Origin of the sequence: Ruegeria arenilitoris (genome assembly GCF_013032445.1) — a bacterium.
GTDB lineage: Bacteria > Pseudomonadota > Alphaproteobacteria > Rhodobacterales > Rhodobacteraceae > Ruegeria > Ruegeria arenilitoris_F.
In genome coordinates this window covers 1-173037 of the sequence record NZ_WQCA01000012.1, presented here as the reverse complement: position 1 = coordinate 173037, position 173037 = coordinate 1, and the positions used below count along the sequence as shown (strand labels likewise).

Sequence of the window (173037 nt, the reverse complement as noted above, 5' to 3'; positions counted from 1 at the left end):
CGCAACTTTATTTTACCTCCGTTGTTGTCGCTGTCGCCCGATTTGTCGGGCCCTTTCGACTGCTGGAGTGAGTACCGGCGGTCGGAAGGCACTTTACAATGATTGAGCGCTGGGAGGACGCGATGCTCAGACTTAACGTACTCGCCCTCTTTCCAGAGTTTGCTCTAGCATTTGCTAGTGACTTCATTCGGCCTTCACACGTTAACGTCGGCCCCGATAGTCAACGAAATATCGTCCCGCCGACCAAGCCCACCGCGGCAAGTTTTGGGAAAGGTAGTCACAGGATCAAGGTATGTTCAATTGGCTGCACAGACGCGAGAGCTTCAAACAAGCGCATCCAATTTCACTAATTTCAAGGGAACCAGAGGGAGAAGAAGATGACCAACAAGATTGTGATGATTGCGGGCGCGACATGTTTCGCACTGCTTGCGGCCTGCGACGATACGAGTACATCAAGTGCGTCCGCCGAACTCACGCCGGCTCAGCAGGCGTGTTTGCGAGATGTAGCCAACACGACGAACAATTCGCAAGTCGTGGTGCTCTCATCCGCGTTTAGCGAGGCGGGAACACAGGTCACAGTCGGCGTAGGCGAGGATCGTGCTCCTTGGAATTGCATTGCTTACAGTGATGGCGCAACGGCTAGAATCGAGTTCCTGGGCGACGAAGGCGCATTGTGACCTGTCTGCTGCGTAGCTGAAATCGGCTGCGCAGCACAGGCTTGGTCTTCTGAGGCTCGACTTGGTTTGTAGAACCACCATCATCGTATTCTCGGTCCTGTACCTGTTGGCGTTGGTTGCATTCTTGACGGGCACATTTGGCTGGTTGGGACAGGAACGAGACCCTTTGTCCGGAGCGTTCCTACTGCCGTTGGGACTACCTTGGATACTTGTAGCGGACTTAGTTTCGGAGTCCGCCAAGCCATGGTTCGCGGCGATTGCACCGGTGCTCAACATTTTGGCGCTGGTTTTCATTTGCAGGTGGGCTCGCAGTTTACACCAGAAATGAAGGCGGACTTCTGTCTCACCAAAAGGGAGGAAAGCATGGGAAAAGTGATCTTGGGAATTGTGATCGGGCTCGTCCTCGGCGTGGTTGGGGCTATGACCTTGGGTGGCGGGGCCGCGGTGGGTGTCGGCGTTGCGACAGGCTTGTCCGCCGGTGTCTGCACCACATTGAAAGGAGCACAAGCCGAGAACCTGATCACCGCCGAGCAAGCGGATCAGATCCTCAACCGCGTAAATTCCGAAATGGCGTCACTGCAAGGAATGGAAACGACGGGCGAGATCGTCGGCAGCGCACAGGCATGCGATGAATTTCTGTCAAAGTTAAGAGACGCGAAGTGAGGTTCCGCTTTGCACGGAACAAAACAGTAAGGACAAGCCAACAGGGAACCATCTGATGAAACTCGTTGTACTCAAGCTCCTCGCACCCATGTTCGCAATCGCGGGCACAGCTGCTTTTGCAATGTCAGAAGCCGACGACGCGTGTATCGACCATTTGCGGCAGGTTGGTGGACCAGACGGTCAATCAGGTACAATTGAAAGCTCTCAGTTCTCGGAAGCTGGTACGCTCGTCATGCTGCGAGACGCAGGTGGAACACTTTGGCGCTGCATCGCGTACAAGGATGGAAGCATCGGCGAGATGTCGGTTGTCGAAGCGATGGATGATGGCGGTGGAGCAATGGCAGGCGCCGCCGGTTCTACCGGTAGCCAACGTGTCAAATTCGATGCTGGCTCCACCGGCGCAGAACTCGTTGGTGAACTCGCGCCCGGCGCCTCTCAGCAATATGTTCTGGGTGCCAAAAACGAACAGTTCCTCTACGTCCGCGTTGCTCCGCGAAATGGCTCCTTGGACTACGTTATTCGTAACCCCGATGGTTCTGAACTGTTGGGATTGATGTCGGCGGACAAGGAGTATCGAGGACAGCTTTGGCAATCTGGTGATCATGTTGTGGAGGTTATCAATCGCAGCAACTCTTCCGTCAGCTACAACGTAATTTTCGGAATTGAATAGGTGATCGACTAGAAACCCCGAAACGTAACCCCCAAAATGCTAGGAAAAACAGATGAAATCCAAAGTACTATTGGTGATAGGCACGATGTGCATTTCTGCGCTTGCAGCATGCGATGAGAGCAGCGGTTCGGTGGATGCAAGTGCACCTACTGTGGGCAGCTCTAGCGATCTTTCTTCATTTGAAGGGGCAAGAGCGGGCCAAGCTGAAATGGGCATTCAAAGTCTCGGGTTTGAACTCATCCGAAGCGAAGGTCTGACCTCGTACTGGTTTAACAAGGATACTGGTGCATGTGCTCGGATCACGACATCCGAGGGAAGGTACTCAGATGTAGCAATGCTGCCATCAAGTGACTGCTGACAAAATTCCATCAATCCCAAATCTGAAAGAAGGAGCTCACACTTGCATTTCGACCTGGCACATGCGGCGGTCATCATCGCCGCTCTAGTTATCACAAACATGGCATTGAAATCGGCGGGGGTGATCAATGAAGAAAACAAGCACCAATGGAACTGGAAAGTTGTTCTAGCCTACTTTGTAGTCGTCGTTATCATCAATCTCGTGTGGCCTATTTAAAGTTTCACAGCGGAAAGTTATTTGCCCACTTGATATGGTTGTCATGAACTAGCCTTTCCGAGAGACTATCAGGTCGCAAGAGTTTGAGCATTAAAGGTTCAAGAATAGAAAGGATTTGGCATGCGGTTTTTGGCGTCCCTCATATTCATTGTTGTTTTCGCAACCGCTGCGAATTCTGACGTGACCAGTCGAAATGGCGGTCCAAGCAACAGTCAAATGCTTTCAAAGGGTGGTGACGGAGGCATTGATGGTGTCGCTTTCTTTCGCCCAGTCTTAAGCGGAGTGTTGTATCGATCCGGCTTCAAGGGCGGCGACAAGGATCGAACTGGCCTAAGTGAAGGTCAACGCGAAACTCTGTGCGGTGAAGGGTTTTCAACCGGGTTTTATGCGGACTTTGGCAAAAACACTGAATACGGTCGCACCAGTTGTGGAAGCGGATCCTTTGACTATCAAAGTGCCAGATCCTCCCGACCCGATGCTGTCATGGCGTCCATACACGAGGTGATTAAAAACCCTGGAAAGGGCCCTGTTCTGGTGCACTGCATGTGGGGCGTTCATTCCTCAGGTGCATTGTCGGCGATGGCGCTCGTTCAGTTTTGCGGTTGGACAGAAGAAAGGGCCAAGGAATATTGGAATGATGCCCGAAACGGAGCCCCTTGTTCAGGCGGGTGCGACAAGTGGATTGACTCAAAATTTTCCAACTTCAGTGTCGACCCAAAATTGAAGATCTCCAACGAGCAACAGGCAGCGATTTGCCCCAAATGATATTGGGAGGACTATCCAAATGAAGTTCAATCTTCTGGGGTCACTTGCTTTAATTGCACCCACTGTCTTGTGGGCGAACGATGATGTTCTCGGTGAAGCCACGACCTTTGATAGTCCCAACGGCGTTACTGAACGCTGTATCCGCATCGAAAAAGTTCCGACTGGCGTGTACAGGAACAGCGATCTTGATGAAGAAACGGCCTATTGCGAGATCGATTTCTATGCCTCCGAAATTGCTATTTGCCCAAAAACCTGGAGCACCAGCCCAGGAATGGCCGTCTACGATATCTCGGAAGGACCTTACGTGGGGAACCGTTCTGAATTCGAGAGAAACGCTTGCAAAGAGGGGAAGGCGGCGAAAGATCTGGCCAAGGACAGAGTGGCCAAATTCAAATCCACCATGAACCAAAAAGGCACCAGTGGCACGTTTTCCACGTCTTCACTGCTTTACTATCATTTCTCCAGATATTTCGACGCGACTGTCAAAGTTCCAGTAGCCGTTTGGCGTAGCATGGACGCCCAGGCGCATTTCTCCGAGGTCGCCCAGCCTGGCCTTGCGATTTCCGGTGGTTCTCATGGCGGGCGCATGAACCACGAAGGCTGGCGGGTCTTCGCAGCTGCGGATACCGACCCGAACTCATACCAACCGACAGATGATCTATTCACATCGGATCGCACGCAAATATACGGTGTGCTGCTTGATAGCCCTGGCCATCGATACGGCTCGGAAATCAACGGCACCCGTAAATCCGGTTGGGGGAAAGGTCAGAACCGCGATTTTCAGGAAACGCCCGCTTTCTTGGCTTTGCGTTCTTCAAAACCATTGTCAGAGGCAATCGCAGAGGGCGTCAGAGAAGGACGAAAAGACCGGATGATCAACAAGGATCTCGGCCCCGATGTCAGTGACCAACAGATGGCATTTTGGATGCAAGAACTCACCGAGATTGTTCTACTCGACTTCATCTTTAGCCAGCAGGACCGCGTAGGAAACATAGACTTCACACCTTATTGGTATTGGGTCGAAGACGGAGGCCTGAAGCATAGGAAGGCCAAGCACCATGAGCCAAACGATGGAGATGTTCCCGCCGACGCATTATTGATCCGTCGCAGCAATCTAAACGACAACGATGCTGGTGGGCGGGTAGAGTATGCCAATTTCGCAAAATCTACTCAAATGCTAGAGAAAATGCGGCACTTCTCTCCAAGTACGTATCGGCGCTTGGTTGCATTGAATAATGACCTTCAATCGCAAGGCCCGGTTTATGAATGGTTGTCGCAGAGCCTTGGGTTGTCAGATAGGCAGATTGCACAAGTTGTAAAAAACACCGCGCTGGCAACATCCATCCTCCAGGACAATTGTTCTAATGGTGATTTGATGTTCGACTTGGATCCTGTCGCACTCTTTTTGAGAGGCGACACAGAAGTAAAGGCGGTGAACTGTAGTGACCCGTAAGCTTTCTACGCTCTTTGCGGCATTCATTTGGACCGCTCTGCTCGCCTGCAAAGCGGTGGCATTGGATGTCATCGTCATATCGGATCTGAATGGAAGCTATGGTTCGGTAAGATACGATGCCCGCGTCGACAGGGCGATTGAGCGCATAATCGAGATTGATCCAGATCTGGTTATTTCGACCGGAGATATGGTTGCGGGACAGCGCATTCCCAACTTGTCCGACAAACAGGTCAGGGAGATGTGGAATGCGTTTCACGAGGCCGTATCAGATCCATTAGAGGCTGCCGGCATTCCATTTGCGGTCACACCTGGAAACCATGATGCCTCCGCCTACCGAGGGTTCGAGCGTGAAAGGAAAATATACGCAGAGGAATGGACGCCGAGAAAACCAGGCGTCGACTTCCTGGTTTCAGATGACTACCCGTTCTTCTACGCATTTGAGATGCAGGGCATTACGTTTGCGTCTTTGGATGCAACGACCCTAGGACCCCTATCCGGTGACCAGCAGGACCGGTTACAGGAATTGGGTGCAGACGGAGACCCGATTGTCACTTTCAGTCACCTCCCACTTTGGCCGTTCGCGATCCAGCGCGAACGTGAAATAATCGGCGACCCAACACTTGAAAAAATCTATTTGGAAAGCGGTGTGGTTCTGCATCTGTCTGGCCACCATCATGCCTTCTACCCCGGTTGGAAAGACGGTGTGGCTTATGTCTCTCAAGCTTGTTTGGGAGGTGGTCCGCGGCGGCTTATTGGCGATAGCGCCAGATCACCTCACAGCTTCACTCATGTTACGTTCCAGCCGAACGGAGAGTTTGGGATAGCAGTATATCGAGGCCCTGACTTCGAAAGGTCGGTAAACTTCAAGTCGCTCCCGAAAGAGATCAGATCCCCGAATGCGGTGTTGAAACGCTTAGACCTTGTGAAATGACTAGAGGTTGAGTTTCAGCTCAACTTTATCAGGGACCAGATCGTTTATCATCTCTTCTATCCGGGCTTCTGAAAGCCCTCCCGAGGTGATGAAAAGCAAAGAGACGCGAGACTTTCCGGGGACGTGGTGTTTTCTGACCAGCTTCCAGCCAGCGTCTGCGGCCATGGCTTCAATGGCGCCGCTGACGTTCAATGAGTGCTCTTCGTCAGATGCCTTGAGGGAGACTTCGACACCCTTGTTGCGTCCACCCAGCCAAATAAAACACCAACACACAATCGCCACCAGTGTGGCCATCAGCGGCAAGCCCAAACCGACCGCAAGACCAAGAACCGTTACGATTATCATTTCGACAGTGTCCACCGGATCATCGAGATTGGAGCGGAACCTGAGCAACGCGCCGATGCCAAAGATAACGAAACCAATCATTGACCCGTGCTGGACTACCAGGAATCCCACAGCCATTCCAATTAGCGCGTAAAGGAAGAACAGTCTGGGCATAACTATGTCGCGGACGCTTCTACGGGCTTTACGTCTCACCGGATGATAGACGATCAAGCCAGCCAGAATGATCGTGACGATCACATCGAGAGTAAAAAAATACAGTTCCTGTTTGCCACGAAACTGCGTCCACCGGCGTTCGATAACGATTTCCGACCCCGAAGCCCCGGCCAGCATCGTCGCAGGGTCGACTTGTGACACCGCAGCACCTGGCAACAGCAGCATCAACAACACGGTCACAAATGTGAGGGTCGTATTCAACTTGTCTTCCTTCCTGCTCGCGCCAAAGGCTTACGCTTAACCAAAGGCACATCGTGCCCTATTCAATTCAATCGCAACAGGCGGGATCAGGTAAAGAGATTACAGTGCATTCTTCGGACATCGTATCCGGACTGTGATACGAACGCTGATACAGGGATGTGGTCCAAGCGCGAGAGAATCCAATGACAGAAAACAGAGTGTTTTCGTCAAAAGCTGAAATTTCACGGTGTTTCTGCAAACTTAGACGACTCGCTTTTACGGCCAGCTTGGTTGCGGCAGCCTTCTTGCCTTGGACCGATTTTGCCTACGCTGAAAGTGCTGGTTTGGTTCTGGTCGATAAATTCAAGGTGGCAGACAAATCAGAGGGATTTTCAGAGCCTTCCGGTTTGGCAATGTCTAACGCTGAAGGCTTCTTGTGGTCTGTAAGTGATGCCGAACCTAAACTGCACCTACTCGGAGTCGACGGGGTATTAGGAAACTCTTTCAAGTTACCAGCATTGGCAGGATCAGATTTGGAGGGTGTTGCACCTCGAAAAGATGGGTCTGTTTTGGTGCTTCAAGAAACTGACCGATCAATCCTAGTCGTTCACCCAACTGACCCCATTCAACTGACGACAATACCTCTCGCATCTCTTAAAGGTTACCCGACCGCCGCTGCATCACTCGTCGGCAACCCATTGAACAAGGGACCCGAAGGCATCGCCGTTGACCCGGAATCCGGGCGGGTCTTCGTTGGCATTGAGGGACAACCAAGGTTGTTAATGGTGTTATCGCCAGAGCTAGACGAAATTATTGAGATCATTCCTTTAGCCCGCGATGCAGGTTTTATCTCCGAGCGTGTAGATGATGATGAACTGGATTTGAGTGGCCTGACATGGTCCCGGTCCTCGCGTTCTCTTTGGATTGTGAGTGACAAAAGCCGTCAGATCTTCGTCTACAATCCAGAGTCCAAGTCCGTAAAGTCTATCAGTTTGACGTTCACAGAAGATGGAAAACAAAAAGAAGTTAAACATCCCGAAGGGATCGCCCTCGATGAAACCAGAGGGCTTCTCTATATCCTGACAGACGATGCCAAGAAATCGCGGCTTTATGTTTTTGAGCAACCGGAATTGTGAGGACTGTTCTACTAGTTCTCTACTCTAACTTGTTGAAAAGCCGGGTTGTGTAATTGAGCGCCGTCGTATGTGCGGCATATTAAGTAAATCTGCGTTCTGTTCACTGTGTTTCTTAAAAACATCACCCATCAATATATTCGAGTAGCGTCAGGTTCACACATGCGAACCACATAATAACATTGGACTTCAACATGCTCAGTCACTTTAAGGTTGTCAAAAATGCGCGTATTCAGCTCAGTTGTTTTTGCGATCATTTGCACTCTTGTGGCCACTGCATCAGTTCCAAGAAGTAGCATTGCCCAAACCTGGGACATCGCGTCCCAGCACTCGGTCAGCGGCGTAACGGTGTATGATGCGGATGAGCTGTTAACTTTTGCCGGTCAATTGGCCTTCAATCGGTCTGGGCGCATCACAGCGGTGGAGGTCGCATCAACGATTACTCAGATCTACCGAGAAGACGGTTACTTTTTGGCTGAGGCCTGGCCCGGTCCCGATGGGCAGAGCATAATTGTTGATGAAGGGCGCATTCAAACCATCGAAATTGAAGGCGTAGATACTCGCACGTTCCAAACACTAGAGAAGATTTTTCAGCCCCTCACCACCGCATATCCAATAACTCTCAAACGATTTGAGCGGGCGGTTATGCTAGCCGAGGACATACCCGATTTGGACGTGTCGACCGAACTTGATTACCCGGATCAGGCTGGTGCTCGGCTGAGAGTATTGGGAGAACCTCTGCGCAAACAAGCCGGTAGTGCGACACTAGACAACCCTCCGCGTGAGCTTGGGGAAGCGCTCAGTTTCTATGTCGTACAAGAGTTTTATTCGACACTGACCGTTGGGGATCTGCTGCGATTTGAGGGTTCAGGCAATTACAATTGGGACAAAGACGATGAACACTCTTTATGGGGCGCTCTTACCTATCGCACCCCGCTGAACAGTAATGGTCTGTACGGTGAGATCTTCTACGGGAACATAAACGCAAAACGTGACCTCTCAGGAAATTTTGCTAGAACAGATATTGACGGCGAAAACTTCACCGTCGCGATGGGTTACCCCGTAATCCGAGATGTAGCCCGATATGGATACTTTCTGCTGGATTATCGCCTTTCAAAAGCGGACTCAGTCAGTGGCGGCGTTCCATTATCCAGTGACGCGAGTGTCGTTGGCCTTACTTATCTTTACGGGCAAAACTATCCAAAGGGACAAGCTCTGGAAGCGGGGCTAACCTTATCTTTTGGCGATAATGACAATGAAACGACAGACGCGAATTTTGACGACGGGGACTCTTCGTTCTGGCATCTACGAGGCGGCATCGGATACGAAAGCCCACTAACGGGCTTGTCGCCCAACACAGCTTGGCGCACCGAGATCTGGGGGCAGTACACAACAGACCGGCTGCCCTCTGTCGAAGAGTACTTCCTTGGTGATCGCTACGCTTTGCGCGGATATCGTTTTGACGAAGTGGATGGTGATTCCGGGATTTCCGCGATTTTCGAAGTGTCTCATTCCTACTTCCCCAGTTCCCAGAGCATCCATCGCTTAACACCCTTTGCCTTTTTCGACGTGGGTTACATCTCGAACAATGACCCTGCGAGTTTTGAAGTTGACAATGCTACACTGGCATCGACAGGTCTCGGGTTGGACATTGAGTTTAAGCAAAATCTATTCCTGTCCGGATATGTCGGTGTCCCTTTGAGAGACGGCCCTTTGACCGACTCTGGCGATCCTGGCGCGTATCTTGCTCTGACAACAAGTTGGTGAGGATGTTATGAAACTGAACCGAATTGCTGTACTTACCGCAACTTGTCTAATTGCAGAACTGGCCGCTACTCAGGTCTTTGCCCGCGGAAATCACTACGGGTGGTGCCGAGGCGTAGGGAACCCACACCAGTCGAGCCAAGGATGCGGGCAGGCTGGTGGGCAAGGGGCAGGTAATCAAGTTACTGGCCCAACTCAGCCGGTGGCAAATCAGTTGCCGCCTAAGGGAACGCAGCAAACGCCCACGTCCGTTACTGTTCCAGTCCTTGCGCCGGGCGCGGTCCCGAACGCAATTCCCGGTCAGGTTCCTATTGCGACACCAATAGCGGTTCCTGGTCAGGTTCCCACGCCGGTAGTAGCGCCGACCCTAACTCCGCCTCTGGCACCAAACGCGACACCAAACCGGGTTCCGACAACTGTTCCAAATCAGGTTCCGCCATTGGCTACTGGTCCCACCGCGGTGCCCCCGCAAGTTCCGACTGCAACTCCCAATCAAGTTCCGGTCGCTACCCCTGGCCAGGTTCCGCCTCAACCCACCGGCCCAACAGCGGTGCCGCCACTTGTGCCCACCGCAACACCAAACCAAATACCAGTCGCAGTTCCTGGTCAGGTCCCACCTCAGCCCACTGGACAAACTGCTGTGCCACCGCTCGTCCCGACTGCAACACCAAACCAGATTCCGGTCGCAGTGCCCGGCCGTGTTCCGCAACCCAGCGGTACTACGGCGACACCACCGCTTGTCCCAACCGCAACCCCCAATCAGGTTCCCACGGCGGTTCCTGGTCAGGTTCCACAGTTGACACCAAAACCTACGGCAACTCACGTGGCAGTCCCAGGACATCCGAAACCACAAGGCGTCGTGACAATCATGCGCCCTAAGCCGAGGCCGACAACCGGTACTGTCCAGCAACCTGGCACAACACAAGTGACCCACCATTTAACCCACCAAAGCAATGCGAAGAAACACGATCACGTCGCAGCAACACCTGGACGACATGACCCGCACGACCTACCGAGATTCCGCGACGCGGCAGCCAAGGAAGACTGGGAATGCGTAGCCAGCGGATTTGGACAGCGCCGGTATGATGCTGGACGAGGCGTGTTGCTGAACAACGGAGCGTTGCGGCACCTCGGAAACGTGGACGCAATGGCACGGGATGTACCTGCTCGGCATCCAAAACACTCTGGCTGCATTATTTCGGTCAAACGAAAGCAGCAGTAGCGCCAGGCACATCTTGAAGCCTTAGAGGAATTCTTCCGAGTGGGAAGCTGGTATCCAACCAAGGTTAAGTTGACGAATAGACATCAACCGAAGGTGTCATCTCTCAGAAGGTTAATGAGGCATACAATATGCTTTTCTGAGTGCTGTTTGGGCATCCGGCTCGGATCATCGGGTGCCCAAAAAACCGACTAGGAATTTCGCAACAAAGCGAAACCTCTACGAGAAGGAGTCCTCCATGAGTGCCAGATTAGTCCTTCTGCTTGCTGCTGTCGGCCTCGTGCCAATTGCGTTATCATATGGCCTGATGCCGGGTAGTTCGATCCCAGTTTTACTGGGATTTCCAGTGGAAGGAACGAACCAAACCCACGTGTTCCGAGCGATTATGGGTCTTTACCTGGCAAACGCGTTGTTTTGGTTGGCGGCTGCTTCGAAACCAGAATTACAACGCCCTGCGCTTTGGGTTCTGTTTTTGTTTATGTCGGGACTGGCTGGTGGACGCATGCTAAGCATTCTTATCGATGGAGTTCCAAACGGGTTGCTTCTATTTTACCTTGCGGCCGAGATAGCTTTTGCAGCTCTGGCGGCGGTTTCCCTGAGAAAAGTACAATGAAACAGGAAGTGTTAAAGTGCTGAGGTTTTTCTTTGTTCTCTCGATCATTACAACTGCGTCGGTTTCGACATCCGGTCTGGCTCAATCGTCATCTGTCCAGACTGCGGTGGACAAAAACTTTTTAGAGCTTGAGACTGCCGTTGTCGAAGCGGGAGCTACTCCAATCGCATCGATAGATCACGCGCGCTTGGCCAAAGCTGAAGGCGTAGTAATGCCAGCATCACGTGTACTCATTTTCTCTGATCCAGAGGTAAACACGCCCATTCTGGAAGAGAACATACGAGCAGGTTTGGACCTTCCTTTTCGCGCTCTTTCCTTCGATCAGGATGATCGCCCGCAGATCGCCTATACAGACTCTCAGTTTCTCAAAGTGCGGCATGGTCTGAATGACACCCAAGCGTTAAATACATTTGAAAGCAAGCTGCTCGAAGTTCTGAACGGCTTGGATGCAGCACCAGCGCCAATCAGCGGATTGTTTGCCGACTATGGGGTCATCGAACTGCGATCTCAGCTCAGCGTACCAGAGGCAGTCGAACGTCTCAGGACAGCCGTGATGGGGCAGGACGATACTGTCTGGTTTGGGGAAATCGATTTTGCGACCGAAGCGTCCCAACTGGGGGTGGACCTGCCGGAGGCGGTACTTTTACTGTTCGGCGGACCAGCACCCGGTGGCGTAGCTATGGCGGGCTTTCCGGCAATTGGTTTGGATGCCTTTTGCCAAAAACTACTAGTTTACGCGAATGAAGAAGGCGGCTCCGTAGTGATTTTCAATGACATCGCTGCATTGGCGGAATTGCACTACGGTTCTTCAGCCGAACCTCATTACGGTTTGAACAAACGGCTTACCTCAACATTTCGCACTGCAATTGAGTAGCCGCTGGTCGGAAGTCACAATTTTTCTGAATTGCTATATTCCGTATTTAGCTGCCCATTCTGGGCTGGGTACAGACCATCGCTACACTTAACCCCTAACGGCAATTTGCGGGCAATGTTGCCCTGGGCGCGAGTATACAGTTTTCATTCCAAAACAACGCAGCACGGCCTTGACCATACTCAGTTGCACATTTAGTCAAAATTGATCTGCCCGCTGGGACGACCCGGCTAATTACCGGCGTATCTTCAGGACGACCTGGCAGATTAGAGGTCGAACGTGACAACCAAAACCAAACCAGCCAAGAAACTGATCGAGGGTAGACCTGCCCTGATCTTAATCGACATTCAAAAGAGCACGTTTATTGATGACAGCGAAGTGCGCTCCATTGACAACATGCCGGGTTACAAAGAGCGCATGATCGCTGCGCGCGATTTGGTTGACGCCGCGCATGACAACAATGTGCCCGTCATCTTCGTTCAGGAAATCCATCGTCCCGATAAGATAGACTTCGGCCGTGAGCTGGATGGTGACGAAGACATACACTGTCTCGAAGGTGATCCAAGAACGGAAGTTGCAAAAGATGAGATGGGATATCGCAAAGGTGATTACATCGTCCTGAAGCGACGGTATTCTGCGTTTTTTGGAACCGATTTCGAAATCCTGCTGCGCGGTTTAAAGGTGGACACACTTTTGTTGTGCGGCGGGCTGACAGATGTTTGTGTACACTACACATTCGTCGATGGCCACCAATCAGACTACTTCTGCCGCGTTGTAGAAGATTGCGTTGGCGGGTCATCTTTCCAAGCCCATGAAGCTGCTCTCAAAGCTATGGAGTATCTACAAACCGGCGCTGTTCAGAACCGAGAAGCAGTGATCAATGCCATCTCGTCGCTCTAAGTTGCAATTGAACTGTTAGTACCAGTTGGGGAGCATAATTTTTAGGGTGCAGCAACGGGTGGAGTTTTTTTGTCGCCAGAACGCCTTGGACTAGCCCATTTGATGCAGAAGGTATCAACACTTTCAGTGCTAACCTTTGAGTTTTCGATTATAGACCTTCAAAATCTGGATTGCATCGTAATCCAGCCCTTGGTCCGTATAATGCGAATATGACAAGAGATATTGAAGCTAACGCTCAGAAAATCGCTGATGCCCTGACCTCTGCCCAGCAGATATCTAAACTGTCTTCAGAGACCGAACAGCTAACGCTGGATGATGCTTATTCGATTGCAAGTCGCGTCCGAGAGCTTCAGGGCAAAAAGAGAGTTGGCCGGAAGGTCGGCTTCACGAACCGCGCGATTTGGCCTGTTTATGGCGTAGATCAACCCATTTGGGGAGAGGTTCACTCAGATGGGCTGTTTTCGACTGATCAGCCGGTAAACTTGGCAAGGTATTCAGAACCGAGAATCGAGCCAGAAATCGTACTTGGCCTCGGCGATGCGCCGACGGCTGAAATGAACAATGAGCAGTTGGCAGGTTGCGTGGATTGGGTTGCCCCGGGATTTGAAATTGTTCAATCGATTTATCCCAACTGGAAATTCTCGGTCGAAGACTCAATCGCAGCACAAGGATTGCACGGCTGCCTTGTTCTTGGCGACAAAATCGAGGCGACGCATGATGTCTTGACCGGCTTGGCCGAAGTGCCTCTAGCATTGTTCAAGGGCACCGAGGCCATCGAGTCCGGCAAGGGTGAAAACGCGCTCGGTGGCCCAATTGAAGTCCTGGCTCATCTTATTTCTCTGCTCTCAGACGCCGACCAGCTTCAAGGAGGCGAGCTAGTCACAACTGGTACTTTGACAGACGCATGGCCAGTGTTTCCGGGCGAACAATGGTCAGCGGGCTTTGGTGGTGTCATGGACACCGAGCTGTCGGTGCGATTTACATGAGGCTGTAATAGAGTTGTGACGCCTACTTCACCAAAGAAAAGTTACTCTCAATAGCTGGGCGCGATAGTCTTCCACTGATTTCATCAATTCTGGAATGCAAATTATTCGATGCTATCCAAATCAGATTACATGATGTTTCTCAGGCACCCCGCCTGGCTATGGATCAAGAAACACGCCAGGCATCTGCTGCCGCCGATTGACCCTTCATTGCAAGCGCGTTTTGACGAGGGGCACGCGTTTGAGCCATATGCTGAGGAGCTATTTGGTGATCTCGTTCGCCTCGGTTTTTCAGATTTTTCAGAATACCAGGCTCTGCCCGCGCGTACTTTGGAGGCTTGGAGAAACGGTGCAAACGCAGTGGCGCAGGGACGCTATGAAGATGGAACCATAACTTGCATCTCCGACATCGTGAGCCGCAGTGGCGATGGGTACGTTCTGACAGAGATCAAGAGCGGGACATCTGCAAAGCCCGAACACACTTTTGATCTCGCATTCCAGCGTGTCGTGCTTGAGGCAGCGGGGTTCCCCATTGCGCGCTGCGAAGTGGCACATGTGAACCGTGATTACGTCAGAAACGGCGAAATCAATCCGCAAGAGCTTGTCAGCATCACTGACATCACGGATGCGGTGACTGAGCAGCTCGAAAAAACACGCACGCGTATCGATCAGGCATTGAGCGTCGTTGCCAGCGGTACGATGCCTGATCCGTCCCCTGAAAGTGCGCGCCTTAAATCCTATGGTGAATGGCTGGAGATCCGCGAAAAACTCGACCCACCTCTCGCGCATGACAGTATCCACCGCCTTCCGTTCATGAATGCGGAAAAAGCCTCGGAACTCATCGCAGACGGGATCACAAAGATTGACGAGATCAGTGATCCATCTGTGTTGGGCAAGTCGACGCAACGCTACTTGAGAGCTCTGGCGAACGGTGCACGCACTATCGATCATCAGGAGTTGAGCAGGTTTCTGAGCGAGATTGTCTATCCGGTTTATTACTTTGACTACGAGACGTCTCAAAGTTTGCTGTCACCTTGGAACGGAACGCGCCCCTATCAGCAAGTCGCTTTCCAGTATTCCTTGCATATCCAGCATCAGCCTGGCGGAGAAATAGAGCACAGGGAGTATCTCCACCGAAACGCCAGTAATCCGATGCCAGCCTTACTTAACAGACTTCGTGAGGACATGGGGGACGTTGGCTCTGTAGTGGTTTGGTATGCGCCGTTCGAAAAATCGCGCAATACGGAAATGGCGGAAACTTATCCAGAGCACGCTGAGTTTCTGGAAGGCCTAAATGCTCGTGTTGTAGATTTGATGAAGCCGTTTGCGGATGAAGTGATCAACGATCCCGCGTTCAAGGGAAGCGCCTCTATCAAGGCCGTTCTTCCAGCGTTTTTGCCAGAACTTTCATACGATGATCTGGACATCAAAGAGGGGGCGAGCGCGTCTCGCCTTTGGAAGGACGTTACACTGACCGAACCGGATGATCCAGCGCGCGAGAAGGTCTATTCTGATCTCGTTGCGTATTGTACGCGCGACACTTGGGCAATGGTCGCCATTCATCGCGAATTGCTGGCGATGTGAGGTGTGCCGCGAACCTCAAAACAACTTGCGGTGCTGCTCCCCAAGTAGACTAGGCGATTTACCGGAGTTACGGCGCCCCCAACACTTAATCTTGCCAATCCAGCCGATACAAAACGTGGTGGCCGCGTAGACCTTTCAGGAGTCTTGGTTCTATTTCAGAAAATGAGAAATCGGTTCGTCCTCCGACCATGGCGCGAGTCGCATCTGAAACGAGTATCTCGCCCGCCGCACCAACGGTCGTTATGCGTGACGCTTTATTGACCACCGTACCGAAAAAATCTCCACGAGATTGCACGACATCACCAGTATGAATCCCAATCCGGACACCGAAAGATGGCTCCTCGGAAGCCGATGCAATGGCCCCCTGAATCTTGATAGCGGCCGTTAGTGCTTCTTTCGCGGACGGAAAGACGGACAACGTTCCGTCTCCAAGGGATTTCACGAACTGGCCATGATACTTTTCAATGATCGCCGCCAAGACTTGGAAGTGGTTTTCGATCAGCACCGACCAACGCTGATCGCCCAACGCCTCCGCCAACGTTGTGCTGCCCTCCACATCAGTGAAAAGTACCGAAGCCAAACCTTCGGTTTGGACCAGCTCGGGTCCATCTTCACGCGCAGCATCAACCAGTTTTTGGATGGCCAGCTGCTCTTTACCCACGAGTTCAATATTTGGAGTGGGCACTGAAGCGTGGCGATTGATGATCTTCCAGGCCGCTCCCTCAAGGACAAAAATCAGGACGGTGCGATAAAAGACGGCTTCATCAAAGCCGACAAACTGAATCTTATGGACGAAGGATGACCATCCCGTTTCTCCGTTTTCGAAGGCCTCAGCTTCAACTTCTTCGAAAACCACGGGTGCCGGGATCTCCGCAAAAAATCCGCTAACCCCATCGCGAACTGCTTGCCCGCTCCAAAACTCACCTTCGCCTGTGCCAACGAACCTTAGTTCATCTGCTTGCGACAGAAAATCCTGCAACTCGTCAGTATTCTTCTTGGTTCTGAGTATTTCATACCAACGCCTCGAAACCGCCAGCAATTCAGGTGAGGAACGTATCATCACAAATTACTCGAGACGCTAAATGGATTGAAACTTGCAAGGTCTTGCAACCGGTATCTCCATTGTTCGAAATATGCAGGTCAATGCTGCCGCTGAGGTTTGGTCAGATCAAGACTTTTGTATTTCTCCAGAACAGAGCCCATCAGACGCAGATCAAAAGGCGCGCGCCGGTTCAGAGCGAACTATCGACGGAGTTTCTGAGTTCGAGTCCGGATCACAGGGTATCGAATTGTTTCGCCGTCAGAGAGCTACTCGACGCTGTACTGACCCGCAAAATAAGATGCATCAGTGTATCGGGCACACGCTATGCTAGAAGGTTCCCAGAACTACGCGGTGAATTTCTAAGTGCCGCACGCTCCGTCTTGACATGGTTATACGAACTGGTTCAGCTTGCGGACATGACGTTCACACGCATCCACTGCCATCGAATATCGGCCTGAGGTCGATAACCCACGCGAAATCCGTGGGAGGCAGCATTGGTATGCGGGCGAGGCTTATATCCTTGTAATTGCTCCAGATTAGAGTGCACGAGTCGGTTCGATTCCGACGCCTCCTACCATCCTCAGGAGGCGTCAGACATGGCGAACGACGTCACGAACACAATTGATTTCAACGACATCAAGCAGTCGGTCGAGAAGAACCTCGGCCGCACACCCGAAGGGTGGTCCGGCTTGGTCACGACGCTCTTCACAGAGATCAAAGAACACTGCGATCTAAAGGATGCCACCTACCCCTTCATCCTCCAGATCAAGGAAAAGCTGGGAGAGCTCCGCATCTACCACAGGTGTGATGATCGATGCATCCAGTCGATGATTGCTGCGACGATTGCACGAGCAAATCGTACCTGTGAGCGATGCTCAAACGCTGCCGAGACCCAGCTGTTGGACGGCTGGTACACTACACTGTGTTGTTGGTGCGCGCATGAAGTCGCAAGCAAGCGCCACCCTGAAAGGAAGAGGCTTTTTGGCGTTCGACAGAAGCCCATTCGAGATCGAATGACCTGCGGTGTCTGCGGATATTACGGCCAGATTGACCGAACGGATGACCGTAATCGGTGCCCCGCGTGCGTGAAGAAGGACTGGTGATGACCGCCGAACAACAGGTGATCTTCAATAGAATTATGGAAGGCAACGATGATGAGGACTACGCCCGGAAGCTCATGAATACGGGCTCGCTGGCCACAGGTCATGTCCCGCCGATTGCCCTTTGCCAAGTCTCGAGAGGGGGCTTCCATCTCAACAAGACCAAGTTCTGGAGAATGTGACTGATGGATGATATCGAAAAGAGCTGGAAGGAATTCCGGGAGAAGGTCCGAGGTGTGATCGAGGACCATGGAGCGCCAGATGATCTCCGCTCATTTGACGCCTGGTACGCCGAAGAAATGCGTTTGGTGATGGCGCACAACTACCCAGCTCCGCACGTCTCTGACGTCACATGGTCGACCGAGGGTCTGCATGTCGAGTGTGATGAACGCGAAGTGGTCGACCGTATGATGACTGCTATGGCGGAGGTTTCACACGATCTCAAAGAGGCGCGGGCCTGGAGGTCAGTGATGAGCAGTGTTGTCGACTGGAATGATATTCATGGAAGCGTCTTCAAGCAGCTTGGTGAGTATCGTGCCGGGTGGGCGGAGCAGCTTACGCTTGCACTTGAGAAAGTGAAAAGGTTGATCGACGAGCAGCCCGACCTGTTTGGTGGTGAATACCCGCCCATCGTTCAGATCAAACAGAAATGGGGAGGCTTGCGCGTCTATGAGGGCCAGGGCTGCAACCAGGCTACGAGTGAAGAGATTCAATGGCGTGTCGATCAGATTGAGCAAACCTGTGAAGGTTGTTCTAATTCTGCACAACGCCAGAGCATCCTTGGGTTTGTGACGACGCTTTGCAGTTGGTGCTACAATGATGCTCTGCGGCGGCGATTTGAGGGCGCCGAAGAATCCTGGCCCGACAGCCTGAGGCTGGACATTGTGGAAAACTATCCAGACCTCGTTTCTCCGGATTGCGCATCTCTTGTTCCTGCTGTCGGAAAGGGCTGGCTCGTCATGATTTCGCAAGCACTCCACAAGCTTTCCTTCAGTCAGGACTTCAGGGCACTGGACCCTGGAACTATTCAGATTTCGGACATTAAGAAAGGCCAGGATGGCAAGATTTGCATCGGTTTCAGTCGATACCACGATCTCATTCAGGAGTACGCTGTCTGGATGGAATTTCGATGCGGTGTGACGTGTGAAGAGTGTGGCCACGTTGGTGACATCGTTCGGACAGCCGACGGGTCTCAAGTACTCTGTTCTCACTGTTACTGTACTCGGGAGAAGTCTGATGGGTGATGACGACGACGTTGAGCTGGATGAACAAACCTTGCGTTTGCTTAGACTTCGGGAGGCTGAAATTGCGGCCGGTCGAGCAAAACTAACCAAGCCGATTACCTCGGATGAGATCCGGTCGCGAAAGGTGCCTGATCCGAAGGGTAAGCCAGATGAGTGACATGACTACAGAAGAGGAAATCCCAATTTTCGTAATCTGCGAGACTTCGGTGAACGGCCAACTTCGAGAGATTGAAGGAAAACAGATCACCGTAAAACCAAACAAGATCTTAGTTTTATCGATCAGTGTCGAGGATGTTGAGCGATGATAGATGATTTTTCAGAAGAAGATATCTTCGGGCGCCCGTTACAGGATGTTCCTCTAAATGACTTGATCGCAGAGTTGCAAGCTCGTCGCAAAGAGGGTCCGGACGTCTGGCTTGCATTGCGCAAAATGATTTTCGAGCAAATCGCCGATTTTGCACAGCGTCCGGCCGACGCGCCCAAATGGCGGGATGAATGGGTCAAAGAGAACACCTGGGGTCTAGTGACTGACGACGATGATGTCGAGATCACTGATGGTAGCGGCAACGTGTTCGACGACCTCGGGATCGAAGACCCAAGGAAGAAGACTTAGTGATGCGGGCGGAGCCTATCAGCTTGATCTTATCCGCCGTGATCATTGTCGCGTTGACGATCTACGTCAGACACATCGTCCACACTGCTGGAAAAGATCGCGAAGTCGATCCAGAGCGAGTTCAAAGGATAATGCGAGATCTAGACTACAGCCACCTGGACCGAGTGATGAACCGGCGAAGGAAGAGGTAGTGGGATGTTGAAGGTGGTTGTCTATGTTGGTGATCAAGAGGTCGCCCGAGCTGTGGCTGAGAACGATTCAGAACTCGCGGACGTGTCTGATTACAATATTCGAATGAACGAACGGGCCGCTGAACAGCTGGGCATTCAAGAAAAAGGTCTGGGCGGCCAGATTGAAGGCCACCCTCGAAGTCAGACGGTCTGGGCGCTCGTCCGCAAGATCGCAGACCTTTGGCTTGCGGGGACCGGCGCGGGCGAAGAAAGCGTTGAGGCAGAGCTGCTGCCGATGATCCGCAAGTCTATCCGCGAACTAGATGAGAGGGTCGAAAAGGAATCGAACCAGAGCGAAGATTGGAATGCTGTGATCAAGCAGATTTCTGATGACGAGCCGTATTCCCTGGGCTTCTACGCAGACAAATTTGAGTCGTGGACAGCGGACGAGATTGAAGCTCTTCGATGTGATGTGGTTGAGACAGCCACAGAGGAAGAACTAATGGCCGAGGTCGAACGCCGGCGAAGAGCTGGTCTACTGCCCAAGGAGGCCTCGAATGATGGCTTCTCAGATATGGTTGATGATCTCTGGGGCAAACTCGATACAGACCCAGACCGCTAGTACAGCGTACCTGCCGCTCTTAACCAATATTTGACATAAGAAGTCTATGGCGACTGTCGTCGTAGTAGTGCGTGCTTCTTCTAAGCTCCTCTCCTGCTAGGAACCAAAGCGCCCCAGATAAGCATTTCGCCAGCACTGCTCTGCGGAACTATGTACCACCAGTCTCTACTATGAGTATGGTTGACCGCAACCAGCCCTTAGCGGACCTTTATCACTCAGCTTTGCAAAACCGAGATAAGAATTCCCAAACACATACTCCAATTGGTCATCGACCGATCTGGGCCATAGTATCTTGCACCGCGTAATACCTTTGAGCGTTGGGAGGATGTGTCCCTAAGAAACGATCACCAGGATCAGGGACTCGTGCAAAGTACAGCGCACCTTTGAGTGGATCATAGCCAGCTTTGTAGGCTATAACGGTGCCTAGTCGATCTGCTTCCAATTCAAAGTTCTTTGAATAGCTGCGCCCGCCAACAAAGGCTCCGAGATCTTGTGCTGCGGCAATGTCATTCGGCCCGGTCCCCGCCACGGTCGCCAGACCTGCAAAAATTATTGCACCAGCCGCCGCATTTTGGGCGCGTCGCGCCAAATGCCCTTGAATGTGGTGCGCGGCTTCATGCGCCATAACAAATGCAAGTTCATCGGTATTGTTAACATCCCGTGTCAGCGCTTGAGTCATTGTGATAACGGGGCGTCCCGACTTGCTTAAACTCTGATAGGCGTTTGAGGGAGCTTTTTTGTTCGGATCAATGCGGATCAAAAAATCACAATTCACTCCCCGAGTTTGGCGGCGACATTCTCGCTCTGCAACGGGCTCTATTCGAGAGGCGACCTGCCGAAATCTCACTTGCGCCTGCTGTGAACTGACCGATGCGGTCGTGCGACCGGGATTTGGGATAGGCGCCGATGGAGGAGCCGCGGTTGACACGCATCCCGCCAGCAACAAAACAACCCATACCAAGACACTCCGCTTCATAATTGCACCTTTCTAATTTTTAAGAGCCGAAATAAAGTTCGTAGTCGTCGATAAAACAGTCCCCAGTCCCGAACCTTAGGACCTGTGTAGATTGTTATCCAATAACAGAGGATTTTGAGTGTAGTCGCTTCACGACTCAGCCGCCGTCAAAATGGTAAGCACCGCAAATGGCATGGAGTCGAACGGCCAGCCAGTTTGCGACCCGGTCATCAGCGACCTGAACCGCGTTGAACACCGCATCAGAGGTCGCTATTTCCGCTGCACGACGGCTTCAAATCTATCTACTTCGCGGCAAAGGGAATGCGACGAGTGCACGTGCAGTTAAGCGAGCGTTTCCGGTGTGGGCTTACTGTTGTCGCTCTCTGCAAGTCGCGATGGCGGCTAGTCTCAGCCTCGAAGCGGACATCCAAAACTGGGTTTTGCAATTTTCTGAGATGCGCGTTAAAGCCGCCTGTTTTCTTCCGCGTATTGCTGTTGCAGCAACTACGCGCAGTTTAGGTAACTCTGCAAGACGCGCAAATACATGGCTCCGTAGTGCGAACCCACTCTGTTTGGTGGAGTTTGTTTACGGTAAATTTGAAGCTCAATGTAGCTCCTGTGGAAAGGGCTTCAGCCGCAGTACTTTCGTACCTCAGTACCCCTCAGTCCGGTGGCCACAAGCATGCATCTGTTTCGCGCCTCGTAATAATACCCACGGGCATACCACATGACCGCTTCGGGCTCATTTCCATCCGAAACCATCCAAGCGCCACGCAGGTATTTTACAGCGTACGTCAGATTGGTCTGAGCGTCCAAGAGGTCGGAAGGCTGTCCACGAAATCCCATCTGGCGCGCTGTAGTAGGCAGAATCTGCATCAGCCCGTAATAGGGACCATTTCGAGCATTGGGACGATAATCGCTTTCTCGCTGGATCACACGGTGTACAAGGCTTCGCGGTACACCATGTGCGTCCGCAGTTTCGTTGATCATCACGCGCAGCTCAGGGGTCTCACCGGGATAAAGTCGGGCAATTGGCTCGGCGGGTTCATTGCCGCAAGCGGTAAGAAGTAGCGCAGCAAGAATGACTGTGTATCGCATCAAAATTCTCATCTCATTAGCCACAAGATTCATCAGCGCTCAACTGCGATTGATAATCAATATCCCAGGGTATTTTTGAGCGGCTTTTGGCCAGAATTGATTTGGCACCTAATACCGACGGTGCACTCTTTTTTCAGTTACAACGTGCCTCTTTTTCTGACGCTCACGCAAAAAGACAAACAGTCCCGCCCCCAGAATCAGTGAAATACCGACTGCGACAGGCAGGTTTGGGAGCTCGCCCCAGATGACCCATCCCCAGAAAATGGCCATGGGAAGACCGACATATTCAAACGGTGCCACCGTAGCCGCATCTGCCATACGGTAAGCTTGGCCGAGGCAATACCCGATGATTGCAGAATTGAATCCGAGCCCAATAAACAACCAGCGGTCAGTCCCTTCGGGCCAAACCCAGGCACGCAGTAAGAAGATCAAGCTTTCGTTCTCGAGCTCGCTCGCAAAACGCCCATCCCCTGCGACTGACCAGAACAATAGACTGACAACGATAAAGCACGCCTGTATGTACACCGCCATAGCTGAGGCTTTGGACTTTGCGCCAAGAAAACGGGTAATCACGTTGTTGAGGGCATAGGTGAAAGCAGCAAGAACCGGTAAGGCATACATCAACAGACCAACTTCACGCTCGCCGCCGGTCTCCCATGGGCGGGTCATGATCACCACGCCCAAAAATCCCACAAGCACAGCACCAATCCGCATCGGCCCAGCTTTTTCGCCAAGCAATGGGATACTCAGCAAGGTGATCATCAAGGGAGCTACGAAGAAAACAGCCGTGGCTTCCGCTAGGGGCATTACCGCCAAGGCTGTAAAGAACGTCAGATTGGCAACGACAATCAGCAGGCCGCGCAGAAGGTGAAGTCCCGGCTGATCGGTTTTCAGGATGCGCCAACCGCCCTCCATCTGGACCAGGGCAAAGCTGAACCCGATTCCGATCAACGATCTTGAAAACACCATCTGGTGCAAGGGGTAACCGCCAGACAGGAATTTGATCAGCATATCATTGACAGAAATCGCCAATATTCCAATCAGTACGAACGCAATACCAGCTGTTGGGTTTTGTAGTTTTTGTGCCGGTGTCATGGAGTGCCCCTTCGTTAGGCCACTACCATGGGCCACAGAATTGGTCACGTCGCTTTGCGATACGGGTTTTGCTCAAATATCCGCGACGCGTATCTGTGACTGGTCGCAGCCCAAACCAGACATTCAGAGTCGGACTTTGCAAAGTCCGGCGGACGGAATAGGCGGACTTTCTTGCCTATTTGAAGATCATGCAAACTTCATTCAACTTGAGAACCGGTGTGGTAGCTTGGTCGAGTGAGTTCATGAGATCAGATCAGTCCAATTGGAGAACGACCATGCGTCATATCGAGTTATTTCGGATATTACCAAAAGCGACCATAGCCTTTGTGGCTTCAGTATCGATGGCCTGGGGATGCACTGGCATCATGTTGACAGGGCAGGATGGAAGCATCGTTCGCGCAAGGACCGCCGAATGGGGGCCGTTCGATCTTGAGACAAAGATCAACATTATTCCGCGAGGTTTCACTTATACCGCAGGCGAAATGCCAGATGGGCAAGACGGAGCAAACTGGACCGGCCGATTTGGAATGGTCGGTATCAGCATGTTGGATCATGGGGCTCCCGCAGATGGGATCAACGAAGCTGGGTTGACCGCCGGGTTGTTTTATCTGCCCGGCTTCACCGAGTATCAGGAGTACGACCCTGACCTTTCCGGCAACACGATTCCCGGCGATTTGCTCGCCAGCTATGTCCTTTCCCAATTTGAGACAGTTGAAGAGGCTGCCACAGGGTTGGCGAATGTCCGTGTCGTCGGGGTCGTGGATGAGACCTTAGGATTTCCATTCCCGTTTCATATGTTGGTTGCTGACCGGTTCGGCGGAAGGATCGTCGTCGAGTACATTGATGGTGACCTGACGGTTTTCGATGCCCCGCTTGGCGTGATCACCAATTCGCCAAACTACGATTGGCACATGACGAACCTAAACAACTATGTAAACCTGTCGGCTCTTGGGCTTCCCGAAGTTGAGGCAAGCGGCGTTACTTTCGCGCCCCTGGGCGCTGGGAGCGGTATGATAGGACTGCCAGGCGACTTCACACCCCCATCCCGGTTTGTCCGCGCAGTCGCCTTTTCCCAGACAGCGCGGGAGACGCAAGGTGGCTATGACACCGTACGCGAGGCATTCCGAATACTGGACAACTTCAACATTCCTGCCGATGCCGCTGAGGGCGCTCAAGACGATGTGCAGTCGGATGACCTACTTTACAGCGCAACACAGATCACAACCGCTGCGGACTCCCTGAACCTCGTTTACTACTATCACACGATGTACGACCGAACGGTGCACATGGTTGATATGAAGCAGATTGACTTCGGAGCTATGGGAGGCGAGATGATCGTCTTTGAAACCAGCGGTGATCGCGAACCAACGTTAATCGATGTGACCCCAACGAATTGACGTTTTACCACGTGGGCCGTGGCGGCATCACCGCTAGCTGCGGCCCAATAAAACTTCGGAATGGAGGGTTTACCGCTCCAGCGAGTTACCGGCGCTAGGCTCGAAGCCGCGTTCACCACTGTTCGCACTAGTGACTGGAGGCAGCCCAAACCGGACGTTCACAGTTAGACTTTGCAGTTTCCAAAACGCCAAAGAGCGAACTTTCGCACGAGGGCTACACCCGATACCAGTTTTCAACTTCTCGGGCGGCTTCTTCGGCTTTAAAAGTAGTCTCTACCTCTGCGATTGCGTACTTTACTTCGCCTGAGCTAGCACTGATTTCTAAGACGTTCGCATCTAGGTCATGGGCTGAACCGGCATTTGAATAAATTGTATCAACCCCAATTCTGATAGCGTTTCGGTGTTGCAGTAGGTGCTCAAAAAACCGCACATAAATCATCTCCTCGTACGGAGAATGACTGTCCGCTTCAGAGATCAAACCCAATTCTGCGACCTTGGCACACGTCAAACGCCAAGCCAGTTCCATTGTGGATGGTGGCGCGTCCCTGGCCTCATCAGGATGTTTAGGGTTCGCAAACGTAGACCTTCGAATAGCTTCGAGATTGGCACGCAAGCCCTTTGTGGGAACCGGATAAATGAATTTGGTTTCCTCTGAAGCTAAGGCAGGCTCAATCTGATCCGGCTGCGTCTGGATGAACTCTGAAAACCTGTTTCCGATGATAGGGACTTCACCGACAATCATGTCTGTGGGGTCGGCATGCTTCGCCAGCCATCGCGCCAGGGCTTTCCGCCCCCACAGCCCGGCTGCCTTTCGGATCAACGGATGAGTTCCATCCGAAACATCTGGATACTTTGCGAGTATGTCTTCGGTCTGAAACGCCGCGAGACCTGTATCCCAACGCATAATATGCACGCGACGTCCCAAGGAGACCGAAATGGATATCTGCTGACGCAACAGGAATGACTTTCCTGATGCTGGTAATCCAGTGAAGAAAACCATGCGGCAACGACGTGCAGCGTCGGCCAGGTGTCTTCCAATCTCAGTGTCCGCAAAACTGTCGATAGAAATTGCGAATCTCCTAGTTCGGTGTCGGCAATAGGCTGGAGCGGCGAGCGTTCACCACCTCCAAGATTGTTGCCCAAGAAATCCGGCGATTTCACAGATGAATTGTCAACCTAAATTGCCCCAAAGTGAATTTTGCCTCTCAGTTATTCTCTTAACCACCTAATAACTCGCCGGTCTCAAAAATTGACCATTCCGCAGCACACGCTTCTTGACGAGCGTGCGTCCTTGACTCTTCACAGACTAGGAACGACAAGTGTGTATTGGTAAAAAATTACTCGCTGCCGCGATGCTGCCGGTTACGATAATCCAATGGCCTTCAGACTAATTGTAGCATGTGCCTCAGCATAGGAACGGGTTCCGCTGGGGTCTTCGCTATGAGCTCGTTCCTCGCAAGCATTTGCAACTGTCACCTGACGTGCTCCAGTCATCGCGTGACCCATGAAAGAAGGCGCCGTATGAACAGCACATGGCTCTTAAATTGCGTGCTTGATGCCCGATAGATCAGGTCTCAGGCTCAGTTTCAATCAGTCGTTCATCGTGTTTACGCGCTGCATTCTTTGTCTGATCCCGACACTCTTGGTGTTGCTCTCAGGAACGCAGCTTCCTGCCCAAGTCGCAGGCAATGCCGATGGATCGGTTTGTGACGAAGGTTTCGAAAACAAGAACGGATCGTGCCAAAGAACAGACGTACCAGAAAACGCATATTTGACGGGTAGCTCCTATGGTAGCGGCTGGGAATGCAATCACGGTTTCCAGAATGTCGGAGAACTCTGTGAGGAAATAAGAGTTCCTGAAAATGCCTATCTTGCATCAACCGGAGATCAGTGGGAGTGCAATCGGCTGTTCCAGCGTGTCGGAGAACTCTGTGAAGAAGTGATGGCACCTCAAAATGGATACGTCGAAACCCGGTTTGGCGTGCAGGAAATACACTGCAACTGGGGATTTCGTAAGGAGAACCAGGATTGTGTTGCGATAAATGTCCCGAGCAACGGCCGCCTGACTGACAAAAACAGCGCGGATGGTTGGGTGTGCATCAGAGGTTATAGGGCAGCGGATAGCGGCTGTGAGCCCGTGGCAGTTCCACAGCATGCATACCTCGCGCCTGAAACTTATTCCGGATGGAAATGCGAACGTGGTTTTCGCGCAAACCGGGACAAGTGCGTTGCGATCCTTGTCCCTTCAAACGCTCATTTGAATCGAAGAGGTGATGGTTGGGAATGTAACCGGCCGTTCACGAGACAGAACGACCAGTGCACCGAAAATGTGCCGCGACAATAAGTTAGTGGAAACCAAAGTCGCCTGACAAATCCGGAAGGACTAAGCCGTGAACTATAACTCGATTGACGAAAACCTGGGTAAAAGTCTCAAAGCCGAAAAGGCGCGTCGCCGGTCCTACAGGATTAAGATATCTATTGCGTCAGCGGTGTGTGTTGTGGCGATAATTACCGTGGTGTTTCTCTGATGCGTAAAAATGCCCCTCAAGTAACTCTTCCCGGTTCAAAGATGTCAGCTCATGGTCTGGAACAAAGAGCATTTCAGGACCGCAGTGTTCGTAAGTCGCGGAACGCTGACGTATCAGGAGTGATTGAAGAAGAATTTGGAAAGTACTTGATTAAGGCTGGCGTTCTGAGCGGCAATAGTGTTGCACGGGCATTTCCTAAGCCACCGGCTAAAACGCAGGCAATGATTGCCGATGCAGTTGGCGAAACACCAGCATTGGCCATTGAAGCCTTAAAAGAAATTCTCGAAGAACGAGACAGGAAGCGAAGCGGTCAACGCCGTTTGGAGGGAAACTCCGGCACCTTCGTTCCCAGTGAAAGAGAATATGCAGAGGCATTACGCCAGATCAGGCTCACCCCTGCGCAGGTAACAATGCTCAAAGCACTTACAATCGCAGGCAAGGAAGGTCTGACTATTGGTCACTTGTCTCAGGCAGCCTGTTACAAATCGCGCGAGGCCTGCATCAAGGTCTTCAAGAAAATCGGACTATTAATTGCTGAATATCTGGAACTCGAACTTCCCGAAGCCGGATCGGCACAGAATGATGGCGCCGCCCAGGTCCTGGCCTTTTCTCACATCGAAAGTGACGATGAGCCAGCAACTTGGATCATGCATCAGGAACTGCGCGACGCTGTTCGTTCGGTTCTATGACGTGCGTTCCAGCGCCTGCTTTTGAAGCGAAACCCGAACCGGAACAAGTGCACGAAAGGTTGCTCACGTAGCTTATGTTGGAGAAAAGACCATATCCGCTTGAATTGATCTATGTACCTGTGAAACGTGCAAAAACACTTGATCAGCAAAAAGTGCTGACGCTGGCCGAAGATATTCTGAAGAACGGCCAGAAGACCCCGATCCAGATACGCTCGGACAACAAGAGGTTCGTGCTGATTGAAGGCCTTCACCGATTAGAGGCCATTCGCGCCCTAGGAGGTGATACCGTCGAAGCCTATCTGGTCCGCGCCAGACTACACTAAATACCTATTGGAATTGGCGTTCGACAAAGCCTCGGAAAATGTCAGCAGACGTTGACTTTTTTCATCCCAAAGATGCAACCGTGCGCAATGAAGGCTCTCAAATAAAGTAATACGCTGGCAATCTTCCAACTCAGAATGGTCACGCAAAACCTCGTTTAGCCGATAAAACGGTATGCGGCTGGCGAGATGGTGAACATGGTGCACACCAATGTTGCCAGAGAACCACCGCAGGATGCCTGGCAGGGCATAGTGAGAACTGCCATAGAACGCGGCGTTCTGAAGGTTCCAGCCCTCTTCCCGATCCCAAGTCGTGTGTTCGAACTGGTGTTGAATGTAGAAAAGCCAAATACCAATGGATGATGCGACAATCACGGTTGGCAGGAAAACACACGCCAACACCTCAAAGCCTCCGGCCCATAAAATCAGAGCCAATAACCCTGCAATTGCGGCGTTTGTTCCCATCGCACTTGCCCAATACAGCCAGCCCGACCGCATGAAGCCAACAGGTAAGCGGTATTGAATAAAGAACGTATAGATCGGCGCAACACCGAACAGGAAGACGGGGTTCCGGGTCAGACGATACGCGGCACGCCCGAACCAATTCCGTTTCAGGTATTCCTCAATGGTCAATGTAGGGATGTCACCCATACCACGCCGATCAAGGTTACCGGTTGAGGCATGGTGAATCGCATGGCTTTGCCGCCAAATGTCATAGGGAGTAACGGTAAGAACACCCAGAACCCGGCCGGTCCAATTGCATGCGCGGCGACTTCTAAAGAAAGATCCATGACCACAATCATGCATGATGATGAAGATACGGACCAGAAATGCGGCATTCAGGATGGCCAGAAATATTGCGATCCAGACGCTGAATGACAACGCAAACCACGCTAGGGCCCATAGCGCGAATAAGGGGAAAACAGTGATCGCAAGTTCAAAAACACTGCGCTTCGCATCGGGCACACGGTACTGCGCGAGCACCCGCGTCCAGTCTTTAGGTTGCAACTTACTTGGTCTCCGACGGCTTATAGTCGCCCATTGTTCAAACGGGCACCCTTATGGGTGCCCGTGAAAGGTCAGGCGAGTGCCAGATTGGCGGCGCTTTCGCGTCCGTCACGGCCAGCTTCGACGTCGAAAGTAACTTTCTGACCGTCTTTCAATTCGCTAAGGCCGGAACGTTCAACTGCTGAGATATGCACGAACACGTCGCGCTTGCCATCTTCAGGCTCGATAAAGCCAAAACCTTTGGTTGAGTTGAACCATTTTACTGTGCCATTTGCCATGGTGGAAGTCTCCTAATACGTGCCGCCCGCATCATTGCGGCGACTCGGCGTGGTCGGTCTGAATCGAAAGACTGAACGCCGAATTGGGGAGACAGCAGGTCGAAAAAGAAAAACGTAAGCCTCGTGTATATGGACTTCGACTACGCACGATACAAGCCTTGATGCTTTGGCGGACAACAGAGAATTTGAGCCTGTCTGGCTTAGAACTAGGCAAGTAGAGGTGAAACCGTTGCTCTTCGATCCAAACTTGAAGGTGGCTTGGGTCAGCGGCACAGAAGACTAACGATCATTTTTGGGAAATTATCCTGCTGCATACGAGACAGCGATAAGCGTCCGTTTTGGTGCCTTGGCGAGACTTTGCAAAGTCCGCTTTCTGCGCATAGCTGACCTTAGTTTCCGGTGAAACATTTTGTACCTTGGGCTCAAGGTAACCACTGAAAGTGTACTCACGACTGGCCGTTTTTCTCGTGCGGCGGTGGTTGGCCGACGAGAGCCCAAACGCTCTATAATCGCGACTTATGTTAAATTTTAAACAGTCTCTGGATCGGGAGGCAAAATCCGCAATTCTTATACCTGAGATTAATTTCGACCTGCAATGGTTGCCCCGTATTCTAAATGAGGATTTGACATGAAAAAACTTGCAACTATCGACCTGCCCAGCACAAACGCAAACGCTTTTGAAGTGTTGGCACGTTGCCAGACCGCAGCCAAAAAAGCCGGAGCCGAACGAGCCAGAATTCAGACTTTTCTGGAGGACGCCGTTCAGGGAGACTATGAGCATCTGTTGCGTGTGGTGAAAACCCACTTCGAGATCTCTAGCGCCCAGACTTGATTAGTGAAGGCCTGGTATGCCGCCACGCAACCACGAACCCGCAGTTTGACAGCGCATTTCAGTCATTTTTCGGATAGCGCGGGCGAACACTAGGCAGCTTCAGACAGCAGCGAAGCAAGGTCACTTAGTTTTACTAAGTGCCCTCGTGTCGTCTTACCTTCCATTTGCGCACCATGGGTCTCAATCCCTTTGCTCTCAAAATCAGACAGGAGCTTTCGGGACGTTGTGCCTCTTGACCTAGCCAGTGTCGCAACGGGCATGTACTCGCTTTGAAAGATCGCAAGCTGCTGCGGCTTGACCAAGAAAGACTCGCTTGGACCATGCGGAACGGTGCGAGATCCGAGTAGGCCCAGCTTGCACCAGTGAGTTACAGCCTGGGCCTTCCAGCCCGTCAACTTTGCGACATCATTTGCGGTCCAGTCTTTTGATAACCGCTGCGTCCCAAGTTCGCGGTCGATGTCGGAAACTGAAAAATGAAACTCCCCAAGTCGCATGTTTTCTTCCGCAACAACAGGTTTGATAACGCCTGTGGAGATTTTCTGAAGAACATGCATCAAAGCAGCTCGATCAGTTGTGCGCCTCAGGTTGAGCTGATTGAACGGTATAGTTTCTCCTGCTTGAACTTGAGTGCAGTTTCGAATGTTTGTTGTGAGCTCTTTTAGGCTTTCACTGTCAATGCAACCATCAACAAGTGGAGGACGGTATTCAGCAGCAACCTCGTGGATCAATTCTGACGCGCGAAGCAGATCAAATTGCTTTCTTGTAACACCAAGGTAGTCTCTGGCTTGCAACCCATCCCAATACCGCTTCCTATCCAGATAGATGTTCGAGATTTCGAAGCGTGGAATCATCGTATGCCGGTGCCCATACCCGCTACGGGCTTGCTTTCCGGCAATTTGACCTGACTGAACCTCAGCCACCAAGCGCTGTGCAGAAATTCCCAGTTCCTTGGCCGCTTGTTTAGCCGAGACCCATTCCCGAGCTTGCAACGGCGTTAGCTTTCCCACGTAGGCTCCCTTGAACTCAGTTGAAGCAGCACGCGACACTGCATCTCTGAAAGGCTGGTACGCATCATCTTCGAACTTCATTAGTCTTTGATACCAGCTTCCGAGCATGGACGGCACAGAGTTGGATTCTGAATTTCCTGCCAGTATCAAACCTCGAACGTGTTCTTCGAACCCATTTGGCCAATGTTCAAATACAGTTGCCAACGGCTCAATCAGTTCCAACGAATCTGCGATGCTTTTGGGTGTTTGTGTTTTCCCAGACTTGCCCGTGCGGTTCTGAGCGAAACCACTCGCTAGGAAGTTAATAAAAGCGCCAATGTCTTTTGGGACCTGACGCCCTCCTGCAAGGTCAAGAAACCGCTCGCCAACCGTTGAATCTCCCGCAATCAAGGCGGAGATGATCACTTCGTGGTCCTTTGCTGCCACCCGCGGGAAATCGGAGTAGCTAAAACCACAACTGCATTTATCAAAGCCGCCGGACGTCGGACGCAGTGTGGCCTTGCAGACAGGACAAACATCTTGAAGTCGTGTTTTGTGAAGGTGACAGGCAGTCACCAAGTAGTGACGCCAAGTTTGTTGAAAAGGTAGGCCATCGGCAAGACATGAAGGGCAAATCGGATCGCTATGATGCCGCTCGAAGCGCCAGTTTAAGCTGGGTGACTCAGGGTTGGCAGAAGGGGAAATAGCAACCAACAAACCATTTTCTAAGCCCATCTCCTGCTCTAATTGCTCGATGTTCTCGACTAGAATTCGCCCATACTTCCGCTGGAACCGTGTCAAAAATTCAGAGACATCTCTGTATCCATTTACGTGGGCTAGGCGGCGCAAATATCCGATAAGGCTTTCGCCTTTCATTAGTGGTACTGAAAACAAACCCGGCACCTCATACACCTCGCATAATCGCAAGCTCATGCGACGTCATAGGCTCTACTTCGAGACCAGCATCTGCCATGACTCTGATGTATGACCTGATCAGCTCAGTATCCGATGGTGGTTCTTCTTGAAAAAACGACTGATACGGATCACGCTCTAAACCTGAATCCGTCGCTGCCCTGGCAATCGTTTTGGTGCTGTATGGTAAATTTTGGCCACCTAACGCCAGGGGCGCGCGCAGCACTTCCAACGCCACCGGCACACGCCCGCCGGAAACTCCGTACAATCGCCGCACCATATCATCTTGGTCAAACTCCAAAAGGATGCCGGACTTCTCAAGGCAATCGAAGGTAGCAAAGATTGCATCGCAGAACGCGATTCGATCAGCTTCAACGGTCCACCAATAGGGGTTCATTCGAATGGTGTTCAAACAGCGCCCCGCAAACTGCTCGTTGCTGTCCATAACCGCTTCGAACATTGGCAACCCAGCTAAAATCAGAGTGACTGAGGTTTCATCAACAATAGTCTTGAAGTGATCAGCGGCTTGTCGACGCGAGTGCCTAGTCAGAGTTTCGGCGCAATGATTCACTTCGTCGATAATGATTGTCTGGATGCCGTGTTCAACTACGAGCCGAAAAAGACGTTCTCGAATTTGGGCAGGTCGCTCTCGTTCTACAAAATCGAAGCCCATGCTTCGCAAGCAAGAACCGTAATAATCCCGCTCGGAAGGCCGTGGCGGAAGTCGACCCAGAATGACATCTGAAGATACCAGAATAGCACTTGGGCCGTTGCGGTCATTTTCAACTTGTGCCTTCAAGTCCTTTGTCAGTTCTGTCTTTCCACATCTCGTCGGCCCCAAAATTGGTATGATCCGTCCACCCTCGGATGCAGCAATTTTCAAAAGACGTTTTATCTCCGAGACAGCCCATTCGTGGCGGCTATGTCGGATGAATGCACCTTGCAGAGCTCTACTAGTTGTTTGGTCCAGCATCTTTTCTTTCGACCCTTGGCAAGTTCTTTGATCTCGTAACTGCGAGCTTATTGTGACCAACCTCTGACCGTATTTGGTCAATTAGTTGTGGTTCTTTCAAACTTCTGTTCTGCATATCAGCGGCCCGCAACTTGTCGATTTCCGCAGAGCGGTTCCTTTGCAGTTTGGTTTTTTTGCCCTGCTTATACGTCCTGCGCGCTTGGATATCTTTGTGGATCTCCAAAGCCGTTTTGATTGGTCCGTTGTGTTTCGCCTTGGGCGACCGGCATTCTCTTAGCTCACGATAAGAAAGTGCTGCCAAGTCTTTTGCTTTGTTGGACGCGCGCACCAACTCGCCTGTATGCGGATCCACGACCAAAATTTCCCTAGCATCAAGTGGAGCATAGCGTATTTCAACACGCTGGCGCGGGCCTAGTCGTCGGTACAGCCTTGCCAATTCTTCAGAGTTGTATTGCATACTCTCGAATTCGATACCGTAGTGCCACAGAGTTCGAGATTCGGATTGGATCATCAGCGCTGCGTGATGCTCGTCCAAAGACGGGGGTTCTGGCACTATGTGTTCATCTGCCAATCTGTCCCAAGCGGCGCTAGGTGTTTCACCCCGTTTAAAGATGTCTTGGACTTTTCTCCTCGGAGTTCTTCCATATTCGTCGTAGCGCCAGCGTTGCATTATTGAATTGAACACTCTTAGTGTCAGACGGGCTTCATCCATTGCTTTTTTGGTTCGATCCCGGTCGGGATATGCCTTTGACTTAGTCGCACCCGGAAGCTGGCTGACTTTGCTTCGAACTGCCCCGAACAAGTTTTCGATAAACGGCTTTTCCTGGGGTTTTCGAGGTTGCGCCCAATGGCCATGGACACCAGCAACTTCGATAAAAGCATCGATGGGTTCGCCCACGTTCTCTGAACCCTGATCCATTACAACCACTTTCGGTAGTGCGGCGATTTTTTTCCTGTTTACAATTTCGTGCTGTTCGAAAAAGTCTTCCTCTGGGTAGCTAATCATCTCCTTTAGAGCTTTGGCCACATGTTCTGATGATGGATCTGGTAGGAAGACCTGAAATGCGACAATCCAACTAGTAGCACAGTCAATCGCTGCACAAATCCACGGCCGACCTATTACCTCCCCGCTATCGTCAACCAGCATTATGTCAGCTTTTGTGCAGTCCAATTCTATTTGATCGTAAGGTGCTGTTATATCATAGTATTTTTAGGCAATTCGCATGTGTTGGCGCGCCTCGTTGCTGCCCAGTTGCCACTTTAGAACGTCAAAATGAGGGATTGTGTGCACAATCGCTTCGACTGCCTTGCGTCCGCAGCACCCAGGTTTTATGCCATTCTCATGGCAAACCAACTGGTATTGATTATAAGCGTCGCTAGACAGACTTGTTAGATTTTGTCTGTCCGACGACGTATATTGCATTTCCAATAGATCGAGCACTATCTCGTGGAAAACGCTGTCAAACCTTGGCATACGATTTCCTGAATTGCTGTGCTTGGGCAAAAGCGCGTCCGGCCCGCCGCGCCGATACAATTTGACCCAATTCTGAACAGTCGATTGCCTCGGAAAACGGTTACCCTTGATTTTGAAGGTGGGTTCTTCGGCGAACTCGCGTTGAAGTATCGGTATGCGTTTTGCCCAATGAACGCCTTCCTCCCCAAGCTTTAGTGCATTTTCCACAATGCGTAGTCTTAGCTGAGCTTCACGTGCATCTTTAGCGGTTACATTGCGAGGACGTTTGTCGAAGCCTTCTTCCTTCACTAGCCCATCGTGCACATGGTCCCGATATTCTTGTCCAGATATCTCAAAAGGATCAACTTGGGAGTTCGATATCTGATATGCATCCCGCCCAGCTTTCGCTCCATCGACAGCATAGGTTTCTCCCCTATATTTGATGGTTCTCTGATGCCGCCTTTTGACAATCTGCTTCAAAATTCGATTACCTCCAGATGTCTTCGGTCGCGGTTCGCAGTATTCAGGTTCGTGGATGGCCCAAGAGCTTCACATGAAAAATCGAACACCAGGTAGCCATCAAGAATAAGGCGAAGAATCTTCGCTTGGGGGATACCAATATTCTCTCTTAGTTCTTTGAACGTCACACGTTGCTGTTTGAGACACACTATTTTGCTTGCAAGTTGAGGGGCGGTCTCTTCGGCTTGTCCTTGCAGTAGCAGCCAAGCATTTCGATCAATCGGCCCCTGCAATAAGGACTCAGTTACAATGACAAGCGAGATTCCGACTTCGGCAAGAAGTGAAGGATAGTCCAGGTACTCAGGTTTCTTATCTATGTGAGCGCTGTGCTTGGCATCCAAGTAGAACAAACGGCCGTCGACAAGTTTGACTTCTAGGTCTGGTGTATAAAGCTTAGGCCTGTACCGGCGCCCTTCATAAGCCTCTAGCGCCGCTTCTTTGTTTGCAAATGCTCTTCCGGTTCCCATGTCGATTGTGCAAGGCTGTGGCTTAAGCGAGACCACACGAGGGTCGACCTGCATGCAACGAACCAGCGATGCCTCCATTTGGCTCTCAAGCTGAATGACGCCTGGGAACTTGGCGCCAGACATTTTGCCAGCGCGTTTTTTCATTCCGCGCTTGTGAACGCGTCGGGCCGTCGGGGGTGCGTGTCGATCTATCCTCATACGGGCTCTATACATGCATCCATTCGCATTGGCAATGGGCTCGATGCGAATAAAACAATTGCGACTGATGATGACTGAAGACGAATTTCAAGATTTGGCCAAAACTGAAAACTGGATTGCCCTCGGAGCGTGGCTGAATCGCGTTGTCCAAGACAGCCAAGCCTATGGGTACGCGTTTCCGGACGATGCACTCCAAAGCGTTGCCGCGATCAGAGGCACAAAGCCTGCAAGCCTTCGCAATCCGATGTCCGCGGCGAAATGGTTAGAACAAAACCGACCCGATCTTTTTGAATCAAAGCCCGACTGGCTGGCCATGATGCAAGTTATTTTGCTTTCAAGGATAGATCGGTATGACCCCAAGAAATCCAAAGAGATAGCTGATGCCGTTCTATCAGGGGAGTTGTCTCAAGCGGATACAAAATCTATTCTTGATGAAGCTCGATTGGCGGAGAAGCCCGCGGTCGTGATTGCCAGAGGTGGTTTTGGCGGCCAGCGAAGAGCCCGAGACTTCGAAGTAAGCGCAAAAATGCTTTTCAAACAGAACACTAACGACATCTTCAATGTGGAAAATTTGACTGTTCGAGAAGGCAGAACGTTCGAGCCTCTTGCCACAGACTTAATCGTTTACGAAGGCTCGGAGCCTTTTGCAGCGATTGAGATCAAAGGCCCAAGGAATAGAATTGATCCTAGCTACTTGATTGACCAATTGGCAAGAGCAGCACTTCTTTTGAGAAAGGTTCCTCAAGTACTATACGTTGTTCCTGAGCAATCTGAGTACAAACTGAGTGAACTTGTGGCGATACGTGACAAACTCGAAATCGAAGGAATTAAATTTGGGACATTGCCGGAGAAAAGTCGGCTCAAACCAAAAGATCTAAAGGTTCTGGGATGATGTACTCTCTGAATGTTGGGTGTTAAGCCGTGCGCGAAGGTCTGCAATGCGCAGAAAGCGGACTTTGCAAAGTCTTGGGTACAGATCGTAATAGAAGTCTATTTTCTCAGAACTCTGGGCCTAAGCATCGCTGGCTGAGGATTAGAAGCTCGAACGACGGATTCAGTTTCAAGGTTCAAATCCATCTCAGCGGATCGCCCAGAGACTGTTGATCTTCCCCGAGTTCAGAGCGGAGTGAACAGATAGAATGATGCGGCGTGACGCCAATTTATTTCCTACCGACCCGGAGCGGGCAGGGTTTGGCTCAAGGCAGTTCCAGGAAGGGTCAAGATAAACGCAGAAAACAAATGGCTGAACAGATTTCTGGACTGTGACATAGATGATCTTCGCCGAGGTTGGGTGTGGGTGAACTAGTAGTTGAAACGCAAACCTAAGCCGGCACCTTTATCGTAGGGGCGGTCGGAACCTATGCCGATGAGGAAATCAGCATAAATTGCGATGCCAGGACTGAGGTTCTTGCCAATCTGGAACTCAGCGGTAGCTGGCCAAGCATCGTTCTCCCAGTCATATGGTGCTTTGATATCAGCCTTGGCCCAGTACCCATCGCCAAACGGTTGTAGCGCAATCAACCGCATCGCGGTTTGGTTTATGTCCGTCGGGCCATTGTATGAAGCAAAATGCTGGAGCAGTGGGATCAGCGTCAGCCCTGATTTTGTGTTTGCAAAGGCGAACCCGCCAAAAGGCGCAATTTGATCGGACCCGGTTCCGATCCCTTTTTCCGGGTCGCCAAAGTCCAGTATCCACTCCAGACCAATGGCCGACTTGATGGCCCACGTTTCGTTGAGCGGTCTCTGAGAAGGGAAATAGATCGCTTTGAGGCTCAATTTCTCAAAGTCAGTGAACCGAGTTCCAGTCACATCCGTTGAGTTGTAGTGCAACTCATATTTCAGTTTCAGATCAGGCCGCAGCATGTATGCGCCATCTATAAAGGCGTCCTGCTTGTCAGCACCGTTGCCCAAATCAAAATACTGATACCGGATGTCCGTGTTATTGACTGCGGCCAAAGGGTTTGAAGCGTTTTCATCGGCGATTGCTGAGGCCGCAACAATGCCAGTCGCCAATGCAAGGACAAGCGCTTGGATTTTCATATTGTTTCCAGAATTTTTGTTGTGGATGCCAAGCCCCACATCAAGCATATTATCATCTGATGCGGGGCTTGCATGACTCTTATCAGCTTCACCTTTTAGTCGGGCTGAATGTCCCGCTTGGCGACAAAGGCATCCACCGCTGCGACGGTTTCAGGACGAAGGTTCACGATACCTTCATAGGGACGTCCAGTCGCGGCTGGTTGATCGGGGTACATTTCCTTGAATTTCAGGTGGCGGGCAATAATGCGGTTAAACTCATGTCCAGCCCATGCTCCGATCTCGGTCGATACGCTCTGTTCTTCGCGGGGGTCGCGGAACAGGTTGTAGAACTTGGCCACGATAGCATTTTCACCTTTGGCCGGAACTTTGAGTTTGATGTGTTCCTTTACCACCTCTTTCAGCGAATTGATCGAGTAGATCAGTACATGATCCCTGCGCCCATGCGTATCGCCAATAAACATCAGGGACGTCTGATCGACACCGTCAATGATCCGGTCGCGGGGGATGGCATCCATCGCTCCGCCGATACGCGCAATTGACGTGAACAAATCAGAGATATGAATAATGTCAGATACAATTGAGTCTCCCTCGATCAAGCCGGGCAGGCGGGCAAACGCGTCCACCCGAACGCCTCCTTCAGACGTATCGGCCTTGCCGCCGCGGAAGACCAGCGGCGAAAACCCACTGCCGGGGGCATATTTGGTGAAGTGACCGTTGTCGCCCATCAAAACGATCAGGGTATTATCCCTGAGCCCCAGCGCATCGACTTCGTTCAGAACGACCCCTATCCATTCATCCAACTCTTCCATGCTTTCAACGAATGTACCGCCGTTGGGTGTCGTGAACGCTTCTCTCGTCGTGCGCGTTGTCGACAGAGGGACAAGCGGCCAGTATTGCAGGAAGAACGGTTCATCCCGTTCTGCTAGCAGGCGCAACTGCTCCATCGCCTGTGCCTGATAGCGGATGTTCATTTCATTATATTTGTCCTGGGTCCATTTCTCACCCGGTTCCATATGGACTTCGCGGACCTCCCCGCCAATAACAGCTTCAAGGCCGGTAATCATGTGTCCCGGATCAGGGCGAAACCAATCATCCAGCGTGTATTTGGAGTTGTAGTTGTCTTCCCCTATGGCCATGGTGATTTCTTCCTTGGCTGCATCTTCGTTGAAGATGGCCAACTGGCCCTGCTGATGGATGGGGAACGCGGCGTAGTCAAAGCCCTGATAAGTAGGCCAGGATTCCTGAATGTCGCCCATGTGCCATTTGCCAACATGCGAGGTGTTGTAGCCTACGGATTTCAGAACTTCGGCAATTGTGACTTCTTCATCGGCAAGGCCAAAACCTGAAATATCGACGGCGGTATCGCCCATCCCATTGCGATACGGCTGGCGACCCGTCATGAAGGCGACCCGCGACGGTGTGCAGGACGGCTCGGTATACATGCGCGCAAACCGCATGCTTTCCTCTGCGAGCGCGTTGATATTGGGCGTCGAATACCCGCGTATCGCGTTCATCTCGGGCATACCCATGTCGCCAAAACCCATGTCGTCAATAAGGATGTAGAAGATGTTTGGAGGGTTCCCTCCGTTTTTCTCACGAAAATCGGCCAGCAGTTGGTCAACCTGTGCGTCGTTCTCGACCCAAACGGCTTCGTTTTGCTGCTTCAGCACATAGTATTCCGCATCATGCACGATATTGCTGTCCTGAGCTGCCGCCGTGATAGCGGAGCCGGCAAAGACCAGCGCGGAGAGGAACAGTTTTGATTTCATGAGATACCCCTGTTTCATGATATACTTGTTTTCAGACCTTCAAGGATCAGATGATGGCAAAAGGTTGAAAGGGAGAGTTCGCTGTCTTCAGCCTGTGAGCGCAACAACTCTTTTTCGCTTTTGGTTAGCAGCGTTACGACGCGTTCGGTGCGCACAGTATCTTCAGGCAACGATGGGCGTCCGAACCTCTTCCCTCTCGATTTGTCTGCTTTGTCTTGCAATTGTCCACGCCTACATATTCGAATAACATTTCATGAAAACTACCTGCGGGGCGGAATGGACGACATCAAAAAACGATCAGCCCCCAAAAAAACCTGCGCCCCAAACACACTTTTTTTGCAGGACCCTTCGCAATTCCGCGAGCTGTCCCAATGGGATGTCGAGCTACGTCAAATTGAAGAGGGAACTATGAACTCTTCGGTATCCGTTTGGGCAGGTCTTGACCTTCAAATGATTGATTTGTCGTTTGATAAGGCTGTGTACCAAACCGGAGTTTCTCGCCCTGACATTCTAGCGTTTGGCTTACCAGACAAAGGGAGTGTACGAACTTGGCTTAACGGCTCACCCTCAGACACCGCTCTGATGAATTTTGGTAGCGGAGACCCTTTTGAAGGCGTGAGCAATTCAACGCTCACAGGCCTGACCTTTGGCATCGACATCCGAAGGGCTCAACGGATCGCCGACGATTGCGGTCTTGATATCAGCACCGTGCGAAATGACGCTTTAAGATCCTTCGTTAGCGACGCTGGCAAGCTGCATTACTTAGTCAAAAACAAAGCGCGCTTTCTAATTGGATCAGCGGCCGGACCAAGCTCTGATAGTGAAGAGAGTGATATGATCTTAGAGCTTCTGGAAATGCTGGTGGTAGGCGAAAAATGGAGTGATCGGCGAAACAGTAAAAATAGAACCCGTTTAGCACAACAAGCCGTTGAGTTCATGCGGGCCCATTTGATGGATAACGTGTCAATCGGTGAGGTATGTGCAGATATTCAGGTATCCACATGCACTCTTCGTCGCGCGTTTCAGGAAACATATGGGGTGAGCCCCAAGCAGTTTTATCTAAGAGCCCGTCTCGGTGCTGTGCGCCATGAACTGGTATCCTGCTCGCCAGAGGAGAGTATATCGGACATCGCAAACGCTTACGGATTTTGGCACATGGGTCAGTTCGCGCGAGACTACAGAGCACTCTTTGGACAACTGCCGACACAAACGTTGTCAGGCAAAATGAACTGAAACAGAGCTTGGCAGTCCGCGGCCTAACTTGTCCGCAACACTAGAATTGCAAAGTCGGATTTTGAAGGTCCGCTTAGGGCTGACTGCGGTCCTTTGAATTAAGAATGCGGATGGCTGCAAAGTCCGCATCTCGGAAGTCACCTTGCTTGGAATTGAAGGTCTGCTTTGGGCTGGGAGCGGCCATCCGAAAACCTTCCCCGGCAATATGGCGATGGCGCTAAACAAGCAAAGAATGAGACCCGAAGATATAGAACCTCGAACTAAGGAAGTTGAAGATTAATACGCCCAGAGTTTTGGGCCAAAAATGCAAATCTTTGGGCGAAATGCAAAGCTATGGGCGCACCTACAACAAACTCAAAAATCAAGATTCTCCACACTAAGCGCGTTTAGCTGGATGAACTCGCGACGGGGCTCCACCACGTCTCCCATAAGTTTGGTGAACAGATCGTCAGCTTCGACCATATCATCCACGCGCACCTGCAGCAGTGTACGGGCATCCGGGTCTAGGGTGGTTTCCCACAATTGATCCGGGTTCATCTCGCCTAGGCCTTTGTAGCGTTGCAAGGACAGACCCTTTTCACCCTCTTCCAGAATGGCGCGCAGCAGGTCCAGCGGGCCGTGGATCGCCTGCAAGCGGTCACGACGGACCAGCGTGGCCGGAGTGTTGTAGACCTCTTGCAGGCTCTGCGTAAAGCTGCCGGTTTTGCGGGCCTCGCCCGAGCGCAGCATCGGGCCGTCCAGCGTGCGCACCTCTTCAACGCCGCGCAGAATGCGAGCCAGACGGATACCATGGTCCTGTGTGATCCGGCCCTGCCAGCCGCGTTCGTATTCCAGCGCGATCAGGTCCAGACGGGCGGCGATCTTGTCGGCCACGCCTTGCAGGTCAGCGTCTACGGCACCCGGCACAAAGGCGCCTGCGACAGCGGCCTGTTCCAGAATGTGCCGCGGGTAGTGGGTCGGGAAAGCGTCCAGAACGCGTTTCAGCTGGCGCGCTTCGTCCACCACGCGGGTCAGGTCCTGACCGATGATCTCTTCGCCCGAGCCGAGTTTCAGCACAGCCCCTTCGACGCCCTGATTGATCAGATAGTCATCCAGCGCAGCCTGGTCCTTCAGGTAAACTTCTGATTTACCACGAGAAACCTTGTAAAGTGGCGGCTGTGCGATATAGAGATATCCACCCTCGATCAGTTCCGGCATCTGCCGGTAGAAGAAGGTCAGCAGCAGGGTGCGGATATGCGCGCCGTCCACATCGGCGTCGGTCATGATGACGATCTTGTGGTAGCGCAGCTTTTCGATGTTGAACTCATCGCGACCAATGCCAGTACCCAGCGCCATCACCAGATTGCCGATTTCCTGAGACGACAACATCCGGTCGAACCGCGCCCGTTCCACGTTCAGAATCTTACCGCGCAGCGGCAGAACGGCTTGCGTCAGCCGGTCCCGACCGGTTTGCGCCGACCCACCCGCCGAGTCACCCTCGACCAGGAAGACTTCAGTCTTGGACGGGTCCTTCTCGGAACAGTCTTTCAGCTTACCGGCCAGATAATTCACATCCATCGCCGTCTTGCGGCGGGTCAGTTCGCGGGCCTTTCGGGCAGCCTCACGGGCCAGCGCGGCTTCGATGATCTTGCCAACGATCCCCTTTGCCTCGTTCGGGTTTTCTTCGAACCACTCAGCCAGTTTTTCGTTCATCAGGCCTTCAACCGCGGGGCGGACTTCGGACGAAACCAGTTTGTCCTTGGTCTGAGACGAGAATTTCGGATCGGGCACTTTGACCGACAGTACACAGGTCAGACCCTCGCGCGCGTCATCGCCGGTGAAACTGACCTTTTCCTTCTTCGCGATCCCACTGGACTGCGCGTAGTTGTTGATCGTCCGGGTTAGCGCGCCGCGGAAACCGGCCACGTGCGTCCCGCCATCCCGCTGAGGGATGTTGTTGGTGAAGGGCAACACCGTCTCGTGGTAGCTGTCATTCCACCACATTGCGATTTCAACGCCGATATCGTCGCGCTCGCCCTTTATATAGATCGGCTCGGGCATGGCCGGGGTCTTGGAGCGGTCGAGGTATTTGACGAATTCTTTCACGCCGCCTTCATAGAACAGCTCAGTCTCAAGCCGTTCCGCAGGGCGTTCGTCGATCAGGATGATCCGCACGCCCGAGTTCAGGAAGGCCAGCTCACGCAGGCGCTTCTCCAGCGTCTCAAACGAGAATTCCAAGTTCGAGAACGTATCGGTCGAGGCCAGAAAGCGTACTTCGGTCCCGGTACGGTCGCCGCATTCTTGGACCACCTTCAGGTGTTCCGCTGTCTCACCGCCCTCAAAGCGCGCGACGTGTTCTTTGCCATTACGCCAGACGCGCAGTTCCAGCCAATCCGACAGCGCGTTCACCACGGAAACACCCACACCGTGCAGACCGCCAGACACCTTGTACGAGTTGCTGTCAAACTTACCGCCCGCGTGCAGCTGGGTCATGATGACCTCGGCGGCCGAGACGCCCTCTTCCGGGTGAATATCCACCGGAATTCCGCGTCCGTTATCGCTGACCGAGACGCTGGAATCGGCGTGAATTTTCACAGTCACATGGTCGGCATGACCGGCCAGAGCCTCGTCAATTCCGTTATCAACAACCTCGTACACCATATGGTGCAGACCCGAGCCGTCGTCCGTGTCCCCGATATACATACCGGGACGTTTGCGAACGGCCTCCAAGCCTTTGAGAACTTTGATGGAATCAGCGCCGTATTCCTGTGGTGCCTGTGCGTCTTCGGACATGCCGTTAGTACCTATATTATTTTGGTAACTTATACGTTTTCTGGTGGGGATTGTCACGCGGTCCCCCAACATTTTGTGGTTCTGATCCGGTTTATTTACCGTTCACAACTGATCGAGGTCCGCCGCAATATCTTCGGCAATTTCCACCGCGTTCACATCGTCGCGTTCAGCCGACAACCGTAGCCCCAAAAGGTCGGATTGGTACCGCGCGGCAAGGCGGTCCGGGTCGTGGTCGGGGGCGATTTCTCCGGCCTCTTGCGCGCGACGAAACAGCTCTGCGAAACAGGTTTTCATTTCAACCATATGGGTGCGCGCCTGACCGGCCAGATCGTGATCTTTGGCCTGCAATTCGGCATAGGTTTTAGCCAACATGCAGGCTTTGGTCGGCAGGCCCGACGCTTCGACCACGCGGCGGGGCTGCGCCTTGAGCGCGCCAAGCGGACCCAACTCCTTAGCCAGTGCCATCATGTTGGTAACCCCGTCCTGCGCATACCGTTCCAGCGCCAATGCATAAAGGGCATCTTTCGACCCGAATGCCGCATAGAAACTGCCCGGCTTCAGTTTCAACTCACGCTCCAAATCCTTCAGTGACGTTCCCGCCCAGCCGTGACGCCAGAAAATGTCACGGGCCTGCGCGATCAGTGCGTCTCTGTCATAGGAAGGTTTGCGCGGCATTTTTCACCAGTTCTTGAACGTCTGCTCAAATATATACTTGAGCGATCACTCAAGAAACCCTAAATACGACTCATCGCGCCAGAAACAGGAGTTCCGACATGGCCAATTTCCCGTCTCATGACCTCGAAACCGCACCCGAAGGTTCCAAACCACTGCTGGAGAAATCGCAAGCCGCCTTTGGCCGCCTGCCCGGCCTGCATAAGGTGATGGCGGAAAGCCCGCAGCATCTGGAAGGCTATCAGGTGCTACACGGCCTTTTCCTGCAGACCGACTTCGACAATGACGAGAAAACCGTCGTCTGGCAGACCATCAACGTGGAAAACGAGTGTCATTACTGCGTGCCCGCGCATACCGGCATCGCCAAGATGATGAAGGTGTCGGACGAGATCACCGAGGCCCTGCGCAACGAAACCCCGCTGCCTTCGCCCAAGCTTGAGGCGCTGCGCACATTCACCCTGCAAGTAATGGAATCCCGCGGCAACCCGACCGAGGAACAGCTGCAGGCCTTCTTTGACGCCGGTTACTCGCACCGCGCCGTTCTGGACGTGGTGCTGGGTCTGGCGCAGAAAACTATGTCGAACTACGTCAATCACATGGCCAAAACCCCGGTCGACGAAGTCATGCGCGGCTTCCTGTGGGAACGCAAAATTGGCGAACCGGCCTAAGCGGTCACGACCGAGCCCTCATCGCCTTCGGTAACAACCAGCGTTTGGGCTCGCTCTCCCAATTCGGAAAACAGTTCAGGCCCGGTGCCCGTCATCCAGGCCTGGGCGCCCAGCGCGCAAATCTCATCATAAAGCGCCGCGCGCCGCCCCGCATCCAGATGCGCGGCCACCTCATCCAACAACACGATCGGGGGCGCGCCGACCATCCCCGCCAGCGCCCGCGCGTTGGACAGGATCAAGGACACAAGCAGTGCCTTCTGCTCTCCGGTCGAGCAGTCCTTGGCCGGAACCCCTTTGGCGGCGAATACGCCGTAGAGATCCGACCGATGTGGTCCGACCAACGTCCGCCCTGCCGCCAGATCGCGGAATCGGCTCTCATTCAACGCCTCACGCAGATCATCGGCCGTCTCGGGCATCGCTCCTTCGGTCTGTATCAGCTCCAGATCAGCCGACGGGAAGGCGGTTTCCGCCTGCTCTTGCGCCGCGCGCAGGTGATCCAATGCTGAAAGCCGTGCTGCATGAATGCGGTGACCGGTCTCGGCCATCTGCCCCTCCAGCGCCGCATACCAATGTGCATCACGCACCTGCTCTTTCAGCAGGCGGTTCCGTTCGCGCATGGATTTTTCATAAGTCAGGGACGCCTCGGCATGGGCTGGGTCGAAACTCAGCGCGATGCGGTCCAGAAATCTTCGGCGCCCTTCGGCCCCTTCGATCCACAGCCGGTCCATCGACGGGATCAACCAAACCACCCGCGCCAGCTTGCCCAGATCGATCTGGCTGGCTGCCTTGCCATCAATCCGAACCTGACGTGCAGCACCGCCTTCGGACCATGTTTCAATCTCGTAGTTCTGCCCCTGCGCGTTCAGCAGACCGGACAGCTTCCAGCCCAGCGCCTCAGGGCGGCGAGTCATCTCGGCCGCACTGGCCCGACGCATCCCGCGACCGGGCGAGAACAACGACACAGCTTCAAGGATATTGGTCTTACCGGCTCCGTTCGGCCCATGGATAGCCACTGGCCGCCCATCCAGAGACAGCCGCGCCAGTTTGTGGGACCGGAAATGCGATACCGTAAGTTCGGTCAGGGCCAAAGTCATGACCCCTCCCTTTCGTTAAGGATCACCCCGCAGGGTCGATCAGACGCGCATCGGCATGACAACGTAGACCGCGCTTTGATCATTGCCTTCGCGCATCAATGTCGGGTCACCGGCCGAGTTGAACAGGAACACCGCATTCTCGCGATCCACCTGTGAGGCAATCTCCAGCAGGTACTTTGCGTTAAAGCCAATCTCCAGCCGCTCATCGCCATAGGCCACGGCCAGCTCTTCCTCGGCGGCACCGCTGTCAGGCGCATTAACCGACAGAACCAGCTTGTCCGCATCCAGTTGCAGCTTCACCGCGCGCGAGCGCTCGGACGACACCGTCGCCACCCGATCAACGGCCTGCGCGAATTCGGCAGCGTCCACTTCCAGCTGACGGGTGTTGCCCTGCGGAATCACACGAGTGTAGTCGGGGAAGGTGCCATCGATCACTTTTGACGTCAGCGTAATATCGGGTGTTGCGAAACGGATTTTGGTTTCGCTCACCGAAACAGCGATGTCCATTTCATCATCGTCCAGCAGCTTGCGCAGCTCACCCACGGTTTTGCGCGGCACGATCACGCCGGGCATGTCCGCCGCGCCGTCCGGCAGATCGGCATCAATGCGGGCCAGACGGTGGCCATCGGTGGCCACGCAACGCAGCACCTTGCCGCCTTCGGACCCGTCCGCAACGTGCATATAGACACCGTTCAGGTAATACCGGGTTTCTTCGGTCGAGATGGCAAATTTCGATTTGTCGAACAACCGCCGCAGCAAAGCCGCGGATGCGGTGAAGTTCGACTGATACTCCGACGAAGCCATCACCGGAAAATCTTCTTTCGGCAGCGTCGCCAGCGAGAAGTTCGACCGGCCCGCCTCAACCGTCAGACGGCCTGCGGCGCTGTCGGCGGTCAGGGTCACCAATGCACCGTCCGGCAATTTGCGCACAATCTCATGCAGGGTTGTCGCGGCCACGGTTGTGGCACCCGCCTTTTCCACCTGCGCCGGGGCCTTGTCGACCACTTCGATATCCAGGTCGGTGGCGCGGAACATGGCTTCGTTGCCTTCGGCCTCGATCAGCACGTTGGCAAGTATGGGAATGGTGTTACGACGTTCTACAACAGATTGGGCCTGGGAAACGGCCTTGAGAAGGGTGCCGCGTTCGATGCTGATCTTCATACCCTCAGTTCCTCTGACTTGCGTACCGACATGGGCGGGACTGGCACGTTAGCGGTTCCACCCTGAGGCACAAGGATTTTTTACGGTTTTCTGGGTCGGAACGCCCATTGCGTCAAGGGCCGCGTGGCCCGGCGGGCACAGTTCACCGGCAACCGTGGATTAATGCGCACAAAAAAGCCCCGGGCACAAAGGTCCGAGGCTTTCCCTGAGGGACTTGAGGTATGTCTCAGGCTTCCAGCGCGCGGCGCAGCATTTCCACGTCTTCAGCAATCTGGCCGTCGGTGGTTTTCAGCTCTTCGATGCGCTTAACACCATGCATGACCGTGGTGTGGTCACGCCCGCCAAACCGGCGTCCGATCTCGGGCAGCGAGCGGCTGGTCAATTGCTTGCACAGATACATCGCCACCTGACGCGGGCGGGCATAAGACCGCAGGCGCTTGGGGCCGATGATGTCGGACAGGCGGATGTTGTAATAATCCGACACTTTGCGCTGAATCTCTTCGACGGTGATCTTGCGCTCGGACGCGCGCAGCACGTCGGCCAGACAATCCTGCGTCAGCTCCATGTCGATCTCACGACCCACCAACGAGGCAAAGGCGAACAGACGGGTCAGGGCACCTTCCAGCACACGGACGTTGGTCGAGATGCGATGGGCCAGGAACTCCAGCACGCCATCGGCGATGGTCAGGTCGGGATATGTATTGCTGTATTGCTGTACTTTGTTCTGCAGGATGCCCAGCCGCAACTCGTAATCGGTCGGGTGCAGGTCCACGACCAAACCGCACTGCAGACGTGACTTCACGCGGTCTTCCAGATCCTTGATCTCACCCGGGGCGCGGTCCGCCGAGATGATGATCTGCTTGTTCTGATCCACCAGCGCATTGAAAGTGTGAAAGAACTCTTCCTGGGTCGAGTCCTTGCCTGCGATGAATTGCACGTCATCGACCATCAGCACATCGACCGAACGGAACAGGTGTTTGAAGTCCATCATCCGGCGCTCGCGCAGAGCTTGAACAAAGCGGTACATGAACTGTTCCGCCGACAGGTAAAGAACGTTCAATTCGGGACGCTTGGTTTTAAGCTCCCATGCGATGGCGTGCATCAGGTGCGTTTTACCCAGACCAACGCCCCCATAAAGAACCAGCGGGTTGAAGGTGACGGGGCCGCCTTCGGACACACGGCGCGCCGCAGCATGGGCCAGCTCGTTCGGCTTGCCGACCACAAAGCTGTCAAAAGTAAAACGGGCGTCCAAAGGCGCGGCCTGCAGCGATTCCAACGCATCATTTGCCGACTCGGCCTGCTGTGACAGAGATTGAGGCTGAGGCGTATCCTGAACGACTGCGGGTGCAGTTTCGTTAGACGGGCGCACCGGCGAATTGGCGGCAACACGAAACGCCAATCGTTGAACCGATTCCCCGGCGGTGTTCATCTCATATAAGATGAGGTCCGCAAAATTCTGGCTCACATAGTTGCCCATAAAATTCGTCGGAACCGAGAACACCGCCACACCATCCTGCAGCTCTTGGAATTCAAGAGGTTCGATCCAGGTGGTATAGTTGTTCTTACCGACCGCCTTGAGCAATTTGTTACGCAGTTGTCCCCATTTTTCTTGTGTCATCAAGCGCCTCACGCATCCCATTCTTTATTGGCCTGTCGGCCTTATTACCCAGTTCCGGTTACCCGGTTATTGGCGTACACTTGCAAAAGGGTACCCATACGCCAAACCACATGGATTTGGCGAGGATGTCGTAATAGTCAGCACGGCCTAGCCAATGGACACCCATAAACCGGGCTCCCCGTAGGCCGGGTTGCGCATCGCAAACATGTTTTAGACAGGGCTCAGATCTTTGGTGACCCAAAAACCTATAGCAGACCAGCAAACAGGCAGTATCCGTTTGCCGACATTTGTTTCACGACCATCCTGATGCCCGTCAGTATAATCAGTGAAACAGCCTGTCCCCCCAAGCGAGTGAATCGCTGACTTAGTGGTAACAAGAGGCCATGGCGTACGGCAACGAAACTCTGATGTTGACTCGGGTCTTCGGCAGAAAGAATCTCTCGGCTTCGTGAAGACGCGGCTTTCAGGCAACAGCACGAAAAAAGCGCCACGAATTGTGACGCTTTTGTAAACAATTTAGCATTGTTTTGTTGACCTTACGTCAACCTTTAGGTTTAGCCCAGTGCTTTGACCCGTGCCGACAGGCGCGACATCTTGCGCGAGGCGGTGTTCTTGTGGAAGACGCCTTTGGTGACGCCGCGCATCAGTTCGGGCTGAGCTGCGCGCAGGGCTGCGGTCGCTGCATCCTTGTCGCCGGATGCGATCGCTTCTTCGACTTTGCGCAAGTAGGTGCGGATGCGCGAGCGGCGTGCTTTGTTGATTGCGAAACGCTTGTCGTTCTGACGCGCGCGTTTTTTAGCCTGGGGCGAATTTGCCATGTGTTTCTGACCTTCGTTCGGTACGGTTATATTCGGTTACGCGTCACGGATTATCCGCACCGGATCAGAATCACGGGTGTGAGTCGGGCCAAGCGGGCCGCACGCGCATGTATAGCGGCGCTAGTTATCCAAGATTGCCGGCTTTGCCAAGCGGATTCTTTCGCGGTGCATGGCAGGCATGAAAAAGGCGGGTCAGGCCCGCCCGTTCCGATCCGTTGCGCGCGGATTACTTGTCGCGGAACTGGGCAGCGCGTTTTTCCTGAAACGCGGCCATGCCTTCTTTCTGATCTTCAGTCGCGAACATGGAATGAAAGACGCGGCGTTCGAACAGCAGGCCTTCGCTCAGCGTCACTTCGTAGCTGCGGTTGACGGCCTCTTTGGCGGCCATCGCACTCAGCTGGGATTTCTCGGCGATCTTGTGAGCCGCACCAATCGCCTCTTCCATCAACTTCTTGGCCGGAACGACGCGGCTGACCAGCCCGGCGCGCTCGGCTTCTTCGGCGTCCATAAAACGGCCGGTCAGGTTCATGTCCATCGCTTTGGACTTGCCGACAAAGCGGGTCAGGCGCTGTGTACCCCCCAGTCCGGCAATGACGCCCAGATTGATCTCGGGTTGACCAAACTTTGCAGTGTCAGCGGCAATGATGAAATCGCACATCATCGCCAGTTCGCACCCGCCGCCCAGCGCATAGCCAGACACGGCGGCAATAACCGGTTTGCGGATCGCACAGATGCGGTCATTGAAGTCGCCGAACAGGTTCGCCTCGTAGACGTCGACAAAGCTCATCTCGGACATCTCTTTGATATCCGCACCAGCCGCAAAGGCCTTGTCCGAGCCGGTGATGACGATGCAACGCACCTTGTCGTTCTGATCCGCATCCTCAAGCGCTGAGCTAAGCTCTTGCGTGAGCTGCGAGTTCAGCGCGTTCAGTGCATCGGGTCTGTCGAGCTTTATAAGTGCGACGTGGTCTTCGATTTCGACGATGATCGTCTCAAAAGCCATGAGGTGTAAGCTTCCGGTTGTTCCGTTCAGATACGATTCCTTATCACGCGAGGGCGCTGGATCAAGCTATCTTTGGCATTGCGCGCAATAGAAGGATGAGCGACCGGATTGGGTGATTCTTTTGACGATGCCATCGCAGCCATCGGTGCGGCAGGGTTCGCCCTCGCGGCCATAAACGTCAAAGCTGTGCTGAAAATATCCAAGTTCTCCATCGGCTTGGCGGAAATCACGCAGGGATGAGCCGCCCGCCTCGATGGCGTCCTGCAGCACCTGCCGGATGATCGGTACCAGCGCCGCAACGCGCCCCGCAGAAATCTGTCCAGCTTTGCGACGTGGCGACACGCCTGCGCGATAAAGCGCCTCGCAAACATAAATATTGCCCAATCCGGCAACGATTCCCTGATCCAGAAGCGCCGATTTGACCGGTGTGTTCTTGCCCTTGAATGCCTCGATCAAGTGCTGTTCGTGGAAATCATTTCCCAGGGGTTCCGGCCCCAGAACCGACAACAGTTTATGCGCCTCGGCAGTAGCGGTCGGCAGCAGGTCCATCGCGCCGAACCGACGCGGGTCGTTGAAGGTCACCCTCGCGCCATTGGCCATGTGGAACACAACATGATCATGTTTTTCCGGCATCGGGTGTTCGTGTACGAACTGACCCAGCGGATCACCCGACACCGTCATCCGCCCGGACATTCCCAGATGAATCAGCAAGGTCTCACCATTGCTGAGATCAGCCAGAATATACTTCGAGCGCCGCCGCAGCCGGTCAACCCGCTGCCCGGTCAGCCGTTCGGCCATGCGGTCAGGGAAGGGCCAGCGTAGATCGGGGCGGTTCACGTCGGCCCGTTCGATCACCACGCCCTCCATGGCGGGTGTCAGCCCACGGCGGACCGTTTCGACTTCGGGAAGTTCCGGCATGTGCTCTCCTGATTTGCCGCCAACGCGCCTTCCAGCGCTCGCACCATTTCATCATGTCCGGTTACATATCTCAGAATGCGCGCCGTCTTCCCATCTGAAAAACGCAAACGATACATCGGACCGTTGCTGTGTTCGACCGCCACAAGCTTGCCCAGATCAAAGGAATGGCGTTGAAACAATGCCCCGGTCACGGTCAGTTCCTTTCCATCAAAGGTCAACCGATAGACGAAATGGTGCAACACATTGAAGGCAAGCACTGCTATCAGCGCGACCTTGAAAAGGGTGACGGGATAACTGCCGAATTCCGCCTCAAGCGCTCCCATCGCGTAAACATCGAGTTTGTAGGCGAGAGCCAGATAAACCGCCACGAGCACAAACAGAGTTTTAAAACGCAGCCCATAGGTCGTCCGATAGGTGGTTTTATTCAGTGTGTGTTCGGGTGAACTTTGGCTGCCGCGCATGGCCGTTCTTTCGAAGCCGCGATCCCATATTGGAAGGTCCTTGCTCTGATCGTGTATGTCGTTCCATTCATTCGGACCGCGCCATTTCGCGAAATACTGGCGCCCAAAGCGGATCGCCCGGACAAACAAGACAACCAGTATGACAAACACCGACGTCTGAAGGACAAGAAGCGGAGTAACCTCAATCATTTTGTCAGCAATGTCCTATCACGCGGGCTGCCGTGTATAACCCGCCGCGAACATGTACCGTCAATGGGGCACATTTGTGACTTTGGAGCGCACCAAACTGCGCCAATCTGTCCGTCCAGGCGGGGCGCGATTGTCTTCCCGGCGCTGAGCCCTATAAGGATGAGCAACACAGGCAAAGGCGTCCTTTCAATGTCCGACAGCAACGACAAGACCACACATTTCGGGTTCGAAACCGTGCGCGAGGCCGACAAGGCCGGGCGTGTACAGGGCGTGTTCAACTCGGTCGCCTCGAAATACGACGTGATGAACGATGTCATGTCGATGGGCATCCACCGGGTCTGGAAAGACGCGATGATGGATTGGCTGGCTCCGCGCCCCGGTCAGCGGCTGCTGGACGTGGCGGGGGGTACGGGCGATATCTCGTTCCGCTTCCTTAAACGCGCGGGCTATGGCCACGCCACCGTGCTGGACCTGACCGAACCGATGCTGGTCGAAGGCCGCCAACGTGCCGAGGCCGATCAGATGTCCGACAGCCTGAACTGGGTGGTGGGCGATGCGATGGCGCTGCCGTTCGAGGACAACACCTTTGACGTCTACACCATCTCATTCGGCATCCGGAACGTCACCCGCCCGCAAGAAGCCCTGAACGAAGCGTTCCGCGTGCTCAAACCCGGTGGCCGCCTGATGGTGCTGGAATTCAGCCAGTTGCCGAATGACGGGCTGCAGAAGCTCTATGATCTGTACAGTTTCAACGTCATCCCTCGCATGGGTAAGCTCATCGCCAATGATTACGACAGTTATCAGTATCTGGTAGAATCGATCCGCAAATTCCCGGATCAAGAGACGTTCCTGAACATGGTCCGCACCGCCGGGTTCGAAAATGCCAAGTACCGCAACCTCAGCATGGGTATCGCCGCGCTGCATTCCGGCTGGAAGATCTGATACATGCGCGGCCCTCACAACATCATCCGCCTGATCCGCACAGGCGCAACGCTTGAACGCACTGGCGCCATGAATGTGGTGCTGGACGCTTTTGAGGCCCCACGTCCTTTGCGTTTTATTGCGCACGCTCTGGGCAAACCGTTCCAATGGCTGGGCTACAAGGGCGACCCAGACATGCCTCCCGCCACCCGTGCACTAACTGCGCTGGGCCCGGCTTATATCAAGTTCGGTCAGGTGCTCTCGACCCGCCCTGACGTGGTGGGCAACGAGCTGGCCGCCCAGTTGCGCGTGCTGCAGGACAAGCTACCGCCCTTTTCCCGAGCCGAGGCCATGGCCGAAGTTCAAAAAGAACTCGGTCAGTCAGTGGATGAGGTGTTCTCGGAATTCAGCGAACCCATCGCAGCTGCTTCGATCGCACAGGTCCACAAGGCCAAGCTGACTAGCACCGGCGAAGACGTTGCCGTCAAGGTCTTGCGCCCCGGCATCGAACGCGCCTTCCGCAAAGACGTAGACGCGTTCTACTTCGCCGCCCGCATTGTCCAATTGTTCGCCCCCGGCGCGCGCCGCTTGCGCCCGATGGAGGTGATCGAGCACTTTGACGGCGTCGTGCGCGGAGAACTGGACCTGCGTCTGGAAAGCGCTGCCGCGTCGGAATACGCCGCCAACACCAAGGACGATGCCGGGTTCTGGTTGCCGCCTGTGGTCTGGTCACTCTCTGCCCGTCGGGTGATGACTCTCAGCTGGGCCGACGGTATTCCGCTGGGCGAAAACGAAGCGCTCGATGCGGCGGGGCACAACCGCCGCGATCTGGCCGAACGCGTCCTGCGCCTGTTCCTATTGCACGCCCTGCGCGACGGTTATTTCCACGCCGACATGCATCAAGGCAACCTGAAGGTCGCGGCCAATGGCGATATCATCGCCTATGACTACGGCATCATGGGCCATATCGACGAATACACCCGCCGGGTCTATGCCGAGATCCTCTTCGGCTTCATCCGCCGCGACTACAAACGCGTGGCCGAGGTGCACTTTGAAGCCGGATACGTTCCCGCCAACCAGGATGTGGATGAATTCGCCCGCGCCCTGCGCGCGGTGGGTGAGCCGATCTTTGGCATGGACGCCTCGAATATCTCGATGGGCCGCCTGCTGAACTACCTGTTCGAAGTCACCGAACGATTCGGCATGGAAACCCGGACCGAGTTGATCCTGCTGCAACGGACGATGGTGGTAGTCGAGGGCGTCGCACGCTCGCTCGATCCACACACGAACATCTGGGAAGTCGCCCGCCCCGTGGTCGAGGATTACATCAAACAATCAATCGGCCCCCGCGCAGCCCTGCGCGATTTCGGCAAAACGGCTTGGGTTCTGGCCCGGTTTGGCCCGCGCCTGCCGGGGTTGGTCGAAAACGCTCTGATTGCCCAGACCCAGAAGGACGAGCCGCAAACATCACCTCTGTGGTCCGCGGCCCTGCCAGCCGGTATCGGCGCTGCTGTTGGCGCTGCGCTGGTTCTGCTGCTCAACGCGCTCAGCTAAAGCCATCCCGCCCGCTTCATCTGTCCAAAATATCCTCGGGGGGAATCGCGCCCCGCGCGATGGGGGCAGACAGCCCCCCTGCCCGGCCCCGACTCAGAGCCGCTCGATGGCGATGGCAATCCCTTGTCCGCCTCCGATGCACATGGTGATCAGCCCTTTGGTCCCACCCGTGCGCTCCAGTTCGTACAGCGCCTTCAGCGTGATGATCGCCCCGGTCGCCCCCACCGGATGGCCCAGGGCAATCGCCCCGCCATTCGGGTTCACCTTGGACGCATCCAACCCAAGCTCCTGATTGACCGCCAGAGCCTGCGCCGCGAAAGCCTCATTGCTTTCGATCACGTCGAAATCATCCACCGACAGGCCGGTCTTGTCCATCAGGTTCCGCACGGCTGGAACGGGCCCGATCCCCATCACCTCGGGGCGGACACCGGCATGGGCATAGCCCAGAATGCGCGCCTTAGGCTTCAACCCAGCCTTTTCAGCCGCCTCTGCCGTGGCCAGAACCATGGCCGCAGCACCGTCATTGATGCCCGAGGCGTTACCCGCGGTCACACGACCATCCTTTTTGAACACTGGCCGCAACCCTGCCAAAGCCTCGGCCGTGGTGGCCTTGGGGTGTTCGTCGACCTTGAAGTCCACCATATCCCGCTTGACCTTGACCTGAACCGGCGCGATCTGGCTGTCGAAAAACCCTGCATCGATCGCCGCTGCAGCGCGGGTCTGGCTGGTCACTGCAAAGTCGTCCATCTGCTCGCGGCTGATCTGGTGCTCGTCAGCGACATTCTCAGCCGTCACACCCATATGGCCGGTGCCGAAAGGACAGTTCAGCGCCCCAAGCATCATATCCAGCGAAGTAACGTCGCCCATCTTTGCGCCCCACCGCGCCTGCGGCACGATATAGGGGCTGCGCGACATGCTCTCGGCTCCGCCGGCTACGGCAAACTCGGCATCGCCCAGCATCAGGGACTGTACCGCCGAGACAATCGCCTGCGCGCCTGATCCGCACAACCGGTTCACATTCATCGCGGGCGTTCCATTCGGAATACCCGCCTGCATCGCGGCAACACGGGACAAGTACATGTCGCGTGGCTCAGTGTTGATGACATGACCAAACACCACATGCCCGATCTGAGCGCCTTCAACACCCGAGCGTTCCAACGCAGCTTCGGTGGCAACGGTCGCCAAGTCGATGGGCGCGGTCGACGCCAGCGCGCCGCCAAAGGTTCCAATTGCGGTGCGGGCACCGTCCAGCAATACGATATCGGTCATGTCTGTCTCCTCCGGGATTCGGGGCCATTATGCATCTGCGGCATAGACCTGTCCTATGAGACGTCCCGTCACGGTTGGAATTGACATCCACCCCCACACGGCGCATGAAATTCCGTCATGACGGACAACACTGACGATATCCTGACACGCCTGCCTGCCCGCCTGAAAGAGGCGCGCCGGGCCAAAGGCCTGTCGCTTGAAGCCGTGGCCAATCTCAGCGGTGTGTCTCGTTCCATGGTCAGCCAGATCGAACGCGGTGAAAGCAGCCCGACCATCTCGACCCTGTGGAACCTGACCCGCGCCTTGCAGGTCGATTTCGCGGGCCTGCTGGAAGACGCAAACACCGCCGACCAGATCGAAGTTCTGCGCAAAGCCGAAGTACCCAGCATCGACAACATGGGTCAAAACTGCCGTATCCGCATCCTCTCACCGCCCGAAGAGGCCGGTGGGCACGAGGTCTACGATATCGAATTCGACACCGATGGCGCTTTGACCAGCCAACCCCATGCACGCGGTGCACGCGAACAACTGACGGTGCTGGAAGGATCGGTCCGCGTGACTTCGGGCACTGCAGTCAACGATCTGCAGGCAGGTGACACCGCACGCTATGCCGCTGACGTGACCCATTCGATCACAGCCAAAAGCACCGCGCGCGTGTTCCTGATCGTTAAGAACGCCTGAACGTTTCGGCCCTAAGATTGGGGAAAACGCCGAACCTGCGATAGCTATTAGCTTTATCAACCATTGGGGGCATCCGGATGGGGCTTGAAGTTATTGGGGCCGGATTTGGCCGCACAGGAACGAATTCTCTGAAAATCGCTTTGGAACAACTGGGCTTTGGACCCTGTCATCACATGTTCGAAGTTCGCGAAAATCCCAAGCAACTGCCCGCGTGGGAGGCTGCGGCACGCGGGGAATCTTCGGATTGGGATGCCATGTTTCAGGGCTATCGCGCGCAGGTCGATTGGCCCGGCGCCGCTTACTGGCGACAGCTCGCCACGCATTACCCCGCCGCCAAAGTCATTCTGAGCGTCCGTGACCCTGACGCATGGTTTGACAGTGTGCAGGCCACAATTGGCCCGTTCATGACAACGATGCGGGGCAAGCACGATCAACCGCACCTAAATGCCATTGCCGAAATGTGCAGCAAGTTCATTGTACAGGATATCTTTGAGGGCCAAATGAATGACCGCGAGCACGCAACACGCGTGTTCAAGGCACATGTTGATGCGGTCGGCCAGACAATCGCGGCGGACCGGTTGCTGATCTATGAAACCGGGAGTGGTTGGGACCCACTATGCGAATTCCTTGGGGTCGACGCCCCTGAAGAACCCTATCCTCTGACCAACTCCAGCAAAGAGTTTCAAAAAAAGATCAACGACACAAATTAGTTAGATGCATCCAGCAAGGTGTACCCCTTGCATTTCCAATATTTCGGATTTTATTCCGCAATACAGAATTCCCGTATTCCGGAATCAATTCCGCTATGATAGATAATGTCCTGCGCAAGGAGGATTCGATGTCGCAAGATTTCTTGAACCACGTCACCGAAACGCTCGACCAGATTCGAGCTGAAGGCCTGTACAAAAGCGAACGAATGATCACCTCGCCTCAGGGCGGTGAGATTACGGTGGGCGACAAGCAGGTGATCAACCTGTGCGCCAACAACTATCTGGGTCTGGCCGATCACCTGGCACTGATCGACGCCGCCAAGGGTGCTATGGAGCCCAAGGGCTTCGGCATGGCCTCGGTCCGGTTCATCTGCGGCACGCAGGATATTCACCGCGAGTTGGAGCAAAAGCTGGCGCAGTTCCTGAACAAGGACGATGCGATTCTGTTCGCCGCCTGTTTCGACGCCAATGGCGGGCTGTTTGAGCCTTTGTTAGGGCCTGAAGATGCCATCATTTCGGACAGTCTGAACCACGCTTCGATCATCGACGGGGTGCGGCTGTGCAAGGCCAAGCGCTATCGTTACATGAACAATGACATGGACGACCTCGAAGCCTGGCTGAAACAGGCGCGCGAGGATGGCTCGCGACATATCATGATCGCGACAGACGGCGTGTTTTCAATGGACGGCTATCTGGCCAACCTGCCGAAGATTCGCGAACTGGCCGACAAGTATGACGCTATCGTCATGGTGGATGACTGCCACGCCACAGGCTTCATGGGGCCGAACGGTGCGGGCACGCCGGATCATTTCGGCGTCGAAGTAGACATCCTGACAGGCACCTTGGGTAAAGCACTTGGCGGGGCAATCGGCGGTTACATCGCCGGGCCGCAGCCAGTAATCGACCTGCTGCGGCAGCGTGCGCGGCCCTATCTGTTCTCAAACTCGCTGCCTCCCTCCATCGTTGCGGCCGGTCTGGAAGCGATCCGACTGGTCGAAGAGGGCGACATGTTGCGGGCCCAACTTTTCGGCAATGCCAAATACTGGCGCGCAGGGTTGGAGAAGCTGGGCTTTGACCTTCTGCCCGGCGAACATCCGATTATCCCGGTGATGCTGGGTGAGGCGACTTTGGCGCAGGATATGGCTGCAAAATTGTTTGACGAGGGCGTCTATGTTTCGGGCTTTTTCTTCCCCGTCGTTCCGCGCGGGCAGGCACGGATCAGAACACAGATGAATGCGGCTCTGACCAAGGACGAATTAGACCGAGCACTGGCGGCCTTCGGCAAGGTCGGCAAGGAATTGGGAGTGATCTCGTGATTCTGCCTTCTGTGATCGACGCAATCGGAGGCACCCCGCTCGTCGACCTTTCACGCGTTTGCCAGCACCTTGATCTGGAAGGTCGCATTCTGGCCAAGCTGGACTATCTGCTGCCGGGGTTTTCCAAAAAGGACCGGGCCGCGAAATCCATCATCGAACTGGCGCGCGCAGACGGCACATTGGCCTCAGGGCAAACGGTTGTCGAACTGACCTCGGGCAATATGGGCACCGGTTTGGCGATTGTCTGCGGCATTCTGGGGCACCCTTTTGTAGCGGTCATGAGCGCCGGAAACTCGGTCGAACGCGCGCGGATGATGCGGGCCTTGGGGGCCGAAGTCGTGATCGTCCCACAAGCCGAGGGCAGCAAACCCGGAGAAGTCTCGGGGGCCGATCTAGCGCTGGTGGATGACGCCGCGCAACGCATCACCTTCGAACGCAAGGCGTTTCGGGCTGATCAGTTCGGTCACTCGGGTAACCCCAAAGCCCATGCCACCGGTACGGGGCCTGAAATCTGGGACCAGTCCGGCGGGTCCGTAACGGCGTTCTGCGACTTTGCTGGGTCTGGCGGCACTCTGGCTGGAGCGGCAGAATACCTGACAACGCTGGGCGTGCGATGCTATGCAGTCGAACCCGAAGGTGCCCGCGCATTGGCCGGAGAAACAGTCAGCAACCCCGGTCACCCAATTCAGGGCGGAGGCTATGCCATGGGTGATCTGGTTCATCTGAACGGAACACCTCTGGCCGGGCATTTGGCAGTTTCTGGCGACGCAGCACGAGAAGGCGCGCGGCTGTTGGCCCGGACCGAGGGCATTTTCGCCGGCTTTTCAGCAGGGGCCAACCTTGCTGCGGCTATCGACCTGTTGCGGGGGCCCGAAAAGGGCGGCTGCGTTGCTATTGTGATGTGTGACAGCGGGTTGAAATACCTGTCCACCGATTTGTGGGAGTAAACTCATGCGAGCCAACAGCATGAAAGCACTTGAGAAATCCAAGCCCGAAGAGGGGTTGTGGATGGTGCAGGCCCCGGTGCCCGAAATCGGCCCGGAAGAGGTCCTGATCCGCATCAACAAGACCGGCATCTGCGGCACCGATATCCATATCTGGAACTGGGATGAATGGGCCGCCGCGACCGTGCCAATCCCGATGATCACCGGCCACGAATTCGCCGGTGAGATCGTTGAACTTGGACGCAACGTGACGGGCCTTGAAATCGGCCAGCGCTGTTCCGGCGAGGGCCATCTGATCACCACAGACAGCCGCCAGAGCCGTGCGGGCAAGTTCCATCTGGACCCCGGAACGCGGGGCATCGGCGTGAACGAACAGGGGGCTTTCGCGCAATACCTGAAATTGCCCGCGTTCAACGTGGTGCCTCTGCCGGATGATGTCCCGGATGAGATCGGAGCGATCCTCGACCCGCTAGGCAACGCCGTACACACCGCGCTCAGCTTTGATCTGCTGGGTGAGGATGTTCTGATCACCGGCGCAGGCCCCATCGGCATCATGGCCGCGGCAGTCGCGCGTCATGCAGGTGCTCGGCATGTGGTGATCACAGATATTAACCCGGATCGTCTGAAACTGGCCGAGCATGTCGTACCCACCGTGCGCACCGTCGATGTCTCCAAGGAGGATCTTCAAGACGTCATCACCGAATTGGGCATGAAGGAAGGCTTTGACGTGGGTCTGGAAATGTCCGGCTCACAAATCGCGCTGGACCAGATGGTCGAGGCGCTGGTGATGGGTGGAAAAATCGCCCTGCTGGGAATTCCGCCGGGAAAATCCCCAGTCGATTGGTCCCGCATCGTGTTCAAGGCCATCACCATCAAGGGCGTCTATGGGCGTGAGATGTTCGAGACCTGGTACAAGATGATCGCCATGTTGCAGAACGGTCTGGACGTCAGCCGGGTCATCACGCACCAGATGAAGGTCGACGATTTCGCCGAAGGCTTTGCCGCGATGAAATCGGGCCGGTCCGGCAAGGTGGTGCTAGACTGGACCTAACGCTCTGGCACCGCGCGGGTTTTGACCCTAAACAGGGAATAACCCGCGCGTTTGGAGGAGCACATGGGCGACAAGGACAGGTATCTGGAACGCGGGATCGAGGACTCTCTGGTCACTGATTTCGCGCAGACCCATCGCAAGAGCTATGGAGATTTCCTGCAACTCAAGACCCTACTGAACCTGCAAAAGACCTTTCAGGACCCCGCCCAACCGGATGAGATGCTGTTCATCATCATCCATCAGGTCAGCGAGCTATGGCTGAAGCTGATGCATCACCAACTGGTCGAGACGCGCCACTTCCTGCAACAGGACGCGTTTGGCCCGGCGATGAAAAACCTCGACCGGGTCAAGGCGATCCAGCGCCAGTTGATCTCGGCCTGGGAAACTTTGCTGACCATGACACCCGCCGATTACATGACCTTTCGCGAGGCGTTAGGCAGTTCGTCTGGTTTCCAAAGCTATGGCTACCGACAGATCGAGTTCATTCTAGGCAACAAGGATGCCGCGACCCTGAAAGTGCATGAACATGACGCGGAAGTCATGGAGATGCTGAACACCGCGCTGACCAAGCCGTCCCTCTATGACGAAGTACTGTTTATGCTGTCCCGCCAAGGGCTTGACGTACCGCAGGACCTGCTGGAGCGGGATTTTGCACAGCCCTATTCCGGCGACCCGCGCGTGGTGAAAATCTGGGTGCAGGTGTTCCGTGACACGGATCGGTATTGGGACCTCTATGCACTGGCGGAAAAGCTGATGGATGTGGAATCCCTGTTCCAGCGCTGGCGGTTTGATCACGTAACGGCGGTCGAGCGGGTGATCGGCAACCAGCCCGGCACTGGCGGATCCAGCGGCGTGGCCTTTCTGCGCAAGGCCTTGGATTTGCGCTTTTTCCATGATCTCTACGATGTACGCACCGAACTGATGTATACCGAGCAGGAGTAAGCGATGCTGTACCGGGGTTTCACTCAGGACGAACTGGATCAGGAATATTCGCCCCGGTCGATGATCGGCGGTGACCTGACCCCCTATGTCGACAGCTACGCCGCGCTTAGCGCACAGCACCGGGCACAGATGAAGGTGAAAGAGAACCTGGCCTATGGCGACAGCCCGGCGCAGGTGTTGGATTTCTTTCCCGCAAAAGGCGCAGGCGCACCGCTGCATGTGTTTATCCACGGCGGCTATTGGCAGGCGCTTAGTCAGCGTGAATCGGCGATGATGGCCCCTGCGCTGATCGCAGCCGAGCAGTCCTTTGCTACTCTGAACTACACGCTCGCCCCGGATGCGCGCATCGGGGACATGATTGAGGAATGCCGCAACGCGTTGCTTTGGCTGGCAGAGAACGCGTTCAATCTGGGCTTCGATCCATCCCGAGTTAGTCTGTCCGGCCACAGTGCCGGGGCACAATTGGTTAGTATGGTTATGGCAGGTTCGGCCGATGCACTGGCCCGTGCAGGGATGCGGGTGCGCGACGTGATTCTGATCAGCGGGGTCTACGATCTGGAACCGATCAGCCTGACCCCGGTCAACGATCCGCTGCAACTGACCCCGGTTGAGGTGAACGATCTTTCTCCGATCCGCCACGTGCCCCGACCCGGCCCGCGTTATCACGTGACCGTGGCCGAACGGGACACACCCGAGTTCATCCGCCAGAGCCGCGACTATGCCGAATTACTACGCAAGGGCGGCCATTCAGTCGGCTTCGATCTGAAAAAGGGGATGCAGCACTTCGATATAATCATGCATCCGGGGACGTTTTTGCCGGGGTCGAAATAGGCAAGGGTATTTGCTGCGCGCCCAAAATGTCTGGTTCGAGACCAAACTGACATCTGGGTTTCCTTGTACGGATCAATAGTTATGGTACGAAAAATGAATGCGGCACGTATCCTCTTAGCAAATCTATGCCAGCAACCAAACGAACTCACTACAAAATGGTATTTTGCTTTAGGAGGGCAATTTGACTGAACGTTTAACTCTCAGAGATGGCAGAGCACTCGCATTTAGCACTTACGGCGATCCAAACGGAACACCCGTGATTTTTAGCCATGGTTTTTCCGACTCTCACGTCATTCGTCACCCCGACGACAATCTAACTGCTTCGCTTGGAGTGCGGTGGATTTCAGCCGACGAACCCGGGGTTGGAGGGTCGAGCCCAAAGAAGGATCGGCGAATGGTCGACTGGGGCGCTGATATGGAGGATCTGGCCAACCATCTTGGCCTTGATACCTTCAACGTAGCTGGCCATTCCGGAGGCGGCCCCCATGCTTTGGCGGTAGCATTTCATATGCCCGAACGTGTGCGCAAGGTCGCGCTCGCTTCGCCTGTTGCCCCATTCGATGAGCCCGGTGTCACCAAAATGCTGGTGCTGAAGGACCTGAAGACCATCGCGAAACTGCGCCATCTGACCTTCCTGATCCGCTGGGCCGAGCGTTCGGGCGCTAAAAGTGCTCTAAAAGACATCCCATCCTATGTGGAGTCTGTCGTTGACCAAATGCCCAACGAAGCTAAAACGATCCTTCGCAATCCAGAGCAGCAAGCCTTGTTCGAAGATAACTTTCGCCTTGGTTACCAACAACACGAGGAAGGTGTTTTTGAAATGACCATGGCACTTTGGGACTGGGGCTTCTCACCGAATGAAGTCCGGCAACCAGTGAATATGTTTTACGGTTCTGCGGACGACATTATCTCACCGGAAATGCCAAGACACCTTTGCTCCGAGCTTCCCAACTGCACAGCGCATGAGTGGCCGGACGCTGGACATTACGGGTTTGTGGATCGCGAGCGGTGGATCGAATTTGTCGGCGCGGTTGCTAGTCTGTCTTAGCAAGCCAAGGGCAGCTTTGTCCGCACAGCAGACAATCGGCCGTTGTCCTCTTGAGGCTAAAGGGCGATTAAGCGATGCGTAGTTGTTTTTGAAATCGGAAAGCTTCAGACAAGACATAGAAACGGCGACCGATTGGGCCGCCGCTATTTTTTTCAATGCAACACCAGATCAGTCCAGCGTGCGGGTGACCTCTTCACGCTCGAAGATCTCGATCACGTCGCCAGCGCGGATGTCGTCGTAGTTTTCGAATGCCATACCGCATTCCTGACCCGACTGAACTTCGGCCACTTCGTCCTTGAAGCGTTTCAGCGTCTTCAGCGTGCCTTCGTGGATCACCACGTTGTCGCGCAGCAGGCGCACGCCTGCGGAACGGCGGGCAACGCCTTCGGTGACCAGACAGCCTGCAACTTTGCCGACTCCGGTAACCTTGAAGACTTCGCGGATCTCGGCGTAACCGATGAACTTTTCGCGGATCTCGGCGCTCAGCAGGCCGGACGCGGCCGCTTTCACGTCATCGACGAGGTCATAGATCACCGAGTAGTACCGAATCTCGACACCCTTCTGGTTCGCAGTGTTCCGCGCAGAAGCGTTGGCACGCACGTTGAACCCGAAGATCGGTGCGCCTGACGCTTCGGCCAGACCGACATCCGTTTCGGTGATCGCACCCACGCCCGAGTGCAGAACGCGTACGCGCACTTCGTCGTTGCCGATTTTCTCCATCGCCTGAACGATGGCTTCGGCGGAACCCTGCACATCCGCTTTCATCAGAATCGGCAGCTCGGTGACGTTTTCGTCTTCCTTGGCCTTCTGCATCAGCTGCTCAAGGGTCGTTGCGGCACCGGCAGCAGCGCGTTTGTCCTTCGCAGCCTGTTCGCGATATTCCGCGATCTCACGGGCCTGTGCTTCGGTCTCGGTCACGTTCAGAACGTCACCGGCCTCGGGCGTACCGTTGAGGCCCAGAACTTCGACCGGAACCGAGGGGCCAGCTTCCTTGACGCGTTCACCCTTGTCGTTGATCAGCGCACGGACCTTACCGTACTGCTCACCCACAACGAAGATGTCGCCCTGATGCAGCGTGCCGTTCTGAACCAGAACGGTGGCAACGGGACCACGACCTACATCCAGCTGCGCCTCGATCACGGCACCTTGGGCGGCGCGGTCGGGGTTGGCTTTCAGTTCCAGAATCTCGGCCTGAAGCGCGATGGCTTCCAGCAGTTCGTCCAGACCCTGACCGGTGATGGCGGAGACTTCGACGTCCTGAACCTCACCCGACATTTTCTCAACGATGACTTCGTGCTGCAGCAGATCGGTGCGCACCTTGTCCGGGTTTGCATCCGGCTTGTCGACCTTGTTGATCGCCACGATCATCGGCACTCCGGCAGCTTTCGCGTGGTTGATCGCCTCGATCGTCTGCGGCATCACCGCGTCGTCAGCAGCAACAACCAGAACCACGATATCCGTGACCTGAGCCCCGCGCGAACGCATCGACGTAAACGCCGCGTGACCCGGAGTATCCAGGAAGGTCAGCGTGGTGCCGCCATCGGTTTTGACCTGATAAGCGCCGATATGCTGGGTGATGCCACCGGCCTCACCTGCCACAACGCGCGCGTCACGGATCGCATCCAGCAGCGAGGTCTTACCGTGGTCAACGTGACCCATGATGGTAATAACCGGCGGACGCGGCTGCAGATCGTCTTCGCTGTCTTCGACCTCTTTGATGACGTCTTCAACATCCGAATCGGATACGCGAGTGACCTTGTGGCCAAATTCTTCGATGATCAGCTCGGCAGTGTCGGCGTCGATGGTCTGGTTCTGCGTGACCATCATGCCCATCTGCATAAGCGATTTGACGACATCAGCCACACGCTCGGCCATACGGTTGGCCAGCTCCGAAACCATGATCGCCTCGGGCAGCTGAACGTCGCGGATCACCTTTTCCCGCTCGACCGGGCCGCCCATGGCTTTTTGACGCGCACGCTCCTGCTTACGCTTCATCGACGCCATCGAGCGTTGGCGGTTGCCTTCGCCACCGGTGGCTTGACCCAGTGTCAGCTTGCCGGAACGACGGTTGTCATCACGACCTTTGCCACGACCGCGCTGTTCGCGTTCGCGATCCTGCTTGCGCGGAGTCGCAGCAGGCGCCGGCTTGCTGGCCGGAGCACGGGCGGCTTTGGGTTCTTCGGGGGCCGGGGCGGCCGCGGCGCGTTTGGCGGCTTCTTCCGCCTCTTTGCGCTTGCGCTCTTCCTCTTCGGCCTTGGCCTTTGCACGTTCTTCAGCCTCACGCTGTTCGCGTTCTTTGGCTTCCTGCTCGGCACGGCGACGGGCGCGTTCTTCTTCACGCGCTTTCTCAGCAGCCTCACGGGCGGCGGCCTCTTCGGCCTCGCGCGCTTTGGCGGCCTGCAATGCCTTCATCCGGCGGGCCATTTCCGCGTCGGAAATCCCGGCAGGGCGGCGCGACGGATCACCCGAGGGCGTTGCTCCGCCACCCGGCTTGCCGGCGCCCGGCTTGGGAACCACCACGCGCTTGCGTTTGGTTTCCACCACGACATTCTTGGTGCGTCCGTGGCTGAAACTCTGTTTCACATTTCCGGGGCGTGCCCCGCCACGAAGACCCAATGTCTTTTTGCCGTCATTATCGCTCATAAAGCTTCTTACCCTTCCGCGCGGCCCCTGCCGCCGTCATCCGTTTCGCGCAAGCCACGCAGGCGCTGCGCTTCCTCTACAACACGTTTGGCGAGTCCGCCAGAGGCCAAGGCCGCATGAATCACCGTTTGGCGACCAAATGCCTGCCCTAACTCGTCCGCCGTGAGCCATCCGATGAATTTACCGAAGTGCGGCGTGCTCAGTTTCGACTTGCCGCGCCCCGATCCATCGATGGCCTGAATCAGAACCTGGGCCTCTTCCCGGTCCAGCCACGTCTTGACCTTTTCGTACCCGGCGACCGCGTCACCGGACTTGCGCGCCAGGCTGAGTAACTCGATCACACGGCGCGCAACCTGCTTTTCGACCTCATCGGTCAGGTCGTTCGGAACGCTCACCTGCGCCTTGAACCCACGGGCAAACAGTTTCTTGCCCACGGCTTTGTCCAGCGCAGCGCGATCCGCCGCCACATAGACCCCGCGCCCCGGCAATTTCGCCGCGACATCCGGATAGACCTGACCGTCCGGCCCCGTCACAAAGCGGATCAAGCCAAATTTAGGCTGAACCTCGCCCGTGGCGATGCACTTGCGCTCAGGTCCTTCGGACCGATCCTTATGGACGCCACCGCGACCCATGTGCGCCACCCGAGGCCCTGAGATCAGGCCTCGACCTCCTCTTCAGCAACTTCGCTGTCTTCTTCGGCTTGCTCCAACTCGGCCGGATCGACCCAGCCCAGCATGATGCGCGCAGTCATGACCAGATCCTGCGCCTCTTCCAGCGTCACGCCGAAAGGCTCAAGCACACCGTCATCCTTGATACGCTCACCATCGACTGTGGTCCAGCCACCCGCCAGTTCCCAGTCGGCGCAGGTTGCAAAGTCTTCCAGCGTTTTCACGTCGTCCTTTGCCAGAGCTTCTACCATCTGGGGTGTCAAGCCTTCGAATTCAATAAGGCTGTCTTCGGCGCCCAGTGCGCGAGCACTGTCCAGTGCCGCTTTGGCCTGTGCTTCCAGGAATTCACGAGCACGGGTCTGCAGCTCTTGCGCGGTACCTTCGTCGACACCGTCGATTACCAGCAGTTCGTCAAGCTCGACATAGGCAACCTCTTCGAGGTTGGTGAAGCCTTCCGAAACCAGCAACTGAGCGAAGAATTCGTCCAGATCCAGACTGTCCATGAACAGCTTGGTGCGGGCTTCGAATTCCTTCTGACGACGCGCCGATTCTTCGGCTTCGGTCATGATGTCGATGTCCAGACCAGTCAGCTGGCTGGCCAGACGAACGTTCTGACCACGGCGGCCGATGGCAAGGCTCAGTTGTTCCTCGGGAACCACAACTTCGATCTTGCCGGCTTCTTCATCCAGAACCACCTTGGAAACCTCGGCTGGCTGCAGTGCGTTCACCAGGAAAGTCGGCTGATCTTCGTTCCACGGGATAATGTCGATTTTCTCACCCTGCAGCTCGTTCACAACGGCCTGCACGCGGCTGCCGCGCATACCAACGCAGGCACCGACGGGGTCGATGGAACCATCGTATGAGATAACGGCGATCTTGGCGCGCGAACCGGGGTCACGAGCCACGGCTTTGACCTCAATGATGCCGTCATAGATTTCCGGAACTTCCATCTTGAACAGTTCGGCCATGAATTCCGGCGCAGTGCGCGACAGGAAGATCTGGTGGCCGCGCACTTCGCGGCGAACTTCCTTGATGTAGGCGCGCACACGGTCATTCGGGCGATAGCTTTCGCGGCCGATTTTGTCGTTGCGGCGCAGAACAGCCTCGGCACCACCCAGATCGACGATGACGTTGCCGAATTCTTCGCGTTTGACCGCACCGTTGATGATGGTGCCTGCGCGATCCTTGAATTCTTCGTACTGACGATCCCGCTCGGCTTCGCGAACCTTCTGCAGAATGACTTGCTTGGCGGACTGAGCAGCGATACGGCCCATCTCGACCGGTGGAACCTCTTCAACGAAGACGTCACCAACCTCGGGCGATTCCATGTACTGTTTCGCCTGCTCGACGGTCATCTCGGCCTGGTAGTTCTCCAGTTCCTCATCCTCGACGACAGTGCGAACGCGAGTAAAGGTCGCTTTGCCGGTCTTGCGATCGATTGAAACCCGGATGTCCATCTCGGCGCCGTAACGGCTCTTGGCGGCACGGGCGAGCGATTCCTCCATCGCTTCGACAACCAGACCGGGGTCGATCATCTTTTCGCGGGCCACGGCCTCGGCGGTCTGCAGCAGCTCCAGCTGGTTGGCTGAGGTGATTGCCATCAGTTCGTCTCCTCTTCGGACCCTTCGGTCTCAATCTCGTCGAAAGCGTTCTCGTTCAGGGCACCGGCGTCTTTGCGCTGGCGCAGCATTTCCTTGATCAGGTCATCGGTCAGGACCAGCTTGGCGTCGCTCAGCCAGTCGAATTGCAGACCGATGGTGATCGTCTCAGCCCCCTCGGGGATGTTGATCAGAACTTCATCCCCTTCGATCCCGGCCAGCTCACCCTTGAATCGGCGGCGGCCGTCGATCAATTCAGCGGTTTCGATCTTGGCCTCATAACCCTCGAAGGTCTCAAAATCCTTGAGACGGGTCAGAGGGCGGTCGATGCCGGGGCTGGAAACCTCCAGCGTATAGGCGTCCAGGATCGGGTCCTCAACATCCAGCGTGGCGCTGACCGCGTTGGAAATCTCGGCGCAGTCATCCACTTCGATACCGCCATCGGGTTTGTCGGCCATGATCTGCAGCGTGGTCTGCTTGCCGCTCATCAGGCGAATGCGGACCAACTCATACCCCAGATCCTCGATCACAGGGGTGATAATCTCGGCCAGTCGCCGGTCAATGGCAGCCTTGGCAATAAGGTCGTTTGTCATCTGGTTATCTACCCTTCATCCGGGCACAAAAAAACGGGCGCGCGGCCCGTCGAAATTTCCGGTGGAGCCCCGGACCGAAGCCCGACACGCCGCTGTTGAAACTGCATATACGCAGGGTTTGTCGAAACTGCAACCCCCGGCGGGATTCGTGAACGGATTTACGCCCGCCACCACCGTTCGGCAATGCGCCCGTCGTCCAGCGCACGCTGTGCCCCTATCTGGCGCGGCATACCTACATGCGGGGCCACGGCCAGCGCCATATCCGATTCGCCGGGATGATACCGCAGACCGCGCTGGCCTTTCAGATCGTCGCCTTCAGGCAGGGCAGCCACATCCACATAGCCGTCCCGCAGGGCCTCGGCCCGAACGCGGGCGTCCGGGATCACGATAATTTCGAACGTGTCAGCCCACCCTGCGGTGCCGTCCTTGTAATGCCCGGCAACCTTGCGGCCCAGAAAATGGCGATCATCCTCGGCCCGTTCGACACGATAGCAACCGGTACCATTGGCCGCGTGCAGAGGTGTAACGCCCTGACCCTCGCGCGTGATGACAAAGCGGCTGTCAGCCAGCAGGAAAGGCAGGCCCGGGTTGGCTTTGACCAGTTCCAACCTCACCGAGTCGGGTGTCAGCGCCTCGGCTCGCCCAACCTCTCGCAGCACCGAGACCACGTCTGCCACATCCAGCGCCGCGCCATCGTGGAGGGTTACGTCTGTACGCAGATCAAAACGCCAGATGCGCGCGTCAGAATCGGTCTGCCAACCAGTTGCCAACTCACCGCGCAAAGTGCCGTCGGGGGCGATCTCGGTCAGGGTATCGAACACGGCCCCTCGAGCCACCTGCTCCAGACTGTCGTCGCGCGGCACCGCAAGACGCAGCGTACCACCGGCCTTCGGCGTATCCGCCAGCGACGCCCCCGTGGCCGCCAGCAAAGCAGCAGCAGCACCCGAGGCAAACAGAGCACGGCGATCAATCCGGGTCATGCCACCTCCTCTGCCACGCGGTCCATGATCCGGACCAGTTCGGCACTGATACCGGGCTCAGAGAGGGCGTGACCTGCGTTGCGCACCATTTTCAGCTCGGCATTGGGCCAGCGCTCGGCCAAGTTCCACGCGGCCTGCGGCGGGCAGATCATGTCATAGCGCCCCTGCACGATATGGCCGGGGATATGGGCGATCTTCTCGATCTGATCCAGAATCCGCCCGTCTTTCTCAAGAAAAGCGTTGTTGATGAAATAGTGATTCTCAAGCCGCGCAAAGGCGCGCGCGTATTCGCCGGGGCTTTCCCCAGTCGCGCCATTGGTATGAATCGACGCCAGCGCGTTTTCCCACGATGACCACGCCCGAGCGTACAAAATTTCCGTAGCCCGATCCCCCGAGAATAGACGCTTGTTGTAGGCACCAATCGGGTCAGAGAGCTCAGCCTCGGTCAGCAAAGCCGTGAACTTGGCCCATTGCTCGGGCCAGAATTTGCCCGCGCCGCCGCCGTAGAACCAATCCAGCTCAGACTGGGTGGCCAAAAACACACCGCGCAGCACCAATCGGTTCACACGGTCCGGATGGGTTTGCGCGTAGATCAGGGCCAGGGTCGCGCCCCAGCTGCCGCCAAACACCGTCCAGTCGTCGATATCCAGTAAAGCCCGCAACCGCTCGATATCCGCGACCAGATGCCACGTCGTGTTGTCGGTCACCGACGCATGCGGCCGAGACCGCCCACAGCCGCGCTGGTCGAACAGAATCACCCGATAGACAGACGGATCGAAATAGCGCCGCATCGCCGGGCTGCATCCGCCGCCTGGCCCACCATGCAGCACGACCACCGGCTTGCCGTTTGGATTGCCGCATTGCTCCATATAAATGCGATGGCCTTCGCCCATATCCACCATGCGCTGATCAAAAGGATCGATCGGCGGGTACAGATATTGAACTGCGCGCTTTTGGTCCGGGTACTTGTCCATTATGGCCCTATATAGTCCTTAAACGTAAAAGAGCATACGGAGACAGGAATGCAAGCGCATCCGAACACGGTGGACCCATCCGAGATCGCAAAATTCGAAGCGATGGCGGCCGAGTGGTGGGACCCTCATGGGAAATTCAAGCCTCTGCACATGCTGAATCCGTGCCGTCTGGACTATATCACACAACAGATTGCGGGCGAATTCGACCGTGATCTGAAAGCCCCGCGCCCGTTCGAAGGCCTGCGCCTGCTGGATATCGGCTGCGGTGGCGGTCTGCTGAGCGAACCCATGGCGCGCCTTGGGGCCACGGTCGTCGGCGCCGATGCCGCCGAAGGCAACCTGCCCGTCGCGCGTATCCATGCCGAGCAATCGGGGCTTGAGATCGACTATCGCCACACCACCGCCGAGGACATGGCCGCCGCAGGCGAACAGTTCGACGTGGTGCTGAACATGGAGGTGGTCGAACACGTCGCCGACCCGGCGGGATTTTTAACCGCGTCGCAGCACTTGCTTAAACCGGGCGGCCTGCTGATCTGTTCGACCATCAACCGCAACCCGAAATCCTATGCCATGGCCATCTTCGGGGCCGAGGTCGTCATGCGCTGGCTGCCGCGCGGCACGCATGAGTGGAACAAGTTCATCACCCCCGACGAATTGTTCGACCTGCTGCGCCAAGCCGGGATGGAGCCGGTGGACCGCAAGGGATTCGTGTTCAACCCGATCCTGTGGAGCTGGTCGATCTCGGACCGCGACCTTAGCGTGAATTACGTGACGGCGAGTGTGAAGCCGGGATCGTAGGATGGGTGTTCACACCCATCCTACGATTACCTATTTGACGGTCAAACAGCGAAGACTGAAAGCCGGAGAAAACCCGGCTTTGCCCAACGCTTGTTTGAGACGCCCATTTAGAAAAACGCGATGTGGTACGCCCGGGTCGCGCCATATATCGATACCGGACGCCGCATCCGCATTGCAGACCACATCCCCGGGCTTGAAATCCTTCCATTCAGGAAGTCGGAATAGATCATCACGGTCGGGCCGGGCGCGTCGAAGGCCTTTTGACTCAGCAACGTTCAGCGTGCCTGATTTATTTGCGATCCAAAGGATCGAGTAGTTCTGCTCAATCGGTGTGATCTTGTCTTTTTCGAACAGGTTGACGGGATAAAGCCCCCCTTGACCTAATTCGAAATTCTTGAGGACATCGGCCACATCTGATCGGACCGCCAGAATACCAAACAACTCGATTACAGGAGAATAATTGCCGTAGTGAGGTTCAAAATCATGATCCTCAGGAGCAACCTCCTGAAAGAAGTTGGGCAAAATATCCTGCTGCTCTAACGGTTCTCCGAGACGCTGCCAACGCGCCAGATTGGAGTGATATCCTGATCCTGGCTGCCACCTGAATGCTTTAAAGCGCTCACTTGGTTCTTCAGGAAAATCGTCGGGAACAAGCGCACGAAATGGTCTCTGCAGGTCCATCCCGACGGTAATGTCGGAAATCCAAATTTCATCCGTCATCTTCTACGGTCCTTCGGCGCGGCGAACTCAATCTATGAACCCCTACTCCCCCTCCAACTGCAATCGCAAATCCCGCAGTACCGGCAGCGTGCTGCGGACTCGTTCCAGCCCCAGCTCTCCGACCACGCGATTGATCAGTGGTGCGATGGAAGAAATCGCCTGATCCCGCGCACGGCGACCCGCAGGGCTGATGGCGACCATCTTGCGGCGGGCATCGTCCCAGTCGGGGCGGATGTGGATGTATCCGGCCCATTCCAGCTTGGCCAAGGTGTTGGTCATCGCGCCTCGGGTCACGTGAAAGGTGCTGGCCAGTTGCGCAGGCGTGCGCTCGTCGCCCACAAACACCAGATGGTTCAGCACCGAGAAATGCGAGATTTCCATGCCCTTGGGCAGCACCCGGCTGAGCCGGTTCCGCAGCAACTGGTCGGCGGTCAGGATCTCGCTGAACAGCGTGACCGCAAGGGCATTTTTCTCGTCCGTCATGTCTCGGTTCTGGATCAGGGCCCGTCGAAGGGCCGCACGTGAGTCAAGGAAGGCACGCGGCGGCGCGCCTCAGTCACAGAACTATCATCCAAATCGAAAATGTGAATGCCCGGATCGGTGCCTGCGTCGATGACGACCTCTCCCCACGGGGCCACAACCATGCTGTGCCCGTAAGTATAGCGCGTCTTACCGCGGGTTTTCGGGTGCGTGCCGGTCTGTGCGGGGGCCAGCACCCAACAGCCGTTTTCAATCGCCCGCGCGCGCAGCAGCGATTGCCAATGGGCCGCGCCAGTCACCGGGGAAAACGCCGCCGGAACGGTCAGGATACGCGCACCTGCCTGCGCCAAAGCCGCATAGAGATGCGGGAACCGGATGTCATAACAGATTGTCATGCCAACTGCGCCAAATTCGGTCTGCGCCAGCACCGCGCGTTCGCCGGGGCGGTAGTTCTTGGATTCGCGAAAGGTCTCGGAGTCAGAGACCTGCACGTCGAACATATGAATCTTGTCGTATCGCGCCACGATCTGCCCCTGCGGGCCGATCATGAAGGATCGGTTGGCGAAACGCCCGTCGGCATCATGGGTCTTGACCGCCAATGAGCCGATCAGCAGCCATACGCTCAGCGCGGCGGCCTGATCCCGCAGGCCCGCCAACGTCTGGTCGTCTTCTTCGCGCTGCAACACCTCATGTTGCCGTGTCGTGCTGGTGGACACGCAGTTCGTCACCTCGGGCGTCAGGATGAACCGCGCGCCCTGATCTGCTGCCTCGGCCATCATGGTGCGCACGGTAGCCAGATTTTCGGCCGGGTCATCCGACGAGGTGAGTTGCAGCAGCGCGGTTTTCATCAGGCCGCCAGCAGGCGATCCAGTTTGCCCTGACGCTCCAGCTCATAAAGATCGTCGCAACCGCCAACGTGGTCGGTACCGATGAAGATTTGCGGCACGGTGCGCTTGCCACCCGCGCGTTGGATCATCTCGGGCTTGCGTTTGGGGTGCAGCAGCACGTCGATCTCTTTGAATTCGACGCCTTTCTGTTTCAGCAACCGCTTGGCCGCGTGGCAATAACCGCATAGCGGAGAGGTGTAGAGTTCAACCGGCTTCATATTTCGTCCCTTCGGGTTTCGCGCAATCCTGAGCGAATTAGGCATCCTTGGCAACGCGCGCCAGTACCAACACGAAAATATGATTTGCTCCCGCGGCAAGGCAGATACGCGCACAAGCCGCCAGCGTTGCGCCCGAAGTCATAACATCATCCACCAGCAACACGTCGCGCCCTTGCATCCGGTGACCCCGTTTGGGGTGCGCTGCAATGGCACCTGACAGCGTTTCCGCCCTTTGCGCAGCGGTTTTGCCGTCCAGCACCGGGGTCCGCACCCGTCGCACCAGCAAATCCGGGCAGACATCCAGCCCGGTCAGCCCCCCCAGATGCTGCGCCAGCAGGGCCGACTGGTTGTAGCGCCGTTTCATCAGCCGCGACCAGTGCAGGGGCACCGGCGCGATCAGCATGTCGTCGTGAAACAGAGCCTGCCCGGCTTGCGCCATCCAGCGGGCCGCTGGTTTCGCCAGTTCCGGCCTGTCCCCATGTTTCAGCGCCAGAATCAAGGACCGCGCTTTGCCGTCATACAAAAGCGCCGCACGCCCGTCCTGCCACGGGCGGGGGGTTTTCATGCAGTCGTCACATTCGATCCGATGGCCGTCCGCCTCGCCCGGCAGCGGCACGCCGCAGCTTTCGCACACCACCCCGCCGATAAAGGGCGTGTCGCGCCAGCATTGGCCACACAAACCGAAATCCGCTTCGGTCAATTCACCGCATCCCAAACAGCGCGGCGGATAGATCAGATGAACAGCGGTTTGAATCCGCTGCCACATGCGATAATTGCGCCCTATGAAGTTGCCCGACTCCAACGCACCCTCTCTATTTGACCGCCCGGCCCTGACCCGGCACCGCGCCCGCGCGCAGGATGACGCGCTGTTTCTGCACCATGCCGCCGTGGCCGAGGTGCAGGATCGGCTCTCTATGGTTAAGAAAACCTTTACGGCACCCGCAGTGGTGACGCCGGTTGCGCAGATTTGGCAGGATGTGCTGCCCGGGGCACGGATCGTTGGGGATGACGAGGTGCTGGACCTGACGCCCGGCGCGCATGATCTGGTAATTCACGCCATGGCCCTGCACTGGGCCAACGACCCGGTTGGGCAACTGATCCAGTGCCACCGTGCCCTGCGGCCAGACGGGCTGCTGCTGGTGGTTTGCCTGGGCGGAGAGACCCTGCACGAGTTGCGCGCCGCGCTGGGGCAGGCCGAGATCGAAGTCACCGGCGGCCTCAGCCCTCGCATCGCGCCGATGGCCGAGCTGCGCGATCTGGGCGGTTTGCTGCAACGAGTAGGTCTTGCGCTGCCAGTGGCCGACACCGCGCGTCTGACGGCAGAATACCGCGACCTGACCCATCTGATGCACGACCTGCGCGCGATGGGTGAGACCAACAGCCTGTCCGGACGCATGAAACACCCCACAAAACGGCAGGTCTTTGCCCGGGCGCAGCAGATCTATGCCGACCACTTCACCACGCCTCAGGGCCGTCTGGCCGCCACGTTCGAGCTGATCTGCCTGACCGGCTGGTCGCCCGACGACAGCCAGCAGAAACCCCTGCGCCCCGGATCGGCCCAAGCGCGGCTTGCGGATGCACTAGGTGCAAAAGAAGGCAAACTGCCCGATTGACGACCGGTGAATTCCGGTTATCTCAGCTTGGCAAAGAGAAATCTCAGGAAGCTCGACATGTTTGACGCCACTCGCCCATCCCATGCCCCCGCAGACCACCCCAAGGTCAAGATGGGCCGCGTCGGCATTCTGCTGGCCAATCTGGGCACTCCGGACGACTACAGCTATTGGCCGATGCGCCGCTATCTGAACGAGTTTCTGTCGGATCAGCGCGTCATCGACTATCCCAAATGGAAGTGGCAACCGATCCTGCAGGGCATCATCCTAACCAAACGCCCCTTCAGCTCAGGCGAGGCCTACAAGTCGATCTGGAACCACGACAAGGGCGAAAGCCCGCTGATGACGATCACCAAGGACCAGACCGCCAAGCTGCGCGATGCGATGCAGGCGCGCTATGGCGATCGTGTTCTGGTCGATTTCTGTATGCGGTACGGCAACCCCTCAACCAAGTCCAAGGTGCGCGAGATGGTGGCGGCGGGCTGCGACCGCATCCTGTTCTTCCCCCTTTACCCGCAATATGCCGGTGCCACGACCGCCACCGCCAACGACCAGTTCTTCCGCGCGCTGATGGAGGAAGCCTGGCAGCCCGCCACGCGCACCGTGCCCGCCTATTTTGATGAGCCCGCTTATATCGATGCCTTGGCCGGATCGGTGGAAAAAGCCTATGTGGCGATGGAGACACAGCCGGACATTCTGGTCGTCTCATACCACGGAATGCCGGAGCGTTATTTGCAGCAGGGTGACCCCTATCACTGCCAATGTGCAAAAACCTCGCGGTTGCTGAAGGAACGGCTGGGCTGGGCGGACGACCAGCTTGTTTCAACCTTCCAATCCCGATTCGGCCCCGAGGAATGGCTGAAACCCTATACGGTCGATCACGTGGCCGAACTGGCCAAGCAGGGCAAAAAGAACATCGCCGTGATTGCACCGGCATTTTCCGCTGACTGCATCGAGACGCTGGAAGAGATCAACGAAGAGATCAGGGAAAGCTTCGAAGAAGCAGGCGGCGAAAATTTCACCTATATTCCGTGCCTCAACGACGATGATTCGCACATCGCGGCGCTTGGCAAGGTAGTCGAAGACAACCTGAAGGGCTGGCTGGACTGACCACCCTTTCAATCAGGCCGATCAACCAGACATGAAAAAAGGCGGTGGAATGCTCCACCGCCTTTTCTCTAGATGGTGCTCGTCAAATTAGCTTGCTGCAACAGCTGCGGCAACTACGACCAGCAGGATCAGCGGCAGGATGATGCCCTGCGACGAACCTTGAGTTTCCTCGACAACAACCGGTGCTTCAACAACCGGCTCTTCCAGGTTGCCAGCGTAGGCGGTCGATGCAGCAGCAGTCAGTGCAGCGGCGAGAACGAGTTTCTTCATATTAACCTCCAGAATTTGCACGGTTCCAAATAGCGAAACCGCACACCCAAGACTTACCTCGTATGTTTTTTCTAATCAGCTATCCGACTGGAATGCAATTGCAACTTGCGCCGCAAGCGGGTTCGTGCGCGAAAATGTCGTCAAATAAGCAACACTTGCGTGCCGACCTTCGTCATAGAGAACAACTCAGCGATGTCTTCATTGAACAAACCAATGCAGCCATTCGATGACCGGCGACCGATTTTGCGCGTATCGTGGGTTCCGTGGATTCGGTAGTACTTCCAGCTCAGATACAAAGCGTGTGTTCCCAACGGGTTATCCGGACCCGGAGGGATATAGTCCGGCCATTCCGGATTGCGCTTCTTCATTGATGGCGTTGGCGACCAGCTTGGCCCTTCGACTTTGCGGATCACGCTGGTCCGGCCGCGCCGGGTCAATTCCTCGGTCAATGGCACAGACGAGGGGTAAAGTTTGTACACCGACTGATCATCGGACCAGTAGTGTAGCGCACGCGATACGGTATCGACCAGAATGGCGCCGTTGTTCGTGTTGGAAAAATAGGGCTGCCAGTCCAGCGCGCGGAAACCTGAGATATTGCGACGCACCTCTGGTTCCGGTTCGGGCGCGGGACGCAGCGGGTCACCGGGGATATATTGGGCGACCGCAGGAGAGGCCAGCAGGGCTGACGCTCCGGTCAGAAATCCGCGGCGGGAGGGCGCATTAAAGAGTTTTTTGACCATGGCGGCGGTCCTTTGTTAGGGCCAGTCTGAAATTCCAGCCCATTTTATGGCCAGAATGCTTCAGTCGCAAATCAAACCGGCAGAATCACGCGGAACTGGGGTAATGCGCGTTTGCCCAAGGCGGTCTGTCGCGCTATGCCCTAGGTTAAACCAATCATCAGGTCGATCATGACGCGTATCATTTCTTTGCTTTTTGCCTGCTTTATCGGGCTGGCCGCATGTACCCCCGGCAGCACGCCGACATATGGATCGGACGGGCGGCCACTGCCGACAGTCTATAAAATCCGGGGCAATCCCGAAAAACTGCAGTTCCGTATGCTTGATTCGGTCAATGCCCTGCGTCAGGCCCAGGGTTTGCAGGCGGTGCAGCTGAATTCGCGACTCAACGCAGCAGCGGCGACGCATGCGAAGGACATGGCGCGCCAAAACCGCCCATGGCATTTTGGATCGGATGGTTCTTCACCAATTGATCGAGCCCAGCGCGTGGGGTATTACGGCACATTTCTGGGCGAGGCGATCTCTGAGACTTATGAAACCGAGACTGAAACTCTGGCCGCGTGGATGCAGGAACCCGGCCCGCGTTCGGTGATCATGGATCCCAAGGCCACGCAGATGGGCTTTTCCTGGCATCAGGAAGGCGGCGGCAAGATCTGGTGGACGCTGGAAATGGGTGCGGGCGGATAACCGCAACCCTATCCGAAAACGAAAAAGCCCCCGGCAAACCGGGGGCTTTTTCGTATCGAGAATGGTTTAGGCGGCTTGCATTGACTGCGCTTCGGTTAGAATGGCGTAGAGTTTGACCGGGTCCGGATTGGCCCGCAATTTCGAGCAGACTGCAGTATCACGCAGGGTCCGCGACACCAGCGCAAGGGCTTTCAAGTGGTCGACCCCGGCCTCTTCCGGCGCAAACAGCGCAAAGGCGATATCAACTGGTTGCCGATCGACCGACCCGAAATCAATCGGCTTCTCCAGCATCACGAAGACACCGGCAACAGCCTCAAGCTCAGCCATGCGGGCGTGCGGCAGAGCCACGCCATGACCTACACCAGTGGGACCCAGGCTTTCCCGTTCCAGCAGGCCATCGGCAACGATCTGGGCCTCAAGACCCAGAGTCGCGTCTGCCACATCGGCAATTTCCTGAAAAAGCCGCTTCTTGCTGGATGCGGCCGACAATACACGCACCGCTTCTGGTTTCAGTATGCTCGAAAGCTCCATGATCACGCTCCACGGCAAAGCCCCCGCAGGTTGCAGGGGCGTGCCTTTGTCATTCTTGCCTGTTACGGATCGATCCAGCCGATGTTGCCGTCATCCCGGCGGTACACGACGTTCAATCCGTCCTTGTTTTCATTGCGGAACACCAGCACCGGAGCACCGACCAGTTCCATCTGCATAACGGCTTCACCAACACTCAGCGATGGGATTTTGGTTTCCATCTCAGCCACAATCATCGGCTGCAAGGATTCGGGTTCGCTCGCCGACTCAGACTCGTCAGAAGCGAGGATATATGAGGAAGCACCAAAGAGTTCAACCGGCTCAGAACGATCCTTGTGGTGATCCTTGAGACGGCGCTTGTAGCGACGCAATTGGGTTTCCATCTTGTCGCAGCAAGCCTCAAATGCTGCGTAAATCTCGGTTGCGTGGGCCTTGGCCTGCGCCGTCAGGCCAGTGGAAAGATGTACGGTGGTTTCGCATACATATTCATGCGCAGAACGGGAAAAGACGACATTGGCGTCGGTCGGACGCTGGGCATATTTCCCAACAACCTCGCCAAGTTCGGTCTGCACATGGGTCTGAAGTGCTTCGCCGATGTCGATCTGTTTTCCGCTGATTTGGTAACGCATGTGATCTCCTTCACAATTCACACCCATTCTGACGTCACGTAACGCGACGCACTTGTTTTTATCGGGTGGGGGGTAGAGACATTTCCCGCGGTAGCCGCACGGTTCCCCCTTCAACGAAGGGGCCTCGTGATCCAGACGGGAACCGAAGAAATGCCATGACCCAATTGAGGCAAGAGACGGCGGAAGAGTCAATCAAAACAGACGTGTATATACGTGATTTCCGGCATGCATTCGGCGCATTTCTGCGCAAGCTCATGAAATCCTGAAGTTTTCACCCAGATAGACCCGGCGGACGTTCTCGTTTTCGACCACTTCGTCCGGGGTGCCGGACATCAGTACCTGCCCGTCATGCAGGATATAGGCGCGGTCCACAATTTCCAGCGTTTCCCGCACGTTATGGTCAGTGATCAGAACACCGATGCCGCGCTTTTTCAGATCCGCAACCAGATGGCGGATATCGCCGACGCTGATCGGGTCAACACCCGCAAAGGGTTCATCCAAAAGCAGATATTTTGGGTCAGCCGCAAGACAGCGGGCAATCTCAACGCGGCGACGCTCACCACCCGACAGCGCCAGTGCCGGTGCCCGGCGCAGATGTTCGATCGAGAAATCCGATAAGAGCTCTTCCAAACGCTCCTTGCGGCGGTGAGCATGGCGCACCGTAATGTCCAGAACGGCGGCAATATTGTCCTCGACGCTCATGCCACGAAAGATCGACATCTCCTGCGGCAGATAACCGATACCAAGACGCGCGCGCCGGTACATGGGCAAGGTTGTTACCGTCTGCCCGTCGATCGTGACCGTGCCCGCCTCGGGAAAGACCAAACCGGCGACGGAATAGAAAGTGGTCGTCTTCCCCGATCCGTTCGGACCCAGAAGCGCTACAACCTCGGACCGATCCAGCGTCATCGACACATCGCGGATCACGGTCTTCTTGCGGTAGGATTTCCGCAGCTTTTCGATTCTGAGGCCGGATTGCCCTTCGGCCACGGTCAGTTCCGGGCGCATCATCAGTTGTCGCCCTGCTGCAGTATGGTTTTGACATTGCCGGTCATCGTCGCGGTACCGGCGGTCAGGTCGGCATTCATCTGATCGCCGCTGATGGTGCTGGGCCCCTGGTTCAAAAGCACATTGCCTTTCATCACGATCACGCCGGAATCGATGGTATATTCGGCCCAATCGCCCTCGGCTGCATCGGGCGGGCTTATAAGAACCACATCCTCGGTCGCTTCCATCCGTTCGATGCCCGAGCGTTCTTCGTTGTAGATAACGAGTACCCTTTCAGCGGTCAGACGCATTTCCCCCTGAATGACGATCACATTGCCAAGAAATTCGGCCGATCCGTCCTCTTGATTGACGTTCAGCTTTTCCGAGGTCACCTCAACCGGCAGGCTGGGGTCGGCCTGAGTGGCGCCAAAGGCAACCTGAGTCTCCTGCGCCGCAACGGAAATGGCACCGAGGGTCATACAAAGGCAAATTGTGACAAATCGAAAATCGAACACAGGTTATCTTTCTGCTTTTTCAGGCTCGTATATCAGCTTCACACCGTCTGTAAAAAGAATATGGACCGGACCGTCAGTTTTTTCCGTACCAAAGGTCATACTGCCAGCGGTAAAATTGCCGATAATCCCAGTGCCATTGACCTGACCGGGTGCGTTACCCCGGATTTCGTCCAGCGCAGTGTTTAGCAAATCGGTCGTGATTTCCGTACCGTCGGTCGAGGTGATGACCACATCGCCGACAAAAGTGGCCGTGTTCTTATCGGGGCGGATCATGCCCGAATTCGAATCCAACGTGATGACCTTGCCATCCGAAAGGTTCATGCGACCACGAAATTCGGCGGCAGTAGGAATTGAACCTTCCCTTCCCTGCATAGCCCGGTTCGCCTCAATCTGAACCTCTTCGCCCTTGCGGGTAGTGCCGCGGTAGTTCGGCTGCGTCACCACCTGATCGGCCAGACGTTCGTCGATGTCCTGCTGTGTAAAGGGAACACTCACATTGGTCTCGATACTGCGCGACAAAAGGAAAACGGTCGACAGCATCAGGATGGCTACCAATGGCAGTACCACCTTGAAGAACTGAACCCTGCGGGAATGTCCGTCCACCGCGTAACCCTCCGCCTAGCCCAGGCCGACGCGCAGGCAGTCGTGGATGTGCAGCAACCCCTGCGCCGGGCCCTGCGTATCGGGGTCAACCACGAACAGCGATGTGATCTTGCGGTCGTTCATGATTGCCACCGCCTCTTCCGCCATTGCGTTGGGTGCGATGGTCAGCGGGTTGCGGGTCATGACCTCTTCGGTGGTTTTGTTCAGCAAGCCGTCCATGTTCCGGCGCAAGTCACCATCGGTCACGATGCCTATCAGTCGACCCGCCTCATCGGTCACGCCGACAACGCCAAAGCTCTTCTGGCTCATGACAAGAAGCGCCTCGCTCATCGGGGTTCCCTCGGGCACCACGGGCAGATCGGCGTGCATCAGGTCACGCACGGTGGACAACTGCGCGCCAAGCTTGCCGCCGGGGTGGAAGGCGCGGAAATCCTCGGGTTTGAAGTCGCGGTACTTCATCAGCGCGATTGCCAGCGCGTCGCCCATCGCCAGTGTCAGCGTAGTCGAGATCGACGGCACCATGCCAAAGCCACAGGCCTCACCCATCGACGGGATCAGCAGATGCACATCGGCCTGCTTCATCAGTGTGCTTTCCGGCTTGCTGGACAGTCCGATCAGCGGGATGCTGAAACGGCGGGTAAAGGCCAGCAGGTTCACCAGTTCCGGCGCCTCGCCCGAATTCGAAATCGCCAGAACCACATCGCCTTTCGAAACCATGCCCAGATCACCATGGCTCGCCTCGGCCGGGTGCACGAAATAGGCCGGCGTACCGGTGCTGGCCAGTGTGGCGGCGATCTTGTGGCCGATATGGCCCGACTTGCCGATACCGCTGATGATGATCCGGCCCGGCGCCTGCAGGATCAGTTGCACGGCCTCGGCAAAATGTTCGTCCAGACTGTCGGCCAGAACGTCCAACGCACGGGCTTCGTCAGTAACAACCTGTCGGGCGGTTCTCAGGAATGCTTCGGTATCGGTCATGAGTGCGCAAAAATATCCGTTTCGGGCCAACCGGCGAGATCGAGTTTCGCACGCGTCGGCAAGAAGTCAAAACACGCCTGCGCCATCTCAGTACGCCCTTCGCGGGCCAAACGCCCGTCCAGCGCCTCGCGCAGGCGGTGCAGGTACAGCACGTCAGAAGCGGCATAGTCCAGCTGCGCATCGGTCAGGGTCTCAGCACCCCAGTCGCTCATCTGCTGCTGCTTCGAGATATCGACGCCGATCAGCTCCTGACACAAGTTCTTCAGGCCGTGGCGGTCGGTATAGGTGCGCACCAGACGGCTGGCGATCTTGGTACAATAGACCGGTGCTGCCAGTGCGCCAAAGGTGTGGTACATCGCGGCTATGTCAAACCGGCCAAAGTGGAACAGCTTCAGCACGTCGGGGTTTTCTAGCATCGCACACAGGTTCGGCGCCTGCGTCTGGCCCTTCTCAACCTGCACGATATGGCTGTTGCCGTCACCGCCCGACATCTGGATCACGCACAGGCGGTCACGATGCGGGTTCAGCCCCATGGTTTCGCAGTCAATGGCCACAACAGGGCCCAGATCCAACCCGTCCGGCAGGTCGTTTTTATAGAGATGGTTCGCCACGGGGGTCTTCCTTTGTCCGGTATTGCCCCCGAGATAGGAGGTTTGGTCCGCAAACTCAACGCTATCAATGGAATGCGGCCAAGTTGCGCGGATTTCTTGACCCCGAAGGCATTGACAGGAAAATGGTTTTGGGCGCAACGCTTCGGGTCAAAGGGGGCTCCGGAGCGGGTCCGAATGGTCAAAAGGTACAACCTGCCGATGCTGAGTGTCCTGCGAAATCAAACGTATCGCCACCTGCTGGCGGCACAGCTGGTGGCCCTGACGGGCACCGGGCTGGCGACAGTGGCGCTGGGGCTGCTGGCCTATGATCTGGCCGGCGATGCGGCGGGCATGGTTCTGGGCACGGCCCTGACGATCAAGATGGTCGCCTATGTGATCATCGCCCCCCTTGCTGCGGCCATTGCCGAACGGCTGGACCGCCGCCGAATGCTGGTGGCGCTGGATTTGGTGCGGGCCCTGGTTGCGATCTGTCTGCCATTTGTCACCGAGATCTGGCAGGTCTATGTGCTGATCTTCGTGCTGCAATCGGCCTCGGCCGGGTTCACCCCGGCGTTTCAAGCCACCATTCCGGATGTGTTGACGGACGAGCAGGACTATACCAAGGCCCTGTCCCTGTCGCGGCTGGCCTATGATCTGGAAAGCCTGCTGAGCCCGATGCTGGCCGCCGCGCTGCTGTTGATCGTAAGCTTTGACAGCCTGTTTTGGGGAACCGGGCTGGGGTTCATCGCCTCGGCTCTGCTTGTGGTGTCGGTCGCCTTGCCCTCGCCCAAACCGACAGAGCGCCGGGGTATCTACGACCGGACCACGCGTGGCATCCGCCTGTACCTGAGCACACCGCGCCTGCGGGGCCTGCTGGCACTCAACTGGACGGCGGCAGCGCTCAGCGCAATGGTCATCGTCAACACCGTGGTCATCGTCCGCGCCGATCTGGGCCTGTCCGAAAGCGCGGTGGCCATCGCTCTGGCCGGGTTTGGCGGCGGCTCGATGCTGGCCGCGTTCACCCTTCCCAAGTTGTTGGACACCTACAAGGACCGCAGCGTCATGTTGACCGGAGCCGCGATCGGCACTTTGGCGATGGGGGTAGCGACAGTTTCATTTGCCGTCACGCAAGTCTCGCTGATCGGGCTGACAATACTGTGGGCCTGCATCGGGTTTGGCTATTCCGCAACGCTGACCCCTTCGGGTCGCCTGCTGACCCGCTCGGCCCGCCCCGAGGACAGACCGGCGGTGTTTGCCGCCCAGTTCACGCTGTCCCATGCGTGCTGGCTGGTGCTGTACCCGTTTGCGGGCTGGATGATGACGACGACCAACACCGCAACGACGCTTGCGGTCATGTCTGTAGTCGCATCGCCCGGCCTTGTGGCGGCGGCCCTGATCTGGCCGCGCCCACGTCGGAAAGCTGTTTCAAAAGAACGCTCTGACACGTCTTGAGCCCCCCGCCCTCTGTGCATTACATCTAGGGGATCATGGACCAGCTAGACCGTCGCATCATCGCCGCCCTGCAGCACAACGCCCGCGAGACGACCTCGAAAATCGCGGCGAAATTGGGCGTAGCCCGAACCACCGTGCACGAACGCATTCGCCGGATGGAAGAAAATGGCGTAATCGCCGGATACTCAGTAATCCTGAACAGTTCCGAGGATGCCCCGCGCGTGCAGGTCGTGGTGCTGTTGGAAGTGCAGCAAAAGGAAACCACGCGTATCATCAAACGACTCGAAGCCTACCCCGAGGTCAAACTCTGCCTGTCAATCAATGGCGAGTTCGACCTGCTGCTGTCGGCCGAGGCCCCAAGAATCGAGGATCTGGACATTCTGGTCGACGATCTGGCCAAGATCCCCGGCGTGCTGCGCACCAATACAAGCGTTGTCTTCGGTCGCCGGATCGACCGAAACTAGGTGGCTGATAACCGTCTGTAAACCCAAGCGGGACTAGCTTGGCCGGGACTGATCAGAATCCCGGACCGGCAGAATGCCCCATAGTTTGATCCTTGGCCTGAGTTTCTTTGCGCTGTTTTTGGCGCAACAGGGCTTTGCCATGCCTGATGCCCGCGTCGCGGGGGTGTGCGATTCGGCCGCGCGCCGGGCCGCGCAGTCCGAAGGCGTCCCGCTCGACGTGCTGCGTGCAATCGCCCGGGTCGAAACCGGACGTCTGCAGGACGGACGGCTGGAACCCTGGCCCTGGACCATCAATGTCGAGGGGCAGGGGTATTGGTTCACCTCGGAAATCGAGGCGAAATCCTACGTTTTCAACATCTTCAAGGCAGGCAAACGCAGCTTCGACATCGGCTGTTTCCAGATCAACTACCGCTGGCACGCCAAGGCGTTCCGCTCGATCGACGCCATGTTCGACCCGGATGAAAACGCCACCTATGCCGCGCGGTTCCTGAATGACCTTTATGCCGAGCTCGGCTCGTGGCCTGCTGCCGTCGGGGCCTATCATTCCCGCACGCCATCCTTGGCCCAGGCCTATTCTGGCCGGTTTCAGACCGTGCTGGCACAGCTGGACCAGACACTGCCCGCCGCTCCGGAAGAGGCGTCGCGCGACCCGTTCACCACTGCGGCAACCCCTCTGATCCCGGTCAACCTGCCGCAATCCGGCAGCGTTTTGGGCTCGCTGGCTCCACCCTCCGACACTGCCATCGCGTTTATTTCTTTCAACTAGGAGACCTGCGTGCCCAAGATCGACGCCCGTTCCCTGTTTTCTCCGACCGTGCTGCTGGCGTTGGCGCTGATGACGGTCATCGTGATGATGATCCTGCCCATGCCCGCCTGGGTGCTGGATGTGGGGCTGGCGGCCTCGTTCGCGCTGGCGATCCTGATCTTCACGCTGACGCTGTTCATCGAACGACCACTGGATTTCTCGTCCTTCCCGACGATCCTGCTGGCCTCGCTGATGTTGCGGCTGTCGCTGAACGTGTCCTCAACCAAGCTGATCATCGGAGAGGGGCATACCGGCCCCAACGCCGCCGGCGACGTGATCGAGGGGTTTGCCGATTTCGTCATGGGCGGCAGTATTTTCTTGGGTCTGGTGGTGTTCGGCGTGCTGCTGATCGTGAATTTCATGGTCATCACCAAGGGTGCCGCGCGGATGGCCGAGGTCGGCGCGCGTTTTGCACTGGATGGGATGCCGGGCAAGCAGCTGGCCATCGACAGCGACATGTCCGCCGGGGCCATCGACCACCAGCAAGCCAAGGAACGGCGCGAGCGCGAACAGCAGGAGACCACTTTCTTCGGTTCACTCGATGGCGCATCGAAATTCGTCAAAGGCGATGCAGTTGCCGGTCTGCTGATCACACTGTTGAACCTCGTGATGGGTCTGATCATGGGCGTGATTGTACACGGGATGCCGATTTCTGCGGCGTTCGCGACCTATGCCATCCTGACCGTCGGCGATGGGCTGGTGTCGCAAATCCCGGCGGTGATCATCTCCATCGCCTCGGCCCTGCTGCTGGCGCGCGGCGGCACGCAGGGGGCCACCGACAACGCGATTTTCTCACAACTGGGCAAGCATCCGGCAGCGCTGGGGACGGTCGCGATCCTGATGGTGCTGTTTGCGCTGGTCCCCGGCCTGCCGTTTTTGCCCTTCATTCTGGGCGCTGGTGTGCTGGGCTATGCCGCCTTCAACGTGCATCGCAAACAAAAGGCCGAGGAAGAGGCCGCATTGAACCCGGCGCCACAGGATAAAACGCCAGTCTCGCAGGCAATCGGCGACATTCTGGATCTGGACGACGTGCATCTGGAGTTCGCCCCCGATCTGGTCAGCATGGTCCTGAACCCCGGCACCGGTCTGGACGCGCGAATTGCCAATATGCGGACTTATGTGGCCTCAAGCTTTGGGCTGATCCTGCCCGATATCCGCCTGACCGACCGCGCTGATCTGCCTATGGGTACCTACGTGGTCAAGGTGCAGGGGGTGGAACAGGCGCGCGGTGTTCTGAACCCCGATCTGGTGTTGGCGCTGGTGCAGGATGACCGCGATATGCTTCCCGAAGGCAATGACGTGACCGAGCCCGTCTATGGCGCCCCGGCCCGCTGGATTCTGCCCAAGGATCAGGAGGCCGCGGCGATGAGCGGAGCCACGATTGTCTCTCCACCCGAGATTCTGGCCACGCATCTGCTGGAGATTATCAAACAGAACTTCTCGCGCCTGCTGACGCTGAAATCCCTGCGCCGCTTGTTGTCCGAGATGACGCGCCTCAGCGATCCGGTCCGGGCCGAGGCCAACCGCAAGCTTTTGGACGAGCTGATCCCCGACAAGGTGCCGATCGATACGCTGCACGCAGTGCTGCGGCTTTTGCTGGACGAACGTGTCTCGATCCGCAACATGGCGCTTATTCTGGAAAGCGTGGCCGAGGCGCGCCTGACCACCACCCAGCCCGAGGGCATCTGCGAGCTGGTCCGGCAACGGCTGGGCTTCCAACTGGTGGCCGAGATGAAACGCGAGGATGGCTCGATCCCCCTGATCCAGCTGGCCCCGGAATGGGAGGACACCTTCGCCACCTACCAAATCGACGCGCCAAATGCCGGGTTGGACGTGGCGCTGCCGCCGAACCTGTTCAACAAGCTGGCCGATGGGGTGGTTGGCAGTGTGGCACAATCCGCCGATCACGGGGTGTTTCCGGCCGTGGTCACCTCAACCCGACGACGCAGGTTACTGCGCACCATCATGCACGCGCGCGGCATCGCCAACCCGGTTCTGTCCTTCGAGGAAATCGGGCTTGAGGCGCGCCCTGCGCTGGTTGGAACAGTGCCCGCGTGATCGCGCTGCCGCCAGAACTTCTGCCCCAGTTGGGCGAGGGTCTGTGGCACCTGTTTGCCGTCTTTCTACGCGTCTCAGCCATGGTCTCATTGTTACCGGCCTTCGGGGAACGCAGCATCCCGACCCGCGCCAAACTTGGCATCGCGGTAGCGTTTACGCTGATTGTGGCGCCAGCGATACAGGCTGCGGGCGCTGCGCCTGACCTGTTTCCGCTGGCGCGGATGATCGTGGTTGAGGCCCTGATCGGAGTAGTACTGGGGCTGGGCCTGCGCCTGTTCGTACTCGCCCTGCAAACGGCTGGATCGATTGCGGCGCAGGCGACCTCATTGTCTCAGATCCTGGGCGGAGCGGCAGCCGATCCGGTCCCTGCAATGGGGTATCTGCTGACCTTGGCGGGATTGGCTTTGGCGGTGCTATTGGGTCTGCATATCCGCGTCGCGCAGTTTCTGATCCAGAGCTATACCCTGTTTCCGATGGGCACCGCGCCGATGGCGCCAGACCTGTCGCAATGGGGCGTGCAGCAGATCGCACGCAGCTTTGGTACGGCCTTTGCGTTGGCCATGCCCTTTGTCATCGCCTCGCTGATCTACAACCTCGCGCTGGGTGTCATCAATCGTGCGATGCCGCAGCTGATGGTGGCCTTTGTCGGCGCCCCCGCCATCACCTTTGCAGGGCTGTTCCTACTGTTTGCAGGCACCCCTCTGATCCTGTCAGTTTGGTCCGAAGCCCTGTTCGCCTTCATGGTAAACCCGCTTGAGGGCACACGATGAGCGGATCGGATGACGACAGTGACAAGTCCTATGAGCCGACGCCGCAGAAACTGCAGAAGGCGCGGGAAAAGGGTGAGGTCGCCAAATCCAACGACCTTTCCGTTGTGGCTGCCTATACCGGGTTTCTCGTCGCGTTGTTTGCAGCCGGTCAGTTTGGCGTGCAGCATATGGGGTCCCTGTTTGTCGTCCTGATCGATCAGGCGGATACACTTGCCCCATTAGTGACCGACGGCCCAGCGGCAACCCCGGTTGGCGGGATGCTAAAAACCGCCTTGCTGTCCGTCTCGATCCTGTTTGCCCTGCCCGCCTGTGCTGTTCTGCTCAGCCTGATCGCCCAGCGCGCGCTGATCTTTGCGCCCAGTAAGCTGAAACCGAAACTGTCCCGTATCTCGCTCTTTTCCAACGCCAAAAACAAATTCGGTCGCGGCGGCCTGTTCGAATTTGCCAAGAGCTTTGTGAAACTGGTGATCTACGGCACTTGTCTGGCGCTATTCCTGCGTTCGAACCTGAGCGAAATCCTGTCGGCCAGCACTGCCCCCGCGCGATCCTCGGTGATGTTGATGATGAACCTGCTGTTTCGCTTCCTGTTCATCGTCATCGCCGTGGCCCTGGCGATCGGGGTGGTGGATTACCTGTGGCAATATGCCGAACACATGCGCAAGAACCGAATGTCGCGAAAGGAAATCCAGGACGAAACCAAAGACGCCGAGGGCGATCCGCATGTAAAACAGCAACGCCGCCAGCGGGCGCAGGATATCGCGGCAAACCAGATGATGTCGGATGTGCCATCGGCGGATGTGGTGATCGTCAACCCAACCCACTATGCGGTGGCACTGAAATGGGCTCGGACGGCGGGCTCGGCTCCGGTTTGTGTGGCCAAGGGCGTCGACGAGGTCGCTGCGGCGATCCGCGCACGCGCCGCCGAATCCGGTTTGCCCATACACTCCGATCCACCCACCGCGCGCGCGCTTCATGCAGCCGTCGAGATCGGTCAGGAAATTACCGAAGAACACTATCGTCCCGTGGCCGCCGCAATCCGGTTTGCCGAGGCGATGCGCAAGCGGGCAAAGGAACAGATCAGATGAAACAGGACGGGTTTTTAGACCTCGAAAAAGTCACGGAAGTGGCGTTTCAAAAGGAATACAACGCCCTACGCCCGCTGATCGAAGCCGAGGCGCAGGTGCAGCAACAACTGGCGCGATTAGATGCTCAGGTTCAGCAAACCCGCCGGGACAGTGCTTCAGCCGAAGGGTATCGCGTCACGGGCACGGACGTTTTGTGGAATGGATGGGAATCGGCCACGCGCCGCCAGCTAAACATGGAGCTCGCCCGGCTGCGGGCACAAAAGCTGACGGCGATGGAGGCGTTGCGCACGGCGTTTGGCCGTCAGCAGGCTGTTACGAACCTGTCGGCGGCACAGAAATCGGCACGCAAACACGCGTTGAACAAGAAGCTGTCCGTTTAACCGGCTTCGGCTGCGCCGCCCGGTTCAAACATCCTGACGGCTGACACTCATGATCAGAACCTGCGAGACGTCATCCCCCAGATCACGGCGCGCTGTCTCAAGCAGGGCTTTGCGCAACACTTTAAGATTATCGGATTCGGTGAAGGCGCCATCGAAACCCCCGGTGTTGGCGTGATCGAACATGACCTGAAGGAACCCGTCGCGCAGCTTTGGCTCGACCGCGTAAAAGGCCTCGGTCATACCGGGGGTGATCTCAAGGCTCAGCGACATGGTGACCAGCGCTTCGATGCGTTCTGAATCAACGACCGGCACCACGAATTGCTTGGTCAGCTTGAGGTATTCATAGTCGCTTGGCTTGTTCTTTTTTCCTGTCTTGTCGTCCTGGGCTTTTGCGGAATTCTCCTTGGACTTTTCCGCCTTTACCTGTTTGGCGGCCTCTTTAAACCCTGACGGTGCCAACATGACGCCTGCCCCTACACCGGCCCCAAGGCCGACCAGCAAAAAGATGACGGGCAACAGTTTCTTCATCATATCTGCTCCTCAATACGGCAGTACGGCATCGAGAACCTGCTGACCGTATCGCGGCTGCTGCACGTCGGTGATCTGTCCGCGACCGCCATAAGACACGCGGGCCGAGGCGATTTTGTCATAGGTGATCTCATTCTGGCGCGAGATATCCTGCGGCCGCACATAGCCCGCAACCAACAGCTCGCGCAGCTCGAAATTCACGCGTAATTCCTGTGAGCCCGAGATCGACAGAACACCGTTCGGCAGCACATCGATCACGGTGGCGGCGACACGCAGGGTCAGCTTCTCTTTGCGTTTCACTGATCCTTCGCCGGTGCTTTCCGAAGAGGACTCGATCTCGACCGCATCAGCAAGCGACGCACCCTCTGGCAGATGTTTGGCCGCGCGTTGTGGCAGACCAAAAAGACCATCTATTCCCAGACTGTCCGAAGCAGAGCGCGACCGTTCCGTGTCATTCGAAAACTCGGCTTTCTCGTCCAGTTCAATTACGACCGTCAGGATGTCACCTTTCTTGATCGCCCGCTGATCACCCAACAACGATTGCTGACCACCGCTCCATAACGAAGACTGGTCAACGTTACGCTGCGGTTGCGTGTGCAGCGGCAAGCCCGGCCACAGCATTGCAACATGTTCAGGCGAGTCCTCATTCGGTGTGAAACTGGGTGGCTTACCCAAATGATCCACCCGACCGCAGGCCGACAGGGCAAGCACTGTAAACAACAGAGATTTCGAAAGTCCTGACATCATTTCACCTCGATTTGGCCGTCGGGCCGGATAAGACCGGTCACGGTCGTGCGGGAGGACAAGTTCATCACCCGGATGCGTTCCCCGGCGGCGCCGCGCCCCAGCGCGCGGCCTTCCGCGGTGATCGACAGCGGTTTGCGGTCAAAGATCAGCACAACCAGATCGTTGCGATCCACCAGCGCCGGCGCGCCGATATCTCCGGCGCGGATTGGGCGCCCGGGGTAGAGCGCGACACGGGCCTCTTGCCCAATCAGAAATTTGGGATCGGTCATCGCCTCGGGCACTTGCTGCGCCTTGATTTCAAGATCGGTCGCCGAGATGATTTCCTTGGCACGGATGGTGCGGGTCGGCACGACAATGTCAGCGTGCACAAATACCGGCATCAGCAGCCCCACAATTAGGATCAGGGCCCGCATCACCGCACCTGTGTGGTTGCGCCCATCATCTGATCGACGGCGGAAATGACCCGGGCGTTCATCTCATATCCGCGCTGCGCCTCGATTAGTTCGGTCACCTCGCGGATTGCGTCGACCGAGCTGTCCTCAAGATAGCCCTGCCGCAAGGTGCCCAGCCCGTCCTCGCCCGGGGTGCCAACCACCGGTGCGCCGGACGCTTCGGTTTCCTTGAACAGGTTGCTGCCGATCGCCTCGAGCCCTTTGGCACTCGAGAAACTGGCCAGCGTAATTTCTCCCAACAACTGCCCCTCGGGCGCATCGTCGAAATAGGCATAGACCTCGCCCGAAGCGTTGATCGAGATCGAATGCGCATCGTCGGGAATGGTGATCTCGGGTGCGACCGCGTACCCATCGGACGTGACGATCAGCCCTTCGGCCGAGCGTTTCAGGCTGCCATCGCGGGTAAAGCCGGACTGACCGTTGGTTAGCGTCACCTCAAGATAACCGCGGCCTTCGATGGCGACGTCCAGATCATTGCCGGTGGCCGACAACCCGCCCTGCGCCAGCTGCACGGTGACAGCCGCCGGACGAACGCCCAGACCCAGCTGAATACCGGTGGGCAGAACCGTGCCGTCATTGGCGTTCACCGTCCCTGCCCGCGCCATCTGTTGATAGTGCAAATCCGCGAACTCGGCCCGGCGCGCGTTGTAGCCGGTGGTGTTCGTGTTCGCCAGGTTGTTCGAGATCGTCTCGACCCGCATCTGCTGCGCGGTCATGCCCGTTGCTGCAATTTTCAAAGCCCGCATGTTGAAATCTCCTTTTCACAAATCAGCGCATTATCGCCTTCAGCGCCTCGCGCACACGTTCGTCTTCGGTTTCCAGAAAGCTCTGCCCCAGTTCATAGGCGCGCTGGATTTCTACCAACCGGGTCACCTGATGAACCGCGTTAACGTTGGACCCTTCGAGGAACCGATGCACAACAACCGGGTTTTCAACCGGTTCAATCTCACCTTCGGCACGGAATTGCGTGCTGCCCTCACGCACCAGCATGCTGGGATCGGCCACGCGGTAGACACCAATCTGCCCCAAAAACTGCCCTTCGATACTAAGCGTTCCATCGCTGCCCACATCGATCGAGGCCGCGTCCGGAGGGATGAAAACAGGCGCGCCGTTCGCGTCCAGCACCCGGTGGCCGTCCATCGTAACCAGATCGCCCTCGGCGCTAGGGGAAAAGGCCCCTGCCCTTGTCAAACGATTGCCGGACGCGGTTTCAACCATGAAAAACCCGTCGCCTTCGATGGCAAAATCAAACTGGCCTCCGGTTTCAGTCAGAAGGCCCTGCTGCAGCGAGGTATTTCGCGTCTCGGCCCGCGCCATCGACAGCGAGGGGTTGCCCGGCATGTCGCGGACGAATTCGGAAAACACCAGGCCCTGCGCGCGGTATCCGGTGGTGTTGGCATTGGCGATATTGTTCGCCACCAGCCGCATTTCATTCATCAGTCCGGACTGGCGGGACAGGGTGACATAGGCGGTATCCATCAGCGGCCTCCTGCAATCAGTGGGATGAGGGTTGTGGTGAAGAACGTCACCAGCGTCTGGGTCATGAAGCCCATTGAAATCCAGAACACGATGACGATGGCGATCAGCTTGGGCACGAAGGTCAGCGTCATCTCCTGCACCGAGGTCAGCGCCTGGAACAGGCCGACGATCAGGCCCGATACCAGCGCCACCGCCAGGATCGGGACCGAGGTGATCACCGCGACCCACAGAGCCTGACGCACGATGTCATAGAAGAGACCTTCGCTCAGCATCTCGTCAGACCGGCATCCGCAGGATTTCCTGATAGGCCTCGACCACCTTGTCGCGCACGACCACGGCCGTTTCCACCGCCAATTCGGTCTGCGCCAACGCCTGAACCAGCGCGTGTGGGTCAGCCTGTCCGGTCATGGCGGCCTGAGAAACTTGCTCGCTCTGTTTTAGCGTTGCGGCAAAGTCCTGAAACGTGTTGCGCAGCCCCTGCGCCGGTCCGGCGTGATTTGGATCGGCCTGCGTGGCCGGGCGCGCAACTGCATAGTTCTGGGCTGCGGTCAGGGATCGGATATCCATTCTGGTGTCCTTTTATCTTCTGAGGAGTTCCATCAGGCTCGACGACATCTGGCGTGTCTGGTCGAACATCTTGAGATTGGCTTCGTAGCTGCGCTGCGCTTCACGGGCGTCGGCGATCTCGATCATCAGATCGACATTCGAGCCACGATAGTGACCGGTTTCATCCGCCATCGGGTGGCCGGGGTCATAGATACGTGTCCCGTCACGGCGGTCCAGCTTGACGCGCCCGGCCTCCACCAATTCGCGCCCGTCTTTCTGCACCGTCTCGAACGGCACGGTCTTGCGGCGATAGCCCGGCGTGTCGGCGTTCGAAATATTCTCGGACACGTGCCGCAGGCGCGATGATTGCGCGCGCAGGGCGCTGGTCGAGGCGGCGAGGGAATGGGAAAAATCACTCATGTCTTAGCCACCTTATGACCGACCAATACTGCTGCGTAGAATGTTCATCGAGGATTTGTAGATGGTCAGCGCGCGATCATGCTGACGCTTGACCTCAACGGCTTTGAACATCTCTTCCTCAACAGACACGCCGTTGCCATTGGGGTCGCCCGAGGGCGCGACCTCATATTCGGCCCAGGGTTGCGGGCCAGATGCACCGTTCAGGTGACCAGCCCGTGTGGCGGTCATGGCGACCTCACGGTCCGAGTTTTCGAATGCTTTTTGAAAGGCCTCGATATCGCGGGGCTGGTAACCCGGCGTATCCGCATTGGCCATGTTGCGCGCGATAACGGCCTGCCGTTGTCCGGCATGAGTTGCCATTGCGTGCGCTGTCTTAAAGACGTTCAGGTCATAGAACATCGGGGCTTCTCCCTCGATCAATTTCAATCAAGGCTTAACCCCGATTCCTTTAGAAAGCGTTTTCAGAAACCCGTTGGAGAACCCACGATGTCCGATCTCGACCCGATGCTTCTTAAATGCGAATTCGACCGCCTGTCCGCCTTGCGCCATATGGGCCGCGTGTCCGGCGTGGCGCGTGGGGTCATTGAAATACAAGGGCTTGAGGGGCAGGCGCGGATCGGCGATCACCTGACCCTGCGGCGGCGCAGCGGGCCGGATCTGCCGGGCGAAGTGCTGCATGTCGAATCGGACGTGATTCACATGATGCCGATCGCCGCGCCGGATGGGGTCTGCCTGGGCGACCGGGTGATTCTGGATCAGACACCCGCTTTTGCGCCGGGGATGCACTGGTTGGGGCGGGTAGTAGATCCGTTCGGCAAACCGTTGGACGGGAAGCCTTTGCTGTCGGGCACGCAGGAACAGGACATCATGCGGGCACCGCCCCCGGCCGTGAACCGCAAACCGCTGGGCGAGCGGATGGAGACAGGGCTGGCCATGCTCAACACCATGCTGCCTGTGGTGCAGGGTCAGCGGATCGGTCTGTTCGCCGGATCGGGAGTGGGCAAGTCCACCTTGCTGGCAACCTTGGCCAAGTCGATGCAGGCGCATGCGGTGGTGGTCGCGCTGGTCGGCGAACGCGGGCGCGAAGTGAACGAATTTGTCGAACAAGCTCTGGGCGCCGAGGGGATGAAACGTTCGGTCGTTGTGGCGGCGACGTCCGACCAGTCGGCATTGGCACGCAGACGCTGCGCGTGGTCGGCGATGTCGGTGGCGGAGCATCTGCGCGACCAAGGGCTGAACGTGCTGTTTCTAGCCGATTCGGTGGCCCGCTTTGCCGAGGCGCATCGCGAGATCGCCGTTGCGATGGGAGAAGCGCCCTCGCTGCGCGGCTTTCCCCCGTCGGTCACGCCGCTGATTGCCGGGCTCTGCGAACGCGCCGGTCCTGGCACCGCAGATCAGGGCGACATAACCGCCGTGTTCAGCGTTCTGGTCGCCGGGTCGGATATGGACGAACCCGTCGCGGATATCTTGCGCGGCGTGTTGGACGGGCACATTGTACTCAGCCGCGACATTGCCGAACGCGGGCGGTTCCCGGCCATCGACCTCAGCCGCTCGGTCTCACGCAGCCTGCCGGGTGCGGCGACGCCGGAAGAAAACCAGATGATCTCGGAAATCCGCAAACTGGTTGGCAGTTATGAGCAGTCAGAGGTGATGATCAAAGCGGGGCTTTATACCGAGGGCGCGGACCCGCTGCTTGATCAGGCCGTGCGCGTGCACGAGGAACTGGACGTTTTCTTTGGCAAGGCTGAGCCGGACGGCATCAAGAACAGCTTCAACCACTTGCAACTGATCCTGCGACGGGCCAGAGCAAACGTGTCGCGCTAAAGAAGTCCGAAAAGTTTTAAGTGTTAAGCCCACCTTAAGACCTGCCCGGCTACGCCTGTAGTCGGGTGAATAAAAGGTGGTGGAGATGGGTGCGCAATCCAATGCGGTGCCAATCATCGTCAAGAAGAAACGTGTGTCAGGTGGCGATGGCCACCACGGTGGCGCGTGGAAGGTCGCATATGCCGACTTTGTCACGGCCATGATGGCGTTCTTCATGTTGATGTGGCTGCTGAACGCAACGACTGAGAAACAACGCAAAGGGCTGGCGGATTACTTCTCGCCGACGATTCCGGTGAATCCGGTCTCGGGCGGCGGTGACGGCGCTTTTGGCGGCAACAACATGTTTTCCGAAAAGACCATGGTGATGGATGGCTCGGGGGCGGCCAAACGGCATCCCACAGTCGCCCGGCAAGCGCGCGGGTCGATCGGGGTGAACCCGGATGGCGGCAAGGAAGTGTCCGACGATTTCTCGACGCTCGAGGCACAACTATTGGGGCATACCGGGGAAAGCATGGTTTCGGACAAGTTGCTAAAACACATCGTCACGCGCGTCACCGACAAGGGTCTGGTGGTCGAGTTGTTCGATACCGAGGATCAGCCGCTGTTCGAATCGGGCACAGATGAACCGACCCCGATGATGCGAGCGCTGGCACTGCTGGTGACACGTTCTTCGGATCTGGTGACCAATGACGTGGCGGTCGAAGGCCATGTCAGCGCCTCGCCGGTGGTTCTGGCGCGTGATCCGTCCTGGGATATCTCGACCTCACGCGCACAGGTGGTGCGGCAACTGCTTGAAGATAAGGGGTTTGCGACTTCGCGACTGGATCGCGTGACCGGTCGCGCCGACCGGGAATTGTCAGATGAAAACCCGATGGCCGTGCGTAACAACCGAATCGAGATCATTTTCCTGCGCGAGACCTGACGATCACAGGATAGACGGCATTTTACCTGTTAGCGCGCTGTTAAGGGGCAGTGCGTTAGCTGTTGCATCAAGATTGACGCAACAGAAGGGCGTGCCAATGACGATTTCCTCCTCGCTGAATGCCGGTGTGGCCTCATTGAAGGCCAACGCCAACCGGCTGGCCACCATTTCGGACAATATCGCGAACTCTTCGACCTTCGGCTACAAGCGGGTCGAAACGGATTTTCATTCGATGGTCACGTCGGGCCAGGGCGGCAGTTATTCGGCGGGCGGGGTCAGAACCACCAGTCAGCGGCTGATCGACCAACGCGGATCGCTGGTGACCACCAACAACTCGACCGATCTGGCCGTGCGGGGCCGGGGCATGTTGCCGGTGCGCCCAAGCTCGCAAATCGCGGGCGGATCGAACGAGATGCAGCTGACCACAACCGGATCGTTCCGCACCAATGAAGAAGGGTATCTGGTCACCGAATCCGGCCTTGTCCTGTTGGGCTGGCGTGCAAATCCTGACGGGTCGATTCCGGCAGTGCCGCGGGACACCCCAGCAGCGCTGGAACCCATCCAACTGAGCGTCAATCAACTGTCCGGCGCGCCGACCACGGCAATGAACCTGCGCATGAACCTGCCAGCCACGGCGACCGATGCTGGCGCGCCGGGCGACACCCAGCCTCTGTCTGTTGAGTATTTCGACAACCTGGGCAAATCCGAAAGCGTCGACATCGAGCTGGTACCAACCGTGCCTGCCGTCGGCAGCAGCAATGAATGGACAATGATCCTGCGCGATTCGGCCTCGGGCGGGGCGGTGATCGGGGAATATACCCTGACCTTCACCGACAGCCGGACCGCTGGCGGCACGCTGGCAACTGTCACAACCGTATCCGGAGGGGCCTACGATCCGACCACCGGCAGCCTTGTGGTGAACGTCGCCGGTGGCCCGATGGAGGTCAATATCGGCCAGATCGGCGACGCGGACGGCATCACGCAGCTGTCCGACACCTTCGCGCCGGTTTCGATCACGCGCGACGGCTCGGCCGTGGGTACTATGACCAGCGTTCAGGTCGATGAGAACGGCTATGTTTATGCGTTTTATGATACCGGTATCAGCCGCCGCATGTTTCAGATCCCTTTGGCGGATGTGCCCAATCCCAACGGGTTGAACGCGCTGGACAGCCAGACCTATGCGCCGTCCCGCGAAAGCGGCACCTTCTTCCTGTGGAATGCAGGCGAAGGGCCGACCGGAGACCTTGTCTCCTTCGCGCGCGAGGAATCGACCACCGACATTGCCACCGAGCTGACCTCGCTGATTCAAACCCAACGTGCCTATTCCTCGAGCGCCACAGTGATCCAGACCGTTGACGAGATGCTGCAGGAAACCACCAACATCAAACGCTGATTTGGGTATTAACCCGGAAAGGGGGGCTGTCCGATGAATATGACGACGGCATTCAACAACGCAGTAAGCGGTTTGACGGCCGCGGGCCGGGGCACGTCAGTTGTGTCGGACAATATTGCCAACGCGCTGACCCCCGGCTTTGCCCGACGGTCGCTGGAACTGACGACGAACACAATCTCGGGCCATGGGGTGCGAACCGTCGGCGTGGTGCGCAACCAGGATCCGGTCCTGACCGCCAATCGCCGCGTCACCGACGCAGATCTGGCGTATCAAACCGCCGTATCCAGCTTTCACGCCGGGGTTGAGGGTTTTATAGGTAAGGCTGACGATCTGTCATCGCTGGCCGCCCGGCTGGCCGATTTCGACAGTAGCCTGATCACGGCAGCCAGCCTGCCCGACTCGTCTGAGCGGCTGGATCAGGTCGCCCGCACTGGGCGCGATCTGGCCAACAGGATCAATTCCGCCTCCGAAGGCGTGCGGCAGCTGCGCTCGGACGCGGACCGCACCATTGGCAAACAGGTGGACAGCCTGAACCAGACCCTCAAGGATATCGAGAAGCTGAACGCCAGAATTCCGTCGGTCAAACATTCGGGCGGTGACATCGGGGCCATGCTGGACCAGCGGCAGGTGCTGATTGATCAGGTCAACGAATTGGTGCCGGTCAACGCGGTGCCACGGGCGAACAATCAGGTGTCGCTGTTTTCCGACGGCGGCCTGATCCTGCTGGAAGGCACAGCGACGCAGTTTTCCTTTACAACCACCGGAGACACCAAACCCCATATGACGGTCGGCAACGGCCTGCTGTCGGGGTTGGAGATGAACGGCAATCCGGTGCGCACCGGTGGAGGCACCGCTCAGATTCGCGGCGGCGCGTTGATGGCGCAGTTCCAGATCCGCGATGAGCTGGCGGTTGAAGCACAGGCCAATCTGGACTCGGTCGCCCGGGACCTGATCGAACGGTTCGAAACCCCCGGTCTGGACCCCTCCGCGCTGCCCACCGATACGGGCCTGTTCACCGACGCCGGTAACCGGTTCGATGTGACGGCTCCGGCGGGGCTGGCCTCGCGCATTAGTCTGAACACGATTGTCGATCCCGACAATGGCGGCGACAGCTGGCGGCTGCGTGACGGACTGGGCGCAGCAGTCCCCGGCGATCCGGGTGGTGCAACACAGCTGCAGGCCCTTGGTGCCATTCTCAGCGATGCGCGTCCGGTTGCAGGGTCACCCTTTGGCACCGGTGCCATGCGCGCCTCGGATATGACCGAGGCGCTTTCGTCCAAAGCTGGCGCCAAGGCCCACACGGCCAGCCAGCGCCTGACCTTCGCCAACGGCGCCCAGCTGGAAATGGCCCGGATCGAGGCCGAAGACGGCGTCGATACGGATCAGGAACTGCAGCGCCTGATGCAGATCGAACAAGCCTATGCCGCTAATGCCCGGGTCATCTCGGTGGTGGATGAATTGATGAATACTCTGTTGAGGTTGTGATGATTAATTTGACGTCTATCGGTGATCTGGCGCGGGGCATGACATTGAAGACCCGCTCGACCGAGTTGAAAACCCAGATCGAGACCCTGTCGCACGAGATGTCCACCGGCAAGGTTCAGAATGTGTCCGGGCGACTGGATGGCGATTACTCGCACTTGCTGGATCTGGACCGCAGCCTGTCACGGCTGGATGCCTATCGGGTGTCCACGGCCGAGGCCGGGTTGTTCACGGACGCCATGCAGTTGAGCCTGACGACAGTTGATGACTCGGTCAGCGAATTCACCGCGTCCCTGCTGTCTTTTGGCACATCGAACCAGGCGGTCAGCCACGAAAACGCGTCCGTGCAGGCGCGCAACGAGTTAGACACGATCATGTCTGCGCTGAATACACGGGCCGGCGGGCGCAGCCTGTATTCCGGCGTGGCCACGGATGTTTCTCCCCTGCCCTCAACCGACATGCTGCTGACTGCGCTGGAGGCTGAACTGACAGGGCACCCCACAGTGTCGGATATCCGGCAGGCGGCAGAGGATTGGTTCAACGATCCCGCCGGGTTTGACACGGTGATCTATCAGGGATCGGACACCGCCTTGGCCGCTATGCAGATCTCCGAGAATGAAAGTGTTCGTATTCCGATCACTGCGACTGACCCCGCGATCAAGGATGCGCTGCGGGATATTGCCGTTGCGGCGCTGGTGTCGGATGACAGGCTCAACCTGCCGCGTGACCAACGCACGGCGTTGTTCACGCAACTGGGCGTCGATCTGGCCAATACCCAGAATGATATCGTCAACCTGCGCGCGCAGGTGGGGTCGGCCGAGGCGCGGATCGAACAGGCCGCCACGCGCAACAGTGCGGCGCAGACCAGCCTGGAATACAGCCGGAATAAACTGATTGCAGCGGACCCATATGAAACCGCCGCGCAATTGCAAACCGTGCAGTTCCAGTTGGAAAGCCTGTATTCCGTCACCGTTCGCAACGCGAACCTGTCGCTGGTGAATTTCCTGAGATGAAACTTCTTCTTTTCCTATTGATGCTGCTGCCCGGGATCGTCTCAGCCGGTGCGATCCGCCTGAAGGACCTTGTGGATTTCGACGGGGTGCGGGGCAATGATCTGGTGGGTTATGGCCTGGTTGTCGGGCTTAACGGCACTGGTGACGGGCTGCGCAATTCGCCCTTCACCGAAGAGATCATGTCCAACATCCTCGAGCGGCTGGGCGTCAACGTGAACGGAGAGGATTTTCGCCCCAAGAACGTGGCGGCCGTGTTGGTGACCGCCAGCCTGCCGCCTTTTGCCCGGGTCGGCGGACAGATCGACGCCACGGTATCGGCGATCGGTGATTCAAAAAGCCTTCTGGGTGGCACCCTGATCATGACACCGCTGAATGCGGCAGACGGGCAAATTTATGCGGTGGCGCAGGGCACGGTTCTGGCTGGTGGCGCCGTGGCCGAGGGCGAGGCTGCTTCGGTCGTACAGGGGGTTCCGACCTCGGGCGTGATCCCATCGGGCGCGCGGGTGGAGCGTGAGATCGATTTCGACCTCTCGACACTGACACAAATGCGGTTGGCCCTGCGCGAGCCCGATTTCACCACCGCCAGCCGCATTGAGGTTGCGATTAACTCTGAATTCAATCGGGCAGTGGCAATCATGCGGGATTCCGGGACGGTTGAGCTTAACATCGCCGCGACGCAGGCAACTTCGACGGCGCACGCGCTGGGCCGGATCGAGAATATTCTGGTCGAGCCGGAAACCAAGGCCCGCGTGGTCGTCGATCAACGTTCAGGCACCATCGTCATGGGGCAAGAGGTTCGAATTTCGCGCGTTGCTGTATCCCAAGGCAACCTGACCCTGACGGTCGAGGAATCGCCAATCGCAGTCCAGCCAAACCCGTTTGCGCGCGGCGAGACTGTTGTCGTCCCCCGCACCTTCGCTGGCATCGAAGAAGAGGAAGGTACCGGACTGGCGGAAATCCCCGAGGCAGCCACCCTTTCCGAGGTTGTGGCGGGGCTAAACGCGCTTGGCGTGTCGCCTCGCGATATGATCGACATTCTGAAAACGATCAAAGCGGCCGGGGCACTGCACGCGGAATTCGTCGTGCGATAGTTACATGGTTGCCGGGGCGATGGCGGGATCAGATGATCTCCGCCGTCATTTGGACTTCCAACTGTTCAGCCATTGCTTGAACCGGCTGCTTTTTTCTTCGATTGCATCGCCAGCGGCGTAAAGACCGTCTTCCACATTCTCGAGCATCGGATCGACGCGCGCCTCGCGGAACCGGCGCCAGCGTACCCAGATGGCCCAGATCAGTGCAAAGAAGACGGTCAGGAAAATAATGTTGAACCACGGTATGATCCGGATGTCCGGATCGTCGACCTGCCAGATTTTCACAGCGTTTGGAAAGATCGACAGGAATTCGCTACGCCAGCCATAGTGGCGCACGACGACCCATCGCGGGCTTTCGGTGGTTGATTTAAGGTCCGCGGCCTCAGCCTGCAGGTTCGAGGAATTCAGCTTGAAATAGGGCGGCCAGCCCCAGCCGGTGTCTTCGTTCCGGTAGACCATGACCTTGCCGTTCGTCTTGCGCGTCTGGATGAAGAACACGTCCCGATTCGGAGTGGTCGCGTCGCTGCCAACGTCCTGCACTGACCAAAAGATACTGTTCTCACCCGGATCGATCCGTTTTTCATAGGTATCCGAGATTCGCACCACGTCATGCTGCGGCAGGGTATAGTTCAGCACCACTGCAATCGTCCCCCAGAACAGGATGATGATGGCCCATTTGATGTAACGCATTGACGAAACCCTCACATGAAATTCGAAACGTAAATCAGGATCGCGATTAGTCCCAGCGGCACCACGTAAATCCCCAGGATCAGTTTGCGGCGAAATGATCCGTCATATTTTTCCAACCCGCGCCGAACAAAAGCATCCCGATCGCCGGTCAGTCCCTTTTTCTCCCAATGTGCGATCAGTTTACCGCGTCGCACCCAGCGGGAATAGAGCGATACGCCGACATAGAGGATCGTCAGGAAAATCAGCAGTGGAATCAAAAACCTTAGCGCGACAAACATTTATCCTCTCCCAACGGCGCCCCACGGGCCAACGCGTGCGATGATGTCATCGCTGACCCGGTCATTACCGCTCATGTCCGGTTCATGGCCGAACAGCGCGGCGCGGGCACCGGCCTTGTCCACCTGATACTCGCGCGCGAGGAAGTCGGCAACATAGGCTTTCTTGGTCTCGGGCCAGGTGGAATAGGTGCTGTAGAACAATTCCTTATGGCAGATGAACATCTGACGTGGGTCCAGCGGTGCCAGTTCCGCCAGCAGCATATTGACCAGATCGCGGTTGGGTGTATCAGACGCCCGCAGCGTATAGAAATAGGCCGGATGGTCCGAGGTGATGCGCGGCCACGGCCCACCATCGCTGGCCCAGCGCAGCAATTGGGCGAGGCCGTGAAACGCCTCGGGCAGGCGATCCGCGTGGTTTCGCGCCAGGCGGCGCATGTCGCTACGGTCCAGCCCGGTCAGGTCAACTCCTGCGTCGGCGGCGGCGTGGACGGTCAGAAAATCCATCTTTTGCTGCAGAACAGCGGTGGAGTTCACCCCACGCGCCTCGATGATCGTCTCTACCAGATTATTGTCGTTCAGGAAGGCCGCAATCCGGTGCTTTTGCGAAGGATCGAAAACATGCTTGATCGGCATGTCATCAGGCAGTTCGCCCATGCAAATCGCCGCCGGATAGTCCAGATCGGGAAACAGATAGAGCCCGCCGAAATGCGCCGTCCAGAAGTTGCGCTGTTCAAACGCGGTGTGGCGAAGGTGGACGGGGTTGCGGGTGACGTCGCCGGTTTCCTTGGCGGTTTCGATCATCTTTGCGATCAGCACATCATCGAACCAGGCGTCCTCTTCGGTTTTGAACCGTTCGACCATGCCCGCCAGTTGCTCGGCCTTGCGCAGGGTGCCACCGACCGTGTCGGCCTCAATCTCAATCTTGCGCAGGTTCAGCAAGTCACGCGGTGTGGTGAGTTTGAAAACCGAGTTCACCAGCTCTCCGGCCACCGCATCGGTGGCGGTCAGGGCGAACAACTGCGCCTCGTTCATCTCGATGAATTCGCGCAGGATATCGCGCGAGGTCGAAAATTTGACATTCAGCAGAGGCGCGCGTTTCTGCTCGGTCGTCAGCAGGATGAACTGCCGGTTGACCCCGTTGGGGTTGAGGTAGAGCTCGTCTTCCAGCTCAATCCCCACCTCCGGCGAATAACCCGAGATATCGACATGGAAATCTGTCAGTTCCGTGGTCTTGCCCGCCAGATGCTGCAATGCGCGGTTATACCGCTCGACCAGAGCCGGGCTGGAGATGTGGACGAGGTTGCCGAACATCAGGCCTTTTTCGATGAGGCGGATCATTTCAGCCCATCCCTTGATGAATGGCGTGTAAGCGCTTCTCCCATACGGCTCTTTTGAGAGTTTATTCGGCTTTGAGTTTCTTGCATCGAAGCAATGCCGTCAGCCGCCGCGCGACGCCCTAAAGCGTGGTTCAGCAAGCAGACCGCAACACACGAAACTAAGAGGAGAAAAAAGTATTCACTCCCTTTGTCGGAAACAGAGGAAAGAAGAAGAAGCCATCCCCAAAATTTCAGAAAACCCAGAACGTCACCGAACCCATCCGATAGTATTGATGAAAGAATCGCAGGTCCAATTGGCACTACAATGAATACAAGTAACAAACTTACGAGTACCGCTCCCATGCCGGCGTGTTCGTCTCTCTTCAAGCGCATTTTTCCTGCGTACCACCCCACAAGCGCCGAAATCGCGACACTCAAAGAGTAATACGCAATGAGAGGTAGAACATCATTCATTCCAGTTCCTTTCTAAACCGCCGCTTGGCCTCTTCCATCCGGCCCATCTCACGCACCGCGTTTTCGATGGCGACCTCGTCGCTCTTGTCGGCATAGCGGAACTCGCTGTCGGCGTAGCGGTTGATCTCTTGCATCACCATCTCGACAGTGATCGGCTGGCGCAGATCCTCGATCATAGCCTTCTTGGTGTCGTAGTCGCGAAACAGGAACAGGTCGGGGTTTTCCATCCACTCGTCAGGCAGTTCGAAATCCATCGCGCGGACCTTGACCGCGTCGGTGATGTTCTTGATCGCGCGGCCTGTAAACCGCTCATCCGCCTGCTGGATCGCCTTGAGGTAGGTGCCCAGTTTGGCGATTGTGTCCATCTGGCCGATATCGCCGGAGACCCGGTCATAGACCTGCAGCAAGGCATCCTCATGCGGGCGGGAGTGGCTTTCGAAACTGGCGGCGACGGCCTTTTTGATTTCCTGCGCGGCATAGGCGTCGTGCTCGCCCAACGGGATGTCGTGGTTGCGGCCCATCAGCAGGTGCAGAATGTCGATGTAATCCTCGCGCGTCTGCGGCCCGTCCACCAGAAACCGCGCCCCAGCCCGTTGGCGCAGGGCGTCGTCCACATTCTCGGGGTAGTTCGAGAACATGCCAAAGGTGCAGTTGCCGCGCACGACGGTGTTGGCGCCCGCAAAGCTCTCCATCAGAACGGCGGTGATTTCCAGTTGCCCGGCTGACGACTGCCGGTCGCCGCGTTTGCCCGCAAGCTGGTCAATGTCGTCGATGGTGCCGAAGCCGATGACCGAGGGGTCGATGATCGTATTGATAAACGCCTTGGCGTTCTGACCGGATTTGCCCTGATAACTGTCGATGTTGTCGGTACTCAGGTTCTGATAGCGGAACGGATAGCCTGCGTTCTGGCAATAGTCGTTGATCAGCCCGGCCATCATCTGGATCAGGGTGGTCTTGCCGGTGCCCGGTTTGCCGTCGCCCATGAAGGTGAAGATGAACCCCCCGAGTTCCGCAAACGGGTTCAGGCGGCGGTCGAAATCATAGGCCATCAGCATTTTGGCCAGCTTCATCGCCTGATACTTGGCGATATGGTTGCCCACCACCTCGTTCGGTTTCTTGAATGTCATGGTCAGCGTGGTGGATTTCGCCTTCGATGCCGGTTCGAATCCCCGGATCGTCAGGTCATCGGCCTCGATATGCCAGGCGGCGTTCTGGAACGGGGCCAGATGACCCGCAGACTGCGCGCGCAGGGCGGCCTTGTCCATCAACTGCTCGGCATAAGCGCTGGTGGCCGCGATCAGGTGGGCGTCGTCGGGGGCGTGTTTGGCCAGCGTCTGGTCCAGCTCCCACAAAGCGCCATGCAGAGCGAGTTGGCCATTGTCGGTCAGAACCTCCTCGATTTCGCCCAGATCAACCGTGGTTTCGCCCAGATGTGAAGACAACAGATAAGCCAGAGCATTGCCGAAGGTGTGGAGTGTAATGAGCGCTTCGACGGTCAGCAGCTCTGAGAACTCGGTCTTACGAGCAGCCGGCAAGTCTCCGGCCAAATTCGCACGTTTCAGATCGGCCAAAGGGGTTTGCTCTGCATAGGCTTCCGCTACAGACAAAGCGATGGCAATGGCGCGGCGTATCGCTTGCTGCGTCGTGGCTTGCGGCGGAGAAACCAACGCATCCCCATCATCCGACGCCTCAATCCGTTCGACCAGATGCACCCCGTCGGCCCGTGTGGTACGCCGCGTTACCAGCCCCGGTGTGGTCGACCGAAACCGCCGCCCCGTCGACACGCCCGGAGATCGTTCGACCGTAGCCTCAACGGGTTTGGCAATCCGCGGCGCGTGTTCGAACCCGTTCAGCAAAGCAGTCGCTGCCGGATAATGTTTGCGAATATCCGCCTCGCGCAATTCCATCTGATCTGACGTCAAACTCATCTGAACAACCGCCCTTGCTTCATCTTTTCAAAAATACTCTCGTCTCATGGCCCGACAGGCCCTGAAAGGGGCCGTTAGGGAAGGCGAAAACCTCAATACCTCAACACCTGCCCGGACTTGCTGACCACGAACTTGCGTACATCCGCAAAGCCCGGCGGGTTGCGTTCGGCCAGCACCTGAAACGGGCGCTGCGGCAGGATGATCGACCGTTGGGTGCGAGTGGCACCGGTTTCGGCCCCCTGCCCACCGAACGGGTCCAACGCAAAGACCTCGCGCTCGACAGTCGAGAACCACCCGGCGCGCTCTTCGATCACCTCTTCGCTTTCCAGCTCCTCGGTGGTCCAGGCCAGCGCCCAGTCCTGCCCCTCGGGCGCCTGCGCATCTTCCAGCACCTGCCGCAAAGGGCCGGATTGCTCCGTATAGGCCGAGGAATACATCGGCCCCACATGGATGCGGCGCAGGTGTTTGGGGTGCAGGTCGTCGAAATCCTGATCGAAGCCTTTGGCGATGGTCACCAGCTTCAACCCGCCCAGCGCTTGCGCCATCAGATGCGCCTGCACCTCAGGCCAGCGGCGCTGATCCTTGGGCAACGCAGTTTTGCCGCTGTCCTCAAGCTGCATCAGATAAATCACGGGCAAGTTGACCTGGCTGTCATACACCGCCCAATGGATCAGGAATTTGCGCCGCTCGCCATCGTTCCCGATCCAATGGCATTCGGGATCGTTGCGAGCCCAGAAAAGCTGTCCTTTCAGCAATTCCTCGTAATAGAGCCTTTGGGACAGCGCGAATTGCAGTTTGGTGGGGATGTCACGGTCGCCAATGATGGTCCGCACCATGTCGGTTTTCAGATCGTCTTCCGAGGGCATATTCGCCAGATGCACCTGCGCCTGCTGCGCATCGTTGGCCATGGTCAGCAATTCGGCCGCTACAGGAAACCCACTGTCGCGCTTGTCCATGGCGAGGCTGCCAAAGAACCGACCCGTATCGCGCCCGACCAGCAGGTACTTCATGCTGAGCGCCCGGAACGTGTAAAGCAGCCCCGAGAGGTAGCGCGACACGATCCGCACCTCTTGCTTGCTGATCGCGCCCTCCGCCTCCATCGTCGCGGCCACGCGCAGGAGGTGGACCGTGATCACCTCAAATTTGCGGAAATAGCGGCGCGAGGCGAAGGTGTCGGTCAGGCCGACATGGTCTTGGGTGGGATCAGTCATTAGTGGATCTTCTATCACGGTTTCCACAGAATTGGTTGAGCCGCCAAGGCAGGAGAAAAACTTCTGAGATCAAGTACAATGCGAAAATGATAAGCCCAAAAATCATACTGCCCGGCCCGACGTAAAGAGTGAGAAAACCGAGCAGTTTGTAAGCTCCGCCTGCAACATCCAATTCGTGTAAAAGAGCAGTTAGGACATAAATCGGGATCGGCCAAACTACGAGAAAGAAGCCAATCCTTAGCAGCCTTACGTCTTTTCGGCTAAACCACTTCATCCGCCATACAAGTTCTTATCATGCTTCTCGACAATCGAGGCAAACCGGCGGGCAAAACGTTCATCCGCCTTGGCCTTTTTCTCCAGCACGTCGCGGGCAAAGACCATGTGGTCCTCATGCGCCTCGAGCATATCCGCCATCTTCTGATTGGTTGCGGTGCCGATGGCGGCCATGGCGGTTTGCGCCTCTTGGTCGGTCTGCACGCCGATCTCGTTGATGCGGTGGGCCACGTCCTGTTGCTGCGCGGTTTTCAGCGATTTGGTCAGGGCGTCATACAGCACCACGCGCTGTTGCGTGTCTGTCTGCAGCTTGTTGATCAGCACCATCTGCGTCGCCGCCTGGTTCTGTAGTGAATCAACCCAGGTTTTGCCCTTTTCAATGTAGCGCTCAAGCGTCTGGCTTTTAGCCAGCTTGACCTGCTCTTCCTGAACCTTGGCGTTATATTGCTTGTTCAGCTCAGCCAGTTCGGTTTCCAACTGGGTCCGCGCGGCGGCGTCCTGTTCGACGCTGATCTTGTTTTCCAGCGTGATTATCGTCGGGTCCATGCCCAGAATTTCGGCGCGCAGCGATTCCAGCTCGGCCACGGTGGCCTCGCGGTCGTCCAGAGTGCCGGTCAGGTTGTCCTCGACCTTGACGCGCTGTTCTTCCAACACGGACAGCTGCCCTTGCAGCAGTTTCACAATCACGTCGGATTTGGCGATCAGGTCCTGCAGCTTGTCGTCGATATTGGCGGTGCGCATCCGCTCCTGCCGCATCGATTCCGATTTCCGGCGTGAGAAGATGCCAACAAACGACTCCCACCCGGTTTTCGAGCGCATCTCGTCGAAATCCTTGGAAAACGCGTTGGTGACATCGTCCAGCCCCATGATCAGCTCGGCGATGTTGGCGTTCATCACCTCGGTATGGGCGTGCACGTCCTCAAGCGTGGCATTTTCGATGTCGATATCCGCCTCGGCCGTGCCGATCTTGGCCCGTGCCGCGTCAATCCGCGAGGTCAGGTTTTCGATCTGCGACTGGCTTGCCTGCACTTTTGCCTGTGTTTCTTCAATCAAGGCATCAAATTGATGGTTCGACATCTGCACTATCCCTTTTTTTGTTCAATTACCCAATAAGATAGGGAATGTTACGCTCATTTACATCCCTTTGGGTCTAAAAATCACGCAGACTTTCGCAAACTCATCACGAAAAAGAAAGCGCGTTCATACAACCAGGCGTGGAACTTTTGAAAAGGTGCAAAGGGTACTTTTGATCAAATCTGGATTGATCCGCGAGGCACAGTGGACATAGACATTCCAAACCTCACCTGATTGGGTGCGCGTGAACCAAATTCCTGCCGGAGGCTGACCCATGCTGGATGCAACAACCGACCTGAAATCGATTATGAAAAACCCCGATCTGCTGGTGACCAAAGCCTATATCGGCGGCCAGTGGGTGGACGGTGACAACGGCACCTTTGCCGTGACCAACCCGGCTCGGGGCGATGTTGTGGCCGAGGTCGCTGACCTGAGCCGCACGCAGGTGGCGGGGGCCATTGCACAGGCAGAGGCCGCGCAGAAGGAGTGGGCCAAGCTGACCGGTAAGGAACGCGCAGCGATCCTGCGGCACTGGTTCGATCTGATGATGGAAAACGCCGAGGATCTGGGCAAGATCCTGACCGCCGAGCAGGGCAAGCCGCTGGCCGAGGCAGTGGGTGAGATCGGCTATGGCGCGTCCTTCATCGAGTTCTTTGGTGAAGAGGCCAAGCGGGTCTATGGCGAGACCATTCCCGGTCACCAACGCGACAAGCGGATTACCGTCCTGAAACAGCCCATCGGTGTGGCGGCCTCGATCACGCCGTGGAACTTCCCAAACGCCATGATCACCCGCAAGGCCGGGCCCGCTCTGGCCGCCGGTTGTGCTTTTGTCGCACGCCCCGCTGCTGAAACGCCGCTTTCTGCTCTGGTTCTGGCAGCACTGGCCGAGAAGGCCGGAATCCCGGCAGGCGTCTTCAACGTTGTCCCCTCATCGCGGGCCAGCGAAGTGGGCAAGGAGTTCTGCGAAAACCCCGGCGTTCGGAAACTGACCTTTACCGGTTCGACCGAGGTGGGGCGCATCCTGCTGCGCCAGGCTGCCGATCAGGTGATGAAATGCTCGATGGAACTGGGTGGCAACGCGCCCTTCATCGTGTTCGACGACGCCGATCTGGATGCGGCCGTCGAAGGCGCGATGCTGTGCAAGTTCCGCAACAATGGCCAGACCTGCGTCTGCGCCAATCGCATCTATGTGCAGGCCGGCGTTTATGACGCCTTCGCCGCCAAACTGAAAGCTGCCGTCGAAGCGTTGAAAGTCGGTGATGGCCTTACCGACGGCACGACCACCGGTCCGCTTATTAACGCCGATGCGGTCGCCAAAGTCGAAGAGCATATCAAAGATGTCACCGACAAGGGTGGCTCGGTTCTGACTGGCGGTCTTCCGCATGATCTGGGCGGGACTTTCTTTCAGCCGACCATCGTGACCGGTGTGACTCAGGACATGATGGTGGCGCAGGACGAAACCTTTGGCCCGCTGGCTCCGCTGTTCAAATTCGAGGACGAAGATGACGTGATTTCCATGGCGAACGACACGATCTTTGGTCTGGCCTCGTATTTCTACGCCAAGGACCTGAGCCGCGTCTACAAAGTGGCCGAGGCGCTGGAATATGGAATCGTCGGTGTGAACACCGGCATCATCTCGACCGAGCTTGGGCCGTTCGGCGGTGTCAAACAATCCGGCTTAGGTCGCGAAGGCAGCCATCACGGCATGGAAGACTACCTTGAGATGAAATACATCTGCATGTCGGTCTGATCCGGCCTCGCCATCGCCTTTGTGCGGTGGTCATCTTTAATGGGCTTGTCACCAAACTGAATCCTAACTGTCACAAAAGCGCAATGAACGGCGGTCATCCCTCTGACATCCAAGTAAAGGGGGATACCTACCGATGTCATCGCGCTTTGTCTGCCTGACATCTGCCCTTGCCCTGACCGCCGGTCAGGCCGTGGCAGAGATGAATTTCAACCGAATTGCGTCCTTCCCGGTCGTCAAAAACATGGCCGATGGGGCTGATACCACCCGCGAAACCTCGCCCGAGATCATCGCGGCCACCGCGGATGGTATGACGCTGGTTTACACCGACAGCCCGCTGGGTGTGATCGGTATGGTCGATATAACCGATCCTGCGAACCCGTCGCCTTTGGGCGCGATGGATGTAGGTGGTGAACCGACCTCGGTTGGGATCGTTGGCGCGATGGCCTTTGTGGGCGTGAACACGTCCGAAAGCTACACTGAACCGTCGGGCAAGCTGATTTCGGTCGATATCGCGGGTAAAGCGGAGACCAGCGCTTGCGATCTGGGCGGCCAGCCCGACAGCGTTGCCATTGCACCCGATGGCAGCTTTGTCGCTGTGGCGATTGAAAACGAACGTGATGAAGACCTGAACGACGGCATCATCCCACAACTGCCCGCCGGGTCGCTGGCTCTGGTTCCGCTGAAAGATGGCGCGCTGGATTGCGCGGGCATGACCATGGCCTCGCTGACCGGTCTAGCCGAAGTCGCCCCAACCGACCCCGAACCCGAGTTCGTAGACATCAACGGTCTGGGCGAAACCGTCATCACTCTGCAAGAGAACAACCACATCGCGGTTGTCGACAAGAGCGGCACCGTGATCAGCCATTTCTCGGCGGGCAGCGTGGATCTGGAGGGCATCGACGCCACCGATGAACGCGGCGCGCTGATCTTCACCGAAAGCCAGCCGGGCCGCCTGCGCGAACCGGACGCGGTGAAATGGATCGATGACAACCACTTCGCCACCGCCAACGAAGGCGACTACGAGGGCGGCTCACGTGGTTGGACGATCTTCCACAAGGACGGCACCGTTGTTTACGAAAACGGCACCGATTTCGAGAAAGCCATCATCCAGATCGGCCACTACCCCGACAAACGATCGGACAGCAAAGGGGTCGAGCCTGAAAGCGTGACCGCAGCCACCTTTGGCGGCACACCCATGATCTTTGTGGGGGCCGAGCGCGCTTCGGTCGTGGGTGTCTATGACGCCACCGATCCGGCCAACCCGGTGCTGAAGCAACTGTTGCCCTCGGGTGTTGGGCCGGAAGGCCATGTGGCGATCCCCGAGCGCAACCTGCTTGTGTCGGCCAACGAAAAAGACCTGATCGAAGATGGCGGCCCGCGGGCGCATGTCTCGATCTTCGAGTATCAGAACGCCCCCGCCGCCTACCCGCATTTGACGTCGGAAGGCGCAGATGAACTGATCGGATGGGGTGCTCTGTCCGGTCTGGTCGCTGACGAAGACGGCATGATCTACGCGGTCAATGACAGCTTCTACGGCTTCCAGCCCTCGATCTTCAAGATCGACCCCAGCCAAACCCCCGCCCGTATCGTCGACGTGATCCGCATCCACCGCCAAGACGGCAACCCGGCGCAGAAGCTGGACCTTGAGGGCATAACGCTGGACGGCGAGGGTGGCTTCTACGTCGCCTCCGAAGGCCGCACCGACCGCGTCATCCCGCACGCGATCTATCACGTCTCGGCTGACGGCATGATCAAAGACCGCAAGGGCGAGATCGGCCTGCCGCCGGAACTGATGGCTGTTGAGAAACGCTTTGGTTTTGAGGGCATCACCAAGGTCGGCGACACGCTGTGGATGGCCGTTCAGCGCGAATGGAAAGACGACCCGGAAAACCACGTGAAACTGGTCGCCTACAACCTGGACACAAAGGAATGGGGCGCCGTCCACTATCCCAAGGCGGACCCGGACACGGGCTGGGTTGGCCTGTCGGAAATCGTGGCCTTCGGGGATCATGTCTATGTCATCGAGCGCGACAACCAGCACGACCACCGCGCGGTGACCAAGAAGATCTACCGCATCCCACTGTCCGAAATGACTCCGGCCCCGCTGGGCGGAGACCTGCCCGTGGTCAGCAAGCAAGAGGTTCGTGACCTGCTGCCTGACCTGACTTCGACCGGCGGTTACGTTCTGGACAAGATCGAAGGTCTGGCCATCCCGCCCTCGGGCGAGGCGTTCGTGATGACCGACAATGACGGCGTCGACGATGCCTCGGGCGAGACGATGTTCTGGTCGATCGGGTCAGTGACGGCTGGGAATTGATCCACACAAAAAACTGTCCCGCATGACAAAGTGCGGGGCAGTTTGTTTCGATCCGGTTTAATCAACCTTCCCCCTGCAAAGCCCACAAAACCATGGAGCCTTGACTCGAACCTATGGTGCAGAGTTTCCTAGATGCACTTTTTTTAAGGGGGAACTTATGAAGTTTATCAGTATTCTTGCGCCTACCGCCTTACTTGGTTTCAGCGCGTGCACAGATACCGGTGTCGAGGATCCGCTTGTTGCAGCTCTTGCCGGTAAAACGATATCGAACGGTGGTACGGTCATAGACGTATTGGAAGACGGTACGTTCACCGGCACGACTAAAAACGGCAATACATTTAGCGGGGCCTGGGAAATCATAGGCGGTCAATGGTGCCGTACACTTAACCCGCCATCGCCTCTTGCTGACCAGGGTCAGGTTTGTCAGGAAACAGTTCTGGGAGAAGAAAGCGTTACCGTCACGGGAGCCAATGGGCCGCTTGTTTGGGTGATTGAATAAGCTTTTCCGGCATCTTTTTTTGATTGGCCTGTGCAACGAACTGGCATTTTCTGACCACCAAGCACGGTCTGTCTTCTAATCGCAAATTGATCGACGGCGACCTTCGATCAGGATTTCCGGCTTTACAAAACAACGCCCCGCGCCTGGAGGTGCGCGGGGCGTGCAGTCTGCGATTATCCCGAGAGGCGGGACCATCGCCGAAAGGTCAACGGCCTTAGTTCACAGCTTTGGCGTCGACCACGTCCTTTTCGATGGCCTTGGCCGAAGAAATCTCGATCCGGCGCGGTTTCAGCGCCTCGGGCACTTCGCGCTTCAGGTCGATGTTCAGCATGCCATTTTCATGGCTGGCGCCGGTGACGCGCACGTGGTCGGCCAGCGCAAAGCGGCGCTCGAACGCGCGGGTGGCGATGCCACGGTGCAGGTAGCTGCGCTCTTTATCCTCGGCGGCTTTCTTGCCGGCGACGATCAGAGCGTTTTCCTTCACTTCGACCGACAGGTCATCCTCGGCAAAACCGGCGACAGCGACCGAGATGCGATAGGTGTCGGCATCGGTTTTTTCGATGTTATATGGCGGGTAGCTGGGCTGAGCCACGTCATTGGTCAAAACGCGGTCCATCATGTCGGCGATCTGGTCGAAACCAATGGTGGCGCGGTGCAGCGGTGCAAAATCAAAAGTACGCATGTGTCATATCCTCATGTCTGAGCGATCTGTGTTTTGCCCTCCGTTCGGACGGGCGGTTCAGTATGCCGGGCCCCGTTTGCGGCGACCCGGTACAAATCACATGGGGAGCATTTTGACCGAGTTCAAGACCCACCAGAAGAGATGAATTTCGCACCCGAACTGGACTTGCCCGACCCCACCTGCAGCCGTCGGATCGAAGCCTTGGGTTTTGGCGCATCACGACGCAGATCAGCCTTGAGATCGGCAACGATTCCAGCAAGTTCCATGCCGAATCCAACCTTCTGCCGTCCATTGGTTCCAACGGCAGAAACAACCGACAGTATCTGCCAACGCGGACCATTCCGGGCCAGCAAGGCAGAGCCAGACGAACCAAAGGTAATGTCACAGTTAAAGGTGATCAGCCCCTGCCGCCGATCCAAAATGCGACAGGACCGTTCCCGAGTGATCGCTTCGGACCGGCCACGCCCGTATGAGGCGATGCTGACCTCGTTCCCGGCCACGCGCCCGCTGTGCAGGGCAAAGGGATTGGCCACGGAATAGGGAATGGGCTGTTCAAGCCGCATCAGGGCGACATCCGCTCGGACCCCTGCGGCCGAAAGCTCGGGGTGTTTGAGGTATTCGGGGTGAATCGCGATCTGAGCGACCTTGCGATCTGCCAGCGATTTACCGTTGCTCAGCCCGGCCCGGAACGTCACGTCTTCAGGCTCATAAGGCCTGCCCGTTTTATTTTCGATCGCACAATGGGCAGCTGTCAGAACCAGATCCTGCGCAATTAAGGTTGCTGTGCAGAATCCTTGCTTACCTGTGTCCAGACGACCGATGGCTTCCCAGCCGTACAGATCCTCGCGGTCCGTCAGTTTGCGTTTGTTGGCTTGCGCGTGAGATTGGGTTGCAAAAACCGATAAACATAAAAGGGCGCATACTAGAATTTTGTTCATGGCTTAATGAATCTCGCACCAATATTCCTTTGGGTTGTGCCTGTGGGCGTAGCGGCGCGGAATCCGCGACCGGCAAGCAATTCCGCGTGCAACAGGTTCAGAGATCCCTCTACCGTTGTACCCACAGCGACGCGTTGACCGTTAAATTCAGCCTTGGCGGCCACCACGGACACGATACGTGGGCGGTCTCCATCAAAGGAGAAGACTGGCGCACCGGATGAGCCGTACTCGACGTCGCAAGACATAACCAAAACATCGGACTGACGGGTCATGACCGAACAGACCTCTTGCAGCGCCGGTGCCTCGGACCGGTCCTGTGCGTAGGAAACCACGCCCACTTCGGCCCCCCTGCGCGGGCGATCACCGGTTTCAAAGGGAATTACGGTAGTGTTGCGAATGGGCTGCCACAGTTCGATCAGGGCGATGTCACTACCTATCCGCGCCGTCGGAGTATTTCTGTTGTACAGATAGTCTGGATGAATCACTGCTTGCCGGGCGGCTCTATAGGCCGAAGCACGCCCCAAACGCCAGGCCGCAAGAAACTCGACCTCGGAAAGATCGATCCGTTTACCTGTCGCCTTATCAAACAGGCAATGGGCTGCGGTCAGAACCAATGTTGGCGAAATCAAAGTGCCTGTGCAGAAGCCCATGCCGTTGATGTTCAGACGTCCCACAGCCATCCACGCCCGCCCGGCATCGGTGGTGTCCAGGCTTTTCAGCCCACTGTCCTGCGCCACGGCGGCCATCGGCATCAGTGCCAGCGCGATTGCCTTGATCCAATTTCGCAAACGGTTCTCCGACGTTGCTGTCAGCTTACCTTCCTACGGCCCTGGTGGGGCGAAAATAGGGCGGTTGCGTCGGCTACGCTTTCCCGCGAAACCTGATGCACCGCTGCATCATCCGCGCTTACCTGAGGATCGGAACCTCTGGCGTGCGGCCGGTTTGCAGGGCCCTCGGTTCGGGGCCGCCGGTCGCCCAATCCAACAGCTCAACAGTGTGCAGAACGGGAATATCTGTGCCAGACCCGATCTGCATCATGCATCCGATATTGCCCGCAGCGATTACGTCGGGTTTCTTGGCCTCAAGTGTTCTGACCTTGCGCTGCTTCAACTGGCCTGAGATTTCAGGCTGCATCAGGTTGTATGTCCCCGCGCTGCCGCAGCACAGATGGCTGTCTACAGGCTCTAACACGGTGAAACCTGCCCTTTTCAGCAAGTCCTTCGGATAGGTTTTGATTTTTTGCCCGTGCTGTAGAGAACAGGCTGCGTGATAGGCGACGACCATGTCCTTTTTCGCGGCTTCAGGCAGGCTGAGCTGCATCAGCAACTCGCTGATATCCATGGCAATGCCCGACACCCTTGCCGCATCTTCGGCCAGCGGATCGTTCCGGAACATATGGCCATAGTCCTTCACGGTGGTGCCGCAGCCCGAGGTGTTGATGACGATGGCGTCCAGGCTCTCGCCATTCATCTCTGCCACCCAGGCTCTGATATTGGCCTCAGCCGCTTTGTGACTGTCCTGCACCTTACCCATGTGATGGGTCAGCGCGCCACAACACCCGGCGCCCTCAGCCACTACAACTTCGCACCCCAACCGGGTGAGCAGGCGGATCGTCGCGTCGTTGATATCGGTGTTCAGCGCCTTTTGCGCACAGCCTGTCATCAGCGCCACGCGCTTGGTACGTGGCTCCTTGGGCGCAAAACTCTGCGGGTCGTCATTGCGACTGACCGGAGGGATATGTTTCGGTGCCATGTCCAGCATCGCCCGCAGCCTTGCATCAGGCATCAGGAACCGGAACGGGCGGCCCAGCTTTGCCCCGATCAGCGCCCAACGGAACCGCATTGGATAAGGCAGAATCTGCGCCAGTACCCAGCGCAAGGCGCGATCGGTGAAGGGGCGTTTGTAGTTGGCCTCGATATATTCCCGCGCGTGGTCGACCAGATGCATGTAGTGCACGCCCGAGGGGCAGGTTGTCATACAGGCCAGACAGGACAGGCAGCGGTCGATATGCTTGACGGTTTTCTCATCAGGCACACGTTCGTTTTCCAGCATGTCCTTGATCAAATAGATGCGCCCGCGCGGGCTGTCGAGCTCATCCCCCAGCACCTGATAGGTCGGGCAGGTGGCGGTACAGAACCCGCAATGCACACAACTGCGCAGGATTTCATTAGAACGTTGTATTGCCGGATCTTGCAGCTGCTTTTCCGTGAATGTCGTCTGCATCGACTTACCCCATCAACCCCGGATTAAAGACACCGCGCGGATCGAAACGCTGCCGTAACCCCTGCGTTAGAGCCTGTACTTCCCCGGATTCAGGCTGAAACCGACCCAAGGCATCAGCAGTTTCCGCATCCCCGCGCACCAGCGTCGCATGTCCGTTGAACCCGCCCAGCCGAGCGCGCAGATCGGTGCCTTCGGGAACGCGCGCCCAGATCAGACCTCCACCCCAATCCAACAGGGTCTGATCCGTCTCAAGCCGGGTCACGATATCCGGCGCATCGGTGGGCTTGACCGAAATCCGCCAGACATCACCTTCCTGCCCGTGAAATGGCCTGACATCACGCAGACCCCGCCACAACTCAGTGGGTTCCGAGACCTCGGTAATCTCACCAAATCCCGATAGCGTGGTTTTCAGCTGTTCTGCCCGGTAAGCGACCGAATCCGAAAACCCCTCAACCCGCAACAACGCCCGCCCGTCCTGCGGGTCAAACGCGGCCCCGCTGACCTCGAACGGAGATTTCAGCGCGGTGGACAAGGCCTGAACCGCTTCCTCGGCATCCGCGACCTGAACAGCAAGGGTCGCAACGGCTTCGGGCTTGGGCAACACCTTCAGCGATACCTCGGTCAGAACCCCAAGCGCGCCCCATGACCCGGCCATCAGCTTGACCAGATCATAGCCGGTCACGTTTTTCATCACCCGACCGCCATTCTTAATGACCTGACCCATACCATCGACATAGCGCACACCCAGCAGGAAGTCGCGACAGGCCCCGGCCTGAATACGGCGCGGACCCGAGATATTGGCGGCCACAACCCCGCCAATGGAAGGCGTCCCGCTGGTACCCAGCAGCCCGCGATGATCCATCGGTTCAAACGCCAGTTGCTGCCCTTCGGCCTCCAAAGCGGCCTCAATTTCGGCCACGGGCGTGCCTGCCTGCGCCACCAGGGTCAACGCGCCGGGCTCATAGAGGGTAATCCCGCTCAGCCCCGAGGTCTCAAGCGTGGCCTCCGGCCCGCCCACTCCACGCGTGCCGCCGCCGACAATACGCACTGGTTCTGTCAGCCCGGCCACAATCTCGGCCAGTTCGGCCTCTGTCTCAGGTTTCATCGCAAATCTTCTTTGTTAGAGCCTGTTATTTCGCAGCAACCGGTACATCCCGACGGGATTCGGACGCATCCAAAGGAAACACCTTTGCAGGATTCAGCAGCCATTTGGGATCGAACACATCCTTCACGGCCATCTGTGCCTCAAGGTCCGCAGGCGCATATTGATGGGACATGAGATCGCGCTTTTCGATACCCACGCCATGCTCACCAGTCAGGCAACCGCCCACATCGACGCAAAGTTTCAGGATATCGGCGCCGAACGCCTCACACTTCTCCAGATCACCGGGTTTGTTGGCATCAAACAGGATCAACGGGTGCATATTGCCGTCTCCGGCATGGAACACGTTGCCCACTGGCAGGCCGTATTCTTCGCTCAACTCACCAATCCGGCGCAGGACTTCTGGCAGAGAGGACACCGGGATCGTGCCGTCCAGACACATGTAATCGTTCATTTGCCCCATCGCGCCAAAAGCCGATTTGCGCCCCAGCCAAATCTTGGCGCTTTCCTCTGCCGACTGGCTTTCGCGCAGTTCCACCGGATTGTGACGCTTGGCGATCTCGATGATTTTCGACAGTTGATCGTTGATCTCGGCCTCGGAGCCTTCAACCTCGACAATCAGCAGCGCGTGGCAATCCGGATAGCCTGCATGGGCGAAGTTCTCGCAAGCCCTGATGCAGAGCGTGTCCATGAACTCGATCGCAACCGGCAGGATGCCTGATTTGATGATGTCGGACACGCATTGCCCCGCGACCTCATTGTCATCGAAGCCCATCAGAACCGGCCGAGCGCCTTCAGGTTTGCGTAGAATACGCAGCGTGGCCTCAGTCACCACGCCCAATTGCCCTTCTGAGCCACAAATGACCCCCAGCAGGTCCAAACCACCCGCGTCCAGATGCGCGCCGCCGATCTCGACCACGCTGCCATCCATCATTACCATTTTAATGCCCAGCAGATTGTTGGTGGTCACACCATATTTCAGGCAATGCGCCCCGCCCGAGTTCATCGCGATATTCCCGGCAATCGCGCAGGCCAATTGCGAGGACGGGTCGGGCGCGTAAAAAAAATCTTCTTCTTCCACAGCACCTGTTACGCTCAGGTTGGTTCGGCCGGTCTGAACCCGGATGAAGCGATTGTCATAATCGGTTTCCAGAACCTCATTCATCCGGGCAATGCCCAGAATGACGCAATCCGCAGTGGGCAGTGCCCCGCCTGCCAGCGAGGTTCCCGAGCCGCGCGGCACCACCGGCACGCCCTCTTCATGGCAGATGCGCAGCACGTCCGAGACCTCTTGCGTATTCGACGGCAGCACCGCCAGCATCGGCGGGCAGCGATAGGCGGTCAGCGCGTCACATTCATAGGCGCGGGTCTCAGCCGGATCATGGATCACGGCGTCCGCAGGCAACACCTGCAGCAGGCGCGACAGCACCGCCTGCTTGCGCGCCAGGATTTCGGGGTTTGGCCGGGGCATTTCCATCGCTGATCCTCCGTTTGGTAAAATAATATTACCAATTTACCCATCTGGCAAGTTCCTATCTCTGGCCCTACTGTCGCCGACATGACATGGATCGACCGCGCCCTTTTGTTTTCAACACTGGATTATGCTGCCGTGCTCCTGTTGCTGGGCGCGTGGCAGTGGATCGGCTGGCGGATTGAGCATCCGGCGCCGAACAGGCAATCGGTCGCCATGATGATGGACGACTTCCGGCGCGGCTGGATGCACGAGATGGTCACGCGGCAACCCCGGATGTTCGACGCGCAAGTCGTGGCAGCGATGCGGCAGGGCAGCACATTCTTTGCGTCAACCACAATGATTGCCATCGGCGGTGGGCTGGCGTTGCTGGGGAATACCGAACGGCTGGCAGGCGTCGCCAGCGATCTGGCTATCGGCAGCGCCCCGGCGCTGGTGTGGGAGATCAAGATTCTGGTGGTGATCCTGTTTCTGGCCAACGCATTCCTGAAATACGTCTGGGCGCATCGGTTGTTTGGCTATTGCGCGGTGCTGATGGCCGCGGTCCCGAACGACCCCGAGGACCCACAAGCCTATCCCCGCGCGGCTCAAGCGGCCGAGATTTGCGTCACCGCCGCACGCAGCTTCAATCGCGGCTTGCGCGCCACCTATTTCGCGCTGGCTTCGTTGGCGTGGATATTGGGGCCGCTTGCCCTGATACTCGGGACGGTCATCACTTTGGGTGTTCTGTACCGGCGCGAATTCGCATCCCATTCCCGGTCGGTGCTGTTGACCCTGCCACCCAACACAGAGTCGTGATGACGCCGCCGCGCATCCCCCCGTATGGTCGCCCTATGCGATATCTGATTCTCAGCGCCGTATTGGCTGCACCCGCCTTTGCCGATCCTGCCGTGATCGAGAATGTCTCAGCCCGTCAGAGTGGTGACACATGGCGATTCGACGTGACGATCCGGCATCCGGACACCGGCTGGGACCACTACGCCAACGGGTGGCGTGTTCTGGACATGGACGGCAATGAGTTGGGGATGCGCGTCTTGCACCATCCGCATGAGACCGAGCAGCCCTTTACCCGCTCACTCAGTGGTGTGGCGATCCCCGAGGGCGCCACGCAAGTGCAGGTTCAGGCGCGGTGCAATGTGGATGGCTGGAACGAAGGCACCACGGTTGTTGATCTGAACTGAAGCTCAGAACACACCGAGGCTTAGCCCCACAGCCAAAGCGGCGCCTATTTCACGGCATTGATCAAGCTGATGGTCGGGGATGGTCTTTCCAGCCAGAATAGCCTCGGGCGTCTGCGCGTGGGTGCAGAGGATCAGCGGCGGCTGCACCTCTTTCAGTCGCCAGCCTGTCGCGATCCGCGCCATTTGGCGGGCCGCGTTTTCCCCATCAGACCCGGCACAGACCATCTGGGCATAGGGGCGTCCCTCGATCCTGCCCAGCACCGGATAGTAGCAACGGTCGAAAAACTCTTTCATCAGACCCGAAATCGCGGCCAGGTTCTCGGGCGCGCAGAAGATATAACCATCGGCGACCAGCAGATCGTCAGGTCCGGCCTGATCGGCGGGTTTCAGGATAGTCTCGGCCTCATCACGCGCGGCCTCAGCCGCCGCTTCGGCCATCTGCCGAGCCCCGCCGGTACGCGAATGGTAAACGATCAGAAGCTGCGCCATGTCAGACCCGGTGATAAGGACCGCCCGACAAGATGGTTGCGGCCCGGTAAAGTTGCTCGGCCAGCATCACACGGACCAGCATATGGGGCCAGACCATCGATCCGAAGGAAATGGAAAAATCGGCCTCAGCCCGCAGATTAGGGTCTATTCCATCGGCTCCGCCAATAATCAGCGCCAGATCTTGCCGCCCGGCATCACGCCAGCCGCCCAATTTCTTGGCAAAGTCCGGCGAAGACATCACCCGCCCACGCTCATCCAACGTGCAGATCACCGCACCCTTGGGCAGCGCCTTGCGCAGCAGCGCACCCTCGGCCCCCATGCCAGCGTTTTTCTTGTCTTCGACCTCGATCGCCCGCGCAGGACCAAGGCCCAAGCTACGGCCGGTCCGGTCAAATCGGGTCAGGTAATCGTCAAGCAGGGTCTTCTCCGGTCCGGCACGCAATCGCCCGACCGCAACTATGCTGATACGCATATCTCTCTCGCCTCCGACCTCTCAATACAGGTCGGGATGGCGCCTCAGTTGGCCGAGGCGCTGCCGCCCTGAGGCAGCCACATCTTTTCCAGCTGGTAGAATTCACGCACTTCGGGGCGGAAGATATGGACGATCACATCGCCCGTATCGATCAGCACCCAGTCGCCGGCATCCTTGCCTTCGACCTTCGAGGTGAAACCGAATTCCTGCTTGATTCGATCCGTCAGCTTTTCCGCCATGGCAGCGACCTGACGGGTCGACCGACCCGAGGCAATCACCATATGATCCGCAACAGAAGACTTACCTTGCAGGTTGATCTGCACGACGTCTTCGGCCTTGTCATCGGAAAGTGAGGAAAGGATGCGTTCAAGCAGCTTGTCGCTGATTGACTGAGAGTGAGCCATTACACCGGCTCCGTCATCGGCGGGCAAACCCGCCTGGGTATGTAGAGACAGGACATAGTCCTCCTTTGCTGCGCGCCGCCAAAACCCCGGCGCAGGGGTATTATTAAGGTAACAAGGGGAATGCAACATTTCAATGAAAGGCCGCCGGGCGGGACGCACGGCGAGTCACTCTTTGGCGACCTGTTGCGCGTCTGCGCTGTCGGGCAGCAGCCGAACTTCGCGCTGCGGGAAGGGGATTGAGATGTTTTCGGCCTTAAAGGCATCCCAAAGCGCAAGGTAAACATTACCCCGAATGTTGGTCAGCCCTTTGGTCGGATCGCTAATCCAGAAGCGCAGCACATAATCCACGCTGCTGTCTCCGAACCCGGTGATGTGGCAGACCGGCTCATGACCGCCGCCGCTCAGCACCCGCGTTACGGTTTTGACCGCTTTGATTGCCGTTGCCCGGACCTTGTGCGGATCGTCGTCGTAACTGGTGCCGAACTCCAGATCCAGTCGCACGAACTTATCCGAATGCGACCAGTTCACCACCTGATTGGTGATAAGGTCCTCATTCGGGATCAGATACTCCCGTCCGTCCCGCGTGACCACCGAGACATAACGCGCGCCCAGCGCATTGATCCAGCCAAAGGTATCGCCCAGCGAGATCACGTCACCGGGTTTGATCGACCGGTCCATCAGAATGATGATCCCTGAGATCAGGTTCGACACTACCTTTTGCAACCCGAACCCGATCCCGACACCGATCGCACCTGACAGCAGCGCAATCCCGGTCAGATCGAACCCCAACGTGCGGATAGCGGCCAGGAAAACCGCGCCATACAGCAGCACCTGAATGCCCTTGGCCAGCAGCACCTGCATCGACGGGGTGATGTCGTCATTGCGCATCAAACCCCGCTCGGCGGCGCGGGTGCCGACGCGGGCCAGTGTCAGCAGGATGCCGATCAGCAGAACCGCCTTGAGAATCCCCAGCGCCGAGATGTGCAGATCACCGATGGAAATCGCCACGCCGTCCAGAAACTCGGCCACGTCATCGGTCAGGTTCAGCGCCACAAGCGTTGCATAGACCCACATGGCCCATTTGAAGATGCGCCGCAGGGTCCGGTTGCGCACCAGCCGCGCCACCAGCGCAATCGCCAGCCACGCCAGCGCCAAAGTCGCCACAACCCCGATAATGTAACTGCGCGAGGGCCATGTGATCTGCTGCATCAACAGATATAGCGCCCAGGACATTACCACGAAATAGACCAGCGTCAGGCGCTGCATCAGCTGTACCAGAACCCGCAACCGCCATTTCGGCCACCCTTCGCGAGCACGGGCCCAGGCCTCCCAACGGCCTTGCGTTGTCAGTTTCAGGACATAGGCCAACACCCAAAGACCCAGAATGATCACCAGCTGATGTTGGCGCCAACCCGGTGTGACGATCAGTTCGACAAGGTTTTCAAATTGCACGGAAAAGCCCGCGACCATGTTGTCATAGAGGTCCGACAGCGAGCTGGGGATCAGGTCCTGGTTCATGACCCCAGCTTGGACAGCGTTGCTTGATGATGCAAGCCCGGTGCCGGATTGAACCTTGATTGACGGCAAACCCCGATATATCTGGTGCGCATGAGACTCAATGTGGCCCAACAGCAAAATCTGGAAGACCGCGCGCGTTTGCGTGAACGGTTCTTTGGGGCTGCCCGCACGGTTCTGGCCCGCCTATCCGCGGCCTAAGCCACCTCGCCAGCTATTTCTCATTACATACGGGAGAGGACCAATGTCCCCCAAAACACTCTATGACAAGATCTGGGATGCCCATGTCGCCCACGAAGCCGATGATGGCACCTGCCTGCTGTATATCGACCGCCACTTGGTTCACGAAGTGACCAGCCCGCAGGCGTTCGAAGGCCTGCGCATGGCGGGCCGCAAGGTGCGCGCACCGGAAAAGACCATCGCCGTGCCGGACCACAATGTTCCGACCACAGCAGACCGTGTGCACGGGATCGAGAACCCGGAATCGCGTATTCAGGTCGAAGCGCTGGACAAGAACGCCAAGGATTTCGGCATTCATTACTATCCGGTGCATGACGTCCGTCAGGGCATCGTGCACATCGTCGGCCCCGAGCAAGGCTGGACCCTGCCCGGCATGACCGTTGTTTGCGGCGACAGCCACACCGCCACCCACGGCGCGTTTGGTGCTTTGGCCCATGGCATTGGTACATCTGAGGTTGAGCATGTTCTGGCCACTCAGACCCTGATCCAGAAGAAATCCAAGAACATGAAGGTGGAAATCACCGGCAAACTGCAGCCGGGCGTGACCGCCAAGGATATCACTCTGGCCGTTATCGGTGAGACCGGCACCGCCGGCGGCACCGGCTATGTTATCGAGTATTGCGGCGAAGCGATCCGCGACCTGTCGATGGAAGGCCGCATGACCGTCTGCAACATGGCAATCGAAGGCGGCGCCCGCGCGGGTCTGATCGCGCCGGACGAGACCACTTATGAATATGTCAAAGGCCGCCCACACGCCCCGAAAGGCGCACAGTGGGAAGCGGCAATGGACTGGTGGAAAACGCTCTTCACCGATGAAGGCGCGCATTTCGACAAGGTCATCACTCTGCGCGGCGAAGATATCGCGCCGGTCGTGACCTGGGGCACCAGCCCCGAAGACGTGCTGCCGATCACCGCTACCGTTCCTCAGCCTGAGGATTTCGAAGGCGGCAAGGTCGATGCGGCTCGCCGTTCGATTGAATACATGGGGCTGGAAGCTGGTCAGAAACTGAGCGATGTGGAAATCGACACCGTATTCATCGGTTCGTGCACCAACGGTCGTATTGAAGACCTGCGTGCCGCCGCTGAAATCCTGAAGGGTAAAAAGATCAAGGACGGTATGCGCGCCATGGTCGTGCCCGGTTCGGGTCTGGTTCGCGCTCAGGCCGAGGAAGAAGGTCTGGCGGACATCTTCAAAGAGGCCGGTTTCGAATGGCGTCTGGCGGGATGCTCGATGTGTCTGGCGATGAACCCTGACCAGTTGCAGCCGGGCGAGCGCTGTGCCGCGACCTCGAACCGAAACTTCGAAGGCCGCCAGGGCCGCGGCGGACGCACCCACTTGCTGAGCCCTGCAATGGCTGCCGCAGCGGCAATCACAGGACGGCTGACAGACGTCCGTGAGTTGATGTAAGGTCCCCTCATATCTAGATATTTGAGGGATTGAAGACATGAGTGACTGGATCAAATGGCTCCTACTGGGGCTGCTGTCGATAGCATTTGGCGTCTTTGCGCTGGGCAATGCCATTGCAGCATCGATTGCGGTGACGGTGGTAACCGGAGTGTTGCTGCTGATTGCCGGCACTTTGCAGGTTGTCGGCGGCTTCACTGTCGAAGGAACCGGCAACAAGATTCTGTCACTCATCATGGGTGTGGTGATGCTGTTTCTGGGTTGGTCCTTTCTGGATCACCCGCTGCAGGGAACCCTGACCCTTGCGACGGTGATGCTGATCCTGTTCATGGCAGGCGGCATCGCGCGGGTCTTTCTGTCGTTCCAGATGCGCGGAACGCAGTTTTTCTGGCCCACGATGATCTCAGGCATCTTGTCGATCATCCTCGCAGGGATCATCTGGACGTATGTAGGAAGCGAACCTCAGGCACTGCTCAGCATTCTGGGGATCTTCCTTGGCATTGAGATGCTGTTCAACGGGTTCGGACTGGTCTTCATGGCGTTCTTCGTCAGGAACGCACCTAAAGACGAAACGAAAGAAGCTTAAACGCGAGGCACGGGCGCGGCCCTACCCCGCAGGAGTGTAGACATGGAAAAGTTTGAAAAAGTCCACGGGGTGGCCGCCCCAATGCCGCTGATCAATATCGACACCGATATGATCATCCCGAAAGTGCACCTGAAGACCATCAAACGGTCCGGCCTTGGCGTCGTGCTGTTTGATGAGATGCGCTATCACGATGACGGGCAGGAGAACGAAGAGTTCGTCCTGAACAAACCCGCCTATCGCCAGACCGAGATTCTGGTGGCCGGCGACAATTTCGGCTGCGGTTCGTCGCGCGAACACGCGCCGTGGGCGATCAAGGATTTCGGCATCAAGGTTGTAATCTCAACCAGCTTTGCCGACATCTTCTTCAACAACTGCTTCAAGAACGGCATCCTGCCGATCGTGGTTGCAGAAGAGCATCACGCAGTCCTCATGGATGACGCGCATAAGGGTGAAAACGCCCGCATGACCGTGCATCTGGAAGATCAGCAGATCACAACTTCGGATGGCGTCGTGATCGAGTTTGACATCGACCCGCACCGCAAGCACTGCCTGCTGAACGGTCTGGACGATATCGGCCTGACCATGGAAAAAGACCATCACATCGACAAGTTCGAGGATCACGCCAGCCAGGCCCGTCCGTGGGTGTGATTCTGCTGACGAATCTGTGAAGGCACAACTTTACGGGGTCGCCAAGGCGGCCCCGCTCGCATTCTTGGGGTTGCAATTCAATAAAACACAACATGTAGGTGTCACATTGATACACACGCCGGATTTGCGTCCAAAATGATGCATTCGCGCACCAGTTGCGCCATCATTTTGCCCGAAATGACGTGTTTTCTGCGCCATGGCTTGAGCGAAATGCCGCTTATCGCCAAAGTTGGTGGCAACAGGCAACCCACCAAGTAAAACGTTGGTGATAATGGCATCTGCTGCAACACTCGCGGCAGGCACAAGTTGGAATTGAGGTCGGCGAAGAATCGGCTAATCCAGTTTGAAAGGGTTCGGATAGTGATTGCGCGCACAACAGGGGCGGCGATTCGGGGAATATTGGTCGCACTTATGGTGCTGACCCCCGCGTTGTACTTGCCCGTATCGTCAACGAATGGCACCGAGATTGTCGTCTTTCTCGCCATTCTCGCATTCTTTTTGACTTTTGCCGAATACAACTCAGCCTTTCCCAGCTTTATCGAGTTTCGCGACGCACCGCCTGTGAACCGACTGCGGTTTGTCGGGCTGATGACGATGGTCACGTTCCTGACACTGATCTGCAAAAACGCTTACCTGCCCACTGGTCTGACCTCGGCTTTCTATGCGTTGGGTCTTGGTGTCGCCAATGTGGTCGACTTTCCGTATTCCCCGGTCCGGCTGGTTGTGTTGATGCTGCCCGCAGATGCCGGCCCATCACTGGTAGAACTTGTGCGAATTGCGGCCAGCGTGGCTTATGTCGCGGCGCTGGTGACCATCGCCAGCTTTGCCTATGCGGTAAAGCTGCGTGGCTGGCCGACGGCCAACGGTGCGTTCAACGTCTGGACCAACCTGCCACTGTTCGACCCCACCAAGGGCGGAGACGTCGTTACCCGCCTGCAACGGGACGGAAGGCTGAACATCTCGATCGGGGTGCTGCTGCCCTTTCTGATCCCGGCCTTGATCAAGATTTTAACTGACTATGCCAGCCCGATCTCGCTGAGCAACCCTCAGACTCTGATCTGGACCATGAGCGCTTGGGCCTTCCTGCCTGCCAGTATGATCATGCGCGGCATGGCAACTCTACGCATCGCCAATCTGATCGTTGAAAAGCGCCGCGCTTATTCTACGACCGAGTCCACGCAAGCTGCATGATCCGCGCCCTACTGCTGCTGCTAGTGCCGGTAATGGCACAGGCGCAGGTGGTACGTGTCGCCTCTTTTAACACAGAACTCAGCCGCGACGGGCCAGGCCTTCTGCTGCGCGACATAAGGCGCGGCGACGCGCAGGTGCAGGCTGTTGTCGACGTGCTGGTGGCCGCGCGCCCGGATATCGTGACCCTTCAGAGTATCGACTGGGACCTGAACGCTGAGGCCCTGACCGCATTGACCGATCTGCTGTACGCCCAAGGTTTGAATTACCCCTATCACTTTGCCGCGCAGCCCAATGCGGGGCTCGAAACCTCTTTGGATCTGAACGGGGACGGACTAACGCATGGCCCGGCCGATGCCCAAGGTTGGGGCAGGTTCACCGGCCAGGGCGGGCTTGCGGTGCTGTCGCGGTATCCGATTCAACTTGAAGGCGTGCAGGACTTCACCAACCTGCTGTGGCGCGACCTGCCCGGCGCGCAGTTGCCAGTCACGGACGATGGCCCTTTCCCTTCGGAAGAGGCCTATAACATCCAGCGTCTGTCCGCCGTGGCTCATTGGATCGTACCAGTGGACACGCCCATCGGCGTACTGGATCTGATGACGTTCCATGCCGCCCCGCCGGTGTTCGACGGCCCCGAAGATCGTAACGGGCTGCGTAACCGCGACGAAATTCGCCTCTGGTCCTCCGTTCTGGAAGGCGAGATAGGGCGCAGGCCAGACGGCCCGTTTGTGATCGCCGGGGATGCCAATCTGGACCCCGAACGTGGGGAGGGGCGCAGGGAAGCGATCCGGGCACTGTTGTCGGATCCCCGCCTGCAAGACCCCCGTCCTACTGACGTGTCGGGCGCACTGACCACCGTGGAGTGGAAAGCCGTGGGTGAAATGCGGGTGGATTACGTGTTGCCTTCAGCCGATCTGCAAGTCACTGGATCGGGTGTGTTCTGGCCCGCACCGGATACGCCTCTGCGCACAACAGCCGAGCAAGCCAGCAGACACCGGCTGGTCTGGGTCGATGTAACCTCACCAGCCCAGCCAACAAACTGATCCATTCAGTTCGCCTGGGGAATTGCCGGGGCCATCAGAAAGTGTATTCATTTCTGAATGGATAAATCTCTCACCCACGCTGACTGGTCCCTCATTCAGAGTTTTCTCGCAGTAGCCGAAACCGGGTCACTGTCGGCTGCGGCCCGGCAGCTGGATCGCAGCCAGCCAACGCTGGGACGCCAGATTCATGCGCTCGAAGATGAACTGGGCGTCTCCCTGTTTGACCGCCACGCCCGTGGTCTCAAACTAAGCGAAGTGGGCACACAACTCTTGCCGATGGCACAGCAGATGCATTCGGCCATGAACTCATTCAGTCTAGCGGCGGCGGGTCAGTCTCAGCAACTGGAAGGATCGGTGCGCATCACGGCTTCGGTCTTTGCGTCACATCATCTGCTGCCTCCGATACTCTCGCAGATTCGCGCGTTGGAACCGGCAATCCAGCTTGAACTGGTCGCAACGGACGCCACCGAGAACCTGCTGTACCGCGAGGCTGATATCGCGGTGCGCATGTACCGCCCCGCGCAGATGGACATCATCTCGCGCTATCTGGGGGATGTGAACCTGTGCTTCTGTGCCGCGCAGGTTTATCTGGATCGCGCCGGTCGCCCGCGGCGACCCGAGGACCTGTTCGATCACGATCTGGTCGGCTTTGACGCCAATGAACACATTATCAACAGGATGCAGAAACGTGGATGGCCTGCAAGCAAAGACAGCTTTGCCACAAGGTGCGATCTACAAAGTGCCTATTGGCAGTTGATCCGGGCAGGGTGCGGCATCGGATTTTCACAGATTCAGGTGGCCGAGGCTGACCCGGATGTCGAAGTGTTGGACTTGGATGTCGAGATTGAGCCCCTTCCCGTTTGGCTGGCGGCCCCTCAAGCGATGCGTCAGACCCCGCGCATCCGCCGGGTCTGGGATTTGCTGGCCGAAGGCCTGAAAGCCGCTCTTTAGACTCTATAGCGGTCCGGTATAGGTGCCACGCGCAGGGTAATTGTTGCCCAGCGTGAATTTCAGACCCCCCGCGATATCTGACATAGCCGGACGGCCAAATGGCGTTGTCTGCTGCCACGCGTAATAAAGCGTCCGGTCAGGCACGATGTAAAAATGGCCGGGTTCGGCGAACAGGTCCGGTTCAGCGCTGCCTTCGCGTTTGGTCGAGATGTTCAGGCCCCAGTCCTCTCGCGCGGCAGCCAATGGCAAGCTGTGACCGACACGCAGTCGCGATACCCCAGCTTTCTGGGCAGTTTCCGCTGCACGTTCGCCGGTGTCAGTGGTGATCATGATCACTTCAACGCCCAGCGCGGCAAAGTCATCCAGCGTTTCTTCGACCTCGGTCATCTGCTTAATGCAGATCGGGCAGTGCAGTCCGCGATACTGAATCACCAACGTCCCATTTTCGCCCTTGTCGACGTCCAGATCGAAAGATCCGCCACCCACGGTTTCGATTTTCAGCGCAGGAGCGGGATTTCCCGGTATCAACATGTGTTTTCCTCGTGATTTGACGGGTTCGTCTCATTGACCCGATGCCGCTCAGACGCTAGGGCGATTGCGACGAAACGCAAGGAGACCCTTCATGTCCAACCCTTCGCTCCTCATCCTGCCCGGAGACGGAATTGGCCCCGAAGTTATGGCCGAAGTGCGCCGCGTAATCGATTGGTTCGGCGAAAAGCGTGGCCTTCACTTTGACGTGAGCGAAGATCTGGTCGGCGGTGCCGCCTATGACGCGCATGGCAAGCCCCTGTCGGATGAAACCATGGCCAAGGCGCAAGAGGTCGACGCGGTTCTGCTGGGTGCCGTGGGCGGCCCGAAATACGACGATCTGGACTTCAGTGTAAAGCCCGAGCGCGGCCTGCTGCGTCTGCGCAAGGAAATGGACCTGTATTCCAACCTGCGCCCGGCCCAGTGCTTTGACGCGCTGGCCGATTTCTCATCGCTGAAAAAGGATATCGTTGCCGGTCTGGACATCATGATCGTGCGCGAGCTGACCTCGGGCGTTTATTTCGGCGAGCCGCGTGGCATTTTCGAAGAAGGCAACGAGCGTGTGGGCATCAACACCCAGCGTTACACCGAATCCGAGATCGAACGCGCCGCGCGTTCCGCCTTTGAACTGGCGATGCGCCGGAACAAAAAGCTGTGCTCGATGGAAAAGGCCAACGTGATGGAGGCCGGTATCCTCTGGCGCGAGGTCGTGGACCGTGTCGCTCAGGATTACCCCGAGGTCGAAGTGACCCATATGTATGCCGACAACGGCGCGATGCAGCTGGTGCGCGCACCCAAGCAGTTCGACGTTATCGTCACCGATAACCTGTTCGGCGACATCCTGTCGGATTGTGCCGCGATGCTGACTGGCTCGCTGGGCATGCTACCGTCGGCCAGCCTGGGTGCCCCGATGGCCAATGGCCGCCCCAAGGCGATGTACGAACCGGTTCACGGCTCTGCCCCGGATATCGCCGGTCAGGGCAAGGCCAACCCGATCGCCTGTATCCTCAGCTTCGCCATGGCGCTGCGCTACAGCTTTGATCAGGGCGCCGAGGCCGACCGTCTGGAAGCCGCAATTGAGAAGGTTCTGGCAGATGGCGTCCGGACCGGCGACCTGCTGGCCGAAGAAGGGGTTCAGCCGGTCTCGACCACCGAAATGGGTGACGCAATTCTGGCGGCTCTGGACGAGAGCCTCTGATCGGGTCTGACATTCCAAAGTAAAAGGCGGTGCCCGGTGCACCGCCTTTTTTTGTGGCCTTAATTTCCGAAGATATTGTTCAGCAGGTTGTTGATCGCCTTGTCCAGACCGGTCTGCTGTCTTTGGCGCTGTTGCCGCGGCTGCGCCGTCTGAACCGGCGGATCGGGGGCAAGCATCGGCAATGGCGTGGGCGTCATCCCCTCGGTCACACGCAGCATTGTTTCTTTCCAAATCTCCGCAGGCAAACCACCGCCGGTCACACCGGACAGCGGCGTGTTGTCATCATACCCCATCCAGACACCCGTTACGTAATCCGCGGTAAAACCGATAAACCACGCATCCCGCGCCGCCTGAGTGGTGCCGGTCTTGCCCGCCACCTGCCATCCCGGCAGCTTGGCGCGCCCGCCCGTGCCCTCGGACACCACGCGCTCCATCATCCATGTCAGCTGCTTGGCGGCCTTGTCGTTGATCACCCGCTCACCAATGCCGGAGCTTGTCACGATCACCGGAGTCTCATCGCCCAGCAGTTTCAGTTCGGACAGGCCATAAGGTTCCACAGCCGAGCCACCGTTCAGGATACCCGCATAAGCCCCGGTCATCTCGATCAGAGTACTTTCCGACGCGCCCAGCGCCAGCGCCGGGCCTTCGGCGAGGTTGCTTTCAATGCCGAACTCGCTGGCCACGGTGCGTACATTGTCCAGCCCGACAAATTCGGCCACTTTCACGGCAGGGATGTTCAACGAGTTCTTCAGCGCATCCGCCAACGTCACCCGACCATAGAACTTGTGAGTATAGTTCTTGGGGCACCACTGGCCCGACCCGGGAATGTTGACGCAATAGGGCTCATCCACCACCGTATCCAGTGGTGAATGGCCAAGCTCCAGCGCTGTGGCATAGACGAAGGGCTTGAAGGACGATCCCGTCTGCCGCAACGCCTGTGTGGCGCGGTTGAACGCGCCCGACACACGTGTCTTGCGCCCGCCGACCATGGCCCGCACCGCCCCGTCCGCCGACATCACAACAATCGCGGCCTGCGCCTTGGAGCCTTCGCGCACCTTTTCCTGAAAGATGTACTTCAGCGCCTCTTCCGCCGATTTCTGCAGGCGCTGGTCCAGCGTGGTGCGGATCACCACGTCATCCGTGGTATCGGTGCCAAAATAGCTGGGCAGCTCGGTGATCACCCAATCGGCAAAATAGCCGCCAGCCCGCGCCGCAGCTGCTTCGGACAACTGCGCCGGGTTGCTGCGCGCATTGCTGGCCTGCGAGGCCGTCAGATAGCCCTGAGCCTCCATCAGCCCAACCACCAACTGCGCCCGGTCCTGTGAGCGCTGCAGATTATTCGTGGGAGCATAGCGTGTAGGTGCAACCAGCAAACCCGCCAGCATCGCCGCTTGCGATGGCGACACCTCGGCCGCTGAAATACCAAAGTAACGCTGGCTCGCGGCCTCGAACCCACGAGCGCCCGCGCCGAGGAAGGCGCGGTTCAGATAGATGGTCAGGATCTCGTCCTTGGAGTATTTCACCTCCATCGCCATTGCATAGACCGCTTCCTTGGCCTTGCGCCACAGCGATCCCTGACGGCAATCGGACTCATACGCGGCCTCGGACTCCCACTCGCTGGGCACGTACGGCACGCCCAGACACAGCAGCTTGGCGGTTTGTTGCGTAATGGTCGACCCACCATGGCCCGACAGCGGCCCGCGCCCTTCGCTGAGGTTGATTCGAACCGCACTGGCGACGCCCCGGGGGCTGACACCGAAATGGCGATAGAATCGCTTGTCCTCGGTGGCGACCACAGCATTTTTCAGATGGGGTGAGACGGTGTCGGCGGTGATCACCCCGCCGAACTGATCCCCGCGCCAGGCAAAGACCTTGCCATCGCGGTCCAGCAACGTGACCGAGCCCCGCGCCCGGCCGTCCAGCAAGGCATCCACGTCGGGCAACGAGGTGTAGACAACCCCTACCGCCAGCGCCAGCAGCATGGCAACCACCGCGCCCACGCGCCACGTAACCCCCCAGATCAGCCGCCAAATCCAGCGGAACAGCCGACGGAAGAACCCGCCGCCTCCGTTTCCACCGGACTTCCGGCGCGTCTTCTTTCGGGTCGTCCTGCGGGTCGTCGTCTTGCGCGCGGTCGCCTTCTTTCCAGCGGGCTTTGCAGCCCGCTTGGTCGCCGTGGGTTTGCGCCCTTTCGACGGGTATCTCTTGTCCGCGACAAGCGGTGCCTTTCGGCGCCTGGACTCAGTCATGCTCAAACTCTGCCCGGTTATCATTTTGAGGCACCATACCCTGACACAACGGTGAAGTAGAGGTCTGAATTTCCGGAAGCCGCCCTTCTCAAACTGCCTAATTTTTGATCACCTCACGCGGTTTGTGCAAAAATTGTGCACCTTGCCACTATTTTCCCCAGCGTTTCGTCGCTCAGACCGTTCCTTACACGACGCAGGCGCGCTTTTTTCTGCAGGTGCAAACAGGCCGGGCAGACCGGGGAAGCAGAGGGGAAGAACGTGAAACTGATCATTGCGACAATCAAGCCGTTCAAGCTCGAGGAGGTGCGCGAGGCACTGACCGAGGCAGGCGTGCGCGGCATGATGGTGACCGAAATCAAGGGCTTCGGCTCGCAATCCGGTCACACGGAAATTTATCGCGGCGCCGAATACGCCGTGAATTTCGTACCCAAGATCAAGCTCGAGATCGTGGTTCCTGCCGCGATGGTCGACCAGATCGTCGAAACCATCACCAAAACCGCCAAAACCGGCAAGATCGGCGACGGCAAGATTTTCGTTCTCGATGTCGAGCAGGCCCTGCGCGTGCGGACCGGGGAAACGAACGAAGAGGCGCTGTAACGCGCGCCCACTCACTATCATTCGAGGACTGACAATGAACCTGATGAAATCTCTCATCCCTGCCACCGCGATTGTCGCGCTGCCGCAGATGGGTCTTGCGCAAGAGGCCGCCGCTGGCGAAGCCGCATTGCACACCCAGTATATCTTTACCACGCTGCTGTTCCTGATGGCAGGTTTCCTCGTCTTCTTCATGGCGGCAGGCTTTGCCATGCTGGAAGGCGGCCTGGTGCGTTCCAAGAACGTTGCCATGCAGATGATCAAGAACATCGCGCTGTTTTCCATTGCCGCAATCATGTACTGGCTGGTTGGCTTCAACACGATGTATCCGGGCGACTTCAATGGTTTCTTTGCCATTGGCGGCCCGACCGTGCTTGATGCAGTGGGTGTTGCACCCGCAGACGCCGCGCTGGATTACGCGTCGATCGGTTCGGACTTCTTCTTCCAACTGGTCTTCGTGGCGGCAACCGCGTCCATCGTGTCCGGTGCCGTGGCCGAACGTATCAAACTGTGGCCCTTCCTGATCTTTGTCGTCGTACTAACCGGTATCATGTATCCGATTTCGGGTTCGTGGAAATGGGGCGGCGGCTGGCTGGACGCCATGGGCTTTTCCGACTTCGCCGGCTCGACCGTTGTACACTCGGTCGGTGGCTGGGCTGCTCTGGCAGGTGTCATCATCCTTGGCCCGCGTATCGGCAAGTACACCAAAGAGGGCAAAGTACACCCGATGCCCGGTTCGAACCTGGCACTCGCAACTCTGGGTACGTTCATCCTGTGGCTGGGTTGGTTCGGCTTCAACGGTGGCTCGCAACTGGCGATGGGCACCGTGGGTGATGTATCGGACGTCTCGCGCATCTTTGCCAACACCAACATGGCCGCAGCTTCGGGTGCCATCGCAGCCCTGATCCTGACCCAACTTCTGTACAAGAAGCCTGACCTTACCATGGTCCTGAACGGCGCGCTGGCCGGTCTGGTTTCGATCACTGCCGAACCTCTGGCCCCGACCCTGTTCGGTGCGCTGTGGATCGGTGCTGTGGGCGGTATCATCGTGGTCTTCGCGGTTCCGATGCTGGACAAGTTCAAGATCGACGACGTTGTTGGTGCGATCCCGGTTCACCTGTTCGCAGGCATCTGGGGCACCATCGCCGTGATCTTCTACGGCGAAGCAAACCTGATCACACAGCTGACCGGTATCATCGCATACGGTGTCTTCACCTTTATCGGCGCTCTGGTTCTGTGGATCATCCTGAAAGCCACCCTTGGCATCCGTGTCAGCGAAGAGGACGAAATCAACGGCCTCGACATGGCAGAACTGGGTATGGAAGCTTACCCCGAGTTCTCCAAGGGCTAAGACCTGAGATAACCACTCGAAGGCCGGGCGTTCGCGCCCGGCTTTTTCTTTTCGGCGGGGTCTTTTGAACAGGGCAAACAAAAAAGCCGCGCTGTGCTGCGCGGCTTTTGTCATTCGCAGATGGCTGGCTCAGACGCCGACGTCAATAATCGCCTTAGCAAGGATAGGCACGGTGTTGGCGTTGAGGCCCGCGATGTTCAGGCGGCTGTCGCCGACCATGTAGATGCCGTGATCTGCGCGCAGTTTCTCGACCAGCTCCGGTGCCGCGCCCAGACGCGAGAACATGCCGCGGTGTTGGGCGATGAAGCTGAAACGGTCCGACCCGCTCAGGCGCTGCAACTCGTCCGACAGCTGCTGGCGCAGGCCCAGCATCGACAGGCGGACCTCTTCCAACTCGGCCGCCCAGTCGGCGCGCAGGGCGTCGTCGGTCAGGATCGTGGTCACAACCCGCGCGCCATGGTCCGGCGGGAACGAATAGTTCTGGCGGTTCAGAAACGCCAGCGTCGCCTGATTCAGAGCCGTTTGCGCCGCATCATCGCTGATCGCCATCAGCAGGCCGGTGCGCTCACGGTAAACGCCGAAGTTCTTCGAGCACGACGCTGCGATCAGGCAGCGTTTGACTGACGAGGCCACCAGACGGGTCGCCTGCGCGTCTTCTTCCAGTCCGTCGCCAAAACCCTGATAGGCAATGTCGATCATCGCCACGAGGCCCAGCTCGTTGATGATGTTCACAACCTCTTGCCACTGCACCAAGTTCAGGTTGGCGCCGGTCGGGTTGTGGCAGCAGCCGTGTAGCAGCACCACGTCGCCCGCTTTGGCGGTTTTCAGGTCCGCGACCATGCCGTCGAAATCGACGCCTCGGGTCTCACCATCGAAGTAACGGTACTGAACCGTCTCCATCCCCAGATAGTTCAGGATCGACAGATGGTTCGGCCATGTGGGGTTCGACACGAACACGCGTGCCGACGGGTTGGCCATGCGGATCATCTCGAACGCTTGCCGACACGCGCCGGTGCCGCCGGGGGTCGCCACGGCGGCAATGTTCGCGCGTGGCACCGCGTCGCCAAGGATCAGGCTGATCATTGCATCGGCATAGGCAGGGTCACCAGCCAGACCGGTATAGGCCTTGGTTTCCTGCTCTTCGAGAATGCGTTTTTCGGCGGCCTTAACCGCGCGCATCACGGGCGTCACGCCCTCGGCGTTCTTGTAGACGCCAACACCCAGGTCGATTTTCTGATCACGCGGGTCTTCGCGGTACGCCTGCATCAGCGCCAGGATCTTGTCGGCGGGCTGCGGTTTGAGGTTTTCGAACATCAGTTCTCTCCGGTTGCGACGGGCAGGGTCGGGAAAGCACCCCATTCAGCCCAGGAGCCGTCATAAAGCGAATGATCTTTCTTGCCCAAGCGTTCCAACGCTAGGCTAAGGATCGCAGCGGTCACGCCCGACCCACAAGAGGTGATGGCGGGCTTCGACAGGTCCACGCCTGCGGTCTCGAACACGGCACGGCATTCGTCAGGCGATTTCATCGTGCCGTTTTTGTTCAGCAGAGTGCCAAAGGGCACGTTGCGCGAACCCGGAATATGGCCCGAGCGCAATCCTTCGCGCGGTTCCGCCTCGGCCCCGGCAAACCGGGCTGCCGATCGGGCGTCGATGATCTCGTGATCGGCCAGCTTGGCAGCAGACGACACCTGCGTCACGTCGCGCACCAGATGGTTCTGTACGCGCACCGTCATGTGACGGTCGCGGATAACGGGCGGCAGATCCTCGATCTCGCGGCCCTCGGCCTGCCATTTGGGGAAACCGCCGTCCAGAACGGCCACGTTTTCTTGCCCCATCAGCCGGAACAGCCACCAGACCCGCGCGGCCGACATCAGACCGGCACCGTCATAGACCACGACCTGATGGCCATCGCCCACACCCATCGCCCGCAAGCGCGACATGAACTTTTCGACCGGAGGCGCCATATGCGGCAGATCAGACCGCCTGTCGGAAATCTCATCTATGTCGAAGAACCGGGCGCCGGGAATATGCGCCTCGTCGTATTCCGCCTTGGCGTCGCGCCCCTGCTGCGGCAAATACCACGACCCGTCCAGAATCCGCAGATCCGGGTCCTTGATATGGGCGGCAAGCCATTCGGTTGAAACGAGGGTTTTCGGATCGTCCTGCATCAAAGCCTCCCCTAAGCGAGCTTGTTTTGTCCCTATACGCGCTCGCATTGGGGTTCAAGGCTGGAAGGGGCGTTGTCCGCCTAGCGCGCGCGTCTGAGGCGGAAAAACTGAACGATCCCGATCATGCTGATCAGAATCCAGAAGGATTCAATCAACATTGAGGCCAGATTGAAGTTCTGAAGCAATGAATAGACGATCAGGATCGACCCCGCCAAATTCAGCACCGGAAACGCCAGATCGTCCGAATTCATCATCCGCATCTGAGTGGCGAAATACGCAGCCACAACAACCAGCGCACCGAACGAGCCGACGGCATCCGCCAGCGTCAGAGTTTCAAGAAAAGCGGCCATGTTGTCCCTCGGGCTTTTTTGGATTGGTGTTCAGCCGATCGCGGCCAACGCATCAAGCTGCGCATAATGGTGCATGTTCAGAAACGCGGCCCCCTGTTCACCGGCGCGATAGCCATGCGGCAAGTCCGCTGCAAACCGCAACCCCTGCCCGGCCTGCAACGGCACCCATTTGCCGTCCCGCAGAATCTCGAGCGATCCGTTCAGGACGAAGACCTCTTCAGTTACGCCAGTGGCATGGGCGGCGGATTCGTGGCTCTGGTTCGGTGCTAGATCGACGTGGAAGGTCTCGGCGCGCAGGGCGGGGTCAAAGGGAAAGACGATCTTGACCTCAATGCTGCCGGGAAAGGTCACGGTGCGGAACACGTCCGGCGCTGCCGTATCACGCAACGCCGTCGAGCCGATTAGCGCGCTCAGCGGCAACTGAAACCCTTTGGCGATCTTCCACAGCGTCGCGATGGTCGGGCTGGATTCGCCGCGCTCGATCTGGCCCAGCATGGCTTTGCTGACGCCGGTCATCTCGGCCACCTTCGACAGGCTCAGCCCCGAGGCCGCCCGTACATCCCGTAGTTTCAGCGTTATATCGTCCGGTGCCATATCAATCGTCTTTCGAATCCCCTTGTGCGTTATAGCGCACATGTGGTACGTGCGCTATAACGTACGCACCCCGCATATCGCAACCGGGGCAAAAGGGAAACAGCATCATGCCAATGTACCGATCCAGAACCTCCACCCATGGCCGCAACATGGCCGGTGCCCGTGGCCTGTGGCGCGCCACAGGCATGACCGAAAGCGATTTCGGCAAGCCGATCATCGCCATCGTCAACTCGTTCACCCAGTTCGTGCCGGGTCACGTGCACCTGAAGGATCTGGGCCAGATGGTTGCACGCGAGGTTGAGGCCGCAGGTGGTGTGGCCAAGGAATTCAACACCATCGCTGTGGATGACGGCATCGCCATGGGCCACGACGGGATGCTGTATTCACTGCCCTCACGTGAGGTGATCGCGGATTCTGTGGAATACATGGTCAACGCGCATTGCGCAGACGCGATGGTCTGCATCTCGAACTGCGACAAGATCACACCGGGCATGTTGATGGCGGCGATGCGCCTGAACATCCCGGCGATCTTTGTCTCGGGCGGGCCGATGGAAGCCGGCAAGATCGACATCGAGGATCTGGACGTCAAGAAAATCGACCTCGTCGACGCGATGGTCGCTGCCGCCGACGATCATTACACCGATGAACAGGTGAAACATATAGAAGAGAACGCCTGCCCCACCTGTGGTTCGTGCTCTGGCATGTTCACCGCCAACTCAATGAACTGTCTGGCCGAGGCGCTGGGTCTGGCACTGCCGGGCAACGGTTCAACTCTGGCAACGCACGCAGACCGCAAAGAACTGTTCCTTGAGGCCGGTCGCCGCATCGTTGAGATCACCAAACGCCACTATGACTTGAACGAAAAGGGCTTCCTGCCGCGTGAAATCGCCACCTTTGAGGCGTTTGAAAACGCCATGAGCCTGGATATCGCCATGGGCGGGTCAACCAACACCGTCCTGCACCTGTTGGCCATCGCGCATGAGGGCGAGGTGCATTTCACCATGTCCGACATGGACCGCCTCAGCCGCAAGGTGCCGTGTCTGTGCAAAGTTGCGCCCAACACCGAGAACGTGCACATGGAGGACGTGCACCGTGCCGGCGGCATCTTTTCGATCCTCGGTGAACTTGGCCGTGCCGGTTTGCTGCACGAAGATTGCAGCACGGTTCACTCCGGCACCATCGGTGAGGCGATTGCCAACTGGGACATCAAGATCGCCAACAACCCGAAGGCGCAGGAACTGTTCAAGGCTGCCCCCGGTGGCGTGCGCACCACGCAGGCGTTCAGCCAGTCGAACCGCTATAAGGAACTGGACACCGACCGGGAAGGCGGTGTGATCCGCAGCAAGGAACACGCCTTCAGTCAGGATGGCGGTCTGGCGGTTCTGTTCGGCAACATCGCGCGTGACGGCTGCATCGTGAAAACCGCGGGCGTCGATCCGGCCAGCCTGACCTTCACCGGCACGGCTTACGTCTGCGAAAGCCAGGATCAGGCGGTCAATGACATCCTGACCGGCAAAGTAGAGGCCGGCGATGTGGTGGTTATCCGCTATGAAGGCCCGCGCGGAGGGCCGGGGATGCAAGAGATGCTGTATCCGACCTCGTATCTGAAATCCAAAGGCCTGGGCAAAGCTTGTGCCTTGCTGACTGACGGCCGCTTCTCTGGCGGCACCTCGGGCCTGTCGATCGGCCACGTCTCGCCTGAGGCCGCCGAAGGTGGTGAAATCGGACTGGTGCGCCAGGGCGACAAGATCGAGATCGACATTCCTAACCGTTCCATCCATCTGGCCGTGTCCGACGAAGAACTGGCAGCGCGCCGGGAAGAACAGGATGAAAAGGGCTGGGAACCCGCCGAACCGCGCAAGCGCAAGGTATCCACGGCGCTCAAGGCCTATGCCAAGCTGACAACCAGCGCCGCCAAAGGCGCTGTGCGTCAGGTCTAAGCGACAAGAACCGGCTCCAGATCGGGACCGGTTCTTTCCAGCCTCGAAAGGCTCCCGCGCCCGAAGCGCACCATCGGCTATGCCGATGCCGCGTTCGGCTTTGGGCCCGGCGCCGCGCTTTGCGCGGCGCCGGGCCCAACCAGAGGAGATGCCTTGTCAGAGACATTGACGGTGGGCGGGAGCGCTCTGAGGCAGTGTCAGTCGCCGAGTTTGGCGTGGACCTCCTCCAGATCAATTTCGCCAATCGGCATCTTGTTTGACGGGTTTTCGAAATCGTATTTGAACAGCTCGAAATCCTGTTTGTAGATTTCATAAACCAGATGCATCGACAGATCGTCGAAGTAGTCCTCGACCGGATGGGCGCGCTTGGGACCGTGGCCCTCGGATTCGTTGAACCGGGGGATATCTGACAAGTTTATCGCGTGCGGCGTGTCGAGATTGTCCAGAACACCCTGCATCCCGTCGTTGAACTTCTCGGTCCAGAAAATCCGGTCGTACCGCCCTCCGTTTACAATGAAGGTCGAGACATGGCCTGACATCGCCGACCAGTGAATGTCGGGATCCATCGGCCTGCGCCAGCGGATCGTATCCCGTGCGAATAATAGAAAGCGGCGGAAACTGGCAATCTGGTCGAACTCACCTTTGCCGTCATCGCCACCCACTTCGATTCCGTAATTGTAGATCAACGTCGGAACCAGATTGCCCCGATAGCGTTTTCCGTTCCGCTGAATGCCGCAGATCTTATCGAAGAACGAACTTAGAATCCGCGTGTAGGGATTGCGTACGCAGGTAAAGGAATAAGACCCATGATTGCGAATATTGCCCGTGATACGGTCCTGGCTATGATCGAACGCCCATTTGTGCAACCCGTCTTTTGCGTCGTGGATATCGCCGTCAAAGAACCGCCCATGGTCCGAGAAATACATGATCTGCCCGATGGTCGAGCAGGCACATTTCGGCACGACACGGTACACCATACTTTCGCTTTCGGTCATCCAAGTACCGGGAAAACCCATCTGCTGCGCCTCCTTAACAGGTCAGAACTCACTAAACACGCCTGCTTTTGTAGCCAAAGAACCAAAAATATTCTGTTTATTCAATCGCTCATCCTCAGTATCACGGGTGGATACCAGCCGAAACAGGTCAAGCAGAGCGAAAATGGCAAAGATTGCCTACATACTTTTGTGCCACAAAGACCCCGAGGCGATCATTGCCCAGGCAGGGCAACTGACTGCTGCAGGGGATTGCATGGCCATTCACTTTGATGCGCGCGCCAATGCGGCGGCCTATGATCGTATTCGCTCGGCCCTGAAGGACAACCCGAATGTCACCTTCGCCGCCAAGCGCATCAAATGCGGCTGGGGCGAGTGGTCATTGGTTCAGGCAACGCTGAACGCGCTGCAGGCCGCCGTCGACGCCTTTCCCCGCGCCACGCATTTCTACATGTTGTCCGGCGATTGCATGGCGATCAAAACGGCCGAATACGCCCATTGGTTCCTGGACGAAAACGACAAGGATTTTATCGAAAGCCACGATTTCTTTGCCAGTAACTGGATCAAGACCGGCATGAAGGACGACCGGTTGATCTATCGCCACTTCTTCAACGAACGCACCCAAAGCAAACGGTTCTACACCTCATACGATCTGCAAAAACGCTTTGGCCTGACCCGCGAGATACCGGCTGATATTCAGGTCATGATCGGCAGCCAGTGGTGGTGCCTGCGCCGCCGCACGGTCGAGATGATCCTCGACTTTCTGCAACAGCGCCCGGATGTGAAACGCTTTTTCTCGACCACCTGGATTCCGGATGAAACTTTCTTTCAAACCCTCGTCCGCCACCTGATCCCCAAGGAAGAGATTGAAAATCGCACCCCGACCTTTCTGATGTTCTCGGATTACGGAATGCCGGTAACCTTCTACAACGACCATTACGACATGCTGCTGAGGCAGGATTACCTGTTCGCCCGCAAGATCAGCCCCGAAGCGCATGAACTGAAAGAACGGCTGGGCGCGCTTTACGCAAGCGAAGAGGTTGAGTTCAAAATCTCGGATGAGGGCCGCAATCTCTATGGTTTCCTGACCGGGCGCGGCCGCGTTGGCCGCCGGTTCGGGCAACGGTTCTGGGAGGCTGGGAATACGCTGGGCCCTGAGCGTGAGGTTTTCCTGATCGCCTGTAAGAAATGGCATGTGGCCAAGCGGTTGGTCGATCAGATCACCTCCGAGACGGATATTCCCTGCGTCGAATACCTGTTCAACGAAGAAAACACCCCCTTGCCCGATCTCGGCGGGATCGAGACAACGCTACAGAAACGTTCGCGCCACCGGCGCGCGGTGGTGAGGATGTTGTTCGACCATTTCGGCACCGACAAGCTGGTGATCTGCGTCGATCCGGCCAATCTGGACATCATTCAGGATTTCTGCGCCGATCAGGCCAAGACCCATGTTCTTGAGATCGAGTGTGAGTATTCCGACGACTACCTGATCGGTCACGCCCGCCGGGTAGGTCTGGCCGGAGAAAACAGCCCCACTGAAACCGTCGCGCGGCTTGTGCCGACGCTGCGCAACTCGATGTCCTACGAATCCGAGCTGATCCGGGGGGCTGGTTTTGACGGTTATTTGCGGATTCGGGAAACCAACCCGAGGGCCGAAAATGAGGCCGCCCTGGCCGAGTTTTTGGGTGTCTCGCAGGACAAGGCACAAGCCGTGATGCGGCTGGATTACCTGTTTGCGGATTGACCCGGCGACGGTATTGCCGCCGGGCCCTTTGATCAGATGTCGAACTTGACGCCTTGCGCCAGCGGCAACTCGGCCGAGTAGTTCACGGTGTTGGTCTGGCGCCGCATATAGGCTTTCCACGCGTCCGATCCGCTTTCGCGCCCGCCACCGGTTTCCTTCTCGCCCCCAAAGGCACCGCCGATCTCGGCCCCCGAAGGCCCGATATTAACGTTGGCAATGCCACAATCGGACCCGGCTGCGGTCAGGAATTGCTCGGCCTCGCGCATATTCAGGGTGAACACGCAAGACGACAGGCCCTGCGGCACGTCATTCTGAATCTCGATGGCTTCGTCGAAATCACTGTATTCCATGACGTAGAGGATCGGGGCAAAGGTCTCGGTCTTCACTGTTGCGGTCTGGCCAGGCATCTCGACGATGGCAGGCTGCATGTAGACGCCGGCGGGCACACCTTCGGTTACCCGGTTGCCGCCGAATACGGTACCACCCTCAGCTTCAGCCGCTTTCAGGGCCGCTGTCATAGCCGCACCCGAGGCTTCATCCACCAGCGGGCCGATCAGCGTACCCTCGATCAGTGGATTGCCGATGGGCAGACCGGCATAAGCCTTTTTCAAACGACTCACCAATTCCGCGCGGATCGATTTATGCACGATCAGACGGCGCAGCGTGGTGCAGCGTTGGCCTGCGGTGCCGACGGCCGAGAACACAATCGCCCGCACCGCCATTTCCAGATCGGCTGAGGGACCAACGATCATCGCGTTGTTGCCGCCCAGCTCCAGAATACACTTGCCGAACCGCTGTGCCACGATGGGCGCAACCGCGCGGCCCATGCGGGTCGAACCTGTGGCCGAGATTACCGGCACATCCTCGCTGGCCACCAACGCCTCGCCCAGCGCGGCGCCACCGATCAATGTTTGCAACAAGCCTTCGGGCGCATCGCCAAACCGGGCCAACGCGCGTTCGAAGATCTTCTGGCAGGCCATCGCGGTCAGCGGGGTTTTCTCGGACGGCTTCCAGATGACCGTGTCCCCGCAGACCAGCGCAATTGCCGCATTCCACGACCAGACCGCAACTGGGAAATTGAAGGCCGAAATCACGCCAACCGGCCCCGCCGGGTGCCAGGTCTCCATCATCCGGTGGCCGGGGCGTTCGGATGCAATTGTCAGGCCATACAGCTGCCGCGACAGGCCCACGGCAAAGTCGCAGATGTCTATCATCTCTTGAACTTCGCCGAGGCCTTCCGAGGTGATCTTGCCCGCCTCCCAGCTGACCAGCGCGCCCAGATCATCCTTGGCGGCGCGCAGTTCCTCGCCCAGCAGACGGATCAGTTCGCCCCGACGCGGGGCCGGTACAGTGCGCCATGCTTTAAAAGCCGCTTTGGAGCGGGCAAAGACAGCATCCATGTCGGCGTCGGGCGTCTCATGCACTTCAGCCAGCAGGTTGCCGTCGATGGGAGACCGCACGGCCAGCGTACCGCCGGTCAGCTCCGCCTCGGTCAGGTCCAGATTTGCGAGAGTGGTTTGGGCTGTCATTACGATGTCTTTCATATCTCAGGCCGCTTTATTCTGTTGGGTGACGTCACCGGCGCGATAGAGCCGGCCAAATTCGGTGTTGAGGAAGTCGGGCAAGTTCACCTGCTCCTGCCGGACAAACCCTGTGCTGGGCAAAGCCCCCGTGCGCATCAGATCAACCACGCCCAGAACGCCCGCGGCGGTAGTCACCTGAATGGCGCTCCAGACCTGCCCGTTGATGGTGCGGGCAAAGCTTTTGTTGATCAGGGATTTCTCGCGCAGGGCCCCGTCGATCATGCCTTTGGCGGTGCAATAAACCAGAACCACATCCTGATCCGTGCGCGGCAGGGCAGTTTCAAAGATGTCTTTCAGCAGATCACGGCGGCGCTCCAGCCCCAGATCCTTGAGCAGCAGCTTCAGGATATCGCAATGGCCGGGATAGCGGATTGAGCGGTACGACACTGCCCGCGCCTTGCCTTCCAGAGTTTCCGGCAAGGTGCCCAGCCCGCCCGAGGTGTTGAAACACTCATACTCCACCCCGTCATGGCCCAGCACCTCGTAGTCTTCCAGAGGTGCGGTTTTCACCCGCTCGCCGTTCACGATGGCATCGCAGGGGTTGCAATACTCGTTGATCAGCCCGTCGGTGGACCATGTCAGATTGTATTTCAGCGCGTTGGTCGGATAGAGCGGCAAGGCCCCCACCCGCATATGCAAGCTGTCGAGATCGTCAAACTCGGACGCTAGTGCAGCCCCGGCAATGCCGACAAAGCCCGGCGCCAGACCGCATTGCGGCATGAAGGCGGTTTTGCTGTCCTCGGCCAGTTCACGCACCGCATTGGTGGCGGCGACATCTTCGGTCAGGTCGAAGTAATGTGCGCCTGCTGTCTTGGCGGCCTTGGCAATCTTGGGCGTCAGAAAGAACGGAGCCGCCGAGATCACGGCATCGAACTCGGCCAGCCCCTGCGCCAGTTGCGCCTCATCCCCCACATCAATTTGCCGAGTTGCAATCCCCTGCTTGTTCAGCACCGACAGAGCGGCCAGATCGCGATCCGCCACGGTGACCGAGTAGTTGGGGGATGCTTGCAGCAGGCTGGCGATCATCTGACCGATCTTGCCTGCCCCTATGACACAAATATTCCAGCTCAAAACGCGCCTCCTCTTTCGTTTATTGAAAGTATGAAGCGCGGGCTGTTCGATCCGCAGGGGGTATCTTGACGAAAACGCCGAAAGTTACGTCATTTTGACGATATTTTCGTCAAAATGCATTAAGCGATCTGCGCCATGCGCGAAGCGACCGCCTCGGCCGGCGGGGCGGCACTGGCGACATTCATCTCGACCAAGGCCTGTTTCGCAGCGGCGACCACGGCGCGCATCACGTCCGCGTCCATGCGACCGATGCAACCGACCCGGAAGCTCTCGACCACGGTCAGTTTGCCGGGATAGATGATAAAGCCTTGATCTTGCATCAGATCGTAGAACCGCCCAAAGTCAAAATTCGGGTCTGCCGGGCAGAAGAAGGTGACGATGATCGGCGACAGCCATTCATCCGACAGCAGGGTCTCAAACCCCAGATCACGCCTCCCCGACACCATGACATCGCGGTTGCGCTTATAGCGGGCACCGCGCCCAGCCACGCCACCTTCGGCGGCATGTTCGGTCAGCGCCTGCAGAAAGGCCGCAACCACATGGGTCGGCGGGGTAAAGCGCCACTGGCCGGTTTTCTCCATCGCGTCCCATTGCGCGTACAGGTCCAGGCTGAGCGAGGGGCAGTTGCCTTTCGCTTCGGCCAGCGCCGACTTGCGGGCCAGAACAAAGCCAAAGCCCGGCACGCCTTCGATGCATTTGTTGGCCGAAGAGACCAGCGCCTCGAACGAGTACTCACTTGGTTGCAGCGGGATCGCACCAAAGGCCGACATGCTGTCGATCAGCAGCTTGCGTCCCGCCGCCGCCGTGGCCTGAGAAATCTCATGCAGCGGGTTCAGGATGCCCGAGCTGGTTTCACAGTGGATCGCAACCACATGGGTGATCGCCGGATCATCGGCCAGTATCTGCGCCACCTCGGCCCCTAGGGGCGGCAGGTAGTCACCCTTGTCCAGCACCACATGTCCGCGCCCGGTATAGGCCAGCGTCTGCGCCGCGCGTTTGCCATAGGCGCCATTGGCCAGCACCAGTGCCTTGCCGTCGGGTGGGATCATCGAGTTCAGCATCGCCTCGACCGCGAAGGTGCCCGACCCTTGCATGGGCACGCAGTCATAGTCTTCTTTACCGGCGCCCAGCAGATCCAGAAGCCGCGAACGCAACTCGGCCGTCATTGCGCGAAAATCGCCATCCCAGCTGCCCCAGTCGCACAGCATCGCCTGTTTCACGGAATACGAAGTCGTCAGCGGCCCTGGCGTCAGCAGGTAGGGCTCTCCGAGTTCGGGGCGGGGAAAGGAAGACATGATTAGCGGCCTTGTTCACGGAATTGGCATAGGCAACAGCTATTTGCATGAGTCCGTTTTTTCCAGATACTATAGCTTTTCCCTATGATGAGGGCGCTGTCAGAAATCTGACACTAAAGCTTAGAAAAACGTTGAGGTTTGGCCTTTGTTAATTCGTGCAGTCAAATCAAGAACATCCGTGATTTTTGTATCTAAACGCGATACGGTATGACCAATTGGGCTATTTTGTTCGCGCAAATGCCAGCGATCTGACGGCCCGGCCAGCGCAGAATGCCCCGTCGGGTAGGTCAAGAAATTTCGTGTGACCGCTGCAGCCAGACTCAGGCACCAAATACCGCGTTGGTTCTTTGATGTGTTTCACGGCAAAGTTCAGGGGAGAACAGACGTGCCTAAGGACCCAATTGAAAACACCATTTCCGTCACACCAACCGAACCCGAATGGTCATTGATACAGGAAATCCTGCCAGCGGATGATCCATCAATCATCAGGCCACATTTTGAGTGCTTTGAAGTGATGGAGGAAACCGTTCTGCCCCCGCAGGGTATGTATGTAGTGCTTGGGGGTGAGGTACAGCTGCGGCAGGACGGTACGGTGCTGGCCACTGCGGACACGGGCGATTACTTCTACGAAGAACATCTTGAGATTTTTGACATCCCGGTAAGCTTGGAGGCGCTGGCCACGCCCGGCACCAAACTGGCCTATCTCTCCAGCAATAACTGGTTCGAAATTCCGACCAAGATCCGCGAGGCCTGCTACGACACGTTGTTCGGCGATCTGGTCAGCGTGCACCTGCAGAATTTCCAGCAACCCATCAACTGCTGCAGCGTCACTGCGGCGGCGCTCAGCATGTCGGCGCTTGGGTTCAGCTGCGAGGTGAACGACATTTTCCGCGAATGTGGTCTGCCAACGTCGTTCGTGGTGAATGACGGCATCTCGCTGGGTGAACTCTATGACGTTGCCTGTACATTCATTCAAACGCAGGGGTTGCGTGAAAAAGTGCAGGTTCAGGCCTATTTCATGGATGAGGCGACAACTTCGGTTGAGCTGCTGCTAGAAGCGATCGACGAGTCCAACCGTCTGGGCGGTAACAACGACATTCTGGTGGCCAATTTTCAGGTTGGCGTCGCCCATGGCAAGGAAAACATGCCGGGCGGACATTTTGCTATCATTGCCAAATGCAACCCCAGCACCGGACTGGTGCATATGATGGATGTGCACCCCGAGAAATACGGCAAGCTGTGGGTCACCACTGTGGATCGCATCTGGGCCGGAATGTCGGATCGTGACGGAACCTCGATGCGGTCACGGGGCATCCTGCGGTTCTCGGCACGCGAGGCGGTCAAGACCAACCTGCAAACGTTGCAGCAGGACTGCAACTATGTCGACAGCACTCGGTATCTGGCCAAAGACCCCAAGAAACGGCGCAACCTGTTCCGGCGGGCAAGTCCGAACATGAACTCACTTGGGGTGCTGGCCGAAAGCCTTGCAATTCTGGGCGATGCGCAAGTCGATGAAGACAAGCTGCTGATCGCGACCCAAACCGATTTCACCGAAGCGGTCCGCCGGGTGTCGACCGCAAAAGAGATGCACGCGCTGGCACAGCGCTATCTCAGCCAATCCCCCGATGTACATCTGGGCAGTACCTTCCACAGCTACGCGAAGCGCAAGGGGGGAGGCGCCCAATCCCCCCAGGACTGGTTCCGCGATCAACTTCACAGCCTGAATGTGAAGCAGGATCGCCATTTGATGATCAATATCGACTTCAACCGCGTTCTGGGGTTCGAAGTCATCCGTCCGCCCGAGAACGTGTATCGCGAGACCGCACTGCTAGAAGAGTTCTGGTGCCTTTGCATCGCTTACGATGAGCAAACTGATATTGTGACCGTGGTGGATATGAGCCCGGCCACCTCGCAGGTCTGGCAGGCGCCGCGCGGTCACATATTCCGTGGTCTGCGTGACGTCCAAAGCCCGGCAATGCTGGTGATCGAAGAACAGGAGCCGCCCGAAGATCCGACCGACGTCGCCCGCATTGTTCTGAAAAACGAGATCGTGCTGTTCTATGCGGACGAAGACCCGTGGTCCTATATGCTGCGCAGTATGCTGGGCAACATCGGCATCACCACAGCGCGCTTGATCGATATCGAAGGCCACGGGGCGAATGTGATGAAGATGCGGCGGCAGCTGACGGTGATGACCGGCAAAGAAAAGCCGCCTTACCTGTTTTTCCAGGGCGAATGCATGGGAAGACGGCAAGACATTGTCGACGCTGTGTTGGACGGCAGTTTTCAGATGCGCGTGAAAGAGGCTGGACTGCCGGTCTTGCTGCGCCATGAGTCCCCCAGCCTCGACAAAAACATCTTCGGTTACCCCAAAGGCGGCCTGACCGACGCCCCAAGTGAAAAACGTAATGTGCTGCTTTGCGCCTGCGGATCCTCAGCAGCAGATAAGGTGCCGGATCTGGTCAAGCGGATCACCGCTGCGGGTCACAACGTCAAGCTCATCCCCTCTGTCTCGGCCGAGAAGTTCTTTCGCGATATCGAAGTCGAGGAAGAAACCGGGAATATCAAAAAGACCCGGCCCAAGAAGATCGACGACTACATCTCGCATCACGACTATTACCGCGACGATGACGAGTGGAATTTTCGGTATACCGAATTCGGAATGCCCTTACGCGCCTCACATCTGGCGCTGTGCGATTGGGCGGACTGCGTAATCGTGGCACCGGTGACCTGCAACACGATGGGCAAGATCGCCAACGGGATTGCCGACAACCTGCTGACCTCGGTCTTTGTGGCGTGGCAGTACCGCAACAAGCCAGCAATCCTCTGCCCGGCCTGCAACACCAACATGTGGAATAACGTCACCACCCAGCGGAACGTGGAAAAGCTGCGCGATCTGGGCATCGATCTGGTTGGCCCGCGCAAGGGGCGGCTGTCGAACGGCATGATGGGGATCGGCATGATGGCGACCCCGGATCAGATCATAGAGGTGCTGGACGAAGCCTTCGAGGAACTGGCCGATCAGGAACACAATATTTGCAAATGGGCGCAAGAAGCCGCCGCCTCGGACAGTTTCACGCAATGGGAACGCGTGTTCCAGGCTATCGACAACGGCATGGCCGGGATCGATATCGTTGACGACAACAATGGCGACACGTTGCTGCATTACGCAGCAGGCGGCGAAGGTGAGATGAAAGAGAGCGGGGTAGACCAAGGCAAACCCGACCTTGAAGCGGCGCAAGCCCTGATTGATCGCGGCATCAACGTCAACGCCTCGAATGACCACGGCTTTACCAGCCTGCATGTGGCGGTGATGAACAACTCGGTCGAGATGGTGGAAGTCCTGCTGGGGGCAGACGGGATCGACGCCAGTTCCTGCATCCACTTCCTGCAGAACCCCAACAACACCAAGGGCATCAAACTGGCCGAAGAGATCGTTGAGATGCTGGACGAATGGGCCAACACCCATACCCTGACCGAACTAAAGGAAGAGGACGAAAACGATCTGATTGAGGATCGGGAAAAGACCTATCTCTACTTCACCTACGGTTCGCTCAAGAAAGGGTTCCCGAACCACGATGCCCATACCGAGGTGCTGGATGATTTCGTAGGCGAGGCCATAACCCGGCAGCGGATGCCTCTGATCGTCCCGAACGAGCCGCATTGCGACAACCCGAACTGCGGCTTCCTGCACCGCATGGCCACGCTGGTCGACCAGAAAGGCCGCGGCAAAGCCGTGAAAGGCGAGGTCTATCGCGTCTCATCCAGCGGGATGAAGGAGCTGGACAAACTGGAAGGCTATCACGGCCCCGGTTCTCCCGAGAATGTCTATGTACGCAAACGGATCAATGTGCTGATCAACGGCGTGAAAAAACCTGCCTATACCTATGTGATTGCGCATCCCACCAAGTATCTGGATCAATGGGAAGAGGGCACATCAGGGATTGTTGCGGAATACACGTTGGATATGGCCACAGGCACGCCCAAACCGGGCTACCAGCCTCCGGCCTAATTTTGCATCTCGATCACGGTCTCATCCTCGGGGTCGGCCTTGAGGCTGAGGTTATAGGCCGTGATCGCCACCATACACAGCAGGACAAAAGGCCAAAACGCGGCCTTTGGGAACAGGTTGTCCTTGAAGTGGATGAACCGCAGCGAGGGCACCGCCTCGGACGCGAACAGGTAGGTGTTGATCGAGACAGCCAGCAGCAGGAAATACATCAGGAAAAAGAACGATTCCATGTAGATCACCGGCGATCCGGCAAAGCCTTCGCGCAGTTGGACATGGGCCAGCAGGATTACGAAGAACAGAACCGAGCACGTGCCGATCACGCTGGAGGTGCTGAAATCGTGCCGTTCCACCAGATTGGGGCGGCGGGTCACGGTCATCACTGCGCCGAACAGCAGCATCGTCACAACAATCAACGGGATCATGTGGACAATGAAAGCATTCCCAAAGTTCCGCTTGATGACGAAGTTATAGTGAAGTTCCGGCAGGTTGGTCTGGAACTCGTTTTCGCCGATGCCCAGCGTGGTATCCAGGTCGGACAGACGATAGTCGAAATAGGTATTCTCCCGCTCCCATGTGCCCATGACGATACGGGGGTCGATGCCAAATATGTCCTCGGGTCCGGTGGCAGGGTAGGCCGAAAAATCAGGAATTAGAGCAACATTCACGTCGAACTCACCGGGCCAGAACCGGACCCAGACAGTTTTGTGGTCGAACGGATAGCTGGTGTAGTCAAAGCTCTGCCGCAGGGTTTGTTCGAAATACCATCCGATCAATTCTGATCCGTCCTGTTCCATGCGATAGACCTCTTCGATCAGGCCACTCGCGGCATCGGTGGCTTCGGGCAGGATGAATCCGACCTCGCCTTCGGCGGGTTTGATCGCGTCATGACGACCGTCTTCGTAGTGCTGCCAGATATAGCCGCTGACGTGCACGTCGCTGGCACCGACAAAGCTGAAGGATTTGATGAAAATCCCGGTCTTCACTCGGTATTCGGGCGCATTTCCCAGCTTTTGCAGGTAACCATCGACCGAAGCCTGATCCGGTAGCTGCGTCGGGTCGCCTTCGAAATGATTCAGCGCGACCAGAAGCCTGAAGAGCAGCACCGCCAGACCAAAGGTCAGGGCACCGGAAATCCACCAAACCTTCTTTTCGATGCTCATTCAGCTCCTCTCATGCGTGGTCCAGTTGCCGACCAGAGACTGCGTAACGCCCATCTCGGCGAACCGTGTGTCCAGCGCGTCAAAGTCCTCATGCGCGGACATCGGAATACCCCAGCCGCCGCACGCGGCCAGAACCTTTGCGTGATGAATCGACAGATCAACCATTGGCAGGGGTTCTTCAGCGGTGAATTTGGCCAGCGCATCCGCGTATTCCGTTGCCCTGTCCCATTCCTGCCGCGCCAACATGACAGCGCTGGCATCAGGATAGAAATGCAGATGGCTATGGCCCACGCAGCCCTCGGCGATGATCTGAGCGCCCAGTTTCAGGTGTTGATCCTGCTTATTAGGATCTGTTTCCGCCATGGCGAGCGCTGACAGTGCCTTTGGCCCGACGAAGTTGCGACCGTGTTCCAAGGCGATCTCAACGGCATGCTCGCCTGTCTCACGCGCCTGATCCAACCGCCCTGCATAGACCTGTGTACGGGCCAAATGCTCCAGCGCCTGCGCCTCAAGCCGTTTAGCCCCGACGCGGTTGGCGATCTCGGCTGAGACTGTGAAGGTCTCAAGCGCCTGATCCAGTTCGCCCAGAAACGTATGCGCCACGCCCAGACAGGTCTGCGCCACGCATTCCGGGACAAAGGCAAAGTACTTCTGGGAAACCTCTATGGCTTCCTGCGCGTCCCGCTTACCCTGCGCCACATCGCCGGTATAGCTGCGTGCTACGCTGAGGTTGTGCAGGTTCGCGGCCAAGTCTCGCACCAGCCCCTTTTCACGCGCCCGTTCAACTGCCTGAGTATAGAACCCGGCGGCGGTCTGCATTGTTGCGTTCATGAAATTAGCATCGCCAAACCCGCTAAGCGCGCCAACCTCCAACCGGGCGGATTCCAGCTTTCTGGCCAGTGTTAGAGCCTTTTCATTGCTTCGAAGCGCGTCTTCGACCCGGCCCAGCGGGAAATAGACGTTGCCGCGCACGTAATTGATTTGAGCGATGTCCCGCTCAGACCCACACCGCTCTGCGGCGATCTCGGCAGTGTCGAGGCTTTGCAGTGCGTCTTTGTACAGGCTGGCCTGCCGTGCCGCCTGCGCCAACCCGATATGGGCCCGGCTAACCTGCTCATCGGTCTCGGCCAGATCTGCGGCCTCTTTGAATTCGCGCAGGGCGTCATCCGATAACCCCTGCAATCGGTGCGTCTCACCCCGCGCACAGTACAGATCAAACCGCACCCCGGACGGCGCGGGCAGTTCCAGCGCTCGCTCGATCAGCGGGCTGGCATCGTCGAACTGAAAGGCCTGGATCAAGTTCTCGGCTGCATCCAGATAGGCCTGCGCAGCATTGGTTGCGCCTGCCCGATCCAGATGCTGCGCCCGCAAGGTGGCGTCACGATCTTCGAACCATTTCGCAGCCTGACGATGCAGCCTTGCACGCTCCGACTTGACCAGCGTTGCATAAGACCCGTCGCGGATCAGTGCGTGGGCAAACATCAGATCAGTCCCGGCCTCGCGGATCAGGGCCGAGCGGATCAGCGTCGAAGTATCCAGATGCCCTTCACCCAGAACAAAGTTCAGCACCTCGGGCGAGAACCGCTGCCCCAGCACCGAGGCCGCCTGAATTGCGGCCCGACTGGACCGATCCAGCGCATCCAGCCGCGACTGCACAATCCCCTGGATGCTGCCGGGCACGGATTCGCGTTTCAGTACATCGATATTGCGTAGTAACTGCTCCAAAAACAGCGGGTTACCCCCGGCGCGTTGCACACATGCATCCAGAAGCTCGGGATCGATACCGGTGAATTCTTCGACCAGTTGCCGGGCTTGAGCCTCGCCCATTGGCGCCAGTTCCAGTTTTGAAATCAGCGCGCCGTCCGTGCTCATCTGCCATTCGCGATTGATTGGGTCGCCTTCGACGCGGCTGGTCATCAGCAAGACGCAGGGTAAATCTCGCGTGGTGGCGGCGATATGGGCGCAGGCCGTCAGGATATCCGGCGCGGCCCAGTGGATATCCTCGATCTGGATCAGCATCGGCGCTTCACGGCTGCGTGCGGCGATCAACTCATCAATAACCTGCCGCCGACCCCGCAGGCGGGTGGCGTTGTCCATCACTGCATAAACCTCGGCCAGACCCGGGTCCTGCTCCAGTTCCAGCAGTGCGTTCAAATGGGTGGCATTTGAAGGCGATACCCAGCCCTTGGCCACCGCCTCCTGCGCCATCGCCGCGCCAGTGGTGGCGTCATCCGCAGCCTCAAGGCCCAGAATACTGCGGGCAATAGATTGAATGGCCGAGTGCCCCTCACGCGCACCAAAATCCATCACGACGCCGTTGTGGATCGAGTAATTCAGTGCATCGGCCATCTCGGCCACTTGTTCGGATAGGTGGGTCTTGCCAATCCCGGGTTCACCCAGAACGATATGAACCTCGCCCTTGCCATGCTGCTGGCAACGGTCGAACGTGGCTGAAAACAGAGACAACTCACGCTCGCGTCCAACAAAGCGGTGCCGGCGCGACCGGATGTTGCGTGCCAAACGATCCAAACGCCACAGCTCGATGGGTGCGTTCAGCCCCTTGATATCCTTCTTGCCCATGGACTCACCGACGAAAAGCGGCCCTAACGCACGCTGAATGTCATGTGAAACAAAGGTTTCGCCCGGCACGGCCATGTCGGTGATACGCGAGGCTAGGTTCACGCCGTCGCCAGTCACCGTGTATTCCGTATGCGCCTGACTGCCGGTGTTGCTGGCGATCACCTGACCCGAGGCGATGCCGATATGGCAGGAAACCGGCGGGTTCAGGCTGGGCAGAACCGCGTGAATTTCCAGCGCTGCCCGCGCCGCTCGCTCGGTGTCATTGGTGTGAGAAATCGGCGCGCCGAACACGGCCATGACTGCGTCGCCGATATGCTTGTCGATCCGGCCGCCGAATTTCTCGACCACGTGATCGACTTTGGAAAAAAAAGCGTTCAGCAGCGCGTGCATGTCCTCAGCGTCCAGCTCGCTGGTCAGGCGAGTAAAGCCGCTAAGATCGGCAAACATCACAGTCACCTGCCGCTTGGCAGGCTCCAGCGGTGCTTCTGGTTCGTACGGTTGAACGGCTTCAACCGTCTCAAGTTCAGATATCGCGCGCAGCAGCCTGCGGCGATCTCCGACGGCGGTCACTCCGATTTCGATCAGGTCTTCGCCCGTCAGATCGGGCAGAATTGCGAAATCAATCTTGTTATCCAAAAAGGCTTGCGCGTATTCGGAAAGTCCAAGCGCGCCTAGCCAGTCCCTCAGGTCCTGAGACATATCGCCCCTCTGAAGCCCCCATACTTCAGAGTCAGACCTAGCACACCAAACCCACCTGAGTCTGCAATGCCTGGAGAAATTAATGTTTATGTACGCCCATATGCCCGAAATAGGGCGTCAGACTTCGGCGCTGAGACCTTCGGTCGACAGATCGTCCAGCCTCGGCATCAGCCGCAGCAATTCGCTGGCATAGTCGGTCTGGGGGTTGGCGAACAACGCGTTGGTCTCCTGCAACTCGACCACCTTGCCCTGTTTCATCACCGCAACCCGGTCGCACATCTGGCGCACCACGGGCAGGTCATGGCTGATGAACAGCAGGGTCAGGCCTAGATGCTCTTGCAGGTCCTTCAGTATGTTCAGGATCTGCGCCTGAATGGACACATCCAGCGCGCTGGTCGGTTCGTCACAGATCAGGAAACGCGGCTGCGTGGCCAGTGCGCGGGCGATGGAAATTCGCTGACGTTGACCGCCCGAGAATTCATGCGGGTATTTCAACCCGGCCTCATGGCCCAGTCCGACCTGATCCAGCAGTTCATCCACACGGCGCTTGATATCTGCGCCGTCCATCAGCCGGTGATGGCGGATCGGTTCGGCCACGATATCGTCCACCCGCATCCGGGGATTGAGCGAGGAATACGGGTCCTGAAAGATCATCTGGATGTTCTTGCGATAGGCATCCAGCGCAGCCTTGTTGTTCAGATCGCTGACCACCTGCCCCTCAAATGTGATGGTTCCACCGTCCACCGGGTAAAGCCCGGCGATCATTCGCGCGACGGTGGACTTGCCCGAGCCGGACTCGCCCACCACGCCGAACACTTCACCCGCACGGATGTCAAAGCTGACATCATCCACAGCGGTGAAATAAGTGCGATCCCAGGGCAGCAAACCTTTGCGCTGCAGGAACTTCTTGGTCAGGTTGCGAATCTCGAACACCGGTTTGGTGGTGTCGTTGTCCACCTTGGGCCAATGGCGGGCCATGTCCTCGATGGCAAACCGCGTTTCGCGCCCGCCATAGCTGATCTGCGGAAAGCGGTGCAGCTTCAACGTCGGGCGCGGAACGGCGGCGATCAGGGACTTGGTGTATTCGTGGCTGGGCTGGCCCATGACCTGAGACGTGGGGCCGGTTTCCACCACCTTGCCCGCATACATCACCGTCACCTTGTCGGTGGTATCGGCGATCACCCCCATATCGTGGGTGATCAGAATGACGCCCACCTGCCGTTCGCGCGCCAACTCCTTGATCAGGTCCAGAATCTGCGCCTGCACCGAGACATCCAGCGCCGTGGTCGGCTCATCCGCGATGATCACGTCCGGTTCGGTACACAGCGCCAGCGCAATCACCACACGCTGCCGCATCCCGCCCGAGAATTGGTGCGGGTATTGGTCCAGCCTCGTGTCCGGATCGGGGATGCCGACGCGGTCGATCAGGTCACGCGCACGCTTGCTGGCCTCGGCCTCGGACCCGCCCAGATGGGCTTGAATCGTCTCAACCAACTGCTCACGCACGGTGAACAGAGGGTTCAGCGAGGTCAGCGGGTCCTGAAAGATCATCGAGATCTTCTTGCCGCGCAGACCGCGCATCGCCTCGGCGTCGAGTCCGCTGATCTGATCGCCGCTCAGCCGGATGGTGCCGCTGGCAATGCGGCCGGGGCGGTCCAGCAGCCCCATGATGGCGGAACCGATGGTGGATTTGCCGGCGCCGGATTCACCCACCAGCCCGTGGATTTCGCCGGGTTCCACCGACAGGTCCACATGGTCCACAGCGGTGAACAGTTTGCGGCGGGTCGGGAATTCGACCGTTAGGTCATTGATCGTCAGAAGGCTCATGAAATCACCGCAGCTTGGGGTTCAGCGCATCGCGCAGCCAGTCGCCCAGCAGGTTCACAGACAGGGCCAGCGCCAGAAGGGTGCAGGCCGGGAAGAACAGGATCCACCACTCGCCCGAGAACAGGAAGCCCTGCCCGATGCGGATCAGCGTGCCCAGCGAAGGTTGGGTCGGAGGCGCCCCGACGCCGAGGAAACTCAACGTCGCCTCAGCAATGATCGCCAGCGCCAAGGAAATGGTGGCGATCACCAGAACCGGGCTGAGCACGTTGGGCAGGATGTGACGGAACATTATCGGGATAGACCCGCGTCCGATCAGACGAGCGGCCTGAACGTATTCTTTGTTCTTTTCCACCAGTGCCGCACCGCGCACGACACGGGCGAACTGCACCCAGTCGGACAGGGCAATCGCGATGATCAACACATAAATTGCCATCGCATTGCGGTATTCCGGCGGCGTCACCCCCTTGGCGATGCCGAAGATCAGCATGGCGACCAGTATGGCCGGAAAGGTCAGCTGCACATCGGCAATCCGCATGATTAGGGTCTCAATCCAACCACCATAATAGGCGGCCATGAGGCCAAGGATCACCCCGATGATCATCGCCAGCAACACCGCTGAGGCCCCCACGAACAGTGAAATGCGCAAGCCATACAGGATGGTCGAGAACACGTCGCGGCCCTGATCGTCTGTGCCCAGCAAGAAGGTTTCCTGCGTGAAGGCGTTCGGCGTGCCGGGAGGCGTAAACCCGTTCATCAGGTTCAGCGTCGCCGGGTCGAACGGATTATAGGGCGCGATCAGCGGGGCAAAGATGGCGGCCAGCACAAGGATAACCACCACAAGCGATGCCACCATGGCCACCGGAGAATGCCGGAACGACCACGCAAAATCGCTGTCCCAGAACTTGGCGAAACGCGATTTGGGCGCGGACGGCGGGGTTTCGATAGTATCGGTCATGTGGCCCTCGCGTCGACACGCATGCGCGGGTCAATGGCATAGTAAAGCAGATCGACAATCAGGTTGATCGTCACGAACATGACCGAGATCAGCATCAGATAAGCGGCCATGACGGGGATATCAACAAACTGGATCGCGTTGATGAACAGCAGACCGACGCCGGGCCACTGGAACACCGTCTCGGTGATGATGGCGAAGGCGATGATCGAGCCCAATTGCAGACCGGTGATCGTAATCACCGGCACCAGTGTGTTTTTCAGGGCGTGGCGGAAATTGATCACCCGGTCCGACAGCCCTCGGGCGCGGGCAAAGCGGACATAGTCGGCGCGCATCACTTCGAGCATTTCTGACCGCACCAACCGCATGATCAGCGTCATCTGATACAGACCCAGTGTGATCGCCGGCAGGATCAGCGCCTTCAGCCCCGATGCCGTCAGGAACCCGGTGGACCAGTTGCCGATCTTCACCGTCTCCCCTCGGCCAAAGCTGGGTAGCCAACCCAATTCGATGGAAAACACATAGATCAGCAAAATCCCGATCAGGAAGGTCGGCAGCGACACCCCTAGCAGCGACACGGTCATGATCACATTCGCGGCGATCCCTTGTCGTCGGATCGCCGTAAACACGCCCAGCGCAATGCCCATGGTGATGGCCAGAAAGCCCGAAACAAAGGCCAGCTCGAGCGTGGCAGGCGCACGTTCGATCAGGATCGTCGAGACGGGCCGCCCCTGACGGTACGAGACGCCAAAATCGCCCTGAACCGCGCCTTTGAGGAACTTGAAATACTGCACTGGAAAGGGTTGATCCAATCCCAGTTCGGTGCGCAGCCGATCAATGTCGGCCTGTGTGCGTTCCTGCCCCAGCATGTTGTCGATCGGATCACCGACAAAGCGGAACATCGAAAAGGCCACCAGACCCACGACCAGCAGCACGATCACGGATTGGAACATCCTTCGGACGATATATGCGAACATTCGTTTCCCTCGTTGATCGGTCTCTCTAGGCTGGCTTTGACCAGATGGTCAAGCTATCGCTAACAGACAGACGCGACGTTCCGTTAGTTCACCGTCACCCAGCGCAGCAGAAAGAAGTTGTCCGGCCGTTGTGTCAGGTCGACATTGCTGCGCGTACCCCAGACAAGGGGCTGCACGTACATCGGGACATAGACCTGTTCGTCCTGAATGATCTGCGCCACCTCATCCAGCATGGCCTGCCGTTTGGTTTCATCCAGTTCGGATTGAACCATCGGCAACAGCTCATCCACGCGCGCGTTTGAAAAGCCGCCGAAGTTCCAGCTGCCCAGCTTCTTTTCCTCATTCGGTGTGGCCACAAGGAACCGCACCGGGTGTTCGGCGTCAAACGTACCGGGGCTCCAGCCCAGCAGGTACATGTCGTAATTGCCTTCGCGCAGCTCGGGCCAATAGTTGCGGACCGGCATGGCATCCAGTTCTGCGGTAAGCCCGATTTGCGCCAGCATAGAGACCACGGCCTGACACACAGCTTCATCATTCAGATAGCGGTCATTGGGGCATTTCAGACCGAAGGAAAAGCCATCCGCGTACCCCGCCTCGACCAGCAGGGCCTTGGCGGCTTCGACATCAAAGGCCGGGCGGTCGGCGTTGGTGGCGGAGTAGCCGCTCATGGCGGGACTGACCAGTTGCGAAGCCGCCTCGGCATTGCCGCGCATGATGGTGGCCAGAATGGCGTCCACATTCACAGCTTGCGCCACGGCCTTGCGCACGCGCGGGTCACGGAACGGGTTCGGTTCACCCGCGTCATTGGTGTATTTCAGCGCCTCGGCCTGATGATCAAAGCCCAGCATGATCACGCGCGCTTCGATGCCCTGAATGACGTTCACGTCGCCGTTGCCTTGCAGGCGCGCCACATCCTGAATCGGCACCGGGTTGATCATGTGCACATCCCCCGACAACAGCGCGGCAACGGCGGTGGCGGGGTTCTGGATCGGGTTGAACTCAGCGCTGGTGATGTTGTGTTCGGCCTCGTCCCACCAGCCGATATGCGGCTCTAACACAGTCCGCAAACCCGGCTCGCGCGCGGTGACCTTGAACGCGCCGGTGCCATTGGCGTTGAGCGTGGCATAGTTGCCGGTTTCCTTGTCGGGGACTGTAGCATCATTCGCCTCGGTCCAGCCCTGATCCATGATCATCCAGTTGGCAATGGAGGACGGAAACAGCGGGTTCGGCGCGGTGGTCATGAAATCGACGGTATAATCATCGACCACGATCACTTCGCTGATTGGCGCAAACCAGCTGCGGGTGTCTGCAGCCTCGCCCGAGGCACGCTGATAGCTGAACAACACGTCCTGCGCATCAAATGTACTGCCGTCATGAAAGGTCACGCCCTCACGCAGTTTGAATCGCCAGCCCTCGCCGTCGCCTATGCTCTCCCAACTAACGGCAAGGGCCGGTTCGACCTGCATGTCCTTGTCGCGGCGCACTAGCCCTTCGTAGACATTATTGAGAAACCCGAGAACCGGGGCCGAATTGACGGCGTGCGGGTCCATCGTCTGCGGATCGGTGGTCGAGGCCCATGTGAACTCGGCCGCCTGCGTGCCGGTGGCGATCAACATAGCCAGACCAATGGCGCTGTGTCTGAGGATCATGGCGAAATCTCACTGTGTCTGCCGCAAAGGGGCGATGTTGAAGGATAACGCAAAAGGCAGGGCGCGAGGATCACGCCCTGCCAAGTCACTGATCTGAAAGCCTTAGTTCAGAGTGAAGTACTTGATCTTGGGCGAGTCTTCCGGCTCGACCACAGTACCGACATTGGACTTCATACCCCAGTTCAGCACTTGGTGGTGGATCGGGATGTACAGCTGTTCGTCCTGAACCACCTGCCAGATTTCAGCGATCTGCTTGTCACGCTCGGGCAGGTTGGTTTCCGACGCCAGACCCTGGATCTTGGCATCCAGTTCCGGGTTGCTGTAGCGGGTACCGTTCCACGAGCCATATTTCTCACCCTTGGTGTGGGCTAGGAAGTTGAAGATGTATTCCGAGTCATAGGTCGGAACACCCCAGCCCAGCATGTAGAAATCGGTTTCCAGGTTGTTGATCAGCGGGAAGTGTTGCGCCTTGGGTTTTGCATCCAGATTCACAGTGATCCCGATCTGCGCCAGCATCCCGACGGCGGCCTGACAGATCGCCTCATCATTGATGTAGCGGTCATTCGGGCAGTCGAGCTGGATGGTGAATCCGTCCGGATATCCAGCCTCGGCCATCAGCGCCTTGGCGCCTTCGATGTCAGTGGTCGAGGAGCTGTCCATGCCCTCATCCCAGCCGTTCACGAAGGGCGGGGCGATCATGCCCGCCGGTGCCGATTGGCCGCGCATCACGACTTGCTTGATCGCATCGCGGTTGATCGCCTTGGACATGGCCTGACGCACGCGGACATCGGACAAGGGGTTCTTGCCATCGACATTGTCGTTGGCCAGATCGGCATCGCCCATGTTCAGGCCAAAGAAGATGACCCGGTTCTGGGGCGCGGTGCGCACATCCAGACCATCGGCGCTGGCAACGCGCTCAAGGTCCTGCACGGGGACGTCCTGAATGAAATCGACCTCACCAGACAGCAGCGCCGCAACACGGGTGGCTGCGTTCTGGATCGGGGTATAGATGATTTCGGTCACGGCCAGTGGGAACTCATCCTTGCCCCAGTAATTTTCATTGAGGGCCAGAACGGTTTTCACATCGGGCTCGCGGCTGACCACCTTGTAGGGGCCAGTGCCGTTGGCGTTCTTGGCCGCAAACGTGTCCTCGCCGCCTTCATAGTCCTGCACCTTCACAGCGTTGTTCGCTTCGGCCCAGCCTTTGTCCATCATGAACATGTTGGTCAGGTTGTTAGGCATGATCGGGTTCGGACCATCGGTTTCGATCTCAACCGTGTACTTGTCCGGCGCGCGCACCTCTTTCACCGAGGCCAGCAGTTCCTTGTAATCCGAATCCGGCGTCATCGCCCGGTTCAACGAGAATACGACGTCTTCGCTGTCGAACTCGGCGCCATCATGAAAGGTCACGCCTTCGCGCAGTTTGAACACCCAGATATTCGGATTTTCCTCGGATGGCGCCCATTCGGTGGCCAGCGAGGGCACCAGCGCGCCGGAATGGTCGCGCATCACCAGCGTTTCCATGATCTGGTGCGCCAGCGCCGAGGTCGGGCCTTCGTTCTGGGCATGTGGGTCCAGCGTCAGCGAGTCGCCCGCCCGCGCCCAGCGCAGAGTTTCGGCCGACGCGCCCGCCGCCATCAACGCAGTAGCGCTGGCAGCAATCATCAGGTTTCTTAGGATCATTGTAGTCTCCCCGGTTTTATTGTTAGCGCCGTCTTTGTGACGGCCAGCCGCTTTTTGCGGCCGTGGTGCAACCGATCATCCAGATCATTTTGATGGTTGCAACAATAGATTGAACATAAGCGCGGCGACCCAAGGGAAACCCGGAGCACCGGACCTGAATCAGGCAAACGGCACCCACGCTTCGTCCAGTGTTTTTTGCCCCGTGGGCAGGGTCAGGTCACAGGTGACCGGGTTTGATCGCGCAATCACCCGCCCCTTGCGGACCACGGCCAGCCGGTGGGCGCGCAGCCGGATCGCCTCGATCCGATCGCTGGCCTGCAGCAGCACGAAATTCGCCGCACAGCCTTTGGCGACACCGTACCCCTCCAACCCCATGATCCTGGCCGAGTTTTCAGTGACCGCATCGAAACACCACGCCATATCGGCGCGGCTGGACAGTTGCCCCACATGCAACCCCATGAAGGCCACATCCAGCATGTCGGCCTTACCCAGCGAATACCACGGATCCATCATGCAATCCGAGCCGAACCCCACGGTGATCCCGGCATCGCGCAGCTCACGCACACGGGTTTGGCCGCGGCGTTTGGGATAGGTGTCGTGACGCCCTTGCAGCATGATGTTGATCAGCGGGTTCGGGATCGCGTGCACCTCAGCCTCGACCATCAGCGGGATCAGCTTCGAGACATAATAATTATCCATGGAATGCATCGAGGTCAGATGTGACCCGGCAACCCGGCCATTCAGACCCAAACGCTGGGTTTCGTAGGCAAGGGTTTCGATATGGCGGCTTTGCGGGTCGTCACTTTCGTCACAATGCATATCGACCATCAGCCCGCGCTCGGCGGCGATCTCGCACAACAGGCGCACGGATTCGGCCCCGTCCGCCATGGTGCGTTCGAAATGCGGGATACCACCCACCACATCCACGCCCATATCCAGCGCCCGGATCGTGTTCGCCATCGCTGTCGGGTCGCGCAGAACACCGTCCTGCGGGAAGGCGACCAGTTGTAGATCAAGGTAGTCCTTCACCTGCTCGCGCACCTGCAACAGCGCTTGCACGCCCTTCAGTTCGTCATCGCAAGTGTCCACATGGCTGCGGATCGCACCGATGCCTTTGGCCACCGCCAATTCGCAGTACCGCAGGGCGCGGGCGACGATGTCTTCGACCGTTTGGATCGGCTTCAACTCTCCCCACAGGGCAATCCCTTCCAGCAACGTGCCCGAGACATTCATCCGCGGCGTGCCCAACGACAGGGTCGCATCCATATGGAAATGCGGATCGACAAAGGGCGGTGAAACCAGTTGCCCCTCGGCGTCGATCACCTCACCCGCTTCGGCAGAGATCCCGGGCTCGATGGCGGCGATCCTTCCATCTGCGCAGGCGATATCCACGCCGGTCTGGCCATCGGGCAGAGTGGCATTCTTGACGATCAGATCGAACATGGCGGCTCCTATCGTTGGCCTTTGAACCAGGGGGTTAGCAATGCGCGCGGATAATCCGCCGACCGCGCGGCAACGACAAGCGCGATGATCGACAGGATATAGGGCGCCATCAGGAACACCTGACCGGGCACCAGCGCGCCCATCTCGGTCTGCAGACGCACCTGCAGCGCATCGAAAGCTCCGAACAGCAGCGCGCCCAACAGCGCCTTGCCCGGGCGCCAGCTGGCAAAGATCACCAGCGCGATACAGACCCAGCCGCGCCCGTTGACCATGCCGAAGAAAAACGCGTCAAAGGCGCTCATGGTCAGAAAGGCTCCGCCCAGTGCCATCAGGGCCGAGCCCGCAACGATAGCTCCGATGCGCAGCCCATAGACCGACAGACCCTGCGCATCGACACTGTCCGGATTGTCTCCAACGGCCTTGATCGCCACGCCCAAAGCGGTGCGGTTCATCACGTACCAGACCACCGCGACCAGAAGCAGCGCCAGCCATGTCAGGGCGGTTTGCTGGAATAAAACAGATCCTAAAAAGGGCAATTCTGACAGGACCGGCAGATCCAGCGGCTGGAAGGGCTCGATCCGAGGCGGTGAGGACACATTCGGCAGCGCCGTACGATAGGTGTAGTAACTGACCGAGGTGGCAAACAGCGTGATCCCCAGCCCCGAGACGTGCTGAGACAGCCCCAATGGCACTGTCAGGATTGCGTGTAGCAGACCAAAGAACGCTCCGGCCAGGGCTGCAACCAGCACCCCGCCCCAAAGACCCGCACCCAGCCAGACTGCCATCCAGCCACACATGGCGCCGACGACGAAAATCCCCTCGATCCCGAGGTTCAGCACCCCCGCCCGTTCGCAGATCAACGCGCCCAGAACGCCGAAGATCAGCGGTGTCGCGATGCGCAGGGAGGCGGCCCAGAAACTCTCTGACAGCAGGATGTTGAGAATATCCATCATGACGCCGCCCTCGAGGTGCTGGCCCGGACGATCCGATAGCGGGCAAAGAACCCGCCGACCAGAACACACAATAGGGAAACCGACACCACCAGATCAGCAAGGAACGAGGATACGCCCATCGCGCGGCTCATACTGTCAGCGCCCACGAAGACCGAGGCGATGAACAGCGCCGCGATGACCACGCCCACTGGTGACAACCCGGCCAGCATCGCCACAACAATGCCGGTGTAGCCAAAGCCGGGTGAAAGGTCGGCGGTCAGATAGCCCTTCAATCCCGCAACCTCGCTGACGCCCGCCAAACCAGCCAAACCACCTGACAGGGCGGCTACTCCGAACAGCGACCGATTCACGTTGATCCCTGCATGGCGTGCGGCGGCGGCGTTCTCTCCCACCGCCCGCAACCTAAACCCCCAGACCGAGCGCGCCAGCATGAACTGGGCCACTCCGGCCAAAATCAGGGCCAAAATCAGCCCGGAATGCACCCGCATCCGTTCCAATAACGGCGGCAGCATCCCCTGATCCAGAATCGGCGCCGATTGCGGCCAGCCCAGACTCATCGGGTCCTGCAACGGGCCTTCAAGCATCATCTGCACAAAGATCAGGATGATGAAGTTAAGCAGCAGCGTGGTCACCACTTCATCCGCGCCAAAGCGTGTTTTCAGGTAAGTAGGCGCGACCATCCCCGCAGCCCCCGCCGCTGCGCCCAGCACGACGATCAATGGCAGTAGCAGGATACCAGATACATCCAGCGCCCCGGACCCGATGGCCACAGCAGCCATTGCCCCAAGATAAAGCTGCCCCTCAGCTCCGATATTCCACAGCTTGGCGCGAAAGGCCAAAGCGGCGGCAAGCCCGGTAAAGATCAACGGAGTGGCGCGGGTCAGCACCTCGGAGAAGGCAAAAACGGAACCAAACACACCGCGAAACATCTCGGCATAAGCTGCAATTGGATTGGCCCCGGCAGCCAGCAGGGGAATGGCAGCAAAGCCCAAAGCGATCACGGCAGACAGGATCGGAACGCCCAGAGTAAAGGCACGTGACTGTGTTTGGCGCGGTTCGATGCGGATCATGCCGGTTCTCCTGCCATCATCAGCCCGATCTGTTCCCGGTCGCGGCTGGGGGCCTCGTGTAGCTCGCCGTCGCGGATCACCACAATCCGGTCGGCTAGGCCCAGAATTTCGTCGAGGTCCTCAGAAATCAGCACTACTCCTGCACCACGCGCTCGCGCCTCAAGCAATCGTCGCCCGACCTCGGCCGCGGCGCCCATGTCCAAACCGCGGGTGGGTTGGTTCGCCAAAATCAGGCTTGGCAACCGGTCGAACACACGCGCCAGAATGAGCTTTTGGATATTGCCTCCGGACAACAAACGTGCCGCAGCATCCACACCCGGCCCGCGCACGTCGTAAGCCTTGGCCAACCGTTCGGCATTGCCCTGAATCGCTTCTCGCCGCAGAAGCCCGCGCGATTGCACGTCACCATCATCCAGCCGTTCGATGATCATGTTCTCGGCCACGCTCATCGCACCAACGATGCCTTCGTGGTGGCGGTCTTCGGGAATGCGGCCAACGCCCGCCCGTACCATGGCCGAAGGGGTGGGTGTGTTAATTTCCACCTCTTTCACCTTGATTAGACCCTGTTCAGGCCGTGTCAGACCTGAGATCACATTGGCCAAACCGCTTTGCCCATTACCAGACACCCCTGCAATCCCGAGGATTTCATGCGCGTGCACCGTCAGATCTACGCCGCTGAGCGTATCTCGCTTGGACCGACCTGCAACCGACACACCCGACAGTGTCAGTACCGGCGCACCCGGTGCCATCGCAGTGCCCGCCAGTTCCGGTGTGTCCGCCCCGACCATCATCCGGGCGATGGATTTCTCATCGGCCTCAGACGTCGCCATCTCACCTACTTTCTTACCGTGGCGCAGAACGGCGATGCGGTCGGAGAAGGCCAGAACCTCGCGCAGTTTATGGCTGATGAAAATGACCGACAGCCCCTCGGCCGTCATCATGCGGATGTTTTCGAACAGCGTATCAGCCTCTTGCGGGGTGAGAACAGCGGTGGGTTCGTCCAACACCAGAATGCGGGCCTGTCGATACAGCGCCTTGAGGATTTCGACCCTCTGACGTTCCCCCACCGACAGCCGCCCCACCGGCGTATCCAGCGGCGCAGTCAGGCCGCTTTGGACGATGATCTCTTCAACTTTATGCCGTGCCGCGCGCCGGTTGCGACGCAGGGCCAACAGGGGTTCGGCCCCCAGGGTGATATTGTCCAAAGCCGAGATATTCTCGGCCAGGGTGAAATGCTGGTGCACCATGCCGACGCCCGCCGCCAAGGCCACCTGCGGATGGCCCAGCGGCATCGGCTGTAGAACACCCGCCTCATCGGCGACATCAATAGACCCTGAATCGGGCAAATAATGCCCAAACAGCATATTCATCAGCGTGGTCTTGCCCGCGCCGTTTTCGCCCAGCAAGGCCAGAACCTCTCCCTTGTTCAGGGTCAGGCTGACATCGTCATTGGCGATAACCGGGCCGAAATGCTTGCTCAGCCCGTTGAGCTTGAGAACTGTGGTCATTGGCAAAGCGGGCCGGTGCAGAAACCGGCCCGAGCACGATCAGTTGTCCGAGACCGGCCGGTCGTCGTTGACATTCACGCGGAACAGCCCGTCCAGAATCTCGGCCTGACGCGCATTTACCGCTTCGAGCACATCAGCCGGAACCAGTTCCTCATCCAGAACCATCGATCCGCCGCCATAGCCCATAAAGCTGTACTGGCCGTAATCCGCAGCCTCGAACGAGCCACCCGCGACATTGGCGATCGCCTTGTCGATGGTCGGTTCCATATGCCAAAGGGCCGAGGCCATGATCGTGCCGGGATAGTCCCCCGACGTGTCGATGACGTTACCCACGGCCTTCACGCCGCGTTCGACCGCCGCATCCGACACGCCAAAGCGTTCCGCATACATGATGTCCGCCCCCGCATCCATCATCGCGATGGCGCTTTCCTTGGCCTTGGGCGGGTCATACCAACTGTCGATGAAGGTCACGAGGAAGGTGACATCCGGGTTCACCTCACGCGCGCCGTCCATGAAGGCGTTCATCAGGCGGTTGACCTCGGGGATGGCATAGCCGCCGACCATGCCGATCACATTCGATTCCGTCGCGGCGCCAGCCACCATTCCGGTCAGGTAGGAAGGCTCGTGAATCCAGTTGTCAAAAACCGAGAAATTGGGCGCCACCGGACCAAAGGACGAGCCCATCAGAAAGGCAGTTTCGGGATAGTCCTTGGCCACCTTGCGAGCGGCGCGTTCCAGACCGAACACCTCACCCACGATCAGCTGCGCGCCCTGTTCGGCATATTCACGCATGACGCGTTCATAATCTGTGTTGGCGACATTTTCCGAGAACACATATTCAATGTCGCCTCGCTCAGCCGCTGTATTCAGGGCTTTGTGGATACGGCTGATCCATTGCTGTTCCACCGGCAGCGTGTAAATTGCCGCAACCTTGACCGTTTCAGCCGCCGCCAGCCCGGCGGAATACAATGTCGAAGCCGCCGCCACCGCGGCCAGCAGCACTCTGCGCGTAAATTTTGTTTTGGTCATATCTCTCTCCTGTGTGGCCGGATGGCAGCATTTTTTTACTGTTCAGTCAATTTTTTCATCGCCCATCATGGTGAACCAGAACAGACCGCAGCGTCTTAGAGCGTTTTTTAGGCAACCGCCTACTGCGAGGATGAAGCCTGCAATCTGGCTGGAACTCCAAGGACCTAAGCCAAGCAGCGGTTGCATGAAACAGAGTAGTGGTTTGCCGGTTTGATACCCTGTTTTTCTTGAGTGGCGCGCATCAGGCGTGCGGGCCTTTATTCTTGCCTATTGACCGTGTAGAGAGCAGCGGCACACGCGTTTTGCGTGTGTTTGGCATTTGGGATTGTTTAGTAGATATGAAGCAAACTCCGATACGCGATGCGCAATTCCAACCGCCCCGGTCGACGCCAGATGATGCGCCGGAAGATGACTCAATTGATATTGGCGCTTTGGCGGGCACGTTGTGGCGGGGTAAGTGGATCATTGCCCTGACCACCGCTGCCGCCATTTTGATCGGGGCGTATTACGCGTTTGTTTCGGCTGTCCCGTTGTATCGGTCTACGGCGGTAGTCATGCTGGAAACAGATCAGGCCAGCGTGGTCGATCTGCAAAGCGTAGTGGGCGGATTGGCCGGGGACACGGCCGAGATCAACTCGGAGCTTGAAGTGCTGAAGTCCCGTGGCCTGATGGGCAAGGTTGTTGACCGGCTGGACCTAGTGTCCGATCCAGAGTTCAACGCCGAGCTTCATCCGGTATCCGCAATCGCCAGCGCCAGGCAGTTTTTCATGTCCATGTTTGGCACCGGGGACGCCCCCGGGCAGGACTCAGAAGATCTTGTCGAGCAGTTGACCCGAGACGATGTGATATCGGCGCTGCTCGAGAAGGTTTCGGTGCGCAACGTGCGACAAAGCCTAGTGTTCGAAGTGACGGTCGAGACAGAATCGGCCCGCAAATCCGCCCTTATCGCCGATACGATTGTCGAACTTTACGTATTGAACCAGATTGAGGTGAAGTTCGAGGCCACCGAACAGGCAACTGAATGGCTGACCAACCGCGTGACCGACCTGCAGGTTGAACTGGAGACCGCTGAGGCGAAGGTCAGCGAGTTCAATGCAACGACAGCGCTGGTCTCGCCTGAGGCGCTCCAAGTGCAGGAAGTGCAACTGAAAGACCTGCGCGAACGCCGCGTGTCGGCTGAAGCGAACCGCGTCGCAGCGCAGGCCCGTTATGACGCATTGGGAGCTGCGGATACACGCGCGGCGCAGGCCGAAACCAGCCAGGACCCCCAGTTGCAACGCCTGTTTGCACAAATCGACGAGACCGCCGCAAGCGAAGACGCCTTTGACACCGCGTTCCAGCGTCTGGTTGCGCGCACCGCACTCGAGGCACGCCGCGCAACGCAGCAGGTCCAGGCTCTGACGCGGTCGTCCGAAGAGCTGGGCCATCAGATTTCACAGCAGAATGCAGATCTGATCACGCTACAGCAACTGGCTCGCGAAGCCGAGGCGGTCCGGCTGCTGTACGAGTATTTCCTGGCTCGCCTGAAAGAAACATCGGCGCAAGAAGGTATCCAAAAAGCGGACAGCCGACAGTTGTCGCGCGCCGTGATCCCCAGCACTCCGGCATCGCCCCGAAAGCCTCTGATCCTGGCGTTCTCGGTCCTTTTGGGTCTCATGTTGGGTGCGGGTATCGTGCTGCTGATCGAAATGCGCCGCAAAGGGTATCGGTCTGCGCAGGAACTTGAGCGCAAGACCGGTTACAGCGTATTGGGCCAGATCCCGATCTTTCCGGCCCGCGAGCGACGCAAGGTTCTGGAGTATCTCGCCGAAAAGCCTTCATCTGCTACCGCCGAGGCGGTGCGCAACCTGCGCACGTCACTGATGCTGTCCAATGTGGACCATCCGCCGCAGGTTGTGGTTCTGACATCAGCTCTGCCGGGCGAAGGCAAGACGACGAATGCGTTGGCGCTGGCGCAAAACTTCGTCGGGATCGGGAAAAAAGTTCTTCTGGTGGAAGGAGATATCCGGCGCCTGACCATGACGGCGCAGCTGCAGGGCGTACCGAAAAAGGGAATCGTGTCTGTTCTGTCCGGGGATAGCACGCTTCAAGAGGCCATCTTTCAGGACTCACTGTTAGGCTGTGACATTCTGGCTGGCGAAAAAACATCGGCCAATGCGGCGGACCTTTTTGCCTCGGAGCGGTTCCGACTGTTCCTGGAGGATATGCGTAAGCTCTATGACGTCATCCTGATCGACACGCCTCCCACGCTTCTGGTGTCCGATGCGCGCCTGATTGCACGAAATGCAGATGCCGTACTTCTGACCATCAAGTGGAACGACACGTCTGAACAGGATGTCACCGAAGTGATGCGTCTATTCCACACGGACAACCAACGCCTGACCGGCCTGGTGCTGGGCCAGATCAATACGCGCAGCGCCAAACATTATGGCTATTCCTACGGCAACTACGCCGACACGTACTATAGCAATTAGGATGCACTGTCTGGTGTCGAACAAAAGCGCGCCTCAACAGCGCGCTTTTTTTGTTCTGAAGCCGATGGCCTAGTTGGTGCCGACGGTGCTAGTTGTGCTGTTCGTCGAACCGCCACCACCGCCGCCTGCAGCTGCCACGCCAACAGCGGCCGCAACAACGCCAAGCGCGGGTACAACAAGCGGTACGAATCCGGTCACGCCAGCTGCCGCCGCTGCCCCACCTGCTGCAGTGGCACCTCCGGCTCCCGCACCAGCACCTGCTCCGCTTCCGGTCTGAGCCGCGGCCGCCCCACCGGTAGCATCCTGTGCATATGCGCCTGTGGTCGAAAGAGCCAAAATCAGAAATGTAGTTCTGATCATCGTGAATCTCCTAAAGCAAGTCTTGGGCAGTTGATATCACAACAACTCAAAGTTGAGAATGCTGTATCCGCTAAAAATTCTTAAAGGTGTCTGGCGAGGTTTGTTTTTCAGCGCGTTGCCACAAAAACTTGCCCTAATACCCCGCCGCGAACTACGGCCGCACAGTGCTTACTCCCTGATTAATTTGAGTGTATTGATTTTGGGTTTGTCAGAGGGGTTTAT

The 173037-nt window shown here is 57.5% G+C and carries 170 protein-coding genes and 1 tRNA gene; 76 read left to right on the top strand and 95 right to left on the bottom strand.

Going from position 1 to position 173037, the window contains the following annotated elements; all coding sequences use genetic code 11:
* Positions 1-377 precede the first annotated feature (377 nt).
* The 8 genes from GOW98_RS18690 (at position 378) to GOW98_RS18655 (ending at position 5733) form a co-directional block, all read left to right on the top strand.
* Entirely contained in the window at positions 378-677 is a 300-nt protein-coding gene (locus GOW98_RS18690) for a hypothetical protein (RefSeq protein WP_170334808.1), read from the top strand.
* A 243-nt stretch (positions 678-920) separates the two neighbouring features.
* Positions 921-1340 (top strand): hypothetical protein, encoded by a 420-nt coding sequence (locus tag GOW98_RS18685; protein ID WP_170334806.1) that lies wholly within the window; start codon positions 921-923, stop codon positions 1338-1340.
* Positions 1341-1395: 55 nt separating this feature from the next.
* On the top strand, positions 1396-2010 hold the full coding sequence (locus GOW98_RS18680) for a hypothetical protein (RefSeq protein WP_170334804.1): 615 nt from the start codon (positions 1396-1398) through the stop codon (positions 2008-2010).
* Between the two features lie 52 nt (positions 2011-2062).
* Positions 2063-2368: a hypothetical protein gene (locus GOW98_RS18675; protein WP_170334802.1), complete on the top strand. Its 306-nt coding sequence runs from the start codon at positions 2063-2065 to the stop codon at positions 2366-2368.
* A gap of 42 nt (positions 2369-2410) precedes the next feature.
* Positions 2411-2584, top strand: a complete 174-nt coding sequence (locus tag GOW98_RS18670; RefSeq protein WP_170334800.1) for a hypothetical protein — start codon at positions 2411-2413, stop codon at positions 2582-2584.
* Between the two features lie 120 nt (positions 2585-2704).
* On the top strand, positions 2705-3349 hold the full coding sequence (locus tag GOW98_RS18665) for a hypothetical protein (protein ID WP_170334798.1): 645 nt from the start codon (positions 2705-2707) through the stop codon (positions 3347-3349).
* 19 nt (positions 3350-3368) lie between these two features.
* Positions 3369-4802 carry a hypothetical protein gene (locus tag GOW98_RS18660; RefSeq protein WP_170334796.1) on the top strand — a complete coding sequence of 478 codons (1434 nt, stop codon included), beginning with the start codon at positions 3369-3371 and terminating at the stop codon, positions 4800-4802.
* On the top strand, positions 4792-5733 hold the full coding sequence (locus GOW98_RS18655) for a metallophosphoesterase family protein (RefSeq protein WP_170334794.1): 942 nt from the start codon (positions 4792-4794) through the stop codon (positions 5731-5733). The genes GOW98_RS18660 and GOW98_RS18655 overlap by 11 nt, the downstream gene beginning before the upstream one ends.
* Here the strand turns inward: GOW98_RS18655 and GOW98_RS18650 are convergent, their stop codons facing one another.
* Entirely contained in the window at positions 5734-6492 is a 759-nt protein-coding gene (locus tag GOW98_RS18650) for a hypothetical protein (protein WP_170334791.1), read from the bottom strand.
* Positions 6493-6674: 182 nt separating this feature from the next.
* On the opposite strand from GOW98_RS18650, the gene GOW98_RS18645 reads away from it, so the two are divergent.
* The 7 genes from GOW98_RS18645 to GOW98_RS18615 all read left to right on the top strand — a co-directional run bounded on the left by GOW98_RS18645 (position 6675) and on the right by GOW98_RS18615 (position 15538).
* The gene (locus GOW98_RS18645) at positions 6675-7607 is read left to right on the top strand and encodes an SdiA-regulated domain-containing protein (RefSeq protein ID WP_170334789.1); all 933 of its coding nucleotides are present in this window, start codon (positions 6675-6677) and stop codon (positions 7605-7607) included.
* A gap of 219 nt (positions 7608-7826) precedes the next feature.
* Positions 7827-9371 (top strand): ShlB/FhaC/HecB family hemolysin secretion/activation protein, encoded by a 1545-nt coding sequence (locus GOW98_RS18640; RefSeq protein ID WP_170334787.1) that lies wholly within the window; start codon positions 7827-7829, stop codon positions 9369-9371.
* A gap of 1454 nt (positions 9372-10825) precedes the next feature.
* A complete protein-coding gene (locus tag GOW98_RS18635) occupies positions 10826-11200 on the top strand; it encodes a DUF4345 domain-containing protein (protein WP_170334785.1) in 375 nt (124 codons plus the stop codon).
* A gap of 16 nt (positions 11201-11216) precedes the next feature.
* Entirely contained in the window at positions 11217-12074 is an 858-nt protein-coding gene (locus GOW98_RS18630) for a DUF302 domain-containing protein (RefSeq protein ID WP_170334783.1), read from the top strand.
* A 276-nt stretch (positions 12075-12350) separates the two neighbouring features.
* Positions 12351-12971, top strand: a complete 621-nt coding sequence (locus tag GOW98_RS18625) for a cysteine hydrolase family protein (protein WP_170334781.1) — start codon at positions 12351-12353, stop codon at positions 12969-12971.
* A gap of 209 nt (positions 12972-13180) precedes the next feature.
* Entirely contained in the window at positions 13181-13957 is a 777-nt protein-coding gene (locus tag GOW98_RS18620) for a 2-keto-4-pentenoate hydratase (protein WP_170334779.1), read from the top strand.
* A 129-nt stretch (positions 13958-14086) separates the two neighbouring features.
* A complete protein-coding gene (locus GOW98_RS18615; protein ID WP_170334777.1) occupies positions 14087-15538 on the top strand; it encodes a DUF2779 domain-containing protein in 1452 nt (483 codons plus the stop codon).
* Between the two features lie 85 nt (positions 15539-15623).
* Here the strand turns inward: GOW98_RS18615 and GOW98_RS18610 are convergent, their stop codons facing one another.
* Positions 15624-16598, bottom strand: coding sequence for an adenylate/guanylate cyclase domain-containing protein (locus tag GOW98_RS18610; RefSeq protein ID WP_170334776.1), 975 nt, complete (start codon positions 16596-16598; stop codon positions 15624-15626).
* 465 nt (positions 16599-17063) lie between these two features.
* Here GOW98_RS18610 and GOW98_RS18605 point away from each other — a divergent pair.
* The 7 genes from GOW98_RS18605 to GOW98_RS18575 all read left to right on the top strand — a co-directional run bounded on the left by GOW98_RS18605 (position 17064) and on the right by GOW98_RS18575 (position 20329).
* Positions 17064-17157, top strand: a tRNA-OTHER gene (locus tag GOW98_RS18605).
* 19 nt (positions 17158-17176) lie between these two features.
* The gene (locus tag GOW98_RS18600) at positions 17177-17683 is read left to right on the top strand and encodes a hypothetical protein (RefSeq protein WP_170334775.1); all 507 of its coding nucleotides are present in this window, start codon (positions 17177-17179) and stop codon (positions 17681-17683) included.
* Positions 17683-17862 (top strand): hypothetical protein, encoded by a 180-nt coding sequence (locus GOW98_RS18595; protein ID WP_170334774.1) that lies wholly within the window; start codon positions 17683-17685, stop codon positions 17860-17862. The genes GOW98_RS18600 and GOW98_RS18595 overlap by 1 nt, the downstream gene beginning before the upstream one ends.
* A 3-nt stretch (positions 17863-17865) precedes the next feature.
* Positions 17866-18924: a hypothetical protein gene (locus GOW98_RS18590; protein WP_170334773.1), complete on the top strand. Its 1059-nt coding sequence runs from the start codon at positions 17866-17868 to the stop codon at positions 18922-18924.
* Complete coding sequence (locus GOW98_RS18585) at positions 18917-19081, top strand: hypothetical protein (protein ID WP_170334772.1); 165 nt, start codon at positions 18917-18919, stop codon at positions 19079-19081. Before GOW98_RS18590 ends, GOW98_RS18585 begins: the two co-directional genes overlap by 8 nt.
* A gap of 144 nt (positions 19082-19225) precedes the next feature.
* Positions 19226-19537 carry a hypothetical protein gene (locus GOW98_RS18580; RefSeq protein WP_170334771.1) on the top strand — a complete coding sequence of 104 codons (312 nt, stop codon included), beginning with the start codon at positions 19226-19228 and terminating at the stop codon, positions 19535-19537.
* Positions 19538-19735: 198 nt separating this feature from the next.
* Positions 19736-20329, top strand: coding sequence for a hypothetical protein (locus GOW98_RS18575; RefSeq protein WP_170334770.1), 594 nt, complete (start codon positions 19736-19738; stop codon positions 20327-20329).
* Positions 20330-20594: 265 nt separating this feature from the next.
* Here the strand turns inward: GOW98_RS18575 and GOW98_RS18570 are convergent, their stop codons facing one another.
* The 3 genes from GOW98_RS18570 to GOW98_RS18560 form a co-directional block, all read right to left on the bottom strand.
* The gene (locus GOW98_RS18570) at positions 20595-21104 is read right to left on the bottom strand and encodes a M48 family metalloprotease (RefSeq protein WP_367646866.1); all 510 of its coding nucleotides are present in this window, start codon (positions 21102-21104) and stop codon (positions 20595-20597) included.
* 810 nt (positions 21105-21914) lie between these two features.
* Positions 21915-22382 carry a lytic transglycosylase domain-containing protein gene (locus GOW98_RS18565; protein WP_254438064.1) on the bottom strand — a complete coding sequence of 156 codons (468 nt, stop codon included), beginning with the start codon at positions 22380-22382 and terminating at the stop codon, positions 21915-21917.
* A gap of 108 nt (positions 22383-22490) precedes the next feature.
* A complete protein-coding gene (locus GOW98_RS18560) occupies positions 22491-23477 on the bottom strand; it encodes a DMT family transporter (RefSeq protein ID WP_170334765.1) in 987 nt (328 codons plus the stop codon).
* 275 nt (positions 23478-23752) lie between these two features.
* Here GOW98_RS18560 and GOW98_RS18555 point away from each other — a divergent pair, with 275 nt between their 5' ends.
* A complete protein-coding gene (locus GOW98_RS18555; RefSeq protein ID WP_170334764.1) occupies positions 23753-24874 on the top strand; it encodes a linear amide C-N hydrolase in 1122 nt (373 codons plus the stop codon).
* 214 nt (positions 24875-25088) lie between these two features.
* On the opposite strand, the gene GOW98_RS18550 is transcribed toward GOW98_RS18555, so the two are convergent.
* Positions 25089-25874: a hypothetical protein gene (locus tag GOW98_RS18550; protein ID WP_170334763.1), complete on the bottom strand. Its 786-nt coding sequence runs from the start codon at positions 25872-25874 to the stop codon at positions 25089-25091.
* 555 nt (positions 25875-26429) lie between these two features.
* On the opposite strand from GOW98_RS18550, the gene GOW98_RS18545 reads away from it, so the two are divergent.
* The 3 genes from GOW98_RS18545 (at position 26430) to GOW98_RS18535 (ending at position 28414) form a co-directional block, all read left to right on the top strand.
* The gene (locus GOW98_RS18545) at positions 26430-27218 is read left to right on the top strand and encodes a hypothetical protein (RefSeq protein WP_170334761.1); all 789 of its coding nucleotides are present in this window, start codon (positions 26430-26432) and stop codon (positions 27216-27218) included.
* A gap of 183 nt (positions 27219-27401) precedes the next feature.
* Positions 27402-28091: a hypothetical protein gene (locus GOW98_RS18540; RefSeq protein ID WP_170334759.1), complete on the top strand. Its 690-nt coding sequence runs from the start codon at positions 27402-27404 to the stop codon at positions 28089-28091.
* Positions 28092-28165: 74 nt separating this feature from the next.
* A complete protein-coding gene (locus GOW98_RS18535) occupies positions 28166-28414 on the top strand; it encodes a ParB N-terminal domain-containing protein (protein ID WP_170334757.1) in 249 nt (82 codons plus the stop codon).
* On the opposite strand, the gene GOW98_RS18530 is transcribed toward GOW98_RS18535, so the two are convergent.
* Together GOW98_RS18530 and GOW98_RS18525 are read right to left on the bottom strand one after the other, a co-directional pair.
* Positions 28406-29221 (bottom strand): fatty acid desaturase, encoded by an 816-nt coding sequence (locus GOW98_RS18530; RefSeq protein ID WP_367646867.1) that lies wholly within the window; start codon positions 29219-29221, stop codon positions 28406-28408. The genes GOW98_RS18535 and GOW98_RS18530 overlap by 9 nt on opposite strands.
* A 269-nt stretch (positions 29222-29490) precedes the next feature.
* Entirely contained in the window at positions 29491-29697 is a 207-nt protein-coding gene (locus GOW98_RS18525; RefSeq protein WP_170328727.1) for a cold-shock protein, read from the bottom strand.
* 628 nt (positions 29698-30325) lie between these two features.
* Between GOW98_RS18525 and GOW98_RS18520 the strand changes: the two genes are divergently transcribed.
* Positions 30326-30529 carry a hypothetical protein gene (locus GOW98_RS18520; RefSeq protein WP_170334753.1) on the top strand — a complete coding sequence of 68 codons (204 nt, stop codon included), beginning with the start codon at positions 30326-30328 and terminating at the stop codon, positions 30527-30529.
* 89 nt (positions 30530-30618) lie between these two features.
* Here the strand turns inward: GOW98_RS18520 and GOW98_RS18515 are convergent, their stop codons facing one another.
* The 5 genes from GOW98_RS18515 to GOW98_RS18495 all read right to left on the bottom strand — a co-directional run bounded on the left by GOW98_RS18515 (position 30619) and on the right by GOW98_RS18495 (position 35983).
* Complete coding sequence (locus tag GOW98_RS18515; protein WP_170334751.1) at positions 30619-32448, bottom strand: TniQ family protein; 1830 nt, start codon at positions 32446-32448, stop codon at positions 30619-30621.
* A complete protein-coding gene (locus GOW98_RS18510) occupies positions 32420-33400 on the bottom strand; it encodes a TniB family NTP-binding protein (RefSeq protein ID WP_170334750.1) in 981 nt (326 codons plus the stop codon). The genes GOW98_RS18515 and GOW98_RS18510 overlap by 29 nt, the downstream gene beginning before the upstream one ends.
* A complete protein-coding gene (locus GOW98_RS26330) occupies positions 33381-34547 on the bottom strand; it encodes a transposase family protein (RefSeq protein ID WP_254438063.1) in 1167 nt (388 codons plus the stop codon). Before GOW98_RS26330 ends, GOW98_RS18510 begins: the two co-directional genes overlap by 20 nt.
* A 63-nt stretch (positions 34548-34610) precedes the next feature.
* Positions 34611-35333 (bottom strand): hypothetical protein, encoded by a 723-nt coding sequence (locus GOW98_RS18500; RefSeq protein ID WP_170334746.1) that lies wholly within the window; start codon positions 35331-35333, stop codon positions 34611-34613.
* The gene (locus GOW98_RS18495) at positions 35330-35983 is read right to left on the bottom strand and encodes a hypothetical protein (protein WP_170334744.1); all 654 of its coding nucleotides are present in this window, start codon (positions 35981-35983) and stop codon (positions 35330-35332) included. Before GOW98_RS18495 ends, GOW98_RS18500 begins: the two co-directional genes overlap by 4 nt.
* Positions 35984-36107: 124 nt before the next feature.
* On the opposite strand from GOW98_RS18495, the gene GOW98_RS18490 reads away from it, so the two are divergent.
* Positions 36108-36929 (top strand): hypothetical protein, encoded by an 822-nt coding sequence (locus GOW98_RS18490; RefSeq protein ID WP_170334742.1) that lies wholly within the window; start codon positions 36108-36110, stop codon positions 36927-36929.
* Between the two features lie 410 nt (positions 36930-37339).
* Here GOW98_RS18490 and GOW98_RS18485 read toward each other — a convergent pair whose 3' ends face one another.
* Positions 37340-38125: a hypothetical protein gene (locus GOW98_RS18485; protein ID WP_170334740.1), complete on the bottom strand. Its 786-nt coding sequence runs from the start codon at positions 38123-38125 to the stop codon at positions 37340-37342.
* 47 nt (positions 38126-38172) lie between these two features.
* Complete coding sequence (locus GOW98_RS18480) at positions 38173-39846, bottom strand: sulfatase-like hydrolase/transferase (RefSeq protein WP_170334738.1); 1674 nt, start codon at positions 39844-39846, stop codon at positions 38173-38175.
* Positions 39847-40122: 276 nt separating this feature from the next.
* Here GOW98_RS18480 and GOW98_RS18475 point away from each other — a divergent pair, with 276 nt between their 5' ends.
* Positions 40123-41079 (top strand): helix-turn-helix domain-containing protein, encoded by a 957-nt coding sequence (locus GOW98_RS18475; RefSeq protein ID WP_170334736.1) that lies wholly within the window; start codon positions 40123-40125, stop codon positions 41077-41079.
* Positions 41080-41433: 354 nt separating this feature from the next.
* On the opposite strand, the gene gyrB is transcribed toward GOW98_RS18475, so the two are convergent.
* Together gyrB and GOW98_RS18465 are read right to left on the bottom strand one after the other, a co-directional pair.
* Positions 41434-43851 carry a DNA topoisomerase (ATP-hydrolyzing) subunit B gene (gyrB, locus tag GOW98_RS18470; protein ID WP_170334734.1) on the bottom strand — a complete coding sequence of 806 codons (2418 nt, stop codon included), beginning with the start codon at positions 43849-43851 and terminating at the stop codon, positions 41434-41436.
* Between the two features lie 102 nt (positions 43852-43953).
* Entirely contained in the window at positions 43954-44526 is a 573-nt protein-coding gene (locus GOW98_RS18465) for a TetR/AcrR family transcriptional regulator (protein ID WP_170334733.1), read from the bottom strand.
* A gap of 98 nt (positions 44527-44624) precedes the next feature.
* Here GOW98_RS18465 and GOW98_RS18460 point away from each other — a divergent pair, with 98 nt between their 5' ends.
* Positions 44625-45191 carry a carboxymuconolactone decarboxylase family protein gene (locus tag GOW98_RS18460; RefSeq protein WP_170334731.1) on the top strand — a complete coding sequence of 189 codons (567 nt, stop codon included), beginning with the start codon at positions 44625-44627 and terminating at the stop codon, positions 45189-45191.
* Here GOW98_RS18460 and recF read toward each other — a convergent pair.
* From recF to GOW98_RS18425, 7 genes are all read right to left on the bottom strand, one after another.
* A complete protein-coding gene (gene recF / locus GOW98_RS18455) occupies positions 45188-46285 on the bottom strand; it encodes a DNA replication/repair protein RecF (protein WP_170334729.1) in 1098 nt (365 codons plus the stop codon). The genes GOW98_RS18460 and recF overlap by 4 nt on opposite strands.
* Before the next feature lie 39 nt (positions 46286-46324).
* Positions 46325-47446 carry a DNA polymerase III subunit beta gene (dnaN, locus tag GOW98_RS18450; protein WP_170334727.1) on the bottom strand — a complete coding sequence of 374 codons (1122 nt, stop codon included), beginning with the start codon at positions 47444-47446 and terminating at the stop codon, positions 46325-46327.
* Positions 47447-47672: 226 nt separating this feature from the next.
* The gene (dnaA, locus tag GOW98_RS18445; RefSeq protein ID WP_170334725.1) at positions 47673-49064 is read right to left on the bottom strand and encodes a chromosomal replication initiator protein DnaA; all 1392 of its coding nucleotides are present in this window, start codon (positions 49062-49064) and stop codon (positions 47673-47675) included.
* 554 nt (positions 49065-49618) lie between these two features.
* The gene (gene rpsT / locus GOW98_RS18440; RefSeq protein ID WP_058282200.1) at positions 49619-49882 is read right to left on the bottom strand and encodes a 30S ribosomal protein S20; all 264 of its coding nucleotides are present in this window, start codon (positions 49880-49882) and stop codon (positions 49619-49621) included.
* A 226-nt stretch (positions 49883-50108) separates the two neighbouring features.
* Entirely contained in the window at positions 50109-50885 is a 777-nt protein-coding gene (locus tag GOW98_RS18435; protein WP_170334722.1) for an enoyl-CoA hydratase, read from the bottom strand.
* A 66-nt stretch (positions 50886-50951) separates the two neighbouring features.
* Positions 50952-51803 (bottom strand): bifunctional DNA-formamidopyrimidine glycosylase/DNA-(apurinic or apyrimidinic site) lyase, encoded by an 852-nt coding sequence (gene mutM, locus GOW98_RS18430; RefSeq protein ID WP_170334720.1) that lies wholly within the window; start codon positions 51801-51803, stop codon positions 50952-50954.
* The gene (locus GOW98_RS18425) at positions 51761-52414 is read right to left on the bottom strand and encodes a hypothetical protein (protein ID WP_170334718.1); all 654 of its coding nucleotides are present in this window, start codon (positions 52412-52414) and stop codon (positions 51761-51763) included. The genes mutM and GOW98_RS18425 overlap by 43 nt, the downstream gene beginning before the upstream one ends.
* Before the next feature lie 228 nt (positions 52415-52642).
* On the opposite strand from GOW98_RS18425, the gene ubiE reads away from it, so the two are divergent.
* Together ubiE and ubiB are read left to right on the top strand one after the other, a co-directional pair.
* Entirely contained in the window at positions 52643-53395 is a 753-nt protein-coding gene (ubiE, locus tag GOW98_RS18420; protein WP_170334716.1) for a bifunctional demethylmenaquinone methyltransferase/2-methoxy-6-polyprenyl-1,4-benzoquinol methylase UbiE, read from the top strand.
* Positions 53396-53398: 3 nt separating this feature from the next.
* Positions 53399-54928, top strand: coding sequence for a 2-polyprenylphenol 6-hydroxylase (ubiB, locus tag GOW98_RS18415; protein WP_170334714.1), 1530 nt, complete (start codon positions 53399-53401; stop codon positions 54926-54928).
* 93 nt (positions 54929-55021) lie between these two features.
* Here ubiB and GOW98_RS18410 read toward each other — a convergent pair whose 3' ends face one another.
* Positions 55022-56197: an acetyl-CoA C-acyltransferase family protein gene (locus GOW98_RS18410; protein WP_170334712.1), complete on the bottom strand. Its 1176-nt coding sequence runs from the start codon at positions 56195-56197 to the stop codon at positions 55022-55024.
* A gap of 117 nt (positions 56198-56314) precedes the next feature.
* Between GOW98_RS18410 and GOW98_RS18405 the strand changes: the two genes are divergently transcribed.
* From GOW98_RS18405 to GOW98_RS18370, 8 genes are all read left to right on the top strand, one after another.
* Positions 56315-56878: a helix-turn-helix domain-containing protein gene (locus tag GOW98_RS18405; protein WP_170334710.1), complete on the top strand. Its 564-nt coding sequence runs from the start codon at positions 56315-56317 to the stop codon at positions 56876-56878.
* Positions 56879-56955: 77 nt separating this feature from the next.
* Positions 56956-57588, top strand: coding sequence for a sulfotransferase family protein (locus GOW98_RS18400; protein WP_170334708.1), 633 nt, complete (start codon positions 56956-56958; stop codon positions 57586-57588).
* 128 nt (positions 57589-57716) lie between these two features.
* Positions 57717-58904, top strand: coding sequence for a glycine C-acetyltransferase (locus GOW98_RS18395; RefSeq protein ID WP_170334706.1), 1188 nt, complete (start codon positions 57717-57719; stop codon positions 58902-58904).
* Positions 58901-59851: a PLP-dependent cysteine synthase family protein gene (locus GOW98_RS18390; RefSeq protein WP_170334704.1), complete on the top strand. Its 951-nt coding sequence runs from the start codon at positions 58901-58903 to the stop codon at positions 59849-59851. Before GOW98_RS18395 ends, GOW98_RS18390 begins: the two co-directional genes overlap by 4 nt.
* Before the next feature lie 19 nt (positions 59852-59870).
* Positions 59871-60899, top strand: coding sequence for an L-threonine 3-dehydrogenase (gene tdh / locus GOW98_RS18385; protein WP_170334821.1), 1029 nt, complete (start codon positions 59871-59873; stop codon positions 60897-60899).
* Positions 60900-60962: 63 nt separating this feature from the next.
* Positions 60963-61841: a tryptophan 2,3-dioxygenase gene (locus GOW98_RS18380; protein WP_170334702.1), complete on the top strand. Its 879-nt coding sequence runs from the start codon at positions 60963-60965 to the stop codon at positions 61839-61841.
* Between the two features lie 3 nt (positions 61842-61844).
* Complete coding sequence (locus GOW98_RS18375; protein ID WP_170334700.1) at positions 61845-62672, top strand: alpha/beta hydrolase; 828 nt, start codon at positions 61845-61847, stop codon at positions 62670-62672.
* 181 nt (positions 62673-62853) lie between these two features.
* Positions 62854-63720, top strand: a complete 867-nt coding sequence (locus tag GOW98_RS18370) for an alpha/beta fold hydrolase (protein WP_170334698.1) — start codon at positions 62854-62856, stop codon at positions 63718-63720.
* A gap of 168 nt (positions 63721-63888) precedes the next feature.
* On the opposite strand, the gene infB is transcribed toward GOW98_RS18370, so the two are convergent.
* The 6 genes from infB to pip all read right to left on the bottom strand — a co-directional run bounded on the left by infB (position 63889) and on the right by pip (position 71176).
* Positions 63889-66363, bottom strand: coding sequence for a translation initiation factor IF-2 (gene infB, locus GOW98_RS18365; RefSeq protein ID WP_170334696.1), 2475 nt, complete (start codon positions 66361-66363; stop codon positions 63889-63891).
* 8 nt (positions 66364-66371) lie between these two features.
* Positions 66372-66995: an RNA-binding protein gene (locus GOW98_RS18360; RefSeq protein WP_170334695.1), complete on the bottom strand. Its 624-nt coding sequence runs from the start codon at positions 66993-66995 to the stop codon at positions 66372-66374.
* Between the two features lie 23 nt (positions 66996-67018).
* Positions 67019-68632, bottom strand: a complete 1614-nt coding sequence (gene nusA, locus GOW98_RS18355; RefSeq protein ID WP_170334693.1) for a transcription termination factor NusA — start codon at positions 68630-68632, stop codon at positions 67019-67021.
* Complete coding sequence (gene rimP / locus GOW98_RS18350; RefSeq protein ID WP_170334691.1) at positions 68632-69222, bottom strand: ribosome maturation factor RimP; 591 nt, start codon at positions 69220-69222, stop codon at positions 68632-68634. Before rimP ends, nusA begins: the two co-directional genes overlap by 1 nt.
* Before the next feature lie 158 nt (positions 69223-69380).
* Positions 69381-70202 carry an ABC transporter substrate-binding protein gene (locus GOW98_RS18345; RefSeq protein ID WP_170334689.1) on the bottom strand — a complete coding sequence of 274 codons (822 nt, stop codon included), beginning with the start codon at positions 70200-70202 and terminating at the stop codon, positions 69381-69383.
* Entirely contained in the window at positions 70199-71176 is a 978-nt protein-coding gene (gene pip, locus GOW98_RS18340; protein ID WP_170334687.1) for a prolyl aminopeptidase, read from the bottom strand. The genes GOW98_RS18345 and pip overlap by 4 nt, the downstream gene beginning before the upstream one ends.
* 48 nt (positions 71177-71224) lie before the next feature.
* Here pip and ubiG point away from each other — a divergent pair, with 48 nt between their 5' ends.
* Entirely contained in the window at positions 71225-71974 is a 750-nt protein-coding gene (gene ubiG, locus GOW98_RS18335) for a bifunctional 2-polyprenyl-6-hydroxyphenol methylase/3-demethylubiquinol 3-O-methyltransferase UbiG (RefSeq protein ID WP_170334685.1), read from the top strand.
* A 30-nt stretch (positions 71975-72004) separates the two neighbouring features.
* On the opposite strand, the gene GOW98_RS18330 is transcribed toward ubiG, so the two are convergent.
* Genes GOW98_RS18330 through GOW98_RS18310 form a run of 5 tightly spaced genes read right to left on the bottom strand, consistent with a single transcriptional unit; the run spans position 72005 to position 75045 of the window.
* Entirely contained in the window at positions 72005-72694 is a 690-nt protein-coding gene (locus GOW98_RS18330) for a hypothetical protein (RefSeq protein WP_170334683.1), read from the bottom strand.
* A gap of 42 nt (positions 72695-72736) precedes the next feature.
* The gene (locus tag GOW98_RS18325) at positions 72737-73177 is read right to left on the bottom strand and encodes a MarR family winged helix-turn-helix transcriptional regulator (protein WP_170334681.1); all 441 of its coding nucleotides are present in this window, start codon (positions 73175-73177) and stop codon (positions 72737-72739) included.
* A gap of 14 nt (positions 73178-73191) precedes the next feature.
* A complete protein-coding gene (locus GOW98_RS18320) occupies positions 73192-74022 on the bottom strand; it encodes a carbon-nitrogen hydrolase family protein (protein ID WP_170334679.1) in 831 nt (276 codons plus the stop codon).
* Positions 74022-74279, bottom strand: coding sequence for a glutaredoxin 3 (gene grxC, locus GOW98_RS18315; protein ID WP_170334677.1), 258 nt, complete (start codon positions 74277-74279; stop codon positions 74022-74024). Before grxC ends, GOW98_RS18320 begins: the two co-directional genes overlap by 1 nt.
* A 37-nt stretch (positions 74280-74316) precedes the next feature.
* A complete protein-coding gene (locus tag GOW98_RS18310) occupies positions 74317-75045 on the bottom strand; it encodes a ComF family protein (protein ID WP_170334675.1) in 729 nt (242 codons plus the stop codon).
* Positions 75046-75061: 16 nt separating this feature from the next.
* On the opposite strand from GOW98_RS18310, the gene GOW98_RS18305 reads away from it, so the two are divergent.
* Both GOW98_RS18305 and hemH read left to right on the top strand, forming a co-directional pair.
* The gene (locus tag GOW98_RS18305) at positions 75062-75892 is read left to right on the top strand and encodes a methyltransferase domain-containing protein (RefSeq protein ID WP_170334674.1); all 831 of its coding nucleotides are present in this window, start codon (positions 75062-75064) and stop codon (positions 75890-75892) included.
* Positions 75893-75949: 57 nt separating this feature from the next.
* Positions 75950-76999 carry a ferrochelatase gene (hemH, locus tag GOW98_RS18300; RefSeq protein ID WP_170334672.1) on the top strand — a complete coding sequence of 350 codons (1050 nt, stop codon included), beginning with the start codon at positions 75950-75952 and terminating at the stop codon, positions 76997-76999.
* Positions 77000-77086: 87 nt separating this feature from the next.
* Here hemH and GOW98_RS18295 read toward each other — a convergent pair whose 3' ends face one another.
* Together GOW98_RS18295 and GOW98_RS18290 are read right to left on the bottom strand one after the other, a co-directional pair.
* Positions 77087-77269, bottom strand: a complete 183-nt coding sequence (locus GOW98_RS18295) for a hypothetical protein (RefSeq protein WP_010442520.1) — start codon at positions 77267-77269, stop codon at positions 77087-77089.
* Positions 77270-77409: 140 nt separating this feature from the next.
* A complete protein-coding gene (locus GOW98_RS18290; RefSeq protein ID WP_170334670.1) occupies positions 77410-78009 on the bottom strand; it encodes a L,D-transpeptidase in 600 nt (199 codons plus the stop codon).
* A gap of 168 nt (positions 78010-78177) precedes the next feature.
* Between GOW98_RS18290 and GOW98_RS18285 the strand changes: the two genes are divergently transcribed.
* Positions 78178-78693 (top strand): CAP domain-containing protein, encoded by a 516-nt coding sequence (locus GOW98_RS18285; protein WP_170334668.1) that lies wholly within the window; start codon positions 78178-78180, stop codon positions 78691-78693.
* Positions 78694-78759: 66 nt separating this feature from the next.
* Here the strand turns inward: GOW98_RS18285 and GOW98_RS18280 are convergent, their stop codons facing one another.
* From GOW98_RS18280 to GOW98_RS18250, 7 genes are all read right to left on the bottom strand, one after another.
* Positions 78760-79224, bottom strand: a complete 465-nt coding sequence (locus GOW98_RS18280) for a PTS sugar transporter subunit IIA (protein WP_170334666.1) — start codon at positions 79222-79224, stop codon at positions 78760-78762.
* Between the two features lie 62 nt (positions 79225-79286).
* Positions 79287-79850 carry a ribosome hibernation-promoting factor, HPF/YfiA family gene (hpf, locus tag GOW98_RS18275; protein WP_170334664.1) on the bottom strand — a complete coding sequence of 188 codons (564 nt, stop codon included), beginning with the start codon at positions 79848-79850 and terminating at the stop codon, positions 79287-79289.
* Between the two features lie 252 nt (positions 79851-80102).
* The gene (gene lptB / locus GOW98_RS18270) at positions 80103-80861 is read right to left on the bottom strand and encodes an LPS export ABC transporter ATP-binding protein (RefSeq protein WP_170334662.1); all 759 of its coding nucleotides are present in this window, start codon (positions 80859-80861) and stop codon (positions 80103-80105) included.
* Positions 80861-81316: an LptA/OstA family protein gene (locus GOW98_RS18265; protein WP_170334660.1), complete on the bottom strand. Its 456-nt coding sequence runs from the start codon at positions 81314-81316 to the stop codon at positions 80861-80863. Before GOW98_RS18265 ends, lptB begins: the two co-directional genes overlap by 1 nt.
* Positions 81317-81355: 39 nt before the next feature.
* Entirely contained in the window at positions 81356-81955 is a 600-nt protein-coding gene (gene lptC / locus GOW98_RS18260; RefSeq protein WP_170334658.1) for an LPS export ABC transporter periplasmic protein LptC, read from the bottom strand.
* A 15-nt stretch (positions 81956-81970) separates the two neighbouring features.
* Positions 81971-82933 carry a KpsF/GutQ family sugar-phosphate isomerase gene (locus GOW98_RS18255; protein WP_170334656.1) on the bottom strand — a complete coding sequence of 321 codons (963 nt, stop codon included), beginning with the start codon at positions 82931-82933 and terminating at the stop codon, positions 81971-81973.
* Positions 82930-83544, bottom strand: a complete 615-nt coding sequence (locus GOW98_RS18250) for a ribonuclease D (protein ID WP_170334654.1) — start codon at positions 83542-83544, stop codon at positions 82930-82932. Before GOW98_RS18250 ends, GOW98_RS18255 begins: the two co-directional genes overlap by 4 nt.
* 198 nt (positions 83545-83742) lie before the next feature.
* Between GOW98_RS18250 and GOW98_RS18245 the strand changes: the two genes are divergently transcribed.
* The 7 genes from GOW98_RS18245 to GOW98_RS18215 all read left to right on the top strand — a co-directional run bounded on the left by GOW98_RS18245 (position 83743) and on the right by GOW98_RS18215 (position 90537).
* Positions 83743-84975, top strand: coding sequence for an MFS transporter (locus tag GOW98_RS18245; RefSeq protein WP_170334820.1), 1233 nt, complete (start codon positions 83743-83745; stop codon positions 84973-84975).
* Positions 84976-85010: 35 nt separating this feature from the next.
* Complete coding sequence (locus GOW98_RS18240) at positions 85011-85439, top strand: Lrp/AsnC family transcriptional regulator (protein WP_170334652.1); 429 nt, start codon at positions 85011-85013, stop codon at positions 85437-85439.
* Between the two features lie 73 nt (positions 85440-85512).
* Complete coding sequence (locus GOW98_RS18235) at positions 85513-86205, top strand: lytic transglycosylase domain-containing protein (protein WP_437436867.1); 693 nt, start codon at positions 85513-85515, stop codon at positions 86203-86205.
* 69 nt (positions 86206-86274) lie between these two features.
* A complete protein-coding gene (flhA, locus tag GOW98_RS18230; protein WP_217359633.1) occupies positions 86275-88302 on the top strand; it encodes a flagellar biosynthesis protein FlhA in 2028 nt (675 codons plus the stop codon).
* Positions 88299-89072, top strand: a complete 774-nt coding sequence (locus GOW98_RS18225; RefSeq protein WP_170334648.1) for a flagellar biosynthetic protein FliR — start codon at positions 88299-88301, stop codon at positions 89070-89072. Before flhA ends, GOW98_RS18225 begins: the two co-directional genes overlap by 4 nt.
* Positions 89069-90157, top strand: a complete 1089-nt coding sequence (locus GOW98_RS18220; protein WP_170334646.1) for an EscU/YscU/HrcU family type III secretion system export apparatus switch protein — start codon at positions 89069-89071, stop codon at positions 90155-90157. Before GOW98_RS18225 ends, GOW98_RS18220 begins: the two co-directional genes overlap by 4 nt.
* Positions 90154-90537: a hypothetical protein gene (locus GOW98_RS18215; protein ID WP_170334644.1), complete on the top strand. Its 384-nt coding sequence runs from the start codon at positions 90154-90156 to the stop codon at positions 90535-90537. Before GOW98_RS18220 ends, GOW98_RS18215 begins: the two co-directional genes overlap by 4 nt.
* Before the next feature lie 24 nt (positions 90538-90561).
* On the opposite strand, the gene GOW98_RS18210 is transcribed toward GOW98_RS18215, so the two are convergent.
* From GOW98_RS18210 to GOW98_RS18170, 9 genes are read right to left on the bottom strand one after another with little or no spacing between them, the layout of a single operon-like run.
* Entirely contained in the window at positions 90562-91068 is a 507-nt protein-coding gene (locus tag GOW98_RS18210) for a flagellar basal body-associated protein FliL (protein WP_170334643.1), read from the bottom strand.
* Between the two features lie 9 nt (positions 91069-91077).
* The gene (flgH, locus tag GOW98_RS18205) at positions 91078-91809 is read right to left on the bottom strand and encodes a flagellar basal body L-ring protein FlgH (protein ID WP_170334642.1); all 732 of its coding nucleotides are present in this window, start codon (positions 91807-91809) and stop codon (positions 91078-91080) included.
* Positions 91809-92225: a flagellar basal body P-ring formation chaperone FlgA gene (flgA, locus tag GOW98_RS18200; RefSeq protein ID WP_170334641.1), complete on the bottom strand. Its 417-nt coding sequence runs from the start codon at positions 92223-92225 to the stop codon at positions 91809-91811. Before flgA ends, flgH begins: the two co-directional genes overlap by 1 nt.
* Positions 92225-93010 (bottom strand): flagellar basal-body rod protein FlgG, encoded by a 786-nt coding sequence (gene flgG / locus GOW98_RS18195; RefSeq protein WP_170334640.1) that lies wholly within the window; start codon positions 93008-93010, stop codon positions 92225-92227. The genes flgA and flgG overlap by 1 nt, the downstream gene beginning before the upstream one ends.
* Before the next feature lie 22 nt (positions 93011-93032).
* Entirely contained in the window at positions 93033-93743 is a 711-nt protein-coding gene (locus tag GOW98_RS18190) for a flagellar hook-basal body complex protein (protein ID WP_170334639.1), read from the bottom strand.
* Positions 93743-94015: a flagellar biosynthetic protein FliQ gene (locus GOW98_RS18185; protein WP_058282142.1), complete on the bottom strand. Its 273-nt coding sequence runs from the start codon at positions 94013-94015 to the stop codon at positions 93743-93745. The genes GOW98_RS18190 and GOW98_RS18185 overlap by 1 nt, the downstream gene beginning before the upstream one ends.
* Before the next feature lie 4 nt (positions 94016-94019).
* Positions 94020-94310, bottom strand: coding sequence for a flagellar hook-basal body complex protein FliE (gene fliE, locus GOW98_RS18180; protein WP_170334638.1), 291 nt, complete (start codon positions 94308-94310; stop codon positions 94020-94022).
* A 12-nt stretch (positions 94311-94322) separates the two neighbouring features.
* Entirely contained in the window at positions 94323-94709 is a 387-nt protein-coding gene (gene flgC, locus GOW98_RS18175) for a flagellar basal body rod protein FlgC (protein ID WP_170334637.1), read from the bottom strand.
* A gap of 12 nt (positions 94710-94721) precedes the next feature.
* Positions 94722-95108, bottom strand: a complete 387-nt coding sequence (locus GOW98_RS18170; RefSeq protein ID WP_170334816.1) for a FlgB family protein — start codon at positions 95106-95108, stop codon at positions 94722-94724.
* 105 nt (positions 95109-95213) lie between these two features.
* Between GOW98_RS18170 and GOW98_RS18165 the strand changes: the two genes are divergently transcribed.
* The 6 genes from GOW98_RS18165 to GOW98_RS18140 all read left to right on the top strand — a co-directional run bounded on the left by GOW98_RS18165 (position 95214) and on the right by GOW98_RS18140 (position 102434).
* Positions 95214-96533: a FliI/YscN family ATPase gene (locus GOW98_RS18165; RefSeq protein WP_437436869.1), complete on the top strand. Its 1320-nt coding sequence runs from the start codon at positions 95214-95216 to the stop codon at positions 96531-96533.
* 85 nt (positions 96534-96618) lie between these two features.
* Positions 96619-97455 carry a flagellar motor protein MotB gene (locus tag GOW98_RS18160; RefSeq protein WP_170334634.1) on the top strand — a complete coding sequence of 279 codons (837 nt, stop codon included), beginning with the start codon at positions 96619-96621 and terminating at the stop codon, positions 97453-97455.
* 97 nt (positions 97456-97552) lie between these two features.
* On the top strand, positions 97553-98848 hold the full coding sequence (locus tag GOW98_RS18155; protein ID WP_170334632.1) for a flagellar hook protein FlgE: 1296 nt from the start codon (positions 97553-97555) through the stop codon (positions 98846-98848).
* A 33-nt stretch (positions 98849-98881) separates the two neighbouring features.
* Complete coding sequence (gene flgK / locus GOW98_RS18150; RefSeq protein ID WP_170334630.1) at positions 98882-100333, top strand: flagellar hook-associated protein FlgK; 1452 nt, start codon at positions 98882-98884, stop codon at positions 100331-100333.
* On the top strand, positions 100333-101343 hold the full coding sequence (locus GOW98_RS18145) for a flagellin (RefSeq protein ID WP_217359629.1): 1011 nt from the start codon (positions 100333-100335) through the stop codon (positions 101341-101343). Before flgK ends, GOW98_RS18145 begins: the two co-directional genes overlap by 1 nt.
* Positions 101340-102434: a flagellar basal body P-ring protein FlgI gene (locus GOW98_RS18140; protein ID WP_170334628.1), complete on the top strand. Its 1095-nt coding sequence runs from the start codon at positions 101340-101342 to the stop codon at positions 102432-102434. The genes GOW98_RS18145 and GOW98_RS18140 overlap by 4 nt, the downstream gene beginning before the upstream one ends.
* Before the next feature lie 45 nt (positions 102435-102479).
* On the opposite strand, the gene GOW98_RS18135 is transcribed toward GOW98_RS18140, so the two are convergent.
* The 7 genes from GOW98_RS18135 to GOW98_RS18105 all read right to left on the bottom strand — a co-directional run bounded on the left by GOW98_RS18135 (position 102480) and on the right by GOW98_RS18105 (position 109681).
* A complete protein-coding gene (locus GOW98_RS18135) occupies positions 102480-103124 on the bottom strand; it encodes a DUF1523 family protein (RefSeq protein ID WP_170334626.1) in 645 nt (214 codons plus the stop codon).
* A gap of 11 nt (positions 103125-103135) precedes the next feature.
* Positions 103136-103402 carry a hypothetical protein gene (locus GOW98_RS18130; RefSeq protein WP_170334624.1) on the bottom strand — a complete coding sequence of 89 codons (267 nt, stop codon included), beginning with the start codon at positions 103400-103402 and terminating at the stop codon, positions 103136-103138.
* Complete coding sequence (locus GOW98_RS18125; RefSeq protein WP_170334622.1) at positions 103403-104740, bottom strand: DUF6638 family protein; 1338 nt, start codon at positions 104738-104740, stop codon at positions 103403-103405.
* Positions 104737-105192: a hypothetical protein gene (locus tag GOW98_RS18120; RefSeq protein WP_170334620.1), complete on the bottom strand. Its 456-nt coding sequence runs from the start codon at positions 105190-105192 to the stop codon at positions 104737-104739. Before GOW98_RS18120 ends, GOW98_RS18125 begins: the two co-directional genes overlap by 4 nt.
* Entirely contained in the window at positions 105189-107120 is a 1932-nt protein-coding gene (locus tag GOW98_RS18115; protein WP_170334618.1) for an AAA family ATPase, read from the bottom strand. Before GOW98_RS18115 ends, GOW98_RS18120 begins: the two co-directional genes overlap by 4 nt.
* 92 nt (positions 107121-107212) lie before the next feature.
* The gene (locus GOW98_RS18110; RefSeq protein WP_170334616.1) at positions 107213-108331 is read right to left on the bottom strand and encodes a hypothetical protein; all 1119 of its coding nucleotides are present in this window, start codon (positions 108329-108331) and stop codon (positions 107213-107215) included.
* A 270-nt stretch (positions 108332-108601) separates the two neighbouring features.
* A complete protein-coding gene (locus tag GOW98_RS18105; RefSeq protein WP_170334615.1) occupies positions 108602-109681 on the bottom strand; it encodes a hypothetical protein in 1080 nt (359 codons plus the stop codon).
* Positions 109682-109952: 271 nt separating this feature from the next.
* On the opposite strand from GOW98_RS18105, the gene GOW98_RS18100 reads away from it, so the two are divergent.
* The 3 genes from GOW98_RS18100 to GOW98_RS18090 all read left to right on the top strand — a co-directional run bounded on the left by GOW98_RS18100 (position 109953) and on the right by GOW98_RS18090 (position 114244).
* Positions 109953-111428: an NAD-dependent succinate-semialdehyde dehydrogenase gene (locus GOW98_RS18100; protein WP_170334614.1), complete on the top strand. Its 1476-nt coding sequence runs from the start codon at positions 109953-109955 to the stop codon at positions 111426-111428.
* A 133-nt stretch (positions 111429-111561) separates the two neighbouring features.
* On the top strand, positions 111562-113745 hold the full coding sequence (locus tag GOW98_RS18095; RefSeq protein ID WP_170334613.1) for an esterase-like activity of phytase family protein: 2184 nt from the start codon (positions 111562-111564) through the stop codon (positions 113743-113745).
* Positions 113746-113902: 157 nt separating this feature from the next.
* The gene (locus GOW98_RS18090) at positions 113903-114244 is read left to right on the top strand and encodes a hypothetical protein (protein ID WP_170334612.1); all 342 of its coding nucleotides are present in this window, start codon (positions 113903-113905) and stop codon (positions 114242-114244) included.
* A 214-nt stretch (positions 114245-114458) separates the two neighbouring features.
* On the opposite strand, the gene GOW98_RS18085 is transcribed toward GOW98_RS18090, so the two are convergent.
* The 6 genes from GOW98_RS18085 to GOW98_RS18060 all read right to left on the bottom strand — a co-directional run bounded on the left by GOW98_RS18085 (position 114459) and on the right by GOW98_RS18060 (position 120666).
* Entirely contained in the window at positions 114459-114926 is a 468-nt protein-coding gene (locus GOW98_RS18085; protein WP_170334611.1) for an Hsp20 family protein, read from the bottom strand.
* Between the two features lie 122 nt (positions 114927-115048).
* The gene (locus GOW98_RS18080; RefSeq protein WP_170334610.1) at positions 115049-115864 is read right to left on the bottom strand and encodes a trypsin-like serine peptidase; all 816 of its coding nucleotides are present in this window, start codon (positions 115862-115864) and stop codon (positions 115049-115051) included.
* Positions 115861-116652, bottom strand: coding sequence for a trypsin-like serine peptidase (locus GOW98_RS18075; RefSeq protein WP_254438062.1), 792 nt, complete (start codon positions 116650-116652; stop codon positions 115861-115863). Before GOW98_RS18075 ends, GOW98_RS18080 begins: the two co-directional genes overlap by 4 nt.
* Before the next feature lie 118 nt (positions 116653-116770).
* Complete coding sequence (gene glcF, locus GOW98_RS18070; RefSeq protein WP_170334608.1) at positions 116771-118087, bottom strand: glycolate oxidase subunit GlcF; 1317 nt, start codon at positions 118085-118087, stop codon at positions 116771-116773.
* A 4-nt stretch (positions 118088-118091) separates the two neighbouring features.
* Positions 118092-119192 carry an FAD-binding protein gene (locus tag GOW98_RS18065; protein WP_170334606.1) on the bottom strand — a complete coding sequence of 367 codons (1101 nt, stop codon included), beginning with the start codon at positions 119190-119192 and terminating at the stop codon, positions 118092-118094.
* 25 nt (positions 119193-119217) lie between these two features.
* Positions 119218-120666, bottom strand: a complete 1449-nt coding sequence (locus GOW98_RS18060; protein WP_170334604.1) for an FAD-linked oxidase C-terminal domain-containing protein — start codon at positions 120664-120666, stop codon at positions 119218-119220.
* Between the two features lie 81 nt (positions 120667-120747).
* Between GOW98_RS18060 and GOW98_RS18055 the strand changes: the two genes are divergently transcribed.
* Both GOW98_RS18055 and GOW98_RS18050 read left to right on the top strand, forming a co-directional pair.
* On the top strand, positions 120748-121458 hold the full coding sequence (locus tag GOW98_RS18055; protein WP_170334602.1) for a DUF599 domain-containing protein: 711 nt from the start codon (positions 120748-120750) through the stop codon (positions 121456-121458).
* A gap of 35 nt (positions 121459-121493) precedes the next feature.
* Entirely contained in the window at positions 121494-121841 is a 348-nt protein-coding gene (locus GOW98_RS18050; RefSeq protein WP_170334599.1) for a hypothetical protein, read from the top strand.
* Between the two features lie 3 nt (positions 121842-121844).
* Here GOW98_RS18050 and GOW98_RS18045 read toward each other — a convergent pair whose 3' ends face one another.
* The 4 genes from GOW98_RS18045 to GOW98_RS18030 form a co-directional block, all read right to left on the bottom strand.
* The gene (locus tag GOW98_RS18045; RefSeq protein WP_170334597.1) at positions 121845-122330 is read right to left on the bottom strand and encodes a flavodoxin family protein; all 486 of its coding nucleotides are present in this window, start codon (positions 122328-122330) and stop codon (positions 121845-121847) included.
* Position 122331: 1 nt separating this feature from the next.
* Positions 122332-122802 carry a 23S rRNA (pseudouridine(1915)-N(3))-methyltransferase RlmH gene (gene rlmH / locus GOW98_RS18040; protein WP_170334595.1) on the bottom strand — a complete coding sequence of 157 codons (471 nt, stop codon included), beginning with the start codon at positions 122800-122802 and terminating at the stop codon, positions 122332-122334.
* A 44-nt stretch (positions 122803-122846) separates the two neighbouring features.
* Positions 122847-123206, bottom strand: a complete 360-nt coding sequence (gene rsfS, locus GOW98_RS18035; RefSeq protein ID WP_170327847.1) for a ribosome silencing factor — start codon at positions 123204-123206, stop codon at positions 122847-122849.
* Positions 123207-123371: 165 nt separating this feature from the next.
* Entirely contained in the window at positions 123372-124724 is a 1353-nt protein-coding gene (locus tag GOW98_RS18030) for a mechanosensitive ion channel family protein (protein WP_170334593.1), read from the bottom strand.
* Positions 124725-124826: 102 nt separating this feature from the next.
* On the opposite strand from GOW98_RS18030, the gene GOW98_RS18025 reads away from it, so the two are divergent.
* The 4 genes from GOW98_RS18025 to leuD are packed head-to-tail and all read left to right on the top strand — an operon-like array spanning position 124827 to position 127600.
* Positions 124827-124922, top strand: coding sequence for an isopropylmalate isomerase (locus GOW98_RS18025; RefSeq protein ID WP_254438069.1), 96 nt, complete (start codon positions 124827-124829; stop codon positions 124920-124922).
* 43 nt (positions 124923-124965) lie between these two features.
* Positions 124966-126369, top strand: coding sequence for a 3-isopropylmalate dehydratase large subunit (gene leuC / locus GOW98_RS18020; protein ID WP_170334589.1), 1404 nt, complete (start codon positions 124966-124968; stop codon positions 126367-126369).
* A 37-nt stretch (positions 126370-126406) separates the two neighbouring features.
* The gene (locus GOW98_RS18015; RefSeq protein WP_170334587.1) at positions 126407-126952 is read left to right on the top strand and encodes an HdeD family acid-resistance protein; all 546 of its coding nucleotides are present in this window, start codon (positions 126407-126409) and stop codon (positions 126950-126952) included.
* Between the two features lie 42 nt (positions 126953-126994).
* Positions 126995-127600 (top strand): 3-isopropylmalate dehydratase small subunit, encoded by a 606-nt coding sequence (gene leuD, locus GOW98_RS18010; protein WP_170334585.1) that lies wholly within the window; start codon positions 126995-126997, stop codon positions 127598-127600.
* A gap of 101 nt (positions 127601-127701) precedes the next feature.
* Here the strand turns inward: leuD and GOW98_RS25570 are convergent, their stop codons facing one another.
* Positions 127702-128061: a hypothetical protein gene (locus GOW98_RS25570; protein WP_217359639.1), complete on the bottom strand. Its 360-nt coding sequence runs from the start codon at positions 128059-128061 to the stop codon at positions 127702-127704.
* Here GOW98_RS25570 and GOW98_RS18005 point away from each other — a divergent pair.
* Genes GOW98_RS18005 through GOW98_RS17995 form a run of 3 tightly spaced genes read left to right on the top strand, consistent with a single transcriptional unit; the run spans position 127961 to position 130782 of the window.
* Positions 127961-128791, top strand: a complete 831-nt coding sequence (locus GOW98_RS18005) for a hypothetical protein (protein ID WP_170334583.1) — start codon at positions 127961-127963, stop codon at positions 128789-128791. The genes GOW98_RS25570 and GOW98_RS18005 overlap by 101 nt on opposite strands.
* Positions 128788-129831: an endonuclease/exonuclease/phosphatase family protein gene (locus GOW98_RS18000; protein WP_170334581.1), complete on the top strand. Its 1044-nt coding sequence runs from the start codon at positions 128788-128790 to the stop codon at positions 129829-129831. Before GOW98_RS18005 ends, GOW98_RS18000 begins: the two co-directional genes overlap by 4 nt.
* Positions 129832-129888: 57 nt before the next feature.
* The gene (locus GOW98_RS17995; protein WP_170334579.1) at positions 129889-130782 is read left to right on the top strand and encodes a LysR family transcriptional regulator; all 894 of its coding nucleotides are present in this window, start codon (positions 129889-129891) and stop codon (positions 130780-130782) included.
* 3 nt (positions 130783-130785) lie between these two features.
* On the opposite strand, the gene GOW98_RS17990 is transcribed toward GOW98_RS17995, so the two are convergent.
* Positions 130786-131313 (bottom strand): redoxin domain-containing protein, encoded by a 528-nt coding sequence (locus tag GOW98_RS17990; protein ID WP_170334578.1) that lies wholly within the window; start codon positions 131311-131313, stop codon positions 130786-130788.
* Positions 131314-131404: 91 nt separating this feature from the next.
* Here GOW98_RS17990 and leuB point away from each other — a divergent pair, with 91 nt between their 5' ends.
* Positions 131405-132508, top strand: coding sequence for a 3-isopropylmalate dehydrogenase (gene leuB, locus GOW98_RS17985; protein WP_170334575.1), 1104 nt, complete (start codon positions 131405-131407; stop codon positions 132506-132508).
* A 59-nt stretch (positions 132509-132567) separates the two neighbouring features.
* Here leuB and GOW98_RS17980 read toward each other — a convergent pair whose 3' ends face one another.
* Positions 132568-134757 carry a transglycosylase domain-containing protein gene (locus tag GOW98_RS17980; protein WP_170334573.1) on the bottom strand — a complete coding sequence of 730 codons (2190 nt, stop codon included), beginning with the start codon at positions 134755-134757 and terminating at the stop codon, positions 132568-132570.
* A 258-nt stretch (positions 134758-135015) separates the two neighbouring features.
* Here GOW98_RS17980 and GOW98_RS17975 point away from each other — a divergent pair, with 258 nt between their 5' ends.
* Together GOW98_RS17975 and GOW98_RS17970 are read left to right on the top strand one after the other, a co-directional pair.
* Positions 135016-135354 carry a P-II family nitrogen regulator gene (locus GOW98_RS17975; RefSeq protein ID WP_170334571.1) on the top strand — a complete coding sequence of 113 codons (339 nt, stop codon included), beginning with the start codon at positions 135016-135018 and terminating at the stop codon, positions 135352-135354.
* Between the two features lie 34 nt (positions 135355-135388).
* Positions 135389-136702, top strand: a complete 1314-nt coding sequence (locus tag GOW98_RS17970) for an ammonium transporter (RefSeq protein ID WP_170334569.1) — start codon at positions 135389-135391, stop codon at positions 136700-136702.
* A gap of 129 nt (positions 136703-136831) precedes the next feature.
* Here the strand turns inward: GOW98_RS17970 and GOW98_RS17965 are convergent, their stop codons facing one another.
* The 4 genes from GOW98_RS17965 to GOW98_RS17950 form a co-directional block, all read right to left on the bottom strand.
* Complete coding sequence (locus tag GOW98_RS17965) at positions 136832-138016, bottom strand: aromatic amino acid transaminase (protein WP_170334567.1); 1185 nt, start codon at positions 138014-138016, stop codon at positions 136832-136834.
* Positions 138016-138870, bottom strand: coding sequence for a 3-mercaptopyruvate sulfurtransferase (sseA, locus tag GOW98_RS17960; protein WP_170334565.1), 855 nt, complete (start codon positions 138868-138870; stop codon positions 138016-138018). The genes GOW98_RS17965 and sseA overlap by 1 nt, the downstream gene beginning before the upstream one ends.
* An 80-nt stretch (positions 138871-138950) precedes the next feature.
* Positions 138951-139220, bottom strand: a complete 270-nt coding sequence (locus GOW98_RS17955) for a CBU_0592 family membrane protein (RefSeq protein WP_170327862.1) — start codon at positions 139218-139220, stop codon at positions 138951-138953.
* A gap of 30 nt (positions 139221-139250) precedes the next feature.
* Entirely contained in the window at positions 139251-139814 is a 564-nt protein-coding gene (locus tag GOW98_RS17950) for a helix-turn-helix domain-containing protein (RefSeq protein ID WP_170334563.1), read from the bottom strand.
* Between the two features lie 107 nt (positions 139815-139921).
* Between GOW98_RS17950 and ilvD the strand changes: the two genes are divergently transcribed.
* Positions 139922-141754 carry a dihydroxy-acid dehydratase gene (gene ilvD / locus GOW98_RS17945; RefSeq protein WP_170334561.1) on the top strand — a complete coding sequence of 611 codons (1833 nt, stop codon included), beginning with the start codon at positions 139922-139924 and terminating at the stop codon, positions 141752-141754.
* Positions 141755-141951: 197 nt separating this feature from the next.
* On the opposite strand, the gene GOW98_RS17940 is transcribed toward ilvD, so the two are convergent.
* Positions 141952-142770, bottom strand: a complete 819-nt coding sequence (locus GOW98_RS17940; RefSeq protein ID WP_170334559.1) for a sulfotransferase family protein — start codon at positions 142768-142770, stop codon at positions 141952-141954.
* 142 nt (positions 142771-142912) lie between these two features.
* On the opposite strand from GOW98_RS17940, the gene GOW98_RS17935 reads away from it, so the two are divergent.
* A complete protein-coding gene (locus tag GOW98_RS17935) occupies positions 142913-144490 on the top strand; it encodes a DUF5928 domain-containing protein (RefSeq protein WP_170334557.1) in 1578 nt (525 codons plus the stop codon).
* A 32-nt stretch (positions 144491-144522) separates the two neighbouring features.
* On the opposite strand, the gene amaB is transcribed toward GOW98_RS17935, so the two are convergent.
* The 3 genes from amaB to GOW98_RS17920 form a co-directional block, all read right to left on the bottom strand.
* On the bottom strand, positions 144523-146019 hold the full coding sequence (amaB, locus tag GOW98_RS17930) for an L-piperidine-6-carboxylate dehydrogenase (RefSeq protein ID WP_437436866.1): 1497 nt from the start codon (positions 146017-146019) through the stop codon (positions 144523-144525).
* An 18-nt stretch (positions 146020-146037) separates the two neighbouring features.
* Entirely contained in the window at positions 146038-147144 is a 1107-nt protein-coding gene (locus GOW98_RS17925; protein WP_170334553.1) for a saccharopine dehydrogenase family protein, read from the bottom strand.
* A 119-nt stretch (positions 147145-147263) separates the two neighbouring features.
* Positions 147264-148439 (bottom strand): 2-aminoethylphosphonate--pyruvate transaminase, encoded by a 1176-nt coding sequence (locus GOW98_RS17920; protein WP_170334551.1) that lies wholly within the window; start codon positions 148437-148439, stop codon positions 147264-147266.
* A gap of 385 nt (positions 148440-148824) precedes the next feature.
* Between GOW98_RS17920 and GOW98_RS17915 the strand changes: the two genes are divergently transcribed.
* Positions 148825-152451, top strand: a complete 3627-nt coding sequence (locus GOW98_RS17915) for a flavoprotein (RefSeq protein ID WP_170334549.1) — start codon at positions 148825-148827, stop codon at positions 152449-152451.
* On the opposite strand, the gene GOW98_RS17910 is transcribed toward GOW98_RS17915, so the two are convergent.
* The 12 genes from GOW98_RS17910 to GOW98_RS17855 all read right to left on the bottom strand — a co-directional run bounded on the left by GOW98_RS17910 (position 152448) and on the right by GOW98_RS17855 (position 169981).
* The gene (locus tag GOW98_RS17910) at positions 152448-153611 is read right to left on the bottom strand and encodes a hypothetical protein (protein WP_174823081.1); all 1164 of its coding nucleotides are present in this window, start codon (positions 153609-153611) and stop codon (positions 152448-152450) included. The two genes, GOW98_RS17915 and GOW98_RS17910, sit on opposite strands and share 4 nt — an antisense overlap.
* Entirely contained in the window at positions 153612-156890 is a 3279-nt protein-coding gene (locus tag GOW98_RS17905) for an adenylate/guanylate cyclase domain-containing protein (protein ID WP_170334539.1), read from the bottom strand. It lies immediately after the preceding gene.
* A 117-nt stretch (positions 156891-157007) separates the two neighbouring features.
* Positions 157008-158717 (bottom strand): ABC transporter ATP-binding protein, encoded by a 1710-nt coding sequence (locus GOW98_RS17900; RefSeq protein ID WP_170334536.1) that lies wholly within the window; start codon positions 158715-158717, stop codon positions 157008-157010.
* Positions 158718-158721: 4 nt separating this feature from the next.
* Entirely contained in the window at positions 158722-159672 is a 951-nt protein-coding gene (locus GOW98_RS17895; RefSeq protein WP_170334534.1) for an ABC transporter permease, read from the bottom strand.
* On the bottom strand, positions 159669-160646 hold the full coding sequence (locus tag GOW98_RS17890; RefSeq protein WP_170334532.1) for an ABC transporter permease: 978 nt from the start codon (positions 160644-160646) through the stop codon (positions 159669-159671). Before GOW98_RS17890 ends, GOW98_RS17895 begins: the two co-directional genes overlap by 4 nt.
* A gap of 83 nt (positions 160647-160729) precedes the next feature.
* Positions 160730-162295 carry an ABC transporter substrate-binding protein gene (locus GOW98_RS17885; RefSeq protein ID WP_170334530.1) on the bottom strand — a complete coding sequence of 522 codons (1566 nt, stop codon included), beginning with the start codon at positions 162293-162295 and terminating at the stop codon, positions 160730-160732.
* A gap of 102 nt (positions 162296-162397) precedes the next feature.
* The gene (locus GOW98_RS17880; RefSeq protein WP_170334528.1) at positions 162398-163978 is read right to left on the bottom strand and encodes an ABC transporter substrate-binding protein; all 1581 of its coding nucleotides are present in this window, start codon (positions 163976-163978) and stop codon (positions 162398-162400) included.
* A gap of 159 nt (positions 163979-164137) precedes the next feature.
* A complete protein-coding gene (locus GOW98_RS17875) occupies positions 164138-165421 on the bottom strand; it encodes an amidohydrolase family protein (RefSeq protein WP_170334526.1) in 1284 nt (427 codons plus the stop codon).
* Positions 165422-165429: 8 nt separating this feature from the next.
* Positions 165430-166371, bottom strand: a complete 942-nt coding sequence (locus GOW98_RS17870; RefSeq protein WP_170334810.1) for an ABC transporter permease — start codon at positions 166369-166371, stop codon at positions 165430-165432.
* Positions 166371-167441, bottom strand: coding sequence for an ABC transporter permease (locus GOW98_RS17865; RefSeq protein ID WP_437436868.1), 1071 nt, complete (start codon positions 167439-167441; stop codon positions 166371-166373). The genes GOW98_RS17870 and GOW98_RS17865 overlap by 1 nt, the downstream gene beginning before the upstream one ends.
* On the bottom strand, positions 167441-168952 hold the full coding sequence (locus tag GOW98_RS17860) for an ABC transporter ATP-binding protein (RefSeq protein WP_170334521.1): 1512 nt from the start codon (positions 168950-168952) through the stop codon (positions 167441-167443). The genes GOW98_RS17865 and GOW98_RS17860 overlap by 1 nt, the downstream gene beginning before the upstream one ends.
* Positions 168953-168991: 39 nt before the next feature.
* Complete coding sequence (locus GOW98_RS17855; RefSeq protein ID WP_170334519.1) at positions 168992-169981, bottom strand: BMP family protein; 990 nt, start codon at positions 169979-169981, stop codon at positions 168992-168994.
* 338 nt (positions 169982-170319) lie between these two features.
* On the opposite strand from GOW98_RS17855, the gene GOW98_RS17850 reads away from it, so the two are divergent.
* Positions 170320-172455, top strand: a complete 2136-nt coding sequence (locus GOW98_RS17850) for a GumC family protein (protein ID WP_170334516.1) — start codon at positions 170320-170322, stop codon at positions 172453-172455.
* Between the two features lie 69 nt (positions 172456-172524).
* Here the strand turns inward: GOW98_RS17850 and GOW98_RS17845 are convergent, their stop codons facing one another.
* Positions 172525-172815, bottom strand: a complete 291-nt coding sequence (locus tag GOW98_RS17845) for a hypothetical protein (protein ID WP_170334514.1) — start codon at positions 172813-172815, stop codon at positions 172525-172527.
* Positions 172816-173037 lie beyond the last annotated feature (222 nt).

What these genes read in the sequence shown, in the direction of transcription:
- GOW98_RS18690 (WP_170334808.1), top strand. Translation starts at nt 378, where the DNA reads ATGACCAACAAGATTGTGATGATTGCGGGCGCGACATGTTTCGCACTG.
- GOW98_RS18685 (WP_170334806.1), top strand. Translation starts at nt 921, where the DNA reads ATGGTTCGCGGCGATTGCACCGGTGCTCAACATTTTGGCGCTGGTTTT.
- GOW98_RS18680 (WP_170334804.1), top strand. Translation starts at nt 1,396, where the DNA reads ATGAAACTCGTTGTACTCAAGCTCCTCGCACCCATGTTCGCAATCGCG.
- GOW98_RS18675 (WP_170334802.1), top strand. Translation starts at nt 2,063, where the DNA reads ATGAAATCCAAAGTACTATTGGTGATAGGCACGATGTGCATTTCTGCG.
- GOW98_RS18665 (WP_170334798.1), top strand. Translation starts at nt 2,705, where the DNA reads ATGCGGTTTTTGGCGTCCCTCATATTCATTGTTGTTTTCGCAACCGCT.
- GOW98_RS18660 (WP_170334796.1), top strand. Translation starts at nt 3,369, where the DNA reads ATGAAGTTCAATCTTCTGGGGTCACTTGCTTTAATTGCACCCACTGTC.
- GOW98_RS18645 (WP_170334789.1), top strand. Translation starts at nt 6,675, where the DNA reads ATGACAGAAAACAGAGTGTTTTCGTCAAAAGCTGAAATTTCACGGTGT.
- GOW98_RS18640 (WP_170334787.1), top strand. Translation starts at nt 7,827, where the DNA reads ATGCGCGTATTCAGCTCAGTTGTTTTTGCGATCATTTGCACTCTTGTG.
- GOW98_RS18635 (WP_170334785.1), top strand. Translation starts at nt 10,826, where the DNA reads ATGAGTGCCAGATTAGTCCTTCTGCTTGCTGCTGTCGGCCTCGTGCCA.
- GOW98_RS18620 (WP_170334779.1), top strand. Translation starts at nt 13,181, where the DNA reads ATGACAAGAGATATTGAAGCTAACGCTCAGAAAATCGCTGATGCCCTG.
- GOW98_RS18615 (WP_170334777.1), top strand. Translation starts at nt 14,087, where the DNA reads ATGATGTTTCTCAGGCACCCCGCCTGGCTATGGATCAAGAAACACGCC.
- GOW98_RS18610 (WP_170334776.1), bottom strand. Translation starts at nt 16,598, where the DNA reads ATGATACGTTCCTCACCTGAATTGCTGGCGGTTTCGAGGCGTTGGTAT.
- GOW98_RS18600 (WP_170334775.1), top strand. Translation starts at nt 17,177, where the DNA reads ATGGCGAACGACGTCACGAACACAATTGATTTCAACGACATCAAGCAG.
- GOW98_RS18595 (WP_170334774.1), top strand. Translation starts at nt 17,683, where the DNA reads ATGACCGCCGAACAACAGGTGATCTTCAATAGAATTATGGAAGGCAAC.
- GOW98_RS18590 (WP_170334773.1), top strand. Translation starts at nt 17,866, where the DNA reads ATGGATGATATCGAAAAGAGCTGGAAGGAATTCCGGGAGAAGGTCCGA.
- GOW98_RS18585 (WP_170334772.1), top strand. Translation starts at nt 18,917, where the DNA reads ATGGGTGATGACGACGACGTTGAGCTGGATGAACAAACCTTGCGTTTG.
- GOW98_RS18580 (WP_170334771.1), top strand. Translation starts at nt 19,226, where the DNA reads ATGATAGATGATTTTTCAGAAGAAGATATCTTCGGGCGCCCGTTACAG.
- GOW98_RS18565 (WP_254438064.1), bottom strand. Translation starts at nt 22,382, where the DNA reads ATGCGATACACAGTCATTCTTGCTGCGCTACTTCTTACCGCTTGCGGC.
- GOW98_RS18560 (WP_170334765.1), bottom strand. Translation starts at nt 23,477, where the DNA reads ATGACACCGGCACAAAAACTACAAAACCCAACAGCTGGTATTGCGTTC.
- GOW98_RS18555 (WP_170334764.1), top strand. Translation starts at nt 23,753, where the DNA reads ATGCGTCATATCGAGTTATTTCGGATATTACCAAAAGCGACCATAGCC.
- GOW98_RS18550 (WP_170334763.1), bottom strand. Translation starts at nt 25,874, where the DNA reads ATGGTTTTCTTCACTGGATTACCAGCATCAGGAAAGTCATTCCTGTTG.
- GOW98_RS18545 (WP_170334761.1), top strand. Translation starts at nt 26,430, where the DNA reads ATGCCCGATAGATCAGGTCTCAGGCTCAGTTTCAATCAGTCGTTCATC.
- GOW98_RS18540 (WP_170334759.1), top strand. Translation starts at nt 27,402, where the DNA reads ATGCGTAAAAATGCCCCTCAAGTAACTCTTCCCGGTTCAAAGATGTCA.
- GOW98_RS18535 (WP_170334757.1), top strand. Translation starts at nt 28,166, where the DNA reads ATGTTGGAGAAAAGACCATATCCGCTTGAATTGATCTATGTACCTGTG.
- GOW98_RS18525 (WP_170328727.1), bottom strand. Translation starts at nt 29,697, where the DNA reads ATGGCAAATGGCACAGTAAAATGGTTCAACTCAACCAAAGGTTTTGGC.
- GOW98_RS18520 (WP_170334753.1), top strand. Translation starts at nt 30,326, where the DNA reads ATGAAAAAACTTGCAACTATCGACCTGCCCAGCACAAACGCAAACGCT.
- GOW98_RS18515 (WP_170334751.1), bottom strand. Translation starts at nt 32,448, where the DNA reads ATGAGCTTGCGATTATGCGAGGTGTATGAGGTGCCGGGTTTGTTTTCA.
- GOW98_RS18510 (WP_170334750.1), bottom strand. Translation starts at nt 33,400, where the DNA reads ATGCTGGACCAAACAACTAGTAGAGCTCTGCAAGGTGCATTCATCCGA.
- GOW98_RS26330 (WP_254438063.1), bottom strand. Translation starts at nt 34,547, where the DNA reads ATGCTGGTTGACGATAGCGGGGAGGTAATAGGTCGGCCGTGGATTTGT.
- GOW98_RS18495 (WP_170334744.1), bottom strand. Translation starts at nt 35,983, where the DNA reads ATGAAAAAACGCGCTGGCAAAATGTCTGGCGCCAAGTTCCCAGGCGTC.
- GOW98_RS18490 (WP_170334742.1), top strand. Translation starts at nt 36,108, where the DNA reads ATGACTGAAGACGAATTTCAAGATTTGGCCAAAACTGAAAACTGGATT.
- GOW98_RS18485 (WP_170334740.1), bottom strand. Translation starts at nt 38,125, where the DNA reads ATGCTTGATGTGGGGCTTGGCATCCACAACAAAAATTCTGGAAACAAT.
- GOW98_RS18480 (WP_170334738.1), bottom strand. Translation starts at nt 39,846, where the DNA reads ATGAAATCAAAACTGTTCCTCTCCGCGCTGGTCTTTGCCGGCTCCGCT.
- GOW98_RS18475 (WP_170334736.1), top strand. Translation starts at nt 40,123, where the DNA reads ATGGACGACATCAAAAAACGATCAGCCCCCAAAAAAACCTGCGCCCCA.
- gyrB (WP_170334734.1), bottom strand. Translation starts at nt 43,851, where the DNA reads ATGTCCGAAGACGCACAGGCACCACAGGAATACGGCGCTGATTCCATC.
- GOW98_RS18465 (WP_170334733.1), bottom strand. Translation starts at nt 44,526, where the DNA reads ATGCCGCGCAAACCTTCCTATGACAGAGACGCACTGATCGCGCAGGCC.
- GOW98_RS18460 (WP_170334731.1), top strand. Translation starts at nt 44,625, where the DNA reads ATGGCCAATTTCCCGTCTCATGACCTCGAAACCGCACCCGAAGGTTCC.
- recF (WP_170334729.1), bottom strand. Translation starts at nt 46,285, where the DNA reads ATGACTTTGGCCCTGACCGAACTTACGGTATCGCATTTCCGGTCCCAC.
- dnaN (WP_170334727.1), bottom strand. Translation starts at nt 47,446, where the DNA reads ATGAAGATCAGCATCGAACGCGGCACCCTTCTCAAGGCCGTTTCCCAG.
- dnaA (WP_170334725.1), bottom strand. Translation starts at nt 49,064, where the DNA reads ATGACACAAGAAAAATGGGGACAACTGCGTAACAAATTGCTCAAGGCG.
- rpsT (WP_058282200.1), bottom strand. Translation starts at nt 49,882, where the DNA reads ATGGCAAATTCGCCCCAGGCTAAAAAACGCGCGCGTCAGAACGACAAG.
- GOW98_RS18435 (WP_170334722.1), bottom strand. Translation starts at nt 50,885, where the DNA reads ATGGCTTTTGAGACGATCATCGTCGAAATCGAAGACCACGTCGCACTT.
- mutM (WP_170334720.1), bottom strand. Translation starts at nt 51,803, where the DNA reads ATGCCGGAACTTCCCGAAGTCGAAACGGTCCGCCGTGGGCTGACACCC.
- ubiE (WP_170334716.1), top strand. Translation starts at nt 52,643, where the DNA reads ATGTCCGACAGCAACGACAAGACCACACATTTCGGGTTCGAAACCGTG.
- ubiB (WP_170334714.1), top strand. Translation starts at nt 53,399, where the DNA reads ATGCGCGGCCCTCACAACATCATCCGCCTGATCCGCACAGGCGCAACG.
- GOW98_RS18410 (WP_170334712.1), bottom strand. Translation starts at nt 56,197, where the DNA reads ATGACCGATATCGTATTGCTGGACGGTGCCCGCACCGCAATTGGAACC.
- GOW98_RS18405 (WP_170334710.1), top strand. Translation starts at nt 56,315, where the DNA reads ATGACGGACAACACTGACGATATCCTGACACGCCTGCCTGCCCGCCTG.
- GOW98_RS18400 (WP_170334708.1), top strand. Translation starts at nt 56,956, where the DNA reads ATGGGGCTTGAAGTTATTGGGGCCGGATTTGGCCGCACAGGAACGAAT.
- GOW98_RS18395 (WP_170334706.1), top strand. Translation starts at nt 57,717, where the DNA reads ATGTCGCAAGATTTCTTGAACCACGTCACCGAAACGCTCGACCAGATT.
- tdh (WP_170334821.1), top strand. Translation starts at nt 59,871, where the DNA reads ATGAAAGCACTTGAGAAATCCAAGCCCGAAGAGGGGTTGTGGATGGTG.
- GOW98_RS18380 (WP_170334702.1), top strand. Translation starts at nt 60,963, where the DNA reads ATGGGCGACAAGGACAGGTATCTGGAACGCGGGATCGAGGACTCTCTG.
- GOW98_RS18375 (WP_170334700.1), top strand. Translation starts at nt 61,845, where the DNA reads ATGCTGTACCGGGGTTTCACTCAGGACGAACTGGATCAGGAATATTCG.
- infB (WP_170334696.1), bottom strand. Translation starts at nt 66,363, where the DNA reads ATGAGCGATAATGACGGCAAAAAGACATTGGGTCTTCGTGGCGGGGCA.
- GOW98_RS18360 (WP_170334695.1), bottom strand. Translation starts at nt 66,995, where the DNA reads ATGGGTCGCGGTGGCGTCCATAAGGATCGGTCCGAAGGACCTGAGCGC.
- nusA (WP_170334693.1), bottom strand. Translation starts at nt 68,632, where the DNA reads ATGGCAATCACCTCAGCCAACCAGCTGGAGCTGCTGCAGACCGCCGAG.
- rimP (WP_170334691.1), bottom strand. Translation starts at nt 69,222, where the DNA reads ATGACAAACGACCTTATTGCCAAGGCTGCCATTGACCGGCGACTGGCC.
- GOW98_RS18345 (WP_170334689.1), bottom strand. Translation starts at nt 70,202, where the DNA reads ATGACCCGGATTGATCGCCGTGCTCTGTTTGCCTCGGGTGCTGCTGCT.
- pip (WP_170334687.1), bottom strand. Translation starts at nt 71,176, where the DNA reads ATGGACAAGTACCCGGACCAAAAGCGCGCAGTTCAATATCTGTACCCG.
- ubiG (WP_170334685.1), top strand. Translation starts at nt 71,225, where the DNA reads ATGCAAGCGCATCCGAACACGGTGGACCCATCCGAGATCGCAAAATTC.
- GOW98_RS18330 (WP_170334683.1), bottom strand. Translation starts at nt 72,694, where the DNA reads ATGACGGATGAAATTTGGATTTCCGACATTACCGTCGGGATGGACCTG.
- GOW98_RS18325 (WP_170334681.1), bottom strand. Translation starts at nt 73,177, where the DNA reads ATGACGGACGAGAAAAATGCCCTTGCGGTCACGCTGTTCAGCGAGATC.
- GOW98_RS18320 (WP_170334679.1), bottom strand. Translation starts at nt 74,022, where the DNA reads ATGAAAACCGCGCTGCTGCAACTCACCTCGTCGGATGACCCGGCCGAA.
- grxC (WP_170334677.1), bottom strand. Translation starts at nt 74,279, where the DNA reads ATGAAGCCGGTTGAACTCTACACCTCTCCGCTATGCGGTTATTGCCAC.
- GOW98_RS18310 (WP_170334675.1), bottom strand. Translation starts at nt 75,045, where the DNA reads ATGTGGCAGCGGATTCAAACCGCTGTTCATCTGATCTATCCGCCGCGC.
- GOW98_RS18305 (WP_170334674.1), top strand. Translation starts at nt 75,062, where the DNA reads ATGAAGTTGCCCGACTCCAACGCACCCTCTCTATTTGACCGCCCGGCC.
- hemH (WP_170334672.1), top strand. Translation starts at nt 75,950, where the DNA reads ATGTTTGACGCCACTCGCCCATCCCATGCCCCCGCAGACCACCCCAAG.
- GOW98_RS18295 (WP_010442520.1), bottom strand. Translation starts at nt 77,269, where the DNA reads ATGAAGAAACTCGTTCTCGCCGCTGCACTGACTGCTGCTGCATCGACC.
- GOW98_RS18290 (WP_170334670.1), bottom strand. Translation starts at nt 78,009, where the DNA reads ATGGTCAAAAAACTCTTTAATGCGCCCTCCCGCCGCGGATTTCTGACC.
- GOW98_RS18285 (WP_170334668.1), top strand. Translation starts at nt 78,178, where the DNA reads ATGACGCGTATCATTTCTTTGCTTTTTGCCTGCTTTATCGGGCTGGCC.
- GOW98_RS18280 (WP_170334666.1), bottom strand. Translation starts at nt 79,224, where the DNA reads ATGGAGCTTTCGAGCATACTGAAACCAGAAGCGGTGCGTGTATTGTCG.
- hpf (WP_170334664.1), bottom strand. Translation starts at nt 79,850, where the DNA reads ATGCGTTACCAAATCAGCGGAAAACAGATCGACATCGGCGAAGCACTT.
- lptB (WP_170334662.1), bottom strand. Translation starts at nt 80,861, where the DNA reads ATGATGCGCCCGGAACTGACCGTGGCCGAAGGGCAATCCGGCCTCAGA.
- GOW98_RS18265 (WP_170334660.1), bottom strand. Translation starts at nt 81,316, where the DNA reads ATGACCCTCGGTGCCATTTCCGTTGCGGCGCAGGAGACTCAGGTTGCC.
- GOW98_RS18255 (WP_170334656.1), bottom strand. Translation starts at nt 82,933, where the DNA reads ATGACCGATACCGAAGCATTCCTGAGAACCGCCCGACAGGTTGTTACT.
- GOW98_RS18245 (WP_170334820.1), top strand. Translation starts at nt 83,743, where the DNA reads ATGCTGAGTGTCCTGCGAAATCAAACGTATCGCCACCTGCTGGCGGCA.
- GOW98_RS18240 (WP_170334652.1), top strand. Translation starts at nt 85,011, where the DNA reads ATGGACCAGCTAGACCGTCGCATCATCGCCGCCCTGCAGCACAACGCC.
- GOW98_RS18235 (WP_437436867.1), top strand. Translation starts at nt 85,513, where the DNA reads ATGCCCCATAGTTTGATCCTTGGCCTGAGTTTCTTTGCGCTGTTTTTG.
- flhA (WP_217359633.1), top strand. Translation starts at nt 86,275, where the DNA reads ATGACGGTCATCGTGATGATGATCCTGCCCATGCCCGCCTGGGTGCTG.
- GOW98_RS18220 (WP_170334646.1), top strand. Translation starts at nt 89,069, where the DNA reads ATGAGCGGATCGGATGACGACAGTGACAAGTCCTATGAGCCGACGCCG.
- GOW98_RS18215 (WP_170334644.1), top strand. Translation starts at nt 90,154, where the DNA reads ATGAAACAGGACGGGTTTTTAGACCTCGAAAAAGTCACGGAAGTGGCG.
- GOW98_RS18210 (WP_170334643.1), bottom strand. Translation starts at nt 91,068, where the DNA reads ATGATGAAGAAACTGTTGCCCGTCATCTTTTTGCTGGTCGGCCTTGGG.
- flgH (WP_170334642.1), bottom strand. Translation starts at nt 91,809, where the DNA reads ATGTCAGGACTTTCGAAATCTCTGTTGTTTACAGTGCTTGCCCTGTCG.
- flgA (WP_170334641.1), bottom strand. Translation starts at nt 92,225, where the DNA reads ATGCGGGCCCTGATCCTAATTGTGGGGCTGCTGATGCCGGTATTTGTG.
- flgG (WP_170334640.1), bottom strand. Translation starts at nt 93,010, where the DNA reads ATGCGGGCTTTGAAAATTGCAGCAACGGGCATGACCGCGCAGCAGATG.
- GOW98_RS18190 (WP_170334639.1), bottom strand. Translation starts at nt 93,743, where the DNA reads ATGGATACCGCCTATGTCACCCTGTCCCGCCAGTCCGGACTGATGAAT.
- GOW98_RS18185 (WP_058282142.1), bottom strand. Translation starts at nt 94,015, where the DNA reads ATGCTGAGCGAAGGTCTCTTCTATGACATCGTGCGTCAGGCTCTGTGG.
- fliE (WP_170334638.1), bottom strand. Translation starts at nt 94,310, where the DNA reads ATGGATATCCGATCCCTGACCGCAGCCCAGAACTATGCAGTTGCGCGC.
- flgC (WP_170334637.1), bottom strand. Translation starts at nt 94,709, where the DNA reads ATGAGTGATTTTTCCCATTCCCTCGCCGCCTCGACCAGCGCCCTGCGC.
- GOW98_RS18170 (WP_170334816.1), bottom strand. Translation starts at nt 95,108, where the DNA reads ATGTTCTATGACCTGAACGTCTTTAAGACAGCGCACGCAATGGCAACT.
- GOW98_RS18165 (WP_437436869.1), top strand. Translation starts at nt 95,214, where the DNA reads ATGCTTCTTAAATGCGAATTCGACCGCCTGTCCGCCTTGCGCCATATG.
- GOW98_RS18160 (WP_170334634.1), top strand. Translation starts at nt 96,619, where the DNA reads ATGGGTGCGCAATCCAATGCGGTGCCAATCATCGTCAAGAAGAAACGT.
- GOW98_RS18155 (WP_170334632.1), top strand. Translation starts at nt 97,553, where the DNA reads ATGACGATTTCCTCCTCGCTGAATGCCGGTGTGGCCTCATTGAAGGCC.
- flgK (WP_170334630.1), top strand. Translation starts at nt 98,882, where the DNA reads ATGAATATGACGACGGCATTCAACAACGCAGTAAGCGGTTTGACGGCC.
- GOW98_RS18145 (WP_217359629.1), top strand. Translation starts at nt 100,333, where the DNA reads ATGATTAATTTGACGTCTATCGGTGATCTGGCGCGGGGCATGACATTG.
- GOW98_RS18140 (WP_170334628.1), top strand. Translation starts at nt 101,340, where the DNA reads ATGAAACTTCTTCTTTTCCTATTGATGCTGCTGCCCGGGATCGTCTCA.
- GOW98_RS18135 (WP_170334626.1), bottom strand. Translation starts at nt 103,124, where the DNA reads ATGCGTTACATCAAATGGGCCATCATCATCCTGTTCTGGGGGACGATT.
- GOW98_RS18130 (WP_170334624.1), bottom strand. Translation starts at nt 103,402, where the DNA reads ATGTTTGTCGCGCTAAGGTTTTTGATTCCACTGCTGATTTTCCTGACG.
- GOW98_RS18125 (WP_170334622.1), bottom strand. Translation starts at nt 104,740, where the DNA reads ATGATCCGCCTCATCGAAAAAGGCCTGATGTTCGGCAACCTCGTCCAC.
- GOW98_RS18120 (WP_170334620.1), bottom strand. Translation starts at nt 105,192, where the DNA reads ATGAATGATGTTCTACCTCTCATTGCGTATTACTCTTTGAGTGTCGCG.
- GOW98_RS18115 (WP_170334618.1), bottom strand. Translation starts at nt 107,120, where the DNA reads ATGAGTTTGACGTCAGATCAGATGGAATTGCGCGAGGCGGATATTCGC.
- GOW98_RS18110 (WP_170334616.1), bottom strand. Translation starts at nt 108,331, where the DNA reads ATGACTGATCCCACCCAAGACCATGTCGGCCTGACCGACACCTTCGCC.
- GOW98_RS18105 (WP_170334615.1), bottom strand. Translation starts at nt 109,681, where the DNA reads ATGTCGAACCATCAATTTGATGCCTTGATTGAAGAAACACAGGCAAAA.
- GOW98_RS18100 (WP_170334614.1), top strand. Translation starts at nt 109,953, where the DNA reads ATGCTGGATGCAACAACCGACCTGAAATCGATTATGAAAAACCCCGAT.
- GOW98_RS18095 (WP_170334613.1), top strand. Translation starts at nt 111,562, where the DNA reads ATGTCATCGCGCTTTGTCTGCCTGACATCTGCCCTTGCCCTGACCGCC.
- GOW98_RS18090 (WP_170334612.1), top strand. Translation starts at nt 113,903, where the DNA reads ATGAAGTTTATCAGTATTCTTGCGCCTACCGCCTTACTTGGTTTCAGC.
- GOW98_RS18085 (WP_170334611.1), bottom strand. Translation starts at nt 114,926, where the DNA reads ATGCGTACTTTTGATTTTGCACCGCTGCACCGCGCCACCATTGGTTTC.
- GOW98_RS18080 (WP_170334610.1), bottom strand. Translation starts at nt 115,864, where the DNA reads ATGAACAAAATTCTAGTATGCGCCCTTTTATGTTTATCGGTTTTTGCA.
- glcF (WP_170334608.1), bottom strand. Translation starts at nt 118,087, where the DNA reads ATGCAGACGACATTCACGGAAAAGCAGCTGCAAGATCCGGCAATACAA.
- GOW98_RS18065 (WP_170334606.1), bottom strand. Translation starts at nt 119,192, where the DNA reads ATGAAACCTGAGACAGAGGCCGAACTGGCCGAGATTGTGGCCGGGCTG.
- GOW98_RS18060 (WP_170334604.1), bottom strand. Translation starts at nt 120,666, where the DNA reads ATGGAAATGCCCCGGCCAAACCCCGAAATCCTGGCGCGCAAGCAGGCG.
- GOW98_RS18055 (WP_170334602.1), top strand. Translation starts at nt 120,748, where the DNA reads ATGACATGGATCGACCGCGCCCTTTTGTTTTCAACACTGGATTATGCT.
- GOW98_RS18050 (WP_170334599.1), top strand. Translation starts at nt 121,494, where the DNA reads ATGCGATATCTGATTCTCAGCGCCGTATTGGCTGCACCCGCCTTTGCC.
- GOW98_RS18045 (WP_170334597.1), bottom strand. Translation starts at nt 122,330, where the DNA reads ATGGCGCAGCTTCTGATCGTTTACCATTCGCGTACCGGCGGGGCTCGG.
- rlmH (WP_170334595.1), bottom strand. Translation starts at nt 122,802, where the DNA reads ATGCGTATCAGCATAGTTGCGGTCGGGCGATTGCGTGCCGGACCGGAG.
- rsfS (WP_170327847.1), bottom strand. Translation starts at nt 123,206, where the DNA reads ATGGCTCACTCTCAGTCAATCAGCGACAAGCTGCTTGAACGCATCCTT.
- GOW98_RS18030 (WP_170334593.1), bottom strand. Translation starts at nt 124,724, where the DNA reads ATGAACCAGGACCTGATCCCCAGCTCGCTGTCGGACCTCTATGACAAC.
- leuC (WP_170334589.1), top strand. Translation starts at nt 124,966, where the DNA reads ATGTCCCCCAAAACACTCTATGACAAGATCTGGGATGCCCATGTCGCC.
- GOW98_RS18015 (WP_170334587.1), top strand. Translation starts at nt 126,407, where the DNA reads ATGAGTGACTGGATCAAATGGCTCCTACTGGGGCTGCTGTCGATAGCA.
- leuD (WP_170334585.1), top strand. Translation starts at nt 126,995, where the DNA reads ATGGAAAAGTTTGAAAAAGTCCACGGGGTGGCCGCCCCAATGCCGCTG.
- GOW98_RS18000 (WP_170334581.1), top strand. Translation starts at nt 128,788, where the DNA reads ATGATCCGCGCCCTACTGCTGCTGCTAGTGCCGGTAATGGCACAGGCG.
- GOW98_RS17995 (WP_170334579.1), top strand. Translation starts at nt 129,889, where the DNA reads ATGGATAAATCTCTCACCCACGCTGACTGGTCCCTCATTCAGAGTTTT.
- GOW98_RS17990 (WP_170334578.1), bottom strand. Translation starts at nt 131,313, where the DNA reads ATGTTGATACCGGGAAATCCCGCTCCTGCGCTGAAAATCGAAACCGTG.
- leuB (WP_170334575.1), top strand. Translation starts at nt 131,405, where the DNA reads ATGTCCAACCCTTCGCTCCTCATCCTGCCCGGAGACGGAATTGGCCCC.
- GOW98_RS17980 (WP_170334573.1), bottom strand. Translation starts at nt 134,757, where the DNA reads ATGACTGAGTCCAGGCGCCGAAAGGCACCGCTTGTCGCGGACAAGAGA.
- GOW98_RS17970 (WP_170334569.1), top strand. Translation starts at nt 135,389, where the DNA reads ATGAACCTGATGAAATCTCTCATCCCTGCCACCGCGATTGTCGCGCTG.
- GOW98_RS17965 (WP_170334567.1), bottom strand. Translation starts at nt 138,016, where the DNA reads ATGTTCGAAAACCTCAAACCGCAGCCCGCCGACAAGATCCTGGCGCTG.
- sseA (WP_170334565.1), bottom strand. Translation starts at nt 138,870, where the DNA reads ATGCAGGACGATCCGAAAACCCTCGTTTCAACCGAATGGCTTGCCGCC.
- GOW98_RS17955 (WP_170327862.1), bottom strand. Translation starts at nt 139,220, where the DNA reads ATGGCCGCTTTTCTTGAAACTCTGACGCTGGCGGATGCCGTCGGCTCG.
- GOW98_RS17950 (WP_170334563.1), bottom strand. Translation starts at nt 139,814, where the DNA reads ATGGCACCGGACGATATAACGCTGAAACTACGGGATGTACGGGCGGCC.
- ilvD (WP_170334561.1), top strand. Translation starts at nt 139,922, where the DNA reads ATGCCAATGTACCGATCCAGAACCTCCACCCATGGCCGCAACATGGCC.
- GOW98_RS17940 (WP_170334559.1), bottom strand. Translation starts at nt 142,770, where the DNA reads ATGGGTTTTCCCGGTACTTGGATGACCGAAAGCGAAAGTATGGTGTAC.
- GOW98_RS17935 (WP_170334557.1), top strand. Translation starts at nt 142,913, where the DNA reads ATGGCAAAGATTGCCTACATACTTTTGTGCCACAAAGACCCCGAGGCG.
- amaB (WP_437436866.1), bottom strand. Translation starts at nt 146,019, where the DNA reads ATGACAGCCCAAACCACTCTCGCAAATCTGGACCTGACCGAGGCGGAG.
- GOW98_RS17920 (WP_170334551.1), bottom strand. Translation starts at nt 148,439, where the DNA reads ATGTCTTCCTTTCCCCGCCCCGAACTCGGAGAGCCCTACCTGCTGACG.
- GOW98_RS17910 (WP_174823081.1), bottom strand. Translation starts at nt 153,611, where the DNA reads ATGAGCATCGAAAAGAAGGTTTGGTGGATTTCCGGTGCCCTGACCTTT.
- GOW98_RS17905 (WP_170334539.1), bottom strand. Translation starts at nt 156,890, where the DNA reads ATGTCTCAGGACCTGAGGGACTGGCTAGGCGCGCTTGGACTTTCCGAA.
- GOW98_RS17900 (WP_170334536.1), bottom strand. Translation starts at nt 158,717, where the DNA reads ATGAGCCTTCTGACGATCAATGACCTAACGGTCGAATTCCCGACCCGC.
- GOW98_RS17895 (WP_170334534.1), bottom strand. Translation starts at nt 159,672, where the DNA reads ATGACCGATACTATCGAAACCCCGCCGTCCGCGCCCAAATCGCGTTTC.
- GOW98_RS17890 (WP_170334532.1), bottom strand. Translation starts at nt 160,646, where the DNA reads ATGTTCGCATATATCGTCCGAAGGATGTTCCAATCCGTGATCGTGCTG.
- GOW98_RS17885 (WP_170334530.1), bottom strand. Translation starts at nt 162,295, where the DNA reads ATGATCCTCAGACACAGCGCCATTGGTCTGGCTATGTTGATCGCCACC.
- GOW98_RS17880 (WP_170334528.1), bottom strand. Translation starts at nt 163,978, where the DNA reads ATGATCCTAAGAAACCTGATGATTGCTGCCAGCGCTACTGCGTTGATG.
- GOW98_RS17875 (WP_170334526.1), bottom strand. Translation starts at nt 165,421, where the DNA reads ATGTTCGATCTGATCGTCAAGAATGCCACTCTGCCCGATGGCCAGACC.
- GOW98_RS17870 (WP_170334810.1), bottom strand. Translation starts at nt 166,371, where the DNA reads ATGGATATTCTCAACATCCTGCTGTCAGAGAGTTTCTGGGCCGCCTCC.
- GOW98_RS17860 (WP_170334521.1), bottom strand. Translation starts at nt 168,952, where the DNA reads ATGACCACAGTTCTCAAGCTCAACGGGCTGAGCAAGCATTTCGGCCCG.
- GOW98_RS17855 (WP_170334519.1), bottom strand. Translation starts at nt 169,981, where the DNA reads ATGACCAAAACAAAATTTACGCGCAGAGTGCTGCTGGCCGCGGTGGCG.
- GOW98_RS17850 (WP_170334516.1), top strand. Translation starts at nt 170,320, where the DNA reads ATGAAGCAAACTCCGATACGCGATGCGCAATTCCAACCGCCCCGGTCG.
- GOW98_RS17845 (WP_170334514.1), bottom strand. Translation starts at nt 172,815, where the DNA reads ATGATCAGAACTACATTTCTGATTTTGGCTCTTTCGACCACAGGCGCA.